Origin of the sequence: Thalassotalea piscium (assembly GCF_030295935.1) — a bacterium.
Lineage (GTDB): Bacteria > Pseudomonadota > Gammaproteobacteria > Enterobacterales > Alteromonadaceae > Thalassotalea_B > Thalassotalea_B piscium.
The window spans coordinates 1211099-1441784 of record NZ_AP027362.1 but is presented as its reverse complement, the minus strand read 5'-3'; the positions used below and the strand labels follow the sequence as shown (position 1 = coordinate 1441784).

Genomic DNA, 230686 nt, shown 5'->3' with positions numbered 1-230686 from the left:
ACAAAAAATCATTAAACTTTGTAGCAGAGAAACTTTATGAAAATATACGATGATATCCATAATTATTATGAAAAATTAGTTGTACAACATTTTGCAGCATTAAAGTTAGAAGAAAAGTACGACAGTGATTTTATTGCAGATTTAACTTGCGTAGTGCTTAATCAATTACCTACGCGCTATATTAGACATGAAGTCGATATGGCATTTTATTTACCAGCCTCAGAGCGATTTGAAATGGAAAATAATGTTAAAGTATCTGTAAGTAAAGCGCTAGAATTTATGAAAGCGCTAAAAAATTAGTGCATAAATTTTTCAGTAGCTAAATCATGCTGGTGTCGATAAACAGGTTTTCAAGTAATGCTTCTACTTGTTTGTCGCCTTCAGCAAATTGAATACCAACACTCACTTTCCCCTTCTCATTTCGGCTATTACAAACTTTCGCTGGAATTTTGATTTGCTCGTCATTTGCATACTTAATCAATACTACTACATCTCTTTTGTTTACCGATACTGTTTCGTTTGGCGCTTTAAAAGTAAAGCCGCAACCCTTTAGTGATATATCAACAATCATACCTTGAATTTGGCTAGTAGATTCATCATTTTCAGTCACTGAAATTGCCGCAGGTAAGTGCGTCATAACCCGTTGGTGCAGACGTAATTGTCGATTTTCAATACGCTTAGGATAATTTAGTATAAGAAATTTATCAGGCCGCTTAGTTACATTGCGTATCGTTGCCCTAAAAGCAAAGCATTTACCCTGATCACCCTCAAGTAAATAACGCACTATAGCCACATTCCCCTCTTTAAGTACATCCTCGTAATCTGTATCTTTAACCACACTAGGGTATTTTAAAATGATGTACTGTCCCATTACATAACCGATTAAAGGTAGTTTAAGCCTAACTTGTAGCGGATGATTAAGTTGTACGTCTAATATTTTACCCGGTAGTAATTCAAAAACATCGGTAATTTCAATTTGAGCTTTAAGCTGTCCTGACATGCTAGTTTAACTATCCATTTTAATATTTTTAGAATATAACCAATATCAATAACTTAAACAACGTTTAACAATGGAATTTTATGATTTAAATTAAAAGCTAATAATACGAATGTACTAAATTCATCTTTAATTTAAGCGGTTAAACTAAACTTTAGTCTATTGCAGCAAATACGTTGTAAAATTCAATTCATATCCATCTATTCAGATTAAATCAATTTCAAACACTAAAAACTCCTTCGCATTAACATTAATTAATACCACTTAAGATTCTGTTAGTTATATTATTTTAAGTGATTAGACACTGCTTATTATTAGCTTTAGTATGAATAACATTCAAACATACGACGTAAGGATGAAAATACACCTATGTTAGAAACCATTTCGCAAAACATACGTGCGCTAGGCACAGTGTTAGGACAAACGATTGCAAATGACACAGATCAGCGCTGGTTAAATAATATTGAGCGTGTACGGTTACTTGCAAAAGATGGCGTAGCACAACAAGACTCAGCCATTGATGAACTAAACGCTCTTTTTAAAGGTTGTGATGAAAAAGAACTGCTTATTTACGCCCGAGCTTTTAGCCAATTTTTAAATTTAACTAATGTAGCAGAGCAACAACATACTATAAGCGAGCAAGGGCTAGCAGAATTAGATTTACCTCATCCGCTCGAGTCATTAAAAGAAGCGCTTGGCAATGTAGACCCTAAGCGCTTTTTAGCTGCCATTAAAAAACTACACATCGAACTTGTGTTAACTGCTCACCCAACTGAGGTTAATCGTCGTACTTTTATTCATAAGTATCATGAAATTGCTGAGCAGCTTGACATAACTGGTCCAGAGCTAAACAGCCGTATTGAAGAGTTAATTGAACAAGCTTGGAGTACCAATGAAATCAGAAGTCAACGCCCTACTCCATTAGACGAGTCTCGTTGGGGCTTAAATGCCATTAGCGATAGTTTATGGGCTGCTGTACCCACATTTGTAAGAGAGTTAGACCAGCTGTGTCAACAGGTGACCAATCAACCTTTAGCATTAAATGCGACACCAATTACAATGGCTAGTTGGATGGCTGGCGATCGAGATGGCAACCCATATGTAACCGCAGCTTTAAGTAAACAAGCTATTATTCAAGCACGTTTACTCGCCGCTGAGCTCTATTTACTAGACTTTCAAAATTTATACCTCGAATTGTCAATGCACAAAGCGAGTAATGCATTAATGACTGCAGATATAAATAGCATTGGGCCATACCGATGCTTACTTCAAAAGACTATTAATAAACTGGAACAGAGCATTGCAGCACTAAAACTCAATAATACCGACGGTGTTATTGCTAATCCAGATGAATTGCTACAACCGCTCTATTTATGCAGAGAGAGCTTACTCGAAGCGGGTCTTACCCGAAGCGCTAATTCGTTATTACTTGATGTAATTCGTAAGGTACACTGCTTTGGTATCTCTTTAGTTAAATTGGATATCCGACAACATAGTGAATTTCACGACCAAGCGATTGCTGAAATAGTGCAAGCGCTAGACTTAGGTGACTACTTGTCATGGAGTGAGCACCAACGGTGTGAGTTTCTACAAAGAGAATTAAAGAGTAACCGCCCTTTATTGCCTAAAGCTACATGGAGCGAGCAAACACAAGAAGTACTAGACACATTCACATTTATTGCCAATCAACCTAAAGAAATGCTTGGAATTTACGTTATTTCAATGGCAAGCCAACAAAGTGATGTGCTTACCGTAAATTTATTAATGAAAGCTACTGGTATTAGCTGGGATATGCCAATAGCACCATTATTTGAAACGCTCGATGACTTAAATAATGCATCAAAAGTACTTGATGCTCTACTTAATGACAAAGATTATGTTAAACGTACTCATGGTGATCAACACATAATGATTGGTTACAGCGACTCTGCTAAAGACGCTGGTGCGCTTGCGGCTGCATGGGCACAATATCAAGCACAAGAAGCGCTAGTTGCCTGTGCAAAAGCACATAAAGTTACCCTAAAACTTTTTCATGGTCGGGGTGGTGCTATTGGCCGAGGTGGCGGTCCTGCACATGCAGCAATAGCTTCTCAACCTCCTGGTACACTTGAAGGCGGATTAAGAGTAACCGAACAAGGGGAAACAATTCGCTATAAGTTTGGTTTACCAAAACTAGCCGTTCGTAGTCTTCATTTATATGCAAGTGCAATACTTGCTAGCTTAATTAAGCCTCAGCCATTACCTAAGCAAACTTGGCGTGATTTAATGGATACAATGGCCGAGCGAAGTTGTAATATTTATCGTGATTATGTGTGTGAGCAAGCCGACTTTGTTACTTACTTTAGACAAGCAACACCTGAGCAAGAGTTTTCATCCTTACCGCTAGGTTCTCGTCCAAGTAAGCGTAAATCAGACGGTGGTATAGAGTCTTTGCGTGCTATTCCGTGGATATTCGCATGGAGTCAAAACCGTTTAGTTGTTCCAAGTTGGCTCGGTTTTGGTCAAGCTATAGCAGAAATAGCAGATAAGGAAAGCAATACACTTGAGGATATGCTAGATAATTGGCCATATTTTAGAGCCCGAGTGTCGTTAACAGAAATGGTCTATACAAAGTCTGATAATCAAATATCAAAAATGTATGATGAAAATTTAGTTGAACCCGCCTTACACCCATTGGGCGATGGACTGCGTAAACAGTTAGCTGCTGATAAAGCAACGCTATTAACACTATTAAAACAAACTCAGACCTTAGAGAGTGATCAATGGAATTTGATCTCATTTCAATTAAGACAGCCCTATTTATTGCCGTTACACTTATTACAAATTGAAGCACTCAAACGTTTGCGTAAAGATCCTAAAAAACCATTGTGTGAACAATTACTTATGGTTAGTATGACCGGCATTGCTACTGGTATGCGAAATACTGGTTAGCCCTTATAATCTAAGAAAATTAATGCAGCAAGGATGCTAGCCTCTTTTTATTCTTAGCATATTAATAATCTATCTGAAAATAAGGTGAATAGGTTTAATTTAATGTCACATCAATCATTAATTACATGCTTTATAGCCATTGTCGGTAAGCGTAACGTACTAACAAGCGAACGAAAAACAGCACCTTATCGTAAAGGCTTTCGTGAAGGGCATGGTCCTGCGCTCGCTGTTGTTAAACCCTTAACACTTTGGCAGCAATGGCAATTATTAGAAGCCTGTGTAAAGGCAAATGTTATTGTTATCATGCAGGCAGCCAATACGGGGTTAACAGGCGGCTCTACCCCCACACAAGGGTGTGATCGTAATACAGTAATAATAAACACCACCCAAATTAACGATATTCATGTACTAGCACCACAACACCAAATTGTTGCTTTACCAGGTGCCAGTCTATTTTCATTAGAAAAAGCATTAGCACCCTATGGGCGCGTACCCCACTCTGTGATTGGCTCTTCATGTATTGGCGCATCAATTGTTGGTGGTATTTGTAATAACTCAGGTGGTGCCTTGGTAGAGCGTGGTCCTGCTTATACCGAGCTTGCTCTATACGCTAAAATCAACAATGACGGTTCACTCACCTTAGTTAATGAGTTAGATATAGAATTGGGCGATACGCCCGAGCAGATACTCAATAACTTGCAAAATAAAGCATATTCACAAGACGATATTAGCAATACAGGCAAGCTCGCATCTGACCGTGAATATGCCGATTGGGTTCGCCAAACAAGCGACAACACTCCTGCTCGTTTTAATGCAGATCCTAGGCGTTTAAATCAAGCGAGTGGCTGTGCTGGTAAGTTAGCGGTCTTTGCAGTGCGAGTAGATACTTTTTTAAAAAATGAAAAAGAACACACTTTTTATTTAGGTACTAATTCCACTGAGGCCTTGCAAACAGTCAGGAAAACATTGCTTGAGCAAGCAAGTGATTTACCCGTGTATGCAGAGTATTTACATCGTGACATATTTGAATTGTCCGATAATTATGGTCGTGATACCGTTCTGCTGATCAAAAAGCTAGGCACTAATTGGCTACCTAAGTTTTTTAATATTAAACGGCAGCTCGATTCAGTATGCCAGCGTATGCCCTTTTTAAAGCAAGGTATTGTTGATAAGGTTGTTTATAAATTAGCATCATTATTTCCTAGTCAAACACCGCAAAAGCTACAACAATGGAATGAAAAATACGAACACCAATTAATTTTAACTGTTAAAGGTCATCTAAAAGACGAAACAGAAGCTTTTTTAGATACAATAAAGCATCAGGAATTGGATTACTTTCTCTGTAGCGAAGCACAAGCAAAGTCCGCTTATTTATTACGTTTTGCAGCCGCTGGCGCTGCGGTGCAATACGCTGCAATAAACCATCATGAGGTAGAGTCTATTGTTGCACTTGATATCGCTTTAAAACGGAACGACTTAAACTGGTTTGAATCGTTACCTGAAGATCTTAATAAAAAAATAATTAACAAGCTTTATTATGGGCACTTTTTATGTCATGTATTTCATCAAGACTATCTAATTAAAAAAGGTGAAGATTCTAAAGCGATTAAAAAGGCGTTACTTAAATTGCTTGAAGAGCGTGGCGCAGAATACCCTGCAGAGCACAATGTTGGTCATCATTACCACGCTAAACCCGTATTAGCTGATAACTATAAAAAGCTTGACCCAACAAACTCACTTAATGCCGGTATTGGGGGAATGTCTAAAAAGTTAAACTATGCAGCAGAAGAAGAACACTAAAAACAATTAATTTGCCAATAAATTCATGCTAATTTTTATAGGCGCTCACCTACAGTAAGAGCAAGAAGTAATAATTAACAATAAAAAAGCACCTAACAAGATGAGAGGTGCTTTGATTCTTTGATTCTTTTACAAACTAACTTGAATTCAGGCTAGTTGGTGTAAGTTTAAAGCATATAAAAATCTTGCTTTGGTGTACTTAGCTTACCCCGAATTCAGATTAACTATTATTACCAATTTAATAAATAGGTAATAGCGTTAAATTAAGCAGATTTTTTCTTACGGCTAGCAACTAAACCCATTAAACCCAACGCTAAAATAGCGATAGTTCCAGGCTCTGAAACAGTAGATGGTGCCGGAGACGTTACTGTTGAAGAAAAGCTCTTAAGAGTTGTTGCATTGTTTGTTAAAAATTGTGTAGAGAAATACCACTGTGTTGATGTTGTAATGAAGTCATTGTGTGATACATCACCAATAATATAGAGGCCTGTTGAACCAGATACAGAAGTACTGTTTTGAACAACACTTGTGCCTGTAAAAGTAAAGCCGTCTACCGTCCATAAGTCTACACCAATAACGTTACTTAGTAATAATGGATTAGTTACTTGAAAAACAGAATTGTTAGTAAAGTAGTTTAAGTAATCACCAGTAGCTAAAACAGGATTAAGTTGATTGTTAAAACTAAAATCAACCGATACTACTTCGCCGTTTGCATTTAATGTTGTATTACCAAGGCCGTAAACGTCAAATGAACCATTGATAATTGTTATTGGAGTGGCATTAACAATTGCAGTAAAAACCAAGAATAAAGCTGTTGTAAATATTTTCTTCAACATAATGTTCGTATTTCCATATTTAATAAGTTTAAGTAAGTACTGAATGCAATTCATTGCAAAATGAGTATATATACTTTATGAATCCATTCATTACATTCAACACAATGCAAAAATCAAGCCTAAAAATACAAATAATTGTTTTACATGTACTTATTATATTTTCTCTACTTTTATTATGTTATAAATATGATAAGTGTAATGAAACCTGACGCTTAAAAATCAATCAGTGATCATTGTAGTTAACCTCAGTCAGGGTTATTGGCTTTTATAAGTATTTGATTGTATGAATAATAATAGCCATGGAATGTTATACCAGTTTCATTAATTAAGTGATCTATTTTATACGCAGTGAAAACAGTCAAATACAAGGCGTTTGTTTCATAACTAGTTGTTCAGGGCAATTATGCTCCAGCATTGCCCACATAAGCTACATCCTTGTAGCGATAATTATAAAATAAATAACGCAGTAGTTGACTGTTTTAGCCAGTAGAAATGATCACATAGTTAGTGAGATTGGTATTATGATTCATTACTTCACCCTTTTGATATAAGCTGATGATGAAATAAAATACCAATTGAATGGATGAAGAATACTACACCTACATCAATTTGCTTTGTGCTAACTTCCCTGTCGATGCTCCGAATTGGTCAACTACTTATTTTAATTGGTATAAGAGCTTAAGCTGGGCTTAGTATAATTGACCTTAGGGTAAGCTATAACTTATTTGATACTTTGCTTTAGCTCTTCATTAAAAATACGTTTTAACAAAGTAATTTCATCAGTTCTTACATAATTTGGTCGAATGATCAATGCTATTGTGCGATGTGGGCCAGGTTCATTCAAATGTACAGCGCTAAGCTCAGATTCATTATATATTAGTTGGTCTAGAGCCATTTGAGGAACCAAAGTGGTGCCAAGCTTGCCTGCCACCATCTGAATAAGTGTATGTAAACTTGCTGAATGAAAATCTGAACCTTGGTTGTCAGTTTTTAACCTGCAGGCAGCTAAGGCATGATCTTTTAAACAATGTCCTTCTTTTAATAACATCAGCCGTTCTGATTTTAATTGCTCACTGGTAATTTCACGCATAGCACTAGAAACTTCGTCTTTATGGCTTACCCAATAAAAGTCTTCTTGCCAAAATTCAAAACTCATTAGCCCCTCAATCGCAAAGGGCAATGCTAATATTGCGGCATCTATTTCACCGTTTCTAACCATATCAACTAACACATGTGATTGTTCTTCAATTATTTTAAGCTTGAATTTTGGATATTGCCGACGCATTTTGGGCAGTACTTTAGGCAATAAGTAAGGGCCGATAGTAGGAATAACACCAATACTCATAGGGTTTGAAAAGGGGTCTAAATTTGATTGAGCTATTTGCATAAGCTCATCAACTTCTAACTTTACCCGTTTAGCTTTATTTAGCACCAACTGACCTTTATTGGTTAGTAACACTTGTTTATTGTTGCGCTCAAAAATGGTGACACCCAGTTGCTTTTCAAGCTCTGTAATCGCCGTGCTTAATGCTGACTGTGAAATATTGCATGCCTCAGCAGCTCTTTTAAAATGTAATGTTTTTTCAACTGCTAATGCGTAGTGTAATTGTTTTAATGAAATCATTTATTATCGTCAAATAGTTCAATTTAAAAGCGAGCCAACAATGACCCGCTTTGCGTCTACAGCAATTTTACAAACCTAATGCGGCCTTTATTCCTTTACCGTATTCAGCATCAGCTTCACTGCAGTTGTCAATATGGCGCAGCTTTATTTCGTTAGGCACACCAGCCATTGAAGCGGCAGTATTGTTAAATAAAGCCTGCTGTTGCTCTGGTGTCATTAAGCGAAATAAATCACCTACTTGCGAGAAGTAATCATCATCTTCTCTGTGATCCCAATGTGCAGCATCACCATCTAAAGCTAATGGTGGTTCAGAAAAGTCTGGCTGCTCTGCCCACTCACCCTTACTATTTGGCTCATAACCAATGGTAGCACCTTGATTACCGTCAACCCGCATTTGCCCGTCTCTGTGATAACTATGCACAGGACAACGTGCAGCATTTACAGGAATATGGTTATGATTTACACCAAGTCTGTAACGTTGTGCATCTCCATAGGAAAACAATCGCCCTTGTAACATTTTATCTGGAGAAAAGCCTATACCTGGTACTATATTAGCGGGATTAAACGCTGCTTGCTCAACGTCAGCAAAGTAGTTCTCTGGATTACAATTTAACTCCATTACTCCAACTTCTATTAACGGATAGTCTTTGTGCGGCCATACTTTTGTTAAGTCAAATGGGTTGTAAGAGACCTTGTTTGCATCTGCCTCTGGCATTATTTGTACTGATAACGTCCACTTTGGAAACTCTTTATTTTCAATCGCATTGAATAAATCTTGCTGGTGGCTCTCTCTGTCTTTACCGACAATCGCTTCTGCTTCGGCATCGGTTAAATTTTTAATGCCTTGCTGTGTTTGAAAGTGAAACTTAACCCAGAAACGCTCATTATTTGCATTAATAAAGCTGAAAGTGTGACTACCAAAGCCATGCATATGACGATAGCTTGCCGGTATGCCTCTATCGCTCATCACGATCGTTACTTGATGTAAGGCTTCAGGTAACGATGTCCAAAAGTCCCAGTTATTAGTAGCGCTGCGCATATTGGTTTTAGGGTCTCGTTTAACCGCATGGTTTAAGTCTGGAAACTTTAACGGATCGCGTAAAAAGAAAACGGGGGTGTTATTACCCACAAGATCCCAGTTACCCTCTTCGGTGTAAAATTTAACGGCAAAGCCACGAATATCGCGTTCAGCGTCGGCTGCTCCACGTTCGCCAGCAACGGTGCTAAAGCGGGTAAACAGCTCTGTTTCTTTACCCACTTCGGAGAATATTTTAGCCTTTGTATATTTAGTGATGTCGTGGGTAACAGTAAATTTTCCAAACGCAGCAGAGCCTTTAGCGTGCATTCGTCTTTCCGGTATTACTTCTCTGTCAAAGTGAGCAAGCTTTTCTAAAAACCATACGTCTTGTAATAATTGCGGGCCTCTGCGACCTGCCGTCATAACATTTTGATTGTTTGCTACAGGGCAGCCTGCTGCCGTGGTTAACTTTTTCTTAGTCATTATTAAATCCTTATTGATAAATATACCTTATTAAACTTAGCCTATATTAGCTAAAGGTCCACACAATAACATTCTATTTAATTGAACATTAAATTCAATTTAATCAAATTTACCTATCACTAGGTTCAATCTACTATAGCCTCATCGAAAGCAAAAGCGCTTTCAAACCAAAACATTTTATTTAACAGTAAAACTTAAGAGGAACTACTCATGGCTCAAATAGGCAAATTAATCCCAGAATTTAAAGCACAAGCATTTCATAACGGTGAATTTGTAGAAGTAACATCTGACAGCGTTAAAGGTAAATGGTCAATATTCTTATTCTACCCAGCAGACTTTACTTTTGTTTGCCCAACTGAATTAGAAGATATGGCTAATCAATATGAAGAGTTACAAAAATTAGGTGTTGAAGTTTATGCGGTTTCAACAGACACGCACTTCTCACACAAAGCGTGGCACGATTCATCAGAAGCAATTGGAAAAATAAAATTCCCTATGCTTGGTGACCAAACGGGACACATTACTCGCGGTTTCGATGTAATGATTGAAGAAGACCACATGGCTCACCGTGGCACTTTCTTAGCAGATCCAGATGGTGTTATTCAAGTAGCTCATATTCACGCTGGTGGTATTGGCCGCAGTGCAAAAGACATGGTTCGTAACGTAAAAGCGGCACAATATGTTCGCGAAAATGATGGTGAAGTATGTCCAGCTGCTTGGGAACAAGGTGAAGCAACGTTAACGCCAAGCTTAGACCTAGTCGGTAAAATCTAAACATACTTAAATTTAAGCAATTTATAGCAATTGCTATACAACTCTCCAATGTACTGGCGAGAATGGGAAACCCCACTTCTCGCCCTTTTTCCCTGATTGCAGCAATAAGGTAATACTATGTTAAGCAATGACATTTTAAACGCATTAAAAACATATACTAAAAATATGACTAACAAAGTGGCACTAGTTCTTCAAACTGGTGAACACGAAAAACGTACAGAATTGGTTAACTTTTTAACACAATTATGCTCAGTTTCAGACAATTTGAGCTTAATTGAGCGCGACGAAAACTTGCGTAGCCCGATCACTTTTTATTTAGAAGTAAACAAAGAGAATAATGGCATATACTTTTCTGGCATACCAAGTGGCCATGAGTTCAATTCATTAATTTTAGCGATACTGCACTCTTCTGGCACTGAATTAAAGCTTGATAACACGCTGGCTAAGATGGTTCAGAAAATCAAAGAGTCTTTACATTTTGAAGTATTCGTATCATTAAGCTGCCATAACTGTCCTGACGTTGTACAGTCATTAAATCAGTTTGCCGTGCTAAGCCCATTCATTAGTAGTGAGATGATAGATGGTGGCTTGTTCCAAGATCTGGTGACAGAACGTAATATTCAAGGCATACCAAGTGTTTATTTAAATGGTGAGTTATTCGCTAATGGTAAAATTGATACCGCGCAATTAGTCGATAAGTTAATTCAACACTTTCCTGAAATTGTTGGTGATAATGAGAGTGAAGCCTTACCTCTACAAGATGTAACTGTTATCGGTGGTGGTCCAGCTGGCATTGCAGCTGCTATTTATTCAGCACGTAAAGGACTAAATGTCACAATGATTGCAGATCGCATTGGTGGTCAAGTAAAAGATACTGTCGGTATAGAAAACTTAATTTCGGTCCCAAAAACAACAGGGGCTGAGTTAACCGGCAATATGCAGGCACACCTGAACGATTATGATGTCACCTTAAAAGAGTTTTTACGTGTAGAGACTATTGAAAAAGGAGACGAAACGACTAAGTCACCGCATAAGTTACACCTTTCTAGCGGTGAAATTATTGAAACAAAAACTATTATTTTGGCTACTGGCGCAAAATGGCGTGAGCTTGGTGTACCTGGTGAGAAAGAAAATATTGGCGCTGGTGTCGCTTATTGTCCACATTGTGATGGTCCGTTTTTCAAGGGAAAAGATGTTGCTGTAATTGGTGGTGGAAACTCAGGCATTGAGGCCGCGCTAGACCTCGCCGGCATGGTAAACCATGTAACCGTATTTGAATTTTTACCTGAGCTAAAAGCAGATCAAGTTTTAGTAGAAAAAGCACAGGAGCATGAAAAAATTACCATCATTAAAAATGCAGCCACTAAAGAAGTGTTAGCTGAGAATGGCAAAGTTATTGCTCTTTCTTATGAAGATAGAGCTACTGGTGATATTAAGCAACAAGCATTATCTGGTTTTTTTGTACAAATTGGTTTATTACCTAACAGTGGTTTCTTAAAAGATGTGGTTGAATTAACTAAGCATGGTGAAGTGGTTATTGACGAAAAATGCCAAACCTCTACGCCAGGTATCTTTGCTGCAGGTGATGTTACTACTGTACCTTATAAGCAAATTATTATTGCAATGGGTGAGGGTTCAAAAGCGTCATTATCAGCCTTTGATTATATTATTAGAGAAAGTTAACTTGCTAATAAACAAGCACTTCTAAACACTTTTTGTGTTCAGAAGTGCTTTATAATCAAAACCTAGCTACTTTCAATTTACCTTCTCTTTTAATAAGCCCCTGCCCCATAAGTTAATTCGTAACTATGGCTGTAGATTTCAAGAATATTGCCAAATGGATCTTCCATATAAATCATTCGATATGGCTTTTCATTTGGGTAGTAATAACGAGGCTCTGCCATACGTTTCTTACCGCCAGCTGCTACTATTTTTCCAACAAGCTCTTCTAAATTAGGATCTTGCACACAAAAATGAAAAATACCCGTTTTCCAATATTCAAAATTATTGTCTGGCTGCTCTTGGTTCACAAACTCAAATATTTCTACCCCAATTCGATCGCCAGTAGATAAATGCGCTATTTTAAATTTACCCCATTGCGCGCCAAATACATCGGTACACATTTGCCCTATTGGACTGTCATCTTCAACAACTTCGGTTGGCTTCATAATTTCGTACCAACCCAGTACTTCAGTATAAAATTTCACTGCGTTTTCTAAGTTAGGTACCGAAATACCAATATGCGAAAATGTTCTTGGGTAAGCTTTGCTCATACATGTTTCCTCAATTGATTTGATAGCGAAAGTATAAGCCTTATGGTAAAGTACCAAAAATTATCATTAGTTATAAAAATAAGTACATAATGTAATGATTAATCAAAATTGGTTACAAACATTTTGCACTCTAGCTCAAGTAGGACACTTTACTAAAACGGCTGAAAAGTTGTTTATGACACAATCTGGCGTAAGCCAGCATATTAACAAGCTAGAGCAACAACTTGGCACTACTTTGCTCATAAGAGATGGTAAGTCGTTTACCTTAAGTGACGCTGGTAATAAGTTGTTTTTAAAGGGCCAAGAGTTACTTAAGTCTGCAGAAGAATTAGAACAATTAATTACGCAAGACGAGCAATATGAAGGCACTATTCAGATAGCCTCTCCAGGAAGCATTGGCTTAAAACTTTATCCTTATTTACTCGAAACCCAACAATCATTCCCTGATCTGATCATCGATTATAACTTTGCGCCAAATCAGCGTATTGAGCAGCAATTAGCAGATAGAGAGATTGATTTAGGGTTGGTAACAAATATAAGTAATATCAGCAAGCTCGTGTACGAGAAAATAGCGTTAGAGCCGTTAGTCTTGGTGACTTCAGATCAGGTTAAATCAGTTACTTGGCAAACGCTGATGACCTTAGGGTTTATTGAACACCCTGATGCAAAACACCACGGGCAATTATTACTGGGTAAAAACTTTCCCGAGTTTGAACATATCAATCAATTTGTTCATAAAGGTTTTTCAAATCAAATTAGTTTAATACTAGAGCCCGTAAGTAAAGGGCTTGGGTTTACTGTGCTTCCTTTGCATGCTGCGAAAGCTTTTCAACATCAAGAACTAATCACTATACACACTTTAAACATTGCTGTTAGTGAACACATTTACATGTGTACAAACAAACACTCAATTTTGGCCAATCGGATAAAATATATTAAAACTATTATTTCCAAATACTTAGTTGACGATTTAGCAACGACCAACGCTGTTTAGATAAACAGCTGATTACGCTGTCCTGGGTGCTTTTATTTAACAATTAAGGCACCAACATGCACCTAATTCCCCCCTCAAAAGATGAATATAGAGCGTTAAAAAACAGCACATCAATTAAACTTATTATTACAACTCAATTGTTCTAATTAAAAAGTATGTAGGCCAAATTTCTCGAACTTGTTGTTCCCACTCTCGGTCAACTTTGCCATTAGGTAATAGTAACAGCCAAAACTTTGCCCATTTATGTACATTTTTACCAGATTTGCTCAGTTTTAATGGTGAATAGCGCCGTTCATAACTGTTTCCATTGTATTCAACAACCGTTTTACTTCTAACTCGTTGATGTAATGCGTTAAGTTTATCACTAATTACCTCAACTTCAGTAAAGGGAATAAGCCCCTGCTTTTTTAAGCATGCTAAAATTTCGGCTTTATTTATACTTTCTTTCATATATAAATCTAAATGCGGGGTATACACCTTACCTGTTAAGCCTTTTATAGACGCAAGGTCTCTATCAGCTAAGGCTTTTAATGGAATAAGCGCTTGGTTAATTATTTTTAGCTCATTTAGTGTATGTAACGCTTTAATGACTTTGGCCAGATGTTACTCCTTCGCTTGAGGCGAACTAACTTGGTGGATCAATATTATTGGCAATACTGTTATTCAAACGAAACCAACCCGCAATAGAGTAGCGGTCACGTTGTGCAGGTAATACTTCGTGCGGAAAATCTTCACTAAGAAACACCACTATGGTACCAAAGCTTGGGGAAACCGTAATTTTGTTATTATTAAGAAGAGATGATTCTGATGTGTTTTGGTCATAAATAACTAATTCGCCACCATCTTCTGATGACCAATTAGGGTTCAAATAAACGACAACAGACAACACTCGGTTACCTTCACCCTTAAATGCATCTTTGTGCTTTTTATAAAAGTCACCTTTTGCATAATGAGCAAAGTGACTTTCAAAAGAAAATAAGCCAAGAAATAAATGCCTATTTAGATAGGTTTGTAATAATTCAGCCCATTTTATCCATGCAGTTCCAGCATCGCTAGTACCTGTTATCCAGCAAATTTCATCTAAGCGAATAAAATCGTTGATCATGTGATCGTTAGCTCGACCAATACCTGCACGCTTAAATTGGTCATCTGACAACGTATTAATATGCTGTAAAAGTAAAGTGGCTAAGCTTTCAGGAAGTGCATAAGGGCGAATGCTAAAGCCTTTATCTGCTATGTCTGTAGCGATTGACTCAAAAAGAAAAGTGTTATCTTCTGAGTAAGTGCTTTGTGCAAAAGTCAATGAAGTGTTTCCTTAGGATAACATGACAAGCTAAACAACTTAATTTTGTAAGTGTCATATTACCACTATGCGTTGTAATAAGCGTGAACAATTTTTCAAAAAAGTAATTTGTTTTAAGTTCTATAGTTACTAATATTTATCCTCTTGTTTATTCGCAGAAAAAGCCAATAGCAAATCATTTTTAAAGTTACGTTTAATGGAATATTATTAAAATATTATCTTTTATCATTGAGGGAATGAGTATTACATAAGTTTACCTTTGCATAATAGCCAAGTAGCAGCTCTATAAACGTACAGAATTAATTACCCTATACCATACAATATGCAATCTTTACAAAATCCTATATAGTAGCGATAGACTCTAGGTGAGAGATATAAAAAATGCCTAGTACAAACAAATAAGTGCAAAGGTATTTGTTCATGACAAAACAATTAAATAATAAAATAGAAGATATATTAGGGTCTGTTGATCTTTCAGTTTATAGCTCTGTTGCATTTGAAAAAGATGACAGTCGAGGCACTTAATGTAATGTTTGGTTGTTCCAAATGCACATTAAGTACAACTGCCGCGTCCTGCTCTCGTTAAGTACCTACATCCTGTAGGCAACAAAGAGTGACGCTTTTTCAAGGCAACCCAAAGGGCTATGACTATTTTTCAACCTAACATCGTTAAAAATGGTTAAAGTACGACTGCACGGATGCAGAAGGTAGAGCGACGCAGGATGCCAAAGCCGAGAATGCTACATTGCACCATTTTCGCCTTGTTATCTTAAAAAATAGTCTATAGCAGAGGCTAAAATGAAAGATCAACAGACCCTAATTGAATCAATTTTGTTAACAAATGATGGTGTTGGAATCTTCGATCCTGAAGACAGGCTTATATTTTGTAATGATGCACTCGCAATAATTTTTGGCGTTACTGCAACCGAAGCTCTTCACAAAACATTTTCACAATTATGTTTCAGTTGCTTTAATAGCAAGTTGGGCATCAATATTGAATCTGAGGATTTTAATGCTTGGATGGAAATGGCTTTATCAAAAAGAAGAAAAAGTAATTACCGCACATTTGAAACAGATACCGCTCAAGGTGCACACTTTATTGTTACAGAGCAAATTGTACAAAACAATTATTTATATACCTATGTTACTGATATAACTGAGAAGAAAAAATACGAACATAAACTTACAGTAATGTCACAAGAGCTTGAACAACTTGCTACAACCGATTATTTAACAGGCATTCGTAATAGACGCTACTTTTATGAAAAAGGTAGAGCGGAGTTTAATCGTAGCAAAAGAGAAGAAACAAAGTTGTCCGTACTGTTATTAGGATTATAAATAAATTAATAAGAGATTACGACCTTTTCGCACGCATTGGTGGCGAAGAGTTTGCTATCTTACTGCCAGCTACTGAAGCTGAACTAGGCTATGTTATTGCTGAACGAATAAGAAGCTCGGTTGAATCACTCGAAATTCCCTTTGAAGCTCAAAAACTTGCAATAACTACATCAATAGGAATGGTTGAAAACTCTAAAGAAATCACCTCTTTTGAGCAAATGATCCTTCTAGCAGATAAACATTTGAATCAAGCCAAGCTAAAAGGAAGAAATACAGTTTTGTATACCTAGTTTATATTGTGCATAACCACCTTGGTTGTTGTGGTTATTGCTTTATTCATCTAGTATCTATAAATTATCACGCTGTAATTGTTAAGGTTTACCCAGCCTGATAATTCATTGCTTACCAAACTTATAAGTATATGTGTTAACAAATTTAATAAACGCTTTTGCGGGTAATGGCTTGCTAAAATAATACCCTTGCGCATAATCACAATTAAACTCTTCTAATATTGTCAGCTGTTCCTTAGTTTCAACACCTTCAGCAACTACCATTAAGTCAAGACTATGTGCCATCGCTACGGCAGCTTTCACCAAATCTCTATCAGCTTTATTAAGCGCAATTCCATTGACAAAGCTTCGATCTATTTTTAATACATCGAAATCGTATTGGCGTAAATAACTTAATGATGAATAACCCGTGCCAAAGTCATCCATTGATAGCTTTATTCCTGCGGCATTAATTTGAGCTAACGTATCATCAATAAATGATTGCCCTGTCATTAAAACACCCTCAGTTATTTCTAACTCCAAATATTCGGCGGGTATATTAGATTGCTGTAACGCACTTTTAATAAATGACAGTAATTGATTATCTCTAAATTGGCGAGGTGATAAATTAACCGCCATCGTATAGTGTTGCTTACTTTGCATTTGCCATGTGTTTAAAAAGTCTAAGGCTTGCTCAATTACAAACCGACCAATATCAACAATTAACCCTGTATGCTCAGCAATAGGTATAAACTCATCGGGGGTAATAGTACCTAATGATTGGTTATGCCATCGAAGTAAAGCCTCGGCACCAATAACAGCCCCACTTTCAACATTAAACTGAGGTTGATAATAAACCTCAAACTCTTTACGTTCGAGCGCACCCCGCATTTGCTCTTCAATTTCAAACCTGCGTAATATTCCCACATTCATTTCTTTAGTGAAAAACGAATGTGAATTACGTCCTAAAGCTTTTGCTTGATACATCGCAGTATCTGCATTGCGCAAAAGGTCTGAAGCATTTGTGCCATTTTCAGGGTAAACCGCTATACCAACACTCAATGTGATTATTAATTCTCGGCCATTAATACTAAAAGGCTCTCTAAACGCATTAAGCAACTTTTCAACAATTGATAACGCACTGTTTTTATTGGTTAAACTTTTAGTTAACACAATAAACTCGTCACCACCCAAGCGACCAACAGTGTCTTCCTCCCTAATAACTTGATTTAACCTTTTAGAAGCCTCTTTAAGTAAGGTATCCCCAACCTCATGTCCTAGTGTGTCGTTAACCTTTTTGAAATCGTCTAAATCAAGAAAGAATACAGCGGCTTTTTCATTATGTCTTTTAGCCTCTTGTAACATTTTGTCTAAACGATCAAGTGATAAAAATCGGTTAGGTAGTAGCGTTAATGTATCAAAATATGCATGTTTGCGAATAACCTCAGCCGTCTTATGCTGTTCGGTTACATCACGCACAATCGTAACTACATGTTTGTGCTCAGGTAAGTGGCTAATTCTTGCTTCAAAGTTAACAAGCCCATGAGGCATAGTTAACTCATAAATAAAACTTGCAACGCCTTGTTGTTCAATAGCTTTATCTAGGTTTAATTTAAATTCAGCGGCGATTGCCTTTGGTAACATAGCTAGCATTGACTTACCCAAAAATTTATTTGGAGGTAGCCTGAGGTAACTTTTATCACTTGCATGATAATCAATAATAGTGCCGTTTTCTTCCATTAAAAAGAAGAGATCAGGGGTGGCCTCAAGTACAGTGGCAAGCATCTTCCCACGTAATAACGCCTCTGCTTGGGCTGTTTTAACCGCCTTTAAATCAATATCAATACAATACATTTGTTTTTTATTATATTGATTAATAAACATTACATGGCTGGAAAAAACATTAACATCAGAACCATCTTTATTATTTAACGTAATTTCAGCTGCGGGAATTTCTATTCCTTTATTTATCCACTTACTATGCGCTTGTATAACCCCTTCACGCATTGCATGTGGAATAATAAGATCTTCGAGTTTATTGCCGAAGGCTTCTTCTTTAGAATACCCATAAAGTAATTCACTACCAAGGTTCCAATAAATTACTCTGCGTTGTTCATCATAACCTTGCACTGATATAGCAGCTACCGCATCAAACAACTGATGAAGTGGGTCATTAATAATAAACTCGTGACTTATATGATTAATTTTACTCGATTCCATATAGATTGAAATGAAATTACACCGTAACTTAATAATAGACCTAATGTATTAATTCTGCCTAGATAATGTACATCAATCCAATTACTTGAAAACAAAGTAAGCACTATTCGGGCGTGTCAAGCTATAACGAACAAAATTATACAAATTAAATTATGTTTAATTCGTACGAAATTTGTACTCTAAAGAACAACACGCGCTAGGCAAACAAATCAATTTTTTCTGGATTTTTTTCAAGATATTTTACAATATATGTGCACTTAGCTACTGCTTTTTTACCGTCTTTTTTAATCTGTTCAAGTACATCTTCTAGTAACACTTTAGCAAGGCCTTTACCTGACAGCTCATCGGGCACAATGGTATGCGTTAAATGCATTTTACCATTTTGATCATCATAACTAATGTAAGCAATTTGACCATCAATATGATACTCGTACTTATGTTCTTCAATATTGTGTATAAGTGTGTAAGACATTTTATTTCCTTAATTATAATATATAGGGATAACACTAACCGTTGTTATAAGGTAATAATGTACTGTATGTAGTAAGCTAACACCATCGACTATAACGTTTATAACACGCATAATTAGTAACATTAACAGTATGTATTAATAGTTTTGTGATAAGTGTCACATTACTGACATTATTATTTGTTTCAATCCTTATAATAACGCCATAAATTAGGTTAATTGAAGCTTAATCAACATTTCCTTTTTATCGATAAAAATAAGTAAACACCTTGATTAAGTTTTTCACGCAGGAGGTCACTGTGAACTATAAAGATTACTATAAAATTATGGGCGTTGATAAAGCAGCGTCCGAAGATGAAATTAAAACGTCGTATCGAAAACTCGCACGAAAATTTCATCCTGATGTAAGCAAAGAAAAAGATGCAGAGTCTCGTTTCAAAGATATTAACGAGGCTTATGAGGTATTGCGCGATAAAGAAAAACGTGCCGCATACGACCAACTTGGTAGTAATTGGAAGGCAGGTCAATCAGGCTTTACTCCACCACCCAATTGGCAAGATCAATTTCATCAAGGTGGCAGTAATTTTAATGGGAGTGGTCAAGGTGATTTCAGTGACTTTTTTGAGTCGTTATTTGGTAGTGGTTTTAGCGCTAACCAGCATTCGGGTAGAGGTCGTCACGCAAACCAAAATAGCAGAAAAGGTCAAGACAGCCATACAAAAATACTGATCGATATACAAGATGCTTATACAGGCGCAACCCGCAATTTTACGCTTAGAGATCAAGGTATAAACGAGCATGGGCAAACACAAACAAATGAACGAACGCTAAAGGTAAAAATACCTAAAGGTATAAAGCCGGGTCAAAAAATTCGTCTGCAAAAGCAAGGTGGACAAGGTGCAGGCGGATCAAATAATGGCGACTTATACATTGAGGTAGGTTTTAACCCAAGTCCATTATTTAGTATTGACGGCGCTGACATTACCACAGAGCTTGCTATCGCTCCTTGGCAAGCAGCGTTAGGGGATAAAGTAAAAATACCAACACCGAGCGGTGAAATAGATTTAACTATCCCTAAATTAATAAGTAGTGGTAGTAAAATGCGTCTAAAGGGTCGAGGATTACCAAGTAAAGTGCCAGGTGATTTTTTTGTAAAATTAAAAATTGTGTTTCCAAAGGCTTTATCAACTGAAGAAGAAACGCTTTATCAATCGTTAAAAGCATCAACAACTAATTCAAATGGCGCTAACACTCAGGGGTACAAAGAAAAAACCAAGAGTTAACTCTTGGTTTAGCTTTTATACCAGTTTCATTTATTAGGCGAAATATTTCCTATTTGACAGTTTTTTGCATAGAAAGAGTAATGAAACTGGTACTCTTTTACGACTGATCTAACATGATATGTTTTTTCACTCGCGGTAATTTCCATATTAAATACACTGGAATAATACTCAGCATTAATAGCACCAATTGCTCGGCTTCATTGAGCGGTAATAATTGTAATAAGTAAACAATAACCGCCGAACCACTCATTTGCACAAAGCCTAACAGTGCTGAAGCTGAACCTGCACTTTCTCCAAAAGGCGCAAGGGCTTGTCCCGCACAAGTGCCTAAAAGCAAAGAAAAACCAAGAGAGCTAAGCATTACAGGGATCATAAAAGCAATAGCTGTTTGCCAAGCTAACAAGGCTAACATTAATAATCCAGCAATAATCAGCAAGATCATTCCAGCACCTATAGTGACTCTGGCACCGAATTTAACTAAAAGTCTAGGCGCGATATAACAAGCAACAATATTAACCACAGCATTTAAACTAAACCAATAAACAAAACTCTGTTGATCTAAACCTAGCCTCACCATTAACCAAGCAGGAGAGCTACTAACATAAGCTATGATAATTGCCATAGATAGCATTACAAGCAATGCATTAAACAGAAAAACTGGATGTTTCAATACTGGTATAAAGTTAGTAATAGTAATAATCTTTTTAGGATTTTCTGTGTGCTCTGGCCTTGTTTCTTTTAAGGTAAATAATAAAATCAAACCTGCAAAAACTGCATAGCCTACCATAAACTCAAAGTTGCTACGCCAGCCAAAACATTCTGTCAGAACATTGCCAAGCAAAGGCGCGAGTGCAGGAATACAACAAATTGCACTATTTAAATAAGAGTACATAACGCCACTTTCAATAGCATTATATTTATCGCGCACACTGGCAAAGGCTGAAACGACAATAGCACAAGCACCAAAACCTTGTATTGCACGACTAATAAGAAAGAACGTTAAACTATCTGAATAAACAGAAAGGAGTGAAGCCAAGCCATAAATGATTATGCCACCCAAAGCAACAGAACGACGACCATACCTATCGGCTAGTGGACCGCTGATTAACTGACCAAACCCCATACTTAAAATAAATACCGTTATACTCCACTGAATTTTCGTCATACGAACTGAAAATTCTTGGGCCATAATAGGTAAGGCAGGTAGAAATATATCAATAGCTAATGGACTAAAAACAACCATTAGGATCAATAAGGGTAAAAGCTTTTTATTGGTCATTTAAATCTCAATAATAATGACGATATGGTTAACGCCAAGTGTTTAACGCTAGTTTTAACTATTTTTTGCGAAAGGGACATTGGGTAAGGTTTGAGTAAAATTTGCCTCTTGCTCAAGTGCTTCTAAATCTTTAATCATCAGTTGATTGCGCTTTTTGTCAATAGTCCCTTCTTTTTTCCAAAGCTGTAATTGTTTATTAATTACTTGCCTAACTGAACCTGTCATTCGCGCTAAGGTTTCATCATTTAACCCATTAACTAAATGATGGTGGTGCTCATCTTCTTTAGTACCGTTATAAAATTTAATTTTATTGATATGCTGTAAAATAATACGACTTAAACGGGTGGCTACATCATTTAATACTAAGCTACTGGCTTGCTGCTCTTTTTCACGCATTTTTTTAGCTAGGTAAGGCATGAACTGCTTATTAAATTCAGGATAAGTCCATAACCAGTGTCGCATTGTTGCAAGCTTCACCGACAATAACTTTACCGTAGTAAGAGGCGAAATAATCACATCATGTGGTTGGTCATCAAATAGCACTATTAAATCAAAACAGTCGCCAGCATAAAGCATGTCTAACGTCGCCTCTCTACCGGTATCTGGATTACTTTGCTTTATTTCTAACTGACCATCGATCACGACAAAAAAACGTTCCATTAAAATATCTGAATTAATGTAATCATCTTTATGCCATTCGTTTAATTGAAACTCTTGCTGAAAGTCTTCAATTAACTTTGCCGGCAAATCAGAAAAAAGATTAGCTTGCTTTACGAGTACAGGGCTTGCTTTTTGTGGTAAATGAACAGCATCATCTTTCATAAATAAGCTAACTTAATCGAAACGTATAATAATGGCTTTATTTTACCTAATTACAGCCATATAGCAAAAATTATAATTAAAAATTACAGCTACACTCTAAAATAAACAACTGATAAATAAATAAAAAAACATTGTGTTAAGTGTCACTTTTGTGACAGAAGCATCGCTACTAGTTCCGTATCATAGCCTCATTAACAAAACAACCAAACGTAAACCGAAAAGCAAACAGTAATAGGTTTATACCAAGTTGTTTATTGGGTCACACTGCGCACTACTTCATAGCAAAGCGCACCAGGCCTTTATATTAAGCTTTATGAAATAGGTGAATATTATGACTAAAACTATTGGAATTGACTTAGGTACAACAAACTCATGTGTATCGGTAATGGAAGCAGGTGTTGCAAAAATTATAGAGAACGCAGAAGGAAGTCGTACCACCCCTTCTATTGTTGCTTATGCAAACAATGAAACGTTAGCAGGGCAACCTGCAAAAAGACAATCAGTAACCAACGCTGACAATACTTTATTTGCGATAAAACGACTCATTGGGCGTAAATTCGACGACAAAGAAGTACAAAAAGATATTAAGTTAGCCCCATATAAAATTATTAAGGCTGATAACGGTGATGCTTGGGTTGAAGTTAACGGTAAAAAGCTTTCGCCACAAGAAGTGTCAGCACAGTTACTACGCAAGTTAAAAAAAGATGCAGAAGCCTACTTAGGCGAAACAGTAACGGAAGCAGTTATTACCGTACCGGCTTACTTTAATGACTCACAACGCCAAGCAACTAAAGACGCAGGTAAAATTGCAGGGCTTGATGTTAAACGTATTATTAACGAACCAACAGCCGCTGCATTAGCGTACGGTGTTGATAAAAACAGCAAAGCCGACCAAAAAGTTGTTGTTTATGACTTAGGTGGGGGTACTTTTGATGTGTCAATTATTGAAATATCAAACATCGATGGTGAAAAGCAGTTTGAAGTATTAGCAACTAATGGCGATACCTTTTTAGGTGGTGAAGACTTTGATTTACGGTTAATTAATTACCTTGCTGATGAATTTAAAAAAGACAGCGGGATTGACATTAAACAAGATTCACTCGCACTACAACGCATTAAAGAAGCGGCAGAAAAGGCAAAAATAGAGTTATCATCGGCGTTACAAACCGACGTAAACTTACCTTATGTTACCGCAGATGCAAGTGGCCCTAAACACTTAAATGTGCAAGTTACTCGGGCTAAATTAGAGTCGTTGGTTGATGATTTAGTTAAAAACACTATAGCGCCATGTGAACAAGCACTAAAAGATGCTGGATTAAGTAAAGGTGATATTAGCGAAGTTATTTTGGTTGGTGGTCAAACACGTATGCCAAAAGTGCAAGACGCGGTTAAAGCCTTCTTTGGTAAAGAGCCACGTAAAGATGTAAACCCTGATGAAGCGGTAGCAATGGGCGCTGCAATACAAGCAGGTGTTTTATCAGGCACAGTTGGCGATGTGTTATTACTTGATGTAACGCCATTATCACTCGGTATTGAAACATTGGGTGGCGTAATGACAAAACTGATTGAGAAGAATACCACCATACCAACACGGGCTTCTGAAGTGTTTTCAACAGCTGAAGATAACCAACCTGCGGTAACGGTACATGTGCTGCAAGGACAACGTGAAATGGCAGCAGATAATAAGTCGTTAGGTCAATTTAACTTAACCGATATTAAGCAAGGCCCACGTGGTTCGGTACAAGTTGAAGTTACCTTTGATATTGATGCTAACGGTATTTTACATGTATCAGCCAAAGATACAGCAACAGGTAAGGAGCAAAGCATTAAAATTACAGCATCAAGCGGCTTAACTGAAGATGAGATCAATCGCATGGTCAATGATGCAAACAAACACGCTGCTGAAGACAAGCAAAAGCGTGAACTCGTTGAGCAACGTAACCGAGCAGATCAGTTAATTCATACGGTGCAAACTTCAATGAGCAACTTTGCAGATGAGCAACAAACTGAGCTAAAAACGTTAATTGAGCAACTAAAAATGGCCGTTAATGGTAATGATAAGTCAGCCATTGTTATGCGACAAAAAGCATTAGAAGAAGCTTACGCAAAAATAATGCAAACGTCACAATCGCAACAAACTGAGCAGCACAATACTGCAGCTAATACAGAGGCGAGTAACGACGATGTGATAGACGCTGACTTTGAAGATGTTAGCAACGGATAAACATTAGGCTTTATGTGTATAGCAAGTAACATCACTTTTGATTGCGCTTAATACTTACTAATGTTTGCAACTAACCTAAACCCCTAATATTTATTAGGGGTTTTTTATTAGGCTGTCTTATAGAGCGTGTTAACTCAGCTCTCGCCTACTTCTTTGCCATCGTCTTAGCGACATAGCTACACCGGTATACACCAACAAACAAGCTATTAGCGATGCGATACCCGCTAAGGTTTGACCGAATAAACCATATATTTCACCCGTATGTAAAAAACGTATATAGCTTCTCACCTTACGATAAGTAGATAACTCATTAAAACTCTGCTCGGCAACTACCCTACCACTCATAGTATCTACAATAACCGTTTTACGTTTTTGTGGCTCACCGCCATTGCCCATATCAACAGTAAATGTTTGCCTATTCTGAACACGCTTTGGCACAGAAAAGTTAATGGTTTTCCACTGAGGATATGCCGTATCCAATTTATTAAATAAAGCTTGCCACAAAAGCTGATGTGCGTGTTCTTCTGGTGTTAGTGCTTGAGCTGTTGGTAGAGGGTTTGCAGCAGTTGAAACATAAGATTTTAACGTATTGCCAGGCCATTTGAATGAAAAGAAGAAAGCCGTAAAAATTATAACAACTAAAACAGGTGCCATATAAAAACCAAAGACATTATGCCACTGATAATCCCTTGCCTGTGTATTTTTATGGTGCTTAGTTAACATCAACTTTTGTTTAAATGCCTTTTTTTTAAATTTAACGGGCAGCCATAAATATAAACCGCTTAGCGCTAATATTAGAAATATTACATTTGCAATACCATTAACCCAACGCCCTACTTCACTGAACTTACCATCGAAAGTTAACCAACGATGAAATGCTCTTAATTTACCTAAAAAAAGTTTGGTATCAATTCCCGGCTCTACCATTTCATCGCCAGTATAAGGATTTAAGTAAGCAAGGGTTTTACGACCTTCTTTCACAACAAACGGCGCATTAGGCTCATTAGTTAAACTTATTGTTGGTGGTTTTTCAGTATCATACCTTTTAGCGATTTGAATAACATTATCAAGCGATAAACGATCCGCTCCTGTACTTGGCATTTGAGGAAAGTCAGCCCTTTGCGCTGACTGAATCATTTGTCTCTCATAAGTTAAACCAACACCCGTAATAGACATTAAGAATATAAACAGTGCGGCACTACAACCAATAATAAGGTGTAGCCAAAAAAATAGTTTTCTAGTATTCATTTCTTTTTCTTATATTTTCGCAACCCAAAATTTTACTTGAGCAGAATAATTATTACCCGTTACTCGCGCTGCTAGTAACGGGCTGTTTTAGGTTATTAAAACGATGTTTTAATTTCAAAGCGAGTAGTTGTACCGTCACCAATGGTTACATTGTTAACACCACCACCCGCTAAGTAGTCTTCATCAAGCACATTCTCGACATTGAGTCGTAAATTCACTTTTTTACCCATAACTTGTGTTTGGTAATTTGCGCCAATATCTATACGACTGTAGGCGTCTTTAGACACTGTATTTGCATTATCGGCATAACGTTCACCTTGAAAAAATATCCCTGCGTTAAGCGCTAACTTTTCGGTTAATTCATAACGTGACCACAAAGAAGCAGACCACTTTGGGGCATCAACCGGCGTTTTCCCTTGATATTTTTCATCTTGTTCAAACTTTGCATTCAAATACATTACAGAGGTCATAACAAACCATTTATCGGTAAGTGCACCTTGCGCAGACAATTCAACACCTTTATGCCTTTGTAGACCTGATTGAGTAGTAACTGTTTCATAAATAGGGTCATCCACAAGTTGCTCAGAGATTAACGTGCCGCTTTTTTCAATATTAAAAATTGCCGCATTTAATAATAAACGATCTGAAACTTGCCACTTTCCACCTAACTCTACTTGTTTAGACGTGATAGCATCAAGGCTCATACCATCGTTTTTATCAAGATCATTGACTATTGTTTCACTACGTTGAGGTTCAAACCCTTCAGAATAATTTAAATAAACTGTACTACCTTCAATTGGATGATATAGCACACCTACTTTTGGTAATAATGATTCGTTATCTGCACCTTCTTTATTTTGTTTATCGTAACGAGCACCAAGGGCGACTTGCCATTGTTCGTTAAACGTAATTAAGTCTTGAAAATACATACCATAGTAATCATATTCACTAGAATACAAGCTAGTATCAGTAATATAATCAATATTAGGTTGAACTGGTTCAGGTTGCCCTGGAGTATAATTAATGCTGTCGCCATTAGTTTTTAGTTGCCCGTAATAATAGTCGAGACCATTAGCACCAAAAAGTAACTTATGCTCTACACCTGCTAAAGTAACCTCGCCATTTAGGTCAATAAAGGCCGTTTTAAATTGCCAATTGTCAAAACGATCATAAGGTTTAGATACATAGCTTTCGCCCTGTTGATAATCAGAAGGTTTTTTCGGAGAAGATTCGAAACGTTGCCTTTTAAAAGACTGCTCGTTATAGCCAAGTTTAACTTCCCATGCATTGTTAATAAAATACGTTAGCTTAGCGCCAATATTTTCAACATTAATGTCTGTAAACGCCCACGAAAAGTCATTTATTGTGTGTTTATTACTCACAATATTACCATTGTTATCTAACCATGCGCCTGTATCTAAACCGGCTTTGTCATTTGTACGGTCATAATAAGCATTTAATACAAGGCTATCATTTAACTGATGCTCAAGTACCAGAGATCCTAAAAAGCGGTCACGTTCACGTTTTTCGCCATTTTGATACTCACGTTCAAAGTTAACATCTTGCTTAACTAAGACCGCACGGTAATTAGTGTCGGCGAATACTTCTCCCCCAGCATCAAGCATAAAGCGTGTTGAACCATTTTGATCAGTATCAGCGCTTACCTCAAGTAACGGCGAAGATGTAGGCTGTTTAGTTACCATATTAATTAAACCACCAGGGGCTGACTGACCATATAAAATGCTTGATGGACCTTTTATAACTTCAACACGCGATAAGGTTTCAATGGGTTGCTGATAGTGGGACCAATGCTGATGACCGTCTCTTAAGTAGCCGGTAGAAGAGCTTAACTCAAAGCCCCTAGCGCTGAATACTTCACGGTTTCTTTGCTTAGAGCCTGGCGATAAGCTTGCATCATTATTAAGCACCTCACCTAAAGTGGTCGCTAATTGTTCGTCAATAATGGTTTCTGGAATTACGGTAACCGCCTGCGCTGTCTCAAGCAATGACACATTTGAACGCATAGCACCTGAGGCATTTTCAACTTGATAGTCATTAAAATACGTTCCATTTACATGTATAACTTCAATGTCTGTTTCGTAATTGCTTACTTCGTTAGAAGACGCGGTATTTGATAAGGCTAAAAGCCCAAGACTTACACTAATAAAAATTTGATTTAACTTCATGACGGTTCAATAAATTGGTTAACTGTTTTTAAGAGGCGCAAATATTAACACAAACACGAATGAGAACAAGTCTCATTTGACGTTATGGGTAATATTTTACTTTAGCTAGAGAAGGTTTTATTTACTTGAACTATGCTTTCGGATAAAAACAAAAACGTAAGCTATTGATAAAAATATTATTTTTATTTCACCAAGGACTTATCCTTTCAAAATAAATAACTAAAATCATTCTAAAACAACGAGCACTGTTCTATTTTCACCCTGACTAAAGAGGGAAAGTGAGACGGTATCACCAATCTTATATTTATCTAACTCTGTGAATAATGACTTAACTGAATTTACAGGAACTTGATTAATCGATTGAATAACATCACCAATAACAAAATCAAAACGGGACACCTTTACAGCGTGCAATTTAGAACTGTTGGCTGAATCTGAGTTAACTTCTAACACAATCACTCCGTCAATCCCAAGCTCGCTGGCGATTTGTTTATTAATACTTTCATCGACAAAAATGCCCAATGAAGGACGGCTATATTTACCAAAAACAATAAGTTGAGGTACAACTTTATTTACCGTATCAACAGGCACAGCAAAACCAATACCCGCATATGCGCCAGAAGGACTATATATTGCGGTATTAATGCCAATTAACCGCCCTGCACTATCGAGTAATGGCCCACCAGAGTTTCCAGGGTTTATCGCCGCGTCAGTTTGAATGAGGTTATTGATAATAAGATCTGAATCTGCTGATAAAGAACGATTCAACGCCGAAACAATACCACTGGTTAATGTATGGTCAAGCCCAAAAGGGTTGCCAATGGCATAAACAGACTGTCCAACCTGTAAATTTGAACTCAAGCCTATAGGAATAGCAGGCGGTATGTTTAGCGGCACATTAATTTTTAACACGGCTAAGTCGTGGTTAGGACTAATGCCCACTAACCTGGCTTGAAATGTTCTACCATCGTTCAATCTAATATTGGCTTCAGATGCGCCTTTAATCACATGGTAATTAGTGACTACATGCCCAAATTCATCCCAAATAAAGCCAGAGCCTGTCCCTTTAGGGACTTTACGAATATCTCTTGTCCAATAATTACGAACAATCTTGTTGGTAGAAATAAATACAACCGAGGGACTTGTTGTATTAAAAATATTAATAGTGCTTAATTCATTATCAGCAAGGTTACCTCTCGCAAGCACAGCGCGAGGTTGAGCTTGCTTAACAAGCCAATATTGCTCGAAGTAAGCAAAAAGCAAAGTAAATAAATATAAGCCACCAATAACCCATATTGCTAAACGAATGACTTTTAAAGCACTTACCTTGCTGTTCATTGTTAACATCCTTTGAGCTATTTATAACCTGAGTTCGGGATAATGGGTGTGCATAAAAAACATTTTAAATAATAGTTTACAGTGCCTTAGCTGACTTTTTTAAGTACTAGGTGCATTTTAACTCAACCAATGCTAAAAGTTTTGTGTGAATCAAGGCTGATTTGTGTACCTAATAGCTGGCTATTAGTAGCAAATTATACGCAGATACACGCGAAAATCTTAGCTTTGGTGTACTTAGCTTATCCCGAACTCAGGTTATTTATACCAATTTCACTAACTAAGTGAGCATTTCTACTAGCCAACTTCGAGGTCATTTATCTGTCCATTAGAACAGCTAAGGCGTTTATTTAACTGCAACCTGTCCATAAAATAACTCAGCCAATTAATGAAACTGGTATAATTTATTTTTTATTGTAGCCAAAGCTTTTTCTTCCACTTGCCTAATTCGTTCTTGTGAGACTTTATACTTTGCTGCGAAATACTTGTGCGGTTTTTTATCATCTGACAACCACCTTTGGGTAATAATATCTCTACTGCGATCATCGAGATCTTTAATGGCACTATAAATTTTCGCCATCGCCTTATCAGAAAAATCTTCTCTTATTATTTGACTGTCTAATGAGGTAGTCTTATCTTCCAATAACTTTTCACAAATGAAGCTGGAGTTTTCATCGTCATTCTTAGTTGATGAATCAATAAAAACATCAGATTGCGTTAGCTGTACTTCCATTTCAGTCACATCTTCGACACTAACGCCTAATGACTCAGCTATAGCCGTTTTATCACTATACTCTAACCACTCTGTATTCGTTTTTAATCGTCTTAAGTTAAAAAACAATTTACGCTTTGCCTTTGTCGTTGTTGCTTTAACTAATCGCCAATTTCGTATTACAAATTCTTGAATTTCCCCTTTGATATAATGAACAGCAAAACTTGAAAGCCTCACGCCAAAATCAAGCCGAAACTTTTTAATTGATTTCATTAAACCTATTGAGCCTTCTTGAACAAGATCTTCTATAGGTAAACCATAGCCTTTAAAAGATCGAGCAATAAACCCAACAAAACGCAGATGCGATAATACAATTTCTTGTACTGCATTCAGGTCATTGTGCTCTTGGTACTTTTTAAACAGCGCTTTCTCTTGGGTCTCACTCAGCATTGGTAAGCTTGTAACATAGGTCATATATGATTCAAAACTACTCGTTTTTTTAAGTGTTATGGGTAACTGCAGTGTCATAACACCATCCTCCTACTAAATAAATTAACAAGTAAATATGTTTATATACAAATAAAAGCGTACTGTATAACGCTAATACACTTCGTTCAGATATTATATAAATTGATTTTCTAAATATTTAACTAAAGAAAGTTTGGGGTATACAAAGTACACCCCTAATTTCTACGCTGCCTTGTCGGTTTTAGTGTCTTTGCTATCGGCGTCAGCTTTATGTTCAATTACCTTATCTTTTTGATTAATGGTAATAGTTTTTGGCTTCATCGCTTCCGGAATTTCTTTAACTAAATTAATGGTTAATAATCCGTTCGAGAAATTAGCATCAGTCACTTCAACATAATCAGCTAGATTAAACTTGCGTTCAAAAGTACGATTAGCAATACCATGGTGTAAATACTTACGATCATCTTTAGTATTTTTGTTACCTCGTACTGTTAACACTCCTTTTTCAACCTGAATATCAAGTTCTTCTTGAGAGAAACCAGCAGCGGCCAAGGTGATCGCATAACGGTTTTCATCAAGAATTTCAATATTATAATGAGGGTAACCGCCTATTGTAGCTTCTGAAGTAAGCGCATGATCAATTAATGATGCTAAGCGATCAAAACCAATGCTACTGCGGTAAAGTGGGGTTAAATCAACCGAATTCATAATAAATCCTCCGTAAGAAGCAAAATATAATAAAAACAATTAAAAGTGATTTGATCTCATTTTAAGACAATCTCATCACACCACTATAGATAGCGATTAAGAAAAGAAAAACAAGGATACAAATTATAATTTTTTTTCATAAATCTAAATTTTTTTATAACTATCAAATAGACTTTCTCAATAGTATTTAACCTGAGTTCTGGATAACGGATGTACGTTAAACACAGATAAAGCTATATTTTTCAATTATTTATTATAGAACAATCGTATTGCTTATCTAGTTATATATCAATGTTATAAGTGTTGACTGAATCAAGGCAAGTTTGCGTACCTAATAGCCAGCTATTAGTAGCAAATTAACGGTTTTTTAGTTCCAGACAAAAACCAAGTACCTACGTCCATGCAGGCAACGTAGATACGCGCAAAAATCGTGACATTGACGTGCTTAGCTTATCCAGAACTCAGGTTATTTATAATTTATCGAACTGCTGAGACTTTAACTTGAGGGTATTTACAAATAACCTAGCATCGCTAATTTCTGCTAGCATTGAATTATTAGGCAAGCAGTCGTCGTCAACATAATCAGCAAAATCACCACTAGGATCGAATACTAAAATATCTAACGCTAAGCGGTCTAATCCGTATAAACCACGGTGGATCATATCTGCTGAAAACACTAATAAGTCTCCCGCTGCTAATGCTATTTTTTTACCATTAGGAAGTTCTTCAAAACTATACCTTCCGTGAGTTTCTTGGCGAACGGAAAATTCTTCGTCGTTATCCCAGCGTTTGTGAGTCCCGGGTATTAGCTCCATGCCAGGTTCATCAAACAGTGGTACACGAAGATGCAGTACTTGGGTGTCTTTAATCGCTTGTTTTTGCCCTTCAATGTCATGATCGTATTGGCAGTCTCTGTGCCAAAAGTCTTTTAACTCGGGGTTTACCGGGTTAAAAAATAATTGTGTATTCATAAATGCAGGGCTATTGGGTATGAGTGAATCGATAACTGCCATCATTTTTTTTGAGCTAATAAAATTGAACAGCGCGACCCTATCGTTATATGATAAATAATGACTGCCTGTAATTAACGATGAGTTGAATGCATCTTCTTGATAGAAGGTTGCATGATCTTGCTTCCATAATTGATGAAACTTCAAAATAACAGTTCTTAACTGTAAAACCTCTTGGCTATTAAAATAATTTCTAATAACAAAGTAGCCTTTATCGTGATACTGGCGACTGAACTGACTAAACTTTTCTTGCATTAACGCCAACACCTTTTCATAAAAATAAACATACCAACATAGCAATATCGCTTTATATCAGCGATAAGGTATAATTAACACCAATTAGTCGCCTATTTTATTCGAGTTAACACGATTAAATACCACGATAAACAAGAAATACACTCAAAAGATCTTTTTGAAACAATTACCGTAGCAGACACACAACTTAGTATTGCTACCTTTAATTTATTCAACTACCTTGAACCCCCTAATGCTTTTTATGAATTTGAACGCATTTATAGCGCTGAGCAATGGGCGAAAAAGCAACGGTGGATAACAAACTACTTAACAGAATATCAACCTGATATTATTGGTTTTCAAGAGGTATTTAGCAGCGAATCACTAAAAGCGTTAGTGGCAACACAAGGTTATAATTACTTTGCTGTGGTTGACCAACCAGAGGTTATTGACGATTTTATTTTTAAAAAACCAGTGGTTGCCATTGCATCGCGCTATCCTATTGTTGAGATAACAGCAGTTAAGCCCGATATTGAACTAGCACAAGCACTAGGCTTAACTGATAACTTTTCTTTTAGTCGTAAAGCATTAAGAGCAACAATTAATGTACCTCATGCTGGCAACTGCGATTGCTACGTAGTGCACTTTAAATCTAAGCGCTCAATGATAGAACTTGATAAAAGAGAGAAAAACTTTACACCTGAGAAAATCATTATTGAACAGCTAAAAGCCAATATTGCTGGTAGTTGGGGCTCAACCTTACAACGCGGTAGTGAAGCAACGTTATTAATAATTGATATGATAGCAAGGCGCGAAGCTACCAATAACCCAATGATATTAATGGGCGACTTTAACAACACCTTAACTGATGGTGTATTAAACCATTTACTAACGAATACCCTTCACTTTGTATCTACTATTGACCGAGAGGCATACCTGGCAAAGTACTGTTTATATGATGCATGGCACTTATTTGAAGTAGCACAAACCAACGAAACACAAAGCAAGAATGAGTTAACGCGAACACCAACGCATTATTTTGGCGCAGGTAGTTCAGTACTTGACTATATTTTATTATCTTGCGAGTTCGATGCGAGTTACCACGATAGCCTTTATCAAGTAAGTGCTTATAATACTTATGACAGGCACTTAATTAACCCTGTATTTGAACGTGATGGTGAAAGTACCGACCATGGTGTTGTGCAGGTTACGTTAACCTTACGCTCATAGCTATAGGCATAGCCATAAAGAAAGCCTGTTCAGGGTAACGTTAATTTATAGCGTTTTGTCTAACACCGACTTTGCTTGACGTATTTGATTAAACATTTCAGCACAGCCACCTTTATCAGGGTGATGCACTTGCACAAGTCGTAAATACTGCGCTTTAACCATGTTTGCATCTGCACTTGCTGGAAGGCCTAGTACTTTAAGTGCTTCTTGCTTGTTGTCTTGTGCGAAATATCGTTGCCAAAACGACTTAATCATCTCGTTAATTTCGTTTTCTTGTGTGTCAAAGTAATGTTTAGCATTTAAGTAATACTCTTCAAGTGGGTCATTTCGCTCAAGCGCAGTTGATGAGTCATCAGTAACCTCCATGACAGTACTTAAAGCGATACGTTGAATTCGTACAGACTCAATAACAAGTGCAAATTGCTTAGTTTGCCGATAGTGTTTTTTTAAATGATAAAGCGCATGCATACATAGAAAGTGTGCGCTAAATAAATCTTGGGAGTCAGCTAATGAAAACTGCTCAAAAGGCGCTACTTTCTTTTCTTGTAAGTACGTAATAATTTGGTGTTCATTACATTGCGAACATCCATTTAAAAACTGCTCAATCGCATCGAGTATTGGTGATAAATAAGAGTTTAAACTGTGCATATTTATGCCTTTCATCTGCTTTCAATCATTTCACTTGGCTCTGTTTATTACCAGCTTCCTTAATGATGAAGTCTACTTTGTATACAGTAATTGATTATATTAGCGAGTTGAAATAATCCTATCGCTAGGGCGTGTTGATCTTTTTTGTACATTTTTGCAGCGATTTGTTTGGTATTTATACAAGGCTGAACTTATGTAATGAGGGTGTTCCCCATAAATAATTGAAAACGCTGAAGAAATACCAAAGAGGCGCTGTCCTACGGATACGTTTAAACATGATTTACTTTTCGTTCTAGCTCATTTCTGTAGAATAACTACATTTTACTCGATACGCCTCAATTAAATTATGCTTAATCCGTACAAAATTCGTACTCGAAAGATCAACACGCCCTAGTAGGATTGGTGTAAATATTCCTGCGAAGCCATTTCAACTAACCGACTTCTAGTTCGTTCAAATTCAAACAATAAACTACCGTTATTATACAGCTGATCTTGCGCGACATAAGCCGTTATTATTAAATTTAAATTACAATCGTAACATTCATCAACCAATGCAATAAAACGCCTTGCTGCATCGTCCATAGGGGCAAGTATTACTTCGCGTTCACCTGTTTGACCAGCTGAAACGTTTATATTTGAACCGTTATCTTCAGTACCTCTTGCTTTTATTCTCTCATAAGCTTGGCCACTCATCGGAGGTACATTAAATAAGAGTAACGTACTAAACCGTTTAGCTAACTCTACATAATCAAAATGACTACGAGGTCCTTGACATAAGTCGGTAAAATCGAAGCATATAGTACGATTACTCGCATTAGTACTTTTAGCAATATAGGTAATTTTTCTACCTAAAATATTAATTTCACTCGCAGAGTTATCTGGTTTTTTGTTAAGTTGGCTTGGTAAATCTAGTTCAAAACGATGCAATAGTTTTCGATGTAATGCTATTTGTTGGTCGGTAAATTCTGGTAAGACAAAATAGTTTTGTACATAAGTTAAACTGCGATTTCGGTGATCTAACGCGCCTGTTAATGCGATAACATCAGTATGTTGTTCTATGGCGGTAATAGCGGGCAAAAAACGCTCGCGTTGCAAGCCATTTCGATATAACTCATGCGGCGCACAATTGCTTGTGCTTACTACTACAATACCTAATTCAAACATAAAGGTAAGTAAATTACCTAGCAACATTGCATCGCCAATGTCGGTAACAAAAAATTCATCAAAGCATAATACCTTATATTGTTGGCTAAACTGCTCGGCAATAAACCTTAGCGGCTCAGCCTTGCCTGATAACGCATTTAGCTCTTGATGTACTTCTTGCATAAAATGATGAAAATGCTGACGTTTACATATAATACTGGGCAAGCTATTAACAAATAAGTCCATCAAAAATGTTTTACCACGTCCTACTTTACCCCATAAATACACACCTTTAATTGCCGCATTTTTACTAGGGCGATCACCATTAACATTGGTAGAGTTTAGTGTTTTATATAATTGCTGCAGTAGCGATATTGCTTGTTGTTGCGAAGGATCAAAGCTTATTTTCTTTGCGTTAACTAACGCTTGATATTGCTCAAGCGGTGAAAGTGAAGATGCGTTTGTAACAGTTGAAAAATTAGTTGGCATTGGGGTTAACAGTAATTAATGGCAAATATATTCTATCGTAAAAATAGGCTAAACGTTAGGTGCTGGTCAGTGATATATGCCTTTTGATTAATGAAAGATTTTACTGCTAAACTAGCGGTGTTTTTTATCATATAAAAGGGTTGGTTGTGTTTAGAATTTCATTATGTATTTTTACGCTATTATTGTCGCTACAAGTGCACGCTATAAAAAACAAAGGGCAATACATTCAGCCAAATAATATATTCCCTAAAGTACGAATTGAAACGTCTATGGGTAATATAATTTTAGAACTAGACCGATACAAAGCCCAAATTACTGTTGATAATTTCTTAGGATATGTAGTTCGAGAGCAGTACAACGGTACGCTTATTCATCGGGTAGAGCAAGACTACCTTATTCAAGCAGGAGGCTTTAACACCAACTACAGCGAGGTTGAACCTGCACCACCTATTTTCAATGAATCGGGTAACGGTTTAAAAAATAAAACAGGTACTATTGCAATGGCAAAACAGTTAAGCGACGCCCACTCTGCAACCAACCAGTTTTTTATTAACCTAAACGACAATACTAATTTAGACCCCGGGAACTCATGGGGCTATGCTGTTTTTGGTGAGGTTATCGAAGGTTACGAAGTACTTGAAGCAATCTCTGCAGTAGAAGTAGGCTATAGCGACAAGTTAGGCTATCCAACCGTCCCCAAAAAAATGATCACTATTATTAGAGTAGTAGTGCTTGAAGAAGAAAAAGAAGATACGCAATGAAAACAGTCAAACACAAGGTATTTATTTTCATAACTAGTTGTTCAGGACAATAATGCTCCTATTGTCCACATAAGCTACATCCATGTAGCGGTTATTGTAAAATAAATAACGCAGTAGTTGATTGTTTTAACCAGTAGGTATGATCACATAGTTAGTGAGATTGTTATAAGGTATAGGTTTAATACAATCTTCAAAATGAATACACCTTAGAAAAAACGCATTAACCAATAAAAAACACCACGACTAGCGTGGTGTTTTAACTTAGAGGTAATTACATTAAGTATTAAAGGGTTAATGCTTAATTGTTAATTGTTAATAACGTTTATTTAAACACTTTATCAACGGCAATTACTTCAACATTTTTTGCTGGTAAAGCTAATTTGTAGCTTTCGATAATCTTATCAGTAGCAAGTAAATCAGCGGGCTTGTCACTGTTGTATTTCAGTGGTGATACTTGCTCAGACAATAAGCGTTTTTTCATGTCTTTACCGTCGCCAGAGATGAAAACATAATGAATATTATCCGTTTGTAAGTTTTCTTTAATAACACGATTAACATCAGCTAACGATAACTGAGCAAACTGGTCGCGAACGTATTTAACAAACTCTGGTGTTTGGTAAAACTCACTATCAAGTGCGTAACCTAACTGTTTGTCTTGGCTTGCAACTAATTGCGGTGCGTAGTTCGTTAAGTAATTACGCGTTGCTAAAAAGTCTTTCTCGCTCATACCATTTTCTATTAGCTTATCTAACTCATATAACGCAGCACGAGTGGCAAAGTGCGCGTCGTTATTTGAACGTAGCGGACGTAACCATACTTGGAATATTTGGCTTGAACGACCTAAGTTTGCATCAGGCTTTGTTTGAAACATACCGCGAGGGAAGTATTCAATATATGCATAGTCGCCATAGTTCATACCACGCTCTTGGCGTATTTGTTGGTATAAGTAACTGTTAGAGCTACGATGTTCACCAAAATACGAACGAACTAACCAAAGTGCTGCCCAATCTTGATCACTACGTATTGTGTCGATTGGAAAACCAAATGATACAGCTGTCGATTGTGCGTTTTTCTCAACAATAGTGGCTTGATGACCAGTTAACTTAGGTGCTTTAGCAATAGTTAAACGTTTTTCATCTCCCGCTGGCAATGTACTTAGGTCGCTCATTAACTGAGTTTTTAACGCATTTGGCATAGCACCAGTAATACCAACGTTTAATTTAGCTTGTGTTAATTGTGCGCTGTAAAATGCTTTAACATCGTCAAGGGTAATACTGTCTAAATCAGATAAGTCACCGCTGTTGAAGCTTTCATACGCATGGCCTTGATAAAGTTTACTATAAAGCACCTCTTTACCTAACTCTTCATCGTTAGACGCTTTAAGGCCAGCTTTAATGCTGTCGATTAAGTCTTTTTTAATACGCTTAAAATCATCTTCGCGCCAGCCAGGATTTAATAACTGATCGCTGATCAACTGATACCATTGACTTGCGTTATCTTTATGTACTCGTCCAGTGAACGACATCATTTCTTTATCAAGTTGAGACGAAAAGCGCCCGGCTAGTGGATACAGCTCTTTTTGAATTTCTTTATAACTACGTGTTTGTGAGCCGCCTCTGGTTAGCATAGCTGCTGTTAATGCCGCTACGCCTTTTTTACCTTTAGGATCGGCTGCTGCTCCAGTATAAAAAAGAAAATTCACATCAATTAACGGTGAGTCATTCGTTTTATCAAGCACAGTAAACAATGGCGCGCTTGGGTTAGTTTTGGCTTGCTCAATTTGTGCAACTGCAGCATTTAAGTTTACTTCTTGATCAAAGCCCGGCACTTTGTCTAATGCAGACATAGTAACGGTTGTACGGTTTTCATCAATGAAATACTTATTAGCAATACGGTTAATGTCTTCTGCTGAAATATTGTCAAAACTATTATAAAGGTGGTTTATTGTTTCAGGATCGCGGTCAAAATGCATGTACCTCGCAAGCGTTGAAGCAATAGACTCAGAAGAGTCTAGGCGATTGATAAAACTATATTTCAAATTAGACTTTAAGTTATTTAGCTTTTCACTTGACACTAACTCTGTGCGAAGTTTCGCGTAGGTATCATTAACCGCATCACGCACAACGGCTAAGTCTTTTTCATCGTTTACTTTAATGAACACATGACGTAGCCCAGCATCTTTAGTTTCAGGGTTGTAGTTAAACATTTGGCTTGCCACTTGCTTTTCTACCACTAACTCTTGGTATAGTGCTGAGTTATTTGAGAAGTATAATTCAGATACTAAATCTAATGCCGCTCTATCTTTTTCTTTAGGTTGCCAATCGGCCCCTTTATAAGAAACAAGTAACCAATGCCCTGGTAAACCATCATACTTCTCATGAACATACTTCGGTGCTTGCTGCTTTGGCTCAGGAGCAATGTTGTTAACAAAGTCACCTTTTTCCCAATTTCCCCAATGTTTTTCTACCATTGCCATAGTAGCTTTTGGATCAACATCGCCCACAATAACTAACGACACATACTCTGGCTTATAAAATTGTTTAAAGAATTTTTCACCGTAAGCAATTTGGTTTGGCATTGCTTCTACGTCTTCAAAAAATCCCATAGTGGTATGTTTATAGGTATGTGTATCAAACGCTTCTTTACGCACAGCCGCTAATAATTTACGTGTAGGACTCGCATTATTTTTTAAGTATTCACCTTTTACTGTTAATGCTTCAGTTTTAAACTGTGCATCTGTGTATTTTAGGTTTTTAAAATGATCAGCTTGAATTTCTAATACGGTATCTAAGTGATCTTTGGAAAAGTCTAGGTGATAATTAGTGTAGTCGTTAGTAGTGTATGCACCATTATCAACGCCTGCATTTTTAAATAAGTCGGCATAAACAGCTTGAGGGTACTTGTCTGAACCTTTAAACATCATATGTTCAAAGAAATGTGCAAAGCCGGTTTTGCCTACTTCATTTTCATCTCGAGAACCAACAGACACAGGAATTTGTACGGAAACTAGGTCTGGATAGTCTGTTTTAACCACTAAAACGCGTAAACCATTATCTAATTCTTTAAATAGATATTTCTGGCTGAACACTTTGTTAGCACTGTTTTCAGATGCTTGTGCTAATGCACTATTTTTAGCACCAGTATTGGTAGCCACGCAAGCGGTTAACGATAAACTTGCGGCGATAATCGCAGCTAAATATGTCTTTTTCATGGTAATTCCCTATTTTATTATTGCTATATCTTAAGTAACTATTACAAGTTTTTCATTAGTTTTGTCAGGATAAAGCCTAACGATATGTAACAATTTAAGTACAATGTATAAATGTAAGACATTATTTACTAAATTTATTAAATTCCGTAAAAGGTTAGCTGTACTTAAATCATGATATAAAAAAAGACAGTGATGCTTTTTTAGATTATTCTGAGTTATTAAGGCGTGTTAGTTTTTACTGCCATTAAGAATTACAACAATAATAATAAATTCGGCTATTTCAATAATAGCTTGATATAAAACAGAGGCCTCTATGGTTAAAAAAATAGTAAAATGGTTCGGCATATTATTACTTTCGGTAATCGTTATTGCAGGAAGTTTCGCATCTTATGAATGGTATTCAGATAAACCGATAAGGTTTCGTTCTTTTGTCGATCGTGAAGTGCTTAAAATGGCATTTCAAAGTCCTGAAACATTAACCTCGTTAGGCTTTTTAGAGTCGTTAGGAATAACAGGTCATAATGCTAAGCTAGACGATGCAAGTTTAGCTAAATCTGATGAGCTGTATGTAAAGTTGAAACAAGTACTTAACACACTCAACTCGTACGATGACGCAAGCTTAAGTGAATCAGATCTTCTTTCTAAAGAAATCGCATTATATTTACTTAACTTTGCACAGGAAACCGAGCAGTTTCGTTTTCATGACTACCCTGTAAACCAATTATTTGGTATTCAAAGCGCTTACCCAAGCTTTATGGAAGCCCAGCACCAAATAAATAATGTTGATGATGTTAATAATTATTTATCGCGATTAATGCTCATTAAAACTAAATTTACCCAAGAATTAGAAGGCATAAAGTTAAGAGAAGACAAAGGGATTATTCCACCATTATTTGTTATTGAGCGCGTGCTTGAAGAAATGAATGGCTTTGTAAACACGCCTATTGAAGAAAACATTCTGTATACGTCTTTAGCTAAAAAAATGACAGATAGCGGTAATGTTACAGAAAGTGAGCAAACAGAATTACTCGCAAAAGCTAAAAGTAATATTAATAAATATGTTCACCCTGCTTATCAGTTATTAATTGACTACTTCACAACATTACAATCAAAAGCGACCAACGACGATGGTTTTTGGCGCTTACCCAATGGCGAAGCTGCTTATGTTGCATCTTTGAAATTCTACACCACAACTGATTATACACCTCAATATATTCATGATGTTGGCCTAAAAGAAGTTAACCGTATCCAATCAGAAATAATGACTATTTTAGCTGCACAAAATTACGACGTTACTCAAGGCTTTACTGAAGCAATTGAGAGTTTAGCTGCACAAGAGAGTTTTTATTATGAAGACAGTGATGCTGGCCGTGCACAAATTTTAGCTGATTATCAAACAATACTTGATGAAATAGATGCTGGTTTAGATTCCGCATTTAGAATACGTCCAAAGGCTGGAATGGAAGTGGTAAGAATTCCTGAATTTAAAGAAAAAACTTCTCCAGGTGCCTATTACCAACAACCTGCTATTGATGGTAGTAGGCCAGGCCGCTTTTTTGCCAACTTATACGACATTAAAGCGACTCCAAAATATTCAATGCGCACCTTGGCCTATCATGAAGGTATTCCGGGACATCACTTTCAAATTGCAGTAGCAATGGAGCTAGAAGGTTTACCACTATTTAGAATGTTTTCACCTTTTACCGCTTATGTTGAAGGTTGGGCGCTATATAGTGAATATCTTGCATGGGAAATGGGATTTCAAAACGACCCTTTCGATAATATTGGTCGTTTACAAGCTGAGCTATTTAGAGCGGTTCGTTTAGTTGTTGACACAGGCATTCATTATAAAAAATGGACGCGTGAAGAAGCCATTCACTATATGAAATTAAATACCGGCATGGCTCAGTCTGATGTTGTCGCCGAAATTGAGCGCTATATTGTAATGCCTGCACAAGCAACTTCTTACAAAGTGGGAATGATGAAAATACTCGATTTGCGCGAAAAAGCTAAAAAAGCGCTAGGTGATAAGTTCGACTTACGTGACTTTCACGACGTTGTATTAAAAAATGGCGCTGTACCACTTAACCTTTTAGAGCGATTTATTGATAAATATATTGCAGATACATTAGCTAAATAACCTGCTACTTTAGGCCAACACTCAAGAATCAATAGACCCATGCGGTCTATTGATTCTTATCAGAAATCCCCCCTAACAAAACCTTAAACTCCCGCCTCTAGTCATTATAACTTCAACGCCTAATACCAGTTTCATCAGTTAAGTGCTCTACTTTATACGCAGTAAAAACATTCAAATGCATGCTTTCATAACAAGCTGTTCAGGGCAATTATGCTTTTGCATTGTCCACATAAGCTACATCCTTGTAGCGATAATTATAAAACAAATAACACAGTGGTTGGTTATTTTTAGCCAATAGAGATAAGCACATAGTTAGTGAGATTGGTATAAGTTCGCCTTGTTAAAAACTCAATGATTATTGACTCTACCTACTATATTTATAACACTGTACATAAATCGCGCAATAGAGAAAATAATGAAATTATATGTAACATTATTCTTGGCTTTATTACTTAGTAAGGTTAGCAATGCTTACGATAGCCAACCCATGCTAACAAACGGTTTAGATAAAAATATTTCTGCCAATGTAGTGGTGAAAGGCGTTTCTATACCTTGGGCTATGGTACAACTGCCTAGTAAAGAAATTGTTATTAGTGAACGCTCGGGTGAGCTTCGTGTAATTAAAAATAACCGTTTATTAACTCAATCTATTACTGGGCTACCTGAAATTCATAGTAACGGACAAGGTGGCTTGCTTGATCTTGCCCTTCACCCCCAGTTTAGCAAAAACCAATGGCTATATTTTACTTTTGCAAGCCCACAAGGTGAAGACTCTGGCAGTAATACAGCGCTTATGCGAGCAAAATTAAACATAACGACAATGTCATTAACTAATCAACAATTACTGTATAAAGCCACGCCTAACACTCAAAAAGGCCAACACTATGGCAGTAGAATTGTTTTCGATGATAAAGGCTATGTATATTTCTCGATAGGTGACAGAGGTCAACGTGATTTACTCCCACAAGACATTAGCAAAGATGGCGGCAAAATATATCGGCTACATGACGACGGTAGTATTCCAATTGATAACCCATTTGTAACTACAGAGGGAGCTAAAACCGCAATTTATTCTTATGGTCATCGTAATCCACAAGGTTTAAGTATAGACCCTGTTACCCAAAATATTTGGTCTCATGAACATGGTCCTCGCGGCGGTGATGAAGTCAATATAATTAAAAAAGGCGCTAATTATGGCTGGCCTTTAGTAAGTTATGGCATCAACTATAGTGGTACAACTTTTACAGATAAAACTGAGATGCAAGGTATGCAATCACCTGCTCTACATTGGACACCATCAATTGCTCCATCAGGTATGATTTATGTCTCTAGTGATAAATACCCTTCTTTGAAGGGGAAGTTTTTAGCAGGTTCAATGAAATTTAATCATTTAGTGTTACTAACTATCCAAGAGAAACAAGTTATTAGCCAAGAGAGGGTATTTGAAAATATTGGCCGTACACGAAGTTTACTACAAGGTAACGATGGTTATATTTATGTGGGAATTGATGGAGAAGGTATAAAAAGGCTCGAACCAAAATAATAGTAAATCATTGTTCTAGTTAACCTGTACTCGGGTTAATGAACGTTGATTTTCTCACATAAAACATTGTTTTTTTTTAATTAGTTTAATTTAATTCACTGTTTAAAAAATCTAACCTTTATTTCTCAGTATTGACAGTTTTGTGAATATCAAGGCGAATTTTTTGATCCAATAGCGGGCTATTGGCAACAAATTCAACGTAGATAGGCTCAAAAATAGCTTACTGAGTAACTTTGCTTAACCCGAGTTAATAAAAAGCGCCAACCACATTTATGATTAGCGCTTTCTTATAAAGTGACATCTACAGCTTAAGTATCTTTATGTAAATGAACATCCATTTGTGGGAAAGGAATATTTAACCCTTCTGTAGCAAACGTTTTATAAACATTTTCATTCATTGCAAAGTATACAGCCCAATAATCTGGCGCATTTACCCATGCTCTAACAGCAAAGTTAACTGAGCTGTCGGCAAGTGCTGAAACAGCAATAAACACTTCAGGATCTTTTAAAATACGCTCATCAGCATCACATAAACGCTTAATAACCTCACGCGCTTTATCTAAATCGTCACCGTAGGCAACACCAATAGTCCAATCAACACGTCTTTTCGGCTCAGTAGAGTAATTGGTCATAGATGACGTTGATAACCCACCATTTGGAATTATTATCGTTTTATTATCAGGCGTTTTTAAGATGGTATTAAAGATCTGAATTTGTGAAACAGTACCGACATAACCTTGTGCATCTATCACATCGCCTACTTTAAACGGTTTAAAAACAAGGATCATTACGCCACCAGCAAAGTTTTGTAATGTGCCCGACATAGCCATACCAATAGCTAAACCAGCCGCACCAATAATAGCAATAAACGAGGTCATTTCGATGCCTAACATTCCCAGCACCGTAATAACTAACATTACTTTCAACAGGCCATTTACAATGCCTGATAAGAATGGCTTCAACGACGGATCAGTACCCGCTTTATTCATTGTTTTTTGAACAACACCACTGATAACTTTAATTACCCAGCCACCAATGATCCAAACCAATATCGCGCCAATGAGTTTTGGTCCGTAAAGCACAGCCATACTGGTAATTTGGCTAATTATTTCATCTGTATTCATATTATTATTTCCCTGATTCATTTTAGAGCTCATAAATGAGTACTAAACTCATTGTATTACTCTCATTAGAGTATTCTTAATGTGAAACTTAACCCGAACAGTAATCACAAGTAAAAATTCCTCAATTAATATAGAATAAAAATAGAAATATCCCTAAAAGTTTCTGTTTAGAAAGAAAAATACCTATAACAATAAAACTTGAATCCCTTTTACTTTGGCTAAAATCACCTCGCGATACCACCAGGTTTAACCCCTTCGCTTAAGCTAAAACTGTCGCCAACTGAACCTACAACTACTTGCTCTCTGTTTGACTGTAATAACTCACGCAATGCAAATACAGAATTGATACCTGTACAGTGCGCTCCCATCAAGTTTTGTAAACCAAAGTGCTTAAGCTTATTCGCCGTCCAAGCCAAGTGTTGATCTTCAGCATTAACTAAATGAAAGCCGCCTATTGCCGTAGTAATTTTATGAGGAGAAATATGTTTAACAATATGCTCCATCGTATTAATAATACCCGCATGTCCACAGCCAGCAACCAATACCAAACCGTCTTTGGTATTAATAACTAACGACATATCTTCAGGGATATTGTCTTCTATTTGCCCATCTGACGTTTCAATTCTACCTCTTCCTCCCCAGTTTCTTTCAGGATGGACACGTGCAACATTACCCGTTAACCAAACACCCGGATAAATTTCTTTAACATTAGCATACTCACTAAACACTACTCCTTGATTTTCTAGCGCACTTTTCATTGCTAACATTCGATTAGCTCGCCCAACACGTTTTGCAAAAATCCCCTTCCCTACATGCACGTGCGAAAGCGCTTTAGGGTTTAACTTTTGGTAGTGTGCTCTTAAGGTTTCTAGCCCACCAGTATGATCGCCATGATTATGGCTTAAAATAACATCTTCAACATCCGAAAGGTCTACATTAAGATCTTTAACATTTTGCAGTACAGTTTGCGGTCGATTACCTGTATCAAATAATATTTTACGACCGTCAACTTCAATAAGTGCAGCGTAACCCCACTCACCTATTCCGCGGTTTGCTAACATAGTTGACAGCGTAGTTACCTTTAACTGTTCAACTTGATAAAGTTTAGCTTCATTAGCACTAACACTAGCGCTCAAAGTAATTGATATAGATAATATAGAGAGTAATTTATGCAATTTCATTCGTCTTCCTTTTGCTGATTTGGTATCACTTATTATTAGGTAACCATAATAATAAATATGAGCGGTGTAAATAATTGAAGCTTTGCCAAGTTCATGTCAATTTAGTCTGACTGATTATAAAAACAATTAAATTGCACTCCCCTTTTAAATAGTGAAGGTCTCTGTTGGGGTAGTCCGCTTGAACAAGCAGAGATTGAACTTTCTCAATTTGCTCAAGCGTTTCTTTTAGCCTTAGATGTCTAGTCGGTGCATAGATGGGGTCCATAAAAGGACAGACCAATATATATAACTTATCTTTTTGCACACCTGTCATACATGGCATTATATGCTAAACAAGCCTTAGTTTTATCAGTCAAAACGCATTGCTCTGCAAGGTATGCTAATCCATCAGTACATTCGTAGTCAGTCATACGTTCATTGAGTAAAGCTTTATTTTTCTTAATTTCTATTTTTCTTTTACTTATTGCTTTATCTAAAGCGTTAAACTTTTCTTTAGAAACATAATAATCCATGAGTTCGACGGTCATATCTCTTCTTTTAAGAGCAGTTTTTAATTTGTCTAAATCAGCGGGTTCTGCCTGTAGAATTCCGCAAGCATTTGAGTCTTTAATAATACGCCTAAACAATTCAGTAATGTTTTTTGCAATATATGTATTTTGGGGTTTATTGGCCAAATGAACCATCGCAGACTCCAATGGAGTTTCTTTGTTAACTTTGTATTGAATTCCACAAAATTCATAATTGACTTTATAACTTGGCAGTTTAACAAAAAAGTAATCAACCCCATTCTTGTATAATTCTTTCTGAACGTTTTTTTTGTTTTCTATATCATTAGCATTGCTCATCATGTACTTATTTAACGACTTGCTATCTATTATTTGATCAAATTTCAATATTCCCATTTCCCAATTACTACTAGGTTTAAATATATCCCCTTCCCAAATCGACTTTATGCTAAAACTCTTTAAATTACGGTACTTATCTTTTAATTTAATCCAATCGTATCGACCGCGCTTTTCATTCTCGGCCAAAACATTCAATTCACTCTCACTGAATATAAGAATGTCACATTCTTTTTTATTTGTCCCTAACGTAAAAAAACTATAAGAAACAGGCCCTCTCATTATCATGTATGCATGAGAGTTAGGTTGCTTGATAGACTGCAAAAAATCATTGTTTTTCAAATACACCTCGCGGTTATAAAAAGGCTTAGTTTTTACCTTTTTGAACCAATCAATATTATTGTTGAGGATCTTCTTCATTGCCACATTATCCACATAAGGACTAAGACAAGCTGTAGCGCTATCCCAATTATAATTTAATGTTCCGTCCATGTTTTCAGATACATAGTTATCAAAATGAGACCTAGAAGTTAAAGATAAGGTGTAAATAGATTCACTATTTTTTAAATTAACAGTCTCACTTGAAAATGAATTAAAAGAGCAGAAAAAAAGTACTATTAAGAAATAGTTTTTGAGTAACATCATTATTGTTATCGCTTGTTTTTTAAGTAAATATTTTTAAAAATTTTAATATAAACATAAGTTATGTACAATAATTTATGTTTAGATTAATAAATATAAGAATAAAAGGGAACGGAGACATTTAATTTTTTATAGCTGACGCGTCCCTGTTAATATTATTTAAATTAACTCAGCAACTATACGCTTTAATAAAAAGGTTTCACGTTCAATCGACAAGCCTTTTTTCTCACTACCTTGCATCACCAATTCATTATGACGGATGGCTTCGTGGATGTTCATCCAAAGTGCTTGCATACCATTGTTAACTTCATGCGGTTCAAATTGGGGAGCTAGAAGTTCTTGATCTATTTCGCAGGTATAACAATAGGAAAGCATACGCACTACGTCATACCCTTCTTTATACCAATTACGATACTCTTCATAACAGCCGAATGCCTCTACATTAGTAACATTTTGCGCGCCAGTTTCTTCGCGTAATTCACGTATTAAGCCGGTTATATTGTCTTCACCGTCATCAATGCCGCCACCAGGTAAGCTGTAATCATGATAGCGCTTGGTATATAACAAGAGAATATTCTCACCATTTAATACAATCGCGCGAGTGGCTTCACGCGTAAAGTGGTGATCAATATTAGAATGTAAATCGGTTACTTTTGTTGACTTTAATAGACGCATAATAAGCTTTTGATAGTAGTGTATTTCAGTTATGGGGCGCACAAGCAGCATAATCAAGAAATAATACCAGTTTCATTAATTAAGTGTTCTACTTTATACGCAGTAAAAACAGTCAAATACAAGGCGTTTATTTTCATAACTAGTTGCTCAGGGCAGTGATGCTCCTGCATTGCCCACATAAGCTACATCCTTGTAGCAATAATTATAAAATAAATAACGCAGTAGTTGATTGTTTTAGCCAGTAGAAATGATCACATAGTTAGTGAGATTGGTATAATAAACAATTAAATATCACCACCCCTTTTCATTTGATTGTAAAATATAAAAAAGGCGAATCATTTCTGATTCGCCTTTCAAAATTAGTTAATGAGGAAGTTAACCAACTTAATTAAATTAACCATCTAAATTAAATCGTTAACCAACTTAATTAATGATCCTCAACAATAATTACCTAGTCTTTATACATTTCAATCGGAGGACAGCTACAAATTAAATTACGGTCGCCATAAACATCATCAATGCGGTTTACTGTTGGCCAAAATTTATTAGCAGCCGCTGCTGGCACAGGGAATACTGCTTCAGCGATGCTGTAATCTCTATCCCAATTAGCGTCGGTAATATCAGCTAAGGTATGCGGTGCATTGTGTAATGGGTTGTTCTCACTGCTCCACTCGCCAGACTCTACTTTGCGGGCTTCGTTACGAATACAAACCATTGCTTCAATAAAGCGGTCTAGCTCTACTTTAGACTCAGACTCTGTTGGCTCGATCATGAATGTGCCAGCTACCGGGAAAGACATAGTTGGCGCATGAAAGCCGTAGTCAATTAAGCGTTTTGCCATATCTACTTCAGTGATACCACAAGCGGCTTTAATTGGACGTAGGTCAATAATACATTCGTGCGCTACCCGGCCATTTTTACCTGAGTATAAAATGGGGTAATGCTCGCTAAGTTTTTTCGCTAAGTAGTTTGCATTGGTAATTGCGTATTTAGTTGAGTCAGTTACACCTTTTCTACCTAATAAAGCAATGTAAAGGTATGAGATACATAAAATACCCGCACTACCAAATGGTGCTGCTGAAACTGCGCCATTACCTTTGGTAGCTTCGTTTACTGTAACTAAACTATGATCAGGTAAGAATGGTGCAAGGTGAGATTTAACACCTATCGGCCCCATACCTGGTCCGCCGCCGCCATGTGGTATTGAAAATGTTTTATGTAAGTTAAGATGAGAAACATCTGCACCAATATAACCTGGAGAAGTTAAACCTACTTGTGCGTTCATGTTTGCGCCGTCAAGGTATACTTGGCCGCCATGTTCATGAACAATGTTACAAATTTCAGCAATGGTTGTTTCATATACGCCGTGTGTTGACGGGTAGGTGATCATAATGCAAGAAAGGTTGTCTGCTAATTCTTCCGCTTTGGCTTTAAGATCAGCCATGTCAACATTACCTTGCTTATCACAATCTACGACTACCACTTTCATACCAACCATCATTGCAGATGCTGGGTTTGTACCATGGGCTGATGAAGGTATTAAACAGATATTACGGTGTGCATCGCCACGGCTATGGTGATATTTATGAATTGCAATAAGTCCGGCATATTCCCCTTGCGCACCTGAGTTTGGTTGTAGAGAAATATTGTCGTATCCGGTTAATTCAATTAACGCATCGCCCAATTCGTCAAGCATTTGCTTATAACCTTGTGCTTGTTCAATTGGCGCAAATGGATGCATATTGGCAAATTCAGGCCAAGACACTGGTATCATTTGTGCAGTTGCGTTTAGCTTCATTGTGCATGAGCCAAGCGAGATCATTGAATGGTTAAGCGCTAAATCTTTATTCTCTAACTTTTTGATGTAACGTAACATCTCAGTTTCTGAGTGGTATGAGTTAAATACTGGGTGCGTTAATATTGCAGATTCACGTACTAATGATTCTGGAATTGAAATATTACCAAGTGCACGTACTTCTGCGTCAATACCTTCAATGTTTAAGCCATGATCCTCACCAAATAAAATATCAAATAAGGTGAACATATTTTCACGGGTGGTTGTTTCATCAACTGAAATGCTGATTTGACTTTCAACATCGGTGCGCAGGTTTACGCCTTTTGCCAATGCGCGAGCAACTATTTCTGCTTTTAAGTCGGTAGAAACGTTAAACGTTAAGGTATCAAAGTAAAAACCATGCAGTGGCGTTAAGCCTTTAATATTTGCTGCGTGCGCTAAAATATCAGCAAAGCGATGAATTCGTTCTGCTATTACTTTTAAGCCTTTTGGTCCATGGTAAACTGCATAAAATGCAGCCATATTGGCTAATAAGACTTGTGCTGTACAAATATTTGAGTTGGCTTTTTCACGACGGATATGTTGTTCACGTGTTTGCATTGCCATACGCAATGCTTGGTTACCGCGAGTATCTTTAGAAACACCAATAATACGCCCTGGCAGTGAACGCTTGTATTTGTCTGACGTGGTAAAGAATGCAGCATGAGGGCCACCATAACCCATTGGCACACCAAAACGCTGGGTTGAACCAATAACAGCATCTGCACCAAGTTCGCCTGGCGCTTTTAACATAACTAAACTCATAATGTCGGCAGCAACGGCAACTATACCTTTATTGTCATGAATTTTAGCAATTAAATCGCCAATATCTGTTACTTCACCCGTAGCGCTTGGGTATTGTAATAATGCGCCAAAAACATCATGTTCTGGGGCTTCAACTGCAGGAGCAACAATAATGTCAAAACCAAACATTTCTGCACGCTGCTTAACCACATCAATTGTTTGTGGATACACATCACTTGAAATAAAGAATAGGTTTGATTTTTTGTTTTTTGAAACACGCTTGGCTAATGCCATTGCTTCAGCGGCTGCGGTGCCTTCATCAAGTAATGAGGCTGATGCTAGCTCTAAGCCTGTTAGGTCAATACACATTTGTTGGTAGTTAAGTAACGACTCTAAACGACCTTGCGCAATTTCTGGCTGATACGGGGTATAAGCTGTGTACCAACCTGGATTTTCTAATACGTTACGCAAAATTACATTTGGCGTTAATGTGCCGTAGTAGCCTAAACCAATATACGTTTCGTTAACGATATTTTTGCGAGCAATTTCTTTTAAGTCTGAAAGTGCCTTAACTTCTGTTTTACTTGCTTCAATATTGGGTAAATCAGCTAAACGAATATCACTTGGTACAATTTCATCAATTAGTGCATCAACTGATTCTGCACCAATTTCATTTAACATCGCTTGGGTTTGCGCTTCGTCTGGGCCAATGTGACGACGAATAAAGTCTTGCGTTTGCTCTAATTCAAACAAAGATGGAGTAGTCATAAAACAGCGTCTCTATAAAATAACGTTATTAATAAATAAAAAGAAAGCCCTGAACTTTGTTCAGGGCTTTTAACTAATTGTTAGCAATAGTTAGTCTTCGTCGATTGAGTTTTCATAACCTTCAGCATCGAGAAGGCTTTCTATCTCGCTTGCATCGTCGAATTTAATTTTAAACATCCAACCATCGCCAAATGGGTCTGAGTTTACTAACTCTGGTGAATCTTCTAATTCTTCATTTACGGCAACAATTTCGCCAGTAACAGGTGCATAAATGTCTGATGCCGCTTTTACTGATTCAGCTACAACAATGTCGTCGCCAGTGCTTACCGTGTCACCAACTTCAGGTAACTCAACAAATACCATATCTCCTAAAAGGCCTTGTGCATGGTCTGTAATACCAACAGTAACGGTACCGTCACCCTCATTGCGAACCCATTCGTGAGTTGTAGCATATTTTAATTCTGAAGGAATGTTGCTCATTTTTATATTTCCTAATATTTTATTAATTTTTAAATCGGTTGATGCGCTATTGAATTACTTACTATAGAACATCAATTCAAGTTATTACAATGGGTATTATAAAAGGCTTTGACCGTTACGAACAAAACCAGGTTTTACTACACTAACCTTAACTAATTTTTTGCGCATTTCAACTTCTACGGTGTCACCAATTTTAACACTACGTGGTACGCGTGCAATAGCAATTGAATGGCCTAACGTAGGTGAGAAGGTGCCAGAAGTAATAACACCCTCTCCCGCTTCACTAATAACCTTTACGCCTGCACGTAACACGCCTTTTTCAGTTAACACTAAACCTACTTGTTTAAGTTGGTCGCCAGCTTCACGCTGAGCAGCTAATACTTCGCGGCCAATAAAGTTGCGGTCTTCCGGTTCCCAACTAATGGTCCATGCCATGTTAGCGGCTAATGGCGAAACGCTTTCATCCATATCTAAACCGTATAAGTTCATACCAGCTTCTAATCGTAAAGTATCGCGTGAACCTAGACCACAAGGTTTTACACCTGCATCTAGTAATTTTTGCCATAAGTCAGCTGTTTGGGCTTCTGGTACAACTATTTCATAGCCGTCTTCACCGGTATAACCTGTAGTTGCTATGAAAAAATCTCCTGCTTGAACACCAAAAAACGGCTTCATACCTTCAACGGCTTTTATTTGTTCTTCATTTAACAAAGTGGCGACAATGCCTTTCGCTTTTGGGCCTTGCACTGCGATCATACCGAACTCTGGGCGTTCAGTTACAGTTACATCAAACCCTTGCGCTTGTTTACCTATCCAAGCTAAATCTTTTTCACGAGTTGCAGAGTTTACTACTAAGCGATAATCAGTTTCTGTGAAGTAATAAATAATTAAATCGTCAATTACACCACCAGCTTCATTACACATTCCGGTATAAAGCGCTTTGCCTGGAACAGTTAACTTTGCTACATCATTTGTTACTAAACGGCGCAAAAAGGCTTTTGCATCGCTTCCGTTTATGTCAACAATAGTCATGTGTGATACGTCAAACATACCGGCACTTTGACGAACCGCGTGATGCTCTTCAATTTGAGAGCCGTAATTAATAGGCATTTCCCAACCATGGAAATCTACCATTTTAGCGCCTGACTCAAGGTGCTTTGCATGTAATACGGTTTTATTAATCATAATAGTGTACTCATTTATCTGGTGAGATTACTCTTGCGGTACTTAAACCTAGTAAATAGCAAAGAGTAGACACACGACCTGTTGAAAATTGAGCCAGATTATACCCCCGACCTTATGTTGATACAACAAGTAAAATTGCTAAATTGAAATATAAAACCATAAAAAAGAATTATTCCGAACATAATTTTATTTTACATCACAAAAACAATGTTATTCTGATAAAAACAAGTAATTTACATATTCCAACAAAGAAAATTCAGCAGATGATGTAAATTAAATAATGAGAGGTGAAGAAGGTAGGCATTTATACAGCCATTATAATGAGGAACATACTTGTAGGTCGGTATTTATACCGTCAGAATTAATTTTTGTTGATCTGCTCAGATACAAACCATATTTGATGGGCACAAGCCCAACCTACAAAACTATTCACTATTTTAGTCTTGTGCTCACTTGTAGGTCGGTATTTATACCGTCAGAATTAATTTCTGTTGTTCAGCTCAGATACAAACCATATTTGATGGGCACAAGCCCAACCTACAAAACTATTCACTATTTTAGTCTTGTGCTCACTTGTAGGTCGGTATTTATACCGTCACATTAGTTTTTGTTGTTCAGCTCAAGTATAAATCATATTTGATGGGCTGAAGCCCAACCTACAATTGAATTAAGTAAATAATGGCTTATCGGTAATAGCTCCTGCATTACCCTACTACCGCCATCCGTGGTGGCAAAGCCCAATCTACAAAACTATTCACTATTTTAGTCTTGTGCTCACTTGTAGGTCGGTATTTATACCGTCACATTAGTTTTTGTTGATCAGCTCAGATACAAACCATATTTGATGGGCTGAAGCCCAACCTACAATTGAATTAAGTAAATAATGGCTTATCGGTAATAGCTCCTGCATTACCCTACTACCGCCATCCGTGGTGGCAAAGCCCAATCTACAAAACTATTCACTATTTTAGTCTTGTGCTCACTTGTAGGTCGGTATTTATACCGTCAGAATTAATTTCTGTTGTTCAGCTCAGATACAAACCATATTTGATGGGCACAAGCCCAATCTACAATTGTGCTAAGTGGAAGCCGAGCCTACCAAAAGCAATGTAAAAATAGAGTGGCGTGTTTAGCTTTTATTGTTTCTTAGTTAATTCAGGCTGGTGTGTTTTAAAGCCTAATGCCTGTTTAATTAACACACTTTTTAGCGGCGTTAATTTATTTAGCGCGCTTAAGCCTAGGCCTCTAATTGCATTTATAACAGGGTGATGCGGTTCAAATGCTTTTTTAAGTAATGCCATTGCAGCGATCATGTCGCTAGCTTCGGCCTTTCGCCAACGTTGAAAGCTCGCTAATGATTTAGCATTAACACTCTGATTATTTTCAGCTAAGGTTTGTGCTAGTGCCGCCGCATCTAATAAACCTAAATTTACCCCTTGTCCTGCTAAGGGGTGAATAGTATGAGCAGCATCACCTACTAAAATAACTTTATCTTGAACGAAGTCTTGGGCAAAACGCATGGTTAGCGGAAAGGTAAAACGTTCACTTTGCAATGTTATATTGCCAAGTTTTGCATCACTTTGTGCTGTCAGTTCCTTAGCAAACTCTTCAGCTGGTAATGCCATTAAACGTTGTGCTTCTTGTGGCGATGTTGACCAAACAATTGAACACATATTATGTTGATATAAAGGCAACAAGGCTAAAGGCCCTGTCGGCAAAAATACTTGCCAAGCGGTGTTATTATGTTCTTGGCTACATTTCACTGTTGCAACAATCGCATGATGGTCGTAATCACTAAAAGTTAAGCTCACTTGCATTTGTTTTCGCACCCATGATTGAGCGCCGTCTGCACCAATCACTAATTTAGCGATAATAGGCGCCTGGCTAGTAAAGCTAGCAAACACTTCGCTTTCGCCAATAGATAAATTGGTTAATTTTTCTTGAGTAAAGAAGTGAATTCCCTCATCAAGCTCGGCTTGTTGCCATAACGCTTGTCGCGTTACTTTGTTTTCAATTATCCAACCTAATTGATCAAGCGAAGGAGATAGTGACAGCTGTGTGCTACTAAAATCAATATGGCCACTTCCAGCTTTGTCCCATACATGCATATGTTGGTATGGTTGCAGTCGCAGTTCAATAATTTTTTGCCAAACGCCTAAGTTTTCAAATAATTGCTGACTGGCAATATTAATTGCGCTTACGCGGGTTTCTGGCACTAGTGAAAGTGGCGTTAATTCAGCGGTATCTACAATCGCTACGGTTAATGTTGTTAGTTTACGAATGGCCAACGCTGTAGTTAAACCAACAATTCCACCACCAACTATTAAAATATCAAATTTTTGCATTAAAGTTACGTTTAACCTTTATATAAGCGTTAGGGCCAGTTATTCTTTTTTTGTGTTAACACAGCCTAATAACCCATTGTTTTATTCACAAAAGTATTTTTAAGCGGAGTGAAATAATTTAATACTTTTAAGCCAACATTGCGTCCACAAACCAGTGGTGGCAACTTATTTGAGAATAGTGTTACTAGCGAATCTGTTAAGTTTATAATTGTTTGGTGATCTTCCTGCCTTTTATTTGCATAAACTGAAAGTGCTGAGAACAAGGCAAAGTCAGTTCCTTGCTCAAGCGCAGTTTCAATGTGCTGTGCTAACTGTTGCACATCTCTTAACCCTAGGTTAAAACCCTGTCCTGCTATTGGGTGAATAGTATGAGAGGCATTACCAATAAGCACCATACGATGATACACCTGCTCTTGAGCTTGTACTAAACTCAGCGGGTATACATGGCGTAAGCCCACCTTGTTTACACCACCAAGCCAACTACCAAAGGCTTTTTCTAAGGTAAGTTTAAAGTCGTTTTCATTAAGCGACTGACTCTGCTGTGCTTGCTCTGGTGGTAAAGTCCAAACTAAAGAGCACCGGTGGCTTTCTTTGTTACTATGCGCTGAACTTAGCGGTAACATAGCAATAGGACCAAACTCGGTAAAACGCTCAAAAGCTACACCTTTATGAGGTTTAGCCATAGTAACGTTGGTAATTAATGCACACTGTTGATAAGGTTTAGACGTAATCGCAATATTCGCCGCTTTTCGACATTGAGATTGTGCGCCGTCGCACCCTAATAGTAATCGAGCGGTTAACTTACTGCCTGATTCCAGTTCAATGTTTACAGATTCTTTTTGCCATGAAATTTCATTAATAGTATCAGGACAAAACCAAGTAACTTGCTTACTATTTTGTAATTGCTGATACATTGCTTTGCCAATTTTCGACATTTCAAGCACATAACCTAGCGCTTCTACTTGATGTTCAGTAGCACTAATACGAGCTTTGCCGTAATAACTTCTATCTGAAATATGGATATCAGAAATGCCCTGGCTCACATGGGTTAAGTGTTGCCACACTCCTAATTTCTTAAGATAGCTGGCACTTCCGTGCGACAAAGCCAATACACGGTCGTCGAAGCTTTGTTTTGGTTCACTGAGCAACGGACTTTTTTCGATAACAGCAATAGAAAGTGTTTTACCCTTTTTCGCTGTAATAGCAGACAAAGCAATTGCGGCTAATGCGCCGGATAAACCACCGCCTGCGATTACTATGTCGAACTCTTGCTTTGTTGCTGTCATAAGTTTAGTTTTTATCGATGCTTAGCCATTAGGGATTCTATGTCTTCAATAGATTTTGGCGCATTTACTGTTAGATTTTCATGACCTAGATCAGTAACTAGGATGTTGTCTTCAATTCTAATACCAATACCACGCCATTTCGCTTCAACTTCTGTATCATCGGCAGGAATATAAAGACCAGGTTCAATGGTTAACACCATACCCGGCTTAAAAGGTCGTAGCTGGCGTTTGTCTTTTACTTGGTAATTACCAACATCATGTACATCTAGCCCTAGCCAGTGCCCTAACCCATGAATAAAATATTTTTTGCACGCTTTATCAGCCAGTAACTGTTGATAATCACCGGATAAAATCCCTAAGTCGAGTAAGCCTTGGGTTAATACTTCACAGGCAATGTCGTTTAAATGAGCAAGAGTTACCTCAGGTTTAATGGCAGCAATCGCTTTATTTTGGGCAGATAATACCACTTGATATAAGTGTTTTTGTGGTTCTGTAAAAGTGCCATTTATTGGAAAAGTACGGGTAATATCGGCAGCATAACCATGTAATTCAGCACCGGCATCAATTAAAAGTAGTTCACCCGCAACCAATTGTTGATCATTTTCGTTGTAATGCAATATATTAGCGTTATCACCACTCGCCACAATACTATTGTATGCTGCGTGTCTTGCGCCATTTCGTGCAAACTCATGTAATAGTTCAGCTTCTATATGATATTCGTAAAGGCCTGCTCGGCATTTTTCCATTGCTCGAGTATGCGCTCCACCACTTATAATGTTTACCTGCTTCATTATGTCGATTTCAGCAGCACTTTTAATTAAGCGCATTTCATTTATGATCTCTTGGCAATCAAACAATGTGGTTGGCGCAACAATTCCTTGGCGAGACTTCCCTTTAACAGTAGACAATAACGCCATTAGCCTTGCTTCGTTCGCGCTGTCCGTTCCCTGACAAAACCATAATTGGCTTTTATCACTAAGCAAGTCTGCAAATGTTAATTCGAAATCGTCTAAGTTAAATGCTTGATCAAACTGATAGCTAGATTTGGCTTTTATAGCACCCACTCTTTTCCCATGCCACACTTCTTTCAATGGGTCTTTTTCACGACAAAAAAGCACACTTTGGTGTGTTGAGTTTTTTACCATCACCAAAATTGCGTCTGGTTCATGAAAACCAGTTAAATAAAGAAAGTGTTTATTTTGGCAAAAAAGGTACTCGGTATCATTGCTGCGTGTTACTTCTTTGCCAGCAAAAAAAACAGCCACTGAGTTGTCTGGCATTTGATCACAAAACTGTTGTCTGCGGATAACAAATTCGCTTATTGGTAACTCAAGAGTTTTCATCAGTAATGTACTTTAACCTTATTAATTAATGTAATACTTCTGGCTTGTCATTAGCTACTGGTGGTGAGCCTAGCTCGGTAAAGCAGACTAAAGCAGACATACGTACATATTCAGAAATTTCGTAATAAGCCTGCTCAGTTGCTTCATCATCTTCAAATTCATCAGACAAGTTGGCAATTTCACCAAAGTCGGTCAAAATTTCTTTTACATCGTCAGACAAAATCTTTTGATTTTTTTGCTGTAAACCAAAGCCTAAATTAAAACCTTGAACCCAAATACCTAATGCATGACCTCGTTCTTCTATTGAATCATCATCATCTGGCAGTAATAACTTAAAGCCGTAAGAGTCGTCTAAAATAGTTTGCCACACTTCACTAAACAATATTTTTATTGTGTCTTTTAGATTGTTTGGTAAGCCTTCGCCATTATTAAGCATGTCATTAATTAAGTTAATGTAGTCGTTACTTTCAAAGGAGTAGCCCGCGCATACAAGCCCAGTTAAAACACCGTGAACTTCAGCTGCGTGTGCTTTAACATTTTCAGTGGTAATAATTGCTTGCACAGAAGCAAAATCTAAAGAAGATTCGTCAGCCATCTAAGTTTTCTGTCCGTTAAGATAATTGCCGTATCCTACCATTGCACTGGGTAAGCGACAATAATATACGAGCAAATAAATTCCTTCGTTATACTTGCATCTAAAGATCGCACTCGTTATAGTTTCGATCATTGCGTTATTTTTAATTAAATTAATGTTTTTTATTAATGATTATAATAAGATAGTGGGCATTATCGTCATTTACCATCATAAAGAGTATTTTGTTGTATGAGTCAACACAGTGTGACCATTGAAATTGCTGATCGCAGAATTAAGATTGCTTGCCCGCAAGGACAAGAATCTGCACTGTTGCAAGCGGCCCAAGAGGTAAATGATCGTTTATCACTTGTTAAGCAAAATGCAGGGACAACAAAAACACCTGAACAAAATTTGTTGATGACAGCGTTAAATTTGGCAAACGACTTGTTAAAAAACCAACATCAACACGATCAAGAAAAACTAGCAATGCAAAACCAAATAGATTTATTGCAATCAACAATTAAACAAGCCGTTGGAAACTCCAAGAAAAAAGCCTAGTTCAGTGAAATCATAATTCATTAAAGGCATAAAGGAATAGTTGAATATATAAACAGTCAATACAAAAAAATAGTTAAGCCTTATTACTGTTTATATATTTCATAAAAACATTAAGTCAGTTTTTATCCACTATGCCTAGATAGTAGTCATTCAAGCTTACTTTCAACAATAAACCTTAAGTTTCTTCCCAATATTAGCTATACTGAGCTTAAGTCTTCTGGGATGTTCGTTGTTAGCTATGTCCCTGAGCCGATAAGTTTTACCTTAGGAAACTTATCATTCGCTATTGTGCAAGCCCAGCTCGTACTGGGAAGCCTACGGCAAATGTGCAGTTTCCGCCCTGAACACACGGTGTTCAGGACTAATGTTGACTACGGCATTCTGGAAGGCTTACCTTTCTCTTACTTTCTCTCATATTATTAATTTTATTGATCTTTATACTTTGTTATTATGCTATTAATTACACTAAGTCTGAGATACTTCTTTGTCTGCAATTTATAATAACCACCCTATCGGTATATTTGACTCTGGCGTTGGTGGCTTATCTATTGCTAAGTCTATTTCAGCACTTGTACCTAACGAGTCTTTTATTTATCTCGCAGATTCGCTAAATGCGCCATACGGTAATTTAACTTCACAGCAAATTAAAGAACGTGTAAACAAAATAGCGCAATGGTTTATCAAACAAAATGCAAAGGCAATTGTTATTGCCTGTAATACTGCAACGGTTAATGCTATTGATCAACTTCGCACTCTGGTTAACATACCTATTATTGGTGTTGAACCAGGTATAAAACCTGCAGTTGAAAAAAGCGCTACACATAAAATTGCCATTATGGTCACCCAAGCTACTGCAACAAATGAACGCTTTATAAATTTAGTTAATAGCCATAAACAAAATACTGACGTTATTATTCAAGCCTGTCCTGGGCTAGTTGAAGTAGTAGAGTCTGATAATATAGATAGTGAACACTGCACCAACCTACTTAAACTGTACTTAACCCCTTTAGTAAATGCTAATATTGATACGCTAGTGCTTGGCTGCACCCATTACCCTTTTTTAAGTGATCAAATACAATGTGTAATCGGAGATACCGTAACTTTAGTAGAAACAGCCACGCCTGTTGCTAAGCAATTACAAAGGCAGTTAGCTATGTACCAGTTAAGTGCTCATCCAGATAATGTAGCGCAATTATTATTCTATTCAACGAAAATCAGTGAACAACAAGAAATAATTTTCTCACAATTATGGGAAAAAAAGATAACACTTAAAAAACTAGCCATCTAGTTGATAAATATACTAAAAAGTCAAATAACTCTTAGTTTTACACACTTTTAACTTAAGCCATTTAGACGTCTAGGCGTAAAAAAACTAGCAATCTTCGAAAATCCCGTTAGAATTATCATATTAATATTAAATGAATAATATTTAACTCATTTAATACGCAGTTAGCTTGTTCAGTTGCCATTGCAATTGTGTCAGATAAATTGCTTATCCATTTACATTTATTTTTATAAATATTGAGGTTCTATGTCTAGGTATTATTTTACTTCTGAGTCGGTATCTGAAGGCCATCCAGATAAAATTGCTGACCAAATTTCTGACGCTGTTTTAGACGCTATTATCGCCAAAGACAAAAATGCTCGTGTAGCATGTGAAACAATGGTGAAAACGGGCGTTGCCATTATATCTGGTGAAATTTCTACATCAGCATGGGTTGATTTAGAAGATATAACCCGTAAAGTTATTTGTGATATTGGCTATACCTCATCAGATGTCGGTTTTGATGGTGAAACTTGTGGGATCATGAACTTAATTGGACAGCAGTCACAAGAAATTGCCCAAGGTGTTGACCGCACTGAACCCGAAGAACAAGGTGCTGGCGATCAAGGGCTCATGTTTGGTTATGCAACTAATGAAACAGAAACATTAATGCCTGCGCCAATCTACTATTCTCACCGTTTAGTTGAACGCCAAGCAGAAGCAAGAAAGTCGGGGATCTTACCTTGGTTGCGCCCTGATGCAAAAAGTCAGGTAACCTTTGTCTATGAAAATGGCAAGCCGGTTGCTATTGATACTGTTGTACTTTCAACTCAGCATAACCCTGATATTAAGCAGGAAGATTTACACACTGCGGTAATGGAAAGCATTATTAAACATACGTTACCAGCTGAGTTTCTTACAAAAGACACGAAATACTTTATTAACCCAACAGGGAGTTTTGTAATTGGTGGTCCGGTAGGTGATTGCGGTTTAACAGGTCGTAAAATCATTGTAGATACTTATGGTGGCATGGCTCGACATGGCGGAGGAGCATTTTCAGGTAAAGATCCTTCAAAGGTTGACCGAAGTGCTGCCTATGCTGGTCGTTACGTAGCTAAAAACATTGTTGCAGCGGGGCTTGCTGACCGGTGTGAAATTCAAATATCTTATGCTATTGGTGTCGCTGAGCCTACTTCTATTTCTATTGATACTTTTGGTACCGGTAAAATATCTGAAGAGAAGCTTGTAGAAATAGTGCGTGAACACTTTGATTTGCGCCCTTACGGTATTACTAAGATGTTAGACTTGCTTCACCCTATGTATCGTCAAACTGCCGCATACGGTCACTTTGGGCGTGAACCATACGAAATGACCGTTGGTGAAGACACTTTCACTGCCTTTTCTTGGGAAAAAACAGATAAAGCTAACGCTTTAAGAACTGCTGCTGGCTTATAATAATCGAACAAATAACAATCGAATAAATAAGTTCAACTTCAACAAAAAAACCTCAATCTTGAGGTTTTTTTTGTTTATAAATTCTTAGCTCTTAATATTGTCTAATAATTGCTGAGCTTCAAACTGTTGTTGTGCATCACCGATGCTAACCACATCCATCAAAATAACTTCAGCGTTTTCAATATCGCCAATTTCTATATAAACTTTGGCTAAGTCTAATTTAGCGGCAGCACCATTATCGTCTTCATCATCAACATCTAATTCATTTGTGCCCATAGAGAATTCAGGGAATTCATTCAGGCCAACATCAATATTAGTGCGCTCGTATGGTTCAATTCCATCTGCATCTAAGCTGTCAGATAACAAGGAGTCAACTGAGATAAAATCATCGACATTATCGTTTTCTTCTTGTGTTTCTTCGCCAGATGCTTCGGTTGTAAGATCATCACCAATATCTAGCTCATCGTCTAAATCAAAGCCATCATCCGAAACGTTTGACGTTTCTTCTTCAATATTGGCAAGTAACTCATCAAAGTCTAAATTATCTAAGTCTTGAATATCGTCTAACTCTTTAGTATCTGAACCAGTATCGCTTGCTGCTTCATCTGTAGAGTCTGAAAGTAAATCAGCTAATACGTTGCTATCCGTAAAGTCAGGGGCCAGCTCAATCGGTTCTTCTGATTCCTGAGCGTCTGGTGATAAATCATCGTTTAATAAGTCAGATAATGTTGATTCATCAAAATCATCTGAAATACTTTTTAAGATATCATCATCAACTTTATCAGTATTGTCTGCATCTTGGCTGTCACCAAATATACCCTCACTTGACAGGTCAATAACACTATCAGCAGCATCACTTTCTACTAAATTGAAAACATCGTCTAAGTTGACTTCTGGAAGCTTTGAATCTGGTCCGTCAGCCTCAGCAGGTGTTTCTTTTTTTTCTGTTGATGGATCTAGCAAAGCATTATCAACTTCAGCTAATACATCTTCGATAGCTAAGTTATTATCGGTTTCTGATAAGTCGTCTGCTACAGTATCAGTTTGTTCATCTTCAACTGGATTCTCAGTTGAATTCTCGGCTAAAAGTGCATCAATATCTATATCTGAATCGTCATCAATAGCCTGAGTAATTTCGTCATCAATTTCTTGAGCTAATGTAGTCTCATCCTGTTCATTACTTGATAGAATATCGCTGAAATCTGCTGATAGAAATGGTGCTACGTAATCTTCACTAAAGTTATCAATTAACGCTTTATGATCACTTTCTTCGCTTGCTTGATTTTCGTCTAAATTTGACTCTTCGCTTGCTTGTTCTGATGATTTAGGCTCATTAGGTGTTGAGTCAGGCAACATCGAGTCCATTAGCGCGTCAATATCATCGGGATCGGTTAATTCTGCATTATCATCAACCGCTTCTGGCTCTGCAGCTTTATTATCTTCAGCAGCTTTTGAATCAGCTGCCATCGAGTCCATTAGCGCGTCAATATCATCAGGATCGGTTAATTCTGCGTTATCATCAACCGCTTCTGGCTCTACAGGCTTATTGTATTCAGCAGCTTTGGAATCAGCTGCCATTGAGTCCATTAGCGCGTCAATATCATCGGGATCGGTTAATTCTACGTTATCATCAACTGCTTCTGGCTCTGCAGGTGTATTATCTTCAGCAGCTTTTGAATCAGCTGCCATTGAGTCCATTAGCGCGTCAATATCATCGGGATCTGTTAATTCTGCGTTATCATCAACTGCTGCTGGCTCTAAAGGTTCATTATCTTCAGCAGCTTCGGAATCAGCTGCCATTGAGTCCATTAGCGCGTCAATATCATCGGGATCGGTTAATTCTGCGTTATCATCAACTGCTTCTGGCTCTACAGGCTTATTGTCTTCAGCAGCTTTTGAATCAGCTGCCATTGAGTCCATTAGCGCGTCAATATCATCGGGATCGGTTAATTCTGCGTTATCATCAACCGCTGCTGGCTCTACAGGTTCATTGTCTTCAGCAGCTTTTGAATCAGCTGCCATTGAGTCCATTAGCGCGTCAATATCATCGGGATCGGTTAATTCTGCGTTACTATCATCTTCCGCAACATCAACAATTGAATCGTCTTCATTCTCGTCTTTAGGTACACTTGCCATTGAATCCATTAAAGCATCAATGTCATCAGGGTCAGTCAGCTCTGACTTTTCTTCTTGAATATCTTCAAGGCTTTCATCTATATCCGATGTATCTACTAATAAATCATCTAAATCACTCTGATCTAGTGTTCCACCTTCAAGGGGCTCTTCCTCAGTGGTTTTTTTTTCGTTGCTAGATTCTTCATCTAAACCTGAGAGTAATGAGTCTAAATCACTTTGATCCAGCTCGCCACCTTCTAACGCTTCACCATCGTCGCCCAAAGAGATTTCTTCTAGGTCGTCTAAATCATCAAGATCACCAATATCGTCATCTAAATGAATTACATCATCATCTAATAACTCTTCGCTAAGCGTGTCTAAATCATCTGCAAATAGATCACTGTCATCACCATCAGCATTCTCAGAAAGGTCGATAGACAGTTCATCATCAAGTGACAGTTCGTCATCAAGCGATAATTCATCATCAAGCGATAGCTCATCGTCTAATGACAGCTCATCGTCTAAAGATAATGACTCATTCTCAGGGACCTTAACACTAACATCACCTTCTTCATTTAGGGTATCTGTGATGCTTGACTCTTGTTCATTCGTAGATTTTTCTGATTTTTTTCGGTTAAAGAACCAAAATGCTCCACCTAACAGTAAGCTCACAGGAAGCAAAATGCTCATGATTAAAAAGGCTGGGCTTGATAAAAAGCTTTCCCCTTCTAACTCTGCTTTTTGTTTCGCTAATAATAACTCTTGTTCGCGCGCTTCAGCTTTTTCTAACAGCGCCTGCAACATAGCATTAGCACTGTTCATTTGTAATTCTACCTCTTTACCTTTCGCAACTTCTTCCTGCATGGTATTAAGTTGATTATCAAAGCTATTGAGTTTATTTCTTAAGTTTTCATTTTCTCTTAAAATAGCTTGTAAGCCATCGATTGAATCGAGAACATCCCTCTGAATTGTTTCTAACTGTTTTGTTTGATCATTACCAAAGGTTTTCAATTTCTCATTGATTTCAGTTTTAGCGTCGTCGAGGTCTTTCTTTTGAATTGACTGTTGCTTGTTTACTGTATTTTTAGTTGTAGTGTTGCTACTTCCAGCACTCCAATTGGCATCGTCTTGCTCCGACCTTTGTTTTGCCGTAAGCGGATCAATTCTGCCGATCTCAATAATTGAAGGCAATAATAAGACTTCTCCGTCAATCATATGATTAATATTATTATCATTAAAGGCATGCGGGTTTTTAATAAAAATTGCCTGCATCATTTGATATACGGTGAATTTAGGATCAGGACGGCTTTTAATAGCAATATTCCACAAGGTGTCTTGTGAAGTAATAGGACCATATTGACTAAACGCATATGCATCAGTCGCTTTCGCACCGCGAATACGTACACCTGTTTCTTCATACGCAAGTAGTGTTGCGCTAAAGACGCTAATACTGATAAATAAAACCTGCCAAATACGCAAGCATAACAGTCGCTGCATTAAGTTTTCCTAGCTATTCATAAGCTATTGCCAATAATTTGGCAATAGGTGATCTAATAATTTTAAAGCAAAGTTTATTCCAACTATCACTATAATAACAATTTCACGCTGAATGTCTTTTAAAAAAACAAAGAATATACTGGCTATTAAACAAAAAAGCCCATCATTACTTTAACGACGGGCTTAACTTTTTCTTTAATATATCTGACATTTAGCTTATCAGCTTAAGATAAATGCTCTTTAATAAGTAATTCGGCAATTTGAATGCTATTAGTTGCTGCACCCTTGCGCACGTTATCTGCCACTATCCACATGTTTATACCATTGTTATGGCTAATATCTTCTCGAATACGCCCCACAAAGGTAGCATCTACACCGCTTGCTTCTCCAATTTGTGTTGGGAAGTCTTCATCTTTCTCACATACTTCAACGCCAGGTGCTTCTCGAAGTAACGCTTTAACTTCTTCAGCTGAAATAGGAGAGCGGGTTTCAATGTGAACAGCCTCTCCGTGACCAAAAAATACCGGAACACGTACCGCTGTAGGGTTAACACGAATGGTATTATCACCCAAAATTTTATTGGTTTCCCATACCATTTTCATTTCTTCTTTGGTGTAACCATTGTCTTGAAACGCATCAATTTGAGGTATAACATTAAACGCAATTTGACGAGAAAACACTTTAGGATCAACTGGTTTACCGCTTAATAAATTCGCACATTGCTTGGCTAACTCATCCATAGCTTCTTTGCCTGCGCCTGATACTGATTGGTATGTACACACATTAATACGCTCTATACCTACCGCTTCATGAATTGGCTTTAACGCCACAAGCATTTGGATTGTTGAACAGTTAGGGTTAGCAATAATATTACGATTTCGATATTCGGCTAATGCATGAGGATTAACTTCAGGGATAACTAATGGAATATCGTCGTCGTAGCGAAATTCAGAAGTATTATCAATAACTATGCAACCAGCATCGGCTGCAAGAGGCGCGAATTTAGCAGAAATATTACCACCAGCAGAGAAAAAACCTATTTGAGCTAAACTAAAATCAAAGGTATCGGCATCAATTACTTCAATACTTTCACCATTAAATTCAATAATTTCACCTGCACTTCGGGAACTTGCTAACGGGTATAGTTTATTTATTGGGAAATCTCTTTGCTCAAGAATTTCAATAATAGTTTTACCAACTAGTCCTGTTGCTCCTAATACGCAAACGTCAAATTTTTGTGCCATGCCCCTCTCTCTTTTTTATCTCTATATTACTGTTAATTAAATCCAAGGTGATGCCAGACATCACCTTGTGCTTGTTTAGTTATATTAATGTTTACTGCGGAAAACTCTCTGCGAGCCGGATATGTTTTCCGAATGTGGTCAAAACCATAACTAGAAATTTGTTGACGGAATATACCATCATCACGGCGCACATCGTAAACCAATTTCACCATTTGGTTTAGTAAAACTTCACTAAATGGCTGATTAATTGTTAATTGTGAAATATTTGCTTCTTCAATAAAATTTTTAAGCTGTTTTTCAGCGAATACCCCTAACTGTTTACATAATGCCTGATAGAGCATTTCAGTACCACGAGCTTTTCCTTCTAAGCTATAACCAGCAATATGCGCTGTGGCTATTTCACAATAAGGAATAAGTTCACATAGAATATTAGGCTCGTTTTCCCAGACATCAAGCACTAATTTTGTCTGCATTCCTGCCTGTTTTAACGCTAGCAATGCCTGATTATCGATAACCTCTCCGCGACATGCGTTAATTAGTATTTGTTGGTCGGTTAATTGACTTAATTTTAACTGATTCAGTAAATGATAAGTTGCGTGTGGGCCTGTCATCGTTTTTGGCACATGCAATGAAATAACATCGCATTTAAGCACTTCATCTAAAGAATAAAATTTACGATTATCTTGCGTTTGCTCTGCTAGCAAAGGATCACATAACAGATGCTTAATACCCAAGGCGGTTAACTTTTCACTTAGCCTAGAGCCGGTGTTACCTGCACCTACAATACCCACAGTTAAATTTGACAGAGTTAAACAATATCGTTCAGCTAAAACCACTAAACAACTTATCACATACTCAGCGACAGAAATTGCATTACAGCCAGGTGACGATGTAAAAGCAATATTGCGTGAAGCTAAATAAGGTTGATCAATATGATCAACTCCAATAGTTGCCGTTCCAACAAACTTTAAACAAGTGTTTTTAGCTAATAATGCCTGATTTACTTGTGTGATAGAACGAACTAATAAAACGTCTGCGTCTTTAATATCATCAGCGGTTAATGAACGGCCCGCAAACGGATGTAAAGTACCTAAATCTTTAAAAAAGTCGACAGCATACGGCATATTTTCATCGTAATAAATATTCATATTCTTACTAATCGCTTTAGCATTCATTGACCCACTAACTATTTTTATAAAAGAAAAAGCCGCTAACTCTCGTTAACGGCTTTGATACCTAACTGGTAAAATAAACCGTAATTGGTTTATTTGTACTTTTTCATCAATAACGTTGCGTTTGTTCCACCAAAACCAAAGCTGTTAGACATAGCCATGTTTATTTCAGTTTCACGCATTTCAGTTACAATATCCAAGCCTTGGGCTTGCTCGTCAAGTGTTTCAATATTAATTGATGGGGCTACAAAACTATGCTCCATCATTAATAATGAGTAGATCGCTTCATGAACGCCTGCAGCACCTAACGCATGACCAGTCATAGCTTTAGTTGCACTGATTGCAGGTGAATCTTTACCGAAAACCTCTTGAATTGCGCCTAATTCTTTTACATCACCAACCGGCGTTGATGTACCATGCGTATTAAGGTAATCAACTTTACCTTCTACTCCATGCATTGCTTGTTGCATACAACGAACAGCACCTTCACCACTTGGTGCTACCATATCAAAGCCATCTGAAGTTGCACCATAGCCAACAATTTCAGCATAGATATGTGCGCCACGGGCTAGTGCATGCTCTAACTCTTCAACAACAACCATGCCGCCGCCGCCAGAAATAACAAAACCGTCACGGTTAGCATCGTAAGTGCGAGAAGCTTTTTCTGGCGTATCGTTATATTTAGACGATAATGCCCCCATTGCATCAAACATCATAGCTAAAGACCAATCAAGTTCTTCACCACCACCAGCAAAAACAATATCTTGTTTGCCTAGTTGTATTAATTCTGCTGCATGACCAATACAATGTGCACTTGTTGCACACGCAGAGCTAATTGAATAATTTACGCCTTTAATTTTAAAAGGTGTCGCTAAACATGCTGAACATGTACTCGACATTGTTTTTGGCACAGCATAAGGGCCTACACGCTTTACGCCTTTTTCACGTAAGGTATCTGCCGCCTTGACAACGTTATCTGAAGACGCACCGCCAGAACCAGCTACAATACCCGTTCTAAAGTTAGATACTTGTTCATCTGTTAATTTGGCATCATTAATAGCTTCTTGCATAGCTACGTAGGCATAACCTGCTGCATCGCCCATAAAGCGAAGCGCTTTACGATCGATATGCTCTTTAGTGTCAAGTGTAGGATTACCCCACACTTGACTACGGAGACCTTTTTCTTCAAAGCTTTCTGCTTTTGTGATACCTGAACGCCCTGCTTTTAATGAGGCTAATACTTCTGCGGCGTTGTTGCCAATACTAGAGACAATACCTAAACCGGTGATTACGACACGTTTCATTCAATTTACCATCTAATAATTTTAAAAATACGGGCGTATCATACAGATATTTACCCATCAAACTGGTCTGTCCAGCGTACACTTGTACACTGATTATTTACAAACCATGACAAAGACACTGAATTATAGGTAAAATACACTCAGTGATATAGTAATATTTGCAGTAAATTGTGAACAATAACCCCAACATTAGTTTTAACGCTAACGGCTCTGTTTATTCAGACAACTTTGACGATATCTACTTTGATACTGAATCTGGTTACCTGCAAAGTGAGCAGGTCTTTATTAAAGGCAATAACATTAAAGAAAAGCTGCTAAACACCAAAGGTACGTTAACTATTGGTGAAACAGGCTTTGGTACTGGGTTAAACTTTATTTTAACCTTAAAGCTTTATCTTTCTATGTTAGACCTGCTTTCAGAAGCTAAATTACATTATATAAGTACTGAAAAATTTCCGTTAACTGGCGAACAAATTAAACAATCCTTAGCTATCTTTCCGAGCTTGTCAGATAAAGTAGATTTATTAATTGAACAGTACCCGCAGAGTTTTTCACAAAATCACCAAGTAGAATTACTTGATGGACGTATAACCTTAACCCTTATATTTAAAGATACAACAGAAGCACTTAAACGCCTTAAAACCGGCAAACAGGGCTATGTAGATGCTTGGTTTCTTGATGGTTTTTCACCGGCAAGAAACCCCGATATGTGGCAAGCTCCACTTTTCGAACAAATTGCTCGATTATCAAAGCCTCAGGCAAGTATAAGCACTTTTACCGTTGCAGGTCATGTAAGAAGAAAACTGATAGATGTTGGTTTTAGATTGCTTAAAAAAACCTACCTTGGGCAAAAAAAAGAAGTATTAACAGGAGTATACCAACAAGGTAATAATTTAGGCAAAAGCTACCAAATTCGTCCAAAAATAAGCAAACCTGAGTTTGTTACCATTATTGGTGGTGGTATTGCCTCTGCTTGTGCTGCATATATGCTTGCTCAGCAAGGCGTAAAAGTTACCTTGCTCTGTAAAGACGATACGATCGCTCAGGGTGCGTCAAGTAATAAAATTGGCGCTTTATTTCCGTTATTGCACCAACAAAAAGATGATATTAGTCTTTTTTACCAATCGGCTTTTGAATATGCCGTGATCTTTTACCAACAACTTATTGATCAAGGTTATCACTTTAGCCATGACTGGTGTGGCTTATTAGAAGTTTCGTATAAAGAATCCTTAGTTAAAAGGCAGCAACAATTTAGCCAACATAAAGCATGGCCAACATCGTTAATTCACAGTGTTGACCAAGACAAAGCAAGTAGCATTGCCAATTTACCTTTAGCCTACGGTGGTTTATTTATGCCTCGTGCAGGCTGGATCGCCCCAGCAGAGCTTGTGCAACAAATTTTTAAAGCAGCATCGAGTACTAATAACTTAAGAATTAAAAATAATATTGAGGTAACTTCGTTAACGCAACTTGAAAATAAAAAGTGGCAAATTAACACTAATCAAGGAGCTATATCTGCTCGTATTGTTGTACTTACAGGCGGCGCCGAAGCAATACCACTAAATGTTAACAGCACACTACCGTTAACTTCAGTGAGGGGACAAATAAGTGCAATGCATGCTAATGAGCATACCAGCAAATTATCAACAGTTATCTGTCATAAAGGATATTTAACACCAAAAAATAAAGGTGTGCACTGTATTGGTGCTACATTTGATAAAGACACTTTTAGCACAGAAGCTGTGATAGCAGATGATGAATATAATCTTAATATGCTCAATAAATGTTTACCTGACCTTGTTAACTGGCAATTATCAGATGTGGCATCAAGTAAAGCACGATTAAGGTGTATGACACCTGATCATATCCCTGTTGTTGGCGCAATGCCTGATATTAGCGCGCACAAAGTTAGCTACGCACATTTGGCAAAAGATAAAAATTGGCGTTTTAATACGCCCGCACCTAGCATAGATAATTTATATACGCTGACAGGTTTAGGGGCTCGTGGATTGTGCACTGCCCCGTTGCTCGCGGAAATTTTAACTGCAGATCTGTGTGGTTACCCTTACCCTGTAGATACACAAATGCTATTTAACCTTGCGCCAAATCGCTTTATTATTCGTGACATAATAAAACGTCAGGTGAGTGTAGATAATTAATTTAAGCGTAAGCATAAACTTAAGTCTTAACTTAAGCAGTGAAGGCTTGGCTTAATTCTGCCCAATATTGCTTCACAATTGCTCTATCATCTGGCGACAGTTCAGTTCGTGCTGATTGTAATTTTTCAGAAATATCAATAGCTAATTCCTGTGATAGCACTTGTGATTCATCACCATACTGGCTAGCAGCTAAACTAATAAATCCTCGTAAATAACTGCTTGCAAATAACTCATCATCACTCGCTTCATTAGCGACTAAATCATCTAAGTGTTGATACAACTGAGTTAAGTTTTCAAATTTCACATTGTTCTCCATAATATACTATTGCGGACTCGCCACAGGATAAAGTACTTGGTCATTATAACCTGTGGTTACTGGCATAAATCCTGATAATAATTGGTCGACTTCATTACTGCCGGTATCAACAATTAATGGTCTTGAATTTAACGCCATTAATTTTGCTTTAGTTGCAATGATAATAATATTACTTTTTCCGACCCTCTTAATAATACGTGGGCTTAGTTGTTGATTACCTCGTCCAAAAATATGGCCTTGGCCACCTATTAAAGTGATAACTAATTTTATTTCTTGCTCGCTTGACTCAATTAACGCCCATAGTTCAGGCTCTGTTACGTCGTTTTTAATTAAGGTTTGCTCTTGAATAACGTCAACACCTAGCAAAGTATTATTTATCCCTAGCTCTTCCATTAAAAATGCAGTGGTAGAGCCAGAGCCAATAATAAATAACTGTTCGTCCATCTGATTAATCACATCTGCTGCAATATCTTGTAGCACTAGTTCGTCAGATTCTTTGCCACCCGACTTTACCGCCTGCACATAGCGCAACTCGCAGGGTACTTGCATTTCGCCATAGCGTTTTGCTTTAACCACACCTTCACGAAACAGTGATTCATCAATGTCCATTACATCAGCATCAGTTAATGTTACTAATTGGTTGGTCACCATTAGTTCCACTACTCTTCCTGCTGCTTTTGGCGTAACGGCGTAAACACCTGAATGAATTTTACAACCAGCAGGAACTCCCAGTACCGGAAAGTGATCACCCACCATATTACAGATATTACGCGCAGTGCCATCTCCACCTGCAAACAATAGTAAATCTATATTTTGCGCAAATAATGCGTTAACCGTAGTTTCGGTGTCTGTTGCTGATGTTTTATCTGAAGGGGTTTGATGAACAACTGTAACATCAAAACCTAAAGCCTTAGCCGTATCTTCCCCCATTAAACCACTTGCCGTAAATATTTTAATTTGATCAGAGTAAGGGGCTAAAATTTCAAGCGCATACTGTGCTCTTTCATTTGACTTTGCTGTAGCACCAAGCGCTAATGCTTGCTCGGCAATACCTTCTCCATCACTTCCTTTTAGCGCTACACTACCACCAATACCAGCAATGGGATTAATAATTAAGCCTAATTTAAACATGTTGATATAACTCGTGATCTAATTCAAATTGTGACAACGTTAACGGGATACTCACTTGATAATATTGTGCTAACGCATGAATAAATTTATTCGCTCTTTCAGGAAAGCCATTTTTTAAGTAGCATTGTACTTGTTGATAAACATTCAGCCTAAACCCTGTTGTATCAGCCTCGCAACCATTTAAGTTATCTGCTGATACATTAAAGGGCTTATTTGCAGCCACACAAAATGCCCACTCAAGCGCCTGTGGTTTTACTTCAACGTGTTCAAATTGATTCTGCTGTTGTTGATCACGACCGTCAGGCACATACCAATAACCATAATCTTCTAATAAGCGACGCGATTCTCCTGCTATGCACCAATGCGCAATTTCATGTAATGCACTGGCAAAATAGCCATGAGCAAAAATAATTTGATGGTAATTGCATTGATTATTTGCGGGTAGATAAACAGGCTCTTTTGCACCTTTCACCAATCGCGTATTATATTGGCTAAAGAAAGTCTGCTTAAAAAGCATTATTAAGGTTTGATACTGATGTTGCATTAAAGCGGCAATAGAGCGTATGTAAAAATTTGTCTGTATTCTAACTAAAAATGGCGATGATTACATCGCCATTTTATTCATTTATATGCGCAGTTACTGGTTTTGGCTTACGGTTAAGGGTTTATCAGTACCAAAGCGTTTTTTCACCTGAAACTTTATCACTAAATAACCCAATATCCCTGATATTAAGGAACCAACAATAATGCCTAAACGATCTTGATACATTAAGCTTTCACCACCTTCTTCAAAAGCAAGTGAGCCGATAAATAAACTCATTGTAAAACCAACTCCACAAAGTAAGGCTATTCCGTATAAAAGCGATAAATTCATATTGTCAGGAAGTTTAGCGAGTCCAAGCTTAATGGCAACAAAACAAAAACCAAAAACACCAATTTGTTTACCAACAAATAAGCCTACAATAATACCTAACGGAACGGGTGCCATTACTTCATTCAAACCTACACCAGACAAGTTTATACCTGCATTTGCAAAAGCAAAAACAGGAAGAATGATAAAAGCTACAAGCGAATGTAAGTTGTTTTCTAAGAGTTTTAATGGCGAAGGTTCACCTTCTCGCCCTTTTATGGGAATAAATAATGCAAGTACTACACCGGCAAGTGTTGCATGCACACCTGACTTTAACACAGCAACCCAAAGTACAATACCTAAAAATATATACGGGGCAGTATCTTTAACGCCTTTACGATTAAGTATGAATAAAGAAACAATCACAACTGTAGAAACAGTAAGTGAGGTAATAGAAAGCTGCTCTGTATAAAATAAGGCAATAATAATAATGGCACCTAAATCATCAAAAATAGCGAGGGAAGTTAAAAACACTTTAACTTGCAGAGGTACTTTTGAACCGATTAACGCTAAAATACCTAACGCAAATGCGATATCTGTAGCCATAGGAATTGCCCAACCATCAAGGGCACTGCCGTCTTCGTAGTTGAATGCAGCATAACAAAGTGCAGGAATTACCATACCACCAACAGCACCTATTGCGGGTAAAGTGATCTGGCCAGGTTTAGATAAGTCACCTTCAATAAACTCTCTTTTTAACTCCAAACCAACTAAGAAGAAGAATAATGCCATTAAACCATCGTTAATCCACAGCAGTAAAGGTTTAGCGATAATAAAGCTACCCGCAGAAACTTGTACGGGGATACTTAAAAACATATCGTAAAAATGTGTAAGAGGGGAATTTGCTACAATCATTGCAGCTATGGCAGCAAACATTAAAATAATGCCACTTGCGGCCTCTAATCTTAAAAAATCTTGAATCGCTTTAATACTTATCTCTCCTACTGAAAATCAACCGAAAGACATAATATGTCAAATTCACTAGATTTACCACAGTATTTGATAAATATGTCAGCTTAATTGAGGTAAATTCGATAAAAGCACAAAAAATCGACAATTATTTTAATTTGCACCATTTATTACTAGTTAAAAGCTCATAAATAAGTATAGTAGTATTTGCTAACTCGCTAAAAGACATACATTATTAGGAACCGAAATGAAAAAATTAGACGATATTGATTTACGTATATTAACAATTTTATTTAAGGATGCTGATATAACGAATAAAGAATTAGCCGCTCAAATAGGTATTGCTCCATCAACTTGCTTAGAGCGGGTTAAGCGCATGAAAGCTAAAGGCATAATCAAAGGTTCTCACATCTCAATTAACTTTAAATGCATTGGTGGTAATATTGAAGCCATTGCAGCGGTTAGATTACAGCCCTACTCCGAGGAAATTGTAAACCAATTACGCGATGACTTATTAAAATTACCCGAAATAGTTAGCCTTTATCATATGGGTGGTAATTATGACTACTTTATTCATATGTCAGTTAAAGACAGCGAGCATCTTCGCCAATTTGTTTTCAACGCAGTAACCTCTCGCGATGAAGTGCAAACGGTTGAAACCTCATTAATATTTGAATATAGCCGAAGCGGTGTTTTGCCTAGCTTTGAAGATGATTAATATCAACGAACAACTTAGCGAAGTACTACTGAAAGTCTTTAGTTTCGTAGTATAACGGTTTCATTGTCCCGCAATTAATAAACTTATATTGTAATTCGCTACGTTTTGGCACTGGCGAACTCGTATTAAACGTAGACAAACAACTGGCTTCAATATCGATATGAATAACGTGATCATAGCTAGGTGGTTGCTGAATTTGATGGATATATATTTTGTTATTTTTATTCAACGGTACTACATCATAAATTTGCTTTTTACTCGATGCTTGTAAATCTGCCATATAACGCGCATAAAGCTTTTTAGCAAAAGTTAACGGTCTTTTTTCATGAACTAGCATGCCGTCTCGTTCAAAGTGCCCCATGTAAATATCTGCGTTTATTGTAAGTTCTTCACCTTGCATTAACCGCTGAATATTAAAGACTTCAGGTTTAATGGTAACTATTTGGGCATCTCTAACCAATTGTAGTAAAGCGACATCTTTTACCTCAAGTTTGTATAAAACTTGAACATTACTTGGCAAATTATATTGTGGCAAATTATAAGCATAAACGATTGAATTGTGGGTAAACAACACCATGGCATGGCTAGCCTCATATTTAGATTCTAAGGGAGGTAACGCTTGTTCTTGAGCTGCCACTAATACACTTAGTAAGCTAAATAATAAAACAATACAAACTCTAAACATTAAAATCTTCCACCGTAGTAATTAACCTGAGTTCGGGATAATGGATGTGCATAAAAACACTTAAAATAATAGTTTACAGTGCTTTAGGTGACTTTTTATAAGTACTAGGTGCATTGTAACTCAACCAATGCTAAAAGTTTTGTGTGAATCAAGGCTGATTTGTGTACCTAATAGCTGGCTATTAGTAGCAAATTATACGCAGATACATGCGAAAATCTTAGCTTTGGTGTACTTAGCTTATCCGAACTCAGGTTAATTATACCAATCTCACTAACTATGTGATCATTTCTACTGGTTAAAACAATCAACTACTGCGTTATTTATTTTATAACTAGAATAACTAGTTATGAAAATCAATGCCTTGTATTTGACTGTTTTCACTGCGTATAAAATAGATCACTTAATTAATGAAGCTGGTATTATGTTTAAAAAATAATAAAAAAAGCCCTGCTATCGCAAGGCTTATATTTTCTTAATTTACGCAAAAATAAACTTAAGACTTTAAATCATCAAAAAATTTCTTTACGCCGTCAAAGAAGCCGGTTTCTTTTGGGCTATGTTTTTTTGAACTTTTACCCATTTTTTCATCAAGTTGACGTAGTAAATCAGCTTGATCACCTGATAAGTTAACAGGCGTTTCAATTACAACTTTACACATTAAGTCGCCAACAGTTGCACTTCGAACAGATTTAACTCCTTTACCACGTAAGCGAAACATTTTACCTGTTTGTGTTTCTTTTGGTATTTTAAGCTTAACTTTACCTTCTAGCGTAGGTACTTCTATTTCTCCACCTAATGCGGCCGTTGTAAATCCAATTGGCACTTCACAGTATAGACTGTTTTCGTCTCGTACAAATATCTTATGCTCTCTAACGTTTGCTTGAACATATAAGTCACCAGCAGGTGCGCCATGCTCTCCGGCTTCACCTTCGCCTGACAACCTAATTCTGTCACCGGTATCAACACCTGGTGGAATTTTAACGGACAAGGTTTTGGTTTTCTCAACACGGCCTTGACCATGACAAGAAGTACAAGGATCAGCAATCACCTTACCATTACCAGAACAGGTTGGACATGTTTGCTGAACAGCAAATAGTCCCTGACGCATCTGAACTTGACCATGCCCATGACAAGTAGTACATGTTTTAGCACTAGTGCCTTTTTTAGCACCGCTACCATTACATGGGTCGCAGCTAACATAGGTTGGTACTTTTATTTCTAAGGTTTTACCTTTGACGGCTTCTTCAAGTGTAAGGTCTAAGTTGTAGCGTAAATCTGATCCACGACGAGCGCGAGATTGTCCACCTCCACGACGACCGCCACCGAAGATATCACCAAATACATCCCCAAATATATCACCAAAATCTTGGCCACCACCACCGTAGCCACCGCCGCCCATTCCACCTTGTTCAAAAGCAGCATGGCCGTATTGATCATAAGCAGCACGCTTTTGATCGTCACTTAAGACTTCGTAGGCCGCTTTAATTTCTTTAAAGCTTTCTTCTTTACCCTTATCACCTTTGGTACGATCAGGGTGATATTTCATTGCTAAGCGTTTATAAGCTTTTTTAATATCGCGCTCGCTAGCATCTTTCGATAACTCAAGCACTTCGTAATAATCACGTTTGGACATAGTTTCTTTACTTCACATCAAATGATATCGATTTGCTTACTCGCTTTACAAGCAGCCAAGCAAATAAATACCACATTAAAATTTATAACAAAAATATTCACAAAAGAAAGCGCCGTTTCCGACGCTTTCATTTTACTTATCGACGTTGATAAGTCCTTTAGAACTTCTACTTAATGCTAGTAGCTAAAAGCTTATTTATTATCGTCTTTAACTTCTTCAAATTCAGCATCAACAACATCATCGCCAGCGTCAGACTGAGCTTGTGCTTCATCAGCGCCACCTTCTGGTGCTGCTCCAGCTTGTGATTTAGCTTGTGCAATTTCCATTAACTTAGCTGAAGCTTCCATTAATGCTTGAGACTTAGCATCGATTTCTTCTTTGCTGTCGCCTTTAATCGCTGCTTCTAAGTCAGTAATAGCTGCTTCAATTTTATCTTTGTCTTCGCTTGGTAAGTCATCACCTGCTTCCGTCACTTGGGTACGTGTAGCGTGAATCATTCCGTCAGCTTGGTTACGAGCAGTTACTAGTTCTTCAAATTTAGCATCAGCATCAGCATTTGCTTCTGCATCACGTACCATTTGATCAACTTCATCATCTGATAAACCAGAAGATGCTTTAATCGTAATTTTTTGCTCTTTACCCGTATTTTTGTCTTTAGCTGTTACGTGTAAGATACCATCCGCATCAATATCAAAGGTAACTTCAATCTGTGGTGTTCCGCGTGGTGCTGCAGGAATACCTTCTAGGTTGAACTGTCCTAAAGACTTGTTAGCAGAGGCTTGCTTACGCTCACCTTGTACAACATGCACGGTAACCGCTGACTGGTTGTCATCTGCTGTAGAGAATGTTTGTGACTGTTTAGTTGGGATTGTAGTGTTCTTATCGATAACCTTAGTCATCACACCGCCCATAGTCTCAATACCTAATGATAATGGCGTAACATCTAACAATAATACGTCGGTTACATCACCAGATAATACACCACCTTGAATTGCTGCGCCTGAAGCTACTGCTTCATCAGGGTTAACATCTTTACGAGGTTCTTTACCAAAAAACTCAGTAACCGTTTTTTGTACTAATGGCATACGTGTTTGACCACCAACCAAAATAACATCGTTGATATCGCTAACTGATAAATCAGCATCTTTAAGTGCTTGCTTCAGTGGTTCTAATGTTGCTTTTACCATATCTTCAACTAGTGATTCTAATTTAGCACGTGATACTTTAATGTTCATATGCTTAGGACCAGAAGCATCTGCAGTGATATAAGGTAAGTTCACATCAGTAGATTGAGCTGAAGAAAGTTCGCATTTAGCTTTTTCTGCACCTTCTTTCAAACGTTGCATTGCTAATGGATCTTTTGTTAAGTCCATACCTGAATCTTTCTTGAACTCAGCAACAAGATAGTTGATTAAACGGTTATCGAAATCTTCACCACCTAAGTGTGTATCACCATTGGTCGCTAATACTTCAAATGTGTGCTCGCCTTCAACTTCATCAATTTCAATAATTGAGATATCAAAAGTACCACCACCTAAGTCGTATACCGCTACAACTTTGTCACCTTCTTGCTTGTCCATGCCGTAAGCTAACGCAGCAGCCGTAGGCTCGTTAATAATACGCTTAACTTCTAGGCCAGCAATACGCCCAGCATCTTTTGTTGCTTGACGTTGTGAGTCGTTAAAGTAAGCAGGTACTGTGATAACTGCTTCTGTTACTTCTTCACCTAAATAGTCTTCTGCTGTTTTTTTCATTTTCTTTAAAACTTCAGCAGAAACTTGTGGTGGAGCAACGTTTTTATCTCGGGCTGTTACCCAAGCATCACCATTGTCGGCTTTAACAATACCAAATGGCATAATATCAATATCACGTTGAACTTCTTTATCATCAAACCGACGACCAATTAAACGTTTAATTGCAAATAATGTGTTTTTAGGGTTAGTTACTGATTGACGTTTAGCTGGTTGTCCAACTAACGTTTCACCTTCATCTGTATACGCAATAATAGAAGGGGTTGTACGATCGCCTTCAGCGTTTTCAATAACACGCACTTTGTCGCCATCTAAAACAGCAACACATGAGTTTGTTGTCCCTAGGTCAATACCTATAATTTTGCCCATCTTTAGGATCTCCAATGTAAAATAAATAATAAATCTGTTGTTGACCATTTAGTGGGGGCGTAAAAAATGTTTTCAATAGAAAAACTAAAAAAACATTATTTTTTTTACGCAAAAAATCCCAATAAAAAGGTCAGCTGCTTGGCTGACCATCAATTTTACCCTCATCCCACTTCAAGTTATAAAATCATGCTGCTTGAAATAGCAAAGGGTTAAAGCAATTAAGGTTACGCAGAAGTGTCAACTGTAGGAGCTGCTTTTGATACCATTACCATTGCAGGTCTAACTAATCGACCATTAAGTTGATAACCTTTTTGCATAACTGCAATTACCGTATTAGGTTCTACACCCTCAACTTCTTGCATTGACATTGCTTGATGCAAATCTGGATTAAATGGTTGATCTTTTGGATCAATTGGCTCAATCTCAAACTTAGCAAGCGCAGAAAGGAAACTTTGCAACGTTAACTCTACGCCTTCTGCGATAGCTTTTTGAGTTTCATCTTCAATATTAACGCTTGCAATAGCACGCTCTAAGTTATCAACCACCGGTAACAATTCAGATGTGAATTTTTCAAGCGCAAACTTACGTGCTTTTTCAACATCTTGAGCAGCGCGACGTCGAACATTATCAACTTCTGCTTTCGCACGGATCACTGAATCTTTTTGATCAGATATAGTTGATTGTGCAGATGCTAATGCAAGCTCTAACTCATTTATTTTTTCTTGTTCTGCACCTATAGTGTTTGCAGAAAAATCAAATTGTGTTTCTACTTGCTCTTCCGCTTGATCAATAATTTCTTGTGCGGCTATTTCTTCGGGCGTTAACCCTTGTTCATTTTTATTTTCGTTTGACTGTGTTGTCATGAAAAGCTCCAACTTAAAATCTTCTGCTGCTAATTATGGGGGCTAGTGTTTATGATTCAAGTTCAAATTACTAACATTTAATAAAAACCTCACTTTACATCATGGTAAAATACAGCGAAACTGGTTTAATTAATGAAACACAACAAGACTTTGACCATGAGCAAACTCTACTCCACCATAGGTTTGATTGGAAAACCCAACCATCAAGGTGCCGATGCAACTATTACAGCACTGTATCAATATTTAACTGAAAATAATTATCATGTAATTATTGAAAGTACTGTTGCAAGCTCACTAAATCTACCTGAAATGGTAGCACATAACTTAACAGATATTGGCGAACTTGCTGATTTAGCCATTGTTGTCGGTGGCGACGGCTATATGCTAGGTGCAGCAAGAGTTTTATCGTGTTACAACATTGGAGTTATCGGCGTAAACAGAGGTAATTTAGGTTTTTTAACTGATTTATCTCCCAACAATTTGATCCCACCGCTAGAACAAATATTAAAAGGTGAATCAAGATCAGAGCAGCGTTTTCTTATTGAAGCTGAAGTTTATCGTCATGGCAAACTAAAAAGTAGTAATAGCGCAGTAAACGAAGCTGTACTCCATGCTGGTAAAGTAGCTAGCATGATAGAATTTGAAGTTTACATTGATAACAGTTTTATGTTTAGTCAACGTTCTGACGGATTAATTGTATCTACCCCTACAGGTTCGACAGCATACTCTATGTCAGCAGGCGGGCCTATTTTAACGCCAAATCTAAATGCATTAACTTTAGTGCCTATGTTTCCCCATACACTAACTAGTCGCCCAATCGTTGTAGATGGAAATAGTGAAATAAAACTTGCTTTAGCAAAAGAGAACCATGAAAACCTTCAAGTAAGTTGCGACGGCCATGTTATTTTAGCTGTTATGCCAGGCGATGAGGTTATTATTCGAAAAAGTGAAAATACACTTCGCTTAATTCACCCGTTAGACCATAATTACTTTAACGTATTAAGAAATAAACTTAATTGGGGTAATAAACTTTATTAATATTATGTCTGCTAAATTCAATTTTTATTGGCTTTTATCATTAACCATTCTCTTTGCACCAATAAGTGCCAAGAGTGATCAGGTTAAGGATACCGATATTATTTGGGCAACAGATACATGGATAAACTTTACTAACAAAGATGGCACCGGCTTTTATCACGAGGTAATGGCTAAAGTTTTTGAAGGTTCAGCCTACAACTTAACCGTAGAATATTTGCCCTGGAAGCGCTCTTTATTTTATGTCAAAACAAATAAAGCTAACGTTAGTGGTGCATTACCAAAAAATGATGAGTACCTATTCGCAGATATTCCTATCCTTATACAACCTTTAAGTATATTAACTCGTACATCAAACCAAAACCTTACATTGGATCAGATCCAACATTTAGTGGGTGTTTATCCAGAAATGCATTTCGATGAAGTAATGCAGCCCGATATTGTGTCATATATTAATGGTGTGAGTGCTCATAATCGGCAAGATGCATTAGCTCTATTACAAAAAGGAAAAGTGGACTATTACTTAGATGCTAGAACTGTACTAGAAATTAAATTAGCCTCTTTACCTAAAGAAGAACAAGAAAAGTATCACCTACAAGATCTTTCAAAGCTGAGTTTATATTTAGTTTTCAGTAAAGATGAAAAAGGTCGAGCCTTGAAGAAGTACTACGACAATACGACTAAGCGATTACTAGCAGATAACGAATTACAACCGCTATACCAAAAATACCATTTAATTATCCCTTAGGGTCTGTTGATCTTTCATTTTAGCCTCTGCTATAGACTATTTTTTAAGATAACAAGGCGAAAATGGTGCAATGTAGCCATTCTCGGCTTTGGCATCCTGCGTCGCTCTACCTTCTGCATCCGTGCAGTCGTACTTTAACCATTTTTAACGATGTTAGGTTGAAAAATAGTCATAGCCCTTTGGGTTGCCTTGAAAAAGCGTCACTCTTTGTTGCCTACAGGATGTAGGTACTTAACGAGAGCAGGACGCGGCAGTTGTACTTAATGTGCATTTGGAACAACCAAACATTACATTAAGTGCCTCGACTGTCATCTTTTTCAAATGCAACAGAGCTATAAACTGAAAGATCAACAGACCCTTAAAGTAAAAAAAATTTTTACTGATGTAATTTAACTATTGCAAAAGCAAATAATACTGTATAAATTAACACCTATGATTATATACAGTGTTTTTTAACTATGCTTTTACAACTTAATATTCAAAATTTTGCAATCGTACGCTCTCTTGATATTGACTGGCAACAGGGCATGACTACCATTACTGGTGAAACAGGTGCTGGCAAGTCTATTGCTATCGATGCCTTAGGCTTATGTTTAGGGGATAGAGCCGTTACTAATGTAGTTAGACCTAACTGTAAAAAAGCAGAACTCGCAGCCACTTTTGATGTTAGTAAAAACCCTAAAGCGCTAAAATGGTTAACCCACCACGATTTACTCCTAGATAATGAATGTATACTTCGCCGAGTAATATCAGCGGAAGGTCGTTCGAAAGCCTATATCAATGGCAGCCAAGTGCCCCTTGCACAACTCAAAGAAATGGGACAGTTATTAATAAATATTCATGGTCAACATGATCACCAATTAATTACAAAAGCGGTAGAGCAGCGCAATATACTTGACCAGTATGCGACTCATCATGACCTTATCGAAAATGTTAAACATTACTATAATAAACACAAAGAATTAACGCGAGAGTATGATTTATTACTTGAGAGCAAAATTCAACGAGACGCAAAACAGCAATTACTGCAATATCAAGTAAATGAATTAAATGAATTTTCTATTCAACAAGGCGAATTTGAAAGTTTAGAAATTGAATACACAAAGCAAAGTAATGGCCAACACATTCTTAATCAAGCACTGCAAACGCTACAAATTTTAAGTGATGATGAGCAGTTTAATGTGGTTGATCAGTTACGCCGTATAGCAGAGCAATTATCACAATTGTCTGTTTTAGATAAAAGCTTAACCCCTCTTGTTGAACAAGTTAATAGCGCATTAATTCAAACCGAAGACGCTGCAAGCGAATTAACTCATTACTATGAGCGTCTAGAATTAGATCCACAGGGCTATCAAGTAATAGAAGAGCGCTACTCACAAATTATTCAACTGGCCAAAAAGCATCAAATAACGCCTGAGAGTCTATTTGAATTACATCAACAACTTAATCTTGAATTACAACAAATGGGGGCTGACGAATCTAGACTTGCAATAGTAGCCGATGAAATAGAACAAGCTAAACTCGCTTATTTAAACGCAGCCGAACAACTTTCAGACTCAAGAACAAAGTCTGCTAATAAACTAAGTAAGCTAATAAGCGCAAGTATGAATGAGCTTAACATGCCACATGGTAAATTTGCGATTAATGTAAATGCTAACCCATCAGATAAAATTAGTACTTCGGGCTATGACAACGTTGAATTTTTAGTAAGTTTAAACCCTGGACAAGCATTAGAAGCCATGAACAAGGTTGCTTCAGGTGGTGAGCTATCAAGAATAAGCTTGGCTATGCAAGTTATTCTTTCAGCCAAGGTGATTACACCAACACTTATATTTGACGAAGTAGATGTTGGTATTAGCGGGCCTACTGCTACTATGGTGGGTAAGAAACTTCAACAACTAGCTCATAGCACTCAAGTAATTTGTGTAACTCATTTACCGCAGGTGGCAAGTAAAGGTAGACAGCAACTGTTTGTTGCTAAGTTAACAGACGGAGAGCATACAGAAACAACGGTTACGGAACTTAGTGAACAAGGTAGAGTCCAAGAAATTGCGCGTTTATTAGCGGGCGATAAAATTACTGACAATAGCTTAGCAAACGCACAAGAATTACTCGCTGGTTAAATAAATTACCATAAAATAGTAAAATTTCTTTGTAACTCATTGCCTGCTTAGTTATTATCCCACTTCATTTGTTAAAGGATGCCTACTAGTATCATGTTATTTCGATTATTTGCCGTTGTTTTATGTTTATCAATTACTGCCTGCTCAAGCTGGGTTTACCGAATTGATATACCTCAAGGCAACTACCTAGAACAAAAAGATATTGATAAACTTCAAATTGAAATGACTAAAGAGCAAGTTAAGTATGTACTTGGCAGCCCAGTTGTTGCAGATAGTTTTAACCCCGACGTATGGCATTATGTCTATCGTTTTAAGTCTGGTCGAAACTCTGAATTTGATAGTAATAAAAAATTTATTATTAAATTTAAAGACAATAAATTAATTTCTGCAGAAGGTGATTTTGAATTACCTGAGAGCTTTTATACACCTATGATTAATTAATTTCAGTTCGGGTTAACGGGGTTTGTAATTATTTGACTTTAATGATGATGATTCAGTTAAATTCTTACAGTAAAATCTACCCGCCCTAACAAATTAAACGCAGATACGCATAAAAATCGTAGCTTTGGTGTACTTAGCTTATCCCTAATTCAGGTTAATAAGTATAATAAAAAAAGCTCAGTAGTTATTACTGAGCTTTTTTATGCGCTAAACATTATTTAATTGTGTTAATCCAATCATGTACTCGACGTTCAAGTATGGTTAATGGCATTGCCCCACCACCTAAAATAGTGTCGTGAAAACCTCGAATATCAAACTTATCACCGAGTGCTTTTTCAGCCTGAGATCTTAATTCAACAATTTTAAGCATACCTATTTTATAAGATGTGGCTTGCCCAGGTAATACTAGGTATCGCCTAACCTCAGATAAAATAGCTTCTTCAGCAATGGGTGTTTTCTCTTTGAAATAAGCAACCGCTTGTTGTTCTGTCCAGCCTTTCGCGTGTAAACCAGTATCTACTACTAAACGTACCGCTCGCCACATTTCATTAACTAAACGTCCAAAGTCAGAGAAATCATCTTGATAACCTCCCATTTCTTTAGCCAATAACTCTGAATATAAGCCCCACCCTTCACTATAGGCGGTAAAGCTCGCTTGCGTTCTAAACTGAGGAACAGAAGTTAACTCTTGAGCTATAGATATTTGCATATGATGGCCCGGATTACCTTCATGATAAGCCACACCCTCCATTTCATTTTTTGGCATCGAGCGCATATCAGATAAATGCGCATAATAAACTCCTGGTCGAGAACCGTCTGGTGTACCTGGGAAGTAATGTTGAGCAGCGCCATCTTGTTCTCTAAATGGCTCTACACGCTTAACCACTAGATCTGCTTTAGGAAGTACACCAAAAAACTCTGGCAATTTTTTATTGATAACCGCTAGGTGAGCTTCTGTTTCATCTATATACCCTTGCCTACCTTCATCGGTGTTACTAAAGAAGAATTGGTCATCAGTTTTTATAAAGTTGAAAAATGCTTGTAAGTCACCTTCAAATCCAACTTTATCTTTAATTTTTAACATTTCAGTTGTAATTCGAGCAACTTCAGCAAGACCAATAGAATGAATTTCTTCTGCGTTTAAATCGGTCGTTGTTGAAGCACTTAATTGATGATCATAAAATGCTTTACCATTAGGTTGGCTAGAGACCCCTTGAGCAATTTCGGGAGTATTCACAATATCTGCTTCAAACCAAGCCGCTAAGGTTTGATAACTTGGCTGAAAGCTTGTTAATAAGGCATCCCTTGCTTGCTCTTGAAGCTCAGTTGCCCTTGCTTGGTCAATTTTATTGGCTTCAACTAAAGATGTCACTTTTCTTTTTGCATCAGACCAAAGGGGTGAGTCTTCACCTTCAGTAAACGGTGCACCAGTAATTAAGTTTTTCGCTTCAGCAATAACCCCTTGATAAGCAAATCTTGGTGGTCTAACGCCCTCGTTAGCATTTTGTTTTGCCCTAACCAATAACTGATCGATAACCCTCGCTACTTCCTTAATACGCTTGTTGTAAGCAGTCATATCACTTTCTTCAGTTACCTTATGAAAATTAATTAAGAACTGAGCGGCAAATGATTGAATACCGTTAAATTGAGTAAATATATAGGCATTTTTGTTAAACGCTTGCCCAGCTTTTGCTTGTTCGTATTGATACACCCAAATGTCATAAGAGATTTTCCCTTCTTGATCCAGCTTTTGATAATCAAAATTATTTTTAAGCTCCTCAACTGATAATCGTTGTAACTCTAATTTTTGTTTTTCAGCAGCTTCACTCATATCATCAAGTTGGTCGTATTTATCTTTGCGGCCAAGAAAGGTCATCATAAGAGGACTTAATTGAAGTTGCTCTTCATACTTAACAGCAAACCACTCATTCAGTCGCTGAGTTTCTGATAACTGAGTTTGTTCAACTGCTGTTGGCTTAACTGCTGAAGCATTATTAGATTGATTTTGAGAGTCGGTATTTGGCTGGCATGCGGCTAAAAGCGACACAGCTACCAGTGAAAGCATGGTTTTCATGATGTTATCCCTATTTTATTTTTGTGTATTTGACATGGATGTTCAGTATTTTGTCTATAACCAGATAATAAACACAATATTAGTAAATTGCTATGTGCTAAATCTTTTGGCTACTGGGTTTAACATAAAAATAAGAGACTAAAATAACTCTGCATAAACGATAACTACGTCCCTATTTTACTTGGGATAACAATACTACGTTAAATCACTAGGGCGTGTTGATTTTTCGAGCACAAATTTTGTACGAATTAAACGTATTCGTAGGACAGCGCTTCTTTGGTTTTTCTACGGCGTTTTCACTTATTTATGGAGAACAACCCCATTACATAAGTTCAGCCTTGTATAAACACCAAATAAATCGCTGCAAAAAATGTACAGCAAAGATCAACACGCCCTAAAATAAGGTAAATTAGGGGTGTCTACTCTGTATTCTTTTGTTTAATCAGATAATAAACAGTAAATAGAATAACAGCGGCAGCGATGGATGACACAGCTAAGCCAGAAGGCTCTTTCATTAGTTCTAATGCTCCCTTACCAAAAAACACAGCACTTAACCCCAGAGGAGCAATTCCTATTGTCGACCCTATAATAAATTTGAAGATATTTATCTCTAGCGAACCAGCCAGAATACTAGTCGCAGTAAATGGCGGTGTAGGCGCAAGCCTTAAAGCGAGAATGGCCCATGTACCTTTGCTATCCATTTTATCTTTTAGAGTATCAGTATGTTTTTTCATTTTTTCACCAAAAATGTCAGCGCCAATAACACGTCCGATACTGTAACCACTGAGGCTAGCCAAAATAAAGCCAACTAAACAAATTAAAACACTTACCCAAATATTAAAAACTAAGCTCACAGTAAGTGCTATTAAAGGGATGGGAATTAAAAGCGCTCCACCAACAAGAAATACGCCTAAAAAAGCAAAAGCAGTTAATGAATTACTCGGAACATCACTCACTAATTGAGTAATGTTATCAATTGCTAAATAGTCACTAAAAGGAGTAAAAAAATATAAAACACCGAGCGCCAATACAGCAAAAATAACTATACTTAACTTAATAATACTTTTATTTTTCATTTTCTTGCCTCCTTTATTAACCAATTAAAAATTTTACGATGAGCCTTCATATAGAATAAGTATTCGGGGTGCCACTGCACTCCCAGTACTTTATCGCTATTTTTAGCTTCAACTACTTGGTTAATTCCAGCCACCTCTTTAGCCGTAACTTCCAATGTTTGTGCTGGCTTAGCAATCGCTTGAGAATGTATTGCATTAACTTTTAGGGGGTCATCTCCCGCAATTTTTGAAATTAACGAATCGTTAGTGGTATAAAGCACTTTTTTACGAGGAAAGGGGCTTCGAATTCTTGCCTCTTTTGCTAACAGAGGTAATGTAGATTCGTACATTGAACCACCTAACTCAGCGTTGAGTAATTGGTGCCCTCGACAAATCCCTAACAGGGGTAAATTATTATCTAATGCATAATGAATAAATTGTATTTCCATTTCGTCACGCTCTTTATCGTAATGCGACGACCCTACTTTATTAATCAGCTCCATTGGATACATTAGGCATTCTTTTAATTTAAGCCAAAAAGAGCGTTTTACCTTAGGAGCGTCCTCTTTTATGTAATGCTCTGGGTGAATATCGGAGCCTCCACCAATAATTACGCCATCATAATCGAACATACCATCAAAAGAATTTGGCGTAACTCTCACTGGACACCCACCAGCAAGCCTTATATTTAACGCAGTGAACAGCCAAGCAGTGACCCCTGAGTTATTGGGTCCGGTTATTGCTATTCTAGGTTTTGTAATATTAGGCAAAATGACTCCTTAAGATAATAAATTTGTAAAAAACTATCACTGCGCTAACTGTTATTTATTCAACCCTCGAATATGCCCGTAATTCAACAAGGCAACAAAAATACTTCCACCAATGGCATTACCTAATAAAATAATGCCAATTACTGGGAAAATCATTGAAAGTGATATAGTTGGAGACATTAAGTAGCCAACAAATAGCTCAACAGAGCCAGCAATAGAATGGTGTAAGCCACCAATACCAATCAAAAAGGTGACAACGTAAATACACAAGATCTGACCTGGAGTAGAATGCGTAGACAGGATAGTCCAAGCACCTATAGCCATTAACCACCCAGCAAGAATTGCACTAACAAATAGACTACCTGCCTCATATGCTAATACATGGTTGGCAACCAGCAGGTATCCTTCTCGGGCATGAATAACAGACTCGGCACTGCTTAGCAAAAGAGCAATAATAAAGCCGCCACTTAAATTGCCTAATATAACAATCGACCACAGCTTTAAAACGCCTATGCCACTTGCCGCACCATCAAGTAAAGGATAGACCGCCGTAGCAGTATGTTCAGTAAACAGTTGAGTTCTACTTAAAATACATAATACAAACCCAAGCGGATACACCAGTGCGACTAACACACGGTTAATTCCTTCTAAATCACCTAATATACTTGCCATTACTGCTACTGCAAGAACAGTAAAACCTATTATCATCCCCGCTGCAATTGACGATAATAACAAGCTGAGCTTCGGACGCTCTATTTGGCTTTTTCCTTCATGAATAGCGAGCTGCAATATATCGTCTGGGTGCCTAAAAGTTTCATCTATACGCTTTACAATAACTTGTTGGTATTGATCAGATTCCATTCTACGCTCTTTACGTCGATCTTTATCTCCTCGCTCTACCGCGTTATGTTCTAAGCGTTCTTTTATTGCATCTATACTTTTAGCGCCTCTTCTTTGATCTTTTAATGATTCAGAGTTTTGTTTTTTTATCATGTTATACGCTCATTAATTGGGTAAAGTACTTAAGCTGTAAAAAACAATACATAAGCACAATGTATGTTTAGTAATGCTTTATTGTTAGTCAAAGTAAAATTAATAAAATGGGTCAATGCCAGCCGTTATCTTTTGATAAGTTACAATTTATACAGTAATTAAGGCAAATATCAGACCAACCAACAATTTTTTCCGTATTATAAACTTATTTTGTTAGGTTTCTTTTTAACACGCGCAGCGCTAGGCTTTAAAAATTAACGCTTGCAAGCGTTGCTCGGAAATATGAAACCTAAGCAACAAAGAAATGCGATGTTACTTTCAACGTTATAAACCATAAAACATTAAACAAGGTTAATGTGTAGTTATTACCTAATATTAGGTAATTATTACACAACAGCACGGATTAACTCTCTTATATAATATTTTTTTGTTAAAAATCAGTTAACTATGAGTTGGTATGCATTTTGAATATCTAAATGGACATTAAATAAACAATCGCCCTTTGTATGGGGTACCAAAAATGATAACGAGTAAAGGAGCAATATTATGAATAACGACATAATTAAAGGTAAATGGAAGCAAATTTCTGGCTCGCTTAAAGCAAATTGGGCTAAGTTAACCGATGACGACTTAGATGAAATCGACGGTAACCTTGAAAAATTTCAGGGTAAGATGCAAGAAAAGTATGGAATGACAAAAGATGAGGCAAGGAAAGAGTTTGAAAAACTAAATTCCTAAAATGTCACTCACGGTGATAATGTCTACAGATAATCACCGTGAAAATTTAACTAGCGAAAAATTTTCTAGGGGGTGATAAAATAATGTGCATCAGTAATTTTAATGTCGGATTTACCTCTAAGTGTCAAATCACAAACTTTTAGCCCCCATATTAACCTTTTTAAAATGCGAAACACCCGATGCATGGGTTGAAGAAGCGATTAAGCCTGAAAATTTTACCATGCTCTTACTAGATCACTTAATTTGCGAACTTAAAGCATCCCAAAGCGCCATGTACTTGATCCGCAAATATGCTGTTGATAAAGAAGGCGGCGACGCCCTGTTAGCCTGGCTAAAGCCTTTTGAGCAATTTATCTATAAAAGAGAAGGCAATTGGCAAGATCTAGCGGCTAAAAATAAATTAACAAAATCTGTTATTCCAAAATCTAACTCCCCCTACGGCCAAGACTTAATTGATAAAATGATTTTGCTAATCAAAGAAGAATTACATCATTTCTACCAAGTATTAGAAATGATGGATCACTACAATGTTGAGTATAAAAGCATCACACCTTCACGGTACGCAAAGGGGATGCTTAAACACGTTAAAACGCATGAACCTGACACCTTAATTGATAAGCTTATTTGTGGCGCATACATTGAGGCAAGATCTTGTGAACGCTTTGCTAAGCTTGCCTCACATGTAGATAAGCGCTTGGGGGATTTTTATATGTCTTTATTACGCTCTGAAGCCCGACATTACCAAGACTATTTAGCGCTAGCACAATCAATATCAACTGAAGATATCACCGCAAAAGTAGCACATTTTGGCAAAGTTGAAGCAGAACTTATCTTAAGTACAGACTCAGATTTCAAATTTCATAGTGGTGTGCCTCAATTAATATAAAGCATTAGTAGTGTGCACTAATGCCTTTTTATCTAGTGGAGTTAACTATCTGCCAAATTTCAAATCTTACCTGCCAAATTCAACTGATACAATGAGGTATGCATTTAAAAAATAGTTAGGACTTGTTTTATATCGTGGGTACCTTTAAGCCTTGAATAATTAAATAAACACTATGACTTGACATTGTCTGCGGCATAATAGAGCCAGCTACCTGTTAATAAATTGTTGCAAAAAAACACTTATTTAGTTATAAATAGCCCCGAAATTTAACGGACCCAAAGTTTATTAGATTGGCGACCAATTTGGTCAGTATTAAATGATTAATTTTTATTAGGGAATTTCTAAAACAATGGGAAGTATTGAGTTTTTTATTGTCGCACTAAATTTAATAATTGTATTTGTAGCTTATCTATCTGTATACCCAAAACTTGCAGGTAATAGCTTTAATCGAATATCGTTTTATGACATTTTTGCTTCTGGGTTGGCGCTTATCATCGTCGGTTCAACTTATTGGGATACAGGACAAGAGTTTAACTTGATTGTTGGCCAAGTAAATTGGTTTTGGTTTACATTGATCACATACGGACTTATCGAAATACCTGTGATGGTGTGGTATTTCAAAAAAAATAAAGTAAAAATTAAAATTAAAACTGAACAGAAGCATTAAGTCGCTCGCAACTCGTTCTAACCATTAATAATAGCTATTGTCGCTTTATTCAACCATGTTAATCCTTTATTAGTTAAGGTTTTACTGTGTTGGGAAGCATAGTAAATTGTAGAGCAATTTGAATTTTATAAAATTAAACAAGGAGTTAGCATGTATTGGCTAGAAGCTATAGGGTTAATTGTGTTTATTGTTTTAATGACCATTGGTTATAAACGAAGAAATAGAAATATCATGTTAGGGGCTTCAATTTGCTTACTTATTACTTTGGTTGGACCAGATGCCGTATCAGGATTTAATGAAGGCTATAAAAGTGCTATTTCGGAGCAATCAACTTAATAAGCAGATTTTAAAGCCGGACAAATAGAAATTGGTATTTATGCTCAATTTTTAATAATAAATGTGCCGGCTCTTTGTCAATAAGTAATTATATAGATAAGTTATGTAATTAGAAGAAATTTATGGACAAAGTAGTCAAAAATGCTTCGATGAGTATCCAGAAAGTGTGCGGATTCGATTAGAAGAACTGAGCAATTTAGTGCCTCAAGTTGCTTCTGAATTGGCATTAAGTGAAGTGAAAGAATCACTCAAATGGGGTGAACCAAGCTACAGCGTTATAACAGGTAGTCCGCTCAGAGTAGACTGGAAGCTGAGATCGCCCAACATTTAACCTCAACTCGGGATAATAAATAGCTCTCTAGCAGCTATTTTTTCCTTACTTCTGTGTTAAATTGAATAAGTCTTAACTTGATCTGTCAGATTCGAATAATAGAACACAATTAAATCTGACAGTCGCATATGTGCCATTAAGAGACATTTAGATAATCTGATACAGCCTTTTTGAAGCAATAGTAATGGCATGACACCTAAGCATTTCTAGTTGGATACTTTCTGTTTCCCAGCAATGCCAATATAAAGGCGTATCTAAATAAAACTCTGGCATCAAATTGACCAATTCTCCTTTTTCTATTGTCTCACCCAACTGCAAACTTGGAAGCAGCCCGTAACCTAGACCTGCAATCATTGCTTGTTTAAATCCTTCTGATGATGGACAAATATGAGTATATTTAGGCAAAGAACCATTCAAATGTGTTAGAAATTGATGTTGTAATTTGTCATGTTCATCAAAGACCAAACAGGGTAATTCTGTAAGTTGATGTAATGATGTTATGTTATAACGCTTTTTAAACGCAGGGCTACATATGACAAAGTAGCGCAATGCACCTAATTCAAATACCTTGCCTCCATTCACTGGTTTATCAATTGAGCATATTGAGATCATTACTTCACCAGCCTTCATTCTGTTTAAGGCTATCGTTTGATCTTCCGCTATTATCTCGAATCTATATTTAAAATCACAGTAATCTTCGGGCACAGATAAAGCTTCTGGTAGCCACGTTGCCAAGGAGTCAGCATTGGCAGATATTTTAACTGACACAGGTAATTGTTTATCAACGAATTCAGTGCTGCTCTGTAAATTTAGTGATAACTCAAGCTGCTTAACTTGTTGTAAATGAGTTAATAATTTTACTCCAAGCTCAGTTGCTTTAGGCGGTTTCGTTCTAATTAAGACAGGCTCACCTAACAGCGACTCCAGTTGGTAAATACGCTTACTTACAGCCGATTGCGTAATAAATAGAGTTTGCGCAGCTCTGTCAAAGCCCTTTTCTGTAACAACTGCATACAATGCTTGCAGCAACTGATAATCAATCATGAATTTTTCTCATGTAGCAATATAATCATTCATTAGATTCATGATAATTCAAGAAGTAAGATTACACCAATATTAAAATCAGTTTCTACTTAATCACGCCATAAGGGGGCGATAACGTGTCATTTATTTCAGGTTTAATATTGGGTCTTAGCTTAATCGTGGCTATAGGTGCTCAAAATATATGGGTTTTAAGCCAGAGCATGGCTGGAGCAAATAGATTGGTTATTGCTGTGGTTTGTATAGTTTGTGACGCTTCGTTAATTGTTTTTGGCGTTTATTCGGCACAAGAATTACAGCAATGGATACCTGAGTTTATTCCATTGTTCACTTGGGGAGGAATTGCTTTACTAATATATTTGGCATACGGCTCCGCTAAACGGGCATATATAGGTTCATCAGGAATGAAACTTGACGAAACCGTAACAGTTGATTGGAGAAAAACAGCCTTAACAGCTTTGGCAATAAGCTTACTGAACCCTCATGTTTACTTAGATACGGTAATTTTACTAGGTAGTGTTGGTGCTTTACAACCTAGCCCAACATTATTTGCTGTAGGAGCGTGCATCGCTTCTGTTATGTGGTTTGGAAGTTTAGTTTTATTTTCACCAAAACTTAAACGCCTACTAAGTTCACCTAAACGATGGCGAATATTTGACTCAACAATCTCTATTTTACTCTGTGTTGTTGCGGCTCAACTTTATACATATACATAGTGATTAGTAACTCGATTTTGAACAAGCTCACTCACGCTATTAGTAAGTTAACATCCCTTAATCGCTCATATTGCCTGTCATATAAAGTCTAAACCTAGTTGTGTATGCTGTCAGATCATGTATGAGCTACTACAGTTAAATTCATAAAAAATAGAATAACTTAGCTAGATAGCTTCCGCGTCCTGCTCACGCTAAGTACCTACTTCCGTGTAAGCACAGCTTCCGCGTCCTGCTCACGCTAAGTACCTACTTCCGTGTAAGCAAAAAAAAGTAAATCATGTTTAAACGTATCCAAAGAACAGTGCTCCTTTGGTTTTTCTACGGCGTTTTCACTTATTTATTAGGGAACAACTCCATTACATACATAAGTTCAGCCTTGTATAAGTACCAAATAAATCGCTGCATAAATGTACAAGAAAAGTTCAACACGCCCTAGTTGGTACAGCTACCCACTTGCCATAGTTTTGCCATAATTGCTCATTAAATTGCCTTTATTTCACCGTAATAAACACTCTTTCTTTTGTTTTAATAGGTTTTATAACAAGGATATTGGAGAAAACATGTGTTTAACTCATTTAAGAAAATACAATTCATTGACTATCAAGACTCATATTACTACCAACAAAAGCGTAAGAAACAACGTAAAAAATGGTTAAAGTATATTTTACTAATTGTTCTGTTAGCATGCCTTGTTGTGGTGATTATTCCGTTGGCACAAAGTACAAACTTTAATGAGGGGCAATCTACTGAGCACAATACAACAAATGAAAACCCATTAATTTATAGTCCTCAATTAATATTTAATCATCCTGATAAAAAAAATAATGTTTCATTGCCCATTGATATAACCGCTAGTATTGAAGTAAGCGGTTTAATTGCATACACACAAATAAAGCAAGTTTTTATAAACCCCCACCCGCTTGAATTAGACGGTAAGTATCAGTTTCCAATGCCTGAAAATGCTGCAATTAAGCACTTAACTGTAAAGGTTGGTGATAACATTATTATTGGCCAAATCATGGAAAAGCAAGCAGCTAAGAAGGCCTATAACAAAGCAAAAACACAGGGAAAAAAGGCCAGTTTAGTACAGCAACAACGAGCTAATTTATTTACTAACAATATTGCTAACATTCCTCCCCGTTCAGCAGTTACCGTTACGCTCACCTTTATTATGCCTGTTACATTTCTAAATAATGAACTTAATATAAACTTACCCCTTGCGATGACCACTCGTTATCAGCCTATGCATTATAATGAGTCGCCGGCAGAGCACTCAGCCCCTTCTTCTAGTGCAAATTATCAGGCTGCTAACTCAAGCGTTACACAAGTAAATAGTTATGAATTAATCGACGCTGGGGCAAGTCGTTCTCAATCAAGTGATTTTGATTCAAGCACTTTAAATATTAATAGTTTTACCGCTAATGAATTAAATTTTGGCGGTGCTAATTCAGAGATTGTAGCTAAAAGTCAGGCAGCTATTAGTGTTGTGCTTAACGCTGGTGTAGCCGTTTCTTCAATAAAAAGCGCAAGTCATCAAATAAACACAAAGCCTATTAATAACCTACAATCTGAATTTTTGATCAGCTTAGCCAAAGCGAAAACCCTTACCAACAAAAACTTTAATTTAACCTGGCAACTAGAACCTAGTCAGCAACCTCAAATAAGTACATTCACAGAAAAAGTAGGCGAAGAATATTTCACACTACTCACTTTCTTTCCACCAAGTACTGATAAGCCTGCAGTATTTTCAAGAGACGTTATTTTTATTATTGACACTTCGGGCTCTATGCAAGGTAGCTCAATGATTCAAGCAAAACAAAGTTTGCAACATGCCATCTCTCTACTTAATAGCAGTGATAGCTTTAATATTATTGCGTTTAACGATTCAGTTGATTTACTTTTTTCTAGCACTCAAATGGTAACAAGTAATACCGTTAATCAAGCGTTAAAATTTATCCAGCGTTTAAAAGCCGATGGTGGCACTGAAATGTATCGGCCACTGAGCCAAGCCTTAATAATGGCAAAAAACAGTGAGCAATCAGAACAAGCAATAAGACAAGTGGTATTCATAACTGATGGAGCGGTTGCTAACGAGTTTGAATTAATGCAGTTACTCGACGGTGCTCAACATAACTTTCGATTATTTACTATAGGAATTGGCGCTGCACCCAATGGATATTTTATGAAGAAAGCCGCACAGTTTGGCCGTGGCAGCTATCTTTACATCCAAAACAGTAACGAAGTGCAAAGCCATATAGCCACTTTAATGACTAAAATTAGCCAACCTGCTTTGAGTGATATAGCGCTAATAGTTGATAGTCAAATTCATCACCAGGTTGAAGTATTTCCTAAAAAGCCGACAGATCTGTACCTTGGCGAACCCATGCAAGTCGCCATAAAGTCAGCATTGCCATTAATAAGTGTGCAACTTACCGGTAAAACGAAAAATCAACCTTGGTATCAACAACTGATCATTGATGACAACCAACCATCGAAAGGAATTTCAACACTCTGGGCGAGAAGTAAAATTGAAGACTTACTTGATGGTTTAGTAAAAGGCATTGACAAAGAACAAGTTAAAAAACAAGTAATCGCTACCTCTATTACTCACCAAATTATCTCGCCATACACCAGTTTTATTGCAATTGAGAAACAACCACAAGTGAACACCTCATTATCTCAAACGGCTAAAAATGCAATTGAGCGATCAAGTGCTCAAACTGATAATTTACTAATAGCAATGCCTAAAACCGCACTAGGCTGGCAGCAACAATTTTTACTGGGATTATTGTTGATGATAATTGCACTTTTAACCATTCGATTACGAGCCAAATAACATGTTCACCATCACAGCTAAAGCTTTATTGGTTGTTGGTAGCCTACTGTGCATTCATGCCAGCTGGTTACCAGCAAAGGCATGGTTATCACAAGTACTGATAAAACAAAGCTGGCAACAGTCGATAGCTCAACAAAAGTCGCTTATTAATACTCATAAACTATTGGGAAACGACTTAGTGAATACTCGTAAAAAAGTGGCTATTAAACCTTGGCCATGGGCCGACACCTTTCCTATCGCAGAATTAGCTTTTGAGCGTTTACAACAAAGCATTGTGGTACTAAACGGCGGCGACCCTACCACGTTAGCTTTTTCAGCAGGTGCGGTTGCGCCATTTAATCAAACAAATAGTAGTAAACCATTTGTTGTTGCGGGACATAGAGATAGTCACTTTGCTTTTTTGGAGAATATTATAATGAAAGATGTGATTTCAATGACAGATCAAAACGGGCGTAGCCAACTCTATCAAGTTGAAGCAATTGATATAATTAACGCCTCATCTGGACAACTACCTATTCCTGTCAATGATAGCAGTTTAGTATTAATTACATGCTACCCGTTTAATAGCCTAAGTGATGAAACAGATGAGCGCTATGTGATCACCGCAAAGCTATTGTAAACACACTCAACACAATAGCTAATTAGATTGATTGCGGTCAATAAACATTCAATAGTAGCGATAAAAAATTAAAGTATTGTTGAATATCCCTGTTTTAACTAAGCGTTTATTGAGATACTTAGCCCAACGGTATTTATTGCACCCATGTATTTAGGGACTGTTAATAAATAATAGGTATTAACCACAAGTCGAGTTTAGTATGTCAAAAAAAGCAATTAAAAAGTTAGTTGAAAAGCATCAAAACCTCATACATAGCGAAGAGTTAAAAGTGTCATCACATGTACAACGCGAAGAAGACGAGTGGTACATAAATACCGTTATGATTGAAAATGTTTCTGCACCATTTAAATATAAAAGACGCAAAAAATATCAAACTTTAACCGGGAACTTGGTCAATATTACCTATTATCCAGCAACGGAAAGTATTGCAGGAATGGATATTGAAGTAATGAAAGTTGTTCGTATTAAAGTTTCTTAATAGCTCAAATAGTTCTAATAGATATAAATTTAGGTTATTTTAGCTATAAAAATAAAGAATTTGCCTTTTAATCTGTCTATTTGTCAATCAACCCTTGACGAACTCCTCAACATCTTACATAAATAGGTTATCAACAAAAAAAATAATAACGTTGAAAGCGATGTTAAACGTATTTATTTCTGTTTAGCATAATTTGGGGACTGCAAGAGGATAAAATTATGATCTTAAATCATATATGGGGGCTTTATGCTCACCCAAAAGAAGAATGGCAAACGATAGAGAAACGTCATGAAAGCTTAATATATAGTACGGTTCATATATTAGTTATTGCTTTAATTCCCGCAATTTGTAGCTATTACGCAACGGCACACTTGGGATGGGCTATTGGCGCAGGCGATGTAATAAAGCTACCACAGACAAGTGCAATCGCTATGTCTGTTGCTATGTATGGTGGGCTAGTTTTTGGTGTTGTTGGGCTTGCATACTTAGTTCAATGGATGGCTAAAACATTTGATGCTAAACCTAAGTTCTCACAATCTTTAGAATTAGCTGCATATACCGCCACACCATTATTAATGGCCGGTCTATCTGCTTTATATCCAGTACTTTGGTTTGTTGCCGTTGTCGGATTAGGTGCGTTAGCTTATTCTGTTTATTTATTATATTCGGGTGTTCCGATTATGATGAATATTCCTGAAGAGAAAGGATTTATTTACTCAAGTTCTGTAGTTACCTGTGGTTTAGTATTATTAGTTGGTTTAATGGCTTTTAGTGCTGTGCTTTTTGGTATGGGATTTGGTACCGATTACATACCGAATTAGTTAACAATTATAACTAATAAATTTACCTAGCATATTTACCTAACAAAAAAGCAGCGATATTATCGCTGCTTTTTATTTGTGGTTCAAAAGTTAACTTCAGTGAAGTTAATTATCTTGTGCTATTCAGCACCCTCATTATACATATCGATAATAGAGTCAGCATTTTTGTCAGACGTTTCTTTAGTTTCATTACTGCGTAGTGCATCTAATCTTTCTAAGTAAGCCTGATCAATATCTTTGGTGATGTATTGCCCATTAAAAACAGATGTTTCAAAGTCTTTGATACTTGGATTAGTAAGTGTAACAGCTGCCTTTAAGTCTTCAATTGACTGGAATATTAATTTATCAGCACCAATTAACTGGCAAATATCATCAACATCGCGACCATGAGCAATTAATTCGTTTGCACTTGGCATATCAATACCATAAACGTTAGGAAAACGAATTTCAGGGGCCGCAGAGGCGAAGTAAACCTTCTTAGCGCCTGCACTTCTTGCCATTTCAATAATTTGCTCTGACGTTGTTCCGCGTACAATAGAGTCATCAACTAGTAACACGTTTTTACCTGCAAATTCAGCGTTAATTGCATTAAGCTTTCTGCGGACAGACTTTCTACGTTGCTCTTGACCCGGCATAATAAAAGTACGACCAATATAACGGTTTTTAACAAAACCTTGGCGGTAAGGTAAATTTAACGTTTGGGCAATTTGTAGCGCACTATCACACGATGTTTCAGGGATAGGTATTACCACATCAATATCTTCGTCTGCCCATTCTTTAGCTATTTTCTTACCTAACATTCTACCCATTTCAACGCGTGAACCGTAGACAGAAATTTTATCTATAGTGGAATCCGGACGCGCAAAATAAACATATTCAAAAATACATGGGTTTAACTGTGGGTTTTCAGCACATTGCTTACTATGAAGCTGTCCATCTTCAGTAAAAAATATGGCTTCGCCAGGCGCTACATTACGTACAAAGGTAAAGTCATTAGCATCTAATGCCACAGACTCAGACGCTACCATATATTCATTGCCCGTTGCCGTTTCACGTTTACCAAAAACGAGTGGGCGAATTCCGTATGGGTCACGAAATGCAACCATGCCATGGCCAATAATAAGTGAAGTTGCTGCATACGCACCACGAACACGCTTATGAACATTAGCAACGGCAGTAAAAATATCATCTGGGGTTAAACTAATATGGCCAGTTTGTTGTAATTCGTGGCCTAAAATATTTAGCAGTAACTCAGAGTCTGATGTGGTATTAACATGGCGTCGAGCTTCCGTATATAACCAATCTTTTAATTCATCGGCATTAGTTAAATTACCGTTATGAGCTAAAGACAGCCCAAAAGGTGAATTAGCATAAAACGGCTGGGCTTCAGATGAGCTTGAAGTGCCTGCTGTTGGGTACCTAATATGACCAATACCAACATTTCCCTGTAAACGTAGCATATGACGTGTATGGAACACATCTTTAACCAGTCCATTGCCCTTTCGCATTCTAAAGGTATTATTATGAATAGTCACAATACCCGCTGCATCTTGTCCTCGATGCTGTAAAACAGTTAAGCCATCATAAATCGCCTGACCTACTGGTGTTTTACCAACAATGCCAACTATACCGCACATAAAGTTATTCTCCGCCGAATTAAGCTTTATTTAAAAAACTTGAAGATTGTTTGAGGTATTCAAAAAACCATTCAATAATTAATGTGAATTCTGGGATCAATTGAGAACTTTGCCACCATTTGCTTTGTGCCGCAGGGGTAAAAGCGTCTAAGAAGAAAAGTATCGCACTTGTAATTAACAGACCTCGTAAAGCACCAAAAACAATTCCTAGTACTCGATCGGTTCCTGACAAACCTGTTTTTTCAACCAATTGCCCAATAATATAATTTACTAACGCACCTAAAATTAACGTAGTAATAAATAAAATGGCTACGGCTGCTGCATTACGAAGTAATTGATCAGAAATATTTGTCAGATAAAGTGCAAGGTCTGCATAAAATGAACTTGCTATAAAAAATGCACTGATCCAAATAACAAGTGACACCGCTTCTTTAACAAAGCCCCTTACTAAACTGATAAGTGTTGATATAACAATGACTGCCAATATGGCGTAGTCTATCCAAATCATAGGTCGATTATTCTCATTGATTAGAGGCGCGCATTCTAACAGATTTAGACGCTATTTAGCCAATTTTTTTGTGATTGGCTCTAAGTAACGACAACTCTTGATGTGTTAACTCACTATCTACAATAAATGAACGTTACTACGTATCTGTGGGTGTAAAGCGTGCTACTTTACCTTCAACAGTAGTAAGTTCTTTAAGTGCTGGAACTTTTTTCTCCAAGCTAGACTTAATTAGCTCAGGTCCGATAAACACTTTAGTTAAGTTACCTGTTCTTGTTTTAATTGGTTTACTAAAAGCGGTGTAGCCATTATCTTTAAGTTTCTTTAGTAAATCATCAACATTTTTTTTATGTCGAAAACTACCCAGTTGTATTACCCAAGCTTCTTTTAAAACGGCTTTTTCAGGCAATTTGTCTGTACGCTGCTCTTGGGCATAGTCTGACTTACTTTGTACTTTCTGATCAGAGATATTATCTTCTTTAACGGGTAGTGTGGTTACTTTTACACCATCGCTTTCGTCATTATTAACCGCTAATTCATCGTCGAGCGCTTGTTCATCTGATATGTTTTCTTGGGCTAATTGCTCGAGCTTTTGCTCATCAAATTGCTTATTAGTAGGTGTAAAATCAATGCTTGGTGCTGCTGGAATTTGATCAAACTCTTCCTGATATGTTTTTTTCTCACCGTCTAAAATATCGGGTAAAAATATGATAGCGATTGCCGCAACTATAACGGTTCCTACAAGTCGATTTTGAAAAGGTGTAGACACTGTAACTCCTAAAGTAACAATTTTCTGATACTTGCAACGGTATAAAATGATCCGAAAACTAAGATTAAATCTGTTGGTTGTGCTTGAGATACAGCCATTTTATAGGCATCTTCCACTTTGTCAAAGCAATTCACTGAAGCTTTTGCCAAGCTTAGTGATTGTGCTAACACTTCGGCTTTTGCGCCGCGAGACACAGATAAACTTGCTACATACCATTGATCGATAACACCGGTGAGTTCATTCAAGGTACTATTAATATCTTTATCAGCAAGCATAGCTGCTACTGCATGTATTTTAGTGTAGCGTATCGCTTGTGCGTTTGTTTGTATGTAGTGCTTTAAGTAACGAGCCGCAAGCGGATTATGTCCCACATCTAACATGACATGACACTTTGCTTTGAAAAGCTCTGTACGGCCTGCAACTTTCGTTTCTTTAATATTGTTCGCTAGCTCAGATTCAGTTATATCAGATAATAGTAAACAAATGACCGCTATGGCAGTTGCAACATTATCAAGAGGAATATTAGGTACAGGTAGGTTATCAAACCGAAAATTGCTGTTATGCCATGACCAAGTATTATTTGAATGTACTTCAACAAAAAATGCACTATCTCGTTGAATAACCTTTGCTTTTAGCGCGTTAGCATGAGCTAAAACACTGTTAGCTGGAGAAGTTTCTCCTAAAACAGTCAATTGGTTTGCCCGTATAATACCGGCTTTTTCTTTAGCAATAGTTTCCCTGTCATTACCTAAAAAAGCTTGGTGATCTAAGTCAACAGTGGTGATCACGGCAATGTCTGCATCGATAAGGTTAGTTGCATCTAAACGACCACCTAAACCAACCTCTAATATAATGTATTCTGGTTGTTCTATCATTAACACTAAAAAAGCCGCTAAGGTAGTGTACTCATAGTAAGTTAAACTAATGTCCTGCCGGGCTTGTTCAATTTTTTTAAACGCGTTAACAATCGCTTGATCAGATACGTCTAGTTGATTAATGCGTAATCTTTCATTAAAGCGTTCAATATGTGGTGAAGAATAAACCGCTACTGTTTTTGCTTTACTGAGCAAAGTGTGTTCAATAAACGCACAGGTAGTGCCCTTGCCGTTTGTTCCTGCTACTGTAATTACTTTTGCAAAAGAAAGATCTATCGATAAGCGAGTAGCAACTTCACCAATTCGTGTTAAGCCTAGATCAATCTCACTCGTATGTAATGACTCTAAATAAGAAAGCCACTCATCGAGTGTATACTCGTTTGAGTGGCTTAAAAAATTACTTTTCATAAATTATATTATTAATTATCTGACGTGGGTTGACCAGTAAACTTCGACAAAAGGCGACCTAAAGTGTCACGCATTTCACGACGGTCAACGATCATATCTATCGCACCTTTCTCTAGCAAAAACTCACTACGTTGGAAACCTTCTGGTAGTTTTTCACGTACTGTTTGTTCAATAACTCGTGGGCCAGCAAAACCAATTAATGCTTTAGGCTCAGCAACATTCACATCACCCAGCATTGCTAAACTAGCTGAAACACCCCCCATGGTAGGGTCAGTTAAAACAGAAATGTAAGGTAGGCCTTTTTCACTCATTTTAGCTAAAGCTGCACTTGTTTTTGCCATTTGCATTAAAGAGAAAAGTGCTTCTTGCATACGGGCGCCGCCACTGGCAGAAAAACAAACCAGTGGTAAGTTATGCTCTAAACAATACTCAACACCTTTTACAAATCTAGCGCCAACAACAGAAGCCATCGAACCACCTAAGAATGAAAACTCGAATGCTGCAACTACGATAGGCATGCCTAAAAGTTCACCTTTCATTACAACAAGTGCGTCTTTCTCACCTGTGTTTTTTTGGGCCGCTGAAATACGATCTTTATAACGTTTTGTGTCTTTAAATTTTAGAATATCTTGTGGCTCAAATTCACTTCCTAATTCGACTCGTTCACCCTGATCAAGAAAACCCTCAACACGTTTACGCGCTGTAATACGCATATGATGGTCACACTTAGGACAAACAGACATTTGTCGATCTAGTTCAGCTTTATATAATACAGCGTTACATGCAGTACATTTACTCCATACTCCTTCAGGAATACTGCTGCGCTCAGTCGTTTTTGCTTTCGGGAGAATCTTTTCTATCCAGCTCATAATATATTGCCTATTGCACGAGAGAAACTTGATAATAGTTGCAAACTATCACCAAATTATTAGTAATATCAAGAATAACCGCCAATTAGACCACAAACCACGGTATATTGAATATAAAAAACTGGTCTGTTTTGTCAGTTTTGGTCATTATTCTAAAAATAATGGTCCAAATTTTCGCTTTGGTAAATTAAATTCTTCAGGGTAATCAACACCAACAAAGTATAAGCCTGAAGCTGGGGCTGTTATTCCTGCTAAGCACCTATTTTTTGCCATAAGCACTTCTTCAATCCACTCTACCGGTTTTAGCCCTTGCCCTACTTTCATCAAACTGCCAGCAATGTTGCGCACCATATGATGTAAAAATGCATTACCCTTAACTTCTAATACTAAATAATCACCATGGCGAGTCACTTTTAGATGATGCAATGTCCGAATGGGTGAATGAGCTTGACAATGCACTGTTCTAAAAGAGGTAAAGTCATGCTTACCCACCAAATATTGTGCAGCCGTAGCCATTAATTGTTCATCTAAGGGGTAATGACAAAAACTTAAACCATGGCTTAAAATAGCCGAGCGTAATGGACTGTTATAAATAATATAACGATATCGCCGCGCTGTAGCACTAAAACGAGCATGAAAGTCGTCACTGACCTCTTTGACCCAGGTTACGGCAATATCTTTAGGTAAATTAGTATTTACCCCTAATGTCCAAGCAACGTCTTTTCTTACTTTAGTTGTATCAAAGTGAATCACTTGATTAGTGGCATTAACACCGGTATCAGTTCGGCCTGCACATACGACTTGAATTGGCTCATCGGCTATTTTAGTTAGGGCTTCTTCCAATCTTTGTTGAACACCCACCACACCCTTTTGACGCTGCCAGCCATAATATTTACTACCATCATATTCTATGCCTAAAGCATATCGCATTAACTTCCCCTAAACCTTACTTGTTTTAAGCGCGCGTATTATAACAATATGTGGAAGAAAGTAATTGTTTTTGAACTAAGAGATAATCCATTAATTTCTTATAAAGGATTTTTGATAGCATGAAAGCACGATAACAACGCTAAAATTTCGACAAAAATATACACTAATCATTGAAATTTGGCTATATGAACCCTATCTTCGTATTAACTTAGTTAACTATTTTCAGTACATTAATGAGAAATCCTAGAGTTTATCAAAACCAAACTTTACAAATAGAGACTACAATTGAATTAGATGCTGATGCATTTGGTCATATTATTCGCGTATTACGTTTAACTAATAACGACAACATTACCTTATTCAATGGACAATTATTTGAGGGTAAATGGGGTGAATTTAATGCAGAGCTTATCAATGTAGGTAAAAAAAGCGCTCAAGCTCTTATTCATTCATTTACTGAAAAAAATACAGAATCGCCGCTTAATATTCATTTAGGTCAAGGTATTTCTCGTGGTGATCGTATGGACTTTACCCTGCAAAAGTCAGTAGAACTAGGTGTAAATACTATTACACCATTATTTACAGAGCGTTGTGGTGTTAAACTAAATGCAGAGCGATTAAATAAAAAACGAGAGCAATGGCAAAAAATAGTGAATAGCGCTTGCGAGCAAAGTGGGCGTTGTAACGTGCCTGAAGTTAAGCAACCTGAACAATTAACCGATTGGCTAGCTCAGCAAAGTACTGCTTTAAAATTGAATTTACACCCAAAAGCTCAACACTCTATTATGTCGATACCCGAAATTAATGATAGAGTTCGTTTACTAGTTGGCCCTGAAGGCGGCTTAACCGATGAAGAAATTACCACTGCTGAACAATACAATTTTCAACCGGTATTATTAGGACCAAGAGTACTAAGAACTGAAACAGCAGCGTTAACCGCAATTACTGCGCTACAATGTCGTTATGGCGACATTAAATAATAGTAGGAAAAAAAATGACAATTAAGCTTGGCATAGTGATGGATCCCATCTCAGAAGTTAACGTTCGTAAAGACTCATCAATGGCAATGATGTTTGAAGCCCAAAAGCGTGGTTATCAGCTTTATTACATTGAAATGAAAGGTTTATATTTAACCCAAGGGCAATGTAGAGCCAGCACAAAGCAAGTTAAAGTATATGACGACCCTGAACATTGGTATGACCTAGGTGAAGCCGAAGATATTGCTTTAGAGTCTTTAGATGCTGTTTTAATGCGTAAAGATCCTCCTTTTGATACCGAATATATATACGCCACTTATATGTTAGAGCGTGCTGAATTAGCGGGTACATTAATTGTTAACAAACCACAAAGTTTACGAGACTGTAATGAAAAGCTATTTACTGCTTGGTTTCCTGAGTTAACACCAAAAACATTAGTTACGCGCAACAATGATCTTATTCGTCAATTTTATCAAGACAACAAAGACGTGATCATTAAACCGCTTGACGGTATGGGCGGTTCTTCTATATTTCGCGTAAAAGAAAACGATCCTAACGTGGGGGTTATTCTAGAAACATTAACCGCACATGGTAGCCAGTATGCAATGGTGCAAGAGTTTATTCCTGATATTAGCAATGGCGATAAGCGCATTTTAATTGTAAATGGCGAACCTATGCCTTATTGCTTAGCTCGTATTCCGGCTAAAGGTGAAACCCGAGGAAACTTAGCTGCAGGCGGTAGAGGTGAAGCTCGTCCATTGTCTGCAACAGATAAATTAATTGCTGACACCATAGCGCCAGAATTGAAAAAACGTGGACTATTTTTTGTTGGTTTAGATGTTATCGGCGACAAAGTAACTGAGATCAACGTTACCAGCCCTACATGCATAAGAGAAATTGAAGCTGCATATCCGATAAACATCAGTGGTAAACTAATGGATGCTATTGAGGCACATTTAGTTAAATAATCAGGAAAACTGTACTTCGGCTAGTACCAATTTTTGATGAAGTTATTAAGGTGAAATAGTGGACAGTTTAGAGAATCATTTACTCATTGCTATGCCAAGTTTAGGCGAGTCGTTTTTTGGTAAAACAGTAACCTATATCTGTGAGCACAATAAAGAAGGTGCTATGGGGCTTATTATCAACTTACCCGTTAATGTGACTCTAAATGAACTGTTATCCCAGTTAGACAGTAAAAAGCAGAATCTACCAGCTCTAGAGCAAATGGTGTTAAGCGGTGGGCCTGTTTCTCCTGATAGAGGTTTTGTTTTACATAGTCCTCAAGACTGTTGGAGTAGTTCATTAGCGCTAAGTGATGAGGTAATGATAACAACCTCAAAAGATATTTTAATGGCATTAGGTACTGAAATTTCACCACCCAATTACTTAGTCGCGCTGGGTTACGCTGGTTGGGGGCCTGGCCAGCTTGAGCAAGAAATTCATGAAAACTCATGGCTAACAACGCCCGCTACTAGCGATATTTTATTTAACACTCCTATAGAAAATCGCTGGCAAAAGGCAGCGCAACAGCTCGGGATTGATGTTGCTCACTTATCATCTGAAATAGGTCATGCTTAATGACAAGTAGCACAAGCAACGAAGGCAAACGCACCATTATTGGTTTTGACTTTGGCAAAAAATTTATTGGTCTTGCACTTGGTCAAGAGTTAACGGGTAGTGCAAGACCACTTGGTGCGGTTAAAGCAAAAGACGGTATTCCCCAATGGCCAGACATCGCCAAGTTTGTTAATGAGTGGCAGCCCGACTTTTTTGTTGTGGGGTTACCGCTTAATATGGACGGAAGTGAACAACAGTTAACATTAGATGCCAAAAAGTTCGGTAATCGTTTGTCTAATCAATTTGCAAAACAGGTTATCTTTCAAGACGAACGTTTGACTACAGCAGACGCAAAAGAGCGCTTATTTGCTCATGGTGGCTTTAAGAATTTACAAAAAGATAATATCGATGCTTTGTCAGCAGCACTGATCATCGAAAGTTATTTTGAAGCTCAATACAATTCGTAAACTTATGGTGTAACACTTGTTATAATAATCCCCTCTTGATTATTAAACGTAACTCGCATCCATGAATATCATTGAAATTATTCTGCCATTAGCGCTCATTTGTTTTTTGGGCTATGGCTGTGCTAAACATTCATGGCTGAGTAAAGCTGATATAGATGCGATCAGTAAATTAACCTTTAAATTGTTAATTCCTGCATTTTTATTTCAAAAAATGGCAACAACTGAGCTTGCCGGTAATGTTAATATTAATTACTTTTTCGCCTTCTACGGCCCATTGCTGTTCAGCTATAGCATTGCATATTTAATTAATTATAGTTTTCATACTGAGCACAAAACCCATTCTGCGCCCTCTTCTGTTTTTGCCTTAGGCGCAAGCTATTCTAATACCGTAATTGTAGGCATACCCGTATTAATTGCAGCCTTTGGCGACAACTCAATTAGCCTAGTATTTCTCATTATTACCTTTCATAGTGCCTTATTGTTTACCTTAACGAGTGTGTTAGCAATAAACAGTCAAAGACAAAATGACCCCAACAAAGTAAAAGATGCTATTTGGCATAAGCTTGCTCAGCAAACTTTACTAAACCCATTAGTTGCTAGCATCACATTAGGGTTGATAGTTAACCTCCTACCAATTTCTTTACCTGCTGTACTTAACAACACCCTTATTTTATTAGGTAGCCCTGCTATTGCATTGGCATTATTTTTACTAGGGTGCTCACTCACCTTTTACCGCATAAAACAGCAAAAGTACTTCATTACTTTCGCAACAATAATGAAGCTGATAGTGCTACCAGCGCTTGTTTACATAACCAGTAAGCATTTACTGAAATTACCCTACGAGGTAATTTGTACTTTAGTCATTATTAGTGCATGCCCAACAGGGGTTAATGCCTATTTAATTGCTAAAATACAAAACATTCAACGTGAAACAGTTGCTGGCACAATTGTCGCTTCCACCTTATGTTGTCTTATAACTTTACCTTGCTGGCTTTGGCTACTATCAAAAGATGCACTTTAATTAAATGACTTTATTCAATGATGCCCCATGCTTTACCGAATTCAAACACGCTATTGAAGGCTTTGCTCTACCGAAGCGATTTACCTTTCCTTTTTATTACCAACCCCATCCTCTATGCCAATTAGCCGCAAAAGAATTACAGCGCTATTTAGACGAACAAACACAGTGGCAGCATAATTTTGGCTTAACAGGCAATACTGAAGATGCAACAGGCAAAATGTTTGGGGTACTAATAGTTAAAAAAAGTGATAATACCATCGGTTACTTATCAGCATTTTCAGGAAAATTAGCAGATAAAAATGTTCACCAGCATTTTGTTCCACCAGTATTTGATATGTTAATTAAAGAAGACTTTTTCTTAACAGAACAACAAGCAATTAACAAAATAAATGATGATCTTGATTCGCGCCTTCGAAACGAAGCATATACTGAAACTAAACAATTACTTTCACGCTACCTAACCGAATCTGTTAACGAAATAACCCAATTACAACACAGTAATGCTGAGCAAAAAAAACAACGAAAAGCGAAAAGAACCTCAGCAAAAGTAACATTATCAGAGCATAATTTTAATGCGCTAAATGAACAATTAAATAAAGAAAGTGTTGCAAATAAAAATAGTTTAAACGCATTAAAAGCGCAATGGAAAAGCCAAATAGAACAGTTAGAGCAAGCATTGTTAGTACATAACAACGCAATTGATAAGCTTAAATTAACACGCAAAAAACGCTCTAATGCATTGCAAAAAAAACTCTTTGAACATTATCAGTTTCTAAATATAAAAGGGGCTAAAAAAGACCTTAACACTATTTTTAAAGACTCTGTGCATCCACCACCAGCTGGCGCAGGTGAATGTGCCGCACCCAAACTATTACATTATGCCTTTGCTAATAATTTAACGCCTTTAGCAATGGCCGAATTTTGGTGGGGAGTATCACCAAAGTCTGAAATTCGTCAGCATGGTAACTTTTATCCAGCATGTATCGGCAAATGCCAACCAATTTTAACTCACATGCTTGAAGGCATGGCAATTGATAATAATCCATTGCTAGAAAACCCAGCCGCAGGCAAAACCTTAGCCATTATCTATCAAGACACTCACATTGTTGTAGTAAATAAACCGGCTGAATTTCTTTCTGTGCCAGGAAAACACATTAACGACTCAGTGTTAACGAGAATAGAACAATTATTTCCGCAAGCAACAGGCGGCATAATTGTTCATCGACTTGATATGTCTACGTCAGGTTTAATGGTATTAGCCCTTAACCCTCGCGCCCACAAAGGCTTACAAAAGCAATTTATCAAAAGAGAAGTGAGCAAGCGTTATATTGCGGTTATCTCAGGGAAGGTAAATAGCACTGAAGGTAAGATCACGCTTCCACTGAGAGGTGATCTAAACGATCGCCCAAGGCAATTAGTGTGTAATGAATTGGGGAAAAAAGCGGAAACTACATGGCAGCTGATTTCACAATCAGACAAAGTAAGTCGCGTATATTTATACCCTAAAACAGGTAGAACTCATCAATTGCGCGTACATTGCGCCCACAGCGACGGTTTAAACTCACCTATAGTGGGTGACGATTTATATGGAAAAAAAGCTAATCGATTGCATTTACATGCACAACAACTCGCTTTTTGTCACCCAATTACAAAAGCACCATTGACCTTTGAGTGTGAACCCGACTTTTAATTAACCGCAGTTAAAGCCTAATGAATGATTAGGCTAGGTGCTAACGTTGAAGGTTATTGCTAGCAGCAAACACCAAGTTATTCTTTAGGCTCTAACCCATCTAAGGTTACACCCGCTAGCGAGCCAGAGCCGCCTTGGTCATTACTGCGCAATTTAATCATTAAGCGTAAATCGTTAGGTGAATCAGCATGATGCAATGCATCTGCATAGTTAATTAAACCGCGTTGGTATAAAGTAAATAAAGCCTGATCAAAGGTTTGCATTCCTTGTTCAGTAGACTTTTCCATAACTTCTTTAATGCTACTAATATCACCTTTTTTAATTAATTCACCAATAAACGGCGAGTTTAATAAAATCTCAATTGCTGCAACTCGGCCATTGCCATCGCGGGTAGGAATAAGTTGTTGAGCAATAATGCCGCGTAAGTTTAATGCTAAATCAAATAACAATTTACCATGTTGATCTGAAGGCACTAAGTGCATTATCCGGTCAATCGCTTGGTTTGCGTTATTGGCATGCAAGGTAGCAATACACAAATGCCCTGTTTCCGCGAAACTTAATGCATGTTCCATTATTTCTTTTGAACGGATCTCTCCAATTAAAATAACATCAGGTGCTTGTCGTAACGAGCTTTGTAATGCGGCATCAAACGATTCGGTATCTAGCCCAACTTCGCGTTGGGTAATCATCGACTTACCATGTTCATGTACAAATTCAACTGGGTCTTCAATAGTAAGAATATGCCCACGAGAGTTTTTATTTCGATAACCAATTAACGCTGCCATCGAGGTTGATTTACCGGTGCCGGTACCACCTACAAATAGCACTAAACCACGTTTAGACATTACAACGTCTTTTAGAACTGAGGGTAGCCCTAAATCGTCGGCACTTGGTATTTCGGTAACAATACGACGTACAACCATGCCAGCCATATCTCTTTGCCAAAATGCGGATACACGAAATCGACCAATGTCATCAATAGAAATTGCAAAGTTACACTCTTTCTCTTCGTCGAATTGCTTCTTTTGCTTTTCATTCATTGCATCATGCACTAAACCTAACGCTTCATCTGCGGTTAGCACTTGTGAATCGATGGGTTGTAACTCGCCATTTATTTTTGCGCTAACAGGTAATTTAGCTGTTACAAACATGTCGGATGCATCTTCTTGCACCATTTTAACTAGTAAATTATGAAATCTCATATAATGCTCTTTTCATTATGCATGTTAGGGGCTGTTCATTTTTAAATTTTGTGGCGCTTGATAGAGTAGCCAATCTACACACTGAATGCTTACCAGTATCAAATGCATATTAAGTTTCATACCGTGCTTTGCACGGTATCAGTACTAAAGCCCATTAGCCAAGAAAGAAACAGGGTAATAGCAGAAACTAAAATTAACATTAAACAACCACAGCAGTGCTAATATGTTTTAAATTGATTTTTATCTGCCGCTTTTTCCATCGCATCTTGGCGCGAAATCATGCCGCGATTAACCAAGTTTTGTAAACATTGATCCATTGTTTGCATACCATGCGACATACCCGTTTGAATAGCTGAATACATTTGTGCAATTTTGTCTTCACGAATTAAGTTACGAATAGCTGGAACACCTATCATAATTTCATGCGCAGCTACGCGTCCGCCGCCAACTTTTTTAACTAGCGTTTGTGAAATTACCGCACGTAATGATTCAGATAACATTGAACGCACCATAGACTTTTCTTCGGCTGGAAACACATCAATAATACGGTCTATTGTTTTTGGTGCTGAAGTTGTATGCAAGGTACCAAAGACTAAATGGCCCGTTTCTGCTGCTGTCATTGCTAAACGAATGGTTTCTAAATCTCGCATTTCACCCACAAGAATAACATCAGGGTCTTCACGAAGCGCAGAACGTAGCGCATTATTAAAACTTAATGTATCACGGTGTACTTCCCGTTGGTTAATTAAACACGATTTATTTTCATGAACAAATTCTATCGGGTCTTCAATGGTTAAAATATGGTGATATTTATTTTTGTTAATATAGTCAACCATAGCCGCTAGCGTAGTTGATTTACCCGAACCAGTAGGGCCTGTAACAAGCACTAAACCACGAGGGGTGTCAGAAATATCTCTAAAAATATCAGGGCAACCAAGCTCTTCAAGCGAAAGCACTTTACTAGGAATGGTACGAAATACTGCCGACGGCCCACGGTTTTGATTAAACGCATTCACCCTAAAACGTGCTAAATTTGGTACTTCGAATGAAAAATCGACCTCTAAGTTTTCTTCGTACTCTTTTCGCTGTCTATCATTCATAATGTCATAAACAAGACCATTAACATCTTTAGCGTCAAACGCTGGAATATTTAATTTTCTAACATCACCATCAACGCGAATTGAAGGAGGAATGCCGGTAGAAAGATGTAAATCAGATGCATTATTTTCTACGCTAAACGCGAGTAATTCGGTAATATCCATAAAAACCTCTTTGATTTAACAGATTTCCAGCGAAAAGCTGAAAGGCTATACTTAATTTTATGATGTGTATTAAAGATAATATTGCAGCAGTTAATCTGCAAATAAAAAGTGCTTGTGAACAAGCTAACAGATCGCCCGAGCAAGTTACTTTGCTGGCTGTAAGTAAAACAAAACCTATTGAATTGATTAAGCAAGCTTACCATACGGGGCAACTCAGCTTTGGTGAAAACTATATTCAAGAGGCGGTTGACAAAATTAGTCAATTGAAACATTTGCAGGATATTGTTTGGCATTATATTGGCCCTATTCAGTCGAATAAAACAAAGCTTATTGCTGAAAATTTTGATTGGGTACAAAGTGTTGATAGAGCCAAAGTTATCACTCGCTTAAATGATCAAAGGTCTTGCAACCATACCCCGCTAAACATTTGTTTACAAGTGAATATTAGCCAAGAAAGTACAAAATCTGGCATTGCAATTAACGAAGTTAACACCCTTGCAGAGCAGGTAGCTTTGTCGCCAAATTTAACCTTAAGAGGCTTAATGGCGATCCCTGAGAAAAATAATGCGGCGCAAAGCTTTAATCAAATGCACAAGCTGTTTACTACATTAAAGCAACGCTATAATACAGTTGATACCTTATCAATGGGAATGTCTGGCGATTTAAACGATGCAATTAATGCTGGCTCAACTATGGTGCGCATTGGTACCGCCATTTTTGGTGAAAGATAAGCCTCACTATGTTAAAATTGCACCAGTTTATATTCGTTCAATTAATTGAAAAGATAATTGAAATAAATACCATTTAACCACAACTCAACTTTTCGTTGTTAAAATTAGCGATGTTAAAATCAATAAAAAAAGCACAGTTTTGCGGTTGATGGCTACACATTTTTTAGGAGATATATGACCAAATTAGCATTTATAGGTGCAGGAAATATGAATGGCGCCATTCTTTCAGGGTTAGTCAATAAAGGGTTTAATCCACAAAACATTATTGTTGCAAATCCTTCGGCGCCAAAGCGTGAAGCGCTTAGCGAGCAATATGGAGTGTTGCATACGAGTTCAAATATAGAAGCTGTTGCTTTTGCTGATTATGTAATTTTAGGGGTAAAGCCTCACTTAATTGCACAAGTATGCCAAGAGATTGCAACTGAAACAGCGATAGAAAACAAGTGTTTTGTCTCGGTTGCTGCCGGTTGTACCATAGAACAAATTCAACAAGCCTTAAATGGTCAATACCCTGTGATCAGAGTAATGCCAAATACGCCATCGCAATTAGGTTACGGCGTAAGCGGTTTATATGCTTCAATTGATGTAAGCGAAAACCAAAAACAACAAACAGCCGAATTTATGAAATCTGTTGGCATCATAAAATGGCTTAATACTGAAGCTGAAATAGACCATATTATTGCAGTTTCAGGCTCTGCCCCTGCTTATTTTTTCTTGTTTATGGAAGCAATGCAAAACAAAGCAATAGCCTTAGGCTTTACTGAACAAGAAAGCCGAGAATTAGTACAACAAACAGCACTTGGCGCTGCACAAATGGTAATTAATAACGACTTACCCATTAGCCAATTACGAAAGAACGTGACATCGAAAGGTGGTACTACGCAAGCGGCGCTAACCACATTAATTGATGGTGGCTTGGAACAACTTGTAACAAATGCAATGGATAGTGCCTTGCATCGTGCTAAAGAAATGGCTGAGAATAGCAATTAATAGTGTAAATACGAATAATAACTTTGGAGTTTGGTAATGGAAGCAATTAATTATTTGCTTAAGTTTGTTTTAGATACTTTTGTTCTAGTATTAATTTTTCGTGTATGGCTTCAAGTAGTAAAAGCAGACTTTTACAATCCTTTAAGCCAATTTATTGTAAAAGTTACTAACCCTTTGGTTATACCGCTACGCCGAGTTATACCCGGGTTTGCTGGTTTAGATATTGCAACGATAGTGTTAATACTATTAGTTTCGACTTCTAAATATATAATTATCCCAATGATGAATGGCGGGCCTTTCGACCCGGTATCAGCGCTGTATTTTGGTTTTCTGTTTTCAATAAAACAAGTAGGTTTTTTATTATTTGTAGCAATGTTAATAATGGCAATAATGAGTTGGGTGGTGCAAGGCTACAACCCTACACAAGTTATATTCCACCAACTAACAGAGCCTTTTTTAAACCCTATTCGCCGCATAGTACCCAGTATTGGAGGCCTAGACTTATCGGTATTAATCGCCTTTTTATTACTTAATGTAATTAATATTTTATTATCAGGTTGGATCCCATACTGGGGTATGTTGTAACAACTCATTGTTAGAACAGCCAAGGCTATGTTTTAAGCTATATATTAAAAAGAGTAATATTATGAATAACTTATTTTTTAAAAGTGTTTTTACACTATTGTTTGTATGGTTAGTTTCATTTCAAACAGTCGCCGAAAACATGAAAAAGCTCGGCAGTATGAACGTGCATTATATTGCGATTGATGCAACATTTTTAACGCCTGAAGTAGCTAAAGCCTACAACATTGTTCGCAGTCGTTATAATGGTTTAGTTAACATTTCTGTAATGGACAATACCATTGAAGGCAACCCAGCTAAAACAGTACGTATTACAGGCACTGCCAAAAACTTAGCAGGTCAAAGTAAAACACTTGAATTTACCGAAGTAAAAGAAGGTGATGCAATTTATTACCTTGGCCAAGTGAGTTATCGCAACGACGAAACTATTAATTTCGACTTAACCATTACCGACGGTAAAGAAACACACACGTTAAGCTTCTCACAAAAATTTTATGTTGACTGAGCTTAGTTAATAATGAACAGCATGAAAGCTACACCGCTTTTTCGCTGTTCACCTTTCTCTTGAATTTAAATTTTCCTCCCACTGTATTGACGATCAAACCTAGCATGACTAGCAGTCCACCGATGCCCTGTTGGAGTGAGAGTGTTTCTTTTAAAAACAGCGTAGCACAAATTAAGCCAACAACGGGCACGCCTAAGGTTAACGGCGCAACTTGTCCAGTAGGATAATGTTGCAGTAAATAACTCCATAAACTGTAACCTAATATTGAGGCACCAAAAGTTAAATATAAAATTACGCCGACTGAGATAAGGTTAAAATTAGTCAGTGCGGAGATAATGGCTTCCTGCCCTTCAAAAAATAACTAGAAAGTAAGAATGGAATAAATGCGATCCAAGACGACCAAACCACTAAACCTATGCTTGCTTTATAACCACGTTGATTAATTACACGGTTGACTACATTACCTATTGCCCAGCTTATTGCCGCAACGATAGTTAGCACAAAGCCTAATAAAGTCATCGGAGTATCTGCACCGGAAAAACCTATAACTGTTAAGCCAATTCCAGCAATTACCATAGCGAATATTTGTGGTAGTTTGATCACTTCTTTTAACATAATCGCTGAAAATATTAAGGTAAAAACCGCTTGAGATTGCAGTACTAGTGAAGCTAATCCGGCAGGCATACCATAAGCCATTGCGCTAAATAAAAAAGCGAATTGACCAAAGCAAAGTGTTAGCGCATAAGCTGCCATCCAATGCCATGGAATAGATGGTTTTTTAACAAAAAGTGAACCGAGTGATGCCACACAGAGAAAACGTAATGCCCCCATTAATAACGGTGGAATGCTTTCAACACCCAACGCAATAACAATAAAATTAAAACCCCAAAGACAAATAATAATTAAGCCTAAAAAGCTATCCTTTAGTGACATAGTAAACCCTTAATCAATTAAAATAACACTCGCACATACTCCCCCTTTTATTGATATTAAGGTATGATGCGCACTGATAAAAAATACGCTTTAGGGCAAGCCAACTTATGTCAACATTCATGCAAAAGTCCAATTCAACAATAGTACTCGCAACGGGTAATCCTGGTAAAGTTAAAGAGCTAGATAATTTACTGACTCAATATGGTATTAATATCAAACCTCAAAGCGAGTTTAATGTTTCCGACGCCGACGAAACAGGTACAACGTTTATTGAAAATGCGATTATTAAAGCCAGACATGCAGCTCAAATTACTGGTTTACCCGCAATAGCCGACGACTCGGGGCTAGAAGTTGATGCGTTAAACGGCGCGCCCGGTATCTATTCAGCCCGTTACGCCGGTGAGCGTGCAAACGATGCGCTCAATAATGCCAAGTTATTAAAAGAAATGCAGGGTGTTGAAAACCGTAGCGCACGTTTTCACTGTGTTTTAGTGTTCATGCAACATCATTTAGACCCAACCCCTGTTGTTTGTCATGGTGTTTGGGAAGGCAGTATTTTAACCGAGGCTAAAGGTGAGCAAGGCTTCGGCTACGATCCTTTATTTTGGCTTGAAGCACAACAAATGACCTCAGCACAATTACCACGAGAATTAAAGAATCAATTGAGTCATCGTGCTCAAGCCTTAAAACAATTAGTTCAACACTTAAAAAAAGTAAAATAACCGATGCTGACTGCCCCTCCCCTTTCGCTCTACATTCATATTCCTTGGTGTGTACAAAAATGTCCGTATTGCGACTTTAATTCACATGAATTTGGCAAAGGTAAAGGCCAAAAAGAAATACCAGAACAAGCGTATATTATTCAGTTAATTAAAGATTTAGATGATGATATTAAACGCTTTTCATTAACAAACCGCCCACTGCACAGTATTTTTATTGGCGGCGGCACGCCAAGTTTATTTTCAGCTCAAGGAATTGGTTCAATACTTGAACAAGTACTGGCTCGCTTTGACCATAACAGTGACATTGAAATAACTTTAGAAGCCAATCCGGGTACAGTAGAAGCCGATAAGTTTAAAGGTTTTGCCAAAGCTGGAGTTACTCGCCTTTCAATAGGCGTACAAAGCTTTGCCTCCGATAAGCTGATAAAGCTAGGGCGTATTCACGACAGCGAACAAGCTAAAATTGCCGTACAACTTGCCAAAACAGCAGGAATAACAAGCTTTAATTTAGACTTAATGCATGGTTTACCTAACCAGTCGTTAGAAAATGCCTTAGACGATTTACGCATCGCAATATCATTAAACCCTGATCATATTTCATGGTACCAGCTTACCATTGAACCTAATACCGCCTTTTATTCAAAACCACCTAAGCTACCGCAAGACGATACCCTTTGGGATATTCAAGAACAAGGCCTTGTACTACTTGCAGAGGCAGGTTATCAACAATATGAAATTTCAGCCTATAGTAAAGCCAATAGTAAAGCCGATAAGCGATGCCAGCATAACCTTAACTATTGGCAGTTTGGTGACTACCTTGGGATTGGCTGTGGTGCTCACGGTAAAATTACCGATACCACTAATAACACCATTACACGAACAGTTAAAGTAAAACACCCTAAAGGTTACTTAGATCAAGATCGTGAGGCATTAGATAAACTAATTATAGTTTCAGAAGACGAACTGCCGTTCGAGTTTATGATGAACTTACTGCGTCTAAAACAAGCTTTTACCCTTGAACACTTTGAACAAACCACTGGGCTTAGTTCCGAAGCAATACAACCTGCGCTAACGCTCGCAGAAGCGAAAGGCTTGATGAGCCATACTGACTCACATTGGCAGGTAACTGAGCTAGGTCACCGTTATCTTAATGATTTATTAGAATTGTTCTTAGTTTCGTAAAGCAGCACCCAATGGCCTTATAACATGACAGAAATTATAACAAACACTGAAGAGCAGCATTTACTTGATATTCAATTTATGCAACGGGCATTCGCATTAGCTGATATTGCCCAGCAGCATAATGAAATACCGGTAGGCGCAGTGGTAGTTGCTAATAATGAAATTATTGGTGAAGGTTATAATCAATCAATCATGCTTAATGACCCTTCCGCCCATGCTGAAATGTTAGCTATTCGCCAAGCGGGTAACGTGCTTAATAATTATCGCATGATCGATTGCACTTTATACGTTACTTTAGAGCCTTGCCCTATGTGCGCAGGTTTATTGGTGCATAGTCGCATTAAACGCTTAGTGTTTGGCGCGGCAGATCTTAAAACCGGTAGTGCTGGCAGCGTTTTTTGTCTTACCCATCATGATAAATTAAATCATCAAATTGATGTGGTTTCAGGAGTATTAGCCGAGCAATGCAGTGAGCAATTATCCACGTTTTTTCAACGTCGGCGGGCTGAGAAAAAAGCAATTAAAGCGGGGAAAGTGGAAAAAGCTAAAGATTAATTTAGAACAACCTGAAAACGCTAATCTATACGCCCTCGCTATAACATCATCCGCCTAATTTTAATCATACGATAGCTTTAGGTTAGTTCTGATTAACCAAAAGGCAAAAAGAAAGACCTGACCCCTTATGTCCATACTAAGTTTCATTATTTATTTCCCTATTGAATAACCTGTGTTTTTACAAAATAACAAATATCTTGCGTTTCGTTTGAAGGCTTCCCTGTACTAAGTAAACTAGGTTGAAGCTTTATTTGCTCAGGATCATAAGATGGCGTGAATGTAACCACTGCTATGGCATTTTTTTCATCAATAGTTTGATTATATGCGCGTAAGGGGTCACTGATATGTGTATCAACATTGCCAAATAATGCGATGAAATAAGTGTTATTAAACAGCAGTGGGCGTATAAATGGGTCAGATATATGTGGCCAATAATAGTTAGTATGACCATTTTTATAAACTGTCGTTTCTTTGATTGGATACTCTTTTAAGGTGTAACTGTCAATTAGGCTGCCTAAATAGCCCATTTCAAGTGTGTACTGTTTATTACGCTCAGCACCTGAAAGCTTTGTTAATGCATTCCCCTTATATACGTATATACTGTCATAGGCTCTGTTTTCAAATGTACTCGCGCCATTACGTTGAAAGGTAATAAACTCATCTTCGCCATTATTATCAATATCAAAATAAGCCCCTTTTTTAGGATATTTAGTATAAGTGGCATATTCCTCTTGTTTTCCAACTTTAGAGATTAATTCGTCAGCAAAGTTTGGCTCAATATGGCGCTTACGCTTAATCATAAAAAAGTCTTGATCCCATTTTAACCAGTTGAATTCTTTATGTTCACCCAAGGCAAGTTTGCCTTTATGACGTACATCCATATTAAAAACCTGATATAAATGCTGGCAAACATCATCATTTTTGCTCATGGTTAAAAGGTAATTATCAGCCTGAGCAACTGATATAAGTAAACTCCCAACAAGAAGTAAAAAAATTTTATATATACTTTTCATACCTAACTCCATTAACAAAACTAATAATTTATATTTTTTCATTAACTATCTCTCACGCGCTCCTTCACTCACCCCACGCATTAATGGCGCTAGTAAAAACTCCATTAATCGCCGAGTACCTGTTTTTATTTCTACCGTTACTAAGAAACCTAAGGGTCAGGTCTTGCTTTTTGCCACAATTTTACTCACTCGAGAATAGTGTAACTTAAAAAAATTACCAACTTCTTTTAACGTATAAGCACCTGATAAATAAGCTGCATTTATTGCTTCATCCCTATTTGATAACGATTTAGCATACTCTTCAAGTGATAGAGCCTGTTTCCGCATTTGCTTATGTGGTATTTCGGATAAATTATCTTTCTGATCTTTAGAAAACCTAAGGAAAACCTAAGGGTCAGGTCTTGCTTTTTGCCACAATTTTACTCACTCGAGAATAGTGTAACTTAAAAAAATTACCAACTTCTTTTAACGTATAAGCACCTGATAAATAAGCTGCATTTATTGCTTCATCCCTATTTGATAACGATTTAGCATACTCTTCAAGTGATAGAGCCTGTTTCCGCATTTGCTTATGTGGTATTTCGGATAAATTATCTTTCTGATCTTTTAATAAAGCTAAATGCTCGTCGACAAAATCACTATTACCCAAAAACAAAAAAGAAACCTAAGGGTCAGGTCTTGCTTTTTGCCACAATTTTACTCACTCGAGAATAGTGTAACTTACAAACCTAAGGGTCAGGTCTTGCTTTTTGCCACAATTTTACTCACTCGAGAATAGTGTAACTTAAAAAAATCACCAACTTCTTTTAACGTATAAGCACCTGATAAATAAGCTGCATTTATTGCTTCATCCCTTTTAGATAACGATTTAGCATACTCTTCAAGTGATAGAGCCTGTTTCCGCATTTACTTATGTGGTATTTCGGATAAATTAGAAGCAAACCTAAGGGTCAGGTCTTGCTTTTTGCCACAATTTTACTCACTCGAGAATAGTGTAACTTAAAAAAATCACCAACTTCTTTTAACGTATAAGCACCTGATAAATAAGCTGCATTTATTGCTTCATCCCTATTTGATAACGATTTAGCATACTCTTCAAGTGATAGAGCCTGTTTCCGCATTTGCTTATGTGGTATTTCGGATAAATTATCTTTCTGATCTTTTAATAAAGCTAAATGCTCGTCGACAAAATCACTATTACCCAAAAACACCTGATTAATAATATTGCCCCTAAGATTTACCGCTTTACCTTGCTCTACAAACTTTGCAAATTTGTGCCGAGCTGTTGTTTTATATTTTGAAAAGTGTAATAACACTTTGTCAATTGCAAGCCATTTTGGCGTTGGCACTTCTCCCATAACATAATGCCAACTACTCCACTGCCACTCTGATAAATTATTGACCATTTTTGCCCTAATTGGATTTAAAACAATATACCTATTTAACTCCAGTAGATAAGCGTCCTTATCTACCAATATCGCTTTATACCGCCCTTGGAATAAGTGCCCTACACGACGGTGCTTTCTATTAAAACATTGCGTATATACACCGTTTAGCTGCCTCATTCCTTTACTTAGGTTCGCATCAGGTGTTTCTAATAACAAATGGTAATGGTTTGTCATCAAGCAAAATGAGTGAACAGCCCAGTTATAACGCTCACATACTTTACCTAATAAATTTAAAAAACTTTCAAAATCTGACTTTTCAATATATATCGGCTTTCTCTCATTTCCCCGCGAGGTAATGTGATATAAAGCACCTGAAAATTCTAATCTAAGTGGCCTCGCCATAACTTTATCCGTCTAATTTTAATGACTCGATAGTTTTAGATTAGTTCTGATTAACCAAAAGGCAAGAAGCAAGACCTGACCCCTTTTGTTAAAAGGCAAGAAGCAAGACCTGACCCCTTTTGTTTTACTGTCCTTGTTATTTTTTATTTTTTGTTATTTTACAGCGCCCGCATTTACCGCTGATTTTACGCACAACGAAAAAACAGTCCGGCAACATGCGCCTGTTATAAGTTTTTCTCGTTTTCTTTGTTATGCCATACTCTTAATATGTAAATAGTTTCGTCGGTAATTAAATACCGTACAGTGTAGTCACCAACATATAGATCGCGAATTTTCTCTGGGTCAGGGGCTTTAATAACAGGTATGCCGATTTGAGGAAATTGCTTTAGCTTAGAAACACCCTCTTGAAGATCAATTGCGATTCTTCGAGCTGCATACTGATTTTTAGCTTCAACAAACTCTACAACTCGTTGAAGATCTTCGATAGATTTAGGGGAATACTTAACCTCTATCATTTAGGTGGCTCTTTGCGCTCACCATTGCCCCAGCTGTTTAACCAAGTATTAACGTCGGCTTCAGCAAGGGATTTACCAGACTTAATGGACTCTAAAGCTATCAATGTATCAGACCACCTTGAGTCCTCTACTGCCTGTCTAGACAAAAACTCTTTAATCGCTTGATTTATAAGGTAGTTTTTACTTCGGTCTAATTTGGTAGCTAAGGATTCAAGAGGCTTCTCTATGTCATCTGCTAGCCGGATACTTGTAATACTCATCAGAACGCCCTTTGTATTCACATGTAATACATCTTAGTACAAATTAGATTTCAGAGCTAGAGTAATTTATAACGGCGCGTTAACTGATGATAATAATACTGAATCCATTTGAAAGCGTGTTGTTAAACGATTTTATACTCGATTTTGCAGTTTTATGTAAGTCATATGTAAGGGTCAGGTCTTGCTTTTTGCCACAATTTTACTCACTCGAGAATAGTGTAACTTAAAAAATCACCCACTTCTTTTAACGTATAAGCACCTGATAAATAAGCTGCATTTATTGCTTCATCCCTTTTAGATAACGATTTAGCATACTCTTCAAGTGATAGAGCCTGTTTCCGCATTTGCTTATGTGGTATTTCGGATAAATTATCATTCTGACCTTTTAATAAAGCTAAATGCTCGTCGACAAAATCACTATTACCCAAAAACACCTGATTAATAATATTGCCCCTAAGATTTACCGCTTTACCTTGCTCTACAAACTTTGCAAATTTGTGCCGAGCTGTTGTTTTATATTTTGAAAAGTGTAATAACACTTTGTCAATTGCAAGCCATTTTGGCGTTGGCACTTCTCCCATAAGATAATGCCAACTACTCCACACTCGCTTATAAAATCTTGGAAATATAAACGACTGTCCTTTTTTTTTTACTATTTTATTCTTTTGTTTTGTCTTTTGCCGTTTTTTCTAACAAAGTTAATTTTACCTGTTGAATGTAATCTTCAATTTGTTGTTCTAATACATTTAACGGTATAGAGCCATTTTTCAACACTTGATGATGAAATTCACGTACATCAAAATCACGCGCTAATTCAGTTTCTGCTTGTTGGCGTAATTTTCTAATGGTTATTTCACCTATTTTGTAAGACAAGGCTTGTCCCGGCCATGAAATATAACGGTCAATTTCTGTTTTTACATTATGTAATGATAACGCTGTGTTATCTTTCATAAAGTCCATTGCTTGCGCTCTTGACCAGCCTTTCATATGCATGCCCGTATCAACAACTAAGCGCGCAGCGCGCCACATTTCATAACTTAGTCGACCAAAATCAGCATAGTGATCGGTATAAATACCTGCTTCTATGCCTAACCATTCTGAGTATAATCCCCAACCTTCACCAAAAGCTGAAATATAAGCATGTTGGCGATACGATGGTAGATTGTCTAATTCACTATTAAGCGATATTTGTAAATGATGTCCCGGAACTCCTTCGTGTAGTGTTAACGCAGGTAATGCATAAAGTGGGCGTTTGTCTAAAGCATAGGTGTTTACCCAGTATGAACCCGAATGACGATCAGTTGCCGGGCTAATATAACGTCCTGTGGTATATTTTGGCGCAATAGCCTCTGGTACAGGTGCTACTCCGTATGGCGTACGTGGTAAATGCTTAAATAATGAAGGTAATTTGCCATCAATTTGTTTGGCGATATAAGATGCTTCTTTAATTAGCTCGAGCGGTGTTCTTGCATAAAATTGTGGGTCGGTGCGTAAAAAGTGGGTAAATTCAGCAAAGCTGCCTTCAAAACCAATGTTAAGTATTACTTCGTCCATTTCAGCACGAATTCGTGCAACTTCACGTAAGCCCAATTGATGAACCTCTTCAGCGGTCATCTCTGTGGTGGTAAAGTGTTTCACTCTATTTTCATAAAAAGCGCGTCCAGCGGGCGTTGACGATACCGCAATATTTTTACGAGCTTTAGGAAAGTATTCTTGCGTAAAAAATTGATAATAACTTTCATACGCTGGAATAATTTGTGTGGATAGTAAAGTACGAAGCTTAGCTTGCTGTGCTTTTACAAGTTCTTGGTCAAGTAACTTAGGCACTGATGCGAATGGTTTAAAAAATACCGATTGCTCAATACTTTCAGGAATAAAGGCACTAATTGACTGTTCATAACCAATTAATACCGCTTGCGGTTGTGTAATACCTGATGCTAAACCTTGGCGCATCCAATAAATATTTTGTTCAAAGTACTCAGGTAAAGCTGCCATTTTATTCACATAGTTTTCAATATCTTGTTCCGTTGAAAACTCAGTACTATCAATCATAAAGTTAACATTAGAATGAAAACCTGATTCTGACTTAAGCGGGAGATAATGTGATTTAAACTGATAATTGGCAATTCGGTTATCAAGCTGCGCTTTAATAATAGCGTAGTTAATTTTATTATCGGCTGACAATGCCGTTTGATCTATTTGTTCAAACTGTGCTGCTAATGTTTGGCGCTGTTCAAACTGTGTTTGTAAGTATTGAGGTGATAAATCAGGCCAATAACGCTTTTGATCATCTGCTGCAGCAACTTCATAAACACCTTTACCGGCACGTTGATTTAATAATTGCTGCACTGTGCTATCAAAGGCTTGGTCAGCACTTACTTTGTTCGGTGTGGTTTGACAAGCAGTTAACGAGATAATAGTGGCCGTTACCACCAAAAGCTGAGTAAATAAACGACTCATATAAATACCTATTTATAATAATAATGTTATAGGCAACATAGCCCAAATAGCATCAGATAAATAGCATTGCACGATGAAAAGTAAAGATTATCAGTTGAAAGTGAGAGATAAAAAGTAAAGAGATAAAGGTAAGTGTTTAAAGATAAGGGGGTAGAAAATAAAAAGCCAATTAAGCTTGTGCTAATTGGCTATGTGTTTCTTGTATAAACTGTGCATGACGGCGGCAGTTTAATTTTTGCTTTAGTCTACTTTGCATACGTTTACGTTGTATTGCTTGAGAAAGTTTTCTCGTTCTTATTGACATTATTGTCTCCTTTGTCGTTTAGTTAAAAAATTAACCTATGTTTGCCAACGTTAAAATACTGTTTGTTGTATTGCCTATTGTATTAAACCTAGGTTAATCAGTAATCTAGTTATAGTATGAACGATAACTGTTACTCTTGTATGACAATATACAAAGAAAGTCTAGTGGAAGTGCTTATTCTTCAGTAGATTCGGCGGTTTCAATTGTAACTATTTGTTCCGCAGGTGCTAGTTCGTTGTTTTTTATCTCTAATTCTAGTTTTTTCGTTTCTTCTTGTTGCTTCTCATCCATCCACGTTAAGGTATCGTAATATCGACGAATGTTTTCAACATAATGCACGGGTTCATCGCCACGCGCATATCCGTAACGGGTATGTTTGTAATATTTCTTTTGTTTTAATAAGGGCAATCGTTTTTTAACTTCTACCCAACGGTCGGGGTCGCCACCTTGTTTTTTTGTAATTGCTCGTGCGTCGTTTAAATGACCAAGGCCTACGTTATATGAAGCTAATGCAAACCACAATCGATCAGGGTGAGGAACACGTGCCGGCATACGGTCAAACATACGTTTAAAGTACTTTGCACCACCACGTACACTTTGCTCAGCGTCGAGCCGGCTTTTTATACCCATTTGTTTCGCCGTAGGCAGGGTTAGCATCATCATACCGCGTACACCGGTATATGAGCGGGCATGCGGTTCCCAATGTGACTCTTGATAGCTAATTGCTGCCAGTAAACGCCAATCCATTTCTTGACCATACTTTTCAAAAAGGTGGCGATATTTGGGTAGTTTTTTCTCAACAGCCTGAATAAACAAACGGGTATCTACATAGTTAAACTGCTCTACATGACCATAGTATTTGTCGTCAAGGGCAAGCAAAGTACCGTCGTGATGCACTTGTCCAAAAAATTCAATAACACTGGCAAAAATACTGTCGTCACCTTTTTTACTTAGTGCCCAAGCTAAAGGTTGCTCTGGTTGAACAGTAAACGCTATGCTTATTTCAGGGTAATAACGTCGGCTTACGGCTAACGTGTGGCTATCAATTATCGTGTAGTCTATTGACTCATCTAATACTTTTAATAAAAGCTCTTCACTGTCTAACTCTGGGTTTTCTTCCCAAACAAGATCTTGGTTGCTAAGTTTTAATGCTTCTAAGTTTTCAACATGACTAGAGTTTGTAGTGACTAATAATTTACCATCAAGCTGGTCTAAATTTCGCGGCCTGTCTTTACCTTGTTTATAAACCAATTTTTGACTAATGCTGTTATAGCTTGGAGAAAAGTTGTATTGCTTTGCGCGTTTTGGCGTTACGGTGAGCCCTGCGGCTATTAGGTCAACCTCGCCCGTATCAAGCTTGAAAAAAAGCTCATCTAAGTTATAGCTTGGTATTACTTTAAGCTCTACACCAAGATATTCTGCATATTTTTGTGCTAATTCATATTCAAAACCCGTTGGGCCTTCAGCACCTAAATAGTAGCTTGTTGAGCCATATAAAGTGCCAACTGTAAGATGCCCTCGCGCCATAATACGCGATAAGTCAGCATGTTCGGGGTCGCTTTTACACCCTTGCAATAGTGCAGCAAGCACAATGCAAATAAGCAATAAAAATTTACTCTGGGTAAAAACATTATTTTTATATTGTTTCATAGTGATACATTGTGTCGTTATTTCATTTATTGATAAAGGACTTTTTCATTATAGTTGTGATCTGATAAAGTTTTCCTTATCAAAACAGGTTAATTCCTCTATAATACGCGCGATTTTTACCCCTAATTTTTTTTACTAGTGAGTAAACTAATGGCGATGTTGATCCAAACCCTTCGAGGCGCTCCGGCACTATCAGATTTTCGAGTTAAAAAACTACTTTCTCAGTGTGCTGAAGCGGGCCTACCCGTTCATGATATTTATGCGGAGTTTACCCATTTCGCACATTTATCGTCAGAATTAACGACTGATGAATCAAATGTATTAGCAAAATTATTAACCTACGGCCCTACCATTGAAGAACACGAACCAACAGGCACGTTATTACTAGTAACACCTCGTCCTGGTACAATTTCTCCATGGTCTTCAAAGTCTACTGATATTGCTCATAATTGTGGCTTAAATAAAGTAGAACGTTTAGAGCGTGGTATTGCTTACTATGTATTAAGCGACAAACTAACAATTGAGCAAGAAAAACAACTAAACAATTTAATTCACGACCGTATGATGGAAACAGTTTTTACTGAGTTCAACGACGCACAAGCGCTTTTTGCAACAGCAGAGCCAGGTGAACTAACCGTAATAGATGTACTTACCGGTGGTCGTGAAGCACTTGAAAAAGCCAATATAGACTTAGGCTTAGCATTAGCTGAAGACGAAATTACCTACCTTGCCGACAACTTTATTAAATTAGGGCGTAACCCTCACGACATCGAGCTTTATATGTTTGCTCAAGCAAATTCTGAGCACTGTCGTCATAAAATATTCAATGCTGACTGGACCATTGACGGCGTTAAACAGCCAAAATCATTATTTAAAATGATCCGTAATACTCATGAAATCAACCCTGACTATGTATTAAGTGCTTATAAAGATAATGCTTCTGTTATGGTTGGATCAGAAGGCGGCCGTTTCTTCCCTGATCCGCAAACTAATGAATATGGCTATCATCATGAAGATATTCAAATTTTGATGAAAGTTGAAACACATAACCACCCTACGGCTATTTCACCTTACCCTGGCGCTGCAACCGGCTCTGGTGGCGAAATTCGAGATGAAGGTGCTACTGGTGTTGGTTCAAAACCTAAAGCAGGTTTGGTGGGCTTTTCGGTATCAAATTTACGTATTCCAGGTTTTGAACAACCGTGGGAAACAGATTATGGCAAACCAGACCGCATTGTAACAGCACTAGATATTATGCTTGAAGGTCCATTAGGTGGCGCTGCGTTTAACAATGAATTTGGTCGCCCTGCTATTTTAGGTTACTTTCGTACTTACGAAGAAAAAGTAAATTCATTTAACGGCATCGAGGTACGTGGATACCATAAACCTATAATGCTTGCTGGTGGTTTAGGTAACATTCGTGACGAACATGTACAAAAAGGTGAGATTTGCGTAGGTGCTAACTTAATTGCATTAGGTGGCCCGGCGATGAATATTGGTTTAGGTGGTGGTGCTGCTTCTAGTATGGCTTCTGGCCAATCAGCCGAAAACTTAGACTTTGCTTCTGTACAACGTGAAAACCCTGAAATGGAGCGTCGATGCCAAGAAGTTATCGACCGCTGTTGGCAGTTAGGTGATGATAACCCAATTTTATTTATTCATGATGTGGGCGCTGGTGGCTTATCGAATGCATTTCCAGAATTAGTATCAGACGGTGGTCGTGGCGGTATATTTGAATTACGCAATGTGCCTAACGACGAGCGTAGCATGGCTCCTCACGAAATTTGGTGTAACGAATCTCAAGAACGTTATGTATTAGCCGTTTCCGATGAACAACTTCCTGTTTTTGAAGCTATTTGTGCGCGCGAACGTGCACCATTTGCTGTCGTTGGTAAAGCCACTGAAGAAGAACATTTAACCGTTACCGATTCACATTTTGCCAATGACCCAGAAAAAAACACACCCATTGATTTACCGCTTGATGTTTTATTAGGTAAAACGCCTAAAATTATTAAAGATGTAAAATCAATTAAAGAAACAGGTGAAGCACTTGACCTTGATAACGTTAACGTGAGCGAAGCCGCTGACCGATTATTACGTTTACCTACCATTGCTGAAAAAACCTTTTTAATTACAATTGGTGACCGTTCGGTAACGGGTATGGTTGCCCGTGATCAAATGGTTGGCCCTTGGCAAGTACCTGTTGCAGACTGTGGCGTAACGGCTGCAGCGCTTGATTCATACCATGGCGAAGCCATGTCTATTGGTGAACGTACACCTGTAGCTTTACTAAACTATGGTGCTTCTGCACGTTTAGCTATTGCAGAGTCGTTAACTAATATTGCTGGCACGGATATTGGCGACTTAAACCGCATTAAACTTTCAGCTAACTGGATGTCGCCTGCAGGCCACCCAGGAGAAGATGCTGGTTTATACGAAGCGGTTAAAGCAGTTGGCGAAGAGCTTTGCCCTGCGTTAGGGTTAACGGTACCTGTTGGTAAAGACTCTATGTCGATGAAAACAACATGGACTGACAACACTGACGGCTCAGCACAAGAAAAATCTGTAACCTCGCCACTTTCGTTAGTGATCACCGCATTTGGCCGTGTTGAAGATATTCGCAAAACAGTTACCCCACAGCTAAGAACCGATAAAGGTGATAGTCGTATTGTCGCCATTGACTTATCGAATGGTAAAAATCGATTAGGTGGCTCATGTTTAGCACAGGTTTATAAGCAGCTAGGTAAAGAAACGCCTGATGTTGATAACGCAGCGCACTTAAAAGGTTTCTTTAACGCGATACAAACGTTAGTTCGCGACGAAAAACTAATTGCTTACCATGACAGATCTGACGGCGGTTTATTTACCACAGTAGCCGAAATGGCATTCGCAGGTCATACAGGTGTTGATATTGACTTATCTAAGTTTAACGGTACTGATTTAGAAGTTTTATTTCATGAAGAATTAGGCGCTGTTATACAAATTTTAGAAACTGATGTAGATGCAGTGCATGCGGTTTTTGAACAACACGGCATACTTGAGTTATGCACAGATATTGGTGTAATAAACAACACTGATATGATCAGCTTTACTCGTAATGGCGAAACGGTTTTAGAGAACTCGCGTACGTATTATCGTACAGTTTGGGCTGAAACAACGCTTAAAATGCAATCGTTACGTGATAATCCTGAATGTGCACAACAAGAGTTTGATGTTAAATTTGATACTGAAGATCCTGGCTTAAATACTGAGCTAACCTTCGACATTAACGAAGATATAGTTGCCGATTTAATAGCGAAAGACGCACAAAACATTACCAACCCAAAAATCGCTATTTTACGTGAACAAGGTGTTAATTCTCACGTTGAAATGGCAGCCTCGTTTGACCGTGCTGGTTTTATCGCAATTGATGTACACATGTCAGATATTCTGGCAGGTCGAGTAGACTTAGCCGATTTTAACGGCTTAGTCGCTTGTGGCGGTTTCTCTTATGGTGATGTGTTAGGTGCTGGTGAAGGTTGGGCGAAATCAATTCTATTTAACCCCAAAGCACGCGAAATGTTTAAAGCCTTCTTCCATCGTGAAGATACCTTTAGTTTAGGTGTGTGTAACGGTTGTCAAATGCTGTCTAACTTGAAAGAAATTATTCCAGGAACTGACACTTGGCCACATTTCGTACAGAACAAGTCTGAACGCTTTGAAGCGCGTTTCTCATTGGTTGAAATTCAACAAAGCCCGTCAATTTTCTTCAAAGGAATGGAAGGTTCACGTATGCCTATCGCTGTTTCTCATGGCGAAGGTCATGCTGAATTTGCTTCTGAAGCAGCAATTGGTGCTGCCAACGATTCAGGTACTGTATCGATGCGCTTTGTTGATAACTATGGTGAAGTAACTGAAACATACCCAGCAAACCCTAATGGTTCACCAGATGGTATAACAGCCCTAACAACTACAGATGGACGCGTTACTATAATGATGCCGCATCCAGAGCGTGTGTTTAGAACGGTTTCAAACTCATGGCACCCAGACGAATGGCAAGAGGATTCACCTTGGGTTCGTATGTTTAGAAACGCCCGTAAGTTTGTTGGTTAAGTAGCCACATAAATATTAAAGCCGAATGTTTATTCGGCTTTTTTATTACGACTAAAGAGACGCGAGTCTAGCTGTTAGAAATAAAGTGAAGAAAACTAGTGCCAAACACATTGATACTGATTATTGGAATACTACTTATCGCACAAAGCGTTTGGAGTTTAATGCTAGGAAAGGTTGTTGCTGGCGCTAAAGGGTTTAAATCTCATTATTATTACAAACGCACTCAGCCATTTTCATTCTATTTTTTCGTATTTATTTACTTTTTTATTGGTATTTTCCTAGTAAGCCAATTTGCGTAATTAGGCATTCATTTTAGTGCTTTTTTTGCACACGAACGCTAGTCTAAACGAACCTTACCGCGGGCCTTTTTAATTTGGCTACGTTGCGTTTTACTTTCTAAACGTTTTAACTTAGATGACCTCGTAGGCTTAGTTTCTCTTCTTATCTTTTGCACTATTGCAACACTTTTAATTAATTCAACAAGTCGGCTTAGGGCATCTTCTCGATTAAGTTCTTGAGTACGATGCTGCTGTGCTTTTATTACAATAACGCCCTCTTTAGTAATACGTTTATCTTTTAATGCAAGTAAATTTTCTTTATAAAATGCGGGTAATGATGAGGCTTGAACATCGAAACGTAAATGTATTGCAGACGATACTTTATTAACGTTTTGGCCGCCCGCACCTTGTGCTCGAATTGCGACTAATTCAACTTCGTTATCGCCAAGTTGTACTGAGTTTGAAATTATAATCACGTTGCAGAAAAGCCTCGAAGTAAAGTACAAAGGGCATCACTATATCATTGTATAGCCAGTGAATTAACTAATTACCATATATTATTAGTAGGTTATGCCGTCAATACAACGCTAATGCCAGCTGAAAGACTTAAGCCCACCCTACCAGAGTATTAGCTCATATTACTAACAGGTTATGTAGGTCGGCATTTATGCCGTCAATACAACGCTAATGCCAGCTGTTCGGCTTAAGCCCACCCTACCAGAATATTAGCTCATATTACTAACAGGTTATGTAGGTCGGCATTTATGCCGTCAATACAGCGCTAATGCCAGCTGATAGACTTAAGCCCACCCTACTAGCTTGTTAGCTCACAACCAAAAAGCGATATGATCAAAAACGGGGAGTTATACTCCCCGTTGTTTGAATGAAAACTAATTATGCTAAGTCGAGCGACTGCACTTTTTCATGAGCAATTTCTTCGCTAGTACTCACTGGCTTAACATGGAGGTTTGCTTTAAGCAGGCCTTTTCTATGCTTTAGGGCTGCATCTAATTTTTTGGTTGCACTTGCTATAGCTGGGTACATTACAGGGTCTGTTCCTGCAATTGCTATTCTAACCCCTTCATAATTTGTGGAGAGTTCAACATGATGCTTGCCATGTACTTTAGAAAGTATGGTATCTATTGCGACAAGCGTTGGAAAGTGGGATGCTATTTTTGAGAACTTCTCCTCAATATGTTCTCTAACTGAATTAGTAACTTCGACATGGTGACCAGAAATATTTATCTTCATTTCATTTTCCTTATTATATTTGTTACTCACTATAAGACTTGGGGTTAAACCGAAAAAACGCAAGGATAAAAAGGAAAAATATTCAATAAAAATTACAACTCCCTATTATTACAACAAATTAATATTTAAATTTTTTTTGATATTTATAAAAACAAATCAAAAAACTTAAAAAAGATATTTTAGAAAGTATATTTTTTAAACTACACCTTATTTTTTGTCTTTATAATTTACGTATTTTCTCTATATTTCGCATTTATTTCAGTTACAATGGCATCAGTATATATCACTTTTTGTGTAAATTAGAGACTGTTAAATGTTTGAAGATATTCGGCCTTATCGGGACCATGAGGTTGTTGATGTATTACAAAAACTCGCCAATGAACCAGAGCTTATTAACGCTATAACAACGTTTTTAGTGCCCAAATTAAGTAAGCGTTTTCCTTCATTAACACGTAAAGTTGTTCACTGGTCTCTGAAAAAGAAAATAAAACATTGGCACACAGTTGACGACATACAACGCCATGTTGCCAAGTACCTACACAAACTTGTTGAAAACAGTACTAAAGGGTTTTCTTTTAGTGGTGTAGAAAACTTTGACTTAAATAAACCAACGTTATTTATTAGTAATCATCGAGATATTGTTTTAGATGTTGCTTTAGTAAATTGGGCGTTATTTAAATGTAATGCTAACACTGTTGAAGCGGCAGTGGGTGATAACCTATTACATAAAACTTGGGTGGCAGACCTAATGCGCATCAACAAAAGTTTTATTGTTAAGCGCAGTGAAAAAACTAAACGTGAAATGCTTACTGCTTCCAAAAAACTCTCAGCCTATATTCACCATAGCCTAACCAATAACCAACAAAACATTTGGATCGCACAGCGAGAAGGAAGAGCCAAAGACGGCTTAGACAAAACGAACGCAGCGCTTATCTCTATGCTGTTATTAAATAAAGATAAGGCCATGGCTATTAGTGATTATTTAGCACAATTAAATATAGTACCTGTGTCTATTTCATATGAGTTTGACCCTTGTGATCATGACAAAGCGATTGAATTAGCTCAAACTGAAACCAGTGGTGCTTATCAAAAAACAGATGATGAAGATCTTAAAAGCATTACCCAAGGCATTATTGGCCAAAAAGGTCGAGTACATATTGCATTTGGACATCCTGTTCTTGGTGATTTTACTAGCAGTAAAGCCATTGCTGAAGAAATTGACAGACAAATTATTACTAACTATAAACTTTATGAAAGTAATGAGTCTGCATATCAAGTATTGCACAGTAGTAACCAAGAAAATGAGCTTATACCGCAGTTAATTGAACGCGTTAAAGATTTAAGCGAAGTTCAAAAGCGTTGGTTGCTAACTATGTACGCCAACCCTGTATTTGCCAAAAAAGCACTCAGTCCTGAAAGCTAACAAGTAGTCGTGTTAGCTTATAACGGATAACAGCTTCTTTTCTTTCATAGATTGAATAGATATTACTTAACTGTCTATAATGGCAACGTATGAAAGGTTCTGGGACATCCATATATTTTATAATAGACAATACTTTATATTGAAAGGTTCTGGGACATCCATATATTTTATAATAGACAATACTTTATATAAATAGCTCCGCCAATCAAAGACGATGATATAAACTTTGCTTACCTATAAATTTATTAAGCTAACCTAGCTTGTAAAGAAACAAAACAGGCAATTTTACCCACACGAATATCAGCGAGACGCTGCTTAGGAGTTGGTATTTATTTAGTTTGGTGGTTTCAGTGGAATATTAACGCTTGCTGTCGATGTCCACCCACCCATCGCCTACCTGTGTGGGCAGCAAAAGTATTAAGCTCTGCTAGCGAGCCAACTGCTTGATGATATTTTTTACCAAAATGCTCGGCAAGCATTAACCAATCGTCACTATCGATACCTAAAGCCGTTAACAATGGGCAAAATTTTTCATTAATCTTACCGCGCTTATCTTCTCTGATAATTTTTCCTGTTTCTTCTACTAGCGTTAAATAATCAAGCAAGGAGAACGCTATTCCTTTAGGTGAGCTTTTATGCTCGTTACCAATAAAGCCTAGCAAAGGTTTAGCAGTAAATGGCAAGGTCTCTTTATTATCAACATCGCTGGCTTTGTCATGAATACGTTCAAAAATAGAGGTATATTGTGCTGTTTGTACCGTATCTGCCATTTTCGCTCTTATCGGATTTAAGTCCACATAGGCCATGCAAGCAAGTACGGCTTTTTCATCAAGCAGCGCTTGTGATTTAAACCGCCCTTCCCAGAATCTGCCTTTGCAGTTATCTTCATTATTAGCTTTGCGGGCAATATACTCATTAAGGTTACGCATTAGCCAAGATAAATCACTTAGACGGCTTCGCCATTGCTTGATAATCTCTTGGGCTTTATCAATTTCAGCTTGGCAGCTACATTGCCCTTTTTGTAATCGCTCAACTAATGGGTGGCTATGATAAAGCTGCTGCCAGCGCTGACAAACCTCTTCGTCACTCCAAGCCAGAGCTTCATTTTCATCAACATACACAACAAGATGATAATGGTTCGACATAACGGCATAAGCCGCTACATCAATAGCAAAAACAGACGTTAAAAATCGAATGCGGTTAACCATCCATTGTCTGCGGTGTTCAAAGCTTTGATTAGTGTGAGTATCTTCGCCACATAAATAAGCTCGACGTACACAGCGAGAGATTAAGTGATAATAACGAGTATCTTCAAGGGATACTTGCTTACTACGTGCTTGAGTCATGTTAAACACCACTTTACTGTAGATTATTTAACCATAGTAAAGAGAAGTGAATAAATCAATAATGTTGGGTGTCCTATTATTTTTTAGCCATGTAATGTTGAACGTTCTAGACGGCCAATGGCATCGTAGCTTAACACAAGTTCAGTATCCGCTTTATCTGCTGAGACTAATCGATTATGGGCATTATAGCCATAAACCCAACCATTATAATTGGTGAGGTTGCCATTGCTGTCATGATTAACCGTTTGGCCTTGCACGCTAGTGTATTGGTTTAAGTTGTTAACCGCATAAGTTTGCGTGCTTAGCGTGGGTATAGCAATTTGAAAGTTGTTATTACTGACTGAACGCTCAACAATTTGATTCGCAGGGTTATAGCTAAAATGAGCATTGTTCACCGCGGTATGGTTAAAGTCGGTTACTCGTCCAAGTGTATCTTGACTAATGCTTGAACTAATTCCATTGTGAAATCAATTTACTCTGACCCCTTTGATTATGTAACTCTAGCTCAGGTGATATATGCTTAACTTCTGGAATCATTGATATATCCTTATCGAAACAAGCTTTACTTCAAAGCTGTTATTACTCCCCAATGATTTAACATTAAGAAATTAAAATTTGAAATTGTTTAAAAAGCCCCGACTAGCGCTGTCTCTTGATCACATTTTCAGATCAAGAGATTGGGCTAATTCATAGCCTTCAAGGATGGTTTGCAATTTAAACCATCCTTCCCATAATCGCTCCCACCCGACACGGCCATTACGTTTTGAATCGTGCCAACCCGCTAACTTCCCAAGGTTAATGTAAGCCCAATAAAGGCTTGGTGCCGTTGTCGGTGGTTTTGATTTTTCTCGTTTTGTCCATAGCAACTTCCACGCTAACGGACTTAAAACCGTTTCACAACTATGCTTTTCTGCTTCTTTCTTATTAAGGCCAAGGTAACGAAGTTGATGAAGGCGTGCGGCAATAAACGCTAATATCACAATCACCTTTTCTAAATTGTCTTTACTTTGCATACGTAAATCTTCTACTTGAGTACCGCCGCTTTTCCACGCTTTGTGGAACTCTTCAATTAACCAGCGTTTTTCATAGTAGGTCAATACTTTTTCGGCTTCCTCTTTGCACGTCACAGGCTCAGATGTTAACAGGTGCCAACTTAATCCTTGGTCATTGTTTTCTTCCTGACAACCCACATAATAGAGAGATACCGAAGCGCCTTTTTTATTCGCTGGCATTTTTACATCAACTTTGGCATAACGTATTTGACAAGAAGCCTCCCGCGCTTTGCGTCCGCCTTTTTGCCTCACCGAAACAATACGTTGACCTGCTGATTTTAACGACTCACTATATTGATAAAGTTTATTTTCACTTTGTTCAATGCAACGACTCTGCATTGAGCGCACGACAAAACGTTGCTGCCTCGCTGTTTTATAAGTCAGGTATTCAATAATATCTGACTCTCTATCACACACTGAAATTACCTTATTCATTGTTGAACCTAGACGGGGAGTCATCGCTTCTGATGCTTGCTCCCACTTATAGCTTTCTTTGTCTTCGTACGCTCGGCTGGCATGGCGATTATTTTGGCCGTACAAACTGACGTCTCGTGTCCATCGTTTTTGCTCAATCAGACCAACAACATGCTGCTGCTCAGGGGCAAATAGCAATACGGAATGAGCATGCATGCCACGCGAACGCTTATTCGAAGTGGTATGCCCCATTTCATCGCGAATCGTTTGATGTTTAAATTCAAGTGATGTGGTGTCTTCTAAAGCAAGTAGGCAATCATAATCTTTAACTTTTGCTGCTGTTGCCTTAAAGCCAGCCTCAGCTATAGCTTGAGCATCAATAGCTTTATTACGAGTAAAACGATAGGCCGCTTCAATATCGGCTGTGGACGTAGATGATTGCACGAGTGATTGCCCTAACTTGTTGGAAAGATTAGAGGCTAACACAACAAGTCGTTTAGCTCTGCGGGTATCGCCCAATTTTGCATGTAAAAATGTTTCTTCTGCCCATTGCTCTGAACTTGTTGTAAACATAGAAATCCACCTCATCACTGAATAAATGGATCAGATCACGTTCTGTACAATAAGTTCATAAAAAAATCCCTCGATTTTTATCGAGGGATTTGTGTAGGAAAGACAGCGACTAGCGAGGCTTTGGATTAAAATAACTATTTAAGCTTTTGGCTAAAGATATTCAAACTCAATTTTCCTCCTTTAGTAAATATATTTGAATCCGATATTTCTCCTGAATCTATAGCTTTTTTCACAATAAAATAAGCCGTTATAAAACTTAAAAATAATGAAGTTACTACAATACCAATATAAGCAAAGGCTAAATTAGTTATTTCAATACTAACTTCTGCTCTTAAACTAACACTAAGTAAGAAAACTAAGGTTAATAACACTAACCAAATCCAAAACATATATCTAAACCCCTTTAGAAACACTGAATTGGCTGAAACATTTTGCATTATTGATTTTCCTTCAGTTTATTATTAATCACACCAGCAGCAACACCTTCTGCGGTTTGAGCAGCACGACTTCCAGCTTCAGTGAAAGCTTTATCTACTGATTTTAAACCAGTGTTAATTGATGGTGATTTTACACCAGCAATTTTGCCTATAACACCTAGTTTTCCTTTGGCTGCTGATACTGTTGCCTTCCCTGTACCTGCTGCTGCATTTAATGCTGTTTCACCAGCGTTTGCTAGAGAACCACTATGATCTCCAGTTATCCCATCAGAGATTAAACTTGCTGTAGCTTGAGAAGTAGCATCTATTGTCGTATTCCCTGCCACCGTAAGAGCTTTTTGTCCAATAGATAAACCCTTTGTTGCAACACTTAGCCCACCAGAAACAACTCCTGCGGCTCCCATTGCTCCAACCTTTGTCCAATTATTAACACTACCTTCCGTTGCTATTTGAGTAAATGCTTCAACTGCCGCACCTACAACTCCTCCAAGAATAAAATTCATGAACTTTCCGGATGGATCATTCATATTAACCGGATCATTCCCCACATAAGCATACAGATTCATCTGGTCTTCATAACCTACAGGGTCAGTTTGAAGGAATCGACCTAGTTTTGGATGATAAATCCGTGCTTTGTAGTAATAAAGCTCGGTGCCGGGTAATAGTATTTGCCCAGTGTACCTAAACCGTGATGCGCTTTGGTTTATCGGCTCGCCATAAGGGCCATATTGATGGCTTGCTGTTATATTACCTGCACTATTGGTTTCTACAATAATAGAGCCGCGCTCATCGGCCAGTAGATAATGTTTATTAGCGGTGCCAGCCCCTTGATACCAAACTACCGGGTCGTCTGCTGCAATGCCATGAACGTAGCGATTAATTAAGGTACCACTAGCGTTATATTCTGCAACCAGTTCGTCGTTGTCGGATAAAAAATGAGTTTCTCACAGATATGAAAAAGGGATCTACTGATCCCTTTAATATTAGCTTAACTGTCTATTTTGGTTTTCTATTTATTTATTGCCTATTTATGGGCAAAAAATGCCGACATCGCTTTATATAAAGAGTATAAGTCTACTTTTGAGCCTAAGGCATAAGGCGAATGAATTGATAAAATGGGTACACCAAAATCAATTACTTCCATATTATCGTCTGAAAGCGAACTACCAATGGTACCGCCTGAGGCTTTGCCCTTGTAGGTAGATGTTTGCCATTTAATGTTATTTTCATCAAGGTAATTGCGAGTCCAAGCTGTGTATTCTGAGTTAGCATTAAAACCGCCACCATAAAGCTTAATATTAATACCGTTGCCTAAACGTGGTGCATTACCTAGCTCCCAAACACCCGACCAAGTAGGATGCACACCAGGGTTAACATCGGTAGATATTACTTTAGTATTGCGTAATAACTTTCGAAGTAAGTAGTCGTTGTAGCCTTTACCTTGTTCGTTATAAAGCATTGCACTTAACAAGTCGACTAAGTAACTAGACTTTGCGCCGGTGTTATTAATATTACCCACTTCTTCGTTATCTACTAAAAATGCAATAGAGGTATACTCAGGAATTTTTTGCTCCATAATAGCGGCTACAGAGGCAATAGAGGCTGCTTTATCGTCGTGCCCGTATGCTGCAATCATACTGCGGTCAAACCCCACATCTCTTGGTTTGATCGCTGGCACTAGTGCAAGTTCTGCTGATACAAAGTCATCAACACTAATGTTATAATTCGAGGTTAAATAGTCTTCTACTACTTTAGAAATTGATTTTTCAAAATCAGGTTTAGACGCAATAATGACATCTAACTCTTCTTTTTTAATAACGTCGCGACTCTTACGATCTCGGTTCGGATGGTCAACATGCGGCGCAAGGTCTGGCACCATTAAAATAGGATCATTTTCGTCAAAGCCCATTTCAATCTCAACCACGGTGCCGTCTTTTTTATCAACACGACCTACAAGTGCAAGTGGAATGTTTACCCACTGATAGCTCTTAATACCACCATGAACATAGGTTTGGAATAAGGCAAATTTTTGTTTTTCATAAAGCGGACGCCCTTTTAATTCTAAACGTGGCGAGTCAATATGAGAGCCAACAATACGCGTACCTTGTTGTAGGTCTTTTTTGCCTATAACAATAAATGAAATGCCACGGTCACGGTTAACATCGTAAAAGCGCGCACCGGGTTTTAAATTACTTTTTTCAGTTAAGCGTTTAAAGCCATTCGCTTCTGCACGTTTTACTGCTTCTTTAACAAACATCAACTCTGTTGGTGCTTTGTAAATAAAGTTTTTATAGTCAGTGGCATAATCTTCAACCGCAGTTAACTCGGCTTTAGATAAGCTTAACCAGCTTGATTTTTGGTCTTTTTCTTTACCTGCTTTTTTATCATCTGAGGCAAAACTCTGGCTTGAAAGTGCTAACGCACTGATAACAGCAACCGCGGTTAACGCTGATTTAACATTCATTATGACTTTTTTTCCTTTAATTAATTCTGCCCTATAATAAAAGCGAATAAAGCGTAATAACAAGCTTTTATCGATGAAAAGTAACTTATCATCGATAAAAGTGTTTTGCTTTCAATTTGCTGTTGTAGTTATTTCTGGCTACAAAGCTTTTCAACCATGAGTTCTAATCGCTTTATTTCCCGTAGGCTTGATTGACGGTTCATTTCCATAAAAGACCACATTTTTAACGATATTTGCACCATAGTGGCAACTAATAAAACAACGCCCCAATGCAATTTAAACGCAATATTGCCTTCAACAAAAAAGAACTGATAGCCTGAGTACAACATTAAAACTGTAACCAGTAAACCAACAACTAACACAATTACTAACCAACGTCCTAAAGAACCTTTGAAGGCATTTGCTAGCATTGTGAATATGCCACTATCGTTAGCTAGTTGTTGGTCTAAATGTTTGGCTTCATCACTTAACTCTTGTTTAATTCGTTCATCTAAATTCATATTATTCTCCTAACTGCTCTATTTTTACTTTTAGCATATTTCTAGCGCGATTAAGCCGAGACTTAATAGTGCCTTCAGGGGTAGATAAAATTGTCGCAATTTCTTTAATTTTCATTTCTTCTAAATAGAAAAGGTATATTGCTTGGCGGTCAATTTCTGGTAATAAGTTAATTAACGCCAATAGAGATGACTGCATTTCTTCAACACCAGTATGCTGACTCACACTGCTAGCGTCTTGTTCGGTAAATTCAAGTGGATCATTGGCCGCTTTCTTAACTAAGTCGATACTTTGCCAACGGACCATTTGATAAAGCCAACTTTTAAAAGCACGAGGATCTTTTAACTTGCCAATTGATTTAGTTACCTTTAACCAACTATTTTGTACCGCATCTTTCGCCATTTGCTCATTGCAACAAACTTTATAAGAAAAACGAACGAGTGAGGGTTGAAAGTAGTCAAATATCTCTTTAAACGCAGCTTCACTTCCTTGCTGCATTTCAATAACTAATAAGTCTATTTTGGCTTGTTCCATTTGTTAACTCATGCTTTGATCATTTCTCTTATGCAATAAAGACGAATCAACAGGTGGAAAGGTTCATCACTGCATAAAAAAACGCATTGCCACAAATACGGCAACACTAACAAATAAGGTTAAGTAAATACTTTTACTTTTAGCAGCTACCAGTACAGCTACGGTAGCTGCAACTAAGTAAGGGTTTTTCCAAGACAGCATTAACTGACCTTGCTGAACAAAAATAATAGGTACCCATATAGCCGTTAATACAGCAGGAGCACTAAAACTTAAAAAGCGGATCATTTTAGGGCCAAGTCTCACTGGCGTTTTTGGGTGTAAGAATAAATACCGTGTTGAGAATGTGATTAATGCTAATAAAAATATAGTAATTAATGTCATTTAACTGCCCTTTCTTACTTGTGCTAATTTAAACTTAGCTTGAATGCTGTAGCTTATGTAGCCTGCATACATACCCAGTAATGATGCCGCAACGAGATCTAATTGCCACTGAAGTAGTTTAAAAACAATGGAACAAATTCCTGCAACAATAACAGTTATCAGCATAGGAAAAGTGGTTACACTGGGAATAACTAACGCGATAAAAGTTACCGCAATAGCAAAGTCTAAACCTAGCGTGGTTAAGTCTGGTAGATACGCTCCCGCGAAAATGCCTATTATATTCCACAATAACCAGCAAACATAAAAGCTTCCCCCGGCGGCTAATGCATAAAAAAGTCGATATACACCTTTAAAAGCTTTGCTATCACCAGATAGGGCAAACAGCTCATCTGTTAACAAAAAGCCTAAACTCAAACGCCATTTTGCCGGTAAATGAGATATTTTATCGCGAAATGCAAGCCCATATAAAAAATGACGAGAGCTAATAATAAATGTTGTAAATAATACAGTAGCTAAAGGCGCATTACTGGCAATTAACTCTGTTGCTACCAGCTGTGCTGAGCCAGCAAATACAATTAAAGGCATTAATAATGCTTCAAGAACAGTAAAGTCTCGTTGAATAGCTAAAGAACCACACAGTATTCCCCAAGGGATCACCGCTAAATTAAGTGGCAACATATCCCAAAAGCCTTTTTTAAAAAGGTTTATAACTAGGGTCTTTTGAACGTTCATTTGAGTCTCTGCTATTGGTTGTTTTTAAGAGTTAAAGGTTAACGTTATTTACTAACTTTAAGCTTAAGCTCACTCTGGCGCTATTTCTTGTAAATTTGTACATTGGCGTTAGGCAATAATGTTGGCTTGAATGCATTTTTAACAAAACAAACAGTGTACCTGATACCACAGCAATATGACTAAAAGCCAACAAATTTTATAATAAAAATACAGAAAGTGATGTTAAAAGAGTTTTATCGATGTTATCGCCATTCACGCACTTAGAAACAAAAATACGTTTAACTGTAGGGTTTTTAAGCTTAGCTGTCGCTAGAGTTCGCTAAAGTATGTTATAAAAACGTTACAAAAATAATTTAATAATAACAACACATTATTCTTCGTTTTCAAGGAACATTTCACCAATGAAAGTTAAACACTCTTTATTAGCTAAAGCCCTTACAATTGCGCTTTCTAGTTCAGTATTACTTAGCGCCTGTGATACAAACACCAACACTTCTACCATTTCTGAGCAATCAAAAGCTGTAGAGCAAAATAAAATGGTAAGAGCGCAAAGTGAATCTTTATTTGCAGATTATGCACAAATGCGTGCCAATCAGGTCAGCAATGTCAGTTATAACTTACAAGTTATGGTTGGCAATCAATCTACAACTTTTTCAGGTACAACTGAAATTCAGTTTGACTTAGTTGCTAATAATCAAAATGATCTTACTATAGATTTTGACGCTGGTACTGTTGAAAACGTACTTGTTAATGGTAAGGCTGCTAATTTTAGTTATCAGCAGTGGTTTATTACTATACCTGCAGATGAATTAAGTACAGGCAAAAACACAATTACGGTGAGCTATGAGCGTGAATATGCCACCGATGGCTCTGGCTTGCATCGCTTTGTTGACCCTGAAAACGGCGAAGTATATTTATATACCGATTTTGAACCTTATGACGCAAACAAGCTTTTTCCTCATTTTGACCAACCTGACTTAAAAGCTACCTACACAATGCAGGTAACAGCGCCTAAGCACTGGCAAGTGATATCAGCAACACGCGAAACAAAAATAGACGAACAAGGTGAGAACAATCTGTGGCATTTTCCTACCTCGGCTAAGTTTTCTTCTTATGTATTTTCGTTACATGCTGGTAACTATGCGGTGTGGGAAGACAGCTTTGAAGATATTCCACTACGAGTGTTTGCTCGTCAAAGTCTAAAGCAGTACGTAAATACTGATGAGTGGTTTACGCCAACGAAACAAAGCTTTGGATTTTTTAACAAGTATTTCGATGTAAAATACCCATTTGGTAAATACGACCAAGTGGTAGCCCCTGACTTTAACGCCGGTGCGATGGAAAACGTAGGTGCGGTAACTTTTAGTGAGAACTATATTAGCCGTGGCGAAAAATCTACCCAAGCAAAAATGAGTTTAGCTAATGTTATTGCCCATGAAATGGCACATATGTGGTTTGGCGACTTAGTAACTATGCGCTGGTGGAATGGCTTATGGCTAAATGAAAGCTTTGCTACCTATATGGCTAATCTTGCCGTTGAAAAAGCCAGTGACTTTGAAAACCTATGGGATGTTTTTTACTCGGGTACTAAACAATGGGCCTATAGAAGTGATGACTCTGTTAATACTCATGCCATTGAACTACCTGTACCTTCAACAGGTGATGCCTTAACCAACTTTGATGGCATTACTTATGGTAAAGGTGCCTCAGTACTTAAACAGCTCCCCTTCTACCTTGGAGAAGAAAATTTTAGAGTAGGTGTTAGCAATTACTTGAAAAAGTTTGCTTATAAAAATACCGACCTTGATGATTTTATTGGGGAGCTTGGTAAAGCTGCAGGCAAAGACATGACCCAATGGACGCAAGATTGGCTATATCAAGCGGGTGTAAATACCATAAAAGTTAATTACCAATGTACAGATGGTAAAATATCATCGTTTGCTATCGATCAAACCGCACCTGAAAATTACCCAACACTTCGTGAGCAGCGTGTTCAAGTTGGTTTATATAACCTTGTTGGTGATACCATGAGCTTAACTCAAGCAACACCTATCACTTACAAAGGTGCCCGCACAGAAATTAACGATGTTATTGGGCAAAGCTGTCCCGATTTAGTGTATCCAAACGAAGCTGACTGGGGTTATGTTAAAGTTGATTTAGATGACAATTCTTTAGCCGCTGTTAATCAACATATTAACTCGATAGATAACACCACTATGCGCTTAATGTTATGGCAAAGCCTTGCAGATAGCGTTAATGATGCTAAGTTACCTGCAGATCAATTTGTTAACTTTGCAATTGCTAATATCGAAGGTGAAACTGATTACAATGTAGTGAGAAAAATCGCAGGTAGCCTTAGCTCTGCACTCGGTTATTTAACCACTGCAACACGTTTAGGCCAAAAAGATTACTCTGCAGTATATCAAGAGGTTGAAGATCTTTACTTAGACCTATTAGCCAAAGCTGAAGCAGGCTCTGATTTTCAAAAAATGTGGTACAGCCGCTATGTTTCAACAGCTAAAACGAATAAGCACCTCGCTAATTTAACTGATATTTTAAATGGCGAAAAAAGCTTTAACGGCTTAGCTATTGATCAAGATAAACGTTGGACCATTGTTGCGAAATTAAATCGCTATCAATATGGTAACTACCAAGCCTTATTAACCGCAGAGCAAGCTAAAGACAACTCTGATACTGGCGTTAAAAATGCTATTTATGCTGAAGTTCTTCGCCCTGAGGCCGAGGTTAAAGCCAAATGGTTTAATGTGGTTGTTAACAACCCTGACAAGCTTAAGCTTTCAACCCTACGGTACATTATGTGGGGATTATTCCCTTCAGAACAAGAAGCACTTGAAGCGCCATATAAAGATAAAATTTTAGCGCATATTCCTAAGCTTAATGAAGGGAGCGACCTAAGTTTGTTAGGGTCGTTTACTGGAAGCATGCTACCTTCAAGCTGTTCGGCTGAAAGCGAAAGTGAGTTGGCGAAATTAGTGACTGAATATGCAGATATGAAGCCACAAGCGCTTAAAAGTGTAAAAGCTACACATCAACAAGTCGGTCGCTGTATAAAAGCACTGAAATTGTTGAAGTAATGATAAAGGCTCCAAGAGCTTAAACACTTAGATGTAGGTTGGCGCTTATGCCGTCATGATTTAAAATAATTGTTGATGGGCTGAAGCCCAACCTACAAACAAGCAAAGAACAACATAAAAAATATATCAAGCACAAATGTAGGTCGGCATTTATGCCGTCATGATTAAAAAATAATTGTTGATGGGCTGAAGCCCAACCTACAACCAAACAAAGAACAACCTAAAAAATATATCAAACACAAATGTAGGTCGGCATTTATGCCGTCACGGTTTAAAATAATTTTGATGGGCTGAAGCCCAACCTACAAACAAGCAAAGAACAACATAAAAAATATATCAAGCACAAATGTAGGTCGGCATTTATGCCGTCATGATTAAAAAATAATTGTTGATGGGCTGAAGCCCAACCTACAAACAAGCAAAGAACAACATAAAACCTTAAAATAAAACACTTAGATGTAGGTTGGCGCTTATGCCGTCATGGTTTAAAATAATTTTGATGGGCTGAAGCCTGAGAGATCCCCACAAGTTTTCAATATAAACTATCAATAATAAGTGTTTCCATGGCACTTATTATCATCTTATCCGATAATTGATACCGTTTATATTGAATAATCCTTAGCGCCAAATATCCATAAGATAACACCCGTTTAGTTTTTACTGTATTTGCTTGAAATTGTCGGTGATATCCTGCTGTTTCAGCAGCTTTACCAACACAATACAAGTAAAATTGTACCATCATACTTAAGAGTAAAATAACCTGTAACCTTTCTACTGAGCGACTTAAACTCCGCGATAAGCCTAAGCCATAATATTCGTTTTTACAGTCTCTAAACGACTCTTCAATAGCCATTCTTCGTTTGTACATATTCACTAACTGATTCGCTTTAAAGGTTTCTCTGGGTAAATTTGAGACCAAAAACCAAGGCTCTTTAGCTGATTTTGCGTGTTTTTTATTAGTATTGCACTTTGTCGTTATACCTTGTCGATTAAGCTTATGACGTTGCATGCTTTTTCCCTTAAATAATACCCCCCCCCGACAATTAAATTGATGAGATTTTGATAAAACTACACCTTTGAGCTCACTCGGTATAGCCAGTGCAAAACGGTGACAATTACTGACATACTCCCAGCTTGTTTGCCCTTGAAGCTGACACTTAACCGTTCCCCTCGTTCTTGCCAGCCAAAACCATTGATGAGACTCAATCGCTTTAAACCATGGAACTTTAAAGCCGGCATCAGTGCAAATAATAGGCATAACACCTTCAGGTAATACCTTTTTCAAGTTAGCAATAAAGCTCAGATGTACTTGATGGTTACCATGTTTTATTTCAGGATGGACTTCTTCATAAATAGTCACCGCACGTCCTTTTATAGAAATTGCGGCTCTTAGCATAACAAAGTTATAGTTATAAACTGTGGACCAGTCGACATGTATAAGCGGGTTAGCGGTTGTAGCAAATAAGCGTGCTATGTTTTGATAGTATGACAGCCTATTTCGATGTAACCGTTCATTACCAAGTAGCCTATCGACGCGTTTAATCGCATGTTTTTCAGATTTTTGATGCAAGCTAGCTGAATGCCTACCCATCGAGGTTAAGGCTAATGAAGCTCCGTTGATGAGGCTATTGGCTGTAATAAAAAGAGATTTTTGTATTCGAGGGTCTAAAGAGATTGAATCACAAGTGAATAAGTTTGATAATGTAGTCATAGCGCTTGTATTTGGTTAAATTTGTTTTTTGTGGTGATTAACATATTACCAGATATCAAGCGCTTACTCTTCAAACTTGTGGGGATTCCTCAGGCTGAAGCCCAACCTACAAGTTAGCATCAAACAAACCTAGCTTTATATTATCTCTTCATTCTATTTATCGGTTATAATGCTTTTAGTTGGGTAAATCGCCCGTATTTTTATCTCGGCACATTAATGTCGTTAGGATTGTTATGAAGAAAACATTTTCACTTGTTCACGAAAAAATTAAACGCCCTCGCTTGATTGATGCAATTAAGCATGAAGTAAAAAAATACGTTAAGCGTGAACGTAATAAAAATTTACCTGAAGGTGCTGACTTTCTAGATTTTGACTGCCGCTACGGACAAACCAAAGATGACACCAAAGAAATACATTTATCGGCGATAAACAAATGTATTGATGAGGCTGATAAGCTTGGAATAGACTCTTTTTATCTTGAAATATTAGCTAAGCCTGGTTTTCGCAGATCTGCAAATAACGACATAGACGAAGAAGAACTAGACCAATAATCAAAAGCAATAAAAATAAAAAGGGAGTTAGCGTTAAACTAACTCCCTTTTTTATTACCAAACTATATTAGAGAAGTAATAATTGCAGATAATGCTTTGTTATAAATCATAACCTATATGTTGATGCACTCTAACAACCAACTCTTCTCGATCGTTAACATAATCAAGCTTATTAGCAACCTGACGTAAAGCCTGCTCAACTTGGTTTAAAAATTTACCATAGCCATAACTTGTTTTATCTTCTTTAGTTGCTACAAAAACAACTTGTACAGATTCAACTAAGCTTTCACCTTCACTAATAAACGAAAGATTACCTGTAGGTTCAAACGGATTAAAACCTAATTTTAAAATTTCGCCATCTTCTTTAATACTCGATTCTTCTCGCGATCGTAAAATCGGAAACTTATCATTAGCAATTACAGCCCCATCAGTTAAATGGTACTGCTTAGCTGCGGCTACAACAGCCTCGTTTATTTCATTATAAAGTGATTGAAAAGGCTTACTGCTTGATTTATCAAACTCAACTAAATTTTTAATTCTGCGGTTAATTGGAATATCAGCCACTACATAATTTAATACGTCTCTTTTAGCTGGCATAGTGACATCATCAGCTGCATAGCGGTTTTTAATCGTTCTAAATTTATGTGAGGTCATACCCGTAACCCCTTTATCTTTAGCGAACAAATCATAAGTTGAGTGCTGGTGATCACGTAAACGTACTGTAGTATCTTCTAAGCCAATTTCTTGCATAAACTCTTTTAATGCAATTGACACCTTTTTATGGAACTTAGCCGAGTCTAGTCTAACATCGTCACCATTTGCCAAATATAAAAGGGTAAGTTTGTCTACACGTTTATCACCAACTGCATAGCTGTTTTGACTGTAGTGATTTCGAGGGTTATATAAAAATAAAATTTGTTGCGATGTTTCTACCGTTATTCTTTCTGGGCTGTAACGTACACGAGCAAATTTATCACTGGCTATAAATTGTCCACTTTCAATATCATATTTATTATTAACATCAAAAAATGTATCAGCAAATAATTGATATAAGGCTTTGTAAGGTTCGTTACTTGCTTCATCAATAAGGTTAGAATGCTTGTCAATTAAGGCATCAGTTAATGGTAACTTTACCATAATATACTGATTACTCCGTGCTGATTGTGGTAAAAACACTTTATGATGTTGAGTGCTACGGGTACGAGAGATTGCCATAATATATTTCCATTTATGATTATAATTGGTTTGATTATACCTAACTATTTACGAATAAAAAGTGACTAAAATCAATTAAGTGAGCCAAAAAATATTGAAGGAAGGCTACAGGCCTTCCATGCAGTATTTTAATGTATTTATAACTAATTTGATTAATTTAACGCTTTAGCAAAATTTCTTGCTTTATCAAGATCTTCTGGAGTATCAACACCTTCAACTGGTAGACGAGTTTGCGCTATAGCCACATGAATTTTTTCACCTTGCCATAATACTCTCAACTGCTCTAGAGACTCAACTTGCTCTAATTGACTTGTCGGCCAAGTTACATAATCGGTGATGAAACCAGCGCGGTATGCATAAATACCAATATGACGCTGATAAAACGGACCTATTTCGGTAACTGTTTGTTGATTTAAAAAACGATTACGATCATAAGGGATCGTTGCTCTGCTAAAGTACAATGCATAACCCTCTTTATCGCACAGCACCTTTACCGCATTAGGATTGAACGCTTCTTCAACGTCAGTAATAGTCATCGATAAGGTCGACATTCTTGCTTTCGACTGACTTGATAAATTAAGTGCTACCTGACGAATATTTTCGGGTGGGATAAAAGGCTCATCACCTTGTACATTAACAATAACTTGCTCAGGAGAAAATTGATACTGAGATACTACTTCAGCTAAACGTTCGGTACCTGACTGATGATCAGCACGAGTACGACATACTTCGCCGCCAAAGCTTTCAACTGCAGTGGCGACTTTATCATTGTCAGTTGCAACTATTACCTTACTTGCGCCGCTACTTAATGCTTTTTCAACTACCCACTGAATCATAGGTTTTCCAGCAATATCAGCGAGCACTTTTCCTGGCAGGCGCGAAGACTCATACCTAGCAGGTATTATTACAATAAAAGACATAAAGGTACTCTAGCTATTATCAGTATCAGTTAAACGTTGCGCTTCACTTTCTAGCAGCACAGGAATGTCGTCAACAATGTTATAAACTAATCGATCAAAATTACAAATCAGTTGCTTCTGTTCTTTTTTGTAATCTAATTTTCCTTTACACACTGGGCACGCTAAAATTTCTAATAGTTTAATATCAAAGGCCATTTTAAATTCTCTTAGTTCTCTAATTGCTTATTAATAAGCATTCTATTTCATTTATTAAATTGTGTATTCTATTATTACTGTCATCGCTATTAAAACTAGCGTTTACAGGTAGGTACCACCAATGTTCTTTAGCAAAACCATAGCATTTAACCGCGTCTTTTTCTGTCATTAATAACGGTGCGTTTGCGGTAAACTCATTAAAACTTAATTCATTATAAGCTTGATGATCAATAAAGCCTTTGCTGTGCTCAAGTGTTAAACCCAATGCCATTAATGTATTGAAAAAACGCTGTGGGTCGCCAATACCTGCTATCGCATTTACTTTATCATATTGCTGACAAAACTCGTCAATGGTTAACCGTTGCCCTGATAACAAGTTAACTATAGTAGTAGCCTTTAACTGCATAATTGCATACGGCAACGTTAATTGTTCAGTGGCTAACAGCTCACCATTTACGATCAAATGTGAGGTACTATTAAGTCGAGATTTACCTTCTCGCAAAGGCCCTGCTGGTAATAAAAAACCATTCCCAAAAAGTCTTTTTCCATCGATTACAATAACTTCAATATCTCGTTGTAAACGATAATGCTGTAAACCATCATCTGCAATAATTAACTGACACCCTTGCTCTGCTAGCACGTGAGCGCTAGCAACTCGATCTGCACCTACTACAACGGGGATTTTACAGCGTTGGTAAATAAGATAAGGTTCATCGCCAGCTTCACCAGCGGTTGATTTATCATCAAGTAAATACGGATAATGGCTTGCCTTTCCACCATAGCCACGACTTATCACACCAACTTTAATACCTAAAGACGTACACTGCTCAATTAAATATATTACCAGTGGCGTTTTACCATTGCCACCAATGCCTATATTGCCAACAACTACCACTGGCAGTTGTGTTTTAATGCGCTGTTTTATGCCAATACGATACAATAGCACTCTGAGTGAAGTTAATAGATAAAACAGTAAAGAAAAAGGTAATAATAAAGGCACTAGCAACCACTTAGCCGCATGTTGATGAAACCATACTTTTTCAATGAGTCGCATTGTTCACCTTCTGCTCAGTTAATGTATTCAATACGCTTATCCAAATTGAAAACGGTGTAATTGTGCATAAGCACCGTCTTTAGCAATAAGTGAGGCATGATCGCCTTGTTCTACAATTTCTCCTTGCTCCATTACAATAATTTTATCCGCGCTTTCAATTGTTGATAATCGATGAGCAATAACAATGCTAGTGCGGTTTTGTTGTAAAAGACGCAGCGCATCTTGAATATGACGCTCAGATTCAGTGTCTAAAGCACTGGTGGCTTCATCAAGAATTAAGAATGGTGCATCACATAAAAGTGCCCGAGCAATAGCAACACGCTGACGTTGTCCTCCCGAGAGCAATGCGCCATTGTCACCAATATTAGTGTCTAATCCTTTGGGTAGTTTATTTGCAAATTCCATAACATGGGCTTTAGTTGCTGCATCGATTATTTCTTCGCGAGTAGCATGCGGTTTGCCATAGGCAATATTATTAGCCAATGAATCGTTAAATAGCACGACATGCTGAGAAACATAGGCAAACTGTTTACGTAAATCTTTCAATTTAAAGTTGAGAATATTTTCACCGTCAATCAATACTTTACCAGCTGTGGCATCGTAAAAACGAAGTAATAATGAGCTCGCTGTACTTTTACCACTGCCCGAACGTCCAACTAGGGCCACTGTTTCGCCAGCATTGGCACTAAAGCTTAATTGCTTAAGTGCTAGTTTATCGTCACCTTCATAAGAGAAATCAACCTTTTCAAAGGCTAAATTACCTTTAGCTTTTACTAGCGGTAATGTTCCTGTGTCATTTTCGGATGCTTGATCTAACACTTCAAAAATACTTGAACAGGCGGCCATTCCTTTCTGAAATTCACTATTAACATTGGTTAATTGCTTTAACGGATTCATTAACATAGTCATATAAGTAACTACCGCAATAAAAGCACCAGGCTTAATATCTGACAATTCGGGCGTGGTTACTATGTATAAAATAAAGGCGAGTGCAAACGATGCAATAATTTGAATTACAGGTACGCTAGCAGCTCGTGCAATAACCATTTTCATGCGCTGCTGGCGATTATTTTTATTAATTACATTAAAACGGTCAAATTCACGTTGTTGACCATCAAAAGTTAATACGACCTTGTGACCATTAAATGTTTGTTCGGCTGCCGTAGTTACTTCGCCCATAGCGCCTTGAATGTCTTTACTTACTTTGCGAAAACGTCGAGAAACTTGAGTAATAATAAGCGCAATAAGTGGCACAATAAGTAAAAATATTGCCGAGAGCTGCCAGCTAAAATAAAACATCATCGCAATTAAACCGATAACAAAAACACCTTGCTGAACTAAAGTCAGTAATGCTTTACTGGTCGCATTTAGCACTTGTTCGGTGTCGTACGTTAACTTTGAAATTAACGTACCTGTAGACTCTTTATCGTGAAAGCTTACTGGCATGGTCATAATATGTTCAAATATATGCTGCCTTAAATCTGCAACTACATGATTACCCACCCAAGCTAAACAGTAGTTAGCAATAAAGTGACTTACGCCACGCACAATAAAACAGACAATAACGAACAAGGGTGCCCATTTCATAAAATTAGGATCGGCACCAGTCAAGCCATCATCAATTAAAGGCTGCAATTTTGATAAAAAAAGTAAATCAACACCGGCGTAACTTAACATACCAATAATAGAAACGATGAAACCTGCTTTGTAAACTTTGGCGTATGTCATTAACCGCTTAAAGTTTTGCCAAGTTGATATTGGTAATTGTTGGTGCTCTGTTTGTTTATTTAGTTCTGGGATAGCTGACATTAAGTCTCTCAATAAGCCCGTAAATCAGTAATTCATTAATAATTCAATTATTTTAGCCTTAATTATCGTACTAACCAAGCGATAAACCTGCTAATTTGCAAACCAGTATGGCCAATCGTCAAATCGATAACGGCTTACCTCAATCCCTTTGCTTCGCATTTGGAATGTTATCATTCCGCTATCAGCAGTATTAAGCACATTAACATTAAGCTTTTGATATCGCTCTACAACAGTGTTAGCGGGCATGCGCCAATGATTTAAAAAACCAGCACTAAATACAGCATAGTCCGGCGCAATAGCTTTAATAAATGCAGTGCTTGATGATGTTTTTGAGCCATGATGTGGTGCAACCAATACTTTAGACGCCAAATAACTGTCAGTAATATCTTTACTGTTAGCCTGAAGTTTACTCACTAATAACTTTTCTACTTTTTGACTGATATCACCCGTTAGCAACACGCTGTTATGCTGATCAGAAATACGCACCACACAAGAGTCATCATTATCAGCACCTTTAATTTCGCCAGGAGATACTATATCAAGCGTTAATTGCTGCCATTGGTAACTATTACCAGCAATACAACGATGGCTGGCATTAATCGCTTTATCATTGGTCATAAGATTTGAAATAAGCAATTGTTCGTGTAATTCAATAAAACCGCCAGCATGATCATTATCATCATGGCTTATAATTAACCAATCGAGTTGCTGTACACCATTCTCTTGAAAGTAAGGTAATAGTACCGACTCTGCCATTGAAAATCCGCTTGGATAACTTGCTCCAGTATCATAAAGTAAAATACGTTGGTTTTTTTCAACGATAACTGCAAGGCCATGACCAACATCCATCACTTTAACTGTCCATTCACTTTTCGATTTAAAACCTAGTACAGAAATATTAGCAACAATTAATATTAACGGCAGCGCCATCCATTTTCGTTGTTTTGGGGTAATAACAAACGAGAAAATAATGCAAACAACCGCGATAAAAATAAAACACCAATGGGTATGCGATAAATTCACTACAGCCCATGGTAGCTCTGCTAAAAAAGTTAAATATTGCCAAAGCCACGATAAGATAACTAATACAATATCAATAACAAAAATGGCTAAAACTGTAGAAATTGTACTTATAAGTAATGCAAAAATAGATAAAGGTAGAATAATAATACTCACTAATGGCACAGCTACTAGGTTTGCTAAAACAGCCACAAAAGAGACTTGCCCAGACAACAGCGTTGCCAATGGCAGCATTAACAAAGTTAACATTACTTGCAAATATAATAACTGCCGACATTTTTTAAATAGATAAGCGAATAAAGTATCTTTTTCTTTTTGATGATAAGAGAAAAGCTTATTGAAGCGCCAAATAATAAAAAAAATACAGACAACAGCATAAATAGAGAGCCAAAAACTCATTGATATTAAGCTCATTGGCATCAACAATACAATAATAAACAATGAAAGAGCTAACCAACTCAATACGCTAATATTGATAGCCATTAATCGAAAGAATAGGAACAAATAGATCATTACTAGTGCACGCAATGTGGGTACAGAGAACCCTGCTAAATACGCATAATAACCGGCACAACCCGCACTAAAGAGTAGGGCAAAAATACGTATATTACGGTTTAAAAGTTTACCTAAAGTAACTGCTGTTTGTTGATTAGAATATGTAAACCTCGACATTAATTTATGCAAAGGAAACGCCCGTATTATCGCTAATATTAAAAAATAACTGAAGCCACCAACAATGCCTATATGCAAACCTGATATTGCAATTAAATGCTGAATTTGTGTATGTTGTAATATCTGCCAATGATCTTTATTTAAACTACTGCGTTCACCAAATGTTAGCGCTTGTATAATTGCAGAGAGATTATGACTAGGTAGCACAGCCTTAAATGTCGAAAATTGCTGCTGTCTATGGTTAATTACATTGCTAATTAATTGGTGTTTTTTATTTTTTCTTACATAGCCAGTTGCATGTATATTATAACGGCGTAACCAAGTCTGATAACTAAAGCCTCCCTCATTAGCTAAACCATGTGCGGGTTTAAATTTAACAAAAAATTGCCAATGCTGCCCTTGTTGAAGCTGCTGTGTTGGGCTATCCCAACTTAATCTAATACTTATAGGCTGCTTTAGTACCTGACTATTTAATTGATGAGCAATAAAGTTAAACCGACAACGCTGCGCTTCGCATGCTGGTATGGTATTAACTTCTCCATGCACTAATACCTCTTGATAGGCAAGCATGCTAGAATTAAGTTGATTAGTTGACCAAATTTGTTGATATTGACTCGCAATGAATAACACCCATGCACAACCTAATAAAAGTGCTGAGTATCTGCGAGTAGATTGATTGATATAAGCAAGCAAGAAGCATAAAATAAGCAAACCAACATAAAATAATGCTGGCTCTATTGGCAATATTAGTGAGAATATAGCCCCGATAAAAAATGTAACTAGCCACCAATCCATAGTGATTACTTATCCTAATTTAGTGAAAATATGCCAAAAAAAACGATAAAACGCTTTCTGCCAGACCACCAAAAGATCAAGTCTAATAAGCACTTACAAATTTTTGGTGACTTGCTAAATAATGGTAATTTATGGCACTTAAACCGTCGCTCTGTAGCTAAAGCCTTTGCTGTAGGTTTATTTTTTGCGTTTATCCCTGTGCCTTTTCAAATGGTATTAGCAGCTGGTGTAGCTATTATAGTACATTCTAATCTACCACTATCAATCGCTTTAGTTTGGATCACTAACCCGTTGACAATGCCAGCTATTTTCTACTGTTGTTATGTTGTTGGAACATGGATTTTAGGTAGTTCAAAACAAGAGTTTGTGTTTGAAGCTAATTGGCAATGGGTTGTTAACAGCCTTTCAACTATTGGTCCTTCATTTTTACTCGGGTGTATTGTGTTAGCGACGGTGTTTGCGTGTTTAGGTTATTTTGGTATTTTAGGTTTATGGCGCTACTCTGTGAATAAAGAGTGGAAAAAAAGACAAGATCGCTGATCTTAACTCTTGTTGAGAGCGTCACTTAAAACATCATTTCAAATTACCCTTATATTTGTCCTAACACTTGGGCTGGTTCAATTTTAGTCGCTTGCCAAGCAGGGTAAATAGTAGCAACTAGGCTTAAAAACAAGGCAATAGTAATAGTGATAATTACGTCTGAGCTTTGTAAATAACTTGGTAAAAAGTCGATAAAGTATACATCTGAAGATAAAAATTTAGTTTGTAAAGTAGTTTCAATTACTGTGATTATATCGGTTAAATTTAGCGCAAAATAACACCCTAATAAGCCACCTACAACACAACCAATTACACCATTAACAGTGCCTTGCAACATAAAAGTTAACATAATGGTACGATTACTCGCCCCCATTGTTTTTAAAATAGCAATATCGCCCTTTTTTTCATTCACTATCATGATCAACGTAGACACAATATTAAAACTGGCAACAGCTATTACTAAAACCAAGACAATATACATTACCATTCGTACCAGTTGAATATCATTGAATAAGCTACCGTGAACATGAGTCCAGTCATAAATATACAGGTAATGGTCTGTTTTTGCGGCAGCTTCTCTAACTATACGCGGCGCTCTAAACACGTCAGTAACCGTTAATCTTAAGCCTTGTACCTGATCCATTTGATAGCCTAGTAAGTCTTGAGCAAGCGCAAGTGAAATATAGCTCTGACTTTGATCAATAGCACCACCAAAATTAAAGATACCCACAACTTCTAGCTGCCGTTTAATTGGCGCAGCAAATTGCTGAGCAAGATCGGCTTTTACACCATTATGCTCTTTGGTTTGATCAGGTAACAATATTTGTACTTTATCACCAACTGTTAAACCAAGCTTTTGTGCAATTCCAGAGCCTATCACTACCGTATTATTTCTTGATAAGTCTTGCCATCGCCCATCAGTAATATACTGCCCTATTGCAGATACCTGATGTTCAAGCCCAATATCGACACCTCTAAGTTCAACGCCTTTAAGTTGTTCCTTTTTTTGCATCATCCCTTGTGCTTTAATTAAAGGTGCAATAGCGATAACGTCTGGATGTTGATTAATCAACTTAGCTTCAACAGGCCAATTAGTAATAGGTTTATTAACACCAATAAGTTCAACATGAGGTACTACAGAGAGTAGGTGTTTAGCCAGTGCACGCTCAAAACCATTCATTGCTGATAACACTACAATTAATACGGTAACGCCAAGTGCAATACCAATAGTTGAAGACGCTGAAATAAAAGAAGCAAATCCATTGTTTTGACGGCTTTTAATATACCGAGCACCTAAGAAAAAACTTAACGAATTTAACATCACTACTTTGCTACCGTTTCAATAGAAGACAATTGTCCGTGTACCAAACGTAATTGCCGATCCATTCTGGCTGCTAAGGTTAAGTCGTGAGTTACAATAACAAAGCTTGTTTGTAATTGCTGATTTAGCTCTCTTAATAATTGATAAATTTGCTCAGCTGTATCGAAATCTAAGTTACCAGTAGGTTCATCAGCTAATACTAATGAAGGCTCAGTCACTAATGCCCGAGCTATAGCGACACGTTGCCTTTCTCCGCCTGATAACTCAGAAGGTAAATGATGACCTCTATGGCTTAAGTTAACTTTTGCTAACATTGCATCAGCAAGTGTTTTTGCTCTTTTAGCAGACTCTCCGCGGATCAATAATGGCATAGCTACATTTTCTTGTGCGGTAAAATCCATCATTAAATGATGAAATTGATAAACAAAGCCAATGTGTTTATTGCGTAACTGAGCTTTTTCATTTTCAGATAAGTTAGCAATGTCTACTCCGTTAATAAGTACTTGACCGCTAGTTGCAGTATCAAGTGCTCCGGCTAAATGTAAAAAGGTACTTTTACCGCAACCAGAACTGCCAACAATTGCGAGAAGCTCTCCTTGTTGTACATCTAAATCCAATCCATTTAAGACTTTGGTTTCTACAGGGCCTTGATTATAAGCTTTAGATAAACCAATGCATTGCAAACTAACACTCATATTATTACTCATTTCGTAGCACCTCAGCAGGCAATGTTTTAGACGCATGATATGCAGGGTATAGCGTGGCTAAAAAACTCATTGCTATCGCTGAAAATGCGATAACCAACACATGCAAACTATTAAGCGCTATCGGTAATTCTTGTGAGCCGCCGCCCAGTAAACTTAAACCAAGTGCCGATAGTAAAGCATTTAAGTTAAGTGCTAAAAGAACACCGAGAACTACACCAAATAATGTGCCCCACAGTCCATTAATCATACCTTGGCTAATAAATATTTTAACAATGTTATAACGGGTCATGCCAAAGGTTTGTAAAATAGCAATTTCGCCGCGTTTATCAATAACCACCATGACTAAAGCTGACACTATATTAAATGCTGCAACAGCAATAATAAGCGCTAAACTTAGTCCCATCATATTTTTTTCCATCTTTACAGCGCCAAATAAGCTGCCTTGTGAAACTTTCCATGAGGTAAATTTAAACTGTGGAAACTTTTGCTTTAGATCAGCAATAACATAATCTACATTGAATGCGTCATCTAAATAAAGTCGAAGCTGACTAATATCATTATCTTGGCGCCTTAACATTTTAGCTGCGCTTTCGCTGGTTAAGTACACCATAGAGTCATCAACTTGAGAGCCCACATTAAATAAGCCCACTAAAGTAAACGTTCGCTGCATTGGCATACGCCCCATAGGTGTGAAAACCGTTTTATTTGGCAATAACAATCTCACTTTCTCACCTATATCTACTTTAAGTTCTCGCGCGAGAGATTCCCCCATGACCACAGAAAATCTATGCGTATTCAAATCGTGTAACTGTCCGTAGGTCATTCTATTTGCAACAATATTGTGCTGTTCAAATTCTGGAATTAGTCCCTGCATTAATATCATTCGAATGGCACTTGTCGATTGAACAAGTGCTTCACTTTCAATAAGCGGTGTAACCTGTTTTACATGTTTAACAGTTAACAACTCTTCTCTAAAGGGTTGCCATTGCTCGAACGGGGATTGATCTTTTGTTGCCACTAACACATGAGGAACTAAACCCAAAATACGCTTTTTAAGTTCTCCCTCAAAACCATTCATTACCGATACAACAGTGATCAATGAAGCGACACCTAATAAAATGCCAACGATGGAAAAAAAGGTAATGAAAGAAACAAAGCCAGTACGACTTCTACTTTTGCTGTAACGTAAACCAATAAAAAAACTGACAGGTTGAAACATTGACCGTAATATTAACCAGTTAAGGTGTAAAAATTTACACGAATAAATATTGCAAAAGGATAACACAGTCGGCACTATTTACGTTTAAAAATTAATTTACCATCATTAAATTCATCGTAAAAAGTATTTTTATTGATACTCAAAGCGATAACCACAATAAATGATGCTAGGGGGTGTTGATCTTTGCTGTACATTTTTGCAGCGATTTATTTGGTGTTTATACAAGGCTGAACTTATGTAATGGGGTTGTTCCCCATAAATAAGTAAAAACGCCGTAGAAAAACCAAAGAGGCGCTGTCCTACGGATACGTTTAAACATGATTTACTTTTCGTTCTAGCTCATTTATGTAGTATAACTACACTTTACTCGCTACGCCTCAATTAAACCATGTATAATTCATACAAAATTTGTACTCAAAAGTTCAACACGCCCTAGCATTAAACTCATTACTATCAAGAGAGATCTCGCGCGGTCATATGGAAAAATCTAATGTAGCAATTAATGACAAAAAGCTCTTATTAGAGATCGAATCATTAAAGCACAGCAGTAGCTTAGAGCAAGGAATAAATGAAGTTTTACGAATGACAGCGCAAGGTGAAAAGCTTGATTTTATTCTCAAAACTCTATGTGAAAAAGCACAATTATATAACAAAGATATGATTTGTTCTGTATTACAACTTGATAACGAAACTAACACCTTACACCCTATTGCTTCAATTTCCTTACCTAAGTTTTATTGTGATGCTTTAGACGGCGTTCATATTGGTTCAAGCGTTGGCTCATGTGGAACTGCAGCCTACAAAAAAGAACGCGTTATTGTTGAAAACATAAAAACTCACCCTTATTGGGCTCAATACCGAGAACTCGCCTTGTTTGCTAATTTACAAGCTTGCTGGTCTGAGCCTATTATCGGCTCGAGTGGTAAGGTTTTTGGTACATTTGCCATGTACTACCAAGAACCCAAAGCGCCAACCAATAAAGACCTACATTTTATTGAAGTAAGCGCTAATTTAGCTGCCATCGTCTTTGAAAGCCATGAAACACAGCAACAATTACTTCAAGCAAATACCCGTTTAAGCCATACTATTGATCAGCGTAATATAGAGCTAGAGCGAGCTAATAATAATTTAGAAAAGCTATTAAAACAGCAAAACGATGACCATTTAAAACATATTTTCAGTGAAAAGTTGCAAACCACTAAAAGCTTAGTGGTTGGTTTAGCTAACAGAATTAACACGCCCGTTTCTCTTGCATTAACCTCAATTGGCACTGCTGAGCAACAAATTCAAAAACTACAGCAAGCTGTTCAAGCTAATAAACTAAGTCGTTCAGAAATGGAAAGAACGACATCCATTATTGCCGATAGTCTTAAATTAAGCCATGAAAAACTAATACTCACTTCGGCTTTACTCGAACAATTTAATGACCTAAGTACCCTCGAAGATAACTACCAAGTTACTTTTGAACTTGACACGTTATTAAATGAACTTAAAGCGAGTTTAGTCAACTTACCCAAACATTATAGTATCGAAATGGAAACCGATAAAATATTGCTTACTGCAAATAAAAATGCAATTTGGAAAGTGTTACATCAATTAATTGAGAATAGTATTATTCATGGTTTTGCCGGTAAAACTAAAGGCAAAGTATTTATTAGCGCAAGTCAAAAAGGAAAGCAAATAATCATTAATTATCAGGACAATGGTAATGGAATCCCCAAAGTAAACAAGCAAAAAGTATTTGAACCTTACTTCACCACCAAAGCAAAAGAAGGTAGTAGCGGTTTAGGTTTACCAATAATTTCAAGCTTATTAGAAACTACATTGTCAGGTCAGATAACATTAGTTGACTCTCCAGTTGGCACTCGCTTTGAAATAATTTTAAATCAACGTTAGTAAATTATTTATTTGTACAAACATCGGTACGCATAAATGTAAAGATATGTTTCGGTTGGTAGCAATATTAACCTGCAGCCTTTACTATATATTTTCTATGGTTTTGTTAAATCTACCAAACCATGAACTTAATTTTTCGCCCAAACCAATATACTTAATTTAGTGTCTAACGTTAGTTATATAAAAATAGAAAATATCACTCAATTAAAATATTGGTATTAATATGAGTACTACAAATGAAATTAATGCTAACAAGTGCTGTTTGCTCTTCCCTACTTTTAATATCGGGTTGTAACACTGCAGAACAAACTACAACAAAAACATCTGAAGCACCTGCTTTACAAAAGTCAGCTCTTACCACAGGTATTAGCTTAGCTAATATGGACAAGTCTGTTCGTCCACAAGATAACTTTTATCGTTATATCAATGGTGGTTGGTTAAAAAATACAACTATTCCAGGTGATAAAACGGCTGTTGGCTCTTTTTACGACTTAAGAGATACTGCTGATGATAATGTTAAAGCAATTATCGAAGAATTAGCAGCAACAAAAAACTTAAAAGAGGGAAGCGATGAACAAAAAGTTGCAGACTTATTTCGTTCATACATAGACACTGAAACACGTGACTCTTTGGGTATCAAACCTATTCAAGGTATTCTTGATACGATTGCAGCGATTAAAAACAAAGACGAATTAGCCACATTTTTTGGTGAATACCAAGCCTCTGGCATTTCAAGCCCTCTTGCTTTCTATATCAGTGTTGATGCAAAAGACTCATCTCGTTACGCTACACACATTTGGCAAAGTGGATTAGGCTTACCAGATAAAGACTATTATTTTAATGACGCTGAACGTTTTGTAAAATTACGTGAAGGCTACATTAAACACATTGAAAATATGTATAACTTAGCGGGTTTAGAAAACGGCAGCGAAGCGGCTCAAACAATTATGGCCTTAGAAACTAAGTTAGCCGATTACCATTGGACCCGTGTTGAATCGCGCGACAGTGCTAAGCGTTATAATAAGTTTGCTGTAGCAGATTTAAACACCTTAACTGACACGTTTAATTGGAATGCCTTTTTAACAGCCCAGGGTGTTGAAAAACAAAAAGATATTATTATCAACCAACCGAGTTTTGTTAAGGGTTTTGGTGAGACATTTGCACAAGTATCACTCGAAGATTGGAAAACATATCAAACATTCCACACCTTAAGTACTTTTGCAGGCTCATTAACAACAGCACTAGATAAAGAAAACTTCGACTTCTTTTCAAAACAGTTAAGCGGACGTGAAGAACAACGCCCTATGTGGAAGCGCGGTGTAGCAGTTGTAAACAGCAACCTAGGTGAAGTTATTGGTAAGGTTTACGTTAAGCGTCACTTTAAACCTGAAGCAAAATCACGCATGAGTCAGTTAGTGGAAAATTTACGCAGTGCTTACGGAGAATCAATCAATGAACTTGATTGGATGTCTGAAGATACTAAAAAAGCAGCTCAAGTTAAGTTAGCCGCATTTACTCCTAAAATTGGTTACCCTGACAAATGGGAAGACTATTCAGCACTTGAAATTAACGCTGACGACTTAGTGGGTAACCGTATTCGTTCAAATAAAGTTTCTCACCAAAAGCAAATCGAAAAACTAGGTGGTCCAATTCGTGATTGGGAGTGGGGCATGACGCCACAAACAGTTAACGCTTATTATAACCCAACCGTTAATGAGATCGTTTTTCCTGCAGCAATTTTACAGCCTCCTTTTTTCAATATGGCGGCTGACGATGCGGTAAACTATGGTGGTATTGGCGCAGTAATTGGTCATGAGATGGGCCATGGGTTTGATGATCAAGGTAGCCGTTATGATGCTGAAGGTAATATGCGAAACTGGTGGACAGAATCAGACTTAGCTGAATTTGGAAAGCGCACTGAAGTATTAGTTGAGCAATATAATAACTATCAAGTATTTGATGATCTAAATGTTAATGGTGAACTTACCTTGGGTGAGAACATCGGTGATTTATCTGGTGTTACTATTGCTTATAAAGCTTATAAAGCCTCGTTAAACGGTAAAGAAGCACCTGTTATTGATGGTTTAACTGGAGATCAACGTTTCTTTATGGGCTATGCTCAAATTTGGCGTTCAAAAATGGTTGAAAAAACGATGCGTAACCGTGTAGCAACTGATCCTCATTCGCCAGGTGAATTCCGTGCGTTAGGCTCTTTGTCTAATATGCCAGAGTTCTATGAAGCATTTGGCCTTAAAGAAGGTGATGCCATGTATATTGCCCCTGAAAAGCGTGTGAAAATTTGGTAAAAACCTATTTTAATCGATAGATTATACTTAAACAAAAAAAGGAGCCTAGGCTCCTTTTTTTTGTTCCTTACGCATAAAAAATTAATAGTAATTAAGTAAGCGTCGGTTAAACCACACCTTTTCAATAATCGCCAAACTAAATAAACTCCTCAATAATTTACTATTGAGGATATATCATGACCCGAAGAACGTTAGATGATTGGACGAAACTTATTGAACAACAAGCCCAAAGTGGCTTATCTATTCTTGCTTTTTGTAGGCAACACCTGATACCTACGTCAAATTTTTATAAATACCGACATAAAATTGAACACCTCAATCAAACATCGGGTTTTGTAAAAGCTAAGGTAGCAACAAAGGTAACAACTCAACCTGCCGATGCAACAATACACATAGTCTTTGGCGACACAAGGTTAACGCTACCTCATCATTGCGAACCAACATGGTTAGCTGAACTTATTAAAGCGTTACACGCATGAAGATGTTTGTTGATGTGCCTGATGTCTATTTACACCGCCAGTTTGTCGACTTTCGCAAATCCATTAATGGTTTATCGGCTTTGCTCGATAGTGAGCTGCAATTACCCGTGCTCTCTGGGGCTTTGTTTGTGTTTTGTAATAAAGGTCGCGATAAATTAAAAATTTTGTATTGGGATCAGACGGGTTTTGCGCTGTGGTATAAACGCCTTGAGCGAGATAAATTTAAGTGGCCAACAAGGTTAACTGAATCGACCATGGAGCTCACCGAGCAGCAATTACATTGGCTGTTATCTGGCTTTGATGTGGTGGGCCATCAAGCGATGAGCCTCGATAATTTGTCCTTATAACCTGCGATCATAAGCAGCAGTTATCGATCACGAAATAGTCTAGGTAATAACAACAACTTAACCATTTACTCTGGTAAAATAACTGCATGAATACCAAGACTAAACTTCACCAACGTATTGCTCAGTTAGAGCGGTTATTAGCAGAAAAAGACGCACGTTTACTGTTCCTTGAAGAGCAGTTTCGCCTAGCGCAGCAAAAACAATTCGGTAAAAGTGGTGAAGGCTTTGCAGGTCAAGGGGAATTGTTCAACGAGGCGGAAGAAATCGCTGTGCTTGCTGAAACTGAGCAACAAGACATCAGCTATCGCCGTAATAAACCAAAGCGTAAACCCTTACCGAAAGACTTACCACGGGAAGTGGTGGTGCATGATATTAGCGACGCTGAGAAAGTGTGCGTTTGTTGTCATGCTCAATTACATAAAATCGGTGAAGACATCACTGAAAAACTAGACTTCATCCCGGCACAAGTCAAAGTTATTGAACATGTTCGCCCTAAATACGCGTGTCGTGAATGCGAAAAAACAGGCACTAGCAACCCGATTAAACAAGCGTTGATGCCAGTAAGTCCTATCCCTAAAGGCATTGCTACTGCAAGTTTACTGAGTCAACTCATTACCAGTAAATATCAATATGGTTTGCCTCTTTATCGCCAAGAATCATTATTCAAACAATACGGTATCGCGCTCAGTCGCCAAACAATGAGTGATTGGATGCTCAAATCAGCAGCGTTATTTCCCCCGCTCATCAAACGGCTTAAGGAAGAATTACGAAAACAAGCAGTGATACATGCCGATGAGACTACGGTCAATGTCATCAAGTCTGACAAAATAAAAAGTTACATGTGGTTGTATTGCACGGGCACGGATTCCCCCATGCCCACTAGTTCAATCCCAAATATTATCTTATACGATTATCATGATAGCCGTGCAGGTCGCTGCGTGGTTGATTATCTCGACGGCTATTCGGGCTACCTTCAAGTTGATGGTTATCAAGCCTATCATCAAACCCAAGCAACCTTAGTGGGTTGTTGGGCACATGCGCGGCGTAAATTCATTGAAGCCAAACAAGCACAACCCAAAGGAAAAAGTGGTAAAGCTGATGTGGCGCTAAGTTATATTCAAAAATTGTACGGTATTGAATCGCGTTTTAAAAATACAACTCCAGAAGAGACTTACGAGGCTCGCCAAACTCAAGCCAAACCGATACTAGATAAATTACACGGTTGGTTTACTCAACAAAATGTGTTGCCCAAAAACAAATTAGGTGAAGCTATCACGTATCTGAGTAATCAGTGGCCAAAATTGGTGGGTTACCTCGAAGACGGTCGCTTGAGCATCGACAATAATCGTGCAGAGCGGGCAATAAAGTCCTTCGTTATCGGACGTAAAAATTGGTTGTTTAGCCAAACCGCTAACGGTGCCGATGCGAGTGCTGCACTGTATAGTATTATCGAAACCGCTAAAGCTAATGGCTTAGTTCCATTTGATTATGTCAAGCAATGTCTTGAAGAGTTATGTAAACCACACCCTGATATTGACGCAATATTGCCGTGGAACATCAAGCGTTAGTCAGTAGAAAATGATAATGCAGAAATAAAAACGAAAGGTAAAACAGAGGTAATCATCCGTGATCAACACTCCCTGTTTACTTCATCCCTCATAGCAATCCTCGCTACATCACCTCATCCGTAAAGCTTCCCTAAACAAGCATCCAGCTTGCTGTTGTTACCAACTTTTTAAGTCTAGAATAAGGATGAAATATTGCAAATAATGCTGAATAAAAAATTTAGGTGTGGTTTAACCGACGCTTACGTAATTAAAGCAATTAGTTAATAAAAGAAATGTCTGATAATCCATTGCCTTTGCCGCGTATAAAACGGGTATAAACATAAAGATCACCCCCTTAATTTTAAGCATTCAAACAAATACCACATTAAGCTCAGCTTAGAAGATGAGAGGCGCTTCAATCAACACCACAGTGTTATAGCTAATGGTTATGGTTATGGTTATGGTTATGGTTATGGTTATGGTTATGACTATGGCTAAAATCATTTAACGGCGTTTTGTCAGCATTATTAAGCACATTAGTATTAACCAACTACCACTACCACCAGATGATGTTGGCTTATCATCACTATTATCAGGCACTGGAACAACTATTTTTGCTGGTACTTTTACAGTACGTTCAATTATACTGCCTATATTTTCTGGTGCCAGTACTAAACTAATTACACCTGTTTTATCGTAGGTATCAGCAATAATTGTAACAGTAAAACTTTGTGTAGCTTGCTGTGCATTAAAATGAACCGTACTAGTACTTGCTGTCATCCAATTATGACTAAGCTCAACTTCAACATCAAACTCACTCAACAACTCACCAGTGCGATTTAATGTAAGTGTTACTGTGTCTCCAGCTTTAATTGATAACTCTGAACTATCAGTAAAGCTAATTATTTCATCCGCCAATATATAGGCTTCTATACTGATGTTTTCTCCTAACTGGCTTTGATCATTCGCTAATTGGATCAGTGCAGTTTCCCCCGCACTATTTTCAATTGCACTAAGGCTAAATGTTGCTTCACTTTGGCCGCTAATAAAGACAACTTGTTCTGGGGAAAGAGTAACAAGGTTATTTGAAACAGAAAGGTATGCGGTAAATTCGGCGGTAAGGTCACCCGTTCGTAGTAAGGTTATATCTCTGCTTTGTCCTACAGACAGAATAACCAAGTCTGTTTGGCTGAACTGAACTTTTGTTGGTGTAACTATACTGTTTTCTGTGATCGTAACCTCCAGTTCAGATGTTAAAGGGCTAATGATATCGCCATTACGAAGAATTAATTTGAAGGTCTCATCCGATTCACTAACATCATCACTAACGATAATAACCTCAACGTCAACTCGATTCTCTCCTGGTTGAAATACAATGTGCTGGGCCAGCGGTTGATAGTCTTTTGTAACAGTTTTAGTGTTCGAAAGTGCGGTAATCTCGCCAGTAATTAACTCGATGGTAGCCTTTTGTCCAAGCGTAGTTGGCACTCCTTCAGCATTCACCAGCTCAACTGTGACTGTAATTACGCCATCAGACTCCTTCACTAATAAAGGCTGCTGCTCTGTAAAGCGCACAAAAGCTAGTTGTTCAGGATCACTTTGTCTGTTTCCCATATGAAAAGGATTATCTTTGAGCTCATTTAGCATTCGCACTACATTTGCAGTGTCTTTTTCCCCACAAGCATCGCCGCGAATTGAGATATCTGGTGTTGAATAAAAGTTATGTCGAGTATTCCACTTATCTCCAGACGGAGAGCTCATAATTGTGCCTTCGCCTCCACAGAAATAACCATGGCCATAAACTTTCACAGGCTGAGCTGAACTATTAGCTTTGTCATGATCAGCGCCATCATTATGGCCCCACTCATGCGCAGCAAGGGTGTTGCTGATACAACGCCCGCCCATTTGTAAAATAGCGTAAGGGTCTCCATAATAAGCCCAACCACAAAAGCGATTGTCATTCATTGGTCGTAGTACAGTGACATAATCAAGCCCGTATTGCCCTGCTATTACTCTATTAAGGTCTCCTTCATTACCGCGAATTCTGCTGAGAAAGTCTTCTATACGTTGGTTAGGATCATTTTCAATGGGATGAACGCCTAAATAACCAAGCTCACGCCGAATAGCTACACCGCTATTTTCCATCACTATATTGGCGGCATTAAATTGCGCTTCTACGTAGCGGTTAATTTCTTCAATGCTAAATTCATCCAGTAAATCATTCGTATAAAAAACACCAATTTTTACAATGTGATGATCAAGTGCAGAATAAGCTTTAACTGATGATAGTTTTATTGATTTTGCTTGCTGTTCAGGGGTAGTAGATGCAAAAGCTGCTACTGACAGGAAAAGAGTCAGTATTAACGATAAAGTGAGTGAGCAAAAAGTAGGTAATCGCATCATAAGTTAGTAGTCATTAATCCGTTAATATTAATAAAATAATAGCACAGCCTATTAGAAAATTAGTAAAGGCTGTACTAATTTAACAGAACTAACATGATTTATATTGTGAATAGCAAGAGTCTGAAAAACAGGTGCCATAATAAGACTATAAATAACAAGCACCTCGAATAATTGCTATTTTTTTATTCACCGTCTTGCGACATTAGTAAGTTTAAGTCGTCTATTACCTGAGTCCACATACTGTTTTTAGTCCATTCTTCTTGTAGAAAACCACGTTGACTCTCATTCCAAATTTCAGCTTCTTTTAACGACACGCCTTTAGGTAACTTATTTATTTCAATAAACTCCTTAATCGCTTCATCTGAGCAATCTAGCCCTAATTGTGCAAATAAGTTGTTCATCGTATATTCCGATTCAGCTAGCATAATATTTTCCTTTAATCCGCTATGATAAATAAACTGTTAATTTCAAATGTACATTGTATTTGAACATACTACTCATAGTGATTTTACACAAGCTTTCCAGCGCTATTTATAGTGATATCAAACGTTAGGTAAAGTACATTTATTGAGTAAGAAAATGAGGTAATAAATTTGAACAAAACTATTTTAATCAGGCTTAGGTGGCTTACGTATTAGTAAATACCAACATCAAGCCCCGCCGCCATTGTCATACCAAGCGCTTCGCATTGTTCAAGAAAGCTTGCTTGCCATTCTCCTCGGCATACTAATGGTGGCGCGACAAACTTCCAGCGTAAACCTTTACATATACTTTCAACCGCTTTACAAGTGCCTGTACCATCATTTCCTGCACGAATATATAAAGCACAAGGTAACCCCTGCTTCACTGCCAAGCAAGGGTAATAACAGCGGTCAAAAAAATCTTTTAATGCACCACTCATATAACCTAAGTTTTCAGTTGTTCCCATAATAATTGCATCACAAGCAATAACATCTTCAGGGGTTACATCTAACGGCGGGATCCAACGTGTTTGAACCAGGTCAATATCAGAATGTTGGGCTCCTTTTAAAACAGCTTCAGCCATTAATCGCGTATTTTTTGACGGTGCATGTGCAACAATTAAAAGTGACTTCATTGCTTTACTCTCTTTAATTTGCCATAAGGTTATTATTCATTTAACCATATATGGTTGTTATTTTTGGCATAATTTTTCAAGAGTAACGGGTATAAAGCTAATTCACTTGTTGAAACTGTTTTGTCCATGAAAGCAATTCAACTCTATTTCTTGAACTAGTTTTTCTAAAAATACTGTAAATATGTGTTTTTACTGTATTGGGACTTATATGAAGGTGATTGGCAATTTCTTTATTTTGTGCCCCACTAGACACTAACTTAATGATGGTCTTTTCTCTTTTCGTAAGAGACGGAAAAACACTTTTGTCATTATTACCTAGATTAATATTGGGTTTAGGCACATCAATATTTGTTAGCAATTCTGCTAATGCATCCGTCATTGTTTCACGTTTGAACCAACGTTCATTAGCGATCAACTTGCCAATACCTTTCAAAATAATATCTGCCCTATCTTTAGCATAAAAAATACCAAAAACACCTGCCAATAAGGCTGACTTCTCAGGTAAAACCCCCTCTTGAAAGTTAAATAAGACAATTTTATGCGCTGATGCAAGTTGCAAAATGCTATTAGGTATTTTTTTGGTTTCATCAAAATTTGCACAGTCAATAAAAATCAACTGATATTCACACAGAGCATCACTAGAGGGTAGGCTTGTACTTACGTTAGCGCTAATATTACACGTCGTTAATAAATTCAAAAATTGATTAGATTTGTGCTGCGCATTTGAACTTAACGCTACAGTATTACTTAACGCTTTATGAACATATGCTTTTATAATGGTGGTTACTTCTTTCATGCCACTTACTTCTTATTTTTTATTAGTTTAATCGAAGTTATGATAATTAAGATTGAACAGGGATATTCCAGTGCCCTACTTTGTAAGAATCAATCCATTAACTCAGAATTTACATACTATTTATAATTATTTAAACGCTATTGTCAATTTATATATGTAAAAACAACACAGTTATATTGTATACTTAGTTTATACTTCATTTTATTAAATAAGACATCTGAAGAGGTTTAACGTGTTGTTGTATTTCGGTTATTTTTTAGTACATGCCTATTCTATAGTAGACAAAATCTCGCAACCTCACCTTGCGCCTTCCGTTATTTTATTTTCACTTACTGTTTTTATTATTTGGACATTTATTCCGGTAACGGGCTACTTTATAGCTAAATTATTTAAGGCGGGCGGGTATTTAAACAAGTATGCTTTATTTATTGCTGGGGTGCTTATCGCAACAATTGAAAATAGCTTATTTCATTTCAAGATATTAACTTATGAGCAAAGCTATATTGGCGTAATATTTGTCTTTGTTTTGTTTTTTATTACCGCGTATATTTCTATAGGAAAGCAAACTAATGAGAACTAATAAAACTCGCATGTTCTTTGAATTTTAACAGGGTGGGGTTAAATTTTAACGAAGATAGCTTTAGCTTGTTGACGACGATCTTTAGGTTCGCGTGTGTCTAACCAACGACCACGGTTTTTATTTTGAAGACGGCGATCTTCCCCAGAACGACGTTCTTCGTCATCCCAACGACCACTAGAAACCCCTACTTTCTCTTTAGTTACTTCAGAATTATCACGATATAGCTTTTCAATTTTTCGTAAATTTTTAGGTTTTTGTTTACGGTCTTTTGCGGTGTTTTCCGATTTAACTAAATGCGCTAATGGCAATAATTCAGTTAAAACTTCCATGATTTAATCCTTTTACTACGTCTACAATTTAATTTAGTTAGCTGGTTACATTATCGTCATTTATAACAATTTCTTTAATCTTTTTTAAATAAAAAAATTAACTTCCTCATCCGTTAAGTATCGCCATTGACCTGGCCCTATGCTTTCATCCAATTTAACATTACCAATTTGCTCTCGATGAAGACGAACTACTTTATTGCCGACAGCGGCAAACATTCGCTTAACTTGATGATATTTTCCTTCGGTAATAGTAAGTAGTACTTCATTTGTGTCTATTTGTTCTAATTTAGCAGGTAATGTTAGATCTTTTTCACCCTGTAATTGCACTCCTTTTATAAAGTTCTCTGCTGTATCTGGTTTCAATACATTTCTAAGCCATACACGGTAAGTTTTTTCGCATTGTTTTTTAGGTGAAATGATATTATGCGACCAACGACCATCATCAGTGATCAATACTAGTCCAGTGGTATCGGCATCTAATCGTCCAGCAATATGTAAATCAAATGCTTTATCTACATCAACAAGGTGGAGCACGGATGGATAGACCTCATCAACATTCGAACAAATAGTGTCTAATGGTTTATGCAGCAAGATATACCTTGAAGAACGAGCGACTAGCTGCTTCCCTTCAACTGTAATATTATTATTTTCATGTACTTGCTGCGCACCACTTTTAACTACTTCATCATTTACTTTTACAGTACCTGATTTCAATAGTTTTTTGGCTTCAGTTCGGGTTAACTCTGTACTTTTACATATAAATTTGTCAAGACGCATACTGCTAACTACTCATAAAATAATGAAAATTTGGATATGTTACCGCGCAAAGGCTAACACCGATAAATTATATCAGGTATCTAGCTGTAAGTTTAATGCCCTCGTCAAATTGACTATTAACGTACCAGTGTTAGTCTTGTAAAAAGTACTTACCAATAAAAATAACACCGCTTATGAGCCTTTTTGAAGGATTAATGCTAATTACCAGTATTCATATACTTGCCGCAGCATCACCAGGGCCCGACTTTATCTTAGTGTCACAACAAACATTAGCTAATGGCAAAAAAGCGGGAGTAATGTGCAGTATCGGTATTGCTTTAGGCTTATCCGTTCATATTATTTATTCTGCATTAGGATTAGCAGCGGTTATTGCTAGTTCTGAAATTGCGTTATGGGTTATAAAGCTTTTAGGTGGCTTTTATTTACTATATTTAGGTCTTCAATGTGTCAAAATAAAAGCAATAAAACCTAATGAAGAAAAAGTCAATGTGTCACACCCTAGTATGCAGCGCTCATATTTTAAAATGGTTGGTTTAGGCTTTTTATGTAATGCGTTGAATCCTAAAGCGCCCATCTATTTTGTTGCCTTATTTACAATTGTACTATCGCCGGACATGCCATTTGTACACATTGTTATTTATGGCCTGTGGATGATGCTAATTCAACTTGTCTGGTTTACATGTGTTGCCTTATTATTATCTCAGCCTCGTATTAACTTAGCATTTCAAAGTTTTAGCCATTGGCTCAATCGAATCTTAGGTAGCGCAATGATTTTAATGGGATTGAAAGTACTATTAACTAAAATAAATTAGCATCGTTGGGGATATAAATATGAATGAAAAATATCGAAGTTTTGAGGCCTTTTATCCTTTTTATTTAAGCCAGCATGAAAACCACGTTTGTCGTCGCCTTCACTTTTTAGGAAGTACGCTTATTATCCTTATGTTATTGTATTCAATAACTACATGGCATTTAACGTTATTATGGACAATTCCACTTATTGGCTATGGCTTCGCATGGGTAGGACACTTTTTCTTTGAAAAAAACACACCAGCAACCTTTCAATACCCTATATACAGTTTAATGGGCGATTGGGTTATGTTTAAAGATATACTTATTGGGAAGATACGCTTTTAACAAAATCAAATAAACCAGACACAAAGTAAAATATATTTGACATTTATTTTTGCGTTCCTTATTATTTCTAAACGTAAAAAAAATTAGACATCATGTTAAATATATTATGCATTCGGAGTGTGTATGGGATACCAAGAAAAAACCTCGTGGGCAACGTTAATAATTACCGCTTTAGTGTTGATCAATTATGTAAACAAAATACTAACAATAGAAGTTACAGATTTAAGCGTATTAACTTTACTTTCCATTACCTTTATTTGGATTATTGCTGCAACGGTGATCGCGCAAATAATTCTTGCGATACTAAACATCAAAGAGGCAGAGAAAGGACCAGATGAAAGAGATAAACTATTTGAGTTAACCGCTATAAGAAATGCATCTTGGGTACTACATATTTTTGTATTTATTTCATTTAGCCAATTAATTTTCCCTCTTCACCTTAATAACAAAATAGCAGTAGATTTTACTCTCTTATCAGATGTATCTGCTGTATATAATATGGCGAACATTCTTATAATAGGGCTATTATTATCTGGTATTACACAAGAGATCACAAAGCTCATTTATTACCGCCGAGGGTATTAATATGAGTAAAAAAATAACGAATACTATTAGAAAATTACGATTTGAGCACAATGAAATCACTCAAAAAGAATTAGCTGAACGAGTTGGCGTTTCCAGGCAAACAATTGTTGCAATTGAAAAAGATAAATACTCCCCCTCTTTAGAGGTGGCCTTTAAAATTTCAGATGTGTTTAACAAAACGATAGCTGAAGTTTTTCAGTATCGATAAACGCTAGGGCGTGTTGAACTTTTGAGTACAAATTTTGTACGAATTAAACATGATTTAATTGAAGGGTAGCGAGTAAAGTGTAGATAAGTTATTCTACATAAATGCGCTAGACAGCTTCCGCGTCCTGCTCACGCTAAGTACCTACTTCCGTGTAGGCACAGCTTCCGCGTCCTGCTCACGCTAAGTACCTACTTCCGTGTAGGCAACGAAAAGTAAATCATGTTTAAACGTATCCGTAGGACAGCGCCTCTTTGGTTTTTCTACGGCGTTTTCACTTATTTATGGGGAACAATCCCATTACATAAGTTCAGCCTTGTATAAGCACCAAATAAATCGCTGCAAAAATGTACAGCAAAGATCAACACGCCCTAATTTCATTAGTACAAAGGTTAAAATTTTTATTTTGCCAGAGTAATAACAATAAAATTTAAAAAAATATAAAGTCAAAAACAATTAACACTCGTATAATAGCGCCTGATTTTTAATAACCTGATTTAAATATTACCAACCATGTATGAAAAATTACAAAGTAAGCTCTATCATTTAAAAGAAAATAAAATCTTCGAACTGTTTGTTGTCTTAGTTATTATTATATCTGCACTTGAAATAGGCGCAAAAACCTTTGATTTATCTGAAAATGCGCTGTCGTTTACAGGTATTTTAGATATTTTGATCACACTATTTTTCCTTTTTGAAATATCAGTTCGCTTTATTGCCGACGACGACAAAAGAAACTTCTTTAAAAATGGCTGGAATATTTTTGATACCTTAGTTGTAGCTATCAGTTTGATCCCTATTAATGACAGTGAAATGGCATTACTAGCAAGGCTCGTAAGAGTTTTCAGGGTATTACGAATGGTTTCGGTAGTGCCTGAATTACGTGTACTAATAAACTCTCTGCTAAAAGCTTTGCCACAATTAGGCTATGTAGTGTTGTTAATGTTTATTATTTTTTATATATACGCTGCTATTGGTAGCTTTATATTTAAAGATATAAACCCCAAACTCTGGGGTGATATTGCTATTTCAATGCTGACACTGTTTAGAATAATGACTTTTGAAGACTGGACTGATATTCAGTATGAAACAATGGAAGTTTATCCGTATTCATGGATATTCTACTTAACCTTTATCTTTTTTACTGCGTTTGCATTTTTAAATATGGTTATTGGTATTGTCGTTAATGTAATGGAAGAAGAGCATGCCGCTCAAAGAAACGTTAATGAACCTTCTATGAGCGAATTACAAAACGAAATTAGAGAGCTAAAGTCGCTAATTCAAAAGCTTGATAAGAATAATCTGAACACGCTCTAATTAATATTCATTTTTAAAAACACCAATTGGGTGATTGGTGTTTTTTGTGTTCAATTATATCAAGGCGAAATTATTCAAAATTGGTTTATCTATTTTTAACGGGGGTATCTTCAATTAACTTTAAAATAACGGAATTGTTTTTTAGTTTAGCTAAATCTATTAAGTAGCTTTTTTCAATATCTTGAATTGGCTGTTTTCCCAACAACTCTTTCACTGACTGCTCTTCTCCATTTGCTATAGATGTTTTGAGCGCTGCGTATGTGGCAATACTGTATTCTTTATGATCAGTCATATTAAACTCCGTTAATGATTATTAAGGCCAATTTTTTTATGAAAAAAAGGGTACAAATCCGCTTATATAGACAACGCTACCCATAATTTTAACGCTATTTTTCGCTACTTTATTATCTTGCGTTTTCCCCCACAAATGGATTAGTTCTACGTTCTTCACCAAAGGTACCCATTGGTCCATGACCTGGAATAAAGCGAACATCGTCGCCAAGTAAAAACAAATTATCTTTAATTGAGCTTATTAGCGTGTTGTAGTCTCCTCGAGGAAAGTCAGTACGACCGATAGAGCCTTTAAACAATACATCACCCACTTGAGCTAATTTAGAGGCTCGATGAAAAAACACAACATGGCCAGGGGTATGACCTGGGCAAAAATAAACTTCAAGCGTAATATTACCAAAAGTAACGGTATCACCTTGGTTTAACCAGCGGTCAGGGGTGAAATGTTCTGCATGCTCAAAACCAAAACGCTCTTTTTGCTCGGGAATAAGGTCAATCCAGAATTGGTCTTCTTTATGAGGGCCTTCAATAGGCACATTATAATGACTTGATATTGCTTGAGTCGCACCTGCGTGGTCAATGTGGGCGTGAGTAAGCAATACTTTTGTTAAGGTTAGTCCATGTTGTTCAATTGCTTTCATAATTAATTCAGCATTACCGCCTGGGTCAACCACAGCTGCTTGCTTAGTTTCATCACACCAAAATAGCGTGCAGTTTTGCTGGAACGGAGTAACGGGAATAATTTGGTATTGCAACATATCAAGCCTTTATTAGAATATTTTGAATTCATTTGAACGTATGTTAATCATATTGGGGTATTGTTTTAAAGTTCAAGAGTGATAATTTTACCCTCATATTGGTGCTCAATGGTAAAAACACTTCCATAACCTTATTTAACTCGGTAAGCTCTTGCTTAAAATTAAAATAATTATTTCATTATATGTCTATAGTAAGAGATTCTTTTCATTCCCGTATTGGTTTCGTTTTAGCAGCAGCAGGCTCTGCTATTGGGTTAGGCAATATTTGGGGGTTTCCCACTCAAGCAGCTAACAATGGCGGTGGTGCATTTTTATTTGTCTATTTAATTGTTACTGTGCTATTAGCCTTACCCGCCTTATACGCTGAAGTTTATATTGGCAACCAAGCCCAAAAAAACCCAGTGTCTGCTTTAGGTGATGCCTGTAAAGGTGTTTCTGAAAACTTAGGACGCAAAGTCGGGTTAATTGGTTTATGCGGCGCGATAATGATGCTTAGCTTTTACACTATAGTTGCTGGCTGGATGTTAGCCCATGCACTATCTTCTTTAGCTTACTTATTTGATGCCAGCGAAATTGCCTCTTGGTTGTCAACTTCAAGTATACAAAGAAACTTAATGTTTACGCCCATTTTTATTTTACTTGGCGCTGGAATTATACATCAAGGTGTTAATGCTGGTATTGAAAAGTGGTCAGCTCGCTTAATGCCTGTACTCTTGATAATGCTTATAGGATTAATTATTTATATATTAAACCAACCGGGTGCTGAAGAAGGTTTAAAGGTTTATTTAATCCCTGATTTTAGTCAAGTAACTGATCCCAAATTAGTTATTTCAGCAATGGGACAAGCATTCTTTTCTTTATCAATTGGTGTGGGTGGCATGATGGTTTATGGATCTTACATGCAAAAAGGTAAAGATATTGGCAAACTCGTCTTATCAATAACAGCATTAGACACTGTTATTGCGTTTCTAGCTGGGTTACTTATTATTCCTGCACTTTTTGTTGCACAAGCAGCAGGCCAAGAAGTATTTCAAGGCGGGCATTTAATAGGTGAAGGGCAACTTATTTTTAATATTTTACCTGAGCTTTTTAATTCAATGGGCCATGTCGGTTTATTTGTTTCTTTTGCGTTTTTCTCATTACTCTCTATTGCCGCGTTAACATCAACTATTTCTTCAACTGAAGTGCCCGTCTCCTATTTAATGGAAGATAAGACATTTAGCCGACCAAAAGCGACTTGGTTAGTTTCCGCAATTGTTTTTTGCGCAAGTATGCTGCTTATTATATTTTTTGATCACTTATTTGGTTTAGTTATTCGCGTATTAACCACTATATTACAACCGCTTAGCTGTCTGTTTTACTTTATAGTGGTAGGTTGGATGTGGAACCGAGGTAACAAACTACGTGATAAAGCACTGCAAGAAGGAAGAAAATGGTTAACACTTTGGGGAAATTACATTCGTTTTGTTTGCCCATTATTACTCAGTATTGTATTTGTAAATGTTGCAATTTTAAACTAGGTCTAATCTATTAAAGAGGCATAAATACTTATGCCTCTACCGTATATACCCAAGCCACCTCAAGATGCAGAATTCAGCGTTTCACAGGTACTTAATATCAAGGCGTTACTTTGCAAAAATGGCAGTCCCTTTTAAGAAGTAACAACGATGAGAGTAAGTGCCTGTGAAACGCCTAAAAGGTTGGTTTAAAAGCGATTTATACTGCGTTATTCATTTTAACAATAGAACCACTATTACTTGCAATCAATGCCTTGCCTAAATCGCTTTTAATTCCAACTGAAACTCGCATCCTGTGGTGGTTTGGGTATAGCTAATATGCTTAAATTAACTTTAGTTCGAGGGGGATGATAAGCGGCGACATGGCCTAATTTGTTAAATCGCTTTAGCACACTTTATCTGCAGGCTATCTATTCACTCACATTATTTCGACCAGCTTTTTTTGCACGATAAAGTGCCTGATCTGCACGCTTTAAAGTGTGTTCAAAACTTTCTTTAGCCGATCTTGTAGCGACACCAATAGAAATTGTAACGCTGACCACTTTAAGGTCATTCGGTTTTTTAGCTGCGCGTGACTTTTTAGTCTTTCGTACTGGATGACGTATCGCTATATCGTAATCAGCTATCGATTGGCGTAGTCGTTCTAGCTCTGCAATAGTCTCTATTGATGCCTTACGTGGAAAGACAATGGTAAACTCTTCACCACCATAGCGGAAAACCCGTCCACCACTTTTAACTTGCGCTAATTTAGCCGCTACAAGCTTTAACACTTGATCACCAATATCATGCCCGTAAGTGTCGTTAAACTTTTTAAAATGGTCAATATCGAGCATTGCCACGGTATATTGTCGGCTTAAAGACAGGGCTAACTGATTTAATGAGCGCCTAGAAGGTAAGCCTGTTAACTCATCTCGATAAGCAAGATAGTATGAGTCGATAACAACAACTAAAATATATTGCACTAATAACAGGGTAACGATAACACTAAGTGGTAAATCTAATTGCTGATAATAAATTAGTACCCAAATAACCAAACTAGTCAGCAACGCCGCAACAAGTAAGCTAGGTGAGCGTAAACTTTTAAATAAAATGAGCGCACCAATAACGGCTAAAGGAAGTGTAATTTTAATCAGTGTTAAGTCTAGATAGGGTAATTGATAAGGCGCTAGGTAAGAAAACAACCACACGCTAACAATTAGCCATGCTTTTGCAACTAAACCAGCTGTTACCAATAGAAATAATCGCAAAAAGCCATGCAAAGATAACAAGCCGCGGTCTTTAATAAACACCAACAGACCGATGCTCAGCACGCCTGATAAAAATAGCCACTCACTTTCATTGTTTAAGTAAGTATTACCAGGCAACCATTGACTTTTTACTAAGTAATATAGCGCCCATAAACTGGTTAATATTGAGAATCTACTTCGGCTAAATTGCGCAGAGAAAATAATTGAGATGATAAAAAGCCCTAGCAACACTTGCTCTATCAAGAAAATTTTGGGCTGCCAATAACTAACCGAATATAGTGTAATTACTATTGCTAATGAAAGCGCTAATGCACTCCATAGCGTTGTTTTTAATCCTGTTAATTTTAGAAACAAAAGTAACCCCAGAGTTTTTGACAGAAAATTTACACTTTTTAGCGCTGCTCTATATAAAATTAATCTACACAGCTTTTATTTGTATGAGATAATAAAAGGCAATCATATAGAGATAATAGGCTCTAGTCACTTACCTTTTAGCATTAGTAGAATGTAAGCGGTAAATTTTTGTAACGCATTATTATTTAAGAATAAAGGCTAAAACCTTGGTTACACTTTTCAAGCCCCCTAAAAATAAAGCAAAGAAACAACAACCTCAACAACGGTTAACTATCGAATCGCTTAATCATGAAGGTGTAGGAGTTGCCCGCATAAATAATAAAGTTTGCTTTGTTGAAGGCGCATTAACTGGTGAAACTGTACTTGCAAGCGTCGTGCAAAAAAAATCAACGTTTGAAAGGTTTTCTACCGATAAAATTTTAACGGCTAGCCCTTCTCGCATCGCACCATTTTGCCAACATTATGACCTTTGTGGTGGCTGCCAACTCCAGCACTTAGCTATAGAAGAACAATTAATTGAAAAACAAAAAGCAGTAAGTCAACTCTTTAAAAAATTTGCAAACATGGTAACACTTAATTGGCAGCCTGCAATTGAGTCTGACTCGTTACATTATCGCAGAAGTGCTCGAATTGCTGTTTATTATTCCCCCCAGCATCAATCATTTCAGTTAGGGTTTCGTCAAAAAAGTGCTAAAAGAATTATTAATATAGAAAAATGTTTAGTATTAGACACCAGTTACATTGCTATTTTTTCTGTATTTAGACAATTATTGCCAAAGTTAAAAAATGGCCGTGCGATAACACATATTCAACTCTGTAGTGTCAATTATGCTTTTGTTATTTTAAGGCATATAAAACCTTTATCTAGTACTGATCTTGATAAAATACAAAAGGCCTGTACCGAAAATAATTGGAAGTTAGTATTAGAAGGGGAAACTGGAAAGTTCAAATTTTTAGGTGATCATAACGACAACCTCCCTAACTACCAGTTAACGAAGCAGCAGTTATCATTTGCTTTTAAATTTAATAATTTTATTCAAGTAAACGATAGTGTTAATCAAAAAATGATCACACAAGCACTAGACTGGCTAGCACTGTCAGCACACGAGTCTGTTTTAGATCTTTTTTGTGGAATTGGCAACTTCAGTCTTGCAATGGCATCGCAAGCAAAAAAAGTAATTGGAGTTGAAGGGGTTGAAGCCTCCGTTGCTATGGCAAAAATAAATGCCAAAGCAAATAACAGCAATAATACCGAGTTTTACTGCCAAGATCTTAGTCAAGCATTAGCGGAAGCAGCTTGGTTTAAACAAACTTACGATGTATTAGTGCTAGACCCTTCTCGTATAGGGGCTTTTTCAGTTTTAACGCAATTAACATTAAAAAAGGTTAATCGCATTTTATATATATCGTGTGATCCTGTAACATTAGCCAGAGATACTACTCTTATTGCCGACGCAGGTTTTAGCTTAGATAAAATAGCATTAATGAATATGTTTCCTCATACTAAACATATTGAAACTATGGCGCTATTTGTAAAAGCTTAATTTACCATTACGCTTCCATAAACCCAGTTAAGGTAAAGGCTGTAATTTATTCAGTTTATAGCTCGGCTGTGTATGATAAAGTTGCAGCAGAGACTAAAATATAAGATCACAAGCCCTAATCATATTTTTTGATTAGCTTGAACAAATTAATACAGTTGTATGACAACATACTAACGTTAGAATACCGGAACTTTAAAGGTTAAATGTATGCTCGAAATAGGTTTCACTATGAAAAATGCTAAAGATAATAGGGTTAATACCCTAGTTGTTATCTTTATATTACTTACGCTACTGATATCATCGTTTGCTATGGCAAACAATGCGACACCTGACGAAAAAGTGTCAAGTGTCTTTACACATGTAGAAACAGCACTTATTGCACTAAAACAAGGTGAACACTTCAATAAGGTAGAAATAAAAAAAATATTAACTGAATACTTATTACCTGAAGTTAACACTCGTTACTTTACTTATAAGGTTTTAGGGAAACACTTAGCCAAAGTACCTGATAATTTAAAAAATGAATTTATTACCGAATTATCACAACAATTAATTAACTCTTATACACAGTTATTGAGTAAATATAATAATGAAGCAATAAAGGTGGGTCGTAGTGCCTTATCAAATAGTGGTAAGATAGCAACAGTAAACATTGAAATTATAGGACAAGAAAAGTCTAATAAAGCGGTGGTAAAACTTTTGCAGTCTGAAAATGGTAATTGGCAATTTTTTGATATAGTTGTCGAAGGTATTAGCTTACTGCAAAGTAAACAAAATGAATTAAATGCTAGTATCAATAAAATAGGCATTGAAGAAACACTTGTACTATTGAAAAAACTTAATCACAACCACAATTAACTTCAAACCTAGGTTTAACATTCGATATGACAACATGGACAAACATATCTGCAGATATTATCGATTTTTATCAGCTTGTTTTAGATAATAAACTTATAGTAACACTCATCCTTTTAAGTTTCTTTTTCTTGATAAAACGCTTGGTATTAAAGATGATCAAGCGTAAGTCTCGTCAAGAGAGACGTTTAAAAATTAATATGGTAAATAATATATTTACCCTCGCGCTTATACTTATTGTTTTTAATATTTGGTCTGATGAAATTCAAAAGTTTGCTTTTTCAATTGCTGCATTTGTTGTTGCTATTGTATTAGCAACGCGTGAATTTATTCAGTGCTTTATTGGTTTTATCTATGTGTTATCAAATCGTCCTTTTCGAATTGGTGATTGGGTACAGGTAGGCAATTACTATGGTGAAGTCCACTCTAATGACTGGGCAAAACTAACCTTGCTTGAAGTGAACATTGATGAATACCAATACACAGGTAAAACCCTTTACTTGCCTAATAGTCAATTGATCACCCATACCATAAAGAACCTCAACTTTTTAAAGCGTTATGCAATGCACCACTTCACGATAGTGCGTGATGCTAGTGTTAATCCTTTTGAGTTTCTTGATGAATTAAACGAAAAAGCAACGCTGTATTGCAATGACTTTAATGAAGTAGCTATTCGTTACAATCAACTGATTGAAAGTAGATTAGATGTAAACATCGCAGGTCCAGAGCCGCATATACAAATAGCGACCTCAAACTTAGGTGATACTCAAGTGTTTTTTACTATATTTTGTCCTACGGACCGAGCTTTAGAAATTGAGCAAAAGCTTACAGCTGATTTCATGGCACTTTGGTTTAAGAAAAAAGAACAAATGAAACCAGAATAATTGCGCCCGTAGTCCTTTCGAGCTTGAGTTTTCAATTTAAACACTCATGAGCAAGGCGCAAGTATTACAGCATAGCCGTTATATGATAAATAACACCATTAATTGGTGTTATTTATACTTAAAGAGCCTTTTACGTTCACATCACGTTGTGGAAAAGCGATCACAATATTTTGCTCCGCAAAAAGCTCTTCAATTCGAAAACGAACATTACTTCGCGTCACTCGTAATCCCCCTTCAACATGTGAACTTATCCAAAAATAGACTTCAAATTCCAAGGCACTATCGCCAAAGTTATCTAACGTAACGACAGGCTTAGGATCAGTTAAGACATCAGTTTGGCTCAGAGTGGCTTGTAGTATTAACTCAGCAACTTTTTTAGCTGGCGAGCCATATGCTACTCCGACACGTACAGACGTTCGCATTAAACGATCGACCAATGTCCAGTTAACCACTGTATTTTCAAGCAGCTTGCTGTTTGGGATCAACATATGAACACCGTCACTACGTCTAATACGTGTAGAACGCGTATTAATTTCTTCTACTGTACCTTTAGCATTTTCAACTTCTAAAAAGTCGCCTATACGAATAGGCTTTTCCCACATAAGTATCCAGCCACTAATAAAGTTATTAATAATGTTCTGCGCACCAAAGCCAAAGCCTATTGCGATTGCACCAGAAAGAAATGCAAATGCAGCAATAGGCACATTCATTAAATCAAGTAAGGTGATCACAAGTACTGCTGTTGCAATCACGTAAAAAACACGCTGAATTAAATGTATAACATTGGGGTCAACCTTGTTCGATAGCATACGCTTTGTCAGCATACGAACAATGAGTCTAGTAATAATAATGCCTAGAATTACAATTACAGGCATTAATAAAATACTACCTAGTGATATAGACTGCCCCCCAATACTAAAGACTGACATATTAAGTAGTTTATTAAGGTTTTCTATTGTCATACTGCCCCTTTATATTACCTAAACGTATTATTAAGCAGTTAAGAATGCTTTTGATGGGTCAACTAAAAAGCGTGTTCCCATTGCTTCTCGGCCAAATAACATTAAGTAGTTCATATCTGAGCGGTCAGTTAATGTTATTTCAATAGACCAAGATTCTTCGCCCAGAATAACAGGGGTAGTAATAACGTAACGCTGTTCAGCAGTGCCATTCGACGACTTAACGTTACGAATATCACTAATAAGCGCACTACAACTAACCACCTTTTTAACACTATAAACATCTGGATGAATATCAAATTTAACCCAAAGTTTACTGCCTTTTTTAAATTTATTAATATTATCAACATGTAAAGATGATGTTTTTGCGCCAGTATCAACGCGTACTTGTAAGTCTTCAATACCAAGCTCAGGCAGCGCTATAGACTCGAGCCGCCCTATGATGACCTTATTAGATTTTTTAGCTTTTGTTTCCATAATTTATCTTTTTAAATGTGAGTTTCAGGTACTAATAGTTCATGAACAGATTCAATGCGCTCTGCGATATTTTCATCATTTTCGGTGAAAAATGCGACATGGAACATTGCCTCGCCTTCTTGTACAAGGGGGATGTTTTGTTTACCAATTAGGATCCCAGAGCGCGTTGCTTTAACTACATCGATAACGTCGCCATACGGACTACCAATTTCAGCAAGTACATCTCCTTTATTTACTTGGTCCCCCAAGTTAATTCTACTATGAAAGATCCCACTAGCGTTTGCTCTTAGCCATTGGCTACTGTTAGCAATAAATGGGTCATATACTTTTCTTTTAGCCGATGACTTTCTCATCATACCTAGATGACGCAGTATATTTTGAATCCCTCTAATACCAGCTCGAATTGAAAACTCATCGAATCTTAACGCTTCGCCGGCTTCATACAACAATACTTTTGTCTGGTTTTTAACAGCAGCTTCTCTTAATGAACCATCAACTAAGTTAGAGTTTAATACCACAGGAACACCAAAAACCTTTGCTAATTCTTTAGTCTCTGGGTCAGACATATCAGCACGTATTTGTGGTAAGTTTGACCGATGAATTGCCCCTGTGTGAAGATCGATTCCATAATCACAATGCTTTACAATTTCGTTTAGAAATATATGTGCTACACGCCCTGCTAAAGAACCTTTAGCCGAACCTGGAAAACAACGATTAAGATCTCGTCTATCAGGCATATAACGGCTTTGGTTAACTACACCATAAACATTGACCATAGGTACGGCAATTACAGTACCTTTGGTTATAGCAAATTTTTTCTGGCCAATTAAACGTCGAATAATTTCAATGCCATTTAATTCATCACCATGGACAGCGGCACTAATAAATATAGTAGGCCCTGGTTTTTTACCGCGAATAATATGCACAGGTAAAGAAACGCTCGCATCTGTATATAATTTGGCTACCGGCAAGTGAATTTTACGTTGCTCACCAGGTAGTATTGTAAATTCACCAATTCGTAATTCATCCATCAAAATATTCCTATTACCCTTTACCGCGTGTTTTTGTATTATGAGGCTTTGCATTTTTTTCAATGAAATCAAAAATTATACCTGCGACATCTTTGCCCGTTGCTTTTTCAATACCTTCAAGCCCTGGCGATGAGTTTACTTCCATTACCATTGGTCCATTTTGAGAACGTAGCAAATCAACGCCACACACATTTAAACCCATTGCTTTTGCAGCACTGATCGCTGTCTCTTTTTCTGCTTTAGATAATTTGACAACTTCAGCGCTACCGCCACGATGCAAGTTTGAACGAAATTCACCTTCTGCACCTTGGCGTTTCATTGCCGCAACCACTCGGCCACCAACAACTAAACAACGAATATCAGCACCGCCAGCCTCTTTAATAAACTCTTGTACTAATATGTTTGCTTTTAACCCCATAAAGGCTTCAATAATAGCCTCGGCTGCCTTTGCTGTATCAGCTAGCACCACACCAATACCTTGAGTACCTTCTAGTAATTTAATAACAACTGGTGCTCCACCCACATTCTTAATTAAGTCTTTAATGTTGTCTGGCTTACTAGCAAATCCGGTACGGGGTAAACCAATGCCTTTTCTTGATAATAGCTGTAACGAACGTAATTTATCTCTAGAACGACTAATAGCAACAGATTCATTAACATTAAATGTTCCCATCATTTCAAACTGTCTGGCTACCGCAGTACCATAAAAAGTTACAGAAGCGCCTATGCGAGGAATAATAGCGTCGTATTTAGGTAATTCAGCACCATGATAACGCACTGTTGGTCGACTGCTGGTTATATCCATATAGCAATGCAAAGTATCAATAATATCAACTTCATGCCCCATGGCCTCGCCCGCTTCCTTTAAGCGTCGAGTAGAATATAGTTTTGAATTTCTTGATAAAATAGCAATTTTCATAAATAGTAAGCCCTAATTTCATACTGTTAAGTCATGAAATAATAAAATGTATATAAGAATAAATGATGTTTAATTATAAATAATAGAATATCTGTGTATGAATTGCTTGTAATTATCTAAGCAAACTAAAGTTGTTCTGTGAATAACAAATATTTATTCCAGTTAGTATAAAGTGTATAGTCAACGCTAAAGACAATAAAACGCAATATTTTGCTGTGTTTAATCAAAAAAATTGATTACGCAGGTAATAGGCCACATTTTATGAAAATAGAGTTATTAAAAACCTTCTTAGAGGTTAGTAGAACATTACACTTTAGGCTAGCTTCCGAAAACTTATTTATTACTCAATCTGCCGTGAGTGCTCGAATTAAGTTACTTGAAGAAGATCTCGGTGTTTTGTTATTTGATCGTAGCCAAAAACATTTAAAAATAACTCCTGAAGGTCATCGTTTAGTAAAGCATGCTAATGAAATGCTATTAATGTGGCAAAAAACCAAACAAGATATTAGCATAGCAGAAACTGATGCCTTACAGCTCGTCGTTGGCTCTATGATGTCTATTTGGGATATTATTTTACAGGGTTGGCTACAGAAAATTCATCGAAATTTAGATGATGTTAGCTTATTCACCAGTACCTACTCTCCTATTGAGTTACGTAAAAGCGTACTAAACCGCATTGTAGATATCGCCTTTTTATTTGAGCCGCCCTACGTCGAAGAGTTAGTTACCGAGCGAGTTGCTTCTGTACCTTTACACCTAGTGTCCACTGAGCCTTGCCATAGCGAAGATGTTTTTAGGCTTGAAAATTATATAATGGTTGATTATGGCGATTCGGTTAATGCTCAGCATTTACGAGAGTTTAATGATGCGCCACCAGCGAAGCATTATATGAGCCAACCCCGTATTGCCTTAAACTTTATTCTTGATGCAGGTGGAAGCGCATACTTACCAAGACAAATGATTTTTGATTATCTTAAAAGTGAACGATTGTTTATGGTAGAGAATACACCTATATATTCGCGCGATGTGTATGCTATATATCTAGCAAAAAGCCAAAAAGTGGATGTAATAAAACAAGCCTTACATTTATTTCCAAACGTAAAAGTATAACGTTAAGTTAGGACTTAGTTTCAAAGGCTGTAACTCGGTTTCGCCCTTGATTTTTTGATTGATATAAAGCGTTATCAGCCCGTTCATACAAAGATGAGTAAGTATCGCTACTGTCTATAAATGAGGTTACGCCAATACTAACCGTAAGCTTTATTTTTTCAGAAGTTTTCAAGATAAAGGTATGATTTTCAACTTCAAATACAATTCGCTCGGCAATTGCGACTGAGGTGTCTAGATCTGATTGCGGTAGGATAATCGCAAACTCTTCACCTCCTATGCGTGCAAAGGTATCATTTAACCTAATTAATGTGCTGATCAATTGTACTAATTGAATTAATATTTCGTTACCTGCTATATGTCCTTTTTCATCATTAATTACCTTAAAATGGTCGATATCTAGCATGATCAATGAAAGATCATGCTGATAGCGTGAGCAATCAGATAATTCTTTCACCATAGTGTCTTCATAATGACGGTTATTAAAAATATTAGTTAGCGGGTCAATTAGGGTAAGTTCTTCTAGTTTTTTATTTTCTTCAAGCTGCTGCTGTAATGAACGTATTAAGTTTTCTTTTTCACTAACGTCTCGAATGGTTGCTAGTGCACACTTGCCATATGAGGTATCAATTAAGTTTAAGGTAATTTCTACATTTAAGGTTTCACCTTTACTATTAATTGCTAAGAGCTGCCCTCGTTCAGCCCCCATTTTCCGAGCACCACCCTCTGTGAAATATTTTTCTAAATTTTTAGGGTGTCCGTGCTTATGTTTATTCAACATTAAATCACTAATGTTCATTGACTCTAATTGTTCTTTGCCATAACCAAAGATTGCACTAGCTTGCTTATTAGCTTTTACAATATTTCCACTGCGATCAACTTTTAAGTTAGCATCGGGTGCCATTTCAAATAATTTCTCGCTTTCTTCGAAAGCAAGCTTAGTAATAGCGTAAGTTTTATCTATCTCTTTAAGGTTTCTGCGGTATTGACTCTCCATTTCTTTAAGTTTGGTGATATCGCAATGAGCACCAAGCATACGATGGGCTAAACCTGCTTCGTCTCTTATGGCTATACCACGGCAACGGATCCATACTGTTGAGCCGTTTTTATGTTGATAACGTACAGTTTGATCGTAGGGGTGTGTCGGGTCTGAGCAATGTCGGTGGAAGTTACTCATCGCAATTTTTAGATCATCTTGATTGATGATCTTCTGCCACTCTGCAGATAAATGAGCTTTCTCTTGTGGGTCGTAACCTAATACTTGCCAAAATCGATCATTCATCCATTCCTGTTCAAGGTTATCAAGATCCCAATACCATAAACCATCAATGCACGCATCAAAGATAAAATCAAAAATTGAATCATCAGATTTAATTAATTGATATAACTCTTCCCTTAAATAATTTTCTCGGTTTTCCATAAACTTAGCTATCAAAATAATAATACTTAAAGCGTAGGTGACAAACAGTGATATATCAAAGATAAAAACGCCCTAACGTCAATTAATGCCAGTTTCATTAATTAAGTGATCTATTTTCTAAGCAGGAATAGTAGCCTTATATAAGATAGTTATTTTCAGAACTACTTGTTCTGGCCAATTAATAAGTAACCCAGTAGTTGATTATATTAGCTAGTAAAATAACTCACACAATCAGTGGGGTTTATTGAAATAAAAAAAAAGCCAGATAACAATCATATTATCTGGCTTTTAAGAGTGTGTTCTCTATCGGTTAAATTTTTGGTAGCACTTTAATTGGAAAGTAATCTTCAGATTCCAGTTCATCATTAACGCAAGACAATAAGTACTTTGCTAATTCATCTTTCTCAATTTCATCTTCAACCGCATATTCTTGACAAGTTTTTAGCACTGCTAGTACATATTCTTTGGGTGCTTGCTTTAGTTCAACTTGACTCTCTTCGCTATAACTAACACTTGAAAAAAGTGTTAAAAATAAGCCTGCAAAAAGTATTTTTTTCATGGTTATATTCTCATTAATTGCCATTATTAGTATCTATCCCAATAATCACTTAGTGTATTAGTTTCGCGATCGAATCTACGTTTTTCACACAGTGACTCTAACTTTTCTTTAATACGATGCTTGTGTTTTACAGTTTTTCTGATCATCGCTTTTTTTGGTGTACCATAGGCTATTTCAAAACCAGCAATACCAGAATCTAAGATTAAATCGTCATCAATTTCGACGGTGTTATCGTCATATAAATCAATGTTCATTTACTTACCCTTTTTCAAAATAACAATTGATGTTTCGCGCAATAATGTGCTCAATATTTTATAAAGAAAAGCGAAATATTTTCGTTTTACTAATCATTATTTTTGATTAAACAAATGAGTAATTAAAGCAATAATGAAAAATGGATTATAAAAAACCTGATAACGAATATTATCTTTTTTGACCTTGTACTAAACTGAGTTTTTGAAATTAATCTGAAATGTAGTAGCAGTGAGTTAGCATACTTATTAATGAAACAAGTATGCTATATAAGGAGGTAACAAAGTGTTTTAGCGTCAATTAAAACCACTTTTTCTTTTTAAAAATATACACTTGAACCGCAACAACTATAACAAGCATACCAATGAATATTAGAAAGGCATCGGTATTCTCTGCACCTGGAATTCCACCGACGTTTATACCTAACAAGCCCGTTAAAAAGCCTAGAGGTAGAAAAATAGCGGCAACTATCGATAACACATACATACGGTTATTCATTTGTTCTGCTAGCCTATTATTTATTTCTTCCTGGGTAACTGCAGCCCGATCTTTAATTGAGTCTAAGTCTTCAACAAATCGCGTTAAATGGTCTGTTGTTTCTCGTAACTGAATTTTTTCTTCTATTGAAAATATTGAAACTTTTTCACTTAATAGCTGTAACATTGCCTCTCTTTGAGGTGATAAGTAACGTCGTAATGATATAATTTGTCGTCGTAAATCCGCGATATCATTTCGTAATGCATAGTTACTTGACGTAAGTATACTTTCTTCAATTTCAGACACTTTATCTTCAATATCGTTAATGGTATCAGTCATTCGTTCAATTAACCGATCTGTGAGTATTACAGTAAATTCTGCTGGCGTTGTGGCTCCGCAACCTTGCTCTAGATCTTCAGCCATATCCCTTGTCGACAGCAATGTGCGACACCTTGTACTAATAATACGTTCTTTGGTAACCCACAGCCGGATAGATACCATATCTTCAGGATTACTATCCGGCGCTAAATTAACCCCTCTTAACGAGATTAATACACCTTCATGAAGTGGTGTGGCTCTTGGTCTTGTTTCTTCATTTAATAAGGCGGCAATTACAGACGGATTAAGCCCGCTTTGATTTTCAAACCATTCTTTAGTAATGTCTTGGGTATAGTCAAAGTGCAACCAAAATTTCCTAGACAGGTCGAGCGTTGCTAAAGACGCAATTTTTTCTCCTTTACCACTGTCTTCCAAATAATAACCGTATACAAACTCTCTCGAACTCATCATTAATTCCTTAACATAATACCAACCTCACTAACTATGTGACCATTTCTACTGGCTAAAACAATCAACTACTGCGTATAAAGTCGATCACACAATTAATTAAACGGGTATAATATTCAATATAAACTTATCTAATAATTGAACTTCTATAATAAGAATAAAGTGCCACAGCCTAAAAAGGCAATAAAACCAAAAATATCGGTAACTGTTGTTAATATAACTGAGCCTGAAAGTGCGGGATCAATATTTAATTTACTCAATATCCAAGGTACCCAAACCCCTGATAAAGAAGCAACAATAATATTACCTAAAATTGCAATACAAATTGTTAAAGACAGCATTGGGCTATCAAACCAAAAGTAGGTAATAATACCAATAACCAAAGCCCACAAAAGGCCGTTTATCATACCTACTTTTAATTCTTTATGAACAATCGCTTTTTTATTAGCATCGGTAATTTGCCCTAATGCTAATCCTCTGATAATTAACGTTAACGTTTGACTGCCTGAAATCCCTCCCATTGAGGCGACAACAGGCATTAATATTGCTAAGGCAACGACTTGTTGTAATGTTGCTTCAAATAAGCCTATAAACCACGACGCCAAGAAAGCGGTAAGTAAGTTAATACCTAACCAAATAGCCCTGTTTTTACTACTTAGCCACACACTAGAAAACAAATCTTCTTCATCAACCAAACCCGCAGACTGCATCATTTGGTTGTCTCTTTGTTCCTCTTGATGTTTGAACGCTGAAAATAAATCTAACCTTCCCATCAAACGGCCACTTTCATCAACAACGGGTAGTGCAGTTTTACCTGACAATATGACACTTTCTGCTGCTTCATCCATATTTTGGTTTGCAGGTAATGACTGAACATCAGAGTTGATAACATCAACTAATAAATCGTCATTGTTTAGGTTTATTAAACGATTAATCGCTACTTCACCCACTAACTTTGAATCTGAGTCAGTCACGTACAGGGTATCTGTTAACATGGGTAAAGATTTAGCACATAACTTTTTTGCTGCTGATATTTTTAATTGCTGAGGTATTTTCTGTTCATCAAAGGTTTGCCAATGTCCAACCTCATCATCATTATAGTCTTGCGCGGTTTTAAAGTGTTGGCGCTGCTTTGCACTCATTTGTGCAACAGCATACTCAACAAAACGTTCACTTAAATCATCAGTAAAATCAAGTAAACTACTTGCGTCAAGCTTATCAAATAATAAATAACAAGCTTCGTCGCTTAATACAGTAAGCAACATTTGCCGAGATTCATTTTTCATTTCTAGAAAAACATCTTTCTGACATTCGCTACTTAATTGTTCCCAAATAATTAATCGGGACTTAATTGGAAATGCTTCCAGTAATATGGCTAATTGTTCAGGTTGGAGACGTTCAGTTAACTCGGCTATTAACGAATCTAGTGGCAACTCATCTTCGAAGTGTTGATCTAGTTTTTCAATGTAATCCGAGAGTATATCTAACGTCATTTGTCTTCCTATAAGAGATGCACTTACTTAGCGCATTGATTTAACGGTACGAGTTTAGCAAAATAGTTACTGAGAGCGCTAAAGTATGAGTATGTCAATTAACTATCAGTGTAGCTCATACCTTAGTATGCTTTAATCAAATATTTCAATCACACTTAATAATATTTTGCGTTTTATTAATGTTGGCATGTAACGATAAAATAGCATTACCCATCATTAAAATTTTGAATAAAACCATGGAAATGCCAATTTTACAGCCTTTTGCAATTAAAACACAAAAGACTAACCTATTTACAAAAATTTGGTTGTTATTATTTAGAAAGCGTCAATGGCAATTAACTGAAAACTGGCATTATCAACTTCCCGATAATAGGGAATTAGTATTTCCTAAAGGCTTTATATTTGACGGTAGCTCTTACCCTGCAGTTGTTTGGCTTTTTTTTTCACCAACAGGCTTGTTGCTAATCCCCGTGATTATTCATGACTTCTGCTTTCAATATAATTACTTATGGGCCGTTAAAGACAACAAAGTATATAAATACAAACCAAACGCTGGCTTTTTTAATTGGTGTAAACTCATTCGTAAAGTTGGTATAGAACGCAATGAACTCTACGTAATTGATTACTTTACTTGGTTACTCACTATTATATTCGGTTGGCCAAAGTGGATAATGCTTCGTCGACATTTATCAAAAGATCTTAAGCCAAGATTAAAAAGCTGATCAGAATTTATTTCTGTTAAATCCTTTTAATCTAGCTGAGTAACTTAGTCATCGAGAAGCATTGGATTTTGTTTTTGCTGTGTTTTTACTGATGTTGACAAGTCAACTTGTTCAATTTTACTAAATCTATTCGATATTTTATTCGCTGATGTATGAATTTGTTTAACATCTGTTGCCGCTTGATCGATATGTTTAGCTAAGTTATCAAAACGGTTTCTAAAGCGACTAAAATCAGTGGCAAGTTCACCTAAGTGAGCTTGAATAATATGGATTTGCTCTTTTGTTGCTTCATCTTTTAGCACTGAGCGAGCTGTGGTTAATATCGCCATTAATGTGGTTGGCGATGTTAACCAGATACGCTGGTTATTCGCTATTTCAACAAGATCGCTATGATGTCCGTGAATTTCTGCAAAAATAGCTTCAGCAGGAATAAACATAATTGCGCCGTCAGAGGTTTCATTTTCAATAATGTACCTGTCACCAATGTCTTTAATGTGCTTTTTAATATCTACCTTAAATTGGCGCTCTGCTGCTTTTCTATCGGCATCACCTATCTCAACATTCGTCATTTTTCGATAGCTTTCTAATGGGAACTTAGAATCAATAATAACCGTTCCCGTAGGTTTAGGCAGAAACAATGCACAATCGGCGATCTTCCCATTAGACAACGTATGCTGAAGGCCAAAGCTTTGCTCTGGCAATACATTTCTGATCAAGGCATTCAGTTGCACTTCGCCAAATGCACCTCGTGAGCGCTTATCAGACAACACTTCTTGTAAGCTTACAACATTGCTTGAAAGCTCAGTAATTTTCTTCTGAGCATCATCAATTAATGCTAAACGTTTAACAATATCGTTAAAGGTTTTAGTGGTTTTTTCAAAGCCATCCGCTAAGCGTTTTTCTACTTGATCGCTAATTTCTTTTAATCGGTTATCCGTAGATAACGTTAACTCATTAATTTTTTTAGCCATTTGCTCACTAGAGGCAAGCATTGATTTACTTTGCTCTTCCCTGTTTACTTTATTATTTTCATTTAAGTGCTTCATTAATTGCTCGAGCGCTTTATTTTGATTTTGGGTAAATTCATTTTGGTGAAAATGTAATACTGAAAGTTGCTTTTCACCTTGCTCGGCTTGCTGTCGTAATGTTTTAATTTTGAGATCTGAAATTTGCTGCTCAATAGCACTTTTTAATTCAAATTGTTGTTGTGATAATTGCTGATGATTACTCGAAAGATTTTGCGTAATTTGCTCGAAGAAATATTTGTTGGCATCGCCAATTCTTAAGTGACTTTCTCCTTGCAACTTAATCATTTCAAGGGCTGAACTATACTGGCGCTTCATTTTGACCAAATTTAGCATCATAAATAGTAATAGTACTGATATGAAAATTAATGCGAATAAAATTAACTCAAAGGAGGAAGCCTGAAGTGTTGAAAATTCGATCATGATAAAGCCACACTAAAACACTGTAATTATTAACAGTCATTAGAACATAAGTGACTAATTCTCTCAATAAAAAAGGTTACCAACATACGTTGATAACCTTTATCGATAGTTAATCTAAGCGCTTTAATTATTTGTTATTGATTACTTCAATATTTTTTTGCCATATTTGAGGGCCTGTTACATGGGCAGACTCGCCAGTAGCGTCAACCGCCACCGTTACAGGCATATCTTCAACTTCAAACTCATAAATAGCTTCCATACCTAAATCTTCAAAGGCAACCACTCTTGCTTTTTTAATGGCTTTAGAAACTAAGTAAGCCGCGCCACCTACTGCCATTAGATAAACAGACTGATGCTTTTTTATGTTCTCGCACGTTGCCGCACCACGTTCAGACTTGCCTATAGAGCCTAACAAACCTGTTTTAGATAGCATCATCTCACTGAATTTATCCATGCGTGTTGCAGTAGTTGGACCTGCAGGTCCAACTGCTTCATCACCAATAGCATCTACGGGGCCAACGTAATAAATAAACTTATTTGTAAAATCAACAGGTAAATCTTTACCCGCCGCTAACATTTCTTGAATACGCTTATGTGCCGCATCTCGTCCTGTTAATATAGTGCCACTTAATAGCACCGTTTCACCTGTTTTCCATTGTGATATATCTGCTTTTGTTAGATTATCAACGTTAACACGGCGAACATCTTCACCCACTTCCCAGGTAATTTCAGGCCAATCTTCCAATCTTGGAGGCGTGAGGTCTGCTGGCCCTGAACCGTCTAAGTGAAAGTGAACATGACGTGTTGCAGCACAGTTAGGGATCATCACCACGGGTTTAGATGCCGCATGGGTTGGCACAGAGTTTATTTTAACATCAACTACCGTTGTTAAACCACCAAGACCTTGAGCACCAATGCCTAACTTATTTACACGATCATATATTTCTAAACGTAACTCTTCTTCTGCGTTTTCAGGCCCTCGGTCAAGTAACTCTTGAATATTAACGGGGTCCATCAAACTTTCTTTAGCAAGAACGGCTGCTTTTTCAGCCGTTCCACCAACACCTATTCCTAACATGCCAGGTGGACACCAACCAGCACCCATCGTAGGTAGGGTTTTCACAATCCAATCAGCAATCGAGTCGCTCGGGTTAAGCATTGCCATTTTAGTTTTATTTTCACTGCCGCCGCCTTTAGCCGCAATCATCACTTCAATCTCATTACCTTCTACCATATCAATATGAACAACCGAAGGAGTATTATCTTTAGTGTTAATTCTTGCACCAGCAGGGTCTGCAACTATTGACGCACGCAACGGATTATCAGGATTTAAGTAAGCACGGCGTGTACCTTCATCAACCATTTGCTGAACAGTCATATCAGTTTTGTCCCACTGTACTGCCATACCTACTTTAACAAAACAAGTTACAATACCCGTATCTTGACAAATAGGGCGTTTACCATGTGCCGACATACGAGAGTTAATCAATATTTGTGCGATAGCATCTTTTGCCGCTTTACTTTGCTCTTTGTGGTAAGCTTTTTCTAGTGCTTGAACAAAGTCTAATGGGTGATAATAAGAGATATATTGCAGCGCATCTGCAATGCTTTCAATTAAGTCTTGTTGTTTTATAATAGCCATGACTACCCTTAGTACGCGTTTGAATTGTTCAGTTGAACAATCTCTTGTTGAAAGTTATAAATTTACCGATATGATACCCTGCTTATAACTAGCCTGCTAGTACTGGGCGCGCTGATTTTTCAATTTATGAGGTGTAAACTCATAGGCCATAATACTAAAAGCGCTCTTCAAACCAGCCAACGAGCTAAAGTTAATATTAAGGTAACTCAGTTGTTAACACACAATAAACAAAAAATTTGTGCAATGCCTTTGCATTTTAGTCAAAAGATTTCGCCTGCTGAACTTTTTTCTGTAATAGAAGCTCAGCCATGGTCAATGTGGCTAGACTCTTGTGAAAGCGATCATGTAGATAGTCACTTTGATATTATGGTGTGGCAGCCTATGGTAAGTGTTGTTACCGAAAGTAATTCAACTACCATCAATGACTTTAACCTAAACGAAACAATACAAAGTGATAATGACCCACTTACACTGCTTGAAGTAGCGCAAAAAAAAGCGTTACAACATTATATTATAGATACCGGTAACTTACCCTTTTATGGCGGTAGTTTAGGATATTTTTCATATGACTTAGGTAGATACTTTGAAAAACTACCCACCAATGCAGTACGCGATATTGATATGCCAGAAATGGCCGTTGGCATATACAATAAAGCCATTATTTATCACCGCTCAGAGCAATGTTATTACTTGGTTTGCCCTGAACAGGAGCGTGCTCAATTAACAACATTTTTAACGAATAAACTTACTCAAAAAGAACGCGATCAAGCCGCTCAAGCGTTTAAGTTAACCACGCCATGGCAAACCAATATTACCAAAGATGAATACCATGAAAAATTTGATCAAGTACAACAGTATTTATTATCTGGCGATTGCTACCAAATTAATTTAACCCAGCGTTTTTCTGCAATGTATGAAGGCAATGAATTTTTAGCTTACTTAGCCTTGCGTGAATCAAACCAAGCACCATTTTCCGCTTTCATGCGCTTTAACGAATTAGCTATTTTAAGCGTATCGCCCGAACGTTTTCTAAAGCTAAGCGAGACAACAGTACAAAGCAAACCGATCAAAGGAACACAAGTAAGATGTACTGACTTACATCAGGATAAAATTAATGCAGAGCAACTTGTGAACTCTGAAAAAGATCGCGCTGAAAACCTAATGATTGTTGATTTATTGCGAAATGATATTAGCCGCGTATGCCAAGCAGGCACAGTAAAAGTACCCAAACTTTTTGCAATAGAGAGCTTTCCCGCGGTTCATCATTTAGTTAGTACTGTTGAAGGCAGGTTGTCGCCTCAATATAGTGCCCACGACTTAATACGCGCAGCCTTTCCTGGCGGCTCTATTACAGGCGCGCCCAAAATACGAGCAATGGAAATTATTGATGAATTAGAACCTCAGCGACGAACCATTTATTGTGGCTCCATTGGCTATATTTCGGCATGTGGCAATATGGATACCAGTATTACTATTCGTACACTCGTGCTAACTAAAGGGCAAACTTATTGCTGGGCTGGTGGTGGCATAGTTGCAGATTCACAAGTAAACTCTGAATATCAAGAGAGTTTAGATAAAGTAAACAAAATACTCCCAGTACTTGCACAGTTATAACGAACTAGGGTCTAATGAAAAAAGAAACCTTTTTAACTCAGTTTTTATTCAATAGTACACTCTCGTTGGTGCAGCAAAACGATGCCCCGTTTACCCTTTCCAAGCAATTTACGCGTGCAGCAGTATTAATTCCTATTGTTGAACAAAACAATCGCTTAGAAGTTGTACTTACCTTACGTGCAAGCCACTTAAAGCATCACGCAGGGCAAATTAGCTTTCCCGGAGGTAAAGTAGAAAAGTACGATGTTAATGAAATGGCAACAGCACTTAGAGAAACACATGAAGAAATAGGTGTATCGGCAGAAAACATTACTGTCATTGGTACCATGCCAAGCTATCAAACTATCACTGGTTATCATATAACACCTGTACTAGGCTTTATTAAACCTCAGCTGCAATATTGTTTAGACACAAATGAGGTTGCTGAAATATTTCATGTGCCGTTAAGCCATTTTCTTAATACGAATAATCATATTTCATTAAGTATTTACCGTAATTTTTCCATACATCCAGTATATTTTATGCCTTATAAACACTACAACATTTGGGGAGTCACCGCCTCAATATTAAAAAAACTGGCAGAGCAACTTCAACCTTGAATGGGTAAAGTAACTCTATTGCCACTATAATGTATTTTTAAATTACAACTATTTTTACATGTTTGATAACTTTTATTTACTATTGCCGAAAATAATTTTAATATCTCCACAATTAACCGTTACAAATTCAGGATTTATGCATGATTAGTGTATTTGATATGTTTTCTATTGGTATTGGCCCTTCGAGTTCGCATACTGTAGGCCCAATGAAAGCAGCAAAACTGTTTGCTGAACATTTAGTTGAAAAAAACCTGTTAGACAAAACTGATAGAGTAAAATGCGAACTTTTTGGTTCGCTAGGTCAAACAGGTATTGGTCACGGTACTGGAAAGGCAATTATTTTGGGCTTATCAGGTGAAACGCCAGAAGCTATAGCGGTTGACTCAATTGATCAAATATTAGCGCAAGTAGTTGCAAGTGAAGAAATAAACTTGATGGGTCAAAAGCATATTAGTTTCCCTAAAGAAAATGCCATTGTTTATCATCGCCGAAAAACTTTACCCGCACACGCTAATGCCATGACTTTATTTGCCTATCAAGGTAAAGAGTTATTATTAGAAGAAACGTATTACAGTATTGGTGGGGGCTTTATTGTACAAGACTGTGATTTTGAGAAAGAAAAAGACAAAGCTTTGTCATTGCACTCTAATATTGACAGACCACATAAGTTCTCTTCTGCAGATGAATTACTCAGTATTGCACAAGAGAAAGGCTTAAGTATTAGCACAATTATGATGGATAATGAGAAGTGCTTAAACGACGAAGCAACAATTCGTAAACAACTTATTGCTATCTGGCAAGCTATGCATGAAAGCATTACTCGTGGTATGAAAACAGAAGGCATTTTACCCGGCGGATTAAAAGTAAACCGCCGCGCTCCTGCTTTATTTCGCTCTTTATCTGTAGAAACAACGAATGATCCGTTATCTGCGATGGATTGGGTTAACCTATTTGCCTTAGCTGTAAACGAAGAAAACGCAGCAGGCAGTCGTGTTGTTACTGCCCCTACTAATGGGGCTGCAGGCATTATCCCTGCAGTATTATGCTATTATAATAAGTTTATTAAAAAGGTTGATGACGAGGACTGTATTCGTTATTTACTAACAGCTGCAGCAATAGGTATTTTATATAAGACCAACGCGACAATCTCAGGTGCTGAAGGTGGTTGCCAAGCAGAAGTAGGTGTTGCTTGCTCAATGGCAGCAGGCGCGCTCACCGAAATTATGGGTGGTAGTCCCAAGCAAGTTGAAAATGCTGCTGAAATTGGCATGGAGCATAATTTAGGCTTAACTTGTGATCCTGTTGGTGGCCTAGTACAGGTGCCATGTATTGAACGTAATGCAATGGGGTCGGTGAAAGCGATTAATGCCTCTCGTCTTGCTTTGCGGGGTACTGGCACTCAAAAGGTTTCCTTAGACAAAGTAATTAAAACCATGTGGGAAACAGGCAATGATATGAAAACCAAATATAAAGAAACCTCTCGCGGCGGCTTAGCTGTAAATATTATTGAGTGTTAATTTAAAGTGATACTAAAAAACGCCAGCTGTTGCTGGCGTTTTTTATCTTCTCTGGATAAATTTAACGTATTGGTAGTTCGATATTTGAAAACATTTCTTCAATTTCAGTATTATTTTTTAGCAACACTGCACGCGTTACAATATCTCTATTTAAATGTGGCGCAAAACGCTCAATAAAATCAAACATATAACCACGTAAAAACGTACCGCGTCTAAAACCAATTTTAGTCGTACTCGCTTTAAATAAATGACTTGCATCTAATGTTACTAAATCTTTGTCTAATTCTTTATCCATAGCCATCGTCGCAATAACACCAATGCCTACACCTAACCGAACATACGTTTTAATCACATCTGCATCGGTTGCAGTAAACGCAATTTTAGGCGTAACACCTGCATTTGAAAAGGCAATATCTAGCTCAGACCGCCCAGTAAAGCCAAACACATAAGTGACTAATGAATACTTAGCAATATCTTCAATAGATATATTTTGTTTATTGGCTAATGGATGATCTTTTTTTACAATAATACTGCGATTCCAATGATAACAAGGCAGCATAATTAAATCGTTATATAAGTGGAACGATTCAGTAGCAATGGCAAAATCAGCATCCCCTTTAGAAGCAGCATCACTAATTTGTGATGGAGTACCTTGTGACATTTGCAACGACACTTTACCGTATTTTTTCATAAACCCTTGAATAACATCAGGCAATGCATATCTAGCCTGAGTATGCGTGGTTGCAATACGCAGCTTCCCTTCGTCGGGTTGCGTATGCTCACGTGCCACAGCTTTAATTGCTTCTACCTTAGATAAAATTTCAGTCGCAATGTTAATTACCTCTTGGCCAGCAGAAGTAACATGGGTTAAATGCTTGCCGCTTCGACCAAAAATTTGAATACCTAATTCATCTTCAAGCATACGAACTTGCTTGCTAATACCAGGCTGAGAGGTAAATAACGCTTCTGCTGTTGCAGAAACATTTAGATTGTTGTTTTGTACTTCGACAATATAACGGAGCTGTTGCAGTTTCATAGCGCTAAATAATAGTGACTTATGCCAAAAATATATACTTAATTGAACATATATTCCATAATAATTTTAACTTTCTGTAAAAATATTTCATTTGCGTTTTATCACAGTGATATGTGATGCTTTATTGTACTAACCAATGCGTTTTATCGCCGTCAGATTAGATACTGCCGTTAAATGTTGTAATTAAACTACAAAACACCTAACAATTAAATATAAGTTAACGCTTTGCTTAACAGCACATTTTTTGTAGACTGGTAGAGTAGTTATATAATTTAAAATTGGATATATACATGGGCATCATCATAGGCTTAGTTATTGCATTAATTATAATAGTAGTTGCCATCAACGCTATTCAGCAGCACAAAGAGAAAATAGAAAAAGAAAAGCGCGCTAAGGCTGCTAAGCAAAAAGCCATAATTGATGAAACAGAAGAGCTTTTATTAAACATGGCTCATTTACCACCTAATCCAAAAGTTGTTGAGGTACTTAATCAAAGAAGTCTTAATGCCGCGAAAGCAATGTATTCAATACTTCCTAGCGTCAAGGGTTTTAAAACTCGTGTACAAGAAATGGAAGCTCGTTTAAAAGCAAGTAAGGAGTTAGGTGCAAACACCACTGATAATACTGCATTTACTCTACCCGACAATGAACAGCAATTGGTACTTATTTTACAAACCATAAAAAAATTACGAGCCGTACTGCGCTCAGAGCAGAGCAAAGGTTCACTAGATTCTCAGGTATTTATGGCCGAAGACCTCCAGCTTGATGCAATGCAACTTAAAATTAATATTGAGAGCTTACATAAGCGAGGTATGCAAGCCTTCCAAAAAGAAATGCTTGGCTCTGCTCGACAATATTTTGAAAAAGCCCTACAAACATTAAAAGCACATCCAAAGCAAAGTGAATATACCACAACGAAAGCATCAGAATTAGAAGATCAACTCCTTGATATTACCGAAGCGCTAAAAACCACTAATGCTGCAGATGCTGCCAAAAAGGCTAAAGCAGAAGAAGATGACTTAGACTTACTTTTTCAACCTAAGAAAAAGTGGTAACCACGTCAAATACCTTTAATTAAACACGCTTTATTTTTATAAATACAGCCAAAACATCATGGCAAAAACTGAACAAATAATTTTACCGTCTTTTTTACGTAGAGTATTAAAGGCTTACGCCCTTAAAGCAATAATAAGAGCGCAAGGTTGTGAATTAAGTAGAATAGGTCGTTCGCGTAATTGGCAATTAAAAGCAACACATGAACAAATTAGTAGAGTGATAGAACTGATCGAAGAGGCTAATGAAGATAGTTGGCTCTGGTTAGCTAAACATTTAAAAGCTTGTCGCCAAACACTTACCCATCAACACCTACTGGCTATTGCTCGTAAGCGTTCAAACATAACTATAAACGAATTAATGGCATTGACCGACTGTACTGTTGCGCAGGCAAGAAAAGTCCTCGATGAGCTAGAGTGGCAGGACGAATAACCTTAAAGTAAAAGCGACAGGTCAACAACTCTTAAGCCAACTTAATGCTTCGTCTTTACAAGAAAACATCTTTATCTCAAGGCCGTTTGCAGCAGACTCTACCGTCAATTGTTCATCAATTGATTTTTTTTCATTAAAAAGCATCGCAATTGAAGCCCCCATTAACTCCTCTCTTGACGATATATATTTCCCAAATATTTTTTGTTCAATCGCTGACATTTCTTGTTGTACATTACTAACATCAACTAAAATTTTAAATTGTTTAAATAAATTATATTCTTGGCATAACTCATTTAGTATAAGTGAGCGTTTTTCTAAATTTATTAGACTGCCATGAGTCACTATAACGATTTCAGTGCCAGCTAATACTTCAATTTTATAATTCATATTTATTTTAAACCTAGACTCTTAGATAGATAAGAGTCAACAACAAGTAAATTTTTTATTAATGCGCTGTTTGTATATTTTAACACATCAGTACAATGTATTAACATTACATTAAACTACTATCACTTTCAAAATAAATTTAACTACAAATTTTTTACACCTCTTTTATTATCTTTATGACTTTGGTATACCCAGGAAAAAATAAAGAAATAATCCACTCGCTATTGATAAATAAGGCGTAAAAACATACATTTTCACACCTTTGATAAAATGGCATATATTAACAGCAAAAAGCCAAAGCAAGATGCTTTAGGCTTTTTTCAAATAAGCTGAAATTAATACGATACGTGTGCCATTAACCTTCCCTTCTATATGTTCAGGGTTATCTGTTAATGATATCCCACGTACCATTGTGCCTTGCTTTGCGGTAAAGTTTGCTCCCTTAACTTTCAAGTCTTTAATTAAGGTAACGTTATCGCCATCTTGAAGCTCTGCACCATTACTATCGCGCGTAGGACCATTTGAACGTTCTGCTGCAATCCCCTGCTCTGCCCAGGTCTTTACATCATCTTCTAGGTAAATCATGTCGAGCGCATCTTGTGCCCATGATTCTGTAGATAATTTATGTAACATACGATATGAAACAACCTGTACCGCAGGCTCTTGGTTCCACATACTGTCATTTAAACAACGCCAGTGGTTTTTGTCTAACGCTGTTTCGCCTGAAATTTGAGACAAACATGTATCACAAATGTAGATACACTGCTGTGCACTACCATCACTTGTTGGTGGCACAGAGTACACCGTTAAAGAAGATGAAGATGTGCATAACTCACATTGATTATTACTACGCGATTTTAACGCTTGCTCAGTTGCCATAAGGTTATTCTCCAAGAAATTTGCGCGCTATTATGCCATTTCATCAACAATTTAACCATTGATATTACGTAGGAATTGGGGCTATAACAAAAAGGACAAGCAAGCTTGTCCTTTTCAAAATAAATATAAAATAGCTAGGGTATGTTTCTACGCACAATAATGTACACGCACAGTACTACCCTAAATTTTAGGGTAAGTTTTATTCACCCTTATGCTCAACAGCTAAGCCTTTTTCACCCGCAAACTTATCAACCCACAAGGCTATTGCTCCGTCACCAGTTACGTTACATGCAGTACCAAAACTGTCTTGCGCAAGATATAAAGCAATCATTAACGCTACTGCAGCATCAGTAAACCCTAACATACCAGCCAATAACCCTAGGGCTGACATAACAGCTCCACCTGGCGCTCCTGGCGCTGCAATCATAGTTACCCCTAACATTAGGATAAAACCAAACATTGCGCCAAACCCTGGCATTGCGATATCGGGAGACAATAGCATAACTGCTGTAGCACAAGTAACAATTGTAATTGTTGAACCACTTAAATGAATAGAGGCGCATAAAGGCACGGTAAAGTTAGCAACACCATCGCTGACTTTGTTTTCTTTAGTCGCTTTTAATGAAACTGGTATAGTAGCTGCACTCGACATAGTACCTAATGCAGTAAAGTATGCAGGTAGCATATTTTTCAGTAGCTGTATTGGCGATCGACCTAATGCACTACCCGTAATCACATAAAGCACTGTGATCCAGACCCAATGCATAATTAATGCTAAAACCAATACGACACCAAAAGTTTTTAATGTAGAAAATACGGTGCCATCGACCGTCATTTCAGCAAATACACCTGCAATATAAAATGGCAAGGCTGGAATAATTACTTTTGATAATAAGAGTTCAATAACATCTTTTGCTTCATTCAAAGTATTGCGTAAATTTGTTGAATTGGTTGCACTGATGCCAATACCAAAAATAAAAGCAATTGCTAACGCCGACATGACATCAAATAATGGTGCAATAGCGATATCTATAAACCCCTTCAGTTTTTCACCTTCTGCTACTTCAACTAAATTACCTGCGGTTAAGCCCGGTAAAACATTACTTGCTACGAGAAAAGCTAAAACACCAGCAACAATCGTCGAACCATAGGCTAAACCTACCGTTTTTCCTAGTAATGAGCCGGAGCCTCTTGGTAATGAGGCAATACCACTAGCGATATAAAATAGAATAATTAAGGGAATGGTAAACTTAATCAGCTGACCAATTAAGTTTTGGATAGTAAAGATCAACTGCACAATAAAGTCAGGTGCAAATAGTCCAATTAACATACCAGCCAATATGCCGGCTATTAATTTCAACACTAAATTCATAATATCTCCGATTGTTATAATAGTTATGAGTAATTTTAAAGTTATATTTTCTTGATTAATTAACGCGAAAGCTCGGGTGATTATGAAGAGCTAACTACTTATAAATAATTGCGCTATAGGCAAACATCCCGATGATATCGATTTATGACTAAGTTTAACCTGAGTTATCACTTGCAAGCCAGTGAACATTAAGTTTAATTATTCCATCAGTACCAGCACATTTAGCCGTATAAGGCTGACATGTAAACTGCCCTAAGGCAGCGATCAATGTCTCCTGTTCAAATATAAGTGGTACACGCTTTCGCTGCCAAGGTGCGATTTTAAGTTCTTGAAATATTTTTTTAAGTGAGCGAGAGTGTTGTCTGTAATCAGGTAAACAAGTCGGATTATTATGATTAAACTGTATCGATAATTGCTCAATTTTGTCTGGTATAAACAAGCAGGTAATATTATCTGCAGGTAATTTCGCTTCATCAGAATTACTAATTGATAAAGATAATTTGCCAACATTATCAGGTAGTAATATTAATAACGGCGCTTGTTTAAGTTTTGCAATATCAACGATACCCTGCCAGCTTGACAGATCGGCAAAGTCATCGGTGAGCATTAATTTATTTTGGAAACGTCTAAACCACTTATTGCCCACTTTCACTTGTGGAGTTTTATCACCACTTGCTGATAGTTGTTTTTTTACTTGTGCTAATACTTGGCTACTAGGCATTAACTGGTGATGCTGATTGAGGTAGTAACGGATAACATAATTAAAGCGGCTAGAGGATAATGTTAATAGTTTTTTTACATCTAACTCATTATCTTGGTTTAAGCATTGATGTAGATCGTTACTGGCAACGTCATCAATCAGTTGTTGTGCATCTTGGCAGTGCTCTGTGGTTCTTGCAATTGATTGGCCAATACCAGGCCAGCGCTGCGCTAACATTGGTATAATAGTTTGCCTTAAAAAATTACGATCAAACTGTTGGTCAAGATTCGACTCATCTTCCACCCACTCCAGTGAAAGAGCTTTAGCTCTATCTTCAATGCATTGTCGTGAAATAGTTAATAACGGCCGAAGTAGCGCTAAGCTACCACTTTCTGTTTGTAAGCTACCATACGTTGACATTGAACTTAGGCCTTTTAAGCCAGAGCCTCTTTTTAGTGCTAAGAAGAAAGTTTCAATTTGATCATCTTGATGATGAGCAGTGATCACAATACCCTTGTTGCCTGCGACATCGTAGAGCGCGCGGTATCGAGCATCTCTCGCTTGCGCTTCTAAACTTTGATTAGCATTTTTATCTATATGAACCCTTTTTCCGATAAAAGCTAACGAAAGCTTATGGCAGTGCTGTTGAACAAAGTTATGCCATGTAACAGCATGTTCACTTAGACCGTGATTTACATAGCAAACGGTAATTTTGTTCTTAATTACCTTAGCTTTAACTAAACTCGCCACTTCGTACAACAAGACGAGAGAGTCAACTCCGCCACTACAAGCTATAACAAGGTTTTTTGTAGGATAACATTGAAGCTGTTCTTTTAATGCTCTTTGAATTGATATCAACTGCATCATCAATACCAGTTGGATAAATGTTGAATTAAGCAACTTACTTGAATAAAAGTAAGTTGCTTAGTGTAATTAACAATAACCGTAAGACATTAATCGTTGGTAACGTTGCTCAATTAGCGCCTCTTTTGAGAGTCCTTCTAACTCAGCCAGATTCTCTTTAATTGATTGTTTTAACATTGCAGCCATAGTGTCAATATCGCGATGCGCGCCACCTAATGGTTCACCAATAACATTATCAATTAAACCCAGCTCTTTAATACGGGTTGCAGTAATGCCCATGGCTTCAGCTGCCGTTGGTGCTTTTTCTGCAGTTTTCCATAAAATAGAAGCACAGCCTTCCGGTGAAATTACTGAGTACGTTGAATATTGCAACATGTTAACACGGTCACCTACGCCAATAGCTAAAGCTCCACCTGAACCACCCTCACCAATTACTGTACAAATAATAGGTACATTTAAGCGTGACATAACTTTTAAGTTCATCGCTATCGCTTCACTTTGACCACGTTCTTCTGCACCAATGCCAGGATAAGCACCTGGTGTGTCAATAAAAGTGATAATTGGCATATTAAAGCGCTCTGCCATTTTCATTAAGCGTAACGCTTTACGATAACCTTCTGGCCTTGGCATACCAAAGTTACGCTTTACTTTTTCATGCGTAGTTCGGCCTTTTTCATGCCCAATAACCATTACAGGTGTATTGTCGATATATGCTGTTCCACCAATAATCGCTTTGTCATCAGCATAGGCCCTGTCGCCTGCGAGTTCATCAAAGTCTGTAAAAATACGTGGTAAATAGTCTAACGTGTGAGGTCGCTGAGGGTGTCTTGCAACACGTGCTGTTTGCCAAGGATCTAAACCTGCAAAAATTTTCTTGGTTAACTCATTATTTTTATCGCGAAGTTGAGTAATTTGATCTTCTAAATCCAAATTTAACTCTTGGCCGTCATCAACCAAGCGTAGTTCTTCAATTTTCGCTTCAAGTTCAGCTATTGGCTGCTCAAAATCTAAAAAGCTTAATGACATATGTTTTTATTACCTAGGTTCTTGTATCGCTATAAATTGTCTCGACCATGCTTATTTGTGCACAATCAATGAATTCTTTTTTAATTTTGTAATCTAATGGTAAAGGATTTAACGCTATAGTTTTACAAAATCAATATATTTATTTAAATTGTAAGGCAAGTTTTTCTTCACCTAACAATAACTTTAATTGATGTAAGAGTGCATCTGCTGGTGTTACACGCCATTGAACACCTAATTCTAGCATAGCTTGTGCTTCATCAGTTTGATAATACACCCTTACCGGGCAAGTTCCTTCTTTATAAGGTTCTAATGTTTGTTCTAACCTTGCTACAAAGTCCGATGATATCAATGATTTTTCTACGTGAATATCTAATGATGTCACGTAATTTTCTCTTGCGTCAACAATTGTCATGATATCTCGGCCCGTCATTGTAATGCCTCCGGAATAATCATCAAAGCTGACCTGTCCACTACACACTAAAATAGCATCATTTACTAACAAATCTGCAAAAGTATCATAATCATCGGGGAAAAACCTAACATCCATACGGGCACTTTTATCATCAAGTGTTACCAACGCCCAACGTCTACCCCGTTTATTCACTAGCACTCGTACAGCAACAACTAATCCTACTGCCGTTGCAGTGCGATCTTTACCTGTCGGCTGCATTGCAACTAATCGGCCAGTAGAGTATTTTTTTATTTCTTTTAAGTAGCGATCAATCGGATGACCCGTTAGATATAGCCCAAGAGTTTCTTTTTCACCCTCTAACCATACTTCTTCTTGCCATGGCAATACGTCTTTAAAGGCTTGGCGTGTATCTTCAGGCTCTTCATTTATCAAGCCAAATAAATCATTTTGCCCAATAGCTTGTGCCTTAGCGTGTTGCTCTGCCGCTTTAATAGCTTCGGGTAAGGTTTCAAATAATGCAGCACGGTGTGGCCCTTTTTCAAGCTGAGGCCCTAATGCGTCCATCGCTCCAGCTTTAATTAATTTTTCTAAGACCCGCTTGTTGGTTTTTTTTAAGTCTAAACGGGCGCAAAAATCAAATAAATCAACAAAAGGCCCTCCGGTTTCACGCGCACTGATAATGGCCTCAATTGGGCCTTCACCAACACCTTTTATTGCACCAATGCCATATATTATTTGATCGTTATCGTTAACGGTAAATTTATAATGTCCGCTATTTACATCTGGAGGTAATAAGTCGATGCCCATGTTTTTACATTCATCAACTAAGGTCACTATTTTGTCAGTATTATCCATATCAGCGGACATTACAGCAGCCATAAATGGTGCTGGAAAATGCGCTTTCATCCACAGGGTTTGATAAGAAACTAGTGCATAAGCAGCTGAATGTGATTTATTAAAGCCATAACCAGCAAATTTTTCTACTAGATCGAAAATTTTAATCGCTAATTCACCATCTACACCACGATTTTTTGCACCTTGTTCAAAACCTTCACGTTGTTTTGCCATCTCTTCGGGTTTTTTCTTACCCATCGCACGACGTAACATATCAGCTCCGCCTAGCGTGTATCCTGCAAGAACCTGAGCTATTTGCATCACTTGCTCTTGATATAAAATGATACCGTACGTGGGTTCAAGGATGGGTTTTAAGTCTTCATGTTGCCACTTCTCATCAGGGTAGGAAATAGCCTCGCGGCCATGCTTTCGTTCGATAAAGTTATCAACCATGCCTGATTGAAGTGGTCCCGGCCGAAAAAGCGCTACTAGTGCGATAATATCTTCAAAACAGTCGGGTTTAAGTTTATCGATCAATGATTTCATACCACTTGATTCAAGCTGAAACACGGCCGTTGTTTGGGACTTAAGCAGCATTGAGAATGACTTTTTATCATCGAGCGGTATCGCTGCAATATTGATCGGTTCTTTGCCAGCTTTAATTAGTTTTTCATCGGCAATTTCCACTGCCCATTGTAAAATAGTTAAGGTACGTAACCCTAAAAAGTCAAACTTAACTAAACCAGCATCTTCAACATCATTTTTGTCAAATTGGGTAACTGGGTTTTTCCCTTCATCGTCACAATATAATGGCGCAAAGTCAGTGATAGTTGTTGGCGAGATAACTACTCCACCGGCATGTTTACCTGCATTTCGTGTAGTACCTTCTAAAATACGACACATATCTATAAGGTCGCGTACTTCGCTGTCTTGTGCGTAAGCTTCGGGAAGTTTTGCTTCAACTTCAAACGCTTTCGCTAATGTCATGCCGGGATCGCCAGGGATCAACTTTGAAATTCGATCAACAAAACCGTACGGGTGTCCTAATACCCGCCCTACATCTCGAATGACTGCTTTTGCGGCCATAGTACCAAAGGTAATAATTTGAGAAACAGCATCTCGACCATAAAGTTCTGCTACATGATCAATAACTTCATCTCTACGATCCATGCAAAAGTCAATATCAAAATCGGGCATTGACACTCGTTCAGGGTTAAGAAAACGTTCAAATAATAAGTCATACTCTAGTGGATCAAGATCGGTAATTTTTTGAGCATATGCCACTAATGAACCTGCGCCAGAACCACGACCAGGACCTACCGGAATATTGTTATCTTTACTCCATTGTATAAATTCCATAACAATTAAGAAATAACCAGGAAATCCCATGTTATTAATAACTTCTAACTCGATCGCTAGTCGTTCATCGTAGGGTTTACGCTTTTCTGCAAAATCTGGCGCGTTTTTATCAAATAGAAACGCTAAACGGTCTTCTAAACCTTCTTCTGATACTTTAACAAGGTAATCTTCGATACTCATGCCATTGGTAGGAAAGTCAGGTAAAACATATTCGCCAAGGCGCACTGTAACATTGCAACGCTTAGCAATTTCTACCGTATTTTCGAGAGCTTCAGGAATATCAGCAAACAATTCCAGCATTTCTTGCTCACTTCGCAAGTATTGCTGTGGACTATACTTCTTTGGACGACGCTTATCGTCTAATGTGTAACCATCATGGATCGCTACTCTAATTTCGTGAGCTTCGAATAAATCTTCAGATAAAAATACAACTTCATTAGTCGCTACTACAGGTAGCTGTTCTTGCTCTGCTAACTCAACAGCTAAATGAAGGTATCGCTCTTCGTTATCTCGCCCTGTTCGAATGAGTTCAAGGTAAAAACAATTATTAAAATGCTGTTGATAGAAGCTTACCATGCGCTGAACAAGGTCTTTATTGCCTTTAATTAGCGCTTTACCAATATCACCATCTCGACCACCAGAAAGTATGATGAGTCCTTCTGAATGTTCAGGTAGCCATGCTTTATCAATTACGGCTCGGCCTTGTATATGCCCCCGCAAATAAGCTTTAGATATCAACTCTGTTAGGTTTTTATAACCGTCATTATTAGTGGTAATAACAACCAAGCGAAACAGTTCATCTTCCAATTCATCACTCTTAACCCAAAAGTCACTACCTATAATCGGCTTAAGTCCAGCCCCTTCTGTTGCATGGTAAAATTTTACTAACCCACAAAGGTTAGTTTGGTCAGTTAACGCAATAGCCGGCATTTTAAGATCAGCTGCTTTAGAAACTATGGGCTTAACTTTGTTAAGTCCATCAGACATCGAAAAGTCGCTATGTACTCTTAAGTGAATAAATTTAGGGGGAGTGGACGCCTCTATTGTTTGCTCTGCTGTTGGCGCGACTTCTGACATTACTTTATATAACTCTACTGATTAATAATTGCGGCGACTGGTTTAAAACTTTTTCTATAACTTGGTAGTACACCATATTGTGCGATCATTTCCAAATGATGTTTAGTTGGATAGCCCTTATGCTTGGCAAAGCCGTATTGAGGATGTAATTTGTCTAACGCGATCATTTCATTATCTCGAACCACCTTAGCTAAAATAGATGCAGCGCTTATTTCAGCGACTCTGTCATCTCCTTTAACCACAGATTGACTTGCTATTTTTCCCTGTTCACTACCAAAGGTTGGTGTTCTATTGCCGTCAACTAAGACATAGTCAGGTACAACACTAAGCCCTTGAACAGCACGCTGCATTGCTAGCATTGTTGCATGCAAAATATTCAAGGTATCTATTTCTTCAGGTGAAGCCCTACCGATTGACCAAGCAATTGCTTTTTCCTTTATTTGGTCAAAAAGTAAAGCTCGTTTTTTTTCAGATAACTTCTTTGAATCCATTAGTCCATCAATGGGGTTTTCTATGTCAAGAATAACAGCTGCGGTGACTACATCACCAACTAATGGGCCTCGGCCTACTTCATCAACACCAGCGATACAATACGCAATAGGGTATTCAAATGGAGGTGTAATACGTTTAGGTTGCGTCATGTTATAGCAACTCAATTACTGCTTTGGCCGCTTTTTCACTTGCATTTTGCTTTAATTGCTTGTGAATATCGGTAAATGCTTGTGTCAAAGTTTCTTGATCCTGGTATAGCCTTTCTTTAATTAAAGGCACGATATGAGCAGGCTCAACTTCATTTTGAAGCAATTCAGGCACTAAAGTGCGATTAGCCAATAAATTTGGTAAAGAAAACCACTTTAACTTCACTAACCACATGGCTAACCAATACGTTAACAAATTAAACTTGTAACAAATAACCATGGGGCGTTTAATCAGAGCAGCCTCTAAAGTCACTGTACCTGAAGCCATTAATAAGCAGTCACTTGCAGCCATTACGTCTTGGGTTTGATTCGTTATTACGATAACGGGCAATTCTGGTGCTAACTCTTGCCTTATTTTATTAAATTGCGCTGTTCTTTTCTCACTGATCATTGGCACGACAAATACCACGTCAGGATCTGAAGCCAATAGAAGCTGCGCACTAGCTAAAAATGGTGGCACTAAACGCTCAAGTTCGCCACCACGACTTCCAGGCATTAATGCCACAATTTTATTTTGTTGCGGTAATGACAATTTACTTCTAGCCTCTGCCTTGTTAGATAATAACGGTATGTCGTCCGCTAGAGGATGCCCAACAAAGGTGCAAGGAACTTGATGTTTATCGTAAAATTGCTTTTCAAAAGGTAAGAGAGATAACACCATATTGGTGGCTTTTTCAATTTTAAAAACACGTTTTTCACGCCATGCCCATACCGAAGGGCTAACGTAATGTACTGTTTTTACGCCTTCTTTTTTAAGCTTCTCTTCTAATGATAAATTAAAATCTGGTGCATCAATACCAATAAAAACAGAAGGTTTATGTTTGATAAAGTATTGGGTTAATGATTTTCTTATATGTAATAAGCGTTTGATCCGCCCTAGCACTTCTACTAAGCCCATAACAGATAGCTCATCCATTGCAAATAAGCTTTCAAAGCCTAAAGCCAACATCTTAGGGCCACCAATGCCAATAAACTTAGCATCAGGGTAATGGCGTGATAACTCAACCATCAAACCTGCTCCTAAGGTATCTCCAGAGTGTTCGCCAACAACAATAGCAAACGTGGGAGTATGATGGGCTTTTGCTTCGCTAGTTTCGGTAGCTTGAGCAGAAAGTTGATTGTTCATAGCGATATTAGCGAATAATGCCACGACTTGAAGACTTTACAAAGCTAGCAAACAGCTGTAAATCCTTGCTATCAGTCAGTTCACTTTTCATTTTATCTAATGCTGCGTCTATGGTTAACCCTTGACGATATACCATCCGATAAGCTTTTTTAATTGAAGAAATTACTTCAGTACTAAAGCCTCGTCTTTTAAGGCCTTCGCTGTTTAACCCATAAGGCTTAGCACTGTCTCCTGCGGCCATAATATAAGGAGGAACATCTTTTAAGACTAGGCTATTAGCTGCTATAAAGCTGTGCGCGCCAATGTGACAAAACTGATGAACACCACTCATACCGCCTAAAATAACATGATCACCTACGTGAACATGCCCAGCGATAGAAGCATTGTTGGCCATAATACAGTGGTCACCCACAACACAGTCATGAGCAACATGCGTATATGCCATAAATAGGTTGTTAGAACCAATAGACGTTATACCTTTGTCTTGAATAGTGCCTCTATGTATTGTGCAGCATTCTCTAAAGGTATTATTGTCACCAATAACTAATTCGGTTACTTCACCTGCATATTTTAAGTCTTGGCAATCTTCACCGATAGAAGCAAATTGAAAAATACGGTTACCCTTACCTATTTTTGTTGGACCATTAATAACAACATGTGAACTAATATTACAGTTGTCACCAATTACAACATCCTTGCTGATAAACGTCCAAGGGCCAATAGTGACATTGTTGCCGATTTGAGCACCGGCTTCTATTATTGCTTGTTCGTGGATCAAATCTTTAACCTCTATTTACAGTTTGCGTCGAGCACACATTAAGTCAGCTGAACATACAATATTACCATCAACCTTAGCTTCACCATAAAACTTCCACATATTACGGCGCTCTTTAATAAACTCTACATGCAAGTGCATTGTGTCACCTGGTACTACCGGACGTTTAAATTTGGCGTTATCGATTGAAGCAAATAAATACATTTCATCATCGCCACGACCTTCAGTCGTTTTAAATCCTAATATACCTGTTGCTTGTGCTAAACTTTCTAGTATTAATACCCCTGGAAAAATAGCTAACTCAGGAAAATGGCCTGTAAATATCGGCTCATTAATCGTGACATTTTTAATCGCGTGCAACCACTTACCTGGTTGATAATCAAGCACACGATCAACTAAAAGCATTGGGTAGCGATGTGGTATGAGCTTTTGAATTTCTTCAACACCCATTACATTTTTTTGTAAATCCAATTGTCATTCCTTTTAGATTCTAATATTAATTCGAAGCTTGAAGCTTAAGCTCTTTAAGTGCTTGTTCAAGCGCTTTTATTTTAACATTAACCGTGTCTAATTTCCTAATTCTCGCATTAGATTTATGCCATTCTTTATTGGGTGCGCATGGCATGCCTGAAGAATATACGCCAGGTTCGGTAATAGACTTAGTGACCATAGCCATACCTGTAAAAATACAATTATCCGCTATTTCAATATGTCCATTAACACCTACTAAGCCTGCAATGGTACAATTTTTACCAATTTTTGTACTACCCGCGATAACACTACATGCGGCCATTGCTGTGCCAGATCCAATCTCTACGTTATGAGCGATCTGTAACTGGTTATCTAAAATAACACCATCATTAATTATGGTATTACCTAAGGCGCCGCGATCAATTGTTGTACTAGCACCTATTTCGACATCGTTACCAATGATCACAGTACCTAATTGCGGTATTTTTATCCAGCGACCTTTATCATTAGCATAACCAAAACCATCAGAGCCGATAACTGTATTTGATTGAACTAAACAGTTTTTTCCTATTTCTACTTGGTGATAAACACTTACGTTTGCCCACAGTACGGTATTTTCACCAATTATAGCATTCTTACCAATAAAGCAGCCTGCACCTATACAAACATTATCTGCTAATCGAACACCAGACTCTATAACAGCATTAGCACCTATAGAAACATTCACACCGATAGAAGCACTTGAATCAATAACAGCGCTGTGATGAATTGCATCAGCAGGCTTTGGTGTAGTGTTTAATAGCTGCGCGACCATAGCATAGCCAATATAAGGATTGTTCATCACTAACGCATTCGTTGGGCAATCTTCTAAACAGTCTGGGTTAATTATGACTGCACTTGCCTTAGTGTCGGTGAGTTGACTTTTATATTTCGAATTGGATAAAAAGGCTATTTCTCCAGTACCAGCATCAACTAAGGTCGCAAGCTTGCTAACCTTGCATTGGCTATCGCCGTGAACTGAAGCACCAATTTTATCTGCAATATCTTGTAGGGTGTAATTCATAAGAACCTATTTTTTAAAGATGTGTACAAAGCTACTCAATTGCTCAGTGTCTTTGTAAAAACAATTTAGGCCTCCAGACCAGTCTATTAAGTATAGACGATCTGAAAGCCATAGTAGGTTACAATGAATTTATCGTAGCTTATGTAGGGTTTACCCTAAAGTTGTTATTTAAGCTTACTTACTTGCTCAACAACCTTTTTGGTAATGTCAGCATCTGGTTTTGCAAAAGCAACGGCCTGTTGTTGTAAAATAAGGTCGAATTTATCTTTTGCAGCAATGCCATCAATCGCTTGTCTAACTAACGCGATTAATTTACTTTGCTCTTCATTTTGACGAACACCCGCTTTTTGTTGTAAAGCTTTGCCTTTTTCTTGATATTGAGCAAATAAATCACCTATTTGCTTATCAAGATCAGCCTTTTCTTTCTCACTCATCAACGCACCATCACGTTGTTTTTTTTCTTGATAATATTTAATGTCTTTTTCTAATTGAGCGACAACTGCGCGCTCATCTTTAAACTCAGATTCTAACTGTTGCATAATTGCAGCAGTTTGAGGAATTGTACCCATTACTTCTTGAAAATTAACAACACCAATTTTTTGATCTGCCGCCATAGCTGCTGCACTTGATAAGATTGCGCCTGAAGCAACTGTTGCGATGGCAATAGATTTAAATAACTTTTTCAATGTCTTCTCCTACTTATAGATTTTCTGATCATTTTTATAGATATAGGGATCAGTTTTTAAAATTAAAAGGTTTTACCAATATTAAAGGTAAAGAATTTTGTATCATCGCCCGTTTCTTCTTTCAATGTTTTAGCAAAACTAAAAATCATTGGTCCCATGGGAGATAGCCACTGTACTGAAAGTCCTGCTGAAGCTCTAAAGCGTCCTACGTCAGAATAATCAGCTATTTTCTCAAACTCTTTACTTGCTAAGTCTTTGTAATCGTTAATTTGAAACTCAGTATCCCAAACGTTACCGGCATCAACAAATAAACTGGTACGTACGCTATTAGCAAAACCTTCATCAAGGAATGGCGTAGGTACAATTAGCTCAATTCCAGCCAAAGCAATGGCATTACCACCAACTGAACGAGTAGATGCTTGCACTACATCATGGTCTGGCCCTAAACAACAGCTTGACCCTGATACAGGATCTGGTGTGCCAGGAATACCACTAGGATATCTAAAAATAGCTCGAGGTCCAACTGTGTTGGTTTCAAAACCACGTAACGTGTCTGAACCACCCGCTCTAAAGTTTTCCCAAAACGGTAGTATTTGGTCATTACCATTAATGGTATCGTAGCCATTACCATAACCTAATTGCATACGTGTTAAAACACTCCAGCCTCTAGCAATCGGGAAATACCATTTTGTATCTAAGTTAATTTTAAAATAATTCACATCAGAATTTGGTGTGGTCATTTTATAAGTTAAACTTTGCTGTGATCCTGCCGTAGGAAAAGTACCACGGTTTAGCGTTGAACGGGAAATTCCTGCTGACACGTCAAACGTTTCAAACTCTAGACCGCCATCAGGGTTATTTGGATCAGAAAACAATTCATAAAAGCGTTGAATTTGCTCATAAGTTTGTAAACGAGTTATACCGTTACTCTTATAACCTAGACCAAAGTTTAAACGTAAGTATTCGTTGATCGGAAAACCAAAATTAACACCTATACCGTAAGTTTTATTATTATATTCAACAAGGTTTGCACTGCCAGCATCAAACTCGTTGTAGTAAATATTTCCACCTAAAGAAATAGCATCTTTAGTAAAGTATGGGTCAGTGTATGAGATGTTAACGCTACGAGAATAACTAATCGTATTGATATTAAACGCTAAGCGGTTACCAGTTCCTAAAAAGTTATTTTGTTGAATACCTGCATTCAAGCTTAACTTCGTCGTTGAACCATAACCAATACCTGCAGTAAATGAACCTGAAGGCTGTTCTTTAACGGTAAAGTCAATATCAACTAAATCGTCTTCGTTTGGTAATTGTTTCGTTTCAAATTCAACTGTTTCCATATAAGGTAAGCGAGATAACCACGCTTTAGAACCTTCAACCATACTGTTTGATAACCAAGCACCTTCCATTTGACGCATTTCACGTCGTAATACGTTGTCAGCTGTTACGTGGTTACCTTGAAAGTTTATACGGTTTACATAGATACGTTTACCAGGATCTATTGAAATAGACAATTTAACTGTTTTATCTTCTTCGTTTATCGATGGGATAGTAGTAACTTTAGGGTAGGCATAACCAAAACGCCCTAAAAACTTACTTATAGTTTCTTCGGTATATGTAACTTCTGCACCATTATAAAGCTTGCCAGACTTTAGAGGGTTAATTGCTCTAATAGTTTTTTCAAACCCGGCCATATCGCCAACAAAGTCCACATCACTTACTTTATATTGCTCGCCTTCGGTAACGTTAAGCGTAATATATACCGATTTTTTATCTGGGGTCATCGACACTTGGGTTGAGTCAACTTTATATTTTAGGTAACCACGATCAAGATAATAACTTTCTATGGTTTCCATATCGCCTTGTAGGGTTTGCTTTTGATAGCGATCTTGCGCCATAAAATCCCACCAAGGTGAATCGTAAGTTAATTCTATATTCTCAAGTAAGTCTTGATCGGTGAATATTTCATTACCTACTATATTAATTTGCTTAATAGCAGCTGCATCACCTTCACTGAAAATAAACTTTAGATCAACACGGTTTCGAGGCAAGTGAGTAATTTCAGCTTTAACATCAGCATTATATTTACCAACACTGTGGTAAAAGTCTTCTAAACCTGATTCTAGGCCAGAGATTACTGTTTTATCGAGCGTTTCTCCAATACGAATGTCGCTGCCATCTAAACTCTCAGTTAACTGCTCATCTTTCAGGTCTTTATTGCCTTCAAAGGTGATATTACTGATAGTTTCACGCTCTTGTACGCGAAAAATTATGCGATTACCATTTTTTGAAACGACAATATTGTTAAAATGACCTGAACGATATAAGGCTTTAATCGCTTGAGAAATTCGAAAATCGTTAAGAGTATCGCCAATATTAAAAGGAATATGTGTTAACGCAGCGCCTAAGGCAACACGTTGTAATCCTTTTACTTGAATATCTTCTACCTGAAACGCTTCAGCAGCTTGTGCCGTGCTACCAAAGGCACCTAATAAAACCGCAAGGGCTATTTTTTTAATCATCATATAGTAATTACTTAATACTTCTTATTTTCTCTATAATCGCGAAAAATCGTTAAATAATGCGATACTCATTAACCCTAAGAGCGCTAGTGTACCAAACTTGAACCCAATTTCTTGAGTTTTTTCTGATACGGGCTTGCCCGTTACTAGCTCTATAAGGTAGTAAACTAAATGGCCACCATCAAGTACTGGTACCGGTAAAATATTAATTATGCCTAAATTAATGCTAATCAATGCTAAAAAGCCTAAAAAATAAACAAAACCATACCCTGCGTGATCCCCTGCTCCTTGCGCTATACCTATTGGACCACTTAAATTTTTAACTGACACATCTCCTGTGATCAGTTTTCCTATCATATCGAAACTTAAACCAATTAAGCTCCAAGTTTTTTCTATACTTTTACCGACGGCCTCAATTGGACCATAACCAATTTCAATTAAATATTTTTCTGGATAAGGTTCTGACTTTGCCGCAACACCAAGGTAGCCTATTAATGCTCCATTTCGTTCAACACTGTCAGGTATTACCTTTATATTAAGCGTTTGCGAACTACGTTTTACCGTTAATGTGAGCTCTTGGCTAGGATATTTTTTAATTTCTGTCGAAAAGTACTCCCAGTCATTACGTTCAGCCTTACCATTAATCGCTACAAACTGGTCACCAACCTTTAAACCATATTTTTCAGCTGGAGAGTTTTTACCCACCAGCGCTAATTCATTCAGTTGCTTTGTTAGATAAGGTTTAATACCTAATCCTTCATAGGCAGGCTCTTTATCTGGCTCAAAACGCCAGTTTTTTGTATCTAATAAATAACTTTTAGGTGTTGCACTACCATTTTCTTTAACAGTAATACTAACTTGTTGTTTTCCGATTTGTGACGCTAACGCTAAATTAACATCGGTCCAATCTAAGGTGCTTTGTCCTGAAATTTCAATTATTTCACTATTTGCGCTCAACTGGCTTTGCGCGGCAATAGAATCAACTTTTATTTCACCAATGATTGGTTTAACTGACGGCATACCTAAAATAAACATTAAGTAAAAGGCAGCTATTGCAAACAAAAAATTGGCTATTGGACCGGCAGCAACTATAGCAATTCGTTGATAAACACTTTTGCTATTAAAAGTGCGTAACTTATCTTCATCAGCTACCTCGTCAACGCGCTCATCAAGCATTTTAACGTAACCGCCAAGCGGAATTAATGCGATAACAAATTCAGTACCCTGTTTATCTTTTTTTCGCCAAAGCGCTTTACCAAAACCTATTGAGAAGCGCTCTACCTTCACATCATTTTTACGTGCTACCCAGAAATGACCATACTCATGTACGGTAATTAAAATACCCAATGCAATAATAAATGAAGATAAATTCCACAAAAAATCAAACATACTACTTAGTTACCTTCGGCTACACTGGCACACTTTTCAACTAAAGCGCGAGCAAGCGCTCGTGCTAAATTATCAATGCGAATAACATCATCAATTGTTATCACCTCTTCTGAGACAAATTTATTCACAGAAGTTTCATTTATTTTTGCTATTTCGGTAAATTTAATCTGTTTGCTCAAAAAGGCGTCAACAGCAACTTCATTAGCAGCATTAAGTGCTGTACAAGCGCCCTGCCCTGACTTGCATGCTTCAATCGCTAGTTTTAGGTTAGGGTAACGGTCAAAATCAACATCTGAAAATTCAAAAGATGGCGTAGTAAAGAAATCAAGTGGTTCAACGCCTGCGGTAATACGGTCAGGGTAGGCTAAAGCATGTGCGATTGGAGTACGCATGTCTGGGTTACCCATTTGAGCAATAACTGAACCATCTTTATACTGCACCATAGAATGAATCGTACTTTGCGGATGTAAAACAACTTTAATGTCTTCAACTTCAACATTAAATAACCACTTAGCTTCGATTAACTCTAATCCTTTATTCATCATGGTGGCAGAGTCAACCGAAATTTTACGGCCCATCTCCCAATTTGGGTGAGCACATGCTTGATCAGGTGTAACAAATTCAAGTTGCTCAATAGGTAAAGTTCTAAATGGCCCACCAGAGCCTGTTAACAGTATTTTACTTACTCCCTGCTCAGCAAGGTTACAATACCCTGTATTACTTTGTGCTTTTACTGGTAGGCATTGAAAAATAGCATTATGTTCACTATCGATCGGCAGTAACTCAGCACCCGAGCGTTTCACAGCTTCAATAAAAATGGCACCCGAAGTAACCAGCGCCTCTTTGTTCGCAAGTAGTACCCGCTTACCTTTTTTTACCGCAGCTAATGTAGGTAATAGCCCAGAAGCGCCTACAATTGCAGCCATCACAGTATCATTGCTATCAGACTCTGCAATATCAACAAGCGCTTGTTCACCGGAGCTTATGACAACATTATTTACACCATTGTCTAACAGCTTCTGCTTAAGTGCTGTAGCATGTACTTTTGATACCATTACAACGTTTTGGGGTTTAAATTCAAGGCACTGTTCAAACATTGTATCAACGCTAGCTTTCGCAGATAGGCTTACAACATTAAATAAAGAGGGGTGTTGTCGAATAACATCTAACGTGCTGATACCTATTGAGCCTGTTGAGCCCAATATACATATATTACGCATCATAATTTACCAGCCAATTACTGCGTAACACAAAGCAAATACCGGTGCAGTTGCTGTTAGACTATCAATTCGATCTAAAATACCGCCATGTCCTGGCAAAATAGTGCCACTATCTTTTATTCCCGCCTGGCGTTTAAACATACTTTCATTCAAATCACCTAACACCGATATAGTGGTAATTAATACCGTAACAGGAAGCACAAGTAGATACTCTTGTTGGCTCCAACCTAAGTTATAACCAGCAAGACAAATTAAAATACAAGAAAATACTACGCCACCTATATAACCTTCAAGAGTTTTACCGGGGCTAACATTAGGCAGTAATTTACGCTTACCAATAGACTTACCAACAAAATAAGCACCTATATCTGCACCCCACACCATTAAAAATAAAAACATAATTAATTGTGCGCCATGATAAGGGTCGACTTGATATTCATTAGAGCGAATTACTATAAAAGCAAGCCAGGTGGGTACTAAAGTTAACCAACCAAATACACCTCTGATAGAGCGGTGACTTGACCAAAACTTACTATAACGAGGATAAAGAAAGGTTAACGTCGCAGAAAGTAGCCACCACGCTACAGCTAGCCACAAAACATAAATAGCACCTTGCTGTAAGGTGTGATGGTTCAGCCACAACTGTTCAATCGGAAATTTTAACCAAAGTATGCTGATCAGGGCAATTGTTCCCACCACAAATGCCATTCTACGATTACTTTTATCAAACCCCATTAATGGGCCCCATTCCCAAGCCCCTAATGCCATTATTACCATAATTAGCGCGGCAAAGTTGGCTAACGGTAAATAAAATATTGCCGAAATAGCCAAAGGAGCTAAGATAACAGCTGTAATAATTCTTTGTTTTAACAAACGTTAACCCTTTTCTATTTTAAAATTCTTTTTAGTTATTATTTTTTAATTTGTTCGCCTGTTAGGCCAAATCTACGTTCACGGCTATCAAAACATGCTATAGCCTTTAAAAACTCTTTTTCTTTAAAGTCAGGCCACAAAACATCTGTAAAATAAAGTTCGGCATATGCGGCTTGCCACAAAAGGAAGTTACTGATTCTATAGTCACCGCCTGTTCGAATCAACAAGTCTAATTCAGGTAAATCTGCTAAGCAGATTTCTTGAGCAAGCGATGCTTCATTAATTTCAGAGGCAGTAATTTTTCCGGCTACCGATTTTTCAGCAAGGACTCGTGCTGCGTTAGCAATATCCCAACGACCACCATAGTTTGCAGCAATAGACAGTACCATTGCATTATTGTCTTGCGTTAACAGCTCTGCGCTTTTGATCATTTTTTGAAGTTTTTCAGAAAAACGCGAAAGCTCACCTACCACTTGAAAGCGAATATTATTTTTATGTAGTTTTTTAACCTCTCTGGTTAATACATACATAAACAAATCCATTAGCACATTCACTTCGCCTTCAGGGCGCTGCCAATTTTCGCTACTAAAGGCAAATAAGGTTAATGCTTTTATACCTTGTTTTCTAGCCGCTGAAACTACTGACCGAACAGACTCTACACCATTTTTATGACCAATAACTCTTTTTTTACCACGTGACTGCGCCCAACGACCATTGCCATCCATGATAATAGCGACATGCTGAGGTATATTAATTAACTCATCTGTCATAGGTTCAATCACACTCACATAAACTCCGACTCTTCAAATACAAAAACGCTGTAGCTAGTTATTATATCTATCCAGTTAACCTCAATATCCAAATTCAGGATAAGAGATGAATTGGCATAACTTAGTACTACAGCGTAATATCAATTATGTGTTGCTAAATTTCCATCAATTCGGCTTCTTTATCTGCCAAAATCGCGTCAACTTGCTTTACAAAGGTATCAGTAATTTTTTGAATTTCATCTTCCCCGTTATGCATTTCATCTTCACTAATATCTTTTTCTTTATGTAAAGACTTAATATCTGAATTTGCATCACGTCGTATATTACGAATAGCTACTTTAGCACCTTCACCTTCACCTTTTACTACTTTAACGAGGTCTTTACGGCGCTCTTCAGTTAATGGCGGTAAAGGTATGCGGATAAGAGTACCTTGAGAAGACGGGTTTAAGCCTAAGTCAGAAGCCAAAATGGCTTTTTCAACAGCTGAGATCATTCCTTTATCAAATACAGTAATTGCAATTGTACGTGCATCAGGTACTGACACATTGCCTACTTGGTTTAAAGGAGTTGGCATGCCGTAATATTCAACACTGATATTATCGAGTAATGAGGTATGTGCGCGGCCAGTTCTTACTTTATTTAGGCTAGTTTTAAAAGCTTCAATACTTTTTGCCATACGCTCTTTGGCATCTTGTTTAATATCATCTATCACTTTAATATTTCCTTAAAAAAACAGTCTATTATTGTTCTAAATTTTCAGCATGATCAATAGTTGTGCCTTCTTGCTCACCCATGACCACTGCTTTTAATGCCCCTTGCTTGTTCATGTTAAACACTCTAATTGGCATATTATGGTCTCGCGCTAAAGTAAACGCCGCAAGATCCATTACTTTTAATTCTTTTTCTAACACTTCTTGGTAGGTTAAATGAGTATATAATTCAGCATCCGGATTAGCTACTGGATCTGAAGAATATATACCATCAACCTTCGTCGCCTTTAACACAGCATCCGCTTCTATTTCAATACCGCGTAAACATGCTGCAGAATCTGTAGTAAAGAAAGGGTTTCCCGTTCCAGCACTAAAAATAACAACTCGGCCTGACTTGAGCAGCCCAATAGCATTAGCCCAGTTGTAAGTATCACATACACCAGCCAGATCAATTGCTGACATCAACTTAGCATTTACAAACGCACGGTGCAGTGCATCGCGCATTGCTAAACCATTCATTACAGTAGCGAGCATGCCCATTTGGTCACCAACCACTCTATTCATACCAGCTTCAGCAAGTCCGGCACCACGGAATAAGTTGCCACCACCAATGACTAACCCCACCTGGATCCCCATTTCGATTAGTTCTTTAATTTCCTGAGCCATTCGGTCTAAAACACTTGGATCGATACCAAATCCTTCAGCACCCATAAGGGCTTCACCACTAAGTTTTAATAAAATTCGTCGATATGTTGGTTTGGGGTTAACGCTCATAAAATAACCATTCCTGTAGGTGTAAAAAAGCCGCGGTTGAAATTAACCGCGGCTATTTTAATACGTTTAGCTAACTATCGAAAGTCTAAACTGAAAAAAGAAGTCTTTTAAGCAATTATCTGCTTAATTACTGCCCTTTAGCCGCAGCAAGTTGTGCTTCTACTTCAGCAGCAAAATCTTCTGATTTTCTTTCAATTCCTTCACCAACTTCTAAACGAATAAATGATGAAACAGTTACACCTCTTTCTTTAAGAATGTCGCCAACTGTTTTCTTAGGCTCCATAATGAAAGCTTGACCAGTAAGCGAAACCTCACCAGTGAACTTCTTCATACGACCTGAAACCATTTTTTCTGCGATTTCTTGTGGCTTACCTTCATTCATCGCGATATCGATTTGAATGGCTTTTTCTTTCTCAACTACATCAGCTGGCACATCTTCAGGGTTGATATAATCAGGCTTGCTTGCAGCAACGTGCATAGCAATGTGCTTAAGTGACTCTGCATCACCTTCACCTGCAACAACAACACCAATAGTAGCACCGTGACGGTAAGAAGCTAAGCTAGCACCTTTTATGTACTCTACGCGACGTACATTGATGTTTTCACCAATTTTGGTCACTAATGCAATACGCTTTTCTTCAAATTGCGCTTGTAACTCTTCAATGCTTGCTTTTGAAGCAAGAGCAGCATCAGTAACTTCGTTAGCAAAAGCTAAGAAGTTAGCGTCTTTAGCAACAAAGTCTGTTTGACAGTTAACTTCAACTAAAGCAGCAACACCATCAGCGTCTTTAATTAAAATAGTACCTTCAGCGGCAATATTACCCGCTTTTTTAGCAGCTTTAGCTTGGCCAGACTTACGCATATTTTCAATCGCAAGTTCCATGTCGCCGTTAGCTTCTTGTAGCGCTTTTTTACAATCCATCATGCCCGCAGCTGTGCGTTCACGTAACTCTTTAACTTGTGCAGCAGTAATTGCCATCAGTTAATTCCTCAAATTCAGATAAATATTAATACATTGCCACATTTGTATTAAGCAAATGTGGCAATAGCTAAATAAAACGTTTGTTAAAAGTGAGTGTTACTCAGTTTCTACAAAATCGTCTTTTTCAGCTTGTACTACGATGTTCTTTTCACGACCTTCTAACACAGCGTTAGCTGCTGAGTCTAAGTACAATGTTACTGCACGAATCGCATCATCGTTACCAGGTACGATGTAATCAACACCATCTGGGTTTGAGTTAGTATCAACAACAGAAACTACTGGAATACCTAAGTTATTCGCTTCTTTAATTGCAATGTGCTCATGATCAGCATCTATTACGAATAAAGCGTCTGGTAAACCGCCCATGTTTTTGATACCACCAAGACTTTTCTCAAGTTTTTCCATTTCACGAGTACGCATTAACGCTTCTTTCTTTGTTAACGCTTCGAATGTACCGTCAGTGCTTTGAGATTCTAAATCTTTTAAACGCTTGATAGATTGACGAACTGTTTTCCAGTTAGTCAACATACCGCCTAACCAGCGATGATTAACGTAGAATTGGTCAGATTTAATTGCTGCGTCTTTGATAGCGTCGCTTGCTGCGCGCTTAGTACCAACAAATAACACTTTACCTTTCTTCGAAGATACACCTGATATAAAAGCAAGTGCTTCGTTGAACATAGGAACAGTTTGTTCTAAGTTGATGATATGAACTTTGTCACGAGCACCAAAAATGTAAGATTTCATTTTTGGATTCCAATAACGAGTTTTGTGGCCGAAATGTACACCGGCTTTAAGCATATCGCGCATTGATACGTTTGGCATAATAATTTTCCTTTGGGGTTAAGCGTTCATACATTCAATATACACGACCTATATTGCCCATTTTATTGAGCTTGGCACCCCGGTATATTTGTTGCTAAATGTATGTGAGATTATTGTATAAATGTTGATTTCAACATTCGTTTAGAGCCAATATTAAACCTTTACTAAATTCAAGGCATAATTCAGCGGCGCACTTTATACCATAGAACCGAAAATTTAACCAGCATTTTAATAGCGTAACGCTAATTAAATTGACAGTTAAAGGTAGGCTAATAGTAAATTGCAAGGTAAAATAACGTATCACTAATTAAAATATAGTAGCGTTATGGTAGCCGAACTTTTTTTCATCTATGACAGTCATTGCCCATGGAGTTATACAGCAACACCTTTGGTAAAGGCTATAAAACAAGCATTTCCAGACATTGAATTGCATTTATGGCATTGTGCAAGGTATGAGGGCGATGAGCAAATAGGCAGCAAAACTTTAGACCAAGCAGAACAAGACAGTAACACAGTTTTTACGCCTGAATATAAACACCAACTTAAAAATGCTGCTGACTCCACCATTGCCGCCAATTTATTAGCTTGGGTTGCAAATAAAATGCCTTCGGATGCACTTTCATTGTTATCTGCTATACAGAAGCAGCACTTTGAACAAGGTAATCCGCTAAAAGTAGCTGATGATTTTGATGATATTATCACTCAATTTAAATTATCTGCACCTGCAAAAGTATTAAAGCATGACAAGTTTACAAAAGACGCTGAATTCGTATTAGGTTATATTGAAGAAATTCAAGAGGTTATTGGAACTAAAGCAATACCTGCGCTCTTACTGGCCGTAAACGATGACTTAATATTACTCAATCACAACCTGTATTTGAAGGACCCTAGTGCAATTGTTGAAGCGGTAAAACTTGAACTTGCTAAGTAAACGAATTCAAAACGGCATTGGGAAATGAATAAAAACCATGTAGAATTATCGCTATTTTCTAGCGTGATCATACTTGTAGTTTTTCACGTACAAAATTTACAGACTTGAGGCATGAATGTCGATCCAAATAAAAAGCCAAGATGAAATTGAAAAAATGCGTGTGGCTGGCAAGTTAGCCGCTGACGTATTAGAAATGATAGCACCTCACGTAAAAGTGGGGGTTACAACCAACGAATTAGACAAAATTTGTGCTGAATATACTGAAACAGTGCAGAATGCGATTTCGGCTCCACTTAACTATCATGGATTTCCAAAGTCAATTTGCACTTCTATCAACCATGTTGTTTGTCATGGTATACCCGACGATACAGTACTTAAAGATGGCGACATTCTGAATATTGATATTACCGTCATAAAAGATGGATATCATGGTGATACTAGTAAAATGTTCCTTCTCGGTGACGTGTCACCAGAAGATAATAGACTATGCCGTATCACGCAAGAATCATTATACTTGGCCTTAAAAAAAGTTAAACCTGGTGTGGCATTTGGCGATATTGGTGCAACCATTCAAAAATTTATTAAAAAGTCTGGGCGATATACCATAGTAAAAGAGTACTGCGGTCATGGTATTGGCAAAGAGTTTCATGAAGAACCTCAAATAGTACATTACAAAAATAATGATAAAACCAAAATGGAAGAAGGCATGTGCTTTACCATTGAGCCTATGATTAACTTAGGTCGTGCAAACACTGTATTAGACAAAGAAGACAATTGGACCGTTTATACCATCGACGGTAAAAAGTCTGCTCAATGGGAGCATACTATCGTAGTAACTAAAACTGGGTGTGAAATATTAACACTTAGAAGTGAAGAAACTATACCAAGAATTCTACATAACTAAACAAAGGCCTGATTAATTAGGCCGTTTACTTACATTTATTACCTAAATTATGAGAAAACTCTATTGCTTATACCGGCACTTGTTCCAGAACAATACTTAGCCCCACTTTCAGTGACAGCACCCTACATTAATGTAAAAGAGGTATGTCAGCTAAGCCGTGATTTTCAAGAATGGCAAAAAGCACAGTTTCCTACTGATTATATTATTAATATAGTAACAGCACGTGCCAACTTCGTTGACAGTTTACTTACTAAGTTGTGGTGCCAACATCAATTAGACGAGTACCAAATAGCTTTAGTGGCTGTAGGTGGTTACGGACGTGGAGAGCTACACCCATATTCCGACGTGGATATTTTAATCCTTACACAAGAGCAAACAGAACCCGAACTTGAAGATAAAATAGCCGCGTTTATTGCTCAACTTTGGGATGTGAAACTTGATATTGGTCACAGTGTTCGTGATATAAAAGAATGTTTAAAGCAAGCCGCTAATGATGTAAATACTGCCACTAACCTAATGGAAATGCGGCAAATATGTGGCAATAATGCATTATCTGAACACCTACAAGCATTAATTAATGAAGACACGTTTTGGACCTCTCAGAACTTCTTTATTGCTAAGCGCGAAGAGCAAATAAAACGTCATGAACAATATCATGGTGCAGCTTATACGTTAGAGCCTAATTTAAAAGCAAATCCTGGTGGCTTACGCGATATTCAAACTATTGGGTGGGTAGCAAAGCGTCACTTTAAAGCAGACTCACTCGAAGAGCTTGTTCAGCATAAATACCTTACTCATAATGAATACTTTGAATTATTAGAGTGTCAGGAGTACCTCTGGCGAATGCGCTGTGCGCTTCATTTTATTGCAGGTCGAAGTGAAAATCGCCTACTTTTTGATTATCAAGCTGACGTTGCTACGTTACTAGGGTTTGGTGATAAAGGAAAGTTTGCAATTGAACGCATGATGAAGCGTTTTTTTCGTATTATTGGTCGTGTAGCTGAACTTAATAAAATGTTATTACAACATTTTGAGTTTGCGATATTAAAAAACAATAAAACTAGCGTAGAAATTCCTGTTAATGACGACTTTATTATTGTTGATGGCTTAATTAAAGCACTTAACAAACGTGTATTTATGCGCTCAACTAAAATTATGGAAATGTTTTTAATTATAGCAGAGCGCGATGAAATAATTGACTTGCACCCTGACACCCTCCGTTTAGTCAGAAATGCGCGCCGTAGGCTAGTTTCTGGGATGTTAGATTATGCCAATTGTCGCCGTATATTTATGCAAATTATGCGTCACCCTAGGGGATTAGGACTAGCATTTACCTTAATGCATCAGCATTCCATTTTAGGTGCTTACCTGCCTGAATGGCGTAATATTGTTGGGCAAATGCAATTCGACTTATTTCATGCCTACTCTGTAGATGAGCACAGTTATCGTTTAATTAAAAATTTATACCGCTTCAGTCAACCGCAATACGACCATGAGTTTCCTTTATGTAGTAAAATAGTGCAACGGATAAGAAAGCCTGAAGTACTTTATATTGCCGGCATATTTCACGATATCGCTAAAGGTCGTGGCGGTGATCATGCAAAGCTGGGCGCAATAGACGCACTTAATTTTGGCAAAGTGCACCAACTTAACGATCACGACGGGCGAATGATCGCTTGGTTAGTGAAATATCATTTACTCATGTCAATTACAGCACAGCGTCGTGATATTGCCGATCCTGAAGTGATTAAAAACTTTGCAAGTATCGTTCGTGATGAAGCACATCTCGATTATCTGTATTGTTTAACCGT

207 protein-coding genes and 1 other RNA gene (1 of these 208 only partly in view) are annotated in these 230686 nt (G+C 37.3%); 76 read left to right on the top strand and 132 right to left on the bottom strand.

The genetic code is table 11. The features are described from left to right. Window positions 1-36: 36 nt before the first annotated feature. Window positions 37-300 carry a late competence development ComFB family protein gene (locus QUD79_RS06220; RefSeq protein ID WP_184425603.1) on the top strand — a complete coding sequence of 88 codons (264 nt, stop codon included), beginning with the start codon at window positions 37-39 and terminating at the stop codon, window positions 298-300. Between the two features lie 19 nt (window positions 301-319). Here QUD79_RS06220 and QUD79_RS06215 read toward each other — a convergent pair whose 3' ends face one another. Further along, window positions 320-1000, bottom strand: a complete 681-nt coding sequence (locus QUD79_RS06215; protein WP_184425601.1) for a PilZ domain-containing protein — start codon at window positions 998-1000, stop codon at window positions 320-322. A 366-nt stretch (window positions 1001-1366) separates the two neighbouring features. Between QUD79_RS06215 and ppc the strand changes: the two genes are divergently transcribed. Together ppc and dld are read left to right on the top strand one after the other, a co-directional pair. After that, window positions 1367-3928, top strand: a complete 2562-nt coding sequence (gene ppc, locus QUD79_RS06210) for a phosphoenolpyruvate carboxylase (protein ID WP_184425599.1) — start codon at window positions 1367-1369, stop codon at window positions 3926-3928. Between the two features lie 102 nt (window positions 3929-4030). Next, on the top strand, window positions 4031-5728 hold the full coding sequence (dld, locus tag QUD79_RS06205; protein ID WP_184425597.1) for a D-lactate dehydrogenase: 1698 nt from the start codon (window positions 4031-4033) through the stop codon (window positions 5726-5728). A 263-nt stretch (window positions 5729-5991) separates the two neighbouring features. Here the strand turns inward: dld and QUD79_RS06200 are convergent, their stop codons facing one another. The 3 genes from QUD79_RS06200 to katE2 all read right to left on the bottom strand — a co-directional run bounded on the left by QUD79_RS06200 (window position 5992) and on the right by katE2 (window position 9689). Then, window positions 5992-6564: a PEP-CTERM sorting domain-containing protein gene (locus QUD79_RS06200; protein ID WP_184425595.1), complete on the bottom strand. Its 573-nt coding sequence runs from the start codon at window positions 6562-6564 to the stop codon at window positions 5992-5994. A 721-nt stretch (window positions 6565-7285) separates the two neighbouring features. Next, a complete protein-coding gene (locus QUD79_RS06195; protein WP_184425593.1) occupies window positions 7286-8188 on the bottom strand; it encodes a hydrogen peroxide-inducible genes activator in 903 nt (300 codons plus the stop codon). Between the two features lie 67 nt (window positions 8189-8255). Further along, window positions 8256-9689 (bottom strand): catalase KatE2, encoded by a 1434-nt coding sequence (gene katE2 / locus QUD79_RS06190; protein WP_184425591.1) that lies wholly within the window; start codon window positions 9687-9689, stop codon window positions 8256-8258. A gap of 210 nt (window positions 9690-9899) precedes the next feature. Between katE2 and ahpC the strand changes: the two genes are divergently transcribed. Together ahpC and ahpF are read left to right on the top strand one after the other, a co-directional pair. Beyond that, a complete protein-coding gene (gene ahpC / locus QUD79_RS06185; RefSeq protein WP_184425589.1) occupies window positions 9900-10463 on the top strand; it encodes an alkyl hydroperoxide reductase subunit C in 564 nt (187 codons plus the stop codon). A 117-nt stretch (window positions 10464-10580) separates the two neighbouring features. After that, on the top strand, window positions 10581-12146 hold the full coding sequence (gene ahpF, locus QUD79_RS06180) for an alkyl hydroperoxide reductase subunit F (RefSeq protein WP_184425587.1): 1566 nt from the start codon (window positions 10581-10583) through the stop codon (window positions 12144-12146). A gap of 89 nt (window positions 12147-12235) precedes the next feature. Here the strand turns inward: ahpF and QUD79_RS06175 are convergent, their stop codons facing one another. Next, complete coding sequence (locus QUD79_RS06175) at window positions 12236-12736, bottom strand: lactoylglutathione lyase family protein (protein WP_184425585.1); 501 nt, start codon at window positions 12734-12736, stop codon at window positions 12236-12238. Window positions 12737-12830: 94 nt separating this feature from the next. Here QUD79_RS06175 and QUD79_RS06170 point away from each other — a divergent pair, with 94 nt between their 5' ends. Then, a complete protein-coding gene (locus QUD79_RS06170; protein WP_184425583.1) occupies window positions 12831-13730 on the top strand; it encodes a LysR family transcriptional regulator in 900 nt (299 codons plus the stop codon). A 126-nt stretch (window positions 13731-13856) separates the two neighbouring features. Here QUD79_RS06170 and QUD79_RS06165 read toward each other — a convergent pair whose 3' ends face one another. After that, window positions 13857-14180, bottom strand: a complete 324-nt coding sequence (locus QUD79_RS06165; RefSeq protein WP_246455008.1) for a hypothetical protein — start codon at window positions 14178-14180, stop codon at window positions 13857-13859. A gap of 175 nt (window positions 14181-14355) precedes the next feature. Further along, the gene (locus tag QUD79_RS06160; RefSeq protein ID WP_184425581.1) at window positions 14356-15033 is read right to left on the bottom strand and encodes a 2OG-Fe(II) oxygenase; all 678 of its coding nucleotides are present in this window, start codon (window positions 15031-15033) and stop codon (window positions 14356-14358) included. A gap of 798 nt (window positions 15034-15831) precedes the next feature. Here QUD79_RS06160 and QUD79_RS06155 point away from each other — a divergent pair. Together QUD79_RS06155 and QUD79_RS17450 are read left to right on the top strand one after the other, a co-directional pair. After that, window positions 15832-16371: a sensor domain-containing diguanylate cyclase gene (locus QUD79_RS06155; RefSeq protein ID WP_184425119.1), complete on the top strand. Its 540-nt coding sequence runs from the start codon at window positions 15832-15834 to the stop codon at window positions 16369-16371. After that, the gene (locus tag QUD79_RS17450; protein ID WP_184425128.1) at window positions 16359-16661 is read left to right on the top strand and encodes a GGDEF domain-containing protein; all 303 of its coding nucleotides are present in this window, start codon (window positions 16359-16361) and stop codon (window positions 16659-16661) included. Before QUD79_RS06155 ends, QUD79_RS17450 begins: the two co-directional genes overlap by 13 nt. Before the next feature lie 105 nt (window positions 16662-16766). Here QUD79_RS17450 and QUD79_RS06150 read toward each other — a convergent pair whose 3' ends face one another. Both QUD79_RS06150 and QUD79_RS06145 read right to left on the bottom strand, forming a co-directional pair. Then, complete coding sequence (locus QUD79_RS06150) at window positions 16767-18860, bottom strand: EAL domain-containing protein (protein WP_184425117.1); 2094 nt, start codon at window positions 18858-18860, stop codon at window positions 16767-16769. A 196-nt stretch (window positions 18861-19056) separates the two neighbouring features. Continuing rightward, window positions 19057-19332, bottom strand: coding sequence for a GNAT family N-acetyltransferase (locus tag QUD79_RS06145; RefSeq protein WP_184425115.1), 276 nt, complete (start codon window positions 19330-19332; stop codon window positions 19057-19059). A gap of 296 nt (window positions 19333-19628) precedes the next feature. Here QUD79_RS06145 and QUD79_RS06140 point away from each other — a divergent pair, with 296 nt between their 5' ends. Further along, window positions 19629-20612, top strand: coding sequence for a DnaJ C-terminal domain-containing protein (locus QUD79_RS06140; RefSeq protein ID WP_184425113.1), 984 nt, complete (start codon window positions 19629-19631; stop codon window positions 20610-20612). Between the two features lie 97 nt (window positions 20613-20709). Here the strand turns inward: QUD79_RS06140 and QUD79_RS06135 are convergent, their stop codons facing one another. Together QUD79_RS06135 and QUD79_RS06130 are read right to left on the bottom strand one after the other, a co-directional pair. Beyond that, window positions 20710-21891: a multidrug effflux MFS transporter gene (locus QUD79_RS06135; protein ID WP_184425111.1), complete on the bottom strand. Its 1182-nt coding sequence runs from the start codon at window positions 21889-21891 to the stop codon at window positions 20710-20712. Window positions 21892-21945: 54 nt separating this feature from the next. Then, entirely contained in the window at window positions 21946-22713 is a 768-nt protein-coding gene (locus tag QUD79_RS06130; RefSeq protein WP_184425109.1) for a Crp/Fnr family transcriptional regulator, read from the bottom strand. 331 nt (window positions 22714-23044) lie between these two features. Between QUD79_RS06130 and dnaK (QUD79_RS06125) the strand changes: the two genes are divergently transcribed. Then, window positions 23045-24937 carry a molecular chaperone DnaK gene (dnaK, locus tag QUD79_RS06125; RefSeq protein ID WP_184425107.1) on the top strand — a complete coding sequence of 631 codons (1893 nt, stop codon included), beginning with the start codon at window positions 23045-23047 and terminating at the stop codon, window positions 24935-24937. A gap of 129 nt (window positions 24938-25066) precedes the next feature. Here dnaK (QUD79_RS06125) and QUD79_RS06120 read toward each other — a convergent pair whose 3' ends face one another. The 6 genes from QUD79_RS06120 to QUD79_RS06095 all read right to left on the bottom strand — a co-directional run bounded on the left by QUD79_RS06120 (window position 25067) and on the right by QUD79_RS06095 (window position 32859). After that, complete coding sequence (locus QUD79_RS06120; protein WP_184425105.1) at window positions 25067-26185, bottom strand: PepSY-associated TM helix domain-containing protein; 1119 nt, start codon at window positions 26183-26185, stop codon at window positions 25067-25069. A 95-nt stretch (window positions 26186-26280) separates the two neighbouring features. Then, window positions 26281-28371 carry a TonB-dependent receptor gene (locus tag QUD79_RS06115; protein ID WP_184425103.1) on the bottom strand — a complete coding sequence of 697 codons (2091 nt, stop codon included), beginning with the start codon at window positions 28369-28371 and terminating at the stop codon, window positions 26281-26283. Between the two features lie 225 nt (window positions 28372-28596). Next, window positions 28597-29709 (bottom strand): S1C family serine protease, encoded by a 1113-nt coding sequence (locus QUD79_RS06110; protein WP_184425101.1) that lies wholly within the window; start codon window positions 29707-29709, stop codon window positions 28597-28599. A gap of 382 nt (window positions 29710-30091) precedes the next feature. Continuing rightward, entirely contained in the window at window positions 30092-30946 is an 855-nt protein-coding gene (locus QUD79_RS06105; RefSeq protein WP_184425099.1) for an RNA polymerase factor sigma-32, read from the bottom strand. A 162-nt stretch (window positions 30947-31108) separates the two neighbouring features. Next, the gene (locus QUD79_RS06100; protein ID WP_184425097.1) at window positions 31109-31594 is read right to left on the bottom strand and encodes an Hsp20 family protein; all 486 of its coding nucleotides are present in this window, start codon (window positions 31592-31594) and stop codon (window positions 31109-31111) included. 470 nt (window positions 31595-32064) lie between these two features. Further along, complete coding sequence (locus QUD79_RS06095) at window positions 32065-32859, bottom strand: phytanoyl-CoA dioxygenase family protein (protein ID WP_184425095.1); 795 nt, start codon at window positions 32857-32859, stop codon at window positions 32065-32067. A 192-nt stretch (window positions 32860-33051) separates the two neighbouring features. Between QUD79_RS06095 and QUD79_RS06090 the strand changes: the two genes are divergently transcribed. Next, window positions 33052-34068, top strand: coding sequence for an endonuclease/exonuclease/phosphatase family protein (locus QUD79_RS06090; RefSeq protein ID WP_184425126.1), 1017 nt, complete (start codon window positions 33052-33054; stop codon window positions 34066-34068). Between the two features lie 45 nt (window positions 34069-34113). On the opposite strand, the gene QUD79_RS06085 is transcribed toward QUD79_RS06090, so the two are convergent. Both QUD79_RS06085 and zapE read right to left on the bottom strand, forming a co-directional pair. Beyond that, a complete protein-coding gene (locus QUD79_RS06085; RefSeq protein ID WP_184425093.1) occupies window positions 34114-34716 on the bottom strand; it encodes a DNA-J related domain-containing protein in 603 nt (200 codons plus the stop codon). 390 nt (window positions 34717-35106) lie between these two features. Further along, on the bottom strand, window positions 35107-36348 hold the full coding sequence (zapE, locus tag QUD79_RS06080; RefSeq protein WP_184425091.1) for a cell division protein ZapE: 1242 nt from the start codon (window positions 36346-36348) through the stop codon (window positions 35107-35109). A gap of 146 nt (window positions 36349-36494) precedes the next feature. Between zapE and QUD79_RS06075 the strand changes: the two genes are divergently transcribed. After that, on the top strand, window positions 36495-37109 hold the full coding sequence (locus QUD79_RS06075) for a peptidylprolyl isomerase (RefSeq protein ID WP_184425088.1): 615 nt from the start codon (window positions 36495-36497) through the stop codon (window positions 37107-37109). 322 nt (window positions 37110-37431) lie between these two features. Here the strand turns inward: QUD79_RS06075 and QUD79_RS06070 are convergent, their stop codons facing one another. Beyond that, window positions 37432-40320, bottom strand: a complete 2889-nt coding sequence (locus tag QUD79_RS06070; protein WP_184425087.1) for a M16 family metallopeptidase — start codon at window positions 40318-40320, stop codon at window positions 37432-37434. A 313-nt stretch (window positions 40321-40633) separates the two neighbouring features. On the opposite strand from QUD79_RS06070, the gene QUD79_RS06065 reads away from it, so the two are divergent. Then, on the top strand, window positions 40634-42460 hold the full coding sequence (locus tag QUD79_RS06065) for a DUF885 domain-containing protein (RefSeq protein ID WP_184425085.1): 1827 nt from the start codon (window positions 40634-40636) through the stop codon (window positions 42458-42460). Between the two features lie 415 nt (window positions 42461-42875). Then, the gene (locus tag QUD79_RS06060; RefSeq protein WP_184425083.1) at window positions 42876-44003 is read left to right on the top strand and encodes a PQQ-dependent sugar dehydrogenase; all 1128 of its coding nucleotides are present in this window, start codon (window positions 42876-42878) and stop codon (window positions 44001-44003) included. Between the two features lie 308 nt (window positions 44004-44311). Here QUD79_RS06060 and QUD79_RS06055 read toward each other — a convergent pair whose 3' ends face one another. The 12 genes from QUD79_RS06055 to QUD79_RS06000 all read right to left on the bottom strand — a co-directional run bounded on the left by QUD79_RS06055 (window position 44312) and on the right by QUD79_RS06000 (window position 59047). Beyond that, on the bottom strand, window positions 44312-45127 hold the full coding sequence (locus QUD79_RS06055; protein ID WP_184425081.1) for a mechanosensitive ion channel family protein: 816 nt from the start codon (window positions 45125-45127) through the stop codon (window positions 44312-44314). A 224-nt stretch (window positions 45128-45351) separates the two neighbouring features. Further along, window positions 45352-46308, bottom strand: a complete 957-nt coding sequence (locus tag QUD79_RS06050; RefSeq protein WP_184425079.1) for an MBL fold metallo-hydrolase — start codon at window positions 46306-46308, stop codon at window positions 45352-45354. Window positions 46309-46598: 290 nt separating this feature from the next. Beyond that, the gene (locus tag QUD79_RS06045; RefSeq protein ID WP_184425077.1) at window positions 46599-47795 is read right to left on the bottom strand and encodes a hypothetical protein; all 1197 of its coding nucleotides are present in this window, start codon (window positions 47793-47795) and stop codon (window positions 46599-46601) included. Between the two features lie 156 nt (window positions 47796-47951). Next, window positions 47952-48467 (bottom strand): NUDIX hydrolase, encoded by a 516-nt coding sequence (locus QUD79_RS06040; RefSeq protein ID WP_184425075.1) that lies wholly within the window; start codon window positions 48465-48467, stop codon window positions 47952-47954. A 53-nt stretch (window positions 48468-48520) separates the two neighbouring features. Next, window positions 48521-48646, bottom strand: a complete 126-nt coding sequence (locus tag QUD79_RS06035) for a hypothetical protein (RefSeq protein ID WP_281401850.1) — start codon at window positions 48644-48646, stop codon at window positions 48521-48523. Window positions 48647-48918: 272 nt separating this feature from the next. Continuing rightward, window positions 48919-51813 (bottom strand): aminomethyl-transferring glycine dehydrogenase, encoded by a 2895-nt coding sequence (gcvP, locus tag QUD79_RS06030; RefSeq protein WP_184425074.1) that lies wholly within the window; start codon window positions 51811-51813, stop codon window positions 48919-48921. Between the two features lie 90 nt (window positions 51814-51903). Next, window positions 51904-52293 (bottom strand): glycine cleavage system protein GcvH, encoded by a 390-nt coding sequence (gcvH, locus tag QUD79_RS06025; RefSeq protein WP_184425072.1) that lies wholly within the window; start codon window positions 52291-52293, stop codon window positions 51904-51906. Between the two features lie 96 nt (window positions 52294-52389). Next, complete coding sequence (gene gcvT / locus QUD79_RS06020) at window positions 52390-53478, bottom strand: glycine cleavage system aminomethyltransferase GcvT (RefSeq protein ID WP_184425070.1); 1089 nt, start codon at window positions 53476-53478, stop codon at window positions 52390-52392. A gap of 1136 nt (window positions 53479-54614) precedes the next feature. Next, window positions 54615-55823, bottom strand: coding sequence for an FAD-dependent monooxygenase (locus QUD79_RS06015; RefSeq protein WP_184425068.1), 1209 nt, complete (start codon window positions 55821-55823; stop codon window positions 54615-54617). A 65-nt stretch (window positions 55824-55888) separates the two neighbouring features. Beyond that, window positions 55889-57109, bottom strand: coding sequence for a 2-octaprenyl-6-methoxyphenyl hydroxylase (gene ubiH / locus QUD79_RS06010; protein ID WP_184425066.1), 1221 nt, complete (start codon window positions 57107-57109; stop codon window positions 55889-55891). Between the two features lie 11 nt (window positions 57110-57120). Then, window positions 57121-58452, bottom strand: coding sequence for a Xaa-Pro aminopeptidase (gene pepP / locus QUD79_RS06005; protein WP_184425064.1), 1332 nt, complete (start codon window positions 58450-58452; stop codon window positions 57121-57123). A gap of 25 nt (window positions 58453-58477) precedes the next feature. Continuing rightward, on the bottom strand, window positions 58478-59047 hold the full coding sequence (locus QUD79_RS06000) for a UPF0149 family protein (RefSeq protein ID WP_184425062.1): 570 nt from the start codon (window positions 59045-59047) through the stop codon (window positions 58478-58480). Window positions 59048-59275: 228 nt separating this feature from the next. Here QUD79_RS06000 and QUD79_RS05995 point away from each other — a divergent pair, with 228 nt between their 5' ends. The 4 genes from QUD79_RS05995 (at window position 59276) to metK (ending at window position 62303) form a co-directional block, all read left to right on the top strand. Continuing rightward, complete coding sequence (locus QUD79_RS05995; RefSeq protein ID WP_184425060.1) at window positions 59276-59584, top strand: cell division protein ZapA; 309 nt, start codon at window positions 59276-59278, stop codon at window positions 59582-59584. A 211-nt stretch (window positions 59585-59795) separates the two neighbouring features. Continuing rightward, window positions 59796-59976, top strand: a non-coding RNA gene (gene ssrS / locus QUD79_RS05990) — 6S RNA. 92 nt (window positions 59977-60068) lie between these two features. Further along, on the top strand, window positions 60069-60872 hold the full coding sequence (gene murI / locus QUD79_RS05985; RefSeq protein ID WP_221435224.1) for a glutamate racemase: 804 nt from the start codon (window positions 60069-60071) through the stop codon (window positions 60870-60872). A 243-nt stretch (window positions 60873-61115) separates the two neighbouring features. Then, window positions 61116-62303: a methionine adenosyltransferase gene (gene metK / locus QUD79_RS05980; protein WP_184425058.1), complete on the top strand. Its 1188-nt coding sequence runs from the start codon at window positions 61116-61118 to the stop codon at window positions 62301-62303. Window positions 62304-62387: 84 nt separating this feature from the next. On the opposite strand, the gene QUD79_RS05975 is transcribed toward metK, so the two are convergent. The 4 genes from QUD79_RS05975 to fabB form a co-directional block, all read right to left on the bottom strand. Beyond that, on the bottom strand, window positions 62388-65915 hold the full coding sequence (locus tag QUD79_RS05975; RefSeq protein WP_184425056.1) for a FimV/HubP family polar landmark protein: 3528 nt from the start codon (window positions 65913-65915) through the stop codon (window positions 62388-62390). A 224-nt stretch (window positions 65916-66139) separates the two neighbouring features. Further along, complete coding sequence (locus tag QUD79_RS05970) at window positions 66140-67159, bottom strand: aspartate-semialdehyde dehydrogenase (RefSeq protein WP_184425054.1); 1020 nt, start codon at window positions 67157-67159, stop codon at window positions 66140-66142. 32 nt (window positions 67160-67191) lie between these two features. After that, window positions 67192-68307, bottom strand: coding sequence for a 4-phosphoerythronate dehydrogenase (locus QUD79_RS05965; RefSeq protein ID WP_184425052.1), 1116 nt, complete (start codon window positions 68305-68307; stop codon window positions 67192-67194). Window positions 68308-68423: 116 nt separating this feature from the next. After that, window positions 68424-69635, bottom strand: coding sequence for a beta-ketoacyl-ACP synthase I (gene fabB, locus QUD79_RS05960; RefSeq protein WP_184425050.1), 1212 nt, complete (start codon window positions 69633-69635; stop codon window positions 68424-68426). Window positions 69636-69805: 170 nt separating this feature from the next. Here fabB and mnmC point away from each other — a divergent pair, with 170 nt between their 5' ends. Then, the gene (gene mnmC, locus QUD79_RS05955; RefSeq protein WP_286290259.1) at window positions 69806-71794 is read left to right on the top strand and encodes a bifunctional tRNA (5-methylaminomethyl-2-thiouridine)(34)-methyltransferase MnmC2/FAD-dependent 5-carboxymethylaminomethyl-2-thiouridine(34) oxidoreductase MnmC1; all 1989 of its coding nucleotides are present in this window, start codon (window positions 69806-69808) and stop codon (window positions 71792-71794) included. Between the two features lie 31 nt (window positions 71795-71825). Here the strand turns inward: mnmC and QUD79_RS05950 are convergent, their stop codons facing one another. From QUD79_RS05950 to nhaA, 4 genes are all read right to left on the bottom strand, one after another. Further along, window positions 71826-72098: a YfcL family protein gene (locus QUD79_RS05950; protein WP_184425048.1), complete on the bottom strand. Its 273-nt coding sequence runs from the start codon at window positions 72096-72098 to the stop codon at window positions 71826-71828. Window positions 72099-72116: 18 nt separating this feature from the next. Beyond that, entirely contained in the window at window positions 72117-73241 is a 1125-nt protein-coding gene (locus QUD79_RS05945) for an ATP-NAD kinase family protein (RefSeq protein ID WP_184425046.1), read from the bottom strand. Beyond that, window positions 73234-73785, bottom strand: coding sequence for an elongation factor P hydroxylase (locus QUD79_RS05940; RefSeq protein ID WP_184425044.1), 552 nt, complete (start codon window positions 73783-73785; stop codon window positions 73234-73236). Before QUD79_RS05940 ends, QUD79_RS05945 begins: the two co-directional genes overlap by 8 nt. A gap of 93 nt (window positions 73786-73878) precedes the next feature. Next, window positions 73879-75072 carry a Na+/H+ antiporter NhaA gene (nhaA, locus tag QUD79_RS05935; protein ID WP_343043973.1) on the bottom strand — a complete coding sequence of 398 codons (1194 nt, stop codon included), beginning with the start codon at window positions 75070-75072 and terminating at the stop codon, window positions 73879-73881. A gap of 235 nt (window positions 75073-75307) precedes the next feature. On the opposite strand from nhaA, the gene QUD79_RS05930 reads away from it, so the two are divergent. After that, a complete protein-coding gene (locus QUD79_RS05930) occupies window positions 75308-75778 on the top strand; it encodes an Lrp/AsnC family transcriptional regulator (protein ID WP_184425042.1) in 471 nt (156 codons plus the stop codon). Between the two features lie 25 nt (window positions 75779-75803). On the opposite strand, the gene QUD79_RS05925 is transcribed toward QUD79_RS05930, so the two are convergent. The 4 genes from QUD79_RS05925 to grpE form a co-directional block, all read right to left on the bottom strand. Further along, window positions 75804-76463 carry a hypothetical protein gene (locus QUD79_RS05925; protein ID WP_184425040.1) on the bottom strand — a complete coding sequence of 220 codons (660 nt, stop codon included), beginning with the start codon at window positions 76461-76463 and terminating at the stop codon, window positions 75804-75806. A 493-nt stretch (window positions 76464-76956) separates the two neighbouring features. Beyond that, complete coding sequence (dnaJ, locus tag QUD79_RS05920) at window positions 76957-78096, bottom strand: molecular chaperone DnaJ (protein ID WP_184425038.1); 1140 nt, start codon at window positions 78094-78096, stop codon at window positions 76957-76959. Window positions 78097-78287: 191 nt separating this feature from the next. Then, on the bottom strand, window positions 78288-80216 hold the full coding sequence (gene dnaK / locus QUD79_RS05915) for a molecular chaperone DnaK (protein WP_184425036.1): 1929 nt from the start codon (window positions 80214-80216) through the stop codon (window positions 78288-78290). A 224-nt stretch (window positions 80217-80440) separates the two neighbouring features. Continuing rightward, window positions 80441-81079 (bottom strand): nucleotide exchange factor GrpE, encoded by a 639-nt coding sequence (gene grpE, locus QUD79_RS05910; RefSeq protein ID WP_184425034.1) that lies wholly within the window; start codon window positions 81077-81079, stop codon window positions 80441-80443. 156 nt (window positions 81080-81235) lie between these two features. Here grpE and nadK point away from each other — a divergent pair, with 156 nt between their 5' ends. The 4 genes from nadK to QUD79_RS05890 all read left to right on the top strand — a co-directional run bounded on the left by nadK (window position 81236) and on the right by QUD79_RS05890 (window position 85426). Next, complete coding sequence (nadK, locus tag QUD79_RS05905) at window positions 81236-82117, top strand: NAD(+) kinase (protein WP_184425032.1); 882 nt, start codon at window positions 81236-81238, stop codon at window positions 82115-82117. A gap of 4 nt (window positions 82118-82121) precedes the next feature. After that, on the top strand, window positions 82122-82862 hold the full coding sequence (locus QUD79_RS05900) for a substrate-binding periplasmic protein (RefSeq protein ID WP_184425030.1): 741 nt from the start codon (window positions 82122-82124) through the stop codon (window positions 82860-82862). A 458-nt stretch (window positions 82863-83320) separates the two neighbouring features. Continuing rightward, window positions 83321-84985, top strand: coding sequence for a DNA repair protein RecN (gene recN, locus QUD79_RS05895; protein ID WP_184425767.1), 1665 nt, complete (start codon window positions 83321-83323; stop codon window positions 84983-84985). Window positions 84986-85078: 93 nt separating this feature from the next. Next, window positions 85079-85426: an outer membrane protein assembly factor BamE gene (locus QUD79_RS05890; protein ID WP_184425765.1), complete on the top strand. Its 348-nt coding sequence runs from the start codon at window positions 85079-85081 to the stop codon at window positions 85424-85426. 214 nt (window positions 85427-85640) lie between these two features. Here QUD79_RS05890 and QUD79_RS05885 read toward each other — a convergent pair whose 3' ends face one another. The 4 genes from QUD79_RS05885 to QUD79_RS05870 all read right to left on the bottom strand — a co-directional run bounded on the left by QUD79_RS05885 (window position 85641) and on the right by QUD79_RS05870 (window position 90318). After that, entirely contained in the window at window positions 85641-87500 is a 1860-nt protein-coding gene (locus QUD79_RS05885) for a DUF885 domain-containing protein (RefSeq protein ID WP_184425763.1), read from the bottom strand. A gap of 419 nt (window positions 87501-87919) precedes the next feature. Then, entirely contained in the window at window positions 87920-88576 is a 657-nt protein-coding gene (locus QUD79_RS05880) for a TVP38/TMEM64 family protein (RefSeq protein ID WP_184425762.1), read from the bottom strand. Then, window positions 88573-89325 carry a gamma-glutamyl-gamma-aminobutyrate hydrolase family protein gene (locus QUD79_RS05875; protein ID WP_184425760.1) on the bottom strand — a complete coding sequence of 251 codons (753 nt, stop codon included), beginning with the start codon at window positions 89323-89325 and terminating at the stop codon, window positions 88573-88575. The genes QUD79_RS05880 and QUD79_RS05875 overlap by 4 nt, the downstream gene beginning before the upstream one ends. Before the next feature lie 51 nt (window positions 89326-89376). Next, window positions 89377-90318, bottom strand: coding sequence for a formate/nitrite transporter family protein (locus QUD79_RS05870; protein WP_246455011.1), 942 nt, complete (start codon window positions 90316-90318; stop codon window positions 89377-89379). A gap of 546 nt (window positions 90319-90864) precedes the next feature. On the opposite strand from QUD79_RS05870, the gene QUD79_RS05865 reads away from it, so the two are divergent. The 4 genes from QUD79_RS05865 (at window position 90865) to QUD79_RS05850 (ending at window position 92945) form a co-directional block, all read left to right on the top strand. After that, window positions 90865-91056: a CsbD family protein gene (locus QUD79_RS05865; protein WP_184425758.1), complete on the top strand. Its 192-nt coding sequence runs from the start codon at window positions 90865-90867 to the stop codon at window positions 91054-91056. A 121-nt stretch (window positions 91057-91177) separates the two neighbouring features. Then, entirely contained in the window at window positions 91178-91942 is a 765-nt protein-coding gene (gene miaE / locus QUD79_RS05860) for a tRNA isopentenyl-2-thiomethyl-A-37 hydroxylase MiaE (RefSeq protein ID WP_184425756.1), read from the top strand. Window positions 91943-92291: 349 nt separating this feature from the next. Continuing rightward, window positions 92292-92609, top strand: a complete 318-nt coding sequence (locus QUD79_RS05855) for a hypothetical protein (protein ID WP_184425755.1) — start codon at window positions 92292-92294, stop codon at window positions 92607-92609. Window positions 92610-92759: 150 nt separating this feature from the next. Next, window positions 92760-92945, top strand: a complete 186-nt coding sequence (locus QUD79_RS05850) for a hypothetical protein (RefSeq protein ID WP_184425753.1) — start codon at window positions 92760-92762, stop codon at window positions 92943-92945. 478 nt (window positions 92946-93423) lie between these two features. Here the strand turns inward: QUD79_RS05850 and QUD79_RS05845 are convergent, their stop codons facing one another. Next, a complete protein-coding gene (locus QUD79_RS05845) occupies window positions 93424-94320 on the bottom strand; it encodes a LysR family transcriptional regulator ArgP (RefSeq protein WP_184425751.1) in 897 nt (298 codons plus the stop codon). Between the two features lie 116 nt (window positions 94321-94436). On the opposite strand from QUD79_RS05845, the gene QUD79_RS05840 reads away from it, so the two are divergent. From QUD79_RS05840 to QUD79_RS05820, 5 genes are all read left to right on the top strand, one after another. Then, window positions 94437-95033: a LysE/ArgO family amino acid transporter gene (locus QUD79_RS05840; RefSeq protein WP_184425749.1), complete on the top strand. Its 597-nt coding sequence runs from the start codon at window positions 94437-94439 to the stop codon at window positions 95031-95033. A 562-nt stretch (window positions 95034-95595) separates the two neighbouring features. Next, window positions 95596-97869 carry a marine proteobacterial sortase target protein gene (locus QUD79_RS05835; protein ID WP_184425747.1) on the top strand — a complete coding sequence of 758 codons (2274 nt, stop codon included), beginning with the start codon at window positions 95596-95598 and terminating at the stop codon, window positions 97867-97869. 1 nt (window position 97870) lies between these two features. Beyond that, entirely contained in the window at window positions 97871-98488 is a 618-nt protein-coding gene (locus QUD79_RS05830) for a class GN sortase (RefSeq protein WP_184425745.1), read from the top strand. A 199-nt stretch (window positions 98489-98687) separates the two neighbouring features. Continuing rightward, on the top strand, window positions 98688-98966 hold the full coding sequence (locus QUD79_RS05825) for a hypothetical protein (RefSeq protein WP_184425743.1): 279 nt from the start codon (window positions 98688-98690) through the stop codon (window positions 98964-98966). Between the two features lie 218 nt (window positions 98967-99184). Further along, window positions 99185-99787, top strand: coding sequence for a Yip1 family protein (locus QUD79_RS05820; RefSeq protein ID WP_184425741.1), 603 nt, complete (start codon window positions 99185-99187; stop codon window positions 99785-99787). A 119-nt stretch (window positions 99788-99906) separates the two neighbouring features. On the opposite strand, the gene purF is transcribed toward QUD79_RS05820, so the two are convergent. The 6 genes from purF to truA all read right to left on the bottom strand — a co-directional run bounded on the left by purF (window position 99907) and on the right by truA (window position 105780). Beyond that, window positions 99907-101424, bottom strand: coding sequence for an amidophosphoribosyltransferase (gene purF, locus QUD79_RS05815; RefSeq protein WP_184425739.1), 1518 nt, complete (start codon window positions 101422-101424; stop codon window positions 99907-99909). A 19-nt stretch (window positions 101425-101443) separates the two neighbouring features. Then, entirely contained in the window at window positions 101444-101932 is a 489-nt protein-coding gene (locus tag QUD79_RS05810) for a CvpA family protein (protein WP_184425737.1), read from the bottom strand. Window positions 101933-102068: 136 nt separating this feature from the next. Continuing rightward, on the bottom strand, window positions 102069-102698 hold the full coding sequence (locus tag QUD79_RS05805) for an SPOR domain-containing protein (protein ID WP_184425736.1): 630 nt from the start codon (window positions 102696-102698) through the stop codon (window positions 102069-102071). Between the two features lie 8 nt (window positions 102699-102706). Beyond that, entirely contained in the window at window positions 102707-103981 is a 1275-nt protein-coding gene (gene folC / locus QUD79_RS05800) for a bifunctional tetrahydrofolate synthase/dihydrofolate synthase (protein WP_184425734.1), read from the bottom strand. An 11-nt stretch (window positions 103982-103992) separates the two neighbouring features. Continuing rightward, window positions 103993-104850 carry an acetyl-CoA carboxylase, carboxyltransferase subunit beta gene (gene accD / locus QUD79_RS05795; protein ID WP_184425732.1) on the bottom strand — a complete coding sequence of 286 codons (858 nt, stop codon included), beginning with the start codon at window positions 104848-104850 and terminating at the stop codon, window positions 103993-103995. Between the two features lie 147 nt (window positions 104851-104997). Further along, entirely contained in the window at window positions 104998-105780 is a 783-nt protein-coding gene (truA, locus tag QUD79_RS05790) for a tRNA pseudouridine(38-40) synthase TruA (protein WP_184425730.1), read from the bottom strand. A 233-nt stretch (window positions 105781-106013) separates the two neighbouring features. Between truA and rsmE the strand changes: the two genes are divergently transcribed. From rsmE to QUD79_RS05760, 6 genes are all read left to right on the top strand, one after another. Beyond that, window positions 106014-106760: a 16S rRNA (uracil(1498)-N(3))-methyltransferase gene (rsmE, locus tag QUD79_RS05785; RefSeq protein WP_184425728.1), complete on the top strand. Its 747-nt coding sequence runs from the start codon at window positions 106014-106016 to the stop codon at window positions 106758-106760. Window positions 106761-106774: 14 nt separating this feature from the next. Beyond that, window positions 106775-107725 carry a glutathione synthase gene (gene gshB / locus QUD79_RS05780; RefSeq protein ID WP_184425726.1) on the top strand — a complete coding sequence of 317 codons (951 nt, stop codon included), beginning with the start codon at window positions 106775-106777 and terminating at the stop codon, window positions 107723-107725. A 58-nt stretch (window positions 107726-107783) separates the two neighbouring features. Then, complete coding sequence (locus QUD79_RS05775) at window positions 107784-108338, top strand: YqgE/AlgH family protein (protein WP_184425724.1); 555 nt, start codon at window positions 107784-107786, stop codon at window positions 108336-108338. Beyond that, window positions 108338-108784, top strand: coding sequence for a Holliday junction resolvase RuvX (ruvX, locus tag QUD79_RS05770; RefSeq protein ID WP_184425722.1), 447 nt, complete (start codon window positions 108338-108340; stop codon window positions 108782-108784). Before QUD79_RS05775 ends, ruvX begins: the two co-directional genes overlap by 1 nt. A gap of 61 nt (window positions 108785-108845) precedes the next feature. Further along, complete coding sequence (locus QUD79_RS05765) at window positions 108846-109805, top strand: AEC family transporter (RefSeq protein WP_184425720.1); 960 nt, start codon at window positions 108846-108848, stop codon at window positions 109803-109805. Between the two features lie 4 nt (window positions 109806-109809). Beyond that, a complete protein-coding gene (locus QUD79_RS05760) occupies window positions 109810-111495 on the top strand; it encodes a pseudouridine synthase (RefSeq protein ID WP_184425718.1) in 1686 nt (561 codons plus the stop codon). A gap of 77 nt (window positions 111496-111572) precedes the next feature. Here the strand turns inward: QUD79_RS05760 and QUD79_RS05755 are convergent, their stop codons facing one another. Together QUD79_RS05755 and QUD79_RS05750 are read right to left on the bottom strand one after the other, a co-directional pair. Next, entirely contained in the window at window positions 111573-112697 is a 1125-nt protein-coding gene (locus QUD79_RS05755; RefSeq protein ID WP_184425716.1) for a PilT/PilU family type 4a pilus ATPase, read from the bottom strand. Between the two features lie 218 nt (window positions 112698-112915). Next, the gene (locus QUD79_RS05750) at window positions 112916-113959 is read right to left on the bottom strand and encodes a type IV pilus twitching motility protein PilT (RefSeq protein WP_184425714.1); all 1044 of its coding nucleotides are present in this window, start codon (window positions 113957-113959) and stop codon (window positions 112916-112918) included. A 59-nt stretch (window positions 113960-114018) separates the two neighbouring features. On the opposite strand from QUD79_RS05750, the gene QUD79_RS05745 reads away from it, so the two are divergent. The 4 genes from QUD79_RS05745 to QUD79_RS05730 all read left to right on the top strand — a co-directional run bounded on the left by QUD79_RS05745 (window position 114019) and on the right by QUD79_RS05730 (window position 116767). After that, on the top strand, window positions 114019-114690 hold the full coding sequence (locus QUD79_RS05745) for a YggS family pyridoxal phosphate-dependent enzyme (RefSeq protein ID WP_184425711.1): 672 nt from the start codon (window positions 114019-114021) through the stop codon (window positions 114688-114690). Between the two features lie 174 nt (window positions 114691-114864). Beyond that, window positions 114865-115680, top strand: coding sequence for a pyrroline-5-carboxylate reductase (proC, locus tag QUD79_RS05740; protein WP_184425708.1), 816 nt, complete (start codon window positions 114865-114867; stop codon window positions 115678-115680). A gap of 36 nt (window positions 115681-115716) precedes the next feature. Further along, complete coding sequence (locus QUD79_RS05735; protein WP_184425706.1) at window positions 115717-116265, top strand: YggT family protein; 549 nt, start codon at window positions 115717-115719, stop codon at window positions 116263-116265. Window positions 116266-116326: 61 nt separating this feature from the next. After that, entirely contained in the window at window positions 116327-116767 is a 441-nt protein-coding gene (locus QUD79_RS05730) for a DUF4426 domain-containing protein (protein WP_184425704.1), read from the top strand. A gap of 28 nt (window positions 116768-116795) precedes the next feature. Here the strand turns inward: QUD79_RS05730 and QUD79_RS05725 are convergent, their stop codons facing one another. Both QUD79_RS05725 and QUD79_RS05720 read right to left on the bottom strand, forming a co-directional pair. Next, on the bottom strand, window positions 116796-117032 hold the full coding sequence (locus QUD79_RS05725; protein ID WP_286290776.1) for an EamA family transporter: 237 nt from the start codon (window positions 117030-117032) through the stop codon (window positions 116796-116798). A 56-nt stretch (window positions 117033-117088) separates the two neighbouring features. Beyond that, window positions 117089-117700, bottom strand: a complete 612-nt coding sequence (locus tag QUD79_RS05720; RefSeq protein ID WP_246455010.1) for an EamA family transporter — start codon at window positions 117698-117700, stop codon at window positions 117089-117091. A gap of 107 nt (window positions 117701-117807) precedes the next feature. Here QUD79_RS05720 and QUD79_RS05715 point away from each other — a divergent pair, with 107 nt between their 5' ends. From QUD79_RS05715 to tadA, 3 genes are read left to right on the top strand one after another with little or no spacing between them, the layout of a single operon-like run. Continuing rightward, window positions 117808-118422, top strand: coding sequence for an XTP/dITP diphosphatase (locus tag QUD79_RS05715; protein WP_246455009.1), 615 nt, complete (start codon window positions 117808-117810; stop codon window positions 118420-118422). 3 nt (window positions 118423-118425) lie between these two features. Continuing rightward, window positions 118426-119604 carry a radical SAM family heme chaperone HemW gene (gene hemW / locus QUD79_RS05710; RefSeq protein ID WP_184425702.1) on the top strand — a complete coding sequence of 393 codons (1179 nt, stop codon included), beginning with the start codon at window positions 118426-118428 and terminating at the stop codon, window positions 119602-119604. 24 nt (window positions 119605-119628) lie between these two features. After that, window positions 119629-120159 (top strand): tRNA adenosine(34) deaminase TadA, encoded by a 531-nt coding sequence (gene tadA / locus QUD79_RS05705; protein ID WP_184425700.1) that lies wholly within the window; start codon window positions 119629-119631, stop codon window positions 120157-120159. 158 nt (window positions 120160-120317) lie between these two features. Here the strand turns inward: tadA and QUD79_RS05700 are convergent, their stop codons facing one another. The 9 genes from QUD79_RS05700 to mltF form a co-directional block, all read right to left on the bottom strand. Next, on the bottom strand, window positions 120318-121214 hold the full coding sequence (locus tag QUD79_RS05700; RefSeq protein ID WP_184425699.1) for a hypothetical protein: 897 nt from the start codon (window positions 121212-121214) through the stop codon (window positions 120318-120320). A gap of 352 nt (window positions 121215-121566) precedes the next feature. Beyond that, a complete protein-coding gene (locus QUD79_RS05695) occupies window positions 121567-121827 on the bottom strand; it encodes a hypothetical protein (protein ID WP_184425697.1) in 261 nt (86 codons plus the stop codon). 295 nt (window positions 121828-122122) lie between these two features. Beyond that, window positions 122123-122962, bottom strand: a complete 840-nt coding sequence (locus QUD79_RS05690) for a transposase (RefSeq protein ID WP_184425693.1) — start codon at window positions 122960-122962, stop codon at window positions 122123-122125. A gap of 224 nt (window positions 122963-123186) precedes the next feature. Continuing rightward, the gene (locus QUD79_RS05685) at window positions 123187-123477 is read right to left on the bottom strand and encodes a type II toxin-antitoxin system RelE/ParE family toxin (protein ID WP_184425691.1); all 291 of its coding nucleotides are present in this window, start codon (window positions 123475-123477) and stop codon (window positions 123187-123189) included. Continuing rightward, entirely contained in the window at window positions 123474-123737 is a 264-nt protein-coding gene (locus tag QUD79_RS05680; RefSeq protein WP_184425689.1) for a ribbon-helix-helix protein, CopG family, read from the bottom strand. The genes QUD79_RS05685 and QUD79_RS05680 overlap by 4 nt, the downstream gene beginning before the upstream one ends. 203 nt (window positions 123738-123940) lie before the next feature. After that, a complete protein-coding gene (locus QUD79_RS05675; protein ID WP_184425687.1) occupies window positions 123941-124318 on the bottom strand; it encodes a hypothetical protein in 378 nt (125 codons plus the stop codon). A 76-nt stretch (window positions 124319-124394) separates the two neighbouring features. After that, window positions 124395-126197: a DUF885 domain-containing protein gene (locus QUD79_RS05670; RefSeq protein WP_184425685.1), complete on the bottom strand. Its 1803-nt coding sequence runs from the start codon at window positions 126195-126197 to the stop codon at window positions 124395-124397. A gap of 169 nt (window positions 126198-126366) precedes the next feature. Further along, on the bottom strand, window positions 126367-126501 hold the full coding sequence (locus QUD79_RS05665; RefSeq protein ID WP_281401856.1) for a hypothetical protein: 135 nt from the start codon (window positions 126499-126501) through the stop codon (window positions 126367-126369). A 174-nt stretch (window positions 126502-126675) separates the two neighbouring features. Then, complete coding sequence (gene mltF, locus QUD79_RS05660) at window positions 126676-128151, bottom strand: membrane-bound lytic murein transglycosylase MltF (RefSeq protein ID WP_184425683.1); 1476 nt, start codon at window positions 128149-128151, stop codon at window positions 126676-126678. Window positions 128152-128301: 150 nt separating this feature from the next. Between mltF and purL the strand changes: the two genes are divergently transcribed. Further along, window positions 128302-132243 (top strand): phosphoribosylformylglycinamidine synthase, encoded by a 3942-nt coding sequence (gene purL, locus QUD79_RS05655; protein WP_385957674.1) that lies wholly within the window; start codon window positions 128302-128304, stop codon window positions 132241-132243. 337 nt (window positions 132244-132580) lie between these two features. Here the strand turns inward: purL and arfB are convergent, their stop codons facing one another. Together arfB and hpf are read right to left on the bottom strand one after the other, a co-directional pair. Beyond that, the gene (arfB, locus tag QUD79_RS05650; RefSeq protein ID WP_184425681.1) at window positions 132581-132997 is read right to left on the bottom strand and encodes an alternative ribosome rescue aminoacyl-tRNA hydrolase ArfB; all 417 of its coding nucleotides are present in this window, start codon (window positions 132995-132997) and stop codon (window positions 132581-132583) included. Window positions 132998-133415: 418 nt separating this feature from the next. Beyond that, complete coding sequence (gene hpf, locus QUD79_RS05645) at window positions 133416-133772, bottom strand: ribosome hibernation-promoting factor, HPF/YfiA family (protein ID WP_184425679.1); 357 nt, start codon at window positions 133770-133772, stop codon at window positions 133416-133418. A 313-nt stretch (window positions 133773-134085) separates the two neighbouring features. Here hpf and QUD79_RS05640 point away from each other — a divergent pair, with 313 nt between their 5' ends. Then, entirely contained in the window at window positions 134086-135195 is a 1110-nt protein-coding gene (locus QUD79_RS05640; RefSeq protein ID WP_184425677.1) for a 1-acyl-sn-glycerol-3-phosphate acyltransferase, read from the top strand. A gap of 347 nt (window positions 135196-135542) precedes the next feature. Here QUD79_RS05640 and QUD79_RS05635 read toward each other — a convergent pair whose 3' ends face one another. The 10 genes from QUD79_RS05635 to QUD79_RS05590 all read right to left on the bottom strand — a co-directional run bounded on the left by QUD79_RS05635 (window position 135543) and on the right by QUD79_RS05590 (window position 143626). Then, complete coding sequence (locus tag QUD79_RS05635; protein WP_286290213.1) at window positions 135543-136541, bottom strand: transposase; 999 nt, start codon at window positions 136539-136541, stop codon at window positions 135543-135545. Between the two features lie 83 nt (window positions 136542-136624). Then, window positions 136625-136936: a hypothetical protein gene (locus tag QUD79_RS05630; protein WP_286290210.1), complete on the bottom strand. Its 312-nt coding sequence runs from the start codon at window positions 136934-136936 to the stop codon at window positions 136625-136627. 261 nt (window positions 136937-137197) lie between these two features. Continuing rightward, on the bottom strand, window positions 137198-138580 hold the full coding sequence (locus QUD79_RS05625; protein WP_286288804.1) for an IS4 family transposase: 1383 nt from the start codon (window positions 138578-138580) through the stop codon (window positions 137198-137200). A gap of 134 nt (window positions 138581-138714) precedes the next feature. Then, window positions 138715-139017: a hypothetical protein gene (locus tag QUD79_RS05620; RefSeq protein WP_184426661.1), complete on the bottom strand. Its 303-nt coding sequence runs from the start codon at window positions 139015-139017 to the stop codon at window positions 138715-138717. After that, window positions 139017-139877, bottom strand: a complete 861-nt coding sequence (locus tag QUD79_RS05615; protein ID WP_484600396.1) for an RHS repeat-associated core domain-containing protein — start codon at window positions 139875-139877, stop codon at window positions 139017-139019. Before QUD79_RS05615 ends, QUD79_RS05620 begins: the two co-directional genes overlap by 1 nt. A 164-nt stretch (window positions 139878-140041) precedes the next feature. After that, entirely contained in the window at window positions 140042-141481 is a 1440-nt protein-coding gene (locus tag QUD79_RS05610; protein WP_184426659.1) for a zinc-binding metallopeptidase family protein, read from the bottom strand. Window positions 141482-141609: 128 nt separating this feature from the next. Next, window positions 141610-141981 (bottom strand): DUF6768 family protein, encoded by a 372-nt coding sequence (locus QUD79_RS05605; RefSeq protein ID WP_184426657.1) that lies wholly within the window; start codon window positions 141979-141981, stop codon window positions 141610-141612. A 1-nt stretch (window position 141982) separates the two neighbouring features. Continuing rightward, on the bottom strand, window positions 141983-142513 hold the full coding sequence (locus QUD79_RS05600) for an RNA polymerase sigma factor (RefSeq protein ID WP_184426655.1): 531 nt from the start codon (window positions 142511-142513) through the stop codon (window positions 141983-141985). A 66-nt stretch (window positions 142514-142579) separates the two neighbouring features. Beyond that, the gene (locus QUD79_RS05595; RefSeq protein WP_184426653.1) at window positions 142580-142894 is read right to left on the bottom strand and encodes an AzlD domain-containing protein; all 315 of its coding nucleotides are present in this window, start codon (window positions 142892-142894) and stop codon (window positions 142580-142582) included. Next, on the bottom strand, window positions 142895-143626 hold the full coding sequence (locus QUD79_RS05590; RefSeq protein ID WP_246455034.1) for an AzlC family ABC transporter permease: 732 nt from the start codon (window positions 143624-143626) through the stop codon (window positions 142895-142897). Between the two features lie 401 nt (window positions 143627-144027). Here QUD79_RS05590 and pepN point away from each other — a divergent pair, with 401 nt between their 5' ends. Next, on the top strand, window positions 144028-146721 hold the full coding sequence (pepN, locus tag QUD79_RS05585; protein WP_184426651.1) for an aminopeptidase N: 2694 nt from the start codon (window positions 144028-144030) through the stop codon (window positions 146719-146721). Window positions 146722-147253: 532 nt separating this feature from the next. Here pepN and QUD79_RS05580 read toward each other — a convergent pair. Next, window positions 147254-148432, bottom strand: a complete 1179-nt coding sequence (locus tag QUD79_RS05580; RefSeq protein WP_184426649.1) for an IS4 family transposase — start codon at window positions 148430-148432, stop codon at window positions 147254-147256. 233 nt (window positions 148433-148665) lie between these two features. Between QUD79_RS05580 and QUD79_RS05575 the strand changes: the two genes are divergently transcribed. After that, window positions 148666-148983, top strand: coding sequence for a DUF6172 family protein (locus QUD79_RS05575; protein ID WP_184426647.1), 318 nt, complete (start codon window positions 148666-148668; stop codon window positions 148981-148983). 99 nt (window positions 148984-149082) lie between these two features. On the opposite strand, the gene QUD79_RS05570 is transcribed toward QUD79_RS05575, so the two are convergent. From QUD79_RS05570 to QUD79_RS05545, 6 genes are all read right to left on the bottom strand, one after another. Next, the gene (locus QUD79_RS05570) at window positions 149083-150198 is read right to left on the bottom strand and encodes a DUF3083 family protein (RefSeq protein ID WP_184426645.1); all 1116 of its coding nucleotides are present in this window, start codon (window positions 150196-150198) and stop codon (window positions 149083-149085) included. Between the two features lie 152 nt (window positions 150199-150350). Continuing rightward, on the bottom strand, window positions 150351-151118 hold the full coding sequence (kdsB, locus tag QUD79_RS05565) for a 3-deoxy-manno-octulosonate cytidylyltransferase (RefSeq protein ID WP_184426643.1): 768 nt from the start codon (window positions 151116-151118) through the stop codon (window positions 150351-150353). 9 nt (window positions 151119-151127) lie between these two features. Next, a complete protein-coding gene (locus QUD79_RS05560) occupies window positions 151128-151313 on the bottom strand; it encodes a Trm112 family protein (protein WP_184426641.1) in 186 nt (61 codons plus the stop codon). Between the two features lie 19 nt (window positions 151314-151332). Continuing rightward, window positions 151333-152367, bottom strand: a complete 1035-nt coding sequence (gene lpxK / locus QUD79_RS05555) for a tetraacyldisaccharide 4'-kinase (protein WP_184426639.1) — start codon at window positions 152365-152367, stop codon at window positions 151333-151335. Between the two features lie 36 nt (window positions 152368-152403). Next, window positions 152404-154095, bottom strand: a complete 1692-nt coding sequence (msbA, locus tag QUD79_RS05550) for a lipid A export permease/ATP-binding protein MsbA (RefSeq protein ID WP_246455037.1) — start codon at window positions 154093-154095, stop codon at window positions 152404-152406. A gap of 171 nt (window positions 154096-154266) precedes the next feature. Further along, window positions 154267-156663, bottom strand: a complete 2397-nt coding sequence (locus tag QUD79_RS05545; RefSeq protein ID WP_184426635.1) for a DNA internalization-related competence protein ComEC/Rec2 — start codon at window positions 156661-156663, stop codon at window positions 154267-154269. 30 nt (window positions 156664-156693) lie between these two features. Here QUD79_RS05545 and QUD79_RS05540 point away from each other — a divergent pair, with 30 nt between their 5' ends. Continuing rightward, the gene (locus QUD79_RS05540; RefSeq protein ID WP_184426633.1) at window positions 156694-157203 is read left to right on the top strand and encodes a DUF2062 domain-containing protein; all 510 of its coding nucleotides are present in this window, start codon (window positions 156694-156696) and stop codon (window positions 157201-157203) included. A gap of 49 nt (window positions 157204-157252) precedes the next feature. Here the strand turns inward: QUD79_RS05540 and lolE are convergent, their stop codons facing one another. Genes lolE through QUD79_RS05525 form a run of 3 tightly spaced genes read right to left on the bottom strand, consistent with a single transcriptional unit; the run spans window position 157253 to window position 160450 of the window. After that, window positions 157253-158524, bottom strand: a complete 1272-nt coding sequence (gene lolE / locus QUD79_RS05535; RefSeq protein WP_184426631.1) for a lipoprotein-releasing ABC transporter permease subunit LolE — start codon at window positions 158522-158524, stop codon at window positions 157253-157255. Window positions 158525-158526: 2 nt separating this feature from the next. Further along, the gene (gene lolD, locus QUD79_RS05530) at window positions 158527-159219 is read right to left on the bottom strand and encodes a lipoprotein-releasing ABC transporter ATP-binding protein LolD (RefSeq protein WP_184426663.1); all 693 of its coding nucleotides are present in this window, start codon (window positions 159217-159219) and stop codon (window positions 158527-158529) included. A gap of 4 nt (window positions 159220-159223) precedes the next feature. Further along, complete coding sequence (locus QUD79_RS05525) at window positions 159224-160450, bottom strand: lipoprotein-releasing ABC transporter permease subunit (protein ID WP_184426629.1); 1227 nt, start codon at window positions 160448-160450, stop codon at window positions 159224-159226. Window positions 160451-160927: 477 nt separating this feature from the next. On the opposite strand from QUD79_RS05525, the gene QUD79_RS05515 reads away from it, so the two are divergent. The 5 genes from QUD79_RS05515 (at window position 160928) to tnpC (ending at window position 167046) form a co-directional block, all read left to right on the top strand. Beyond that, window positions 160928-162346, top strand: coding sequence for a GAF domain-containing sensor histidine kinase (locus tag QUD79_RS05515; protein ID WP_184426627.1), 1419 nt, complete (start codon window positions 160928-160930; stop codon window positions 162344-162346). 236 nt (window positions 162347-162582) lie between these two features. Continuing rightward, a complete protein-coding gene (locus QUD79_RS05510) occupies window positions 162583-164652 on the top strand; it encodes a M13 family metallopeptidase (RefSeq protein WP_184426625.1) in 2070 nt (689 codons plus the stop codon). Between the two features lie 176 nt (window positions 164653-164828). Continuing rightward, a complete protein-coding gene (gene tnpA / locus QUD79_RS05505; RefSeq protein WP_184423956.1) occupies window positions 164829-165131 on the top strand; it encodes an IS66 family insertion sequence element accessory protein TnpA in 303 nt (100 codons plus the stop codon). Beyond that, window positions 165128-165478: an IS66 family insertion sequence element accessory protein TnpB gene (gene tnpB / locus QUD79_RS05500; protein ID WP_286287996.1), complete on the top strand. Its 351-nt coding sequence runs from the start codon at window positions 165128-165130 to the stop codon at window positions 165476-165478. The genes tnpA and tnpB overlap by 4 nt, the downstream gene beginning before the upstream one ends. A gap of 86 nt (window positions 165479-165564) precedes the next feature. Beyond that, on the top strand, window positions 165565-167046 hold the full coding sequence (tnpC, locus tag QUD79_RS05495) for an IS66 family transposase (RefSeq protein ID WP_184426944.1): 1482 nt from the start codon (window positions 165565-165567) through the stop codon (window positions 167044-167046). A 483-nt stretch (window positions 167047-167529) separates the two neighbouring features. On the opposite strand, the gene QUD79_RS05490 is transcribed toward tnpC, so the two are convergent. From QUD79_RS05490 to QUD79_RS05475, 4 genes are all read right to left on the bottom strand, one after another. Next, a complete protein-coding gene (locus QUD79_RS05490; RefSeq protein WP_184424730.1) occupies window positions 167530-169428 on the bottom strand; it encodes a Calx-beta domain-containing protein in 1899 nt (632 codons plus the stop codon). 182 nt (window positions 169429-169610) lie between these two features. Next, window positions 169611-169853, bottom strand: coding sequence for a DUF2789 domain-containing protein (locus QUD79_RS05485; RefSeq protein WP_184424729.1), 243 nt, complete (start codon window positions 169851-169853; stop codon window positions 169611-169613). Window positions 169854-170062: 209 nt separating this feature from the next. Then, window positions 170063-170524 carry a flavodoxin family protein gene (locus QUD79_RS05480; RefSeq protein WP_184424728.1) on the bottom strand — a complete coding sequence of 154 codons (462 nt, stop codon included), beginning with the start codon at window positions 170522-170524 and terminating at the stop codon, window positions 170063-170065. 97 nt (window positions 170525-170621) lie between these two features. Further along, window positions 170622-171320, bottom strand: coding sequence for a helix-turn-helix transcriptional regulator (locus QUD79_RS05475; RefSeq protein WP_184424727.1), 699 nt, complete (start codon window positions 171318-171320; stop codon window positions 170622-170624). 232 nt (window positions 171321-171552) lie between these two features. Here QUD79_RS05475 and QUD79_RS05470 point away from each other — a divergent pair, with 232 nt between their 5' ends. Then, entirely contained in the window at window positions 171553-171900 is a 348-nt protein-coding gene (locus tag QUD79_RS05470) for a hypothetical protein (RefSeq protein ID WP_184424726.1), read from the top strand. Window positions 171901-171938: 38 nt separating this feature from the next. Here the strand turns inward: QUD79_RS05470 and QUD79_RS05465 are convergent, their stop codons facing one another. Together QUD79_RS05465 and rsuA are read right to left on the bottom strand one after the other, a co-directional pair. Beyond that, window positions 171939-172229: a hypothetical protein gene (locus tag QUD79_RS05465; protein WP_184424725.1), complete on the bottom strand. Its 291-nt coding sequence runs from the start codon at window positions 172227-172229 to the stop codon at window positions 171939-171941. Window positions 172230-172313: 84 nt separating this feature from the next. Continuing rightward, window positions 172314-173006: a 16S rRNA pseudouridine(516) synthase RsuA gene (rsuA, locus tag QUD79_RS05460; RefSeq protein WP_184424724.1), complete on the bottom strand. Its 693-nt coding sequence runs from the start codon at window positions 173004-173006 to the stop codon at window positions 172314-172316. A 173-nt stretch (window positions 173007-173179) separates the two neighbouring features. Between rsuA and QUD79_RS05455 the strand changes: the two genes are divergently transcribed. From QUD79_RS05455 to QUD79_RS05435, 5 genes are all read left to right on the top strand, one after another. Then, window positions 173180-173818: a LysE family translocator gene (locus QUD79_RS05455; protein WP_184424723.1), complete on the top strand. Its 639-nt coding sequence runs from the start codon at window positions 173180-173182 to the stop codon at window positions 173816-173818. Window positions 173819-173837: 19 nt separating this feature from the next. Further along, window positions 173838-174143, top strand: a complete 306-nt coding sequence (locus QUD79_RS05450; RefSeq protein WP_184424722.1) for an Mpo1-like protein — start codon at window positions 173838-173840, stop codon at window positions 174141-174143. Window positions 174144-174266: 123 nt separating this feature from the next. After that, entirely contained in the window at window positions 174267-174728 is a 462-nt protein-coding gene (locus tag QUD79_RS05445) for a hypothetical protein (protein ID WP_184424721.1), read from the top strand. 1 nt (window position 174729) lies between these two features. Continuing rightward, complete coding sequence (locus QUD79_RS05440) at window positions 174730-174936, top strand: helix-turn-helix transcriptional regulator (protein WP_184424720.1); 207 nt, start codon at window positions 174730-174732, stop codon at window positions 174934-174936. Window positions 174937-175446: 510 nt separating this feature from the next. Further along, on the top strand, window positions 175447-176250 hold the full coding sequence (locus QUD79_RS05435; RefSeq protein ID WP_184424719.1) for an ion transporter: 804 nt from the start codon (window positions 175447-175449) through the stop codon (window positions 176248-176250). 85 nt (window positions 176251-176335) lie between these two features. On the opposite strand, the gene QUD79_RS05430 is transcribed toward QUD79_RS05435, so the two are convergent. Next, window positions 176336-176542, bottom strand: coding sequence for a hypothetical protein (locus tag QUD79_RS05430; RefSeq protein WP_184424718.1), 207 nt, complete (start codon window positions 176540-176542; stop codon window positions 176336-176338). Between the two features lie 112 nt (window positions 176543-176654). After that, window positions 176655-177296, bottom strand: a complete 642-nt coding sequence (locus QUD79_RS05425) for an MBL fold metallo-hydrolase (RefSeq protein WP_184424736.1) — start codon at window positions 177294-177296, stop codon at window positions 176655-176657. Between the two features lie 185 nt (window positions 177297-177481). Between QUD79_RS05425 and QUD79_RS05420 the strand changes: the two genes are divergently transcribed. Then, on the top strand, window positions 177482-178819 hold the full coding sequence (locus QUD79_RS05420; RefSeq protein WP_184424717.1) for a sodium-dependent transporter: 1338 nt from the start codon (window positions 177482-177484) through the stop codon (window positions 178817-178819). 407 nt (window positions 178820-179226) lie between these two features. On the opposite strand, the gene QUD79_RS05415 is transcribed toward QUD79_RS05420, so the two are convergent. Next, on the bottom strand, window positions 179227-180417 hold the full coding sequence (locus QUD79_RS05415) for a GGDEF domain-containing protein (RefSeq protein WP_184424716.1): 1191 nt from the start codon (window positions 180415-180417) through the stop codon (window positions 179227-179229). Between the two features lie 206 nt (window positions 180418-180623). Here QUD79_RS05415 and rlmD point away from each other — a divergent pair, with 206 nt between their 5' ends. From rlmD to QUD79_RS05400, 3 genes are all read left to right on the top strand, one after another. Beyond that, the gene (rlmD, locus tag QUD79_RS05410) at window positions 180624-181961 is read left to right on the top strand and encodes a 23S rRNA (uracil(1939)-C(5))-methyltransferase RlmD (protein ID WP_184424715.1); all 1338 of its coding nucleotides are present in this window, start codon (window positions 180624-180626) and stop codon (window positions 181959-181961) included. A gap of 228 nt (window positions 181962-182189) precedes the next feature. Beyond that, on the top strand, window positions 182190-182819 hold the full coding sequence (locus QUD79_RS05405) for an MlaC/ttg2D family ABC transporter substrate-binding protein (protein ID WP_184424714.1): 630 nt from the start codon (window positions 182190-182192) through the stop codon (window positions 182817-182819). Window positions 182820-182845: 26 nt separating this feature from the next. Further along, complete coding sequence (locus tag QUD79_RS05400; protein WP_184424713.1) at window positions 182846-183700, top strand: mechanosensitive ion channel family protein; 855 nt, start codon at window positions 182846-182848, stop codon at window positions 183698-183700. 98 nt (window positions 183701-183798) lie between these two features. On the opposite strand, the gene QUD79_RS05395 is transcribed toward QUD79_RS05400, so the two are convergent. The 4 genes from QUD79_RS05395 to rimK are packed head-to-tail and all read right to left on the bottom strand — an operon-like array spanning window position 183799 to window position 187086. Then, a complete protein-coding gene (locus QUD79_RS05395; protein WP_184424712.1) occupies window positions 183799-184662 on the bottom strand; it encodes a mechanosensitive ion channel family protein in 864 nt (287 codons plus the stop codon). Between the two features lie 30 nt (window positions 184663-184692). Then, window positions 184693-185136 carry an ATP-dependent zinc protease family protein gene (locus QUD79_RS05390; RefSeq protein ID WP_184424711.1) on the bottom strand — a complete coding sequence of 148 codons (444 nt, stop codon included), beginning with the start codon at window positions 185134-185136 and terminating at the stop codon, window positions 184693-184695. Between the two features lie 11 nt (window positions 185137-185147). Beyond that, window positions 185148-186167 (bottom strand): succinylglutamate desuccinylase/aspartoacylase family protein, encoded by a 1020-nt coding sequence (locus tag QUD79_RS05385; RefSeq protein WP_184424710.1) that lies wholly within the window; start codon window positions 186165-186167, stop codon window positions 185148-185150. A gap of 13 nt (window positions 186168-186180) precedes the next feature. Then, window positions 186181-187086: a 30S ribosomal protein S6--L-glutamate ligase gene (gene rimK, locus QUD79_RS05380; RefSeq protein WP_184424709.1), complete on the bottom strand. Its 906-nt coding sequence runs from the start codon at window positions 187084-187086 to the stop codon at window positions 186181-186183. Window positions 187087-187347: 261 nt separating this feature from the next. On the opposite strand from rimK, the gene QUD79_RS05375 reads away from it, so the two are divergent. Then, window positions 187348-188196 (top strand): LysR family transcriptional regulator, encoded by an 849-nt coding sequence (locus QUD79_RS05375; protein WP_184424708.1) that lies wholly within the window; start codon window positions 187348-187350, stop codon window positions 188194-188196. Window positions 188197-188203: 7 nt separating this feature from the next. On the opposite strand, the gene QUD79_RS05370 is transcribed toward QUD79_RS05375, so the two are convergent. The 5 genes from QUD79_RS05370 to QUD79_RS05350 form a co-directional block, all read right to left on the bottom strand. Then, window positions 188204-189613, bottom strand: a complete 1410-nt coding sequence (locus tag QUD79_RS05370) for a GGDEF domain-containing protein (RefSeq protein ID WP_184424707.1) — start codon at window positions 189611-189613, stop codon at window positions 188204-188206. A 310-nt stretch (window positions 189614-189923) separates the two neighbouring features. Beyond that, a complete protein-coding gene (locus QUD79_RS05365) occupies window positions 189924-190172 on the bottom strand; it encodes a hypothetical protein (protein ID WP_184424706.1) in 249 nt (82 codons plus the stop codon). Window positions 190173-190198: 26 nt separating this feature from the next. Beyond that, window positions 190199-190426 carry a hypothetical protein gene (locus tag QUD79_RS05360; RefSeq protein WP_184424705.1) on the bottom strand — a complete coding sequence of 76 codons (228 nt, stop codon included), beginning with the start codon at window positions 190424-190426 and terminating at the stop codon, window positions 190199-190201. 298 nt (window positions 190427-190724) lie between these two features. Further along, entirely contained in the window at window positions 190725-191690 is a 966-nt protein-coding gene (locus QUD79_RS05355) for a zinc transporter ZntB (RefSeq protein ID WP_246454982.1), read from the bottom strand. Between the two features lie 143 nt (window positions 191691-191833). Next, window positions 191834-193180, bottom strand: a complete 1347-nt coding sequence (locus QUD79_RS05350; protein ID WP_184424704.1) for a magnesium transporter — start codon at window positions 193178-193180, stop codon at window positions 191834-191836. Window positions 193181-193416: 236 nt separating this feature from the next. Here QUD79_RS05350 and QUD79_RS05345 point away from each other — a divergent pair, with 236 nt between their 5' ends. After that, complete coding sequence (locus QUD79_RS05345) at window positions 193417-193902, top strand: DUF1353 domain-containing protein (protein ID WP_286290160.1); 486 nt, start codon at window positions 193417-193419, stop codon at window positions 193900-193902. A 44-nt stretch (window positions 193903-193946) separates the two neighbouring features. Here the strand turns inward: QUD79_RS05345 and QUD79_RS05340 are convergent, their stop codons facing one another. Together QUD79_RS05340 and QUD79_RS05335 are read right to left on the bottom strand one after the other, a co-directional pair. Beyond that, entirely contained in the window at window positions 193947-195215 is a 1269-nt protein-coding gene (locus QUD79_RS05340; RefSeq protein ID WP_286290159.1) for a DNA recombination protein RmuC, read from the bottom strand. 262 nt (window positions 195216-195477) lie between these two features. Beyond that, entirely contained in the window at window positions 195478-196992 is a 1515-nt protein-coding gene (locus QUD79_RS05335) for a fumarate hydratase (protein ID WP_184424701.1), read from the bottom strand. 210 nt (window positions 196993-197202) lie between these two features. Between QUD79_RS05335 and pabB the strand changes: the two genes are divergently transcribed. The 3 genes from pabB to QUD79_RS05320 all read left to right on the top strand — a co-directional run bounded on the left by pabB (window position 197203) and on the right by QUD79_RS05320 (window position 200722). After that, the gene (gene pabB, locus QUD79_RS05330) at window positions 197203-198606 is read left to right on the top strand and encodes an aminodeoxychorismate synthase component I (RefSeq protein WP_246454981.1); all 1404 of its coding nucleotides are present in this window, start codon (window positions 197203-197205) and stop codon (window positions 198604-198606) included. Between the two features lie 14 nt (window positions 198607-198620). Further along, a complete protein-coding gene (locus QUD79_RS05325) occupies window positions 198621-199205 on the top strand; it encodes a CoA pyrophosphatase (RefSeq protein WP_184424700.1) in 585 nt (194 codons plus the stop codon). Between the two features lie 140 nt (window positions 199206-199345). Then, entirely contained in the window at window positions 199346-200722 is a 1377-nt protein-coding gene (locus QUD79_RS05320) for an L-serine ammonia-lyase (protein WP_184424699.1), read from the top strand. Window positions 200723-200783: 61 nt separating this feature from the next. On the opposite strand, the gene cysB is transcribed toward QUD79_RS05320, so the two are convergent. After that, window positions 200784-201758, bottom strand: coding sequence for an HTH-type transcriptional regulator CysB (cysB, locus tag QUD79_RS05315; protein WP_184424698.1), 975 nt, complete (start codon window positions 201756-201758; stop codon window positions 200784-200786). A gap of 290 nt (window positions 201759-202048) precedes the next feature. On the opposite strand from cysB, the gene QUD79_RS05310 reads away from it, so the two are divergent. Next, window positions 202049-202813, top strand: coding sequence for a hypothetical protein (locus QUD79_RS05310; protein ID WP_184424697.1), 765 nt, complete (start codon window positions 202049-202051; stop codon window positions 202811-202813). 58 nt (window positions 202814-202871) lie between these two features. Then, window positions 202872-203243, top strand: coding sequence for a ribosome recycling factor family protein (locus QUD79_RS05305; protein WP_184424696.1), 372 nt, complete (start codon window positions 202872-202874; stop codon window positions 203241-203243). Between the two features lie 21 nt (window positions 203244-203264). On the opposite strand, the gene QUD79_RS05300 is transcribed toward QUD79_RS05305, so the two are convergent. The 21 genes from QUD79_RS05300 to rpsB all read right to left on the bottom strand — a co-directional run bounded on the left by QUD79_RS05300 (window position 203265) and on the right by rpsB (window position 227040). Further along, entirely contained in the window at window positions 203265-203630 is a 366-nt protein-coding gene (locus QUD79_RS05300; protein ID WP_184424695.1) for a hypothetical protein, read from the bottom strand. A 309-nt stretch (window positions 203631-203939) separates the two neighbouring features. Next, window positions 203940-204509, bottom strand: coding sequence for a PhnA domain-containing protein (locus QUD79_RS05295; protein ID WP_184424694.1), 570 nt, complete (start codon window positions 204507-204509; stop codon window positions 203940-203942). Window positions 204510-204708: 199 nt separating this feature from the next. Further along, window positions 204709-205881, bottom strand: coding sequence for a dicarboxylate/amino acid:cation symporter (locus QUD79_RS05290; RefSeq protein WP_184424693.1), 1173 nt, complete (start codon window positions 205879-205881; stop codon window positions 204709-204711). 154 nt (window positions 205882-206035) lie between these two features. Further along, the gene (gene tilS / locus QUD79_RS05285; protein ID WP_184424692.1) at window positions 206036-207448 is read right to left on the bottom strand and encodes a tRNA lysidine(34) synthetase TilS; all 1413 of its coding nucleotides are present in this window, start codon (window positions 207446-207448) and stop codon (window positions 206036-206038) included. A gap of 66 nt (window positions 207449-207514) precedes the next feature. Continuing rightward, complete coding sequence (accA, locus tag QUD79_RS05280; protein WP_184424691.1) at window positions 207515-208471, bottom strand: acetyl-CoA carboxylase carboxyl transferase subunit alpha; 957 nt, start codon at window positions 208469-208471, stop codon at window positions 207515-207517. Between the two features lie 139 nt (window positions 208472-208610). Next, complete coding sequence (gene dnaE / locus QUD79_RS05275; RefSeq protein WP_184424690.1) at window positions 208611-212153, bottom strand: DNA polymerase III subunit alpha; 3543 nt, start codon at window positions 212151-212153, stop codon at window positions 208611-208613. Between the two features lie 14 nt (window positions 212154-212167). Continuing rightward, window positions 212168-212794: a ribonuclease HII gene (rnhB, locus tag QUD79_RS05270; protein ID WP_184424689.1), complete on the bottom strand. Its 627-nt coding sequence runs from the start codon at window positions 212792-212794 to the stop codon at window positions 212168-212170. Between the two features lies 1 nt (window position 212795). Then, complete coding sequence (gene lpxB / locus QUD79_RS05265; RefSeq protein ID WP_184424688.1) at window positions 212796-213977, bottom strand: lipid-A-disaccharide synthase; 1182 nt, start codon at window positions 213975-213977, stop codon at window positions 212796-212798. Between the two features lie 7 nt (window positions 213978-213984). Next, the gene (gene lpxA / locus QUD79_RS05260) at window positions 213985-214755 is read right to left on the bottom strand and encodes an acyl-ACP--UDP-N-acetylglucosamine O-acyltransferase (protein WP_184424687.1); all 771 of its coding nucleotides are present in this window, start codon (window positions 214753-214755) and stop codon (window positions 213985-213987) included. A gap of 15 nt (window positions 214756-214770) precedes the next feature. Beyond that, complete coding sequence (gene fabZ / locus QUD79_RS05255; protein WP_385957559.1) at window positions 214771-215202, bottom strand: 3-hydroxyacyl-ACP dehydratase FabZ; 432 nt, start codon at window positions 215200-215202, stop codon at window positions 214771-214773. A gap of 46 nt (window positions 215203-215248) precedes the next feature. Further along, complete coding sequence (lpxD, locus tag QUD79_RS05250) at window positions 215249-216286, bottom strand: UDP-3-O-(3-hydroxymyristoyl)glucosamine N-acyltransferase (RefSeq protein WP_184424685.1); 1038 nt, start codon at window positions 216284-216286, stop codon at window positions 215249-215251. Window positions 216287-216450: 164 nt separating this feature from the next. Further along, window positions 216451-216972 (bottom strand): OmpH/Skp family outer membrane protein, encoded by a 522-nt coding sequence (locus tag QUD79_RS05245; RefSeq protein ID WP_246454980.1) that lies wholly within the window; start codon window positions 216970-216972, stop codon window positions 216451-216453. Between the two features lie 62 nt (window positions 216973-217034). Further along, window positions 217035-219500, bottom strand: coding sequence for an outer membrane protein assembly factor BamA (bamA, locus tag QUD79_RS05240; protein WP_184424684.1), 2466 nt, complete (start codon window positions 219498-219500; stop codon window positions 217035-217037). A 30-nt stretch (window positions 219501-219530) separates the two neighbouring features. Next, window positions 219531-220886 (bottom strand): sigma E protease regulator RseP, encoded by a 1356-nt coding sequence (gene rseP / locus QUD79_RS05235; RefSeq protein WP_184424683.1) that lies wholly within the window; start codon window positions 220884-220886, stop codon window positions 219531-219533. 5 nt (window positions 220887-220891) lie between these two features. After that, window positions 220892-222106 carry a 1-deoxy-D-xylulose-5-phosphate reductoisomerase gene (gene ispC / locus QUD79_RS05230; protein WP_184424732.1) on the bottom strand — a complete coding sequence of 405 codons (1215 nt, stop codon included), beginning with the start codon at window positions 222104-222106 and terminating at the stop codon, window positions 220892-220894. Window positions 222107-222112: 6 nt separating this feature from the next. Further along, a complete protein-coding gene (locus QUD79_RS05225) occupies window positions 222113-222979 on the bottom strand; it encodes a phosphatidate cytidylyltransferase (RefSeq protein ID WP_184424682.1) in 867 nt (288 codons plus the stop codon). A 38-nt stretch (window positions 222980-223017) separates the two neighbouring features. Further along, entirely contained in the window at window positions 223018-223749 is a 732-nt protein-coding gene (uppS, locus tag QUD79_RS05220; RefSeq protein WP_184424731.1) for a polyprenyl diphosphate synthase, read from the bottom strand. 154 nt (window positions 223750-223903) lie between these two features. Then, a complete protein-coding gene (frr, locus tag QUD79_RS05215) occupies window positions 223904-224461 on the bottom strand; it encodes a ribosome recycling factor (protein WP_184424681.1) in 558 nt (185 codons plus the stop codon). Window positions 224462-224489: 28 nt separating this feature from the next. Continuing rightward, window positions 224490-225233, bottom strand: coding sequence for a UMP kinase (gene pyrH / locus QUD79_RS05210; RefSeq protein WP_184424680.1), 744 nt, complete (start codon window positions 225231-225233; stop codon window positions 224490-224492). A 127-nt stretch (window positions 225234-225360) separates the two neighbouring features. Beyond that, on the bottom strand, window positions 225361-226212 hold the full coding sequence (gene tsf / locus QUD79_RS05205) for a translation elongation factor Ts (protein ID WP_184424679.1): 852 nt from the start codon (window positions 226210-226212) through the stop codon (window positions 225361-225363). A gap of 99 nt (window positions 226213-226311) precedes the next feature. Next, window positions 226312-227040: a 30S ribosomal protein S2 gene (rpsB, locus tag QUD79_RS05200; protein WP_184424678.1), complete on the bottom strand. Its 729-nt coding sequence runs from the start codon at window positions 227038-227040 to the stop codon at window positions 226312-226314. A gap of 325 nt (window positions 227041-227365) precedes the next feature. Between rpsB and QUD79_RS05195 the strand changes: the two genes are divergently transcribed. The 3 genes from QUD79_RS05195 to glnD form a co-directional block, all read left to right on the top strand. Beyond that, window positions 227366-227971 (top strand): thioredoxin domain-containing protein, encoded by a 606-nt coding sequence (locus QUD79_RS05195; RefSeq protein ID WP_184424677.1) that lies wholly within the window; start codon window positions 227366-227368, stop codon window positions 227969-227971. 115 nt (window positions 227972-228086) lie between these two features. Then, window positions 228087-228875, top strand: a complete 789-nt coding sequence (gene map, locus QUD79_RS05190) for a type I methionyl aminopeptidase (RefSeq protein WP_184424676.1) — start codon at window positions 228087-228089, stop codon at window positions 228873-228875. Window positions 228876-228938: 63 nt separating this feature from the next. Beyond that, window positions 228939-230686 carry the 5' portion of a [protein-PII] uridylyltransferase gene (gene glnD, locus QUD79_RS05185; RefSeq protein ID WP_184424675.1) on the top strand. The gene runs 868 nt beyond the window's last position, so the window shows 1748 of its 2616 coding nt (coding positions 1-1748); its start codon is at window positions 228939-228941; its stop codon lies off the right edge, out of view.

Coding starts and splice junctions, on each gene's coding strand:
- QUD79_RS06220 (WP_184425603.1), top strand. CDS start 37: ATGAAAATATACGATGATATCCATAATTATTATGAAAAATTAGTTGTA.
- QUD79_RS06215 (WP_184425601.1), bottom strand. CDS start 1,000: ATGTCAGGACAGCTTAAAGCTCAAATTGAAATTACCGATGTTTTTGAA.
- ppc (WP_184425599.1), top strand. CDS start 1,367: ATGTTAGAAACCATTTCGCAAAACATACGTGCGCTAGGCACAGTGTTA.
- dld (WP_184425597.1), top strand. CDS start 4,031: ATGTCACATCAATCATTAATTACATGCTTTATAGCCATTGTCGGTAAG.
- QUD79_RS06200 (WP_184425595.1), bottom strand. CDS start 6,564: ATGTTGAAGAAAATATTTACAACAGCTTTATTCTTGGTTTTTACTGCA.
- QUD79_RS06195 (WP_184425593.1), bottom strand. CDS start 8,188: ATGATTTCATTAAAACAATTACACTACGCATTAGCAGTTGAAAAAACA.
- katE2 (WP_184425591.1), bottom strand. CDS start 9,689: ATGACTAAGAAAAAGTTAACCACGGCAGCAGGCTGCCCTGTAGCAAAC.
- ahpC (WP_184425589.1), top strand. CDS start 9,900: ATGGCTCAAATAGGCAAATTAATCCCAGAATTTAAAGCACAAGCATTT.
- ahpF (WP_184425587.1), top strand. CDS start 10,581: ATGTTAAGCAATGACATTTTAAACGCATTAAAAACATATACTAAAAAT.
- QUD79_RS06175 (WP_184425585.1), bottom strand. CDS start 12,736: ATGAGCAAAGCTTACCCAAGAACATTTTCGCATATTGGTATTTCGGTA.
- QUD79_RS06170 (WP_184425583.1), top strand. CDS start 12,831: ATGATTAATCAAAATTGGTTACAAACATTTTGCACTCTAGCTCAAGTA.
- QUD79_RS06165 (WP_246455008.1), bottom strand. CDS start 14,180: ATGAAAGAAAGTATAAATAAAGCCGAAATTTTAGCATGCTTAAAAAAG.
- QUD79_RS06155 (WP_184425119.1), top strand. CDS start 15,832: ATGAAAGATCAACAGACCCTAATTGAATCAATTTTGTTAACAAATGAT.
- QUD79_RS06150 (WP_184425117.1), bottom strand. CDS start 18,860: ATGGAATCGAGTAAAATTAATCATATAAGTCACGAGTTTATTATTAAT.
- QUD79_RS06145 (WP_184425115.1), bottom strand. CDS start 19,332: ATGTCTTACACACTTATACACAATATTGAAGAACATAAGTACGAGTAT.
- QUD79_RS06135 (WP_184425111.1), bottom strand. CDS start 21,891: ATGACCAATAAAAAGCTTTTACCCTTATTGATCCTAATGGTTGTTTTT.
- QUD79_RS06130 (WP_184425109.1), bottom strand. CDS start 22,713: ATGAAAGATGATGCTGTTCATTTACCACAAAAAGCAAGCCCTGTACTC.
- dnaK (WP_184425107.1), top strand. CDS start 23,045: ATGACTAAAACTATTGGAATTGACTTAGGTACAACAAACTCATGTGTA.
- QUD79_RS06120 (WP_184425105.1), bottom strand. CDS start 26,185: ATGAATACTAGAAAACTATTTTTTTGGCTACACCTTATTATTGGTTGT.
- QUD79_RS06115 (WP_184425103.1), bottom strand. CDS start 28,371: ATGAAGTTAAATCAAATTTTTATTAGTGTAAGTCTTGGGCTTTTAGCC.
- QUD79_RS06110 (WP_184425101.1), bottom strand. CDS start 29,709: ATGAACAGCAAGGTAAGTGCTTTAAAAGTCATTCGTTTAGCAATATGG.
- QUD79_RS06105 (WP_184425099.1), bottom strand. CDS start 30,946: ATGACACTGCAGTTACCCATAACACTTAAAAAAACGAGTAGTTTTGAA.
- QUD79_RS06100 (WP_184425097.1), bottom strand. CDS start 31,594: ATGAATTCGGTTGATTTAACCCCACTTTACCGCAGTAGCATTGGTTTT.
- QUD79_RS06095 (WP_184425095.1), bottom strand. CDS start 32,859: ATGCAAGAAAAGTTTAGTCAGTTCAGTCGCCAGTATCACGATAAAGGC.
- QUD79_RS06085 (WP_184425093.1), bottom strand. CDS start 34,716: ATGCACAGTTTAAACTCTTATTTATCACCAATACTCGATGCGATTGAG.
- zapE (WP_184425091.1), bottom strand. CDS start 36,348: ATGCCAACTAATTTTTCAACTGTTACAAACGCATCTTCACTTTCACCG.
- QUD79_RS06070 (WP_184425087.1), bottom strand. CDS start 40,320: ATGAAAAAGACATATTTAGCTGCGATTATCGCCGCAAGTTTATCGTTA.
- QUD79_RS06065 (WP_184425085.1), top strand. CDS start 40,634: ATGGTTAAAAAAATAGTAAAATGGTTCGGCATATTATTACTTTCGGTA.
- QUD79_RS06060 (WP_184425083.1), top strand. CDS start 42,876: ATGAAATTATATGTAACATTATTCTTGGCTTTATTACTTAGTAAGGTT.
- QUD79_RS06055 (WP_184425081.1), bottom strand. CDS start 45,127: ATGAATACAGATGAAATAATTAGCCAAATTACCAGTATGGCTGTGCTT.
- QUD79_RS06050 (WP_184425079.1), bottom strand. CDS start 46,308: ATGAAATTGCATAAATTACTCTCTATATTATCTATATCAATTACTTTG.
- QUD79_RS06045 (WP_184425077.1), bottom strand. CDS start 47,795: ATGATGTTACTCAAAAACTATTTCTTAATAGTACTTTTTTTCTGCTCT.
- QUD79_RS06040 (WP_184425075.1), bottom strand. CDS start 48,467: ATGCGTCTATTAAAGTCAACAAAAGTAACCGATTTACATTCTAATATT.
- QUD79_RS06035 (WP_281401850.1), bottom strand. CDS start 48,646: ATGTGGGCAATGCAGGAGCATCACTGCCCTGAGCAACTAGTTATGAAA.
- gcvP (WP_184425074.1), bottom strand. CDS start 51,813: ATGACTACTCCATCTTTGTTTGAATTAGAGCAAACGCAAGACTTTATT.
- gcvH (WP_184425072.1), bottom strand. CDS start 52,293: ATGAGCAACATTCCTTCAGAATTAAAATATGCTACAACTCACGAATGG.
- gcvT (WP_184425070.1), bottom strand. CDS start 53,478: ATGATTAATAAAACCGTATTACATGCAAAGCACCTTGAGTCAGGCGCT.
- QUD79_RS06015 (WP_184425068.1), bottom strand. CDS start 55,823: ATGCAAAAATTTGATATTTTAATAGTTGGTGGTGGAATTGTTGGTTTA.
- ubiH (WP_184425066.1), bottom strand. CDS start 57,109: ATGACAGCAACAAAGCAAGAGTTCGACATAGTAATCGCAGGCGGTGGT.
- pepP (WP_184425064.1), bottom strand. CDS start 58,452: ATGAAAACTCTTGAGTTACCAATAAGCGAATTTGTTATCCGCAGACAA.
- QUD79_RS06000 (WP_184425062.1), bottom strand. CDS start 59,047: ATGGCTGACGAATCTTCTTTAGATTTTGCTTCTGTGCAAGCAATTATT.
- QUD79_RS05995 (WP_184425060.1), top strand. CDS start 59,276: ATGAGTCAACACAGTGTGACCATTGAAATTGCTGATCGCAGAATTAAG.
- metK (WP_184425058.1), top strand. CDS start 61,116: ATGTCTAGGTATTATTTTACTTCTGAGTCGGTATCTGAAGGCCATCCA.
- QUD79_RS05975 (WP_184425056.1), bottom strand. CDS start 65,915: ATGCAGCGACTGTTATGCTTGCGTATTTGGCAGGTTTTATTTATCAGT.
- QUD79_RS05970 (WP_184425054.1), bottom strand. CDS start 67,159: ATGGCACAAAAATTTGACGTTTGCGTATTAGGAGCAACAGGACTAGTT.
- QUD79_RS05965 (WP_184425052.1), bottom strand. CDS start 68,307: ATGAATATTTATTACGATGAAAATATGCCGTATGCTGTCGACTTTTTT.
- fabB (WP_184425050.1), bottom strand. CDS start 69,635: ATGAAACGTGTCGTAATCACCGGTTTAGGTATTGTCTCTAGTATTGGC.
- QUD79_RS05945 (WP_184425046.1), bottom strand. CDS start 73,241: ATGTTTAAATTAGGCTTAATTATTAATCCCATTGCTGGTATTGGTGGT.
- QUD79_RS05940 (WP_184425044.1), bottom strand. CDS start 73,785: ATGCAACATCAGTATCAAACCTTAATAATGCTTTTTAAGCAGACTTTC.
- QUD79_RS05930 (WP_184425042.1), top strand. CDS start 75,308: ATGAAAAAATTAGACGATATTGATTTACGTATATTAACAATTTTATTT.
- QUD79_RS05925 (WP_184425040.1), bottom strand. CDS start 76,463: ATGTTTAGAGTTTGTATTGTTTTATTATTTAGCTTACTAAGTGTATTA.
- dnaJ (WP_184425038.1), bottom strand. CDS start 78,096: ATGTCCAAACGTGATTATTACGAAGTGCTTGAGTTATCGAAAGATGCT.
- dnaK (WP_184425036.1), bottom strand. CDS start 80,216: ATGGGCAAAATTATAGGTATTGACCTAGGGACAACAAACTCATGTGTT.
- grpE (WP_184425034.1), bottom strand. CDS start 81,079: ATGACAACACAGTCAAACGAAAATAAAAATGAACAAGGGTTAACGCCC.
- nadK (WP_184425032.1), top strand. CDS start 81,236: ATGAGCAAACTCTACTCCACCATAGGTTTGATTGGAAAACCCAACCAT.
- QUD79_RS05900 (WP_184425030.1), top strand. CDS start 82,122: ATGTCTGCTAAATTCAATTTTTATTGGCTTTTATCATTAACCATTCTC.
- recN (WP_184425767.1), top strand. CDS start 83,321: ATGCTTTTACAACTTAATATTCAAAATTTTGCAATCGTACGCTCTCTT.
- QUD79_RS05890 (WP_184425765.1), top strand. CDS start 85,079: ATGTTATTTCGATTATTTGCCGTTGTTTTATGTTTATCAATTACTGCC.
- QUD79_RS05885 (WP_184425763.1), bottom strand. CDS start 87,500: ATGAAAACCATGCTTTCACTGGTAGCTGTGTCGCTTTTAGCCGCATGC.
- QUD79_RS05880 (WP_184425762.1), bottom strand. CDS start 88,576: ATGAAAAATAAAAGTATTATTAAGTTAAGTATAGTTATTTTTGCTGTA.
- QUD79_RS05870 (WP_246455011.1), bottom strand. CDS start 90,318: ATGATAAAAAAACAAAACTCTGAATCATTAAAAGATCAAAGAAGAGGC.
- QUD79_RS05865 (WP_184425758.1), top strand. CDS start 90,865: ATGAATAACGACATAATTAAAGGTAAATGGAAGCAAATTTCTGGCTCG.
- QUD79_RS05855 (WP_184425755.1), top strand. CDS start 92,292: ATGGGAAGTATTGAGTTTTTTATTGTCGCACTAAATTTAATAATTGTA.
- QUD79_RS05850 (WP_184425753.1), top strand. CDS start 92,760: ATGTATTGGCTAGAAGCTATAGGGTTAATTGTGTTTATTGTTTTAATG.
- QUD79_RS05845 (WP_184425751.1), bottom strand. CDS start 94,320: ATGATTGATTATCAGTTGCTGCAAGCATTGTATGCAGTTGTTACAGAA.
- QUD79_RS05830 (WP_184425745.1), top strand. CDS start 97,871: ATGTTCACCATCACAGCTAAAGCTTTATTGGTTGTTGGTAGCCTACTG.
- QUD79_RS05825 (WP_184425743.1), top strand. CDS start 98,688: ATGTCAAAAAAAGCAATTAAAAAGTTAGTTGAAAAGCATCAAAACCTC.
- QUD79_RS05820 (WP_184425741.1), top strand. CDS start 99,185: ATGATCTTAAATCATATATGGGGGCTTTATGCTCACCCAAAAGAAGAA.
- purF (WP_184425739.1), bottom strand. CDS start 101,424: ATGTGCGGTATAGTTGGCATTGTTGGTAAAACACCAGTAGGTCAGGCG.
- QUD79_RS05810 (WP_184425737.1), bottom strand. CDS start 101,932: ATGATTTGGATAGACTACGCCATATTGGCAGTCATTGTTATATCAACA.
- folC (WP_184425734.1), bottom strand. CDS start 103,981: ATGAAAAGTAATTTTTTAAGCCACTCAAACGAGTATACACTCGATGAG.
- accD (WP_184425732.1), bottom strand. CDS start 104,850: ATGAGCTGGATAGAAAAGATTCTCCCGAAAGCAAAAACGACTGAGCGC.
- truA (WP_184425730.1), bottom strand. CDS start 105,780: ATGCGATATGCTTTAGGCATAGAATATGATGGTAGTAAATATTATGGC.
- rsmE (WP_184425728.1), top strand. CDS start 106,014: ATGAGAAATCCTAGAGTTTATCAAAACCAAACTTTACAAATAGAGACT.
- gshB (WP_184425726.1), top strand. CDS start 106,775: ATGACAATTAAGCTTGGCATAGTGATGGATCCCATCTCAGAAGTTAAC.
- ruvX (WP_184425722.1), top strand. CDS start 108,338: ATGACAAGTAGCACAAGCAACGAAGGCAAACGCACCATTATTGGTTTT.
- QUD79_RS05765 (WP_184425720.1), top strand. CDS start 108,846: ATGAATATCATTGAAATTATTCTGCCATTAGCGCTCATTTGTTTTTTG.
- QUD79_RS05760 (WP_184425718.1), top strand. CDS start 109,810: ATGACTTTATTCAATGATGCCCCATGCTTTACCGAATTCAAACACGCT.
- QUD79_RS05755 (WP_184425716.1), bottom strand. CDS start 112,697: ATGAGATTTCATAATTTACTAGTTAAAATGGTGCAAGAAGATGCATCC.
- QUD79_RS05750 (WP_184425714.1), bottom strand. CDS start 113,959: ATGGATATTACCGAATTACTCGCGTTTAGCGTAGAAAATAATGCATCT.
- QUD79_RS05745 (WP_184425711.1), top strand. CDS start 114,019: ATGATGTGTATTAAAGATAATATTGCAGCAGTTAATCTGCAAATAAAA.
- proC (WP_184425708.1), top strand. CDS start 114,865: ATGACCAAATTAGCATTTATAGGTGCAGGAAATATGAATGGCGCCATT.
- QUD79_RS05735 (WP_184425706.1), top strand. CDS start 115,717: ATGGAAGCAATTAATTATTTGCTTAAGTTTGTTTTAGATACTTTTGTT.
- QUD79_RS05730 (WP_184425704.1), top strand. CDS start 116,327: ATGAATAACTTATTTTTTAAAAGTGTTTTTACACTATTGTTTGTATGG.
- QUD79_RS05720 (WP_246455010.1), bottom strand. CDS start 117,700: ATGTCACTAAAGGATAGCTTTTTAGGCTTAATTATTATTTGTCTTTGG.
- QUD79_RS05715 (WP_246455009.1), top strand. CDS start 117,808: ATGTCAACATTCATGCAAAAGTCCAATTCAACAATAGTACTCGCAACG.
- hemW (WP_184425702.1), top strand. CDS start 118,426: ATGCTGACTGCCCCTCCCCTTTCGCTCTACATTCATATTCCTTGGTGT.
- tadA (WP_184425700.1), top strand. CDS start 119,629: ATGACAGAAATTATAACAAACACTGAAGAGCAGCATTTACTTGATATT.
- QUD79_RS05700 (WP_184425699.1), bottom strand. CDS start 121,214: ATGAAAAAATATAAATTATTAGTTTTGTTAATGGAGTTAGGTATGAAA.
- QUD79_RS05690 (WP_184425693.1), bottom strand. CDS start 122,962: ATGGCGAGGCCACTTAGATTAGAATTTTCAGGTGCTTTATATCACATT.
- QUD79_RS05685 (WP_184425691.1), bottom strand. CDS start 123,477: ATGATAGAGGTTAAGTATTCCCCTAAATCTATCGAAGATCTTCAACGA.
- QUD79_RS05680 (WP_184425689.1), bottom strand. CDS start 123,737: ATGAGTATTACAAGTATCCGGCTAGCAGATGACATAGAGAAGCCTCTT.
- QUD79_RS05675 (WP_184425687.1), bottom strand. CDS start 124,318: ATGGGAGAAGTGCCAACGCCAAAATGGCTTGCAATTGACAAAGTGTTA.
- QUD79_RS05670 (WP_184425685.1), bottom strand. CDS start 126,197: ATGAGTCGTTTATTTACTCAGCTTTTGGTGGTAACGGCCACTATTATC.
- QUD79_RS05665 (WP_281401856.1), bottom strand. CDS start 126,501: ATGTCAATAAGAACGAGAAAACTTTCTCAAGCAATACAACGTAAACGT.
- mltF (WP_184425683.1), bottom strand. CDS start 128,151: ATGAAACAATATAAAAATAATGTTTTTACCCAGAGTAAATTTTTATTG.
- purL (WP_385957674.1), top strand. CDS start 128,302: ATGGCGATGTTGATCCAAACCCTTCGAGGCGCTCCGGCACTATCAGAT.
- hpf (WP_184425679.1), bottom strand. CDS start 133,772: ATGAAGATAAATATTTCTGGTCACCATGTCGAAGTTACTAATTCAGTT.
- QUD79_RS05640 (WP_184425677.1), top strand. CDS start 134,086: ATGTTTGAAGATATTCGGCCTTATCGGGACCATGAGGTTGTTGATGTA.
- QUD79_RS05635 (WP_286290213.1), bottom strand. CDS start 136,541: ATGACTCAAGCACGTAGTAAGCAAGTATCCCTTGAAGATACTCGTTAT.
- QUD79_RS05625 (WP_286288804.1), bottom strand. CDS start 138,580: ATGTTTACAACAAGTTCAGAGCAATGGGCAGAAGAAACATTTTTACAT.
- QUD79_RS05620 (WP_184426661.1), bottom strand. CDS start 139,017: ATGCAAAATGTTTCAGCCAATTCAGTGTTTCTAAAGGGGTTTAGATAT.
- QUD79_RS05610 (WP_184426659.1), bottom strand. CDS start 141,481: ATGAATGTTAAATCAGCGTTAACCGCGGTTGCTGTTATCAGTGCGTTA.
- QUD79_RS05605 (WP_184426657.1), bottom strand. CDS start 141,981: ATGAATTTAGATGAACGAATTAAACAAGAGTTAAGTGATGAAGCCAAA.
- QUD79_RS05600 (WP_184426655.1), bottom strand. CDS start 142,513: ATGGAACAAGCCAAAATAGACTTATTAGTTATTGAAATGCAGCAAGGA.
- QUD79_RS05595 (WP_184426653.1), bottom strand. CDS start 142,894: ATGACATTAATTACTATATTTTTATTAGCATTAATCACATTCTCAACA.
- QUD79_RS05590 (WP_246455034.1), bottom strand. CDS start 143,626: ATGAACGTTCAAAAGACCCTAGTTATAAACCTTTTTAAAAAAGGCTTT.
- pepN (WP_184426651.1), top strand. CDS start 144,028: ATGAAAGTTAAACACTCTTTATTAGCTAAAGCCCTTACAATTGCGCTT.
- QUD79_RS05580 (WP_184426649.1), bottom strand. CDS start 148,432: ATGACTACATTATCAAACTTATTCACTTGTGATTCAATCTCTTTAGAC.
- QUD79_RS05575 (WP_184426647.1), top strand. CDS start 148,666: ATGAAGAAAACATTTTCACTTGTTCACGAAAAAATTAAACGCCCTCGC.
- QUD79_RS05570 (WP_184426645.1), bottom strand. CDS start 150,198: ATGGCAATCTCTCGTACCCGTAGCACTCAACATCATAAAGTGTTTTTA.
- kdsB (WP_184426643.1), bottom strand. CDS start 151,118: ATGTCTTTTATTGTAATAATACCTGCTAGGTATGAGTCTTCGCGCCTG.
- QUD79_RS05560 (WP_184426641.1), bottom strand. CDS start 151,313: ATGGCCTTTGATATTAAACTATTAGAAATTTTAGCGTGCCCAGTGTGT.
- lpxK (WP_184426639.1), bottom strand. CDS start 152,367: ATGCGACTCATTGAAAAAGTATGGTTTCATCAACATGCGGCTAAGTGG.
- msbA (WP_246455037.1), bottom strand. CDS start 154,095: ATGACATACGCCAAAGTTTACAAAGCAGGTTTCATCGTTTCTATTATT.
- QUD79_RS05545 (WP_184426635.1), bottom strand. CDS start 156,663: ATGGATTGGTGGCTAGTTACATTTTTTATCGGGGCTATATTCTCACTA.
- QUD79_RS05540 (WP_184426633.1), top strand. CDS start 156,694: ATGCCAAAAAAAACGATAAAACGCTTTCTGCCAGACCACCAAAAGATC.
- lolE (WP_184426631.1), bottom strand. CDS start 158,524: ATGTTAAATTCGTTAAGTTTTTTCTTAGGTGCTCGGTATATTAAAAGC.
- lolD (WP_184426663.1), bottom strand. CDS start 159,219: ATGAGTGTTAGTTTGCAATGCATTGGTTTATCTAAAGCTTATAATCAA.
- QUD79_RS05525 (WP_184426629.1), bottom strand. CDS start 160,450: ATGTTTCAACCTGTCAGTTTTTTTATTGGTTTACGTTACAGCAAAAGT.
- QUD79_RS05515 (WP_184426627.1), top strand. CDS start 160,928: ATGGAAAAATCTAATGTAGCAATTAATGACAAAAAGCTCTTATTAGAG.
- QUD79_RS05510 (WP_184426625.1), top strand. CDS start 162,583: ATGAAATTAATGCTAACAAGTGCTGTTTGCTCTTCCCTACTTTTAATA.
- tnpA (WP_184423956.1), top strand. CDS start 164,829: ATGACCCGAAGAACGTTAGATGATTGGACGAAACTTATTGAACAACAA.
- tnpB (WP_286287996.1), top strand. CDS start 165,128: ATGAAGATGTTTGTTGATGTGCCTGATGTCTATTTACACCGCCAGTTT.
- tnpC (WP_184426944.1), top strand. CDS start 165,565: ATGAATACCAAGACTAAACTTCACCAACGTATTGCTCAGTTAGAGCGG.
- QUD79_RS05490 (WP_184424730.1), bottom strand. CDS start 169,428: ATGATGCGATTACCTACTTTTTGCTCACTCACTTTATCGTTAATACTG.
- QUD79_RS05485 (WP_184424729.1), bottom strand. CDS start 169,853: ATGCTAGCTGAATCGGAATATACGATGAACAACTTATTTGCACAATTA.
- QUD79_RS05480 (WP_184424728.1), bottom strand. CDS start 170,524: ATGAAGTCACTTTTAATTGTTGCACATGCACCGTCAAAAAATACGCGA.
- QUD79_RS05475 (WP_184424727.1), bottom strand. CDS start 171,320: ATGAAAGAAGTAACCACCATTATAAAAGCATATGTTCATAAAGCGTTA.
- QUD79_RS05465 (WP_184424725.1), bottom strand. CDS start 172,229: ATGGAAGTTTTAACTGAATTATTGCCATTAGCGCATTTAGTTAAATCG.
- rsuA (WP_184424724.1), bottom strand. CDS start 173,006: ATGCGTCTTGACAAATTTATATGTAAAAGTACAGAGTTAACCCGAACT.
- QUD79_RS05455 (WP_184424723.1), top strand. CDS start 173,180: ATGAGCCTTTTTGAAGGATTAATGCTAATTACCAGTATTCATATACTT.
- QUD79_RS05450 (WP_184424722.1), top strand. CDS start 173,838: ATGAATGAAAAATATCGAAGTTTTGAGGCCTTTTATCCTTTTTATTTA.
- QUD79_RS05445 (WP_184424721.1), top strand. CDS start 174,267: ATGGGATACCAAGAAAAAACCTCGTGGGCAACGTTAATAATTACCGCT.
- QUD79_RS05440 (WP_184424720.1), top strand. CDS start 174,730: ATGAGTAAAAAAATAACGAATACTATTAGAAAATTACGATTTGAGCAC.
- QUD79_RS05435 (WP_184424719.1), top strand. CDS start 175,447: ATGTATGAAAAATTACAAAGTAAGCTCTATCATTTAAAAGAAAATAAA.
- QUD79_RS05430 (WP_184424718.1), bottom strand. CDS start 176,542: ATGACTGATCATAAAGAATACAGTATTGCCACATACGCAGCGCTCAAA.
- QUD79_RS05420 (WP_184424717.1), top strand. CDS start 177,482: ATGTCTATAGTAAGAGATTCTTTTCATTCCCGTATTGGTTTCGTTTTA.
- QUD79_RS05405 (WP_184424714.1), top strand. CDS start 182,190: ATGAAAAATGCTAAAGATAATAGGGTTAATACCCTAGTTGTTATCTTT.
- QUD79_RS05400 (WP_184424713.1), top strand. CDS start 182,846: ATGACAACATGGACAAACATATCTGCAGATATTATCGATTTTTATCAG.
- QUD79_RS05395 (WP_184424712.1), bottom strand. CDS start 184,662: ATGACAATAGAAAACCTTAATAAACTACTTAATATGTCAGTCTTTAGT.
- QUD79_RS05390 (WP_184424711.1), bottom strand. CDS start 185,136: ATGGAAACAAAAGCTAAAAAATCTAATAAGGTCATCATAGGGCGGCTC.
- QUD79_RS05385 (WP_184424710.1), bottom strand. CDS start 186,167: ATGGATGAATTACGAATTGGTGAATTTACAATACTACCTGGTGAGCAA.
- rimK (WP_184424709.1), bottom strand. CDS start 187,086: ATGAAAATTGCTATTTTATCAAGAAATTCAAAACTATATTCTACTCGA.
- QUD79_RS05375 (WP_184424708.1), top strand. CDS start 187,348: ATGAAAATAGAGTTATTAAAAACCTTCTTAGAGGTTAGTAGAACATTA.
- QUD79_RS05370 (WP_184424707.1), bottom strand. CDS start 189,613: ATGGAAAACCGAGAAAATTATTTAAGGGAAGAGTTATATCAATTAATT.
- QUD79_RS05365 (WP_184424706.1), bottom strand. CDS start 190,172: ATGAAAAAAATACTTTTTGCAGGCTTATTTTTAACACTTTTTTCAAGT.
- QUD79_RS05360 (WP_184424705.1), bottom strand. CDS start 190,426: ATGAACATTGATTTATATGACGATAACACCGTCGAAATTGATGACGAT.
- QUD79_RS05355 (WP_246454982.1), bottom strand. CDS start 191,690: ATGATGAGTTCGAGAGAGTTTGTATACGGTTATTATTTGGAAGACAGT.
- QUD79_RS05350 (WP_184424704.1), bottom strand. CDS start 193,180: ATGACGTTAGATATACTCTCGGATTACATTGAAAAACTAGATCAACAC.
- QUD79_RS05345 (WP_286290160.1), top strand. CDS start 193,417: ATGGAAATGCCAATTTTACAGCCTTTTGCAATTAAAACACAAAAGACT.
- QUD79_RS05340 (WP_286290159.1), bottom strand. CDS start 195,215: ATGATTAAGTTGCAAGGAGAAAGTCACTTAAGAATTGGCGATGCCAAC.
- QUD79_RS05335 (WP_184424701.1), bottom strand. CDS start 196,992: ATGGCTATTATAAAACAACAAGACTTAATTGAAAGCATTGCAGATGCG.
- QUD79_RS05325 (WP_184424700.1), top strand. CDS start 198,621: ATGAAAAAAGAAACCTTTTTAACTCAGTTTTTATTCAATAGTACACTC.
- QUD79_RS05320 (WP_184424699.1), top strand. CDS start 199,346: ATGATTAGTGTATTTGATATGTTTTCTATTGGTATTGGCCCTTCGAGT.
- cysB (WP_184424698.1), bottom strand. CDS start 201,758: ATGAAACTGCAACAGCTCCGTTATATTGTCGAAGTACAAAACAACAAT.
- QUD79_RS05310 (WP_184424697.1), top strand. CDS start 202,049: ATGGGCATCATCATAGGCTTAGTTATTGCATTAATTATAATAGTAGTT.
- QUD79_RS05305 (WP_184424696.1), top strand. CDS start 202,872: ATGGCAAAAACTGAACAAATAATTTTACCGTCTTTTTTACGTAGAGTA.
- QUD79_RS05300 (WP_184424695.1), bottom strand. CDS start 203,630: ATGAATTATAAAATTGAAGTATTAGCTGGCACTGAAATCGTTATAGTG.
- QUD79_RS05295 (WP_184424694.1), bottom strand. CDS start 204,509: ATGGCAACTGAGCAAGCGTTAAAATCGCGTAGTAATAATCAATGTGAG.
- QUD79_RS05290 (WP_184424693.1), bottom strand. CDS start 205,881: ATGAATTTAGTGTTGAAATTAATAGCCGGCATATTGGCTGGTATGTTA.
- tilS (WP_184424692.1), bottom strand. CDS start 207,448: ATGATGCAGTTGATATCAATTCAAAGAGCATTAAAAGAACAGCTTCAA.
- accA (WP_184424691.1), bottom strand. CDS start 208,471: ATGTCATTAAGCTTTTTAGATTTTGAGCAGCCAATAGCTGAACTTGAA.
- dnaE (WP_184424690.1), bottom strand. CDS start 212,153: ATGTCAGAAGTCGCGCCAACAGCAGAGCAAACAATAGAGGCGTCCACT.
- rnhB (WP_184424689.1), bottom strand. CDS start 212,794: ATGACGCAACCTAAACGTATTACACCTCCATTTGAATACCCTATTGCG.
- lpxB (WP_184424688.1), bottom strand. CDS start 213,977: ATGAACAATCAACTTTCTGCTCAAGCTACCGAAACTAGCGAAGCAAAA.
- fabZ (WP_385957559.1), bottom strand. CDS start 215,202: ATGGGTGTTGAAGAAATTCAAAAGCTCATACCACATCGCTACCCAATG.
- lpxD (WP_184424685.1), bottom strand. CDS start 216,286: ATGAATTACACCCTACAAGATATTGCAGATAAAATTGGTGCTTCAGTT.
- bamA (WP_184424684.1), bottom strand. CDS start 219,500: ATGATGATTAAAAAAATAGCCCTTGCGGTTTTATTAGGTGCCTTTGGT.
- rseP (WP_184424683.1), bottom strand. CDS start 220,886: ATGTTTGATTTTTTGTGGAATTTATCTTCATTTATTATTGCATTGGGT.
- ispC (WP_184424732.1), bottom strand. CDS start 222,106: ATGCGTAATATATGTATATTGGGCTCAACAGGCTCAATAGGTATCAGC.
- uppS (WP_184424731.1), bottom strand. CDS start 223,749: ATGACAGATGAGTTAATTAATATACCTCAGCATGTCGCTATTATCATG.
- pyrH (WP_184424680.1), bottom strand. CDS start 225,233: ATGAGCGTTAACCCCAAACCAACATATCGACGAATTTTATTAAAACTT.
- tsf (WP_184424679.1), bottom strand. CDS start 226,212: ATGGCAATTACTGCTGCACAAGTTAAAGAGTTACGTGAACGCACAGCT.
- rpsB (WP_184424678.1), bottom strand. CDS start 227,040: ATGCCAAACGTATCAATGCGCGATATGCTTAAAGCCGGTGTACATTTC.
- QUD79_RS05195 (WP_184424677.1), top strand. CDS start 227,366: ATGGTAGCCGAACTTTTTTTCATCTATGACAGTCATTGCCCATGGAGT.
- map (WP_184424676.1), top strand. CDS start 228,087: ATGTCGATCCAAATAAAAAGCCAAGATGAAATTGAAAAAATGCGTGTG.